The 227,715-nt window shown below is 73.3% G+C and carries 202 protein-coding genes, 1 tRNA gene and 2 riboswitches (2 of these 205 running past the window's edge); of the genes, 84 read left to right on the forward strand and 119 right to left on the reverse strand.

Annotation, left to right across the window (positions count from 1 at the left end; translation table 11 throughout):
• The 4 genes from ACH34Q_RS16225 to ACH34Q_RS16240 form a co-directional block, all read right to left on the reverse strand.
• Positions 1–1,682, reverse strand: partial view of a fatty acyl-AMP ligase gene (locus ACH34Q_RS16225; RefSeq protein WP_395983766.1) — the 5' portion only. Its footprint begins 82 nt before the window's first position; the window shows 1,682 of its 1,764 coding nt (coding positions 1–1,682); it begins with the start codon at positions 1,680–1,682; its stop codon lies off the left edge, out of view.
• A 79-nt stretch (positions 1,683–1,761) separates the two neighbouring features.
• The gene (locus tag ACH34Q_RS16230) at positions 1,762–2,709 is read right to left on the reverse strand and encodes an acyl-CoA desaturase (protein ID WP_395983767.1); all 948 of its coding nucleotides are present in this window, start codon (positions 2,707–2,709) and stop codon (positions 1,762–1,764) included.
• 476 nt (positions 2,710–3,185) lie between these two features.
• On the reverse strand, positions 3,186–3,812 hold the full coding sequence (locus tag ACH34Q_RS16235; protein ID WP_395983768.1) for a hypothetical protein: 627 nt from the start codon (positions 3,810–3,812) through the stop codon (positions 3,186–3,188).
• A 56-nt stretch (positions 3,813–3,868) separates the two neighbouring features.
• Positions 3,869–4,684: a TetR/AcrR family transcriptional regulator gene (locus tag ACH34Q_RS16240; RefSeq protein WP_395983769.1), complete on the reverse strand. Its 816-nt coding sequence runs from the start codon at positions 4,682–4,684 to the stop codon at positions 3,869–3,871.
• A 90-nt stretch (positions 4,685–4,774) separates the two neighbouring features.
• Between ACH34Q_RS16240 and ACH34Q_RS16245 the strand changes: the two genes are divergently transcribed.
• Complete coding sequence (locus ACH34Q_RS16245; protein ID WP_395983770.1) at positions 4,775–5,725, forward strand: ATP-binding cassette domain-containing protein; 951 nt, start codon at positions 4,775–4,777, stop codon at positions 5,723–5,725.
• A gap of 34 nt (positions 5,726–5,759) precedes the next feature.
• Positions 5,760–6,521: an ABC transporter permease gene (locus ACH34Q_RS16250; RefSeq protein ID WP_395983771.1), complete on the forward strand. Its 762-nt coding sequence runs from the start codon at positions 5,760–5,762 to the stop codon at positions 6,519–6,521.
• 6 nt (positions 6,522–6,527) lie between these two features.
• Here the strand turns inward: ACH34Q_RS16250 and ACH34Q_RS16255 are convergent, their stop codons facing one another.
• Positions 6,528–7,505: an EamA family transporter gene (locus ACH34Q_RS16255; protein ID WP_395983772.1), complete on the reverse strand. Its 978-nt coding sequence runs from the start codon at positions 7,503–7,505 to the stop codon at positions 6,528–6,530.
• 172 nt (positions 7,506–7,677) lie between these two features.
• On the opposite strand from ACH34Q_RS16255, the gene ACH34Q_RS16260 reads away from it, so the two are divergent.
• Positions 7,678–10,608: a hypothetical protein gene (locus ACH34Q_RS16260; protein WP_395983773.1), complete on the forward strand. Its 2,931-nt coding sequence runs from the start codon at positions 7,678–7,680 to the stop codon at positions 10,606–10,608.
• A gap of 69 nt (positions 10,609–10,677) precedes the next feature.
• Positions 10,678–11,805, forward strand: a complete 1,128-nt coding sequence (locus ACH34Q_RS16265) for a helix-turn-helix transcriptional regulator (RefSeq protein WP_395983774.1) — start codon at positions 10,678–10,680, stop codon at positions 11,803–11,805.
• Between the two features lie 84 nt (positions 11,806–11,889).
• On the opposite strand, the gene ACH34Q_RS16270 is transcribed toward ACH34Q_RS16265, so the two are convergent.
• The 3 genes from ACH34Q_RS16270 to ACH34Q_RS16280 all read right to left on the reverse strand — a co-directional run bounded on the left by ACH34Q_RS16270 (position 11,890) and on the right by ACH34Q_RS16280 (position 14,926).
• Complete coding sequence (locus ACH34Q_RS16270; RefSeq protein WP_395983775.1) at positions 11,890–12,483, reverse strand: ATP-binding protein; 594 nt, start codon at positions 12,481–12,483, stop codon at positions 11,890–11,892.
• A 589-nt stretch (positions 12,484–13,072) separates the two neighbouring features.
• Entirely contained in the window at positions 13,073–13,276 is a 204-nt protein-coding gene (locus tag ACH34Q_RS16275; protein WP_395983776.1) for a DUF3040 domain-containing protein, read from the reverse strand.
• A gap of 57 nt (positions 13,277–13,333) precedes the next feature.
• On the reverse strand, positions 13,334–14,926 hold the full coding sequence (locus tag ACH34Q_RS16280) for a glycoside hydrolase family 10 protein (RefSeq protein WP_395983777.1): 1,593 nt from the start codon (positions 14,924–14,926) through the stop codon (positions 13,334–13,336).
• 158 nt (positions 14,927–15,084) lie between these two features.
• On the opposite strand from ACH34Q_RS16280, the gene ACH34Q_RS16285 reads away from it, so the two are divergent.
• Positions 15,085–16,605: an Rv2578c family radical SAM protein gene (locus ACH34Q_RS16285; RefSeq protein WP_395983778.1), complete on the forward strand. Its 1,521-nt coding sequence runs from the start codon at positions 15,085–15,087 to the stop codon at positions 16,603–16,605.
• A 143-nt stretch (positions 16,606–16,748) separates the two neighbouring features.
• Entirely contained in the window at positions 16,749–17,486 is a 738-nt protein-coding gene (locus ACH34Q_RS16290) for a TetR/AcrR family transcriptional regulator (protein WP_395983779.1), read from the forward strand.
• A gap of 36 nt (positions 17,487–17,522) precedes the next feature.
• On the opposite strand, the gene ACH34Q_RS16295 is transcribed toward ACH34Q_RS16290, so the two are convergent.
• On the reverse strand, positions 17,523–18,326 hold the full coding sequence (locus ACH34Q_RS16295) for an NAD(P)H-dependent oxidoreductase (RefSeq protein WP_395983780.1): 804 nt from the start codon (positions 18,324–18,326) through the stop codon (positions 17,523–17,525).
• Between the two features lie 105 nt (positions 18,327–18,431).
• Here ACH34Q_RS16295 and ACH34Q_RS16300 point away from each other — a divergent pair, with 105 nt between their 5' ends.
• On the forward strand, positions 18,432–19,406 hold the full coding sequence (locus ACH34Q_RS16300; RefSeq protein ID WP_395983781.1) for a GlxA family transcriptional regulator: 975 nt from the start codon (positions 18,432–18,434) through the stop codon (positions 19,404–19,406).
• A 43-nt stretch (positions 19,407–19,449) separates the two neighbouring features.
• On the forward strand, positions 19,450–19,722 hold the full coding sequence (locus ACH34Q_RS16305; RefSeq protein WP_395983782.1) for a hypothetical protein: 273 nt from the start codon (positions 19,450–19,452) through the stop codon (positions 19,720–19,722).
• Positions 19,723–19,730: 8 nt separating this feature from the next.
• On the opposite strand, the gene ACH34Q_RS16310 is transcribed toward ACH34Q_RS16305, so the two are convergent.
• The gene (locus ACH34Q_RS16310; protein WP_395983783.1) at positions 19,731–20,519 is read right to left on the reverse strand and encodes an SDR family NAD(P)-dependent oxidoreductase; all 789 of its coding nucleotides are present in this window, start codon (positions 20,517–20,519) and stop codon (positions 19,731–19,733) included.
• Positions 20,520–20,623: 104 nt separating this feature from the next.
• On the opposite strand from ACH34Q_RS16310, the gene ACH34Q_RS16315 reads away from it, so the two are divergent.
• The 6 genes from ACH34Q_RS16315 (at position 20,624) to ACH34Q_RS16340 (ending at position 26,453) form a co-directional block, all read left to right on the forward strand.
• Positions 20,624–21,331, forward strand: coding sequence for a spermidine synthase (locus tag ACH34Q_RS16315; RefSeq protein ID WP_395983784.1), 708 nt, complete (start codon positions 20,624–20,626; stop codon positions 21,329–21,331).
• Between the two features lie 106 nt (positions 21,332–21,437).
• Entirely contained in the window at positions 21,438–22,025 is a 588-nt protein-coding gene (locus tag ACH34Q_RS16320) for a biotin transporter BioY (protein ID WP_395983785.1), read from the forward strand.
• Between the two features lie 231 nt (positions 22,026–22,256).
• Complete coding sequence (locus ACH34Q_RS16325) at positions 22,257–23,492, forward strand: isochorismate synthase MenF (protein WP_395983786.1); 1,236 nt, start codon at positions 22,257–22,259, stop codon at positions 23,490–23,492.
• 34 nt (positions 23,493–23,526) lie between these two features.
• On the forward strand, positions 23,527–24,612 hold the full coding sequence (locus tag ACH34Q_RS16330; protein WP_395983787.1) for a helix-turn-helix transcriptional regulator: 1,086 nt from the start codon (positions 23,527–23,529) through the stop codon (positions 24,610–24,612).
• A gap of 96 nt (positions 24,613–24,708) precedes the next feature.
• On the forward strand, positions 24,709–25,191 hold the full coding sequence (locus tag ACH34Q_RS16335; protein ID WP_395983788.1) for a cation:proton antiporter regulatory subunit: 483 nt from the start codon (positions 24,709–24,711) through the stop codon (positions 25,189–25,191).
• A gap of 8 nt (positions 25,192–25,199) precedes the next feature.
• Entirely contained in the window at positions 25,200–26,453 is a 1,254-nt protein-coding gene (locus ACH34Q_RS16340; protein WP_395983789.1) for a cation:proton antiporter, read from the forward strand.
• Positions 26,454–26,486: 33 nt separating this feature from the next.
• Here the strand turns inward: ACH34Q_RS16340 and ACH34Q_RS16345 are convergent, their stop codons facing one another.
• Both ACH34Q_RS16345 and ACH34Q_RS16350 read right to left on the reverse strand, forming a co-directional pair.
• On the reverse strand, positions 26,487–27,302 hold the full coding sequence (locus ACH34Q_RS16345) for an Fpg/Nei family DNA glycosylase (RefSeq protein WP_395983790.1): 816 nt from the start codon (positions 27,300–27,302) through the stop codon (positions 26,487–26,489).
• Positions 27,303–27,325: 23 nt separating this feature from the next.
• Positions 27,326–28,354, reverse strand: coding sequence for a fatty acid desaturase family protein (locus tag ACH34Q_RS16350; RefSeq protein ID WP_395983791.1), 1,029 nt, complete (start codon positions 28,352–28,354; stop codon positions 27,326–27,328).
• 240 nt (positions 28,355–28,594) lie between these two features.
• On the opposite strand from ACH34Q_RS16350, the gene ACH34Q_RS16355 reads away from it, so the two are divergent.
• Together ACH34Q_RS16355 and ACH34Q_RS16360 are read left to right on the forward strand one after the other, a co-directional pair.
• Positions 28,595–29,404 carry a tyrosine-protein phosphatase gene (locus tag ACH34Q_RS16355; RefSeq protein ID WP_395983792.1) on the forward strand — a complete coding sequence of 270 codons (810 nt, stop codon included), beginning with the start codon at positions 28,595–28,597 and terminating at the stop codon, positions 29,402–29,404.
• 270 nt (positions 29,405–29,674) lie between these two features.
• A complete protein-coding gene (locus ACH34Q_RS16360) occupies positions 29,675–30,385 on the forward strand; it encodes a diguanylate cyclase (protein ID WP_395983793.1) in 711 nt (236 codons plus the stop codon).
• Positions 30,386–30,460: 75 nt separating this feature from the next.
• Here the strand turns inward: ACH34Q_RS16360 and menD are convergent, their stop codons facing one another.
• From menD to ACH34Q_RS16375, 3 genes are read right to left on the reverse strand one after another with little or no spacing between them, the layout of a single operon-like run.
• Positions 30,461–32,128: a 2-succinyl-5-enolpyruvyl-6-hydroxy-3-cyclohexene-1-carboxylic-acid synthase gene (gene menD / locus ACH34Q_RS16365; protein WP_395983794.1), complete on the reverse strand. Its 1,668-nt coding sequence runs from the start codon at positions 32,126–32,128 to the stop codon at positions 30,461–30,463.
• The gene (locus ACH34Q_RS16370; protein WP_395983795.1) at positions 32,125–33,078 is read right to left on the reverse strand and encodes an o-succinylbenzoate synthase; all 954 of its coding nucleotides are present in this window, start codon (positions 33,076–33,078) and stop codon (positions 32,125–32,127) included. Before ACH34Q_RS16370 ends, menD begins: the two co-directional genes overlap by 4 nt.
• 39 nt (positions 33,079–33,117) lie before the next feature.
• Entirely contained in the window at positions 33,118–34,053 is a 936-nt protein-coding gene (locus ACH34Q_RS16375; protein WP_395983796.1) for a 1,4-dihydroxy-2-naphthoyl-CoA synthase, read from the reverse strand.
• A gap of 89 nt (positions 34,054–34,142) precedes the next feature.
• On the opposite strand from ACH34Q_RS16375, the gene ACH34Q_RS16380 reads away from it, so the two are divergent.
• The 3 genes from ACH34Q_RS16380 (at position 34,143) to ACH34Q_RS16390 (ending at position 37,903) form a co-directional block, all read left to right on the forward strand.
• Complete coding sequence (locus ACH34Q_RS16380) at positions 34,143–35,306, forward strand: AMP-binding protein (protein ID WP_395983797.1); 1,164 nt, start codon at positions 34,143–34,145, stop codon at positions 35,304–35,306.
• A gap of 56 nt (positions 35,307–35,362) precedes the next feature.
• Complete coding sequence (locus tag ACH34Q_RS16385; protein ID WP_395983798.1) at positions 35,363–36,364, forward strand: cation diffusion facilitator family transporter; 1,002 nt, start codon at positions 35,363–35,365, stop codon at positions 36,362–36,364.
• Between the two features lie 147 nt (positions 36,365–36,511).
• A complete protein-coding gene (locus ACH34Q_RS16390) occupies positions 36,512–37,903 on the forward strand; it encodes an RNA polymerase sigma factor (RefSeq protein WP_395983799.1) in 1,392 nt (463 codons plus the stop codon).
• Positions 37,904–38,012: 109 nt separating this feature from the next.
• Here ACH34Q_RS16390 and ACH34Q_RS16395 read toward each other — a convergent pair whose 3' ends face one another.
• The 9 genes from ACH34Q_RS16395 to ACH34Q_RS16435 form a co-directional block, all read right to left on the reverse strand.
• Positions 38,013–38,930 (reverse strand): ABC transporter permease, encoded by a 918-nt coding sequence (locus tag ACH34Q_RS16395; protein ID WP_395983800.1) that lies wholly within the window; start codon positions 38,928–38,930, stop codon positions 38,013–38,015.
• A 32-nt stretch (positions 38,931–38,962) separates the two neighbouring features.
• Positions 38,963–39,943, reverse strand: coding sequence for an ATP-binding cassette domain-containing protein (locus ACH34Q_RS16400; protein WP_395983801.1), 981 nt, complete (start codon positions 39,941–39,943; stop codon positions 38,963–38,965).
• A 77-nt stretch (positions 39,944–40,020) separates the two neighbouring features.
• Positions 40,021–40,812, reverse strand: a complete 792-nt coding sequence (locus ACH34Q_RS16405; RefSeq protein ID WP_395983802.1) for a VOC family protein — start codon at positions 40,810–40,812, stop codon at positions 40,021–40,023.
• 249 nt (positions 40,813–41,061) lie between these two features.
• On the reverse strand, positions 41,062–41,829 hold the full coding sequence (locus ACH34Q_RS16410; RefSeq protein ID WP_395983803.1) for a sirohydrochlorin chelatase: 768 nt from the start codon (positions 41,827–41,829) through the stop codon (positions 41,062–41,064).
• The gene (locus ACH34Q_RS16415) at positions 41,822–43,012 is read right to left on the reverse strand and encodes a uroporphyrinogen-III synthase (RefSeq protein ID WP_395983804.1); all 1,191 of its coding nucleotides are present in this window, start codon (positions 43,010–43,012) and stop codon (positions 41,822–41,824) included. Before ACH34Q_RS16415 ends, ACH34Q_RS16410 begins: the two co-directional genes overlap by 8 nt.
• A complete protein-coding gene (nirD, locus tag ACH34Q_RS16420) occupies positions 42,996–43,409 on the reverse strand; it encodes a nitrite reductase small subunit NirD (RefSeq protein WP_395983805.1) in 414 nt (137 codons plus the stop codon). The genes ACH34Q_RS16415 and nirD overlap by 17 nt, the downstream gene beginning before the upstream one ends.
• Positions 43,406–45,961: a nitrite reductase large subunit NirB gene (gene nirB, locus ACH34Q_RS16425; protein WP_395983806.1), complete on the reverse strand. Its 2,556-nt coding sequence runs from the start codon at positions 45,959–45,961 to the stop codon at positions 43,406–43,408. The genes nirD and nirB overlap by 4 nt, the downstream gene beginning before the upstream one ends.
• Before the next feature lie 215 nt (positions 45,962–46,176).
• Positions 46,177–47,667 (reverse strand): FAD-dependent oxidoreductase, encoded by a 1,491-nt coding sequence (locus ACH34Q_RS16430; protein ID WP_395983807.1) that lies wholly within the window; start codon positions 47,665–47,667, stop codon positions 46,177–46,179.
• Positions 47,664–49,820, reverse strand: a complete 2,157-nt coding sequence (locus ACH34Q_RS16435) for a molybdopterin oxidoreductase family protein (RefSeq protein WP_395983808.1) — start codon at positions 49,818–49,820, stop codon at positions 47,664–47,666. The genes ACH34Q_RS16430 and ACH34Q_RS16435 overlap by 4 nt, the downstream gene beginning before the upstream one ends.
• Before the next feature lie 300 nt (positions 49,821–50,120).
• On the opposite strand from ACH34Q_RS16435, the gene ACH34Q_RS16440 reads away from it, so the two are divergent.
• The 3 genes from ACH34Q_RS16440 (at position 50,121) to ACH34Q_RS16450 (ending at position 52,475) form a co-directional block, all read left to right on the forward strand.
• The gene (locus ACH34Q_RS16440; RefSeq protein ID WP_395983809.1) at positions 50,121–50,618 is read left to right on the forward strand and encodes an NUDIX domain-containing protein; all 498 of its coding nucleotides are present in this window, start codon (positions 50,121–50,123) and stop codon (positions 50,616–50,618) included.
• A 73-nt stretch (positions 50,619–50,691) separates the two neighbouring features.
• Positions 50,692–50,934, forward strand: coding sequence for a hypothetical protein (locus ACH34Q_RS16445; protein WP_395983810.1), 243 nt, complete (start codon positions 50,692–50,694; stop codon positions 50,932–50,934).
• Between the two features lie 158 nt (positions 50,935–51,092).
• A complete protein-coding gene (locus ACH34Q_RS16450; RefSeq protein WP_395983811.1) occupies positions 51,093–52,475 on the forward strand; it encodes a nitrate/nitrite transporter in 1,383 nt (460 codons plus the stop codon).
• On the opposite strand, the gene ACH34Q_RS16455 is transcribed toward ACH34Q_RS16450, so the two are convergent.
• A complete protein-coding gene (locus tag ACH34Q_RS16455; RefSeq protein WP_395983812.1) occupies positions 52,436–53,140 on the reverse strand; it encodes a maleylpyruvate isomerase N-terminal domain-containing protein in 705 nt (234 codons plus the stop codon). The genes ACH34Q_RS16450 and ACH34Q_RS16455 overlap by 40 nt on opposite strands.
• A gap of 170 nt (positions 53,141–53,310) precedes the next feature.
• Positions 53,311–53,742: a plectin gene (locus tag ACH34Q_RS16460; protein WP_395983813.1), complete on the reverse strand. Its 432-nt coding sequence runs from the start codon at positions 53,740–53,742 to the stop codon at positions 53,311–53,313.
• Positions 53,743–53,845: 103 nt separating this feature from the next.
• On the opposite strand from ACH34Q_RS16460, the gene ACH34Q_RS16465 reads away from it, so the two are divergent.
• The gene (locus tag ACH34Q_RS16465) at positions 53,846–54,439 is read left to right on the forward strand and encodes a TetR/AcrR family transcriptional regulator (RefSeq protein ID WP_395983814.1); all 594 of its coding nucleotides are present in this window, start codon (positions 53,846–53,848) and stop codon (positions 54,437–54,439) included.
• A 268-nt stretch (positions 54,440–54,707) separates the two neighbouring features.
• Positions 54,708–54,911: a DUF5999 family protein gene (locus tag ACH34Q_RS16470; protein WP_395983815.1), complete on the forward strand. Its 204-nt coding sequence runs from the start codon at positions 54,708–54,710 to the stop codon at positions 54,909–54,911.
• 62 nt (positions 54,912–54,973) lie between these two features.
• Here ACH34Q_RS16470 and ACH34Q_RS16475 read toward each other — a convergent pair whose 3' ends face one another.
• Positions 54,974–55,579: an alpha/beta family hydrolase gene (locus ACH34Q_RS16475; RefSeq protein WP_395983816.1), complete on the reverse strand. Its 606-nt coding sequence runs from the start codon at positions 55,577–55,579 to the stop codon at positions 54,974–54,976.
• 74 nt (positions 55,580–55,653) lie between these two features.
• Between ACH34Q_RS16475 and ACH34Q_RS16480 the strand changes: the two genes are divergently transcribed.
• Positions 55,654–56,079: a PPOX class F420-dependent oxidoreductase gene (locus tag ACH34Q_RS16480; RefSeq protein ID WP_395983817.1), complete on the forward strand. Its 426-nt coding sequence runs from the start codon at positions 55,654–55,656 to the stop codon at positions 56,077–56,079.
• A 19-nt stretch (positions 56,080–56,098) separates the two neighbouring features.
• Here ACH34Q_RS16480 and ACH34Q_RS16485 read toward each other — a convergent pair whose 3' ends face one another.
• Positions 56,099–57,271 (reverse strand): tetratricopeptide repeat protein, encoded by a 1,173-nt coding sequence (locus ACH34Q_RS16485; RefSeq protein WP_395983818.1) that lies wholly within the window; start codon positions 57,269–57,271, stop codon positions 56,099–56,101.
• A gap of 143 nt (positions 57,272–57,414) precedes the next feature.
• Positions 57,415–60,294 (reverse strand): aminomethyl-transferring glycine dehydrogenase, encoded by a 2,880-nt coding sequence (gene gcvP / locus ACH34Q_RS16490; RefSeq protein ID WP_395983819.1) that lies wholly within the window; start codon positions 60,292–60,294, stop codon positions 57,415–57,417.
• A gap of 210 nt (positions 60,295–60,504) precedes the next feature.
• Positions 60,505–60,599, reverse strand: a riboswitch (glycine riboswitch).
• 282 nt (positions 60,600–60,881) lie between these two features.
• Between gcvP and ACH34Q_RS16495 the strand changes: the two genes are divergently transcribed.
• Entirely contained in the window at positions 60,882–63,374 is a 2,493-nt protein-coding gene (locus tag ACH34Q_RS16495) for a flippase-like domain-containing protein (protein WP_395983820.1), read from the forward strand.
• Between the two features lie 21 nt (positions 63,375–63,395).
• Here ACH34Q_RS16495 and ACH34Q_RS16500 read toward each other — a convergent pair whose 3' ends face one another.
• The 9 genes from ACH34Q_RS16500 to ACH34Q_RS16540 all read right to left on the reverse strand — a co-directional run bounded on the left by ACH34Q_RS16500 (position 63,396) and on the right by ACH34Q_RS16540 (position 70,811).
• Complete coding sequence (locus tag ACH34Q_RS16500; RefSeq protein WP_395983821.1) at positions 63,396–64,004, reverse strand: MerR family transcriptional regulator; 609 nt, start codon at positions 64,002–64,004, stop codon at positions 63,396–63,398.
• A gap of 272 nt (positions 64,005–64,276) precedes the next feature.
• Positions 64,277–64,747, reverse strand: a complete 471-nt coding sequence (locus ACH34Q_RS16505) for a bifunctional nuclease family protein (protein WP_395983822.1) — start codon at positions 64,745–64,747, stop codon at positions 64,277–64,279.
• A gap of 150 nt (positions 64,748–64,897) precedes the next feature.
• On the reverse strand, positions 64,898–65,644 hold the full coding sequence (locus ACH34Q_RS16510; RefSeq protein WP_395983823.1) for a MerR family transcriptional regulator: 747 nt from the start codon (positions 65,642–65,644) through the stop codon (positions 64,898–64,900).
• Between the two features lie 95 nt (positions 65,645–65,739).
• Positions 65,740–66,276, reverse strand: a complete 537-nt coding sequence (locus ACH34Q_RS16515) for an FHA domain-containing protein (protein WP_395983824.1) — start codon at positions 66,274–66,276, stop codon at positions 65,740–65,742.
• Between the two features lie 327 nt (positions 66,277–66,603).
• Positions 66,604–67,320, reverse strand: coding sequence for a DUF881 domain-containing protein (locus ACH34Q_RS16520; RefSeq protein ID WP_395983825.1), 717 nt, complete (start codon positions 67,318–67,320; stop codon positions 66,604–66,606).
• Positions 67,321–67,333: 13 nt separating this feature from the next.
• A complete protein-coding gene (locus ACH34Q_RS16525) occupies positions 67,334–67,666 on the reverse strand; it encodes a small basic family protein (protein ID WP_395983826.1) in 333 nt (110 codons plus the stop codon).
• Positions 67,663–68,553 (reverse strand): DUF881 domain-containing protein, encoded by an 891-nt coding sequence (locus tag ACH34Q_RS16530; RefSeq protein ID WP_395983827.1) that lies wholly within the window; start codon positions 68,551–68,553, stop codon positions 67,663–67,665. The genes ACH34Q_RS16525 and ACH34Q_RS16530 overlap by 4 nt, the downstream gene beginning before the upstream one ends.
• A gap of 39 nt (positions 68,554–68,592) precedes the next feature.
• A complete protein-coding gene (locus ACH34Q_RS16535) occupies positions 68,593–70,101 on the reverse strand; it encodes a sensor histidine kinase (RefSeq protein ID WP_395983828.1) in 1,509 nt (502 codons plus the stop codon).
• Positions 70,101–70,811 carry a response regulator transcription factor gene (locus tag ACH34Q_RS16540; RefSeq protein ID WP_395983829.1) on the reverse strand — a complete coding sequence of 237 codons (711 nt, stop codon included), beginning with the start codon at positions 70,809–70,811 and terminating at the stop codon, positions 70,101–70,103. The genes ACH34Q_RS16535 and ACH34Q_RS16540 overlap by 1 nt, the downstream gene beginning before the upstream one ends.
• 145 nt (positions 70,812–70,956) lie before the next feature.
• Between ACH34Q_RS16540 and ACH34Q_RS16545 the strand changes: the two genes are divergently transcribed.
• Positions 70,957–73,164 (forward strand): MMPL family transporter, encoded by a 2,208-nt coding sequence (locus tag ACH34Q_RS16545; RefSeq protein WP_395983830.1) that lies wholly within the window; start codon positions 70,957–70,959, stop codon positions 73,162–73,164.
• Here ACH34Q_RS16545 and ACH34Q_RS16550 read toward each other — a convergent pair.
• Positions 73,066–73,713, reverse strand: coding sequence for a LysE family translocator (locus ACH34Q_RS16550; protein ID WP_395983831.1), 648 nt, complete (start codon positions 73,711–73,713; stop codon positions 73,066–73,068). The two genes, ACH34Q_RS16545 and ACH34Q_RS16550, sit on opposite strands and share 99 nt — an antisense overlap.
• Before the next feature lie 96 nt (positions 73,714–73,809).
• Between ACH34Q_RS16550 and ACH34Q_RS16555 the strand changes: the two genes are divergently transcribed.
• Positions 73,810–75,156, forward strand: coding sequence for a PLP-dependent aminotransferase family protein (locus tag ACH34Q_RS16555; RefSeq protein WP_395983832.1), 1,347 nt, complete (start codon positions 73,810–73,812; stop codon positions 75,154–75,156).
• Between the two features lie 39 nt (positions 75,157–75,195).
• On the opposite strand, the gene ACH34Q_RS16560 is transcribed toward ACH34Q_RS16555, so the two are convergent.
• From ACH34Q_RS16560 to ACH34Q_RS16570, 3 genes are read right to left on the reverse strand one after another with little or no spacing between them, the layout of a single operon-like run.
• The gene (locus ACH34Q_RS16560) at positions 75,196–77,694 is read right to left on the reverse strand and encodes a sugar phosphate nucleotidyltransferase (RefSeq protein WP_395983833.1); all 2,499 of its coding nucleotides are present in this window, start codon (positions 77,692–77,694) and stop codon (positions 75,196–75,198) included.
• Positions 77,691–78,437: a CDP-alcohol phosphatidyltransferase family protein gene (locus ACH34Q_RS16565; protein WP_395983834.1), complete on the reverse strand. Its 747-nt coding sequence runs from the start codon at positions 78,435–78,437 to the stop codon at positions 77,691–77,693. Before ACH34Q_RS16565 ends, ACH34Q_RS16560 begins: the two co-directional genes overlap by 4 nt.
• Before the next feature lie 45 nt (positions 78,438–78,482).
• A complete protein-coding gene (locus ACH34Q_RS16570) occupies positions 78,483–79,670 on the reverse strand; it encodes a sensor histidine kinase (protein ID WP_395983835.1) in 1,188 nt (395 codons plus the stop codon).
• Between the two features lie 83 nt (positions 79,671–79,753).
• Positions 79,754–79,864, forward strand: a riboswitch (TPP riboswitch).
• On the opposite strand from ACH34Q_RS16570, the gene thiC reads away from it, so the two are divergent.
• Entirely contained in the window at positions 79,861–81,594 is a 1,734-nt protein-coding gene (thiC, locus tag ACH34Q_RS16575) for a phosphomethylpyrimidine synthase ThiC (protein WP_395983836.1), read from the forward strand. (Overlaps the previous riboswitch by 4 nt.)
• A 134-nt stretch (positions 81,595–81,728) precedes the next feature.
• Here the strand turns inward: thiC and ACH34Q_RS16580 are convergent, their stop codons facing one another.
• Together ACH34Q_RS16580 and ACH34Q_RS16585 are read right to left on the reverse strand one after the other, a co-directional pair.
• A complete protein-coding gene (locus ACH34Q_RS16580) occupies positions 81,729–82,232 on the reverse strand; it encodes a DUF1772 domain-containing protein (protein ID WP_395983837.1) in 504 nt (167 codons plus the stop codon).
• A gap of 11 nt (positions 82,233–82,243) precedes the next feature.
• Positions 82,244–83,086 carry an NAD(P)H-binding protein gene (locus tag ACH34Q_RS16585; RefSeq protein WP_395983838.1) on the reverse strand — a complete coding sequence of 281 codons (843 nt, stop codon included), beginning with the start codon at positions 83,084–83,086 and terminating at the stop codon, positions 82,244–82,246.
• 81 nt (positions 83,087–83,167) lie between these two features.
• Here ACH34Q_RS16585 and ACH34Q_RS16590 point away from each other — a divergent pair, with 81 nt between their 5' ends.
• On the forward strand, positions 83,168–84,100 hold the full coding sequence (locus tag ACH34Q_RS16590; RefSeq protein ID WP_395983839.1) for a cupin domain-containing protein: 933 nt from the start codon (positions 83,168–83,170) through the stop codon (positions 84,098–84,100).
• Positions 84,101–84,118: 18 nt separating this feature from the next.
• Here ACH34Q_RS16590 and ACH34Q_RS16595 read toward each other — a convergent pair whose 3' ends face one another.
• Complete coding sequence (locus ACH34Q_RS16595) at positions 84,119–85,468, reverse strand: hypothetical protein (RefSeq protein WP_395983840.1); 1,350 nt, start codon at positions 85,466–85,468, stop codon at positions 84,119–84,121.
• 404 nt (positions 85,469–85,872) lie between these two features.
• On the opposite strand from ACH34Q_RS16595, the gene ACH34Q_RS16600 reads away from it, so the two are divergent.
• The gene (locus ACH34Q_RS16600) at positions 85,873–86,121 is read left to right on the forward strand and encodes an EF-hand domain-containing protein (protein ID WP_395983841.1); all 249 of its coding nucleotides are present in this window, start codon (positions 85,873–85,875) and stop codon (positions 86,119–86,121) included.
• 90 nt (positions 86,122–86,211) lie between these two features.
• Positions 86,212–87,063 carry an SAM-dependent methyltransferase gene (locus ACH34Q_RS16605; protein WP_395983842.1) on the forward strand — a complete coding sequence of 284 codons (852 nt, stop codon included), beginning with the start codon at positions 86,212–86,214 and terminating at the stop codon, positions 87,061–87,063.
• A gap of 106 nt (positions 87,064–87,169) precedes the next feature.
• Here the strand turns inward: ACH34Q_RS16605 and pgi are convergent, their stop codons facing one another.
• A complete protein-coding gene (pgi, locus tag ACH34Q_RS16610; RefSeq protein WP_395983843.1) occupies positions 87,170–88,816 on the reverse strand; it encodes a glucose-6-phosphate isomerase in 1,647 nt (548 codons plus the stop codon).
• Between the two features lie 164 nt (positions 88,817–88,980).
• Positions 88,981–90,309, reverse strand: coding sequence for an MFS transporter (locus ACH34Q_RS16615; protein WP_395984001.1), 1,329 nt, complete (start codon positions 90,307–90,309; stop codon positions 88,981–88,983).
• Positions 90,310–90,473: 164 nt separating this feature from the next.
• Here ACH34Q_RS16615 and ACH34Q_RS16620 point away from each other — a divergent pair, with 164 nt between their 5' ends.
• On the forward strand, positions 90,474–91,850 hold the full coding sequence (locus ACH34Q_RS16620) for an NADP-dependent succinic semialdehyde dehydrogenase (protein ID WP_395983844.1): 1,377 nt from the start codon (positions 90,474–90,476) through the stop codon (positions 91,848–91,850).
• Here the strand turns inward: ACH34Q_RS16620 and ACH34Q_RS16625 are convergent.
• Positions 91,847–92,209 carry a thioredoxin family protein gene (locus ACH34Q_RS16625; RefSeq protein WP_395983845.1) on the reverse strand — a complete coding sequence of 121 codons (363 nt, stop codon included), beginning with the start codon at positions 92,207–92,209 and terminating at the stop codon, positions 91,847–91,849. The two genes, ACH34Q_RS16620 and ACH34Q_RS16625, sit on opposite strands and share 4 nt — an antisense overlap.
• Before the next feature lie 221 nt (positions 92,210–92,430).
• On the reverse strand, positions 92,431–93,021 hold the full coding sequence (locus ACH34Q_RS16630; RefSeq protein ID WP_395983846.1) for a TetR/AcrR family transcriptional regulator: 591 nt from the start codon (positions 93,019–93,021) through the stop codon (positions 92,431–92,433).
• 76 nt (positions 93,022–93,097) lie between these two features.
• On the opposite strand from ACH34Q_RS16630, the gene ACH34Q_RS16635 reads away from it, so the two are divergent.
• On the forward strand, positions 93,098–93,511 hold the full coding sequence (locus ACH34Q_RS16635) for a VOC family protein (protein WP_395983847.1): 414 nt from the start codon (positions 93,098–93,100) through the stop codon (positions 93,509–93,511).
• A gap of 585 nt (positions 93,512–94,096) precedes the next feature.
• On the opposite strand, the gene ACH34Q_RS16640 is transcribed toward ACH34Q_RS16635, so the two are convergent.
• From ACH34Q_RS16640 to ACH34Q_RS16650, 3 genes are all read right to left on the reverse strand, one after another.
• Complete coding sequence (locus tag ACH34Q_RS16640; RefSeq protein WP_395983848.1) at positions 94,097–95,515, reverse strand: aldehyde dehydrogenase (NADP(+)); 1,419 nt, start codon at positions 95,513–95,515, stop codon at positions 94,097–94,099.
• Positions 95,516–95,774: 259 nt separating this feature from the next.
• Positions 95,775–96,776: a proline racemase family protein gene (locus tag ACH34Q_RS16645; RefSeq protein WP_395983849.1), complete on the reverse strand. Its 1,002-nt coding sequence runs from the start codon at positions 96,774–96,776 to the stop codon at positions 95,775–95,777.
• Entirely contained in the window at positions 96,776–97,735 is a 960-nt protein-coding gene (locus tag ACH34Q_RS16650; RefSeq protein ID WP_395983850.1) for a dihydrodipicolinate synthase family protein, read from the reverse strand. Before ACH34Q_RS16650 ends, ACH34Q_RS16645 begins: the two co-directional genes overlap by 1 nt.
• Before the next feature lie 154 nt (positions 97,736–97,889).
• Between ACH34Q_RS16650 and ACH34Q_RS16655 the strand changes: the two genes are divergently transcribed.
• Complete coding sequence (locus ACH34Q_RS16655; RefSeq protein ID WP_395983851.1) at positions 97,890–99,101, forward strand: RNA-guided endonuclease InsQ/TnpB family protein; 1,212 nt, start codon at positions 97,890–97,892, stop codon at positions 99,099–99,101.
• A 13-nt stretch (positions 99,102–99,114) separates the two neighbouring features.
• On the opposite strand, the gene ACH34Q_RS16660 is transcribed toward ACH34Q_RS16655, so the two are convergent.
• The 7 genes from ACH34Q_RS16660 to ACH34Q_RS16690 all read right to left on the reverse strand — a co-directional run bounded on the left by ACH34Q_RS16660 (position 99,115) and on the right by ACH34Q_RS16690 (position 106,486).
• On the reverse strand, positions 99,115–100,605 hold the full coding sequence (locus tag ACH34Q_RS16660) for an NAD(P)/FAD-dependent oxidoreductase (RefSeq protein ID WP_395983852.1): 1,491 nt from the start codon (positions 100,603–100,605) through the stop codon (positions 99,115–99,117).
• The gene (locus ACH34Q_RS16665) at positions 100,605–100,919 is read right to left on the reverse strand and encodes a (2Fe-2S)-binding protein (RefSeq protein WP_395983853.1); all 315 of its coding nucleotides are present in this window, start codon (positions 100,917–100,919) and stop codon (positions 100,605–100,607) included. Before ACH34Q_RS16665 ends, ACH34Q_RS16660 begins: the two co-directional genes overlap by 1 nt.
• Entirely contained in the window at positions 100,916–102,124 is a 1,209-nt protein-coding gene (locus ACH34Q_RS16670; RefSeq protein WP_395983854.1) for an NAD(P)/FAD-dependent oxidoreductase, read from the reverse strand. The genes ACH34Q_RS16665 and ACH34Q_RS16670 overlap by 4 nt, the downstream gene beginning before the upstream one ends.
• Before the next feature lie 90 nt (positions 102,125–102,214).
• Entirely contained in the window at positions 102,215–102,868 is a 654-nt protein-coding gene (locus ACH34Q_RS16675) for a helix-turn-helix domain-containing protein (protein WP_395983855.1), read from the reverse strand.
• An 85-nt stretch (positions 102,869–102,953) separates the two neighbouring features.
• Entirely contained in the window at positions 102,954–104,990 is a 2,037-nt protein-coding gene (gene paaZ / locus ACH34Q_RS16680; RefSeq protein ID WP_395983856.1) for a phenylacetic acid degradation bifunctional protein PaaZ, read from the reverse strand.
• A 159-nt stretch (positions 104,991–105,149) separates the two neighbouring features.
• Entirely contained in the window at positions 105,150–106,133 is a 984-nt protein-coding gene (locus ACH34Q_RS16685) for an anti-sigma factor RsbA family regulatory protein (RefSeq protein WP_395983857.1), read from the reverse strand.
• The gene (locus ACH34Q_RS16690) at positions 106,130–106,486 is read right to left on the reverse strand and encodes an STAS domain-containing protein (protein ID WP_395983858.1); all 357 of its coding nucleotides are present in this window, start codon (positions 106,484–106,486) and stop codon (positions 106,130–106,132) included. The genes ACH34Q_RS16685 and ACH34Q_RS16690 overlap by 4 nt, the downstream gene beginning before the upstream one ends.
• A 216-nt stretch (positions 106,487–106,702) precedes the next feature.
• Between ACH34Q_RS16690 and ACH34Q_RS16695 the strand changes: the two genes are divergently transcribed.
• Entirely contained in the window at positions 106,703–109,363 is a 2,661-nt protein-coding gene (locus ACH34Q_RS16695; RefSeq protein WP_395983859.1) for a SpoIIE family protein phosphatase, read from the forward strand.
• Here ACH34Q_RS16695 and ACH34Q_RS16700 read toward each other — a convergent pair.
• On the reverse strand, positions 109,351–112,782 hold the full coding sequence (locus tag ACH34Q_RS16700) for a hypothetical protein (protein ID WP_395983860.1): 3,432 nt from the start codon (positions 112,780–112,782) through the stop codon (positions 109,351–109,353). The genes ACH34Q_RS16695 and ACH34Q_RS16700 overlap by 13 nt on opposite strands.
• A gap of 110 nt (positions 112,783–112,892) precedes the next feature.
• On the opposite strand from ACH34Q_RS16700, the gene ACH34Q_RS16705 reads away from it, so the two are divergent.
• Positions 112,893–113,150: a DUF6343 family protein gene (locus ACH34Q_RS16705; protein WP_395983861.1), complete on the forward strand. Its 258-nt coding sequence runs from the start codon at positions 112,893–112,895 to the stop codon at positions 113,148–113,150.
• A 38-nt stretch (positions 113,151–113,188) separates the two neighbouring features.
• Here the strand turns inward: ACH34Q_RS16705 and ACH34Q_RS16710 are convergent, their stop codons facing one another.
• Together ACH34Q_RS16710 and ACH34Q_RS16715 are read right to left on the reverse strand one after the other, a co-directional pair.
• Entirely contained in the window at positions 113,189–115,033 is a 1,845-nt protein-coding gene (locus ACH34Q_RS16710; RefSeq protein ID WP_395983862.1) for a transketolase, read from the reverse strand.
• Positions 115,034–115,105: 72 nt separating this feature from the next.
• Positions 115,106–115,960, reverse strand: a complete 855-nt coding sequence (locus ACH34Q_RS16715; protein ID WP_395983863.1) for a trypsin-like serine peptidase — start codon at positions 115,958–115,960, stop codon at positions 115,106–115,108.
• A gap of 147 nt (positions 115,961–116,107) precedes the next feature.
• On the opposite strand from ACH34Q_RS16715, the gene ACH34Q_RS16720 reads away from it, so the two are divergent.
• Positions 116,108–117,079, forward strand: coding sequence for a Gfo/Idh/MocA family protein (locus tag ACH34Q_RS16720; protein WP_395983864.1), 972 nt, complete (start codon positions 116,108–116,110; stop codon positions 117,077–117,079).
• 71 nt (positions 117,080–117,150) lie between these two features.
• On the opposite strand, the gene glpK is transcribed toward ACH34Q_RS16720, so the two are convergent.
• The 4 genes from glpK to ACH34Q_RS16740 all read right to left on the reverse strand — a co-directional run bounded on the left by glpK (position 117,151) and on the right by ACH34Q_RS16740 (position 122,278).
• Positions 117,151–118,668 carry a glycerol kinase GlpK gene (glpK, locus tag ACH34Q_RS16725; protein ID WP_395983865.1) on the reverse strand — a complete coding sequence of 506 codons (1,518 nt, stop codon included), beginning with the start codon at positions 118,666–118,668 and terminating at the stop codon, positions 117,151–117,153.
• A gap of 4 nt (positions 118,669–118,672) precedes the next feature.
• A complete protein-coding gene (locus ACH34Q_RS16730) occupies positions 118,673–119,512 on the reverse strand; it encodes an MIP/aquaporin family protein (protein WP_395983866.1) in 840 nt (279 codons plus the stop codon).
• Between the two features lie 289 nt (positions 119,513–119,801).
• Positions 119,802–121,508 carry a thiamine pyrophosphate-binding protein gene (locus tag ACH34Q_RS16735; RefSeq protein WP_395983867.1) on the reverse strand — a complete coding sequence of 569 codons (1,707 nt, stop codon included), beginning with the start codon at positions 121,506–121,508 and terminating at the stop codon, positions 119,802–119,804.
• Positions 121,505–122,278 carry a cyclase family protein gene (locus tag ACH34Q_RS16740; RefSeq protein WP_395983868.1) on the reverse strand — a complete coding sequence of 258 codons (774 nt, stop codon included), beginning with the start codon at positions 122,276–122,278 and terminating at the stop codon, positions 121,505–121,507. The genes ACH34Q_RS16735 and ACH34Q_RS16740 overlap by 4 nt, the downstream gene beginning before the upstream one ends.
• A 204-nt stretch (positions 122,279–122,482) precedes the next feature.
• Here ACH34Q_RS16740 and ACH34Q_RS16745 point away from each other — a divergent pair, with 204 nt between their 5' ends.
• The 4 genes from ACH34Q_RS16745 to ACH34Q_RS16760 all read left to right on the forward strand — a co-directional run bounded on the left by ACH34Q_RS16745 (position 122,483) and on the right by ACH34Q_RS16760 (position 127,202).
• Positions 122,483–123,607: a serine hydrolase domain-containing protein gene (locus tag ACH34Q_RS16745; RefSeq protein WP_395983869.1), complete on the forward strand. Its 1,125-nt coding sequence runs from the start codon at positions 122,483–122,485 to the stop codon at positions 123,605–123,607.
• Positions 123,608–123,624: 17 nt separating this feature from the next.
• Positions 123,625–125,115 (forward strand): carboxylesterase/lipase family protein, encoded by a 1,491-nt coding sequence (locus ACH34Q_RS16750; protein WP_395983870.1) that lies wholly within the window; start codon positions 123,625–123,627, stop codon positions 125,113–125,115.
• Between the two features lie 138 nt (positions 125,116–125,253).
• Positions 125,254–126,276, forward strand: coding sequence for a Rieske 2Fe-2S domain-containing protein (locus ACH34Q_RS16755; protein WP_395983871.1), 1,023 nt, complete (start codon positions 125,254–125,256; stop codon positions 126,274–126,276).
• Positions 126,273–127,202: a PDR/VanB family oxidoreductase gene (locus ACH34Q_RS16760; RefSeq protein WP_395983872.1), complete on the forward strand. Its 930-nt coding sequence runs from the start codon at positions 126,273–126,275 to the stop codon at positions 127,200–127,202. Before ACH34Q_RS16755 ends, ACH34Q_RS16760 begins: the two co-directional genes overlap by 4 nt.
• Here ACH34Q_RS16760 and ACH34Q_RS16765 read toward each other — a convergent pair.
• Positions 127,174–128,115: a PaaX family transcriptional regulator C-terminal domain-containing protein gene (locus ACH34Q_RS16765; protein WP_395983873.1), complete on the reverse strand. Its 942-nt coding sequence runs from the start codon at positions 128,113–128,115 to the stop codon at positions 127,174–127,176. The genes ACH34Q_RS16760 and ACH34Q_RS16765 overlap by 29 nt on opposite strands.
• A gap of 150 nt (positions 128,116–128,265) precedes the next feature.
• On the opposite strand from ACH34Q_RS16765, the gene ACH34Q_RS16770 reads away from it, so the two are divergent.
• From ACH34Q_RS16770 to ACH34Q_RS16805, 8 genes are all read left to right on the forward strand, one after another.
• Entirely contained in the window at positions 128,266–129,786 is a 1,521-nt protein-coding gene (locus ACH34Q_RS16770; RefSeq protein ID WP_395983874.1) for a long-chain fatty acid--CoA ligase, read from the forward strand.
• A gap of 166 nt (positions 129,787–129,952) precedes the next feature.
• Positions 129,953–131,149: an ABC transporter substrate-binding protein gene (locus ACH34Q_RS16775; protein ID WP_395983875.1), complete on the forward strand. Its 1,197-nt coding sequence runs from the start codon at positions 129,953–129,955 to the stop codon at positions 131,147–131,149.
• Positions 131,150–131,153: 4 nt separating this feature from the next.
• Positions 131,154–131,915, forward strand: coding sequence for an ABC transporter ATP-binding protein (locus ACH34Q_RS16780; RefSeq protein ID WP_395983876.1), 762 nt, complete (start codon positions 131,154–131,156; stop codon positions 131,913–131,915).
• The gene (locus ACH34Q_RS16785; RefSeq protein WP_395983877.1) at positions 131,912–132,580 is read left to right on the forward strand and encodes an ABC transporter ATP-binding protein; all 669 of its coding nucleotides are present in this window, start codon (positions 131,912–131,914) and stop codon (positions 132,578–132,580) included. The genes ACH34Q_RS16780 and ACH34Q_RS16785 overlap by 4 nt, the downstream gene beginning before the upstream one ends.
• A gap of 91 nt (positions 132,581–132,671) precedes the next feature.
• Positions 132,672–133,532 (forward strand): branched-chain amino acid ABC transporter permease, encoded by an 861-nt coding sequence (locus tag ACH34Q_RS16790; RefSeq protein WP_395983878.1) that lies wholly within the window; start codon positions 132,672–132,674, stop codon positions 133,530–133,532.
• A gap of 122 nt (positions 133,533–133,654) precedes the next feature.
• Positions 133,655–134,653, forward strand: coding sequence for a branched-chain amino acid ABC transporter permease (locus tag ACH34Q_RS16795; protein WP_395983879.1), 999 nt, complete (start codon positions 133,655–133,657; stop codon positions 134,651–134,653).
• A gap of 24 nt (positions 134,654–134,677) precedes the next feature.
• Positions 134,678–135,802 carry a 5-methyltetrahydropteroyltriglutamate--homocysteine S-methyltransferase gene (locus ACH34Q_RS16800; protein ID WP_395983880.1) on the forward strand — a complete coding sequence of 375 codons (1,125 nt, stop codon included), beginning with the start codon at positions 134,678–134,680 and terminating at the stop codon, positions 135,800–135,802.
• A 73-nt stretch (positions 135,803–135,875) separates the two neighbouring features.
• The gene (locus ACH34Q_RS16805) at positions 135,876–136,724 is read left to right on the forward strand and encodes a siderophore-interacting protein (protein ID WP_395983881.1); all 849 of its coding nucleotides are present in this window, start codon (positions 135,876–135,878) and stop codon (positions 136,722–136,724) included.
• A gap of 3 nt (positions 136,725–136,727) precedes the next feature.
• On the opposite strand, the gene ACH34Q_RS16810 is transcribed toward ACH34Q_RS16805, so the two are convergent.
• The 11 genes from ACH34Q_RS16810 to ACH34Q_RS16860 all read right to left on the reverse strand — a co-directional run bounded on the left by ACH34Q_RS16810 (position 136,728) and on the right by ACH34Q_RS16860 (position 147,914).
• Complete coding sequence (locus tag ACH34Q_RS16810; protein WP_395983882.1) at positions 136,728–138,095, reverse strand: ABC1 kinase family protein; 1,368 nt, start codon at positions 138,093–138,095, stop codon at positions 136,728–136,730.
• 1,095 nt (positions 138,096–139,190) lie between these two features.
• The gene (locus ACH34Q_RS16815) at positions 139,191–139,862 is read right to left on the reverse strand and encodes a QsdR family transcriptional regulator (protein ID WP_395983883.1); all 672 of its coding nucleotides are present in this window, start codon (positions 139,860–139,862) and stop codon (positions 139,191–139,193) included.
• Positions 139,863–139,954: 92 nt separating this feature from the next.
• The gene (locus ACH34Q_RS16820; RefSeq protein WP_395983884.1) at positions 139,955–140,986 is read right to left on the reverse strand and encodes an LCP family protein; all 1,032 of its coding nucleotides are present in this window, start codon (positions 140,984–140,986) and stop codon (positions 139,955–139,957) included.
• Positions 140,987–141,154: 168 nt separating this feature from the next.
• Complete coding sequence (locus tag ACH34Q_RS16825; protein WP_395983885.1) at positions 141,155–142,315, reverse strand: 4-hydroxybenzoate 3-monooxygenase; 1,161 nt, start codon at positions 142,313–142,315, stop codon at positions 141,155–141,157.
• Positions 142,316–142,380: 65 nt separating this feature from the next.
• A complete protein-coding gene (locus ACH34Q_RS16830; RefSeq protein ID WP_395983886.1) occupies positions 142,381–143,205 on the reverse strand; it encodes an IclR family transcriptional regulator in 825 nt (274 codons plus the stop codon).
• A 25-nt stretch (positions 143,206–143,230) separates the two neighbouring features.
• Complete coding sequence (gene pcaC / locus ACH34Q_RS16835) at positions 143,231–143,608, reverse strand: 4-carboxymuconolactone decarboxylase (RefSeq protein ID WP_395983887.1); 378 nt, start codon at positions 143,606–143,608, stop codon at positions 143,231–143,233.
• Positions 143,605–144,372, reverse strand: a complete 768-nt coding sequence (gene pcaD, locus ACH34Q_RS16840) for a 3-oxoadipate enol-lactonase (RefSeq protein ID WP_395983888.1) — start codon at positions 144,370–144,372, stop codon at positions 143,605–143,607. The genes pcaC and pcaD overlap by 4 nt, the downstream gene beginning before the upstream one ends.
• Positions 144,369–145,553 carry a 3-carboxy-cis,cis-muconate cycloisomerase gene (gene pcaB / locus ACH34Q_RS16845; protein ID WP_395983889.1) on the reverse strand — a complete coding sequence of 395 codons (1,185 nt, stop codon included), beginning with the start codon at positions 145,551–145,553 and terminating at the stop codon, positions 144,369–144,371. The genes pcaD and pcaB overlap by 4 nt, the downstream gene beginning before the upstream one ends.
• A 61-nt stretch (positions 145,554–145,614) precedes the next feature.
• A complete protein-coding gene (pcaG, locus tag ACH34Q_RS16850; protein ID WP_395983890.1) occupies positions 145,615–146,157 on the reverse strand; it encodes a protocatechuate 3,4-dioxygenase subunit alpha in 543 nt (180 codons plus the stop codon).
• Positions 146,157–146,822 carry a protocatechuate 3,4-dioxygenase subunit beta gene (pcaH, locus tag ACH34Q_RS16855; RefSeq protein WP_395983891.1) on the reverse strand — a complete coding sequence of 222 codons (666 nt, stop codon included), beginning with the start codon at positions 146,820–146,822 and terminating at the stop codon, positions 146,157–146,159. Before pcaH ends, pcaG begins: the two co-directional genes overlap by 1 nt.
• Before the next feature lie 105 nt (positions 146,823–146,927).
• Positions 146,928–147,914 carry a sigma-70 family RNA polymerase sigma factor gene (locus ACH34Q_RS16860; RefSeq protein ID WP_395983892.1) on the reverse strand — a complete coding sequence of 329 codons (987 nt, stop codon included), beginning with the start codon at positions 147,912–147,914 and terminating at the stop codon, positions 146,928–146,930.
• A gap of 188 nt (positions 147,915–148,102) precedes the next feature.
• On the opposite strand from ACH34Q_RS16860, the gene ACH34Q_RS16865 reads away from it, so the two are divergent.
• Positions 148,103–148,660, forward strand: a complete 558-nt coding sequence (locus tag ACH34Q_RS16865) for a universal stress protein (protein WP_395983893.1) — start codon at positions 148,103–148,105, stop codon at positions 148,658–148,660.
• A gap of 19 nt (positions 148,661–148,679) precedes the next feature.
• Here the strand turns inward: ACH34Q_RS16865 and ACH34Q_RS16870 are convergent, their stop codons facing one another.
• Both ACH34Q_RS16870 and ACH34Q_RS16875 read right to left on the reverse strand, forming a co-directional pair.
• Positions 148,680–149,006, reverse strand: a complete 327-nt coding sequence (locus tag ACH34Q_RS16870; RefSeq protein WP_395983894.1) for an ArsR/SmtB family transcription factor — start codon at positions 149,004–149,006, stop codon at positions 148,680–148,682.
• A complete protein-coding gene (locus ACH34Q_RS16875) occupies positions 149,003–149,452 on the reverse strand; it encodes an SRPBCC family protein (protein WP_395983895.1) in 450 nt (149 codons plus the stop codon). The genes ACH34Q_RS16870 and ACH34Q_RS16875 overlap by 4 nt, the downstream gene beginning before the upstream one ends.
• A gap of 95 nt (positions 149,453–149,547) precedes the next feature.
• On the opposite strand from ACH34Q_RS16875, the gene ACH34Q_RS16880 reads away from it, so the two are divergent.
• The 3 genes from ACH34Q_RS16880 (at position 149,548) to ACH34Q_RS16890 (ending at position 151,589) form a co-directional block, all read left to right on the forward strand.
• Complete coding sequence (locus tag ACH34Q_RS16880) at positions 149,548–150,201, forward strand: adenylate kinase family protein (RefSeq protein ID WP_395983896.1); 654 nt, start codon at positions 149,548–149,550, stop codon at positions 150,199–150,201.
• Between the two features lie 75 nt (positions 150,202–150,276).
• Complete coding sequence (locus ACH34Q_RS16885; protein ID WP_395983897.1) at positions 150,277–151,095, forward strand: glutamate ABC transporter substrate-binding protein; 819 nt, start codon at positions 150,277–150,279, stop codon at positions 151,093–151,095.
• Positions 151,096–151,187: 92 nt separating this feature from the next.
• Positions 151,188–151,589 carry a hypothetical protein gene (locus ACH34Q_RS16890; RefSeq protein WP_395983898.1) on the forward strand — a complete coding sequence of 134 codons (402 nt, stop codon included), beginning with the start codon at positions 151,188–151,190 and terminating at the stop codon, positions 151,587–151,589.
• Positions 151,590–151,686: 97 nt separating this feature from the next.
• Here the strand turns inward: ACH34Q_RS16890 and ACH34Q_RS16895 are convergent, their stop codons facing one another.
• The 5 genes from ACH34Q_RS16895 to ACH34Q_RS16915 all read right to left on the reverse strand — a co-directional run bounded on the left by ACH34Q_RS16895 (position 151,687) and on the right by ACH34Q_RS16915 (position 160,754).
• Positions 151,687–152,757 (reverse strand): acyl-CoA dehydrogenase family protein, encoded by a 1,071-nt coding sequence (locus ACH34Q_RS16895; protein ID WP_395983899.1) that lies wholly within the window; start codon positions 152,755–152,757, stop codon positions 151,687–151,689.
• Entirely contained in the window at positions 152,754–153,947 is a 1,194-nt protein-coding gene (locus tag ACH34Q_RS16900) for an acyl-CoA dehydrogenase family protein (protein WP_395983900.1), read from the reverse strand. Before ACH34Q_RS16900 ends, ACH34Q_RS16895 begins: the two co-directional genes overlap by 4 nt.
• Before the next feature lie 96 nt (positions 153,948–154,043).
• Positions 154,044–155,333 (reverse strand): M1 family metallopeptidase, encoded by a 1,290-nt coding sequence (locus ACH34Q_RS16905; protein WP_395983901.1) that lies wholly within the window; start codon positions 155,331–155,333, stop codon positions 154,044–154,046.
• 35 nt (positions 155,334–155,368) lie between these two features.
• Positions 155,369–159,271: a Pls/PosA family non-ribosomal peptide synthetase gene (locus ACH34Q_RS16910; RefSeq protein WP_395983902.1), complete on the reverse strand. Its 3,903-nt coding sequence runs from the start codon at positions 159,269–159,271 to the stop codon at positions 155,369–155,371.
• Between the two features lie 121 nt (positions 159,272–159,392).
• A complete protein-coding gene (locus ACH34Q_RS16915; RefSeq protein ID WP_395983903.1) occupies positions 159,393–160,754 on the reverse strand; it encodes a M28 family peptidase in 1,362 nt (453 codons plus the stop codon).
• A gap of 220 nt (positions 160,755–160,974) precedes the next feature.
• Between ACH34Q_RS16915 and ACH34Q_RS16920 the strand changes: the two genes are divergently transcribed.
• Positions 160,975–161,742, forward strand: a complete 768-nt coding sequence (locus ACH34Q_RS16920; protein WP_395983904.1) for an ABC transporter ATP-binding protein — start codon at positions 160,975–160,977, stop codon at positions 161,740–161,742.
• Here the strand turns inward: ACH34Q_RS16920 and ACH34Q_RS16925 are convergent.
• The 3 genes from ACH34Q_RS16925 to ACH34Q_RS16935 all read right to left on the reverse strand — a co-directional run bounded on the left by ACH34Q_RS16925 (position 161,736) and on the right by ACH34Q_RS16935 (position 166,806).
• Complete coding sequence (locus tag ACH34Q_RS16925) at positions 161,736–163,451, reverse strand: ankyrin repeat domain-containing protein (RefSeq protein ID WP_395983905.1); 1,716 nt, start codon at positions 163,449–163,451, stop codon at positions 161,736–161,738. The genes ACH34Q_RS16920 and ACH34Q_RS16925 overlap by 7 nt on opposite strands.
• 40 nt (positions 163,452–163,491) lie before the next feature.
• Positions 163,492–163,566: transfer RNA gene (locus ACH34Q_RS16930), tRNA-OTHER, on the reverse strand.
• A 54-nt stretch (positions 163,567–163,620) separates the two neighbouring features.
• Positions 163,621–166,806, reverse strand: coding sequence for a carboxyl transferase domain-containing protein (locus ACH34Q_RS16935; protein ID WP_395983906.1), 3,186 nt, complete (start codon positions 166,804–166,806; stop codon positions 163,621–163,623).
• Between the two features lie 137 nt (positions 166,807–166,943).
• On the opposite strand from ACH34Q_RS16935, the gene ACH34Q_RS16940 reads away from it, so the two are divergent.
• The 3 genes from ACH34Q_RS16940 (at position 166,944) to ACH34Q_RS16950 (ending at position 170,484) form a co-directional block, all read left to right on the forward strand.
• Positions 166,944–167,540: a TetR/AcrR family transcriptional regulator gene (locus tag ACH34Q_RS16940; RefSeq protein ID WP_395983907.1), complete on the forward strand. Its 597-nt coding sequence runs from the start codon at positions 166,944–166,946 to the stop codon at positions 167,538–167,540.
• Between the two features lie 143 nt (positions 167,541–167,683).
• The gene (locus ACH34Q_RS16945) at positions 167,684–169,210 is read left to right on the forward strand and encodes an RtcB family protein (RefSeq protein WP_395983908.1); all 1,527 of its coding nucleotides are present in this window, start codon (positions 167,684–167,686) and stop codon (positions 169,208–169,210) included.
• Between the two features lie 92 nt (positions 169,211–169,302).
• Positions 169,303–170,484: an acyl-CoA dehydrogenase family protein gene (locus ACH34Q_RS16950; RefSeq protein WP_395983909.1), complete on the forward strand. Its 1,182-nt coding sequence runs from the start codon at positions 169,303–169,305 to the stop codon at positions 170,482–170,484.
• A 126-nt stretch (positions 170,485–170,610) separates the two neighbouring features.
• Here ACH34Q_RS16950 and ACH34Q_RS16955 read toward each other — a convergent pair whose 3' ends face one another.
• From ACH34Q_RS16955 to ACH34Q_RS16965, 3 genes are all read right to left on the reverse strand, one after another.
• Complete coding sequence (locus ACH34Q_RS16955; protein WP_395983910.1) at positions 170,611–171,408, reverse strand: enoyl-CoA hydratase/isomerase family protein; 798 nt, start codon at positions 171,406–171,408, stop codon at positions 170,611–170,613.
• Positions 171,372–172,364, reverse strand: coding sequence for an alpha/beta hydrolase (locus ACH34Q_RS16960; protein ID WP_395983911.1), 993 nt, complete (start codon positions 172,362–172,364; stop codon positions 171,372–171,374). The genes ACH34Q_RS16955 and ACH34Q_RS16960 overlap by 37 nt, the downstream gene beginning before the upstream one ends.
• A 164-nt stretch (positions 172,365–172,528) precedes the next feature.
• Positions 172,529–173,281: a gamma-glutamyl-gamma-aminobutyrate hydrolase family protein gene (locus ACH34Q_RS16965; RefSeq protein ID WP_395983912.1), complete on the reverse strand. Its 753-nt coding sequence runs from the start codon at positions 173,279–173,281 to the stop codon at positions 172,529–172,531.
• A 637-nt stretch (positions 173,282–173,918) separates the two neighbouring features.
• On the opposite strand from ACH34Q_RS16965, the gene ACH34Q_RS16970 reads away from it, so the two are divergent.
• Positions 173,919–174,986 (forward strand): globin domain-containing protein, encoded by a 1,068-nt coding sequence (locus ACH34Q_RS16970; protein WP_395983913.1) that lies wholly within the window; start codon positions 173,919–173,921, stop codon positions 174,984–174,986.
• Between the two features lie 55 nt (positions 174,987–175,041).
• Here the strand turns inward: ACH34Q_RS16970 and ACH34Q_RS16975 are convergent, their stop codons facing one another.
• Complete coding sequence (locus ACH34Q_RS16975) at positions 175,042–175,686, reverse strand: permease prefix domain 1-containing protein (RefSeq protein WP_395983914.1); 645 nt, start codon at positions 175,684–175,686, stop codon at positions 175,042–175,044.
• Positions 175,683–176,024: a PadR family transcriptional regulator gene (locus ACH34Q_RS16980; protein ID WP_395983915.1), complete on the reverse strand. Its 342-nt coding sequence runs from the start codon at positions 176,022–176,024 to the stop codon at positions 175,683–175,685. Before ACH34Q_RS16980 ends, ACH34Q_RS16975 begins: the two co-directional genes overlap by 4 nt.
• 70 nt (positions 176,025–176,094) lie before the next feature.
• Between ACH34Q_RS16980 and ACH34Q_RS16985 the strand changes: the two genes are divergently transcribed.
• The gene (locus ACH34Q_RS16985; RefSeq protein WP_395983916.1) at positions 176,095–176,529 is read left to right on the forward strand and encodes a hypothetical protein; all 435 of its coding nucleotides are present in this window, start codon (positions 176,095–176,097) and stop codon (positions 176,527–176,529) included.
• 11 nt (positions 176,530–176,540) lie between these two features.
• Here the strand turns inward: ACH34Q_RS16985 and ACH34Q_RS16990 are convergent, their stop codons facing one another.
• A complete protein-coding gene (locus tag ACH34Q_RS16990) occupies positions 176,541–177,338 on the reverse strand; it encodes a helix-turn-helix domain-containing protein (RefSeq protein ID WP_395983917.1) in 798 nt (265 codons plus the stop codon).
• Between the two features lie 119 nt (positions 177,339–177,457).
• On the opposite strand from ACH34Q_RS16990, the gene ACH34Q_RS16995 reads away from it, so the two are divergent.
• Positions 177,458–177,847 carry a PaaI family thioesterase gene (locus ACH34Q_RS16995; RefSeq protein WP_395983918.1) on the forward strand — a complete coding sequence of 130 codons (390 nt, stop codon included), beginning with the start codon at positions 177,458–177,460 and terminating at the stop codon, positions 177,845–177,847.
• 36 nt (positions 177,848–177,883) lie between these two features.
• Here ACH34Q_RS16995 and ACH34Q_RS17000 read toward each other — a convergent pair whose 3' ends face one another.
• A complete protein-coding gene (locus tag ACH34Q_RS17000) occupies positions 177,884–179,323 on the reverse strand; it encodes a basic amino acid/polyamine antiporter (RefSeq protein ID WP_395983919.1) in 1,440 nt (479 codons plus the stop codon).
• 151 nt (positions 179,324–179,474) lie between these two features.
• Here ACH34Q_RS17000 and ACH34Q_RS17005 point away from each other — a divergent pair, with 151 nt between their 5' ends.
• Together ACH34Q_RS17005 and ACH34Q_RS17010 are read left to right on the forward strand one after the other, a co-directional pair.
• The gene (locus tag ACH34Q_RS17005) at positions 179,475–180,740 is read left to right on the forward strand and encodes an arginine deiminase (RefSeq protein ID WP_395983920.1); all 1,266 of its coding nucleotides are present in this window, start codon (positions 179,475–179,477) and stop codon (positions 180,738–180,740) included.
• A complete protein-coding gene (locus ACH34Q_RS17010) occupies positions 180,740–181,783 on the forward strand; it encodes a S1C family serine protease (protein ID WP_395983921.1) in 1,044 nt (347 codons plus the stop codon). The genes ACH34Q_RS17005 and ACH34Q_RS17010 overlap by 1 nt, the downstream gene beginning before the upstream one ends.
• Here ACH34Q_RS17010 and ACH34Q_RS17015 read toward each other — a convergent pair whose 3' ends face one another.
• From ACH34Q_RS17015 to add, 4 genes are all read right to left on the reverse strand, one after another.
• Positions 181,784–182,488: a dienelactone hydrolase family protein gene (locus ACH34Q_RS17015; RefSeq protein WP_395983922.1), complete on the reverse strand. Its 705-nt coding sequence runs from the start codon at positions 182,486–182,488 to the stop codon at positions 181,784–181,786.
• A gap of 72 nt (positions 182,489–182,560) precedes the next feature.
• The gene (gene thyX / locus ACH34Q_RS17020) at positions 182,561–183,280 is read right to left on the reverse strand and encodes an FAD-dependent thymidylate synthase (RefSeq protein WP_395983923.1); all 720 of its coding nucleotides are present in this window, start codon (positions 183,278–183,280) and stop codon (positions 182,561–182,563) included.
• Positions 183,281–183,388: 108 nt separating this feature from the next.
• Positions 183,389–184,180, reverse strand: a complete 792-nt coding sequence (locus tag ACH34Q_RS17025) for an alpha/beta fold hydrolase (RefSeq protein ID WP_395983924.1) — start codon at positions 184,178–184,180, stop codon at positions 183,389–183,391.
• A 94-nt stretch (positions 184,181–184,274) separates the two neighbouring features.
• On the reverse strand, positions 184,275–185,285 hold the full coding sequence (gene add / locus ACH34Q_RS17030; RefSeq protein ID WP_395983925.1) for an adenosine deaminase: 1,011 nt from the start codon (positions 185,283–185,285) through the stop codon (positions 184,275–184,277).
• An 80-nt stretch (positions 185,286–185,365) separates the two neighbouring features.
• On the opposite strand from add, the gene ACH34Q_RS17035 reads away from it, so the two are divergent.
• Positions 185,366–186,328, forward strand: a complete 963-nt coding sequence (locus ACH34Q_RS17035) for a helix-turn-helix transcriptional regulator (protein WP_395983926.1) — start codon at positions 185,366–185,368, stop codon at positions 186,326–186,328.
• On the opposite strand, the gene ACH34Q_RS17040 is transcribed toward ACH34Q_RS17035, so the two are convergent.
• The 3 genes from ACH34Q_RS17040 to ACH34Q_RS17050 all read right to left on the reverse strand — a co-directional run bounded on the left by ACH34Q_RS17040 (position 186,319) and on the right by ACH34Q_RS17050 (position 189,814).
• The gene (locus tag ACH34Q_RS17040) at positions 186,319–187,254 is read right to left on the reverse strand and encodes an SDR family oxidoreductase (RefSeq protein WP_395983927.1); all 936 of its coding nucleotides are present in this window, start codon (positions 187,252–187,254) and stop codon (positions 186,319–186,321) included. The two genes, ACH34Q_RS17035 and ACH34Q_RS17040, sit on opposite strands and share 10 nt — an antisense overlap.
• A 137-nt stretch (positions 187,255–187,391) precedes the next feature.
• The gene (locus tag ACH34Q_RS17045) at positions 187,392–187,538 is read right to left on the reverse strand and encodes a GPGG-motif small membrane protein (RefSeq protein ID WP_395983928.1); all 147 of its coding nucleotides are present in this window, start codon (positions 187,536–187,538) and stop codon (positions 187,392–187,394) included.
• 95 nt (positions 187,539–187,633) lie between these two features.
• Complete coding sequence (locus tag ACH34Q_RS17050) at positions 187,634–189,814, reverse strand: anthranilate synthase component I (RefSeq protein ID WP_395983929.1); 2,181 nt, start codon at positions 189,812–189,814, stop codon at positions 187,634–187,636.
• A gap of 259 nt (positions 189,815–190,073) precedes the next feature.
• Between ACH34Q_RS17050 and ACH34Q_RS17055 the strand changes: the two genes are divergently transcribed.
• The 3 genes from ACH34Q_RS17055 to mctP all read left to right on the forward strand — a co-directional run bounded on the left by ACH34Q_RS17055 (position 190,074) and on the right by mctP (position 192,704).
• Positions 190,074–190,631: a VOC family protein gene (locus tag ACH34Q_RS17055; RefSeq protein ID WP_395983930.1), complete on the forward strand. Its 558-nt coding sequence runs from the start codon at positions 190,074–190,076 to the stop codon at positions 190,629–190,631.
• Between the two features lie 218 nt (positions 190,632–190,849).
• Positions 190,850–191,104: a DUF3311 domain-containing protein gene (locus ACH34Q_RS17060; protein ID WP_395983931.1), complete on the forward strand. Its 255-nt coding sequence runs from the start codon at positions 190,850–190,852 to the stop codon at positions 191,102–191,104.
• Positions 191,094–192,704, forward strand: coding sequence for a monocarboxylate uptake permease MctP (gene mctP, locus ACH34Q_RS17065; protein ID WP_395983932.1), 1,611 nt, complete (start codon positions 191,094–191,096; stop codon positions 192,702–192,704). Before ACH34Q_RS17060 ends, mctP begins: the two co-directional genes overlap by 11 nt.
• A gap of 44 nt (positions 192,705–192,748) precedes the next feature.
• Here mctP and ACH34Q_RS17070 read toward each other — a convergent pair whose 3' ends face one another.
• Positions 192,749–193,093 (reverse strand): DUF6285 domain-containing protein, encoded by a 345-nt coding sequence (locus ACH34Q_RS17070; protein ID WP_395983933.1) that lies wholly within the window; start codon positions 193,091–193,093, stop codon positions 192,749–192,751.
• Between the two features lie 115 nt (positions 193,094–193,208).
• Here ACH34Q_RS17070 and ACH34Q_RS17075 point away from each other — a divergent pair, with 115 nt between their 5' ends.
• Complete coding sequence (locus tag ACH34Q_RS17075) at positions 193,209–193,709, forward strand: hypothetical protein (RefSeq protein ID WP_395983934.1); 501 nt, start codon at positions 193,209–193,211, stop codon at positions 193,707–193,709.
• On the forward strand, positions 193,696–194,313 hold the full coding sequence (locus ACH34Q_RS17080) for a class F sortase (RefSeq protein ID WP_395983935.1): 618 nt from the start codon (positions 193,696–193,698) through the stop codon (positions 194,311–194,313). The genes ACH34Q_RS17075 and ACH34Q_RS17080 overlap by 14 nt, the downstream gene beginning before the upstream one ends.
• On the opposite strand, the gene ACH34Q_RS17085 is transcribed toward ACH34Q_RS17080, so the two are convergent.
• The 6 genes from ACH34Q_RS17085 to ACH34Q_RS17110 all read right to left on the reverse strand — a co-directional run bounded on the left by ACH34Q_RS17085 (position 194,310) and on the right by ACH34Q_RS17110 (position 200,365).
• Positions 194,310–195,278, reverse strand: coding sequence for a phosphotransferase family protein (locus ACH34Q_RS17085; RefSeq protein WP_395983936.1), 969 nt, complete (start codon positions 195,276–195,278; stop codon positions 194,310–194,312). The two genes, ACH34Q_RS17080 and ACH34Q_RS17085, sit on opposite strands and share 4 nt — an antisense overlap.
• 27 nt (positions 195,279–195,305) lie before the next feature.
• Complete coding sequence (locus ACH34Q_RS17090) at positions 195,306–195,677, reverse strand: phosphomannose isomerase type II C-terminal cupin domain (protein ID WP_395983937.1); 372 nt, start codon at positions 195,675–195,677, stop codon at positions 195,306–195,308.
• An 11-nt stretch (positions 195,678–195,688) separates the two neighbouring features.
• A complete protein-coding gene (locus ACH34Q_RS17095) occupies positions 195,689–196,321 on the reverse strand; it encodes a TetR family transcriptional regulator (RefSeq protein ID WP_395983938.1) in 633 nt (210 codons plus the stop codon).
• A gap of 67 nt (positions 196,322–196,388) precedes the next feature.
• A complete protein-coding gene (locus ACH34Q_RS17100; protein ID WP_395983939.1) occupies positions 196,389–197,618 on the reverse strand; it encodes an acyl-CoA dehydrogenase family protein in 1,230 nt (409 codons plus the stop codon).
• A gap of 192 nt (positions 197,619–197,810) precedes the next feature.
• Positions 197,811–198,788, reverse strand: a complete 978-nt coding sequence (locus ACH34Q_RS17105) for a glucosyl-3-phosphoglycerate synthase (protein WP_395983940.1) — start codon at positions 198,786–198,788, stop codon at positions 197,811–197,813.
• A gap of 140 nt (positions 198,789–198,928) precedes the next feature.
• Complete coding sequence (locus ACH34Q_RS17110) at positions 198,929–200,365, reverse strand: helix-turn-helix domain-containing protein (RefSeq protein ID WP_395984002.1); 1,437 nt, start codon at positions 200,363–200,365, stop codon at positions 198,929–198,931.
• Between the two features lie 149 nt (positions 200,366–200,514).
• Between ACH34Q_RS17110 and aceA the strand changes: the two genes are divergently transcribed.
• The 5 genes from aceA (at position 200,515) to ACH34Q_RS17135 (ending at position 206,409) form a co-directional block, all read left to right on the forward strand.
• On the forward strand, positions 200,515–201,798 hold the full coding sequence (gene aceA, locus ACH34Q_RS17115; RefSeq protein WP_395983941.1) for an isocitrate lyase: 1,284 nt from the start codon (positions 200,515–200,517) through the stop codon (positions 201,796–201,798).
• A gap of 453 nt (positions 201,799–202,251) precedes the next feature.
• The gene (locus ACH34Q_RS17120) at positions 202,252–203,688 is read left to right on the forward strand and encodes a M1 family metallopeptidase (RefSeq protein WP_395983942.1); all 1,437 of its coding nucleotides are present in this window, start codon (positions 202,252–202,254) and stop codon (positions 203,686–203,688) included.
• A gap of 102 nt (positions 203,689–203,790) precedes the next feature.
• Positions 203,791–204,579, forward strand: coding sequence for an ABC transporter permease (locus ACH34Q_RS17125; protein ID WP_395983943.1), 789 nt, complete (start codon positions 203,791–203,793; stop codon positions 204,577–204,579).
• Positions 204,572–205,387, forward strand: a complete 816-nt coding sequence (locus ACH34Q_RS17130; protein WP_395983944.1) for an ABC transporter permease — start codon at positions 204,572–204,574, stop codon at positions 205,385–205,387. Before ACH34Q_RS17125 ends, ACH34Q_RS17130 begins: the two co-directional genes overlap by 8 nt.
• Positions 205,388–205,422: 35 nt before the next feature.
• The gene (locus ACH34Q_RS17135; RefSeq protein WP_395983945.1) at positions 205,423–206,409 is read left to right on the forward strand and encodes an ATP-binding cassette domain-containing protein; all 987 of its coding nucleotides are present in this window, start codon (positions 205,423–205,425) and stop codon (positions 206,407–206,409) included.
• Between the two features lie 49 nt (positions 206,410–206,458).
• Here ACH34Q_RS17135 and ACH34Q_RS17140 read toward each other — a convergent pair whose 3' ends face one another.
• A complete protein-coding gene (locus ACH34Q_RS17140) occupies positions 206,459–206,932 on the reverse strand; it encodes a hypothetical protein (RefSeq protein WP_395983946.1) in 474 nt (157 codons plus the stop codon).
• 254 nt (positions 206,933–207,186) lie between these two features.
• Here ACH34Q_RS17140 and ACH34Q_RS17145 point away from each other — a divergent pair, with 254 nt between their 5' ends.
• The 8 genes from ACH34Q_RS17145 (at position 207,187) to ACH34Q_RS17180 (ending at position 214,856) form a co-directional block, all read left to right on the forward strand.
• Positions 207,187–209,220 (forward strand): DUF6077 domain-containing protein, encoded by a 2,034-nt coding sequence (locus tag ACH34Q_RS17145; RefSeq protein WP_395983947.1) that lies wholly within the window; start codon positions 207,187–207,189, stop codon positions 209,218–209,220.
• Between the two features lie 92 nt (positions 209,221–209,312).
• Entirely contained in the window at positions 209,313–209,957 is a 645-nt protein-coding gene (locus ACH34Q_RS17150) for a hypothetical protein (protein WP_395983948.1), read from the forward strand.
• A gap of 3 nt (positions 209,958–209,960) precedes the next feature.
• On the forward strand, positions 209,961–210,428 hold the full coding sequence (locus ACH34Q_RS17155) for a hypothetical protein (protein ID WP_395983949.1): 468 nt from the start codon (positions 209,961–209,963) through the stop codon (positions 210,426–210,428).
• 161 nt (positions 210,429–210,589) lie between these two features.
• The gene (locus tag ACH34Q_RS17160) at positions 210,590–211,996 is read left to right on the forward strand and encodes an aldehyde dehydrogenase family protein (protein ID WP_395983950.1); all 1,407 of its coding nucleotides are present in this window, start codon (positions 210,590–210,592) and stop codon (positions 211,994–211,996) included.
• Positions 211,997–212,209: 213 nt separating this feature from the next.
• A complete protein-coding gene (locus ACH34Q_RS17165) occupies positions 212,210–212,959 on the forward strand; it encodes a hypothetical protein (RefSeq protein ID WP_395983951.1) in 750 nt (249 codons plus the stop codon).
• Positions 212,960–213,005: 46 nt separating this feature from the next.
• Positions 213,006–213,884, forward strand: coding sequence for a helix-turn-helix domain-containing protein (locus tag ACH34Q_RS17170; RefSeq protein WP_395983952.1), 879 nt, complete (start codon positions 213,006–213,008; stop codon positions 213,882–213,884).
• A gap of 10 nt (positions 213,885–213,894) precedes the next feature.
• Positions 213,895–214,434 (forward strand): hypothetical protein, encoded by a 540-nt coding sequence (locus ACH34Q_RS17175; protein ID WP_395983953.1) that lies wholly within the window; start codon positions 213,895–213,897, stop codon positions 214,432–214,434.
• Between the two features lie 23 nt (positions 214,435–214,457).
• Positions 214,458–214,856 carry a YkvA family protein gene (locus tag ACH34Q_RS17180; RefSeq protein ID WP_395983954.1) on the forward strand — a complete coding sequence of 133 codons (399 nt, stop codon included), beginning with the start codon at positions 214,458–214,460 and terminating at the stop codon, positions 214,854–214,856.
• A gap of 25 nt (positions 214,857–214,881) precedes the next feature.
• Here ACH34Q_RS17180 and ACH34Q_RS17185 read toward each other — a convergent pair whose 3' ends face one another.
• On the reverse strand, positions 214,882–215,739 hold the full coding sequence (locus tag ACH34Q_RS17185; protein WP_395983955.1) for an LLM class flavin-dependent oxidoreductase: 858 nt from the start codon (positions 215,737–215,739) through the stop codon (positions 214,882–214,884).
• Entirely contained in the window at positions 215,736–216,881 is a 1,146-nt protein-coding gene (locus ACH34Q_RS17190; protein WP_395983956.1) for a helix-turn-helix domain-containing protein, read from the reverse strand. Before ACH34Q_RS17190 ends, ACH34Q_RS17185 begins: the two co-directional genes overlap by 4 nt.
• A 117-nt stretch (positions 216,882–216,998) precedes the next feature.
• Between ACH34Q_RS17190 and ACH34Q_RS17195 the strand changes: the two genes are divergently transcribed.
• Both ACH34Q_RS17195 and ACH34Q_RS17200 read left to right on the forward strand, forming a co-directional pair.
• The gene (locus ACH34Q_RS17195) at positions 216,999–217,793 is read left to right on the forward strand and encodes a class II aldolase/adducin family protein (RefSeq protein ID WP_395983957.1); all 795 of its coding nucleotides are present in this window, start codon (positions 216,999–217,001) and stop codon (positions 217,791–217,793) included.
• An 81-nt stretch (positions 217,794–217,874) separates the two neighbouring features.
• Positions 217,875–218,924, forward strand: a complete 1,050-nt coding sequence (locus ACH34Q_RS17200) for a Gfo/Idh/MocA family oxidoreductase (protein ID WP_395983958.1) — start codon at positions 217,875–217,877, stop codon at positions 218,922–218,924.
• On the opposite strand, the gene ACH34Q_RS17205 is transcribed toward ACH34Q_RS17200, so the two are convergent.
• The 7 genes from ACH34Q_RS17205 to ACH34Q_RS17235 all read right to left on the reverse strand — a co-directional run.
• A complete protein-coding gene (locus ACH34Q_RS17205; protein ID WP_395983959.1) occupies positions 218,918–219,739 on the reverse strand; it encodes an endonuclease/exonuclease/phosphatase family protein in 822 nt (273 codons plus the stop codon). The two genes, ACH34Q_RS17200 and ACH34Q_RS17205, sit on opposite strands and share 7 nt — an antisense overlap.
• Positions 219,740–219,822: 83 nt before the next feature.
• Complete coding sequence (locus ACH34Q_RS17210; RefSeq protein ID WP_395983960.1) at positions 219,823–220,830, reverse strand: hypothetical protein; 1,008 nt, start codon at positions 220,828–220,830, stop codon at positions 219,823–219,825.
• Positions 220,831–221,108: 278 nt separating this feature from the next.
• Positions 221,109–221,549 carry an HNH endonuclease gene (locus ACH34Q_RS17215; RefSeq protein ID WP_395983961.1) on the reverse strand — a complete coding sequence of 147 codons (441 nt, stop codon included), beginning with the start codon at positions 221,547–221,549 and terminating at the stop codon, positions 221,109–221,111.
• Positions 221,550–221,902: 353 nt separating this feature from the next.
• The gene (locus ACH34Q_RS17220; protein ID WP_395983962.1) at positions 221,903–222,886 is read right to left on the reverse strand and encodes a GNAT family N-acetyltransferase; all 984 of its coding nucleotides are present in this window, start codon (positions 222,884–222,886) and stop codon (positions 221,903–221,905) included.
• A 29-nt stretch (positions 222,887–222,915) separates the two neighbouring features.
• Complete coding sequence (gene meaB / locus ACH34Q_RS17225) at positions 222,916–223,896, reverse strand: methylmalonyl Co-A mutase-associated GTPase MeaB (protein WP_395983963.1); 981 nt, start codon at positions 223,894–223,896, stop codon at positions 222,916–222,918.
• Positions 223,893–226,106, reverse strand: a complete 2,214-nt coding sequence (gene scpA, locus ACH34Q_RS17230; protein WP_395983964.1) for a methylmalonyl-CoA mutase — start codon at positions 226,104–226,106, stop codon at positions 223,893–223,895. Before scpA ends, meaB begins: the two co-directional genes overlap by 4 nt.
• Positions 226,103–227,715: the 3' portion of a methylmalonyl-CoA mutase family protein gene (locus ACH34Q_RS17235; protein WP_395983965.1), read on the reverse strand. Its footprint extends 229 nt past the window's final position; 1,613 of the gene's 1,842 nt are visible here — the last part of the coding sequence; its start codon lies beyond the right edge, outside the window; it ends in the stop codon at positions 226,103–226,105. The genes scpA and ACH34Q_RS17235 overlap by 4 nt, the downstream gene beginning before the upstream one ends.

Genomic DNA, 227,715 nt, shown 5'->3' on the forward strand with positions numbered 1-227,715 from the left:
CCGCTGCTGGTACGGGGCAGCCCGCCGGGCTCGATGAGCACCAGGTCGTCGACCCGCACGTCGTGGTGGTGCTGGACGGCGCCGCGGACGGCGTCGGCGACCTCGCGGGGGTCCAGCCGGCGGATCGGGACGCGGCGGTTGCGCTCGGCGACGACGACGAGGTTCTCGGTCTCCCGCCCGGCGACGGCGAACGCGGCGACGTACTCGTGCCGCACGCCCTCGTGGGCGCTGTAGGCGGTGTACTCGATGTCCTGGGGGTAGTGGTTGCGGCCGTCGATGATGACCAGGTCCTTGATCCGGCCGGTGACGTACAGCTCGCCCTCGTACCAGACGCCCAGGTCGCCGCTGCGCAGCCAGGGCCGTTCGGGCAGGTCGCCGCGGTCGCCGGCCAGGACGGCCTGGAACGTCTCGGCGGTGGCCTCGGGGCGTCCCCAGTAGCCGGCGGTGACGTTGGGGCCGTGCACCCAGATCTCGCCGACGCGCCCCTCGGGCAGCCGCTCGCGGGTGGCCGGGTCGACGATGGCGACGTGCTGCCCGTAGGGGGTTCCGCAGCCGACCATGACCGAGGCGCGCTCGTCGTCGGGGGCGCAGGGCTCGACGGCGCCGCGGCCCAGGGCGTCGCGGTCGAAGGCCTTGACGGTGGGCTTGCGGTAGCGCGAGGACGAGGACACGTACACGGTGGCCTCGGCGAGCCCGTAGGCGGGGACCTGCACCTCGGCGCGCAGGCCGTGGTGGCGGTAGGCCTGCAGGTAGCGGGTGAGGGTGCCTTCGCGGATGGTCTCGGCGCCGTTCATGAACACCTGGACGCCTGAGAGGTCCAGGGCGGCCTTCTCCTCGTCGCTGACCTTGGTGGACAGGTATTCGTAGGCGAAGTTGGGCGCGCAGGTGAAGGCGTGGCTCTGCTTGCTGAGCTGCTCCAGCCACCGGACGGGGCGCATGATGAACGCGACGGGGTCCATGAGCACGGCGGGGCTGGCGTGGGCGATGGGCAGGGCGACGGCGGTGACCAGGCCCATGTCGTGGAACAGCGGCAGCCAGTTGACGCCGGTGGACACGCGCGGGATGCCGTCGAAGGTGCCCCAGCACTGCTCGGCGTTGACGGCGATGTTGCCGTGGGTGACCATCACGCCGGCGGGCACGCGGGTGGAGCCGGAGGTGTACTGCAGGTAGGCCAGGTCGTCGGGGTCGATCGGCTCGGGGTCCCAGGTGAGGGCGCGGTCGACCTGGTCGACGTTGAGGACGGCCTTGGGGCGGGGGATCGTGTTGGCGTCGAAGAACGCCTCCACGTGCGGGAGCGCCTCGGTGGTGGTCAGGACGCATTCGGGTTCGGCGTCGCCGTAGACGGCCATGAGCCGGTCGGCGTGCCCGGGCAGGTCGGGCGAGAACAGCGGGACGGCGATGACCCGCGCGTACAGGGCGCCGAGGAAGGCGATGACGTACTCGAGGTTCTGCGGGGCCAGGATCGCCACGCGCTGGCCGGCGTCGGTGCTCTGGCGCAGGGTGGCGGCGACGGCGCGGGAGCGGGCGTCCAGTTCGCTCCAGGTGATGTCGATGTCGGCGCCGCCGATGTCGGTGGTGTAGTCGACGTAGGTGTAGGCGCGGTCGTCGGGGTACTGCTCGGCCCAGCGGGCCAGGCGGGTGACGAGGGGGGTGCGGTCCAGGCCGCCGGGGGTGGTGGTCATGGGGGTGCTCCAGGGATGGGGCGCGCCTTGGGCGCGGCGCGCGGCTTGCGGGCGCGTTGCGGGCGCGGTCGGGGCGCGCTCAGGTGATGCGGCGGGCGGCGAGGCGTTTCTCGTCGGGCCAGCGCACGTCCCAGACCCAGCCGAGGCGCTCCAGCAGCCAGATGACGCGCGCGCTGATGTCGATCTGGCCCTTCAGGACGCCGTGCCGGGCGCAGGTGGGGTCGGCGTGGTGCAGGTTGTGCCAGGACTCGCCGAACGAGGGGACGGCCAGCCACCACACGTTGCGGGACTGGTCGCGGGTCTTGAAGTGCGCCTTGCCGAAGACGTGGCAGATGGAGTTGATGGAGAAGGTGATGTGGTCGCCGGCGAACACGCGCAGCAGCCCGGCCCAGAACAGGGCGGTGACGGCGCCGTGCCAGGACCAGGTGAGCAGGGCGCCCAGGGCCATGGGGACCAGCAGGGTGGAGGCGGCGATGAGCACGTACACGTCGTTGCGGCCGAGCAGGCGCAGGTCCTTGTCGGCGAGCAGGTCGGGGGCGTACTTGCTGCGGGAGGTGCGGTGCTTGCGGAACAGCCAGCCCATGTGGGCGTGGAACAGGCCCTTGGTCAGTCCCCACACGCCGGGGCCGAAGGCCCAGGGCGAGTGCGGGTCGCCCTGCTGGTCGGCGTACTTGTGGTGGCGGCGGTGGTCGGCCACCCAGAAGATCACCGAGCCCTGCCAGGCCTGGCCGCCCAGGATCGCCAGCGCGATCCGCAGCCAGCGCTTGGCCTTGAAGCCGCCGTGGGTGAAGTGGCGGTGGTAGCCGATGGTGACGCCCAGGGCGTTGAACGGGTACAGCACCGCGAAGATGGCCACGTCCGTCCAGCCCAGTCCCCAGCCCCAGAAGAACGGGACGGCGGCCAGGACCCCGGCGATCGGGGCGACCACGAAGACGATGACGCTGATCCGCTCGATGAGCGGCACGACCTTGGGTGAGATGTCCGGTTGCGGGGCCTTGCTGCCCACATCGGCGACGCCCGCTGTCATGGAGAGCTCCTTGCGGTTCGGGACAGGCCGGCGGCCGGCACCCGGTCCGGGGCTCTGTGGCACCCGCCGCCGGTCTCGCCGCCGCGATGGGCACGACCGTACGGCGCGGTGCCGCGCGGGGGCTTCTACGTGATCTCAACTGTTCGGCGGGCGGTTCCGCAGTCGACTGACAAGAACACCTGGGACGGGCGCGGGGAGCTGGGGCCGGAGCCGGGGAGCGCTGAAGAGGGACGGGGGGCGGGACAGGCGGCCGGCGCGGGCGTCGGGTGAGGCGGTCGTCTGCGACGACGTGCCTGATCTGGAATCAGGTATCGGCCCGGCGTGCCCGGCACAGTTCCCGTAGGTGTCGATTGAAGTGGGCGGGCCCGCCCGGGGCAACCCCTTTGGGGCTCCCGTTCACGAGGCGGTGCCCGCCCCCAGGTCGTGCCCGCCGCGCGATGCGGCCGTCACAGGGTGGCGCCGTTCACGCGGTGTCTTCACACGTGCGGTCGCTCATCGGGGCCTGCCGTCCGCGCCGCCGGTACGGGCTCGTACAGGGCGCGGACGCGGGGCAGCGCGGCGTGGGGGGCGGTCAGGAAGCGCAGCAGCCTGCGCTGCAGGTAGTCCGAGCCGGTGTCGCCTTCGGCGATGCGGCGGGCGCAGCCGCGGGCGGTGGCCTTGCCGAGGGCGTGCTCGAAGCAGTCGACGAGGGCGGGGCGGCGCGCGGCGATGAGGGTGTCGGCGTCGGGGTGCTCCAGGATGAACCGCAGCGCGGCGCGGGTGGTGTGCTTGTGGTTGGCGCGCAGCCGCCGCAGGCCCAGCAGGACGGTGACGACGTGGCCGGGGGGCAGCGCGAGGGTCAGGGCGCGGGCCGTCGCGGCCAGGGTGGCGCGGGTGGCGTCGTCGAGGCCGGCCTGGGAGGCGGCCAGGACCTGCAGCAGGACCCGGGCGCGCTGCCAGGGCGCCACGCCGGGGGCCAGGCCGAGCAGCGCGTAGCCCTCGGGGTCGTCGGTGTAGGCGGCGCGGTGCAGGTCCGCGTCGTCCCAGCACAGGGTGCCGCCCCGGGGCAGGGCCAGCGGGCCGGTGCCGGCCTCGAGATGGCCGAGGAGTGTGGGGGTGTCCATGATTGTTTCGCCTCCGCAATCATGGAGTCTAAGAATCTCCGCGAGTGCCCCGACACTCATTTTCCGGCGGGCGCGCTCCCGCCGCGGTTTTCCTCGCCCGCCGGGTCGCGGTCCGGGGACTCGTCCGCGCCGCCTGCGGGGGGCTTGACGGCGTAGTCGCCGATGCCGTTCTCCAGCAGGCCGTAGACGCGTTCGACGGCGGCGTACACGTCGGAGCGCATCTCCTGCAGGGTCTGGCCGGCGAGTTTGCGCTGGACGATCTCGCCGACGAGGACCTGCTGCGCGGAGAAGATCATGGCGGCGGCGATCCGGGGGCCCAGGTCGTCGGGTCCGGCGCCGGTCTCCTCGGCGAGCCCGGCGGCCAGCGCCTCCTCGGCGCGGCGGCCGATCTCGCGCTGGCGGGCGGTGAGGGCGGGGCTGTCCAGGACGGTCTTGGCCCACGTCTCGCTGCCCTCGTGGAAGGCGGTCTGGTAGGCGTTGCGTTCCAGGCCCTCGACGAACTCGCGGTGGAAGAGCGCGACCGCGGACTCGCCGGGAGGCCGGTCGTGCAGCGCCTGGACGGCCTGGGCGACGATCTCGTCCTGCCGGTCGAAGAACAGGTCCTCCTTGGTGCCGAAGTAGTTGAAGACGGTGTTGACCGACACGTCGGCGGCGCGGGCGACGTCGGCGATGGTGACGTTGTCGAATCCGCGCGTCATGAACAGCCCGGTGGCCAGGTCCGACAGCCGCCGGCGCGTCTCCAGCTTCTTGCGCTCGCGCAGGCCCATCTCGCGCTCGCCGGGCTCGCGCGGTCCCGGCTGCCGCGGTCCGGGCGGGTTCTCGCGGCCGCCGGCCGGTACCGGGTGCCGCCCGGCCGCCTCCCGTTCCGTCATGGCGGAGATTCTACCTGTCCTGGTGTCACTTAAAATTTGGAGTCACTTAAAAGTTTGGGTTACTCTATCGGCGACCCGAGGGAGGCGACTGTGATCGAGGCACGCGGGCTGGCCCGTACCTTCAGCACCAGGAACGGCGCCGTCGAGGCGGTACGCGGCGTCGACCTGGCCGTGGCGCCGGGCGAGATCGTGGGGTTCCTGGGCCCCAACGGCGCGGGCAAGAGCACGACGCTGCGGATGCTCACCACGCTGCTGGCGCCGACGGCCGGGACCGCGACGGTGGCCGGGCACGACCTGCGCGCCGACGCCGCCGGCGTCCGGCGCCGCATCGGCTACGTCGGGCAGGCCGGCGGCACCGACCCGGGCGTGCCGGTGGGCGAGGAGCTGGCGCTGCAGGCGGCCCTGTACGGGGTGGGGGATCCGGGCGCGCGCATCGCCGGGCTGTGCGCCCGCCTGGATCTGGAGGGCCTGCGGGAGCGCCCGGCGGGCTCGCTGTCGGGCGGGCAGCGCCGCCGGCTGGACATCGCGCTGGGCCTGGTGCACGGGCCGCCGCTGGTGTTCCTGGACGAGCCCACCACGGGGCTGGACCCGCAGAGCCGCGGCAACCTGTGGGAGCACATCCGCCGGATGCGCGGCGAGGACGGCACCACGGTCTTCCTCACCACGCACTACCTGGACGAGGCCGACGCGCTGTGCGACCGGATCCTCATCATCGACCACGGCCGCATCGTCGCCGAGGGCACGCCCGAGGAGCTCAAGCGCCGCGTCTCCGGTGACGTGGTCACGCTGGAGCTGGCCGACGCGGCCCAGGGCGCGGCCCGGGCCCGCGACGCCCTGGCCGCGAACCCGGCCGTACGGGAGGCGGCGGTCACCGGCGCGCAGCTGCGGCTGACCGTCCAGGACGGCGACCAGGCCCTGATGGGGCTGGTACGCGACCTGGACGCGGCCGGGGTGGAGCTGACCGCGCTGCGCATGGCCCGCCCCACGCTCGACGACGTCTTCCTCACCGTCACCGGCCGCTCGCTGCGCGACGCCGCCTGACCGAACCCATCCCCCTCGTCTTCTGGAGGTTCTCGTGCGGATCGCGCGCGACACCCGTCTGATCTTCGGCCGCTACCTGCGGCAGACGCTGCGCAGCAAGGTCGCGGTCGTCTTCGGGGCGGTGCAGCCCCTGCTGTACCTGCTGCTGTTCGGCCCGCTGCTGAGCGGGCTGACCGGCGTGCGCGGGTTCGGCGCCGGCGACGCCTGGCAGGTGCTGGTGCCCGGCATCCTGGTCCAGCTGTCGCTGTTCGGCGCGGGGTTCGTCGGCTTCGGCCTGATCGCCGACCTGCGCTCGGGCGTGGTGGAGCGGCTGCGGGTCACGCCGGTCAGCCGGACGGCGCTGCTGCTGGGCCGGATCCTGCGCGACACCGTGGTGCTGGCGGTGCAGGCGGTGATGCTGCTGGCGGCGGGCCTGGCGCTGGGCCTGCGCGCGCCGGTGGCCGGCATGGCCGCCGGGCTGGTGCTGGTGGTGCTGCTGGCGCTGAGCGTCGCCTCGCTGTCGTACGTGCTGGCGATGGCCACGCGCAGCGAGGACGCGTTCGCGCCGCTGCTGTCGACGGTCACGCTGCCGCTGATGCTGCTGTCGGGGGTGCTGCTGCCGATGACGATGGCGCCGGGGTGGCTGCAGGCGGTCTCGGACGTGAACCCGTTCCGGTACGTGGTGGACGCGGTGCGCGCGGCGTTCGCCGGCGACTGGGCGAGCGGGGCGATCGTGCAGGGCACGGTGGTCACGGTGGTGCTGCTGGCGGTGTCGGTCGCGCTCGGCGCCCGCCGCTTCCAGCGCGAGAACGCCTGAGGCCGGTCAGGGCGGGGTGAGGGCGGGCGCGGGCGTCAGCGGCGAGGACGCGGCGGGGACGGCGGCGGGTTCGATGACGGCGCGCTGGGCGATGAACGCCCCGGCGAGCACGATCACGCCGCCGGCCATCTGCACGGGCGCCAGGCGCTCGCCGAGCGCGGCCCAGGCGATGAGGGTGGCCGCGACCGCCTCGGTGTAGCAGATGGCCCCGGCGACCTGCGCCGACAGTCGCTGCACCCCGGCGGTGCCGGCCAGGTAGGCCACGACGGTGCTGACCACGATGATCCAGGCGGCCAGCAGCCAGCCGGGCGCGGTGTGGCTCCCGATCGGCACGGCGGCCGCCAGCGTCCCCCACGGCAGCGCCCAGGGGACGGCGATGAGGGTGAGCGCGGCGGCGGCGACCACGCAGCCGACGGCGGTCATGGCCAGCGGGTCGACCCGGCCGGCCAGCCGGTCGATGATCAGGAAGTAGGCGGCCTGGCAGGCGGCGGCGCCCAGACCCGCCGCCAGGCCGATCCCGTCCAGCCGCAGCCCGGCCCACACCTGCACGACCATCGCCAGTCCCGCGACCGCGACCGCGACGCCGACGACGGCGGTGCGGTGCACCGGTACGCGCCGTACCAGCCGCAGCCAGGCCAGCACCATCACCGGGCCGGTGAACTCCAGCAGGATCGCGATGCCGACCGGCAGCCGGGACGCGGCGACGAAGTAGAACGCCTGGCAGCCGGCGACGCCGGTCACCCCGTACACCGCCAGGCGCGGCAGGTGCGGGCGCAGGGCGCGGACGGAGGCGGGCCCGCGCAGGACCAGCACCAGCGGGACCAGCACGAGCGCGGCGCCGGCCAGCCGCAGCCAGACCGCCTGCAGCGGGGTGAGCCCGGCGTTGATCAGGGCCTTGCCGAACGGGCCGGAGGCACCGAAGCAGATCGAGGAGAGCACGGCGAAGGCCAGCCCGGTGGCCCTGGTGCGCGCCGCCTGGTCCATCGGTGTCCCCTCTCCCCAAAACTAAGGAGCATCATGACATAACGCTCCTTACACGTCGAAGCGCATGCCGGGGTCCGCCGGTGTGCGGGCGGATGGGCGGGTGAGGCCGGATGCGTCCCGCGTTGCCGGATCGATGCCGGGACCGGCCGCGCGAACGACTAGCATTCGCCTGGTGAACTGGCAGGGGGCCGGGGCGGGACCCGGCGCAAGCGGGGGCGGTACGGCGGCGGCGGATCTCTTCACGGCGGTCGAGGGCAACGTCAGGGAACTGGTGGCCTCGCCGTGGTGGCGGACCGCCGCGCCGCAGCAGCGCACCGAGCAGGTCGCCGCGCGGATGCTGTGGGGCGCCAGCGAGTGGTGGCTGTACGGGGCGTGGGGCCGCTGGTACCGGTGCGGCCTGGACGGCAACTGGCATCCGTGCCCGCCGCCCGCCTCCCCCGGCGACCGCGCGGCCGTCGTCCCGGCGCCGCGCGGCGCGGGGACCCCGCCGGCGCCGCCGCAGCTGTTCCCCACGGGCCCGGACCTGTCGGCGGGACGGGTGGCCTCGCTGGGGTTCCTGGGGCCGGTCCCCGAGACGTCGGTGGTGGCGCGCATCCAGCAGGCGCTGACCACGGCGTGGGCGGTCAACCCGGCGCAGTTCGCCCAGCAGGACCCGATGTTCCAGCCCGGCACGCCCAGCACGGTCGCCGCCGCGTGGGGCGCGCTGCTGTGGTGCGCGGGGTCGCCGGTGGTGCTGACCGAGCATCCGCTGATCGAGTCGTTCATCCCGTTCCTGACCACGCCCGCCGAGCGGCTGCACTGGATGATGCCGCCCGACTTCAGCACCCTGGCCGGCTACTACATCAACCGGCTGCTGGCCGGCGACGGCGGCGGCGCGGCCCACATCGCCCGGGTGATGTACGAGGTCGCCGCGGGCCTGCAGGGCGATCCGCGGTTCCGGCCGGGCGCCGACGCGCTGGCGGCGGTGACGGCGGCGTCGCTGCGCCTGGTGCAGCAGGACATCGCCACCGCCCGCTACGGACCGGCCGCGGTGCTGCAGGAGTGGCGGCGCCGCTGCCCGGCCGAGTACGCCACCCCGATGGTGCGCGACGCCGCACCCGGCGAGTACCTGCGGCTGGCGCTGTACGACCTGCAGCAGATGGTGTCGGCGCTGACCGGCGCCCGCAACGTCACCGGCGGCCGCCCGCACGACGAGGTCCGCCGCGCCGGCGTGGCCGTGCTCGGCGCCGACCTGCAGATGGTGCCCACCGCGCTGCCGGCGCTGCAGCGGTGGCTGGATCCCGACAGCGCCCGCACGCTGCAGGCGGTGCTGACCGACGCCCAGCATCCGCTGCGCGAGCTGTGGCCGCGCGAGGGGCGGCTGCCCGACGCGCTGCGCACCAGCGACGCCGACGCGCTGGCGGCACTGCTGGCCACCACCTACACGCTCGGGCTGACCTGGTGCCGGCTGGCGCAGGTCCCGCCGCCCTCGACCGGGTTCGCGCTGCCGCAGGCGATCGCCGCCGAGCTGACCAGCCCGGCGATGCACACCCCGCCCTCCACCGACGAGCTCAGCGCCTGGGACATCATCAAGGCCGCCCGCGCGCATCTGGCGTCCGAGCGCCAGGCGCAGGCGCCCGGGCCGGACGAGCCGGTGGCCCCGGTCCCCTCCCCCGGCGCACGTCCGCCCGCGCCGCCTCCGCAGGCCGCGCCGGCGCCGCCGCCGCAGGGCATGCTGGACGACGCGCCGGGCGCCCCGATCCCGCCGCCGGCACCGCCGGGGCAGGAAGGGCACGGCGTCCCCGGCGCTCCCGGGGCCGGGCCGCAGGGGCAGGCCGGCGATCCGTTCGCCTCGGCGTCCCCGCCGCCGCGCATCCCCCCGCCGCCGCCTCCGCCCGCGCCCGACGGCGCGCCGCGTCCCGAGCCCGCCCCCTACCAGCCGCCGCCTCCGGCCCCGCCCCAGGCGCAGCAGCAGGGTTCGCCGCAGGCCGCTCCGCCCGGGCCGCCGGTCCCGCCCGCACCGCCGATGTCGCCGCCGGCCGCGGCCACCGCGCCGGTGTGGCCGGGCGCCGACACTCCGGGGCCGGGCGGGTTCGGGGACGAGCCGGCGTGGCCGGCCGGCCCGCCGGGCGCTCCCATGGATCCCGACCCGCTGGCCACGCAGCTGGATCCGGCCGGTGCCGGGCCGGCGCCGTCCCGGCCCGCGTGGCCGGGCGCCGACGTCGACCAGGGCCCGGCGGGCGGGGCGCCGGAGGCGTCGCTGCCACCGCCGCCGGCCCCGGTGCCCGAGCCGCCGCCGCCCATGCCGCCCTCGCCCGATCCCGGTCCCAGCCCGCAGGTCGCCGAGGCGTACGGCATCCGGTTCCTGTGCGGCGCCGACGACATCGAACGCGTCGTCACCGAGGTGCGCCGCCGCGGCAAGTGGGCCAAGCGGCTGCGCGGCCAGGAGGTCTCCAGTGCCTCGGTCCCGGCGCTGCTGCTGATCGGCGCGCCCTCCAGCGGGCAGCGCCGGCTGGCCCGGATGGCCGCCCGCGCGCTGGCCGAGGTGGAGGTCTCCAGCGGCGAGGTACACGGCATGCACGCCGAGGAGCTGCGCGAGCGCGGACCCGACGGGCTGCGCGCGGCGCTGGAGGACCACGCCGGGCACGTCCTGCTGCTGGAGGGGCTGGAGACGCTCATCCTCGACCATCCGCAGGGCCCGGCGTTCGCGTCGACGCTGTACCGGGCCCGCCTGGAGGGCGTCAGCGACACCGCGCTGCTGGGCACCTGCGAGCCCGAGCGCGTCGGCGAGCTGTCGGCCGCCTCCCCCGAGCTGGTGACCGACCTGCGCGCCGTCCGGCTGCCCGACCTCACCGAGCCGCGCGTACGGCACGCGCTGCTGGCGCTGCTGGCCGAGGAGCGGCGGCTGCTGCTGGACACCGGCGCGTGGCAGGTCGTCGACCACGACCTGGCGGTGCTGCGCCCGCGCGGGCGGCTGACCGGCGCGCGCCTGATCGAGGCCTACCTGGACCGCGCCGCGACCCGCCATCTGGGCCGGGCCGAGGCGACCCAGGCGATCGGGAACGCCTCGACGCTGTCGCTGACGGCCGCCGACTTCGAGGGGATCGCCGCCGAACTGTCCTGACAGGCCACTGTCGCGTACGGTCCCGCCCGCGGCGTGAATAATGTCGCGGGCGCGGGTCACCATGGGGTCGTGAAACGCGTCGACCGGCTGCTGGCCCTCGTCTGCGAGCTGCGCGCCGCCGCCCCCGAGCCCCTCACCGCCGACGACCTGGCCGCCCGCCTGCGGGTCAGCGGCCGCACCGTCCGCCGCGACCTGGAGATGCTGGTCCACGGAGGCCTTCCGGTACGGCTGGAACGCGGCCGCGGCTACGTGCTGCCGCCCGCGCCGGAGCCGCCGCCGATGTCGGAGGCGGCCTCGCTGATGGGGCCGGTGCACGACACGCTCGCCGAGGCGGTGCGGACGCGGCGCGCCGTCAGGTTCGCCTACACCGACCGGTCCGGGACGCGCAGCTTCCGTGACGTCGAGGCGCACGGCCTGGTCGTGGCCCCCTACGCCGAGTACCTGGTGGGCTGGTGCCGGATGCGCGAGGGGCCCCGCATGTTCCGGCTGGACCGGATCGGCGCGGCGTACCTGTCGGGCCGCGCGGCGGAAATGCGCGATCTGGACGAGCTGCTGGCGGCGCTGCGGGTTCCGGTGCCGCGGCCGCCGTCGGATCCGGTGCCGCGCGGCCCGGCGGGTGCGGCGCGGGCGCGCGCGTGGACGCTGGACCGGCTGCAGTACGTGCGTACGCGGCTGCGGGAGGCGACCGCGGAGGCGGCCGCCGGCGGTGAGGGCGCGGCGGCGCTGCGCGGGGTGCTGGGCCATCTGGCCGAGTGGAGCCGGTGGCAGCTGGCGGCGGTGCGCGCGGCCGCGACCGGTGAGGCGCCGGTGTACGCCGGGCGCCGTCCCGGCTTCCCGGCGGGGTTCGAGGGTGAGCTGGCCTACGACGCCCGGGAGCGGATGATCCAGGACGCGATGGCGCTGCGCTCGCTGGGTGAGCTGGCCCGCGATCTGCAGGAGGTGCTGGACGCGGCGGGGCACTGGTGCGCCGGGTCCGACGACGCGGTGTGGGAGCGGGTGCTGCCCGAGCCGAGCCCGTCGGGCCGGGCGGGCCCGGCGCGCCCGCTGGCCGATCTCATCGGCGGGTGGCGGGGCCCGCTGTCGCACATCGAGTGGCATCTGGACCGTCTCGGTGACGAGCCGCCGTCGGTTCCGGCCGTCCTGGAGGACGGCGAGGAGGAGGTCTGGCTGACCGACCGCTGCCCCCTGCAGACCTGACCGGCCGCCGCGGCGCGGGGGCCGCGCGGGCGCGGGGGCGTGGGCCAGGGCGCCGGTGGGGGGGCGGCGGATCGGGGTGCGGGGTCAGGGTGAGGTGAGAGGGCGGGCCTCGGCGGGCGGTACCGGGCCGGGGACGGTACCGGGGCGCTCGGCGGTGCCGGGACGCTCTGCGGTGCCGGGGTGCTCGGGAGTAGCGGGGGGCTCGGCGGCGGCGCGGGCGGGGCGCAGGAGGCGGGAGAACCAGACGGTCTTGCCGGGGCCTTCGGGGCGGGTGCCGAAGGCGGAGGCCAGGGTGCCGACCAGGAGCAGGCCGCGGCCGTCCTCGGCCCATTCCAGGACGCCGGGGCCGCGGCCGGGCGGGGCGGGGGCGGCCGGGTCGTCGTCGCCGACCTCGGCGGTGAGCTGCGCGCCGTCCAGGCGGAGCCGCAGCCGGACCCGTCCCCGCCCGTGCACGACGGCGTTGGTGATCAGTTCGTCGACCATGAGGACGATGTCGTCGACGTCCTCGGGATCGCCGATGTTCCATTCGCGCAGGGTCTGGGCGGCCAGGCCGCGGGCCAGCGACGCGCTGGCGGGATCGGGGGGCAGGTCCCAGGCCGCGGCGCGCCGGTCGGACCGCCGGTGTCGCCGCTGTTCCCGCGCTTGCTCTCCCGGTGCGCTCAGCCCTTTGGCACTCAATGCCCCGTCTCCTCACTCGTTCCTGTTCACGCAGGTCAGCGCGGCTATCTGGGATGTGCCCCGACTTGCCTCGCGCGATAGGGACCGGCGCCGGGTTCTGGCCGGAGCGGGAGTGGCCCCTGCCGGTGCCGGTGAGGGGTTTCGCACCTGCTCGCGGATGGCGGCGGGCGGGTTCCGTCCCGACCGTCCCCGTCCCCGTCCATGCCGTCCGATACCAATGTGGACGCGTTCCCGGCGGCGGGGGTGCACGGGTCCAGGTCGGCCTCACCTCGGGGATAGGTGATCGGAGTCACATCGTTAGATGGGGAACGAGCATCCCGTGGATGCCGTTATGGTGGGTGATGTCGGTGTGGCATGTGTCCCCCGGGCTCTACCCTTAGCCTTCGGGGAATACCGCCGGTCCGCAAGGGCCGGGCAGGAGCTTCGTTGTGCCTTTCGCCGTGAGGCGACCACCACACCGGCCTAGCCGCGGAGGCCCCGGCGAGATCTGATCTCGCCGGGGCCTTCGCGCGTTCCAGGGCATGTCCTGGGGCTTCACGGGCCCGGTGCTCTGGGGCCGCGGCGCCGGAGGTGCCCGGAGCGGGGCGCTTTAGGAGAACGCGGTGACGGCGGCGGCGGCGATCGCGGTCAGCACGCCGATCACGGCGACCGCCACGGCCGCGATGACGCGGATCCGGCGCGGCCGGCGTTCCCGGCCGAGCCGGGACATGCGCTGGGCCAGCCGCGGGTCGTCCTCGCTGAGACGGACCTCGATCTGCGCGAGGATCCGCCGTTCCTCCATCGACAGCGCCATGCTCTTTACCTCCGGGGGGCGTTCACGTGCCTACTTCTTCCCCCGGCAGCAAGATCATTATCCCCCGGCGGCGGCGACCGTCGCACCGCGTGCGGGAGCGCTCTCGTGGTGCAGGCGGTCCAGCGCGGTGACGTAGTAGGTGTAGGTCTGGCCGGGCTGTGCGCCGCGGTCGATGATGCCGCCGCCGCGTACGTGGGCGACCAGGGCGGCGGGGTCGACGGGGGCGCAGCCGGTCTTGTCGCCCTTCACCCGGTACACCGCGTAGGCCTTGGCGTCCTGGGAGGGGCGCCACTGCACCTTGACGTGCTCGCCGTCGGCCTTGGCCTGGACGTCCTGGACGGGGGTGGGGGCCTTGCCGCCGCGGCCGGCGACGACGGGCGGGATGGCGGGGGTGGGGTAGTGCTCCTTGCGCAGGCGCTCGGCGAAGCCGCGCTTGTTGCCGGCCAGGCTGGCGGCGCTGAAGTAGACGTCGCCGCGTACGGCGGGGTGGCGCTTGTTGAGCGCCAGGTGCCGCGGCAGTTCGCCGGCCTTGTTCCAGGGGCCGCCCTCGCCGACGCGGTAGGCGGCCTGGCCGATGGTCAGCTGGACGTCGGTGCCCTGGACCTGGCGGGACCACCAGTCGACGAGGGCGGCGTAGTCGGCGGGGCGGTCGCCGATCGTCCAGTACAGCTGCGGCGTGACGTAGTCGATCCAGCCCTGCTTGATCCATTTGCGGGTGTCGGCGTACTGGTCGTCGTAGCTCTGCAGGGCGCCGTCGGTGGGTGATCCGGAGGGGTCGGACCCGGTGTTGCGCCACACGCCGAACGGGCTGATGCCGAACTGCATCCAGGGCTTGGCCTGGTGGATCTCGGCCGACAGGTCGCGGACGAGGGTGTCGACGTTCTGGCGGCGCCAGTCGGCCTTGCCCATGCCCTTGCCGTAGGCCTTGTAGGTGGCCTGGTCGGGGTACTCGGCGCCGCCCTCGGGATAGGGGTAGAAGTAGTCGTCGAAGTGGACGGCGTCGATGTCGTACTTGCGCACGACGTCCATGACGGCGTCGGTGGCCAGCCGGCGGACCTGCGGCAGGCCCGGGTCGTACCACAGGCCCTTGCCGTACTTGCGGACCCAGTCGGGGTGCTTGCGGGCGGGGCTGCCGGGGGCGAGCTTGTTCAGGTCGGCCTGGCGGCTGATGCGGTAGGGGTTGAACCAGGCGTGGAACTCCAGGTTGCGGGCGTGCGCCTCCTTGAGCATGAAGCCCAGCACGTCGTATCCGGGGTCCTTGCCGGGCGTGCCGGTGATCCACTGCGACCACGGCTCGTGCGGTGAGGGGTAGAAGGCGTCGGAGTTGGGCCGGATCTGCACGAACACGGCGTTGAGGTTCATCGCCTGCGCGGTGTCGAGCAGCTTGCGGTAGTCGTCCTGCTGCTGGGCCTTGGTCTTGCCCTTGGGCCAGTCGATGCCGCCGACGGTGGCGATCCACATGCCGCGCAGCTGGCGCGCGCGGGAGTCGCCGGGGGCCTTGACCGCGGGGCATTCGGCCTGGGCGCCGGGCGGTACGGCCGCCTTGCCGTCGTCGTCGGTGCCGCCGCTGGCGGGCAGGCACGCCGCCAGCGCCGCCGCGGTCACGATCGCGGCGGCGGCCTTGCTGAGGATCTCCGTTCGCCATGCCATAGACGAGCCATTGTTACGCACTCGTAGCGATGCCATGGACGCAACGGTGCGTCCGGGCCCGTCGCGGCCTCGTTCCCGGCCCGGTCCCGGCCGCGATTCCGGCTTGCCATATTCGAACACCAGTTCTATCGTGCGAGCGTTCGGGAAGGGGGCTGCGGATGCGCTGGGACAATCTCCGGCTGGTCCAGGACGAGGGCGATGACGGCGGCGACGGCGGGCGCGGGCTGCCGCTGATCGAGCGGGGCGCGGTGGCGCGCACGTTCGACACGCCGGAGTTCCGGGGCATGACGTTCTACGAGGTGCACGCGAAGTCGGTGATCAACAAGGTGCCGGACGCGTCCCGGATGCCGTTCGGGTGGACGATCAACCCCTACCGGGGCTGCTCGCACGCGTGCTCGTACTGCCTGGACGGCGGCACGCCCGTCCCGGTGGCCGGCGGCGGGACGCGGCCGATGCGCGACCTGCGTCCCGGCGACCGCGTCTACGGCACGCGCGGGACCGGCTCGGGCCGCCGGTACGTGGTCACCGAGGTCCTGGCCCACTGGAGCACGGCCAAGCCCGCCTACCGGGTCACGCTGGCGGGCGGCACGCGGCTGGTGTGCAGCGGCGACCACCGGTTCCTCAGCGGGCGCGGCTGGCGGTACGTGGCCGGGCACGACGCGTGCGGGCGGCCGCGCCCGGCGCTGGCGGCCGGGGACGCGCTGGTGCGGGCGGGCGGGCCGGCGGGGGATCCGGTGCCGGGGGCGGCGGTGGACGCGGCGCCGCCGGTCCAGGTGGTCTCGGTGGAGCCGCTGGGCGCCGAGCGGGTCCTGTACGACATCACGACCGGCACCGGCGATTTCGCGGCGGGCGGGGTGGTCTCGCACAACTGCTTCGCGCGCCGCTCGCACGAGTACCTGGACCTGGACTCCGGCGCCGACTTCGACTCGCGGATCGTGGTGAAGGTGAACGCGGCCGAGCGGCTGCGGCGGGAGCTGGCGGCGCCGCGCTGGCGGGGCGGGCACATCGCGATCGGCAGCAACGCCGACTGCTACCAGCGGGCCGAGGGCCGGTACCGGCTGATGCCGGGGATCCTGGCGGCGCTGCGGGACGCGGCCAACCCGTTCTCGATCCTGACCAAGGGGGCGCTGATCCTGCGGGACCTGCCGCTGCTGGCCGAGGCGGCCGAGCGGACCGAGGTCGGCACGGCGGTGTCGGTGGGGTTCACCGACCGGGAGCTGGCGCGGCTGGTGGAGCCGGGGACACCGGCGCCGGCGCGCCGCCTGCAGGTGTGCGCGGCGCTGAACGACGCGGGGATCGGGTGCGCGGTGCTGATGGGCCCGGTGCTGCCCTACCTGTCGGACTCCCCCGCGCAGCTGGAGGCGGCGGTGCGGGCGATCGCGCAGGCGGGCGCGACGTCGGTGTCGCCCATCGTGCTGCACCTGCGGCCGGGCGCGCGCGAGTGGTTCCTGTCGTGGCTGCGCGAGCACCGCCCGGACCTGGTGGTGCCGTACGCGCGGCTGTACTCGCGGGGCGCCTACACGCCCCGCGAGTACCAGGACCGCATCTCCCACCAGGTGCGGGAGCTGGCCCGCGAGCACGGCATCGGGCGGCGGGCCGGGCCGCGGCGGCCGCGCCGGATCCCGCCCGGACGGCCTCCCCTGCCGCCGGGCCCCGAGCAGCTGGCGCTCCCGACATGAGGACGGGCCCGAAGCCCGGCGTGAGGACCGGTATGAGGACCGTGCCGGGGTTCTCGCGCTGAGGCGCCGCTCGCCGCCGGGCGAGAATACGAGTGGATGCTCGCATCTGTCATACTCGGGGAATCCGAAGGGGGTGCGGGCGCGTGGCCGACCAGGCCTCAGACCAGGAGGAACGACCGGAGACCGGGCCGGTGGCCGGGGAGCGGGACGCGCCGGATCCGCCCCGGGAGCGGCCGCGGGAGGCCGGGGCGGCGCCGGAGGCGGAGCGGGCGCGGCCGCGCAAGCGGCAGGCGCGCGGTGAGCGGCGGATGCAGGAGATCCTGGACGCGGCGGCCGGGGTGTTCGCCGAGTGCGGGTACGAGGCGTCCACCACCAACCGGATCGCGGCGGCGGCGGGCATCTCGCCCGGGTCGCTGTACCAGTTCTTCCCCAACAAGGAGGCGATCGCGCAGGCGCTGGCCGACCGGTTCGTGGGGCAGATGGTGCGGGCGCACCGCCAGGCGTTCGAGTCGCCCGACGCCGGCCGGGTGCCGGCGGCGCGGATGGTGGACCGGATGGCCGATCCGATCATCGAGTTCAACCTCGCCCATCCGGGGTTCAAGGCGCTGTTCGCCCGCGCGGACATGCCGGCGGGGCTGGCGGCGGCGGTGGCGCCGATCCAGGCGGCGCTGCTGGGCCGGGTGGAGGCGCTGCTGCGGGTGCGGGCGCCGGGGCTCTCGCCCGCCGAGCGCACCCGTTCGGCGCGGGTGCTGATCCAGATCTTCCAGGCGATGGTGCCGATGGTCACCGCGGCGGCCGAGGACGAGCGCGCCGCGGTGACCGCGGAGGTGAAGAAGGTGCTGCTGGGCTACCTGGAGCCCCTGGAGCGCCGCCGCCCCTGACGCCCGCCCGGCGCGGGCCGGTCGGGGCCGGGCCGGTCAGCGCGCGCCGGCCGGGACGGGGCGGGCGGCGGGGGCGGTGCGGTCGTGGACGTCCAGGCCGGTGCGGCCGGGTTCCAGGTGGGGCCGCAGGATCAGGTCGTCGCCGTAGTCGCCGCCGGTCTCGGGGCGGTAGGCGATGGGTTCGGCGGTGTCCAGGGTGCGCAGCCGCTCGCGCAGCCGTGCGGCTGCGGCCTCGCCCCCGCTGGCGGTGAGGCGGTCGGCGCCGGGCACCAGCAGGGGCGGCAGGACCTGCATGCCGGTGTAGAACAGGGTGCCGTGCAGCAGCGGGAACAGCAGCTGCTGGATGTCGCCGTGCAGGCCGCGTTCGGCCAGGCCGCTGCCGCGGGCGCCGGCGGTCACCACGGCCAGGGCGCGCTTGCCGGCCAGGTCGCCCTCCCCGTACCGCAGGGTGCGCCCGCCGGGGCCGGTGACGCCGAACGCGAATCCCTGGACGAACACGCGGTCGAACCAGCCTTTGAGGATGGCGGGCATGCCGTGCCACCACAGCGGGAACTGCAGCACCACCGCGTCCGCCCAGGCGATCTTGTCCTGCTCGGCGCGGATGTCGGCGCTGAGGCCGCCGGTGGCGTGGGCGTGCTCGGAGCGCGCGCCGACCAGCAGCCGCTCGCGCGGGTCGTGGCCGAAGTCCCCGGGCCCCACGACCGGGTTCCAGCCCATGGCGTACAGGTCGGACTCGCGGATCCGGTGGCCGGCGGCGGCCAGCTCGCTCAGGCCGTGCGAGCGCAGCGCCCCGTTCAGCGAGCGCGGTTCGGGATGGGCGAACACCCACAGCACGTTCATCAGTACGCCTCCTCGTTCGGTCGTTCGGTGTGGCGTCTTCGATCCTGCTCGCCGGCCGCCGCGCCCACGAGTGGCCCGATGGCCATGATGTGAAAGGATCCGGCCATGACGGGGATCGAGCGGGTGGCGGTACTGGTCCGCGACGGGGTGCTGCCGATGGAGCTGGGCATCGTGCACCAGATGTTCGGGTCGGCGGTGTCGGCGGACGGGGCGCGACTGTACGAGGTGGTGACGTGCGCGCCGGAGCCGGGCCCGGTACGGACCGACGCCGATTTCACCGTGCTGGTCGAGCACGGGCCGCGGGCGCTGGCGGCGGCCGGGACGGTGATCGTCCCGGCCTCGCACGAGCAGGACGGCGTCGACGCGGCGCTGCCGGCGCCGGTGGCGGCCGCGCTGGCGGAGATCGCTCCGGGGACGCGGATCGCCTCGATCTGCACGGGCGCGTTCGTGCTGGCGGCGGCCGGGCTGCTGCGGGGCAGGCGGGCCACGACGCACTGGCGCTCGTGCGAGCGGTTCGCCGAGCTGTTCCCCGAGGTCGAGCTGGATCCGGGCGTGCTGTACACCGATGGCGGTGACGTGCTGACCTCGGCCGGCGAGGCGGCGGGGATCGACCTGTGCCTGCACATGATCCGCCGCGATCACGGCGCGGCGGTGGCGGCCGAGGTCGCGCGCCGTACGGTGGTGCCGCCGCACCGCGAGGGCGGCCAGGCGCAGTACATCCCGCGCCCGGTGGCCGAGCCGGGCACGGCGTCGACGGGCGCGGCGCGGGCGTGGGCGCTGCGGCATCTGGACCGGCCGCTGACGCTGGCCGAGCTGGCGGCCCGCTCGTCGATGAGCGTGCGGACGTTCACCCGCCGGTTCCGCGAGGAGGCGGGGATGCCGGCGGGGCAGTGGCTGGTGCGGCGGCGGGTGGAGCGGGCGCGGCAGCTGCTGGAGGAGACCGACCTGCCGGTGGACCGGGTCGCGGCCGAGGCCGGTTTCGGTACGGGCGCGTCGCTGCGGCAGCACCTGCACGCGGCGCTGGGGGTGTCCCCTAGCGCCTACCGCGCCACCTTCCGCGGCGCCGCCGGCGGCGCCTGACCGGCCCCGGCACCGCCGCCGGCCCGGCAAGGCCGCCCTGGTCGTGGCGGCGGTGCGGCGGCACAGCCGCCCGGCCGCGCAGCCGGCGCCCGCCACCGGGTCACTGCGCGGTGACCTGCTGGCGGTCCTGGAGGTGATGCGCGCGGGACTGACCGGCCAGGACGCCGCGCTGCTGTTCTCCCGCCTGTTCGTCACCGGGGAACCGCTGGACGATGCGTTCCTGCGCCACCTGGCCGACGACGTCCTGGGCGTGCTGCTGATCGGCCTGTTCCACGCCGGCCCCGGCGCCTTCGGACGCCGCGACCCCGCCTCCTGACGGCCCCGTCAGCGCAGCGTGGACAGGCCGCCGTCGACGTGGACGGTCTGGCCCGTGACGTAGCCGGCGCGCGCCGACAGCAGGAACACCGCGACGTCGGCGACCTCCCACGGAGTGCCCTGGCGGCGCATCGGGATGCGCCGCACGGCCTTGTCGCGGCCGGCGTTGCCCGAGGACGCCGCGCGTCCCATGACGGTGTCGATCAGCCCGGGCGCCACGACGTTGGCGCGGATCCCCCTGGGCGCGCCCTCGGCGGCGGCGTGCCGGACCAGCCCCGCCAGGCCCGCCTTGGAGGCGTCGTAGGACGGGGACCCGCTGCCGGGCTTGGACCCGGCCAGCGACCCGATGAACACCAGCGCACCGCCCTCCCCCATCAGCGGCAGCGCCGCCCGGGCCACCAGGAACGGCGCGCGCAGGTTGACCGCCAGCACCCGGTCCCAGTCGCCGCGGCCGGTGCCGGCCAGCCCGTACCCGCTGCCGATCCCGGCGTTGAACACCACCCCGTCCAGCCCGCCCAGGCGCTCGGCCGCCTCGGCGACCATCGCCTCGCACGCCTCGGGATCGGCCACGTCGGCGGTCACGACGCAGGCGGCGGGCGCGCCCGGTTCGGCGGCGATCAGCTCGGCGGTCCCGGCGGCGGCGGCCTCGTCGACATCGGCGCACGCCACGCGCGCGCCCTCGCGGGCGGCGGTGATCGCGATCGCCCGGCCGTTGCCGGGCGGGGCGCCCGGATCCTCGCTCGGGCGGGTACCGGCTCCGACGACCAGGACCCGCCCCGCGGTCAGCAGTGGTTGCATGCGCGGCACGCTAACCCAGCCGCGCCGCCCCGCCCAGACCCAATGATCAATGCCCGTGATCAATGCCCGTGATCAGTGGGGCCGGGCCTCAGTAGGGTCGGGGCATGGCGCTTTCGCGATCGCACGAGCCCCACCGGGAGCCGGTCGTCCTGCAGCGCGCGCACGGACCGGGCGGCGAACTGGTCCTGCGCGCCGCGCCCGGCGGCCACCACGAGATCATCAGCAACGGGATGTTCCTGATGGACACCCGCAACGGCGAGTCCGAGCGGCTGCTGGTCCGCGCGGCCGCCCAGGCGGCGCCCGCGCCGGGCCGGATGCTGATCGGCGGGCTGGGCGTCGGGTTCTCCCTGGCCGAGGCGCTGCGGCTGCCCGCGGTCAGCCGGGTCACGGTCGTGGAGCGCGAGCCCGCCGTGATCGCCTGGCACCGCCCCGGCGGCCCCCTCGCCGCCCGCTCCGCCGGCGCCCTGGACGACCCGCGCGTCCGCGTCCACCGGGCCGACCTGGTCGACTGGCTCGCCGCCGCCGCGCCCGGCGGCCACGACGCGGCCTGCCTGGACATCGACAACGGCCCCGACTGGACCGTCACCCCCGGCAACGCCCGCCTGTACGGGCCGGCCGGGCTGGAGTTGCTGCGGCGCGCGCTCAGCCCGCTCGGCGTGCTGGCGGTCTGGAGCGCGGGCGCCAGCCCCGCCTTCGAGGCCCTGCTGCGGGAACGGTTCGCCCGCGTCGCAGTCCACCCGGTGCCGGTACCGCGCGGCGAGCCCGACATCGTCTACCTCGCCTCCCCCGCGCCCTCGGAACGGCCCGGCTGAACGGCCCGGACAAATGCGGGGCCGCCGTTCTTGGAGCCCCGCTCATGTCCCCCCGACTTCCCGTTCGCTAGGTTTCGGCCTGACACCACCCGTTTGGAGGGACTCAGTGGCTACCGTCCACGCAGCCCAGCGGCGCACCGCCGTGCTGGGCGACCTGCTGCCCGGATCCCTTGCCCGCGACATCGCGCTCGTCGCCGGCTCGGCCCTGTTCGTCGGCCTGGCCGCCCAGATCGCCGTACCGCTGCCCGGCACCCCCGTCCCGGTCACCGGCCAGACCTTCGCCGTGCTGCTGGCCGGCGCCGCCCTCGGCTGGGGCCGCGCCGCGATCGGCATGGCCTTCTACCTGGCCGCCGGCATGGCCGGGATGCCGTGGTTCGTCGACGGCCAGTCCGGCACCGGCGTCCCCACGCTCGGCTACGTCATCGGCTTCGTCGTCGCGGCCGCCGTCGTCGGCCGGCTCGCCCAGCGCGGCGGCGACCGCACGCCGCTGCGCACCATCGGCACCATGCTGATCGGAACCGCCATCATGTACGCCGCCGGCGTCCCATACCTGATGGCCTCCCTCGGCGTGGACGTCGGCAAGGCCCTGGAACTGGGCCTCACCCCGTTCCTGGCCGGCGACGCGCTGAAGGTGCTGCTGGCCGCCGGGCTGCTGCCCGCCGCCTGGAAGCTGGTCGGCCGCCGCGACGGCTGAGCCACGGCGCTGCTCACCGGTGCCCCCGCGGGCAGGCCCGCGGGGGCACCGCCGGTTCCGGCCACGGCCCTACCGCCGGAACGGGGTGTACGGGCCGTCCCGCCGGGCATGGCGGGGCAGAACGGACACAGGCGGGCAGGGCGGACGTGACACCGGATGTGGCGCACACCTCACACCGCCCGCCGGTCCCGCGGGTTTGAACAGGTTCAATTCTCCCGTAGAGTGGCACCCGTGAACCTGGCCGTGAGCGCACCCGACCGCCTGGTCGTCCGCACCGTCCACATCCCCGACCCCGGCGACCTGCTCGCCCGCCTCCCGCACCCCACCGCCCTGGCCTGGATCCGGCACGGCGAGGGCATCGTCGGCTGGGGCGAGGCCGCCCGCCTGGACCTGCCCGGCGGCGAGGACCGCTTCGCCGCCGCCGGCCACTGGCTGCGCGAACTGTTCGGCTCGGCCTCCATCGACGACCCCGTCCAGGTCCCCGGCTCCGGCCCCGTCGCCTTCGGCGGCTTCGGCTTCGACCCCAAATCCCCCGACTCGGTCCTCATCGTCCCCCGTTGGACCCTGGGCCGCCGCGACGGCCGCGCCTGGCTCACCACCATCGGCACCCAGCCCTCACCGCCCGCCCTGGTCCACCCCCCCGTACCGCCCACCCGGCTCACCTGGAGCGACGGCGCCCTCACCGCCCCCGCCTGGGAGAAGACCGTCGCCACCGCCGTCGACCGGATCCGCCACGGCCACCTCGGCAAGGTCGTCCTGGCCCGCGACCTGAACGCGCACGCCACCGAGCCCATCGACGCCCGCGTCCTGCTGCGCCGCCTGGCCGACCGCTTCCCCGGCTGCTACACCTTCTCCTGCGCCGGCCTCGTCGGCGCCACTCCCGAACTCCTCATCCGCCGCACCGGCGGCACCCTGGACTCCCTCGTCCTGGCCGGCACCGCCGCCCGCGGCACCGGCCCCGCCGACGACGCCGCCCGCGCCACCCGCCTCCTGGCCTCCGCCAAGGACCGCCAGGAGCACGCCTACGCCACCGAGATGGTCCGCGACGCCCTCACCCCCCTGTGCGCCGAACTGACCGTCCCCGCAGAACCCGAACTCCTCACCCTCCCCAACGTCATGCACCTGGCCTCCGCCGTCCACGGCCGCCTCGACAGCGAACGCTCCGTCCTGGACGTCCTGGCCGCCCTGCACCCCACCCCCGCCGTCTGCGGCACCCCCACCGACACCGCCCTCCAGCTCATCCGCGAACTCGAAGGCATGGACCGCGGCCGCTACGCCGGCCCCGTCGGCTGGGTCGACTCCCGCGGCGACGGCGAATGGGGCATCGCCCTGCGCTGCGCCCAACTCGAAGGCACCCGCGCCCGCCTGTTCGCCGGCTGCGGCATCGTCGCCGACTCCGACCCCGCCGCCGAACTCGCCGAGGCCCAGAGCAAGTTCCGCGCCATGCAGTACGCCCTCGAAGGCTGAACCGCACCACCCCACACTCGGGCAAACTGATCCAATGCGCGCGTCCCGGCTGCTGTCCCTCCTCCTGCTCCTGCAGACCCGAGGACACATGACCGCACGCCAGCTCGCCACCGAACTCGACGTCTCCGTCCGCACCGTCTACCGCGACGTCGAATCACTCAGCGGCGCCGGCGTCCCCATCTACGCCGACCGCGGCCCCGACGGCGGCTACCGCCTCCTGGACGGCTTCCGCACCCGCCTCAACGGCCTCACCACCGGCGAGGCCGAGACCCTCTTCCTCACCGGCATGCCCGGCCCCGCCACCCAACTCGGCCTCGGCGACCTGCTGGCCGCCGCCGAACTCAAACTCATGGCCGCCCTCCCCCCGCACCTGCGCACCCGCGCCGGCCACATCCGCGAACGCTTCCACCTCGACGCCCCCGGCTGGTTCCGCCACCCCGACCCCGTCCCCCACCTCACCGCCACCGCCGACGCCGTCTGGAACCAGCGGCGCATCGAGATCCTCTACCAACGCTGGAAACGACCCCAGCAGGTCACCCGCACCCTCGACCCCCTCGGCGTCGTCCTCAAAGCCGGCATCTGGTACCTCATCGCCCGCTCCGAGACCCGCGACCCCGGCACCGCCGACACCGACACCGACACCGACAGCGCCGGCAACGCCACCCGCGACGGCGACGACGGCGACTCCGTCCGCACCTACCGAATCTCCCGCGTCCTCACCCTGCGCCCCCTCCCCCACCACTTCACCCGCCCCACCGGCTTCGACCTCGCCACCTACTGGAACGACTGGGCCCAGCGCTTCGAAGCCGACAGCTACCCCGGCACGGCCACCATCCGCCTGTCCCCCGAAGGACGGCGCCGCGCCCCCCACCTGCTCCCCCCGGCCATCGCCCGCGCCGCCCACGACAACGCCGGCCCACCCCAACCCGACGGCTGGACCACCACCACCGTCCCCATCGAATCCGTACGCCACGCCCACGCCGAATTCCTCCGACTCGGCACCGACCTCGAAGTCCTCCAACCCCCCGAACTCCGCGACACCATCGCCGCCACCGCCCACGCCCTCGCCCGCCGCTACCCCCACGACCCCACCACCCCGAATCCGGAACGCTCCACCTGATCTGCGATGATTTCGGATTTGCCGCCAGAACCACCGCGGACCACCCACCGCGCCACACCCCGCACCCCACGCACAGAACCGAAAGAGAGAAAGATCGTGGACGTCGAACGGACCGCGCTGCCCGGAATCGGCCTACAGCACGTCCTCACCACCGCACGCGGCCGCCAGATCGGCGTCGTCTCCCACCGCACCGGCCGCAAGGACCTCGTCATCTACGACAGAGACGACCCCGACACCTGCGTCGTCACCGTCAAACTCAGCACCGAAGAGGCCAACGCCATCGCCGACCTGCTCGGCACCGGACGCGTCGTCGAACGCCTCAACGACCTGCACCGCCAAGTCGAAGGCCTGGTCACCGAACAGATCCTCATCGCCCCCGGCTCCCCCTACGCCGGCCGCCCCCTCGCCGACACCCGCGCCCGCACCCGCACCGGCGCCTCCATCGTCGCCGTCGTCCGCGCCGGCGCCGTCCTGGCCAGCCCCCGCCCCGACTTCACCTTCGCCGCCGACGACATCGTCGTCGCCGTCGGCACCGACGAGGGCACCACCGCCGTCGCCACCCTCCTCGCCGACGGATAAGGGAGCCGATGCACACTGCCGTACAACTGATCGAACTCGGCGCGATCATCCTCGCCCTCGGCCTGCTCGGCGCCGTCTCGACCCGCTTCTCCATCTCCCCCATCCCCCTCTACCTGCTGGCCGGCCTCGCCTTCGGCTCCGGCGGTTTCCTCCCCCTCGGCGCCAGCGAGGACTTCGTCGCCATCGGCGCCGAAGTCGGCGTCATCCTCCTGCTGTTCACCCTCGGCCTCGAATACACCGCCGGCGAACTCATCGGCAGCCTGCGCACCTCCGCCCCCGTCGGCCTGTTCGACCTCGCCCTCAACGCCGCACCCGGCGTCATCGCCGCACTCCTGCTCGGCTGGGGCCCCGTCGCCGCCGTCGCCATGGGCGGCATCACCTACGTCACCTCCTCCGGCATCACCGCCAAAGTCATCGGCGACCTCGGCTGGCTCGGCAACCGCGAAACCCCCGCCGTCCTGTCCATCCTGGTCTTCGAAGACCTCGCCATGGCCGCCTACCTGCCGATCCTCACCGCCCTGCTCGCCGGGGCCGGCCTCATCGGCGGCGCCACCACCCTCGGCATCGCCCTGCTCACCATCGCGATCATCTTCTACATCGCGCTACGGCACGGAAACCTCGTCGAACGCTTCGTCGCCAGCCCCAGCGACGAGGTCCTGCTCCTCAAGGTCCTCGGCCTGACCCTCCTGGTCGCCGGCATCGCCCAACAACTCCAGGTCTCGGCCGCCGTCGGCGCCTTCCTCGTCGGAATCGCCCTGTCCGGCCCCCTCGCCCACACCGCGCAGAAGGTCCTCACCCCGCTGCGCGACCTGTTCGCCGCCGTCTTCTTCGTCTTCTTCGGCCTGCACACCGACCCCCGCGCCCTGCCGCCCGTCCTCGGCATCGCCGCCCTGCTCGCCGTCATCGGCATCGCCACCAAGATGGGCAGCGGCTGGCTGGCCGCCCGCCGCGCCGGAGTCGCCCTCACCGGCCAGATCCGCGCCGGCACCGCCCTGACCCCGCGCGGCGAATTCAACATCGTCATCGCCGGACTCGCGGTCACGGCCGGAACCAACGCCCAGCTCGGCCCCCTGGCCGCCGCGTACGTCCTCATCCTGGCCGTCGCCGGACCCCTGCTGGCACGCAGCGCCGAACCCCTCGCCAACGCCATCCGCGGCAAGCGAGGCGCCCACGGCGCCCGCCACCAGATCGACGAAGACCCCGACGAACTCCCCGTCACCCTCACCAAAGGACCCGAAGAAGCCGCCGAACGCGCCACCTGATCGCCACGCGGTGGGCCGCGCCCGGCCCGCGGCTCACCGCTCCGCCGGCTGGCACCCCGGACACCAGAACAGATTCCGCCCCGCCACCACCTCGGCACGCACCACCGAACCGCACACCAGGCACGGCAGGCCCGCACGCCGGTACACGTACACCTCACCGCCATGATCGTCCACCCGCGGCGCGCGCCCCATCGCCTCCGGCATGTGCTCGGGACGCACCGTGTCGATCCGCCCGAACCCCACGCCCGCGGCCATCAGCACCCGCAGGTCGTCCCAGATCGCCGACCACCGCCCCTGCTCCAGCGCACACCCCTGCACCGCCGGATGGACCCCCTGCCGGAACAGCACCTCGGCCCGGTAGATGTTCCCCGGCCCCGCCACCACCGACTGATCCATCAGCAGCACCGCCACACTCGTCCGCGACCGCGCGATCCGCCGCCACGCCCACTCCGGATCGGCGTCCGCCCGCAGCGGATCGGCCCCCAGCCGATCCCGCAGCACCTTCACCTCACCCGGATCCAGCACCTCGCACGTGTTCGGACCGCGCAGATCAGCGAACGCGCCCCCGCCCTCCAGCCGCAACCGCACCGCACCCACCGGCGCGGGCGCCGGCCCCGTCCCGAACGTGAACTTGCCGTAGATCCCCAGATGCACATGCAGGACCCGGTCCTCACCGAACCTCAGCAGCAGATGCTTCCCATGGGCGTCCGCCTCCCGCAGCACCTGCCCGTCCAGCAGCCGGGCACCCTCCGCGAACCGCCCCTGCGGGCTCCCCGCACCAACACGACGGCCGCCGAACATCCGGAGATGTTCAGCGGCCAGTCGGTGGATCGTATGACCTTCAGGCATGACCGATCAGCATAGGCGCGCGGTCAACGCAGCACCTCGGCGACCTCATGCAAATGCCCCAGCGACTGCCGGTACGAAGCCACCAGGCTCGCCTCCGCGTACGGAAGCCCCACGGCCTCGCAGTGCTCACGCACCATCGGCTGCAGCTTGCGCAGATTCGACCGCGGCACGCTCGGGAACAGGTGGTGCTCGATCTGGTAGTTCAGCCCGCCCAGCATCCAGTCCGTCACCACACCGCCGCGCACGTTCCGCGACGTCAGCACCTGCCGGCGCAGATGATCCCAGCGCACGTCGTCCCCGGGCATCTCCATCCCCTTGTGGTTCGGCGCGAACGCCGACCCCAGATGCACCCCGAACAGACCCTGCTGAATCAGGATCAGCACGACCGCCTTGCCAGGCGACAGCAGCGTGAAGGCCAGGCCGAAGAAGGCGATCAGGTGCACCAGCACCAGCGACCCCTCCAGCAGCCGGTCACGCATCGGCAGCCGGCGCAGGTCCAGCGCGGTCGACACCTTCAGGTTCACGCCCTCGCCCAGCAGCAGCGGGAAGAACAGCTTCGCCTGGTGACGCGCGAACCACCGCGCACCGCGCCCGTTATGGCGCGCCGCCTGCTCCTGCGTCCACGCCAGGATGCCCTCACCCACATCGGGGTCCTTGCCGACATGGTTGGGATTGGCGTGATGGCGGTTGTGCTTGTGGTTCCACCACCCGTACCCCATCCCCAGCATGAGGTTGCCCATCAGCAGCCCCAGCCACCGGTTCACCCGGTGCGAGGCCGCGATCTGCCGGTGCCCGGCGTCATGCCCCAGGAACCCCGTGCGCGCGGTCAGCAGCGCCAGCGGAACCGCCAGCAAGACCACCCACCAGGAAGCCGAGAACACCCCGATCGCCGTCCACACGGCCGCCGTGGCCGCCAGATTCGTCCCGATCGCCCACGCGTAGTACCCGCGCCGCCGGTCCAGCAGCCCGGCGGCGCGCACCTTTCGCGCCAGCGGGCCGAAATCACTACCGCCGGTGCTACTACTGCGCGGTTCGTCGAGGGTGACGGTCATGCGGGGCCTCCGTTCGCGGGGAAGGCACGGGAATGGCCGCGCCTGCCTCGAACGCTATGCGCCGCGCCCTCGTCCTTTCGCCCCGCCGAAGAGCCATCTCCGATCTGGCTCAGAGGTCTCATGCCGGGACCCTACCCCTAGTCCCGCCCCAGGTCACGGCCCTGATCCCGCACCCGCCTCGGCCACGGCCGGCAGGCCGGTCGAACCTTCCCACACTCCCGGCATATAAGGTCAGAAGTCATGAACGCGCGCTCACGGTGGATCGATCTGGACGGGGCGGTCAACGTCCGCGACCTCGGCGGACTCCCGACGGCAGACGGCCGGACCACACGGCGCGGCCGGGTGCTGCGCTCCGACAACCTGCAGGACCTCTCCGTCGCCGACGCACGGCTCCTGCTCGACGACTACGAACTCAAGAACATCATCGACCTGCGCAGCGACGCCGAGGTGCGCCTGGAAGGCCCCGGCCCGCTGACCCGCACCCCCTCGATCACCGTGCACAACCTGTCGCTGTTCTCCGAGGGCGGCCGCCACACCGACGTCGCCGCCGACACCCCCGACGACGCCGTCGACATCGACAAGGTCCTGCCCTGGCAGAACCAGCCCGACGCCGAGACCGACGGCGACCGCTCGATCGGCCACTACCTCGGCTACCTCCGCGACCGGGGCGACTCCATCGTGGCCGCGCTGCGCGTGATGACCCGTCCCGACGGGGCCTCCCTCGTGCACTGCGCCGCCGGCAAGGACCGTACCGGAGTCGTGTGCGCGCTGGCCCTGGAGGTCGCTGGCGTCACCCGTGAGGCGATCGTCGCCGACTACGCCCAGACCGGCGAGCGCATCGAGGCCGTCCTGGGCCGGCTCCGCTCCAGCGACACCTACGCCGCCGACCTGGACTCCCGCCCGGCCGACAGCCACATGCCGCACGCGGCCATCATGGAGAAGTTCATGGCCAGGATCGACGAGGAGGCCGGCGGCGTCCTCGGCTGGCTCGCCACCCACGGCTGGACCCAGGAAGACACCGACGCCCTTCGGGCGCGTCTCCTCGACTGACGTTTTGCTGTTGGCCCTGGGCTGGGAAGCACTTTCCAGCCCAGGGCCTTTACATTGTATATTGAGGGCTGAAGTATCTTCCATCCCGCCTTGGCCGGCGGCTCTTCCCGACCTCCTCGCGGCAGCCCTCCCCCGGCACTCGCCGCCGACCTTGGAGTGAGCACTCCCCTCCCCCAGAAGTACGAGGCGGGGCGGCCCACGCCCGTGGCCGATTAGCCGCGGGTGCTCGGGGTAGCGAGCAGATCGCGCCGCCACGGAGAGGAAGGCCCGATGAAACTGCGCTCCCCTGACCATGCCGCCCTGATCGATCTCGTCACGCACCGCCCGGTCACGGCCCGCGACGTCCAGCGTTCCTTCGGCGTCGAGACCGCCACCCGGCGCTGGCTGATCGCCGGGGTGCTGCCGCTCTGGCTCGGCGCCGGACTGGCCGACTGGCACCGCCACCGCCGCACCCACATCGAGGACACCGCCGGCGCGCGCGAGTCGGCGATCCACGCGCTGATGATGACCGAGGCCGGGGCGCCGGTCGTCCTCGGGCTGTTCTGCGAGGTCAATCCCGGGGTCCTGGCCGCCTGCGCCGGCGCGCTCGGCGTGCACAGCGCGACCGCCTACTGGGACGTCTCGTACGCCGAGGAACGGCGGAAGGTGACACCCGCCGAGCAGCACATCCACAGCCTCCTGGAGGTCGTGCCGCTGATGGCCACCGGCTTCCTGGCCACCATGTACTGGGACCAGGCCCGCGATCTGGTCACGGGCGGCGCCAAGGCCGACTTCGGCATCCGGCTGAAGCGGCGCGATCCCCTCTCCCGCCGGACGCGGATCGCCCTGCTGGGCGCGATGGGGCTGTTCGGCGCGCTTCCGTACGCCGAGGAGATGTGGCGCTGCCTGCGCGCCCGCCCCACCCTCAAGGCCCAGCCGCCGGCCGAGGTGCCGCCCACGTCCACACTGGCGATTCCGGCGGATCCCGCGACGGTCGGGTGAGACCAACCCGCCCACGGTCTTTACATTGTAAGTTTCTGCTCGGTCCGAGGGGCCGGGCCCGGCGCTCGTGCGGCCCTAGGCGAGGAACTCGCGGACGGCGTTGTGGGCGGCGGTCCGCATCTCGGCGTGCAGGGCGGCGTTGGCCTCGCGCTCGGTCCGGGCCTCGATGATGCGCAGCCCCTCCCCCGCGATCGCCTTCGGCAGGTCGGCCGCCGACTCCAGCAGCCGGTAAGGGACGCCGTGCGCGGCGGCGATCGCGCCCAGGTCGGCCTGGTGCGGCGTGCCGAAGACGCGCTCGAACGGCCCGCGCAGCGACGCCTGCGGCAGCAGCGAGAAGATCCCGCCGCCCTGGTTGTTGACCACCACGATCGCCAGGTCGGGCCTGCTGTCCCAGGGGCCGATGACCAGCCCGTTCTGGTCGTGCAGGAACGCCAGGTCGCCCAGCAGCGCGTACGAGCGGCCGCTGTGCGCCAGCGCGGCGCCGATCGCGGTCGACACCAGCCCGTCGATGCCGCTGGCGCCCCGGCTGGCCATGATCCGGATCCCCCGGCGCGGGCGCATCACCTGGTCCAGGTCGCGGATCGGCATGCTGGCGGCGGAGAACAGCAGCGATCCGCCGGGCAGCCCGGCGACCAGATCGCGGGCCAGCCGCGGCTCGGTGACCTCGGGGATCGCGTCCAGCACCGCGTCCACGGCCGCCGCGGCGGCCTGGTCGGCCGAGCGCCACGACTTCAGCCACGCGTCGTCGCCCGACACCACCGGGATCTCCACGTCCTGGGCGACCTGGGTGGCCGAACGGACCGGGTCGGGCCAGCGGGCCAGGCCCGGCGACAGCACGATGTGCTCCTCCGCGCGCCTGAGCAGCGACAGCAGGGGCCGCGACAGGCCGGGCTTGCCGAGGGTCACCACCACCTCGGGACGGTGCCGCTCGACGAACTCCGGGACGCCCAGCAGGAAGTGGTGCGAGGTCAGGGCGTGGTCGCCGTAGCGGGCGTTGCCGTTCGGCTCGGCCAGCACGGGCCAGCCCGCCATCGACGCGGCCGCCACGTACCGCTTGACGTTGCTGGCGCCGTCGCCGACCACCAGCACACCGCGCCGGGTCGGCGGTACGTGCAGCACCGAGCCGGGCGTGGCCGCGCGGATCCTGGTCCAGGCGCCGGTGGCGTCGCCGTCCAGCGGCTCGCACCAGCTGTCGTCGCCGTCGGGCACCAGCGGCTCGCGGAACGCCGCGTTCAGGTGCACCGGGCCCGGCTCGGGCGCCTGCGCCAGGCCCCAGGCCCGGCTGACCAGCGAGCGCCAGTACGCGACCATGCCGGGACGGTTCTCCGGTACGCCGACCTCGCAGCTCCAGCGGGCCGCCGTCCCGTACAGCTTGACCTGGTCGATGGTCTGGTTGGCGCCGGTGTCGCGCAGCTCGGGCGGCCGGTCGGCGGTGATCAGAATCAGCGGGACGCCCGACTCGTGCGCCTCGATCACGGCCGGATGGAAGTTGGCCGCGGCCGTACCCGAGGTGCACACCAGGGCGACCGGGCGGCCCGACCGCTTGGCCAGGCCCAGCGCCAGGAACGACGCCGAGCGCTCGTCGATCCGCACATGCATCCGGACGCGGCCGGACTGCTCGGCGGTGTACAGCGCCAGCGCCAGCGGCGCCGACCGGGAGCCGGGCGCCAGGACCACCTCGGTCATGCCGCAGCGCAGCAGCTCGTCGACCAGCACGGTGGCCAGCGCGGTGGCGGGGTTCATCTGCCCAGGGCTCCGATCACCGGCGGCGCGTCCATGAACTCCTGGGCGGCGGCGACCCGCCGCCGCCAGCCGCCGTCGCCGATCTCCACCCGGCGCAGCGCGTCCTCGGCCGGCACGGGACGGCGCACCTCGATCTCGCCGTCCACGGGCCGCAGCGGATCGTCGACGACGTCGTTCTCCAGCAGCGACAGCGTCGCCAGCCCGCACGCGAACGGCAGGTCGGGCAGCGCGGCGGCCAGCGCGAGCCCGGCGGCCAGGCCGATGGAGGTCTCCACGGCGCTGGACACCACGACCGGCAGCCCGCACGCCTCGGCGACCCGCAGCGCGGGTCCCACGCCGCCCAGCGGCTGCACCTTGATCACCGCCACGTCGGCGGCGCCCGCGGCGCTGACCTTCATCGGGTCCTCGGCGCGGCGGATCGACTCGTCGGCCGCGACCGGCACGTCCACCCGCAGCCGCACCCGGGCCAGCTCCTCCAGCGTCGCGCAGGGCTGCTCGACGTACTCCAGGTCGAACCGGTCGAGGGCGCGGATCATCCGGGCCGCCGTGTCGACGTCCCAGCCGCCGTTGACGTCCACCCGCACCTTGCCCTTGGGGCCGAGCGCGTCGCGGACCGCCTCCACCCGCGCCATGTCCTGGGACTCGTCCTGGCCACGCTCGGCGACCTTGACCTTGGCCGTACGGCACCCGGACGCGGCCGTCATCGCGTGCGCCCGCTCCGGGTCGACGGCGGGGACGGTCACGTTCACCGGGATCCGGTCGCGGCGCGGCCGCGGCCACTCCCCGTAGGCCGCCTCGCGCGCGGCGGCCAGCCACCGGGCGCACTCGGCGGGACCGTACTCGGCGAACGGGGAGAACTCCCCCCAGCCGGCCGGCCCTTGGATGAGGACGCCTTCCCGTTGCGTGATGCCACGGAACCGCGTCCGCATCGGGATGGAGTAGACCCGCACCCTCGACCCCCAGACGTCACGCTTCGAAAGCTTAAAGATTCAGTAGTACCACGGGAAACGCGACCAATCGGGGTCGCGCTTCTCCAGGAACGAGTCGCGCCCCTCGGCGGCCTCGTCGGTGCCGTACGCCAGCCGGGTCGCCTCCCCCGCGAACACCTGCTGCCCGACGAGGCCGTCGTCGACGAGGTTGAAGGCGAACTTCAGCATCCGCTGCGCGGTCGGGCTCTTGCCGTTGATCTTGCGGCCCCACGCCAGCGCCGTGCGCTCCAGCTCGGCGTGCGCGACGACGGCGTTGACCATGCCCATCCGGTGCGCGGCCTCGGCATCGTAGGTGTCGCCGAGGAAGAAGATCTCGCGGGCGAACTTCTGCCCCACCTGGCGGGCCAGGTACGCCGACCCGAAACCGCCGTCGAAGCTGGCCACGTCGGCGTCGGTCTGCTTGAACCGGGCGTGCTCACGGCTCGCCAGAGTGAGATCGCACACCACGTGCAGGCTGTGCCCGCCGCCGGCCGCCCAGCCGGGCACCACGCAGATCACGACCTTGCCCATGGTGCGGATCAGCCGCTGCACCTCCAGGATGTGCAGCCGCCCCGCCCGGGCCGGGTCGATGGACTCGCTCGTGTCTCCTTCCGCGTACTTGTAGCCGTCCTTGCCGCGGATGCGCTGGTCGCCGCCCGAGCAGAAGGCCCAGCCGCCGTCGCGGGGGGACGGCCCGTTGCCGGTCAGCAGCACGCAGCCGATGTCGCTGGACATCCGCGCGTGGTCCAGCGCCCGGTACAGCTCGTCGACGGTGTGCGGCCGGAACGCGTTGCGCACCTCCGGCCGGTCGAACGCGATCCGTACCGTGCCTACCCGACCAACCGACCCCGACCGACCTCCCGTCCCGCCCTCCACCGCCCGGTGGTAGGTGATGTCGGTGAAGCCGAAGCCCTCGACCTCCTTCCACGCGTCCGCGTCGAACAGCTCCGAGACCATGTCGCTTCCTTCCGTCGAATCCGCCGGGCCCATTCAACCGCCTTCCCGATTCGAACGCGTTCAGCGGGGTCGACTACGCTGGCCGGGACATGGATCGCCGCCTGCACGCCCTCGTCCTCCCGCCCGGACCGCGCCTGCTCGAGGCGCTGGCCGCCGCGCTGGACGGCACCGGCCCCGCGATCTGCCCCGTCTCCCCCGACCTGCCCGACGCCGCGCTCCACGCCCTGCTGGACGCCCTGGCGCCGCACGCCGTCGAGACCACCGGCGGTGTACGGGCCCACCGGGGCGACAGCGAGCCCGTGGCCGGTGACACGGCCGTCCTCATCGCCACCTCCGGCTCCACCGGGACCCCCAAGATCGTGGAGCTCTCGGCCGCGGCGCTGCGCCGCTCGGCGGCCGCGACCCTGGACCGCGTCGGCGCCGGGCCGGGCGAGCGCTGGCTGTGCTGCCTGCCCACCAGCCACATCGCGGGCGTCCAGGTGCTGGTACGGGCCCTGGTCGGCGGCACCGACCCGATGATCCATCCCCGGTTCGACCCCGCCGGGGTCGCCGCCGCCGGAGCCGCGCACATCTCCGTCGTCCCCACCCAGCTCGGGCGGCTCCTGGACGCCGGCGCGGACCTGGCCGGATTCCGTTCCATCCTGCTCGGCGGCGCCGCCGCTCCCCCCGACCTGCTCGAACGAACACGGCAGGGCGGAGCGCGGATCTTCACCACCTACGGGATGAGCGAGACCAGCGGCGGCTGCGCCTACGACGGCGTCCCCCTCGACGGCGTACGCGCCGAGGTCGGCGACGACGGCCGGGTCCGCCTGGCCGGGCCGGTGCTGTTCACCGGCTACCGGCGGCGCCCCGACCTCACCGCCGCGGTCCGCGAGGGCGACTGGTTCCTCACCCAGGACCTGGGAGCCATGGAGGACGGGCGGCTCCGGATCCGCGGCCGCGCCGACGACGTGATCAACACCGGCGGCGAGAAGGTCGTCGCGGGCGAGGTCGCCACCGTCCTGGCCCGCCACCCCCAGGTCGGCGACGTGGTCGTGGTGGGACGTCCCGATCCCGAATGGGGCGAGCGCGTCACCGCCGTCGTCGTCCCCGCACCGGGCACGCACGCACCCGATCTGGCCGCGCTGCGCGACTGGGTCCGCGCGAGCATGCCCGCCTGCGCCGCCCCCCGCGAGCTGGAACTGGTCGAGGCCGTACCGCTGCTGCCCTCCGGCAAGCCCGACCGCCTGCGCCTGCGCCACGCCCACCGCTGAGCCGCGCTCCCCCGCCGCCGGGCCGGCATGGCAGGCTTGCCGGTCAGGGGGCTGGAATGGGTGAACAGCAGCAGGAGAGCAGGCTGACGGTCGCACTGGCCTTGGCCGCCAACCTCGGCATCGCGATCGCCAAGATCGTCGCCGCGGTGCTCACCGGATCGGCGTCGATGGCCGCCGAGGCCGCGCACTCGGTCGCCGACACCTTCAACGAGGTGCTGCTGATGGTCGGGCTGCGCCGCAGCGGCCGCCCGGCCGACCGGCGGCACCCGCTCGGGTACGGCAAGGAACGCTACATCTGGACGCTGCTGGTCGCCGTCGCGATCTTCGGCATGGGCGCCCTGTTCGCCTTCTACCAGGGCGTCGAGACCCTCCTGGGGCACCACACCGGCGAGGCCGACCCGACGATCGGGTACCTGGTGCTGGCCGTCTCGTTCGTACTGGAGGCGATCTCCTGGCAGCAGGCGCTCCGGCAGGTGCGCGCCGACGCCCGCGCCGAGGGCCTGCCGATGATCGCCTACATCCGGCGCACCGACGAGCCGACCTCGGTCAGCGTGCTGCTGGAGGACTCGGCCGCCCTCACCGGCCTGCTGCTGGCGTTCGCCGGCCTCGGCCTGCACCAGCTCACCGGCGACGCGTTCTGGGACGGCGTCGGCTCGATCCTGATCGGCGTGCTGCTCACCGCCGTCGCGCTGGTCCTGGGCCGGATCAACCTCAGCCTGCTGACCGGCAGCCAGGCCGACCCCCGGCTGGTCCGCGACGCCCGCGCCCGCCTCGGCCGCGCCCCCGAGATCGAATGGGTCGTCGACATCATCACCGTCACCTTCGGCGCGGACCGGGTGCTGCTGTGCGCCCGGCTGGACTTCCAGGACACCCTCACCGCCGGCGACGTCGAGCGGGCCTGCGTCCGGATGGCCCACGAGCTGCGCGAGGCGCACGAGGAGATCGACGAGGTCTTCCTGGAGCCGGTCCCGCGCGACGATCCCGAGCTGCGCGCCCGCGTCATCGGCCGGTACGGGCGTCCGGCGCCTCCTCCCGAGGCTCCCGGGGCGGGGGCTTGAGCGGGCGTTACCGCACCTTGTGGGACGCTGGGTCGGGGCCGCCGGGAACAAGGAGGCGCCCTTGCGACGTTCCGATTAGTGCGCGCGTATGTACCGCACACCATCTCTGCGCCGCACCACACCACCGAAGGGAGGGGGGGTGTCCTCATGCCACGAACCAGTGTAGAGACCCCGCTCACGGAGACGAGCCCAGCACTGGACGATCTCCTGGAGCGCGGCCGTGCCCAGGGGCGCCTCTCGCTCGCCGAGGTGCGGCAGGCCTTCGAGGCCGCCGGCATCAGCCCGTCCCAGGGCCGATCCATCCTGCGCGAGCTGTCGGAGGCCGGCATCAGCCTGGCCAGCGAGGCCGAGTCGGGCCCCAAGCCCGCCAAGGCCGCACCGGCCGTGCAGGAGGCCAACGACGACGAGGCCGGTCAGGACGGGGCGGCCCCGGCTCCGGCCAAGAAGCGCGCCCCCCGCAAGACCGCCGCCGCGGCACGTGGTGGCGCCGTCCGTGCGACGGCGTCCACCGACGCCGCGCCCGCCCGCCCCGCCGCCGCGGACAAGGCCGGCCGGACCGCCGCAGGTGACGACGGAGGGTTCGAGGCCGCCGAGATCGAGAACGAGCCGGCCGACCTGGACGACCAGTCCACCGTCATGGGCGACTCGGTGCACACCTATCTCAAGGCGATCGGCCGCCGCCAGCTGCTCACCGCCGAGCAGGAGGTCGACCTGGCCAAGCGGATCGAGGCCGGCCTGTACGCCGAGTACAAGCTGGAGAGCGAGAAGCTCACCCCCAAGCGGCGGATCGACCTGGAGTGGGTCGCCGCCGACGGGCGCCGGGCCAAGTCCCACATGCTGGAGGCCAACCTCCGGCTGGTGGTCTCGGTCGCCAAGAAGTACTCCGACCGCGGGCTGTCGCTGCTGGACGTCGTCCAGGAGGGCAACCTCGGCCTGATCCGCGCGGTCGAGAAGTTCGACTACTCCAAGGGCTACAAGTTCTCCACCTACGCCATGTGGTGGATCCGGCAGGCGATCCAGCGCGGCTTCGCCGACTCGGCCCGCACCATCCGGCTCCCGGTGCACGTGCTGGAGATGCTCAGCAAGCTCAGCCGGGTCGAGCGCGAGATGCACCAGCGGCTGGGCCGCGAGCCCACCCCCGAGGAACTGGCCGTCGAGCTGGACAAGAGCCCCGAGCAGATCCGCGAGCTGCTGCGCACCAGCCGCCAGCCGATCAGCCTGGACTCCACCATCGGCGAGGACGGCGAGACCCGGATCGGCGACCTGATCGAGGACACCGACAGCCCCGAGGCCTCGGAGCTGGTGGACCGGCAGCTGATGGCCGACCAGCTGCGCCGGACGCTGGACATCCTGTCCCCCCGCGAGGCCAAGATCATGGCGATGCGGTTCGGCCTGTACGACGGGACGCCCCGTACCCTCGACGAGATCGGCAAGTCGCTCGGGCTGACCCGCGAGCGGATCCGCCAGCTGGAGAAGGAGTCGCTGTCCAAGCTGCGCCACCCCAGCAACGCGCGGCCGCTGCTGGACTACGCGGTCTGAGACCTCCCCTTCGCGGCGACGCGGAGACGGAGAACGTGTGCGGTACGAGGACCCGCCCGGCCACCCGGCCGGGCGGGTCCTTCGCTTGACGTGCCCTATGACGTTCGTCTCAGTCGCCGCGCCGGAACTGCAGGATCGCCACCCCCATCAGGGCGAGCCCCAGGCCGACGACGAGCAGCAGCTCCAGCCAGACCGGGACGATCCACCCGTTCCAGCTGACCCCCGGATTGAACGTCCGCTCCAGCTCCGGAGCGATGTCCAGGCGCGCGAACACCGCCTGGCGCAGCGGATCGACCGCGTAGGTCAGGGGGTTCAGGCGGGTGAGCACGCCCAGCCACGTCGGCAGGCCGCCCAGCGGGTACAGCGCGCCCGACAGGAACAGCATCGGCATGAGCACCATCTGCATCACGCCGAAGAACGCCTGCATGCTGGTGATCCGCGCCGCCAGCATCACCCCGAACGCCGTCAGCGCGAACGCGCCCAGGAACATCATCCCCAGTAACTGCAGGAGCAGCACCGGGTCGTACGGGACGCCCGCGAGCCCCGCCATCAGCAGGATCACCACGCCCTGCAGGGTCGCCACCAGCGCCCCGCTGAAGCACTTGCCCGCCACGATGGCACCGCGGCTGACCGGCGCGACCAGCATCTCGCGCAGGAACCCGAACTCCCGGTCCCACACGATCGACCCGGCCGAGAACATCGCCGTCATCATCACCGACATCGCCAGCACGCCCGGGAAGATGAACGTCCTGAGGTCCACCCGCCCGCCCGGCCCGGCGCCGACGTCCATCAGGTTGGCCAGCCCCGTGCCCATCACCAGCAGCCACAGCACCGGCTGGACCAGGCCCAGCACCATCCGGATCCGGTCCCGCCAGAAGCGGATCAGCTCCCGGTGCAGGACGATCTTGACCGCGCGCAGGTCGTGCCGGAAGCTGCGCGGCGGGACCGCGATCCGGACCACCGCGGGCGGCCCCTTCCCCGAGGCTCCCGCGGCCTCCCGCCCGGGGCCGTCGGCCGGCTCCCGCACGGGCTCCCGCGATCGTATGGAACCGCCCATCGTCAGTTCCTCCCCCGCATGGCCAGCCGCATCCAGTCCTTGGCCGACCCCTCGGCGTCGCGGATCGTGCTTCCGGTGAACGACATGAACACATCGTCCAGCGACGGCCGCGCGACGCTGACCTGGCGGATCGGCACGCCCAGCTCGGCGAACAGCCGCGGCACGAACTGCTCCCCCGAGGCCACCGCGAACGTCACCGCGCCCTCCGACATCCCCGCCTCCAGCCCGAACCGGTCCCGCAGCGCGGCGATCGCCGCCGCGTCGTCGCCGGTGTGGATCCGCACCCGGTCCTTGCCCACCCCGGCCTTGAGCGCCTCGGGCGTGTCCAGCGCGACGATCTCCCCGCGATCCATGATCGCGATCCGGCCGCAGTACTCGGCCTCGTCCATGTAGTGCGTGGTCATGAAGATCGTGATCTCCTCGGCCCGCTTCAGCTCCTGGATGTACTCCCAGATCGACGAGCGGGTCTGCGGATCCAGCCCGACGGTCGGCTCGTCCAGGAACAGCACCCGCGGCGAATGCAGCAGGCCGCGCGCGATCTCCAGCCGCCGCTTCATCCCGCCCGAGTAGACCTCCACCCGGTCCTTGCGCCGGTCCCACAGCCCCACCATCTCCAGCACCTGCCGGATCCGGTCGCGGGTCAGCGAGCGCGGCACCCCGTACAGCTCGGCGTGGAAGCGCAGGTTCTGCTCGCCGGTCAGGTAGCCGTCCAGCGTCGGGTCCTGGAAGACCAGCCCGATGTTGCGCCGCACGTCGTCGCGCTCGCGCACCACGTCGTACCCGCCCACCCGCGCGGTGCCGGCGGTCGGCCGCAGCAGCGTGCAGAGCATGTTGATCGTGGTCGACTTGCCGGCGCCGTTGGGCCCCAGGAAACCGAAGATCTCACCCGGCTCGACCGCCAGCTCGATCCCCCGGACGGCCTCCACGTCGCCGAACCTCTTCACCAGGCCGTCGACGGCGACGGCAGGCCCCCCGTCCGCCATCCGGACCTCCTCCCGCCGGCCACCCGGTCAAGAGAATTATGCGGCCCGCGAGCGCGAAAGGAAGCGCCGTACGACGGTCAATCGGTTTCGGCGGACGGCCGCACCACCGCGAAATGCCCGCCCTGCGGATCGCGCAGCACGGCGAACCGGCCGAACGGCGCGTCGGCCGGCAGGACCGGCACCGTACCGCCCAGCTCCAGCGCGCTCGCCGCCACACCGTCGCAGTCCTGCACCGCGAAATACACCATCCAGTGCGGCGCGACGTCGCCCGGCCACCTGCCGTCCAGCTGGATCATCCCGCCGATCGGCGGCCCGTCCTGCACGCTCCACCGCGAATAGCCCGTCCCCGGGCCGCCGCGCGCGTGCGCCCGCCACCCGAAGACCGTGCCGTAGAACGCCTCCGCCGCGGCGGTGTCCCGGCAGGCCAGCTCGCTCCAGCAGTACGTCCCCGGCTCGTTCATCACGCCCGCGCCCGGGAACTCCCCCGGCTGCCAGGCGCCCAGCACCGCGCCCAGCGCGTCGGCGAAGATCGTCATCCGGCCCTGGTCGAGGATGTCCATCGGCTCCATCAGCACCTGGCCGCCCGCCGGGCCCACGGCCTTCACGACCTCGTCCAGATCCTCCACGCTGACGTACGTCACCCACGCCACCGGCTGCCCGGTCACCACGTGCGGCATCAGCGCCGCCACCGGGCCCGTCCCGCCCGCGCCCAGGGTCATCATCGTGTAGCCGCCCGTCGCCGGATCCGGCGACGTGTGCCCCTGCCACCCGAACAGCCCGCCGTAGAACGCCTGCGACGCCTCGATGTCCGGAGTGCCCAGATCGATCCAGCACGGCGTGCCCGGCTGGTACGAGGTTCTCTCCGGCATGGACCGACTCCGTCCTCACAGGCGCCGCGTCCCCCCGCGGCTCACCTGCAGCCTAGAACGGCCCCGGTAAAGATCCGCCCGCCGTACGGCAGCACCCGGCCAAAGACGTCCCCGGCGATAAAGCGTCCATTGCCTGTCCAGAGGTGGCCTCAGCCACCGCGCGAGCGCGTTACCTGCCTGGTGAGGCGATGCCGGAGGCGAGTCTCACCAGGCAGATCGCGAAGCGATGCCGCGCTCGCACAGAACCGGTCAGGTGCGAGCCGCCAGGCGAGCACCTGGGCCGGGGCTTTGAAACACAGCCTGGTCGAAGCGGCGCAGGATCAGGCGCGCGAGGGCGTCGTGGGCGCCGATCGGCGCGCTCACCCGGTCGGCTCCCGCCGCCCGCATCCGGCCGTGGAAGTATCCCGGCGCCAGCAGGTACGAGGCGACCACGACCCGCCCGGCACCGCGCGCCCGCTGCGCGGCCACCACATCGGCCAGCGCGGGCCCGCCCGCCGCGACGAACCCGTACGGGACCGGCCGCCGCAGCCGCCGCGACAGCAGCCGCGCCGCCGCCCGCACATCGGCCAGGCCCGCCGGATCGGCGGAGCCCGCCGCGCCCAGGACGACGCTGTCCGTACGGCGCGGCGGCCCTCCCCCGGACGGCGCGAACCCGCCGCCGGGCACCAGGCGGTCGGCCAGCGCCGCCGCCAGCAGCGCGTGCGGACCCAGCGGGCCCGCCACCACCGCCTCGGGGCACAGCCGCTCCAGCCGTCCGGGAATGTCGACCAGCGCGTGATAGCCCCGCGCCAGCATCAGCGGCACCGCCACCACCGGGCCGTCGATCCGCGCCGCCGCCTCCTCGAGCGACGGCGCGGCCAGCTCCGCGTACGCTCCGGCCACCGGCAGCCACGGCCGCAGCGCCCGTACCCGCTCCAGAAGCGCCCGTACGGCCGCCGTGCCCTCCGGGTCACGAGTCCCGTGCGCGACGGCCAGCAGCGTCGGCACGCCCTCCCGGGGCGTGATCCGCTCAGCCACCGGTCTCCACCGCGACCGGCTCCACCACACGCGGATCGCACGCCAGCCGGTAGCCGCGCTTGACCACCGTCTCCACGATCCCCGAACGGCCGAGCCCCCGGCGCAGCCGGGCCACCGCCATCTCCACCGCGTGCTCGTCGGCCTGCGGCCGCCCGTCCCGCGCCCACGGCGAACCGCCCACCAGCAGCCGGCTCGGCAGCACCCCGCACAGCTCGCCCCGCGACACCACGTGCCCGGGACGCCGCGCCAGCGCCCGCAGGATCGCCATCGGCGCCGGCGCGATCGGCCGCAGCTGGCCGTCCAGCACCACCGCGTGCCCGCGCAGCTCCAGCGAGACGCCCCTGACGTGCAGCCGCCGCGACCGCCGCAGCGGCAGGTCCGACACCAGCGCCCGCACGAGCGCGCCGAGCCGGGCCCGTTCCGGCTGTACGGTCGGCACGCCCCGCTCGACCAGCGGCTGCGCCGTCACCGGCCCCACGCAGGCCGCCACCACGTGCGTGCGCAGCGCCTCCAGCAGTACCTCCTCCAGGCCGTCCTCGGCCGCCACCGCCAGCGTCGCGGCCACCGCCGGCGAGGACGTGAACGTGATCGCGTCGACCGTGCCCGCCACCGCCTGGCCCACCAGCCGGCGCAGCGGCGTGGAGTCCTCGGTCCGCGACCACCGGTACACCGGGATCTCGATCACCTCGGCGCCCGCCGCGCGCAGCGCCTCGGTGAACTCCGGCAACTGCTCGCCGTACAGCTGCAGCGCCACCCGCGAGCCCGCCAGATCCTTCTCCAGCAGGTACTTCAGGACCTCCGCGACGCTCTCCGACTCCGGCGACCAGCGCTCCTGCAGCCCGGCCTGGCGGATCGCGCCGCGCGCCTTGGGACCCCGGGCCAGGATGTCCACCGCGCCAAGCCTGGCGATCAGGCCGTCGCGCAGCCCCCACCCGTCGGCGGTCTCCAGCCAGGCGCGGAACCCGATCCCGGTCGTCACCACCGCGTAGTCCAGCGGACGGTCGACGCACACGCCGGTGGCCTCCAGGAGCCCGGCGTCGTCCGACAGCGGGACCAGCCGGATCGCGGGGGCGTTCACCACCCGGGCCCCGCGCCGCTCCAGCAGCGTGGACAGCTCCTCGTGGCGGCGGGCGGCGGTCACCCCGACGGCGAAACCGGCGAGGGGCTCATTCTCGGTGCTCATCGGGCAGCGCCACCTCCACCCGGTCTCCGGCCGGATTCCGCCGGATCGCGAAGGTGGCCAGCGCCACCCCAGGCTCGTCCAGGCAGCTTCCGGTACGCAGATCGAAGACCTGCTTGAACATGGGCGACGCCACGGTCGGCGCGCCGCCGCGGGTACCGAGGATGCCGCGCGAGAGCACCTGGGCGCCGCTGAACGGATCAAGGTTGGACGTGGCGAACAGCTCCCCCTCGAAGGTCCGGAAGATCGCCACCTGGACGCCCTCGACCATCGCGCAGGCACCCCGCTCGGGCGTCAGTTCGGCGTAGGGGCAGATGTCGTACCAGCGCAGGGACGTCCCCGCGGCGTACTCGAGGCCCTCGGGCTCGCGGACGAGAGTGAGCTCATGGGTCGTGGTCATGGGGCGGCCACCTCCAGCCGTGGGCCGGCCACCAGGACCGGCTTGATCTGATCACGCTCGGGTTCGAAGACGATGCTCGGGTCGGGGGTACCGGGTGCGTTGACGAAGGAGACGAAGCGGCTCAGCTTCGCGGGGTCGTCGAGGGTGTCGCGCCACTCGTCGGAGTAGGAGCCCACGTGCCGGTCCATCGCGGCGTCCAGCTCCGCGCACAGCCCCAGCCGGTCCTCGACGATCACCTCCCGCAGGTAGCCGAGCCCGCCCTCCAGGCCCTCCAGCCAGGTCGCGGTCCGCTGCAGCCGGTCGGCGGTGCGGATGTAGAACATCAGGAACCGGTCGATGTAGCGGACCAGTTCCGCGTCGTCCAGGTCGGTGGCGAACAGGTCCGCGTGCCGGGGCCGCATCCCGCCGTTGCCGGCGAGGTAGAGGTTCCAGCCCTTCTCGGTCGCGATGATCCCGAAGTCCTTGCTCTGCGCCTCGGCGCACTCGCGCGCGCAGCCCGACACCGCCGACTTCAGCTTGTGCGGGGCGCGCAGCCCCCGGTACCGCAGCTCCAGCTTGATCGCCATGCCGACCGAGTCCTGTACCCCGTACCGGCACCAGGTGGACCCGACGCAGGACTTCACCGTCCGCAGCGCCTTGCCGTACGCGTGCCCGGACTCGAATCCGGCGTCCACCAGCCGCTTCCACACCATCGGCAGCTGCTCGACCCGGACCCCGAACAGATCGATCCGCTGCGCACCGGTGATCTTGGTGTAGAGGCCGAACTCCCGGGCCACCTCGCCGATCACGATCAGCCGCTCCGGGGTGATCTCCCCGCCGGGCACCCGCGGCACCACCGAGTACGTGCCGTTCTTCTGCAAGTTCGCCAGGAAGTGATCGTTGGTGTCCTGCAGCGCCGCCTGCTCGCCCTCCAGGATGTGGCCGTGCCCCAGGCTGGCCAGGATCGAGGCCACCACCGGCTTGCAGATGTCGCAGCCGCGCCCCTGGCCGTGCTCCTCGATCAGCGTGGTGAACGTGGTGATGCCGCGCACCCGCACGATGTCGAACAGCTCGGCCCGGCTGTAGTCGAAGTGCTCGCACAGCGCCTTGCTGACCTCGATCCCGGCGGCCGTCAGCTCCGCGTCCAGGATCCGCTTGGCCAGCGGCACGCAGCTGCCGCACGTCGTCCCGGCCCGGGTACAGCTCTTGACGCCGGGCAGGTCGGTCAGGCCGTGGTCGCGGATCGCGCACCGGATCGTCTCGGCGCTGACGTTGTTGCAACTGCAGATCACCGTGGCACCGGGCAGATCGCCGCCCGCCGCCTCCGTACCGCCGAACAGCGCCTGCTCCGGCGAGCCCGGCAGCTCGGCGCCGATGAAGGCGCGCAGCGTCGGGTACGACTCGGCGTCGCCGACCAGCACGCCGCCCAGCAGCGTCCGCGCGTCGTCGCTGACCACCAGACGCTTGTAGACCCCCGCTACCGGGTCGGTGTACGTGACGTCCAGCGCGCCCTGGTCGGGACCGGCGAACGGGTCGCCGAAGCTCGCCACGTCCACGCCCATCAGCTTGAGCTTGGTCGACAGGTCGGCGCCCTCGAACCGGGCGGCGCTCGGCGTACCGCCCGCCCGCGCCAGCAGCCGGTCGGCGACCACCTCGGCCATGCTGAAGCACGGCGCGACCAGGCCGTACACCTGGCCGCCGATCAGCGCGCACTCCCCGATCGCGTAGATCGCGGGGTCCTCGGTACGGCACGTGTCGTCCACGACGATCCCGCCCCGCTCCCCCACCGGCAGCCCGCACTCGCGGGCCAGCAGGTCGCGGGGCCTGATGCCCGCCGAGAAGACCACCACGCCCGCGTCGATGGACGTGCCGTCCGACAGCGCGACCCGCGCCACCCCGCCGCCGGCGCCCGCCTCCAGGCCCTCCATCGGCGTCCCGGCGTGCACCTTCATGTCCAGCGCCTCGATGTGGCGGCGCAGCATCGACCCGCCGCCCTCGTCGAGCTGGCGCGGCATCAGCCAGGGCGCGACCTCGACGACGTGCGTGTCCATGCCCAGGCCCTGCAGGGCGCGCGCGGCTTCGAGACCGAGTAGCCCGCCGCCGATGACGACGCCTCCGGCCCCCGGCCTTGACGTTGTAAGGTTCGTGCAGTGGCCGCGGAGTTCTTCCAGGTCGTCGATGGTGCGGTAGACGAAGACGCCGGGCAGGTCGTGGCCGGGCACCGGCGGCACGAACGGCGCCGAGCCGGTGGCCAGCACCAGCGCGTCGTAGCCGATCTCCCGCCCGGCCGCGGTGCGCACCGTGCGGGCCTCCCGGTCGATCGCCGCCACCGGGTCCCCGGTCAGCAGCTCGACCGCGTCGTCGTGCGGCGCGCAGGCCAGGTCCGCGCCGTCGGTCAGGTACGAGGTGAGCGCCACCCGGTCATAGGCCGGGCGGGTCTCCTCCCCGATCACCGTCACCCGCCAGGAGCCGGCCGTGTCGCGCTCGCGCAGCGCCTCGACCAGCCGGTGGCCAGTCGGCCCGTGCCCGGCGACGACCAGCCGCATGGGTTCGTCTGCTCCGTCGTCGTTCATGAGGCCGATCCTCAGCAGAGGCCGTTTCGCGGTTGCGTCCCCTTTGTCACCGGCGTGTTAAAAGACGCTCACGCCGGTATCGAATCGTGGTCATCCCGCGATCCTGCTGCGAGAATTTCCGGCGGAATTTCCGAATACGCGAAAATGCCGCCGCGCTCTCCGGCCGCATTCCACGGGCCGGAGATCGCGGCGGCTCAGCGCCCATCGGCGCCGGCTCACCCGGCCGGGACCGCGTCCTGCTCCCCCAGCCAGGCGACGATGCCCTCGACGGCGTCCCGGCAGCCGCCGCAGCCGGTGCCCGCCCGGGTCCGCGCCGAGATCTCCTCCGCCGTACGGGCGCCGTCCTCCCAGCACGCCCGGATCCTGCCCTTGGACACGTTGTTGCACTGGCACACCGTCGCCGCGTCCGGCATCCGCACCGGCGAGCCGGCGGGCCGCGCGCCGCCCACGCCCGGGAAGAACAGGCTGAGCCGGTCGGCCGGCAGCGGCGCCGCCCGATCGTACAGCTGCGTCAGCGTCCCGGCCGTGCTCGTCTCGCCGAGCAGGATCGCGCCGATCACCCGGTCCGCCCGGATCGCGACCTTCTTGTACGTGCCGCGGCTGGCGTCGGCGAACTGGATGATCTCCACCTCGGGATCGTCGTCACCGTGGTGGGTCTCCCCCATCGCGACCAGGTCCACGCTGGCCGCCTTCAGCCGGGTGATCTCGCGGGCACCGGTGAACCGCGCCGCGGCGTCCGCCCCGGTCAGCAGATCGGCCAGCACCGTCGCCTGCTCCCACGCCGGCGCCACCAGCCCGTACACGGTCCCGCCGTACTGCGAGCACTCCCCGATCGCGCGCACCGACGGATCGGTCACCGAGCGCAGCGAGTCGTCGACCACGATGCCCCGGTCGACCTCCAGCCCGGACGCGCGCGCCAGCCCCACCTCGGGCCGTACACCGCACGCGACCACGACCAGATCGGCTTCCAGCACCTCGGGCCGCAGCCCTTCGCCGGCGAGTTCCACTCCGGTCACCCTCGTGCCGGCCGGGCCCTGCGTGACGGACAGGCCGGTGACGTTGGCCTCCAGGCGCGAGCACACCCCCAGGCCGTGCAGCGTACGGGCCAGGACCTTCCCCGCGCCCGGATCGAGCTGGCGTTCCATGAGGTGACCGGCCATGTGCACCACGGTCACCTCCAGGCCGCGCCCGACCAGGCCCCGGGCGGCCTCGATGCCCAGCAGTCCGCCGCCGATCACCACGGCCCGCCGCGCGCCGGCCACCGCGTCGATGATGTCGCTGCAGTCGTCGAGGGTACGGAACGCGACCGCGCCCGCCGGCAGCCCGTCCTCGGTCCCCGGGAACGGCGGCACGAACGAGGTGCTCCCGGTCGCCAGCACCAGCGTCCCGTACGGAACGGCGCTGCCGTCCGAGCCGTACACGATCTTGGCCGAACGGTCGACGCGGACGACCTCCACGCCGAGCCGGGCGTCGACGCCGTTCGCCTCGTACCAGGCGGGGTCGACCAGGCCGATCTGGTCCGGCCGCGAGACACCGGCCAGCACGTTCGACAGCAGCACGCGGTTGTAGGGCTGGCGCGGCTCGGCGCCGTACACCGTCAGCGGGACGTGCGGGTCGCGGGCACGGATCTCGGTCACCAGCCGGGAGCCGGCCATGCCGTTGCCGACGATGACCGTGCCCCCCGGCCGTGCAGCTTGCTCGGTCACGCGCTGGCTCCTTCTTCGATGCGGGCGTCGATGGGGACGTCGGGGGCGGACTCCGGGAGAACCGGTTCCAGCCGTACGGCGCAGACCTTGAACTCCGGCATCCGCGACATCGGATCGAGCGCCGGGTTGGTGAGGAGGTTGGCCCTCGCCTCGCCGCCCCAGTGGAACGGGATGAAGACGGTGTCGTGGCGGATCGCGTCGGTCAGCCTGGCCCGTACGGTGGCGGTGCCCCTGCGGCTGGCCACGCGCACGCCGTCGCCGTCGGCGATGCCCAGCCGTTCGGCCAGGTCGGGATGCACCTCCACGAACGCCTCGGGCGCCGCCTCGACCAGCGGCCCGACCCGGCGCGTCTGGGCACCGCTCTGGTACTGCGCGAGCACCCGCCCCGTCGTCAGGTAGACCGGGTACTCGGGATCGACGTCCTCGGCGGGACCGCTGTGCTCCACCGGCGTGAAGCGCGCCCGCCCGTCCGGGGTCGCGAACCGCTCCAGGAACGGGCGCGGCGTGCCGGGATGGTCCTCGGACGGGCAGGGCCAGAACACCCCGCCCTCCGCGTCGATCCGCCGGTAGCTGATGCCCGCGTAGTCGGCCAGGCCGCCCGCGCTGGCCTCGCGCAGCTCCTCGAAGACCTCGGCGGGCTCGTCGCTCCACGTCCCCGGCGCATGCAGGCGGTCGGCCAGCACCGCCAGGATCTCCAGGTCGGTGCGCACGCCCTCCGGCGGGAGCACCGCCCGGTTGCGGCGCTGCACCCGGCCCTCCAGGTTGGTCATCGTGCCGGACTCCTCGGCCCACTGGGCGGCCGGCAGGACGACGTCGGCCCGGCGCGCCGTCTCCGACGGGACGAAGTCGGCGACGGCGAGGAAGTCCAGGGCGTCCAGCCGTTCCTCCACGGCGGACGCGCGCGGCGCCGACACGACCGGGTTGGAGCCGAACAGCAGCATGGCCTTGGGCCCCTCGGGAGTCCCGAGCGCTTCCAGCAGCTCGTACGCGGAACGCCCCACCCCGGGCAGGTCATCGGGATGCACGCCCCACACGGCCGCGACATGGGCCCGCGCCGCCGGGTCGTCGATCCTGCGGTAGCCGGGCAGCTGGTCGGCCTTCTGGCCGTGCTCGCGGCCGCCCTGGCCGTTGCCCTGCCCGGTCAGGCACCCGTACCCGGAGCCGGGACGCCCGGGCAGGCCCAGCGCGAGCGCCAGGTTGATGAAGGCGGTCACCATGTCGGTACCGCGCGCGTGCTGCTCGGCGCCGCGCCCGGTGAGGATGTACGAGCGCTCCCCCCGGGCCAGCAGCCGGACGGCCTCGCGCATGTGCGGGACGGGCACGCCTGTCACCCGCTCCACGCGGTCGGGCCAGTAGCCGTTCACGACCGTGCGGACGGCCTCGAACCCGCCGGTGCGCGCCGCCAGGTACGCCTCGTCCAGCAGGCCCTCCTCGATGGCCAGGTACAGCAGCCCGTTGGCCAGTGCCAGATCGGTCCCCGGCGTCGGCTGCAGGTGCAGATTCGCCTGGCGGGCCGTGGGCGTACGGCGCGGATCGACGACGATCAGCGCGCCGCCGGCCTCCTGCGCGTCGGTCAGATGGCGCATGAACGGCGGCATCGTCTCGGCCACGTTCCCGCCCGCCAGCAGGATCGCGTCCGCGCGGCCCAGGTCGGTGATCGGCCCCGGCAGGCCCCGGTCCATCCCGAACGCCCGTCCCGTGGCGGCCGCGGCCGAGGACATGCAGAACCGGCCGTTGTAGTCGATCTGCGAGGTGCGCAGCGCCACCCGGGCGAACTTCCCGAGCTGGTAGGCCTTCTCGTTGGTCAGCCCGCCGCCGCCGAAGACCGCGATCGCGTCCGGGCCGTACGCGCCCTGCAGCCGGGTGACCTCCGAGGTGATGCGGTCCAGCGCCTGGTCCCAGGTGCACGGCCGCAGCGGCGCGTCCCGCGTGGCGCGCATCATCGGCGAGGTCAGCCGGTCCGGGACGGTGAGCATCTCGGCGGCCGTCCAGCCCTTCTGGCACAGCCCGCCGCGGTTGGTCCGCACGTCCTCCCGGGGCGTGATCCGAAGGGGGCCGCCGGGGCCCCGGTCATCGCCGCCCAGTGACATCCCGCACTGCAGGGCGCAGTACGGGCAATGCGTCCGAACATCGGGGGCCGCGGTATCGGTCATGCCCCCGAGCGTGCGCGGACGCCGTTTCGCGGCGGGGTCCCGCGTGTGACCCGGGTGTTAAAAGCGGCTCACGCGGTGTCGTTCACAGAGGTCAAGGAGGTGCGCCGGAACCGGGCCCGGCTCCCGGGCGGGCATTGACGATCACGCGTCAAGCGTTGTCGACCTTTGTCAATTTCCATTCGTCGCCTCCCGGGCCGTTGCCGAACGGATCGGCGGCGGCCCGGCTTGCCCGCGCGCGAACCGTCCCCTTCCGTGCCCGAAGCCCGGTACGTCCCGGTCCGCGCGGCCTAACCTCGTTGCATGCCGGACCTTGCCTACTACGCCTCGCTGCCGCGCACCCGCGGCGCCGCAGCGGCCCTGCTGCTCGACGACCTCGGCCGGGTACTGCTGGTGAAGCCCACCTACAAGGAGGGCTGGTTCCTGCCCGGTGGGGTCATCGAGGAGGGCGAGTCGCCGCTGACCGCCTGCCGCCGCGAGTGCGAGGAGGAGCTCGGCCTGGTCCCCCGCCTCGACGGCCTGGTGTGCGTCGACTGGGGACCGCCCCGCGACGGCGTGGACGCCGTCAACATCTTCGTGTTCTCCGGACCCATCACCGCCGCGCAGATCGCCGCGATCGAGCTGCCGCCGGACGAGCTGTCCGACCACGTGCTGGTCGCCCCCGCGAAGGTGGCCGAGCTCGCCCCGCCGCACATCGCCCGCCGGATGCCGCCCAGCCTGCGCGGGATCGCCGAGGGCCGCACCGTCTACCTGGAGGACGGCCACGAGCAGGCCTTCGGCGAACGCGTCGCGCCCAGGTAGCTTCGCGCCGGAACGGGTAGGTGCGCCTTCGCAAGGGCTCGACCATGAGCTTCGTCCGAAGGGGGACCGTCCGATGGCGACCTGCGAGGTCTGCGGCAACGACTACGAGATGAGCTTCGAGGTGCACGCGCAGGGGGCCGTGCACACCTTCGACTCGTTCGAATGCGCGATCACCAAGATGGCACCGGTGTGCGAGCACTGCCAGTGCCGCATCGTCGGCCACGGCGTCGAGGTCGCCGGCCACTTCTTCTGCTGCGCGCACTGCGCCCGCGAGGTGGACCCGCGCGCGGCCGAACTGGTCGCCGACCGGGTCTGACCGGCCGGAACGGGCCCGGCCCGGCCTCCTGAACCGGCCTCACAGCCGGAACGCGACGCGGTGCAGTGGAATTATCACCGCCGCATCACCGGACACACACCGGCGAAATCAGGGACTCCTAGCTTTCGTGGCGGCAGACCGACCACGAGGAGTTCCCGATGACCGTCACCACCGACGTCGAGCACAGACGCCGCGGGCATCCGCTGACCCGGCTCAAGGGCCACTGGATCGACGACTGGCGGCCCGAGGACCCGGAGTTCTGGAAGGCGGGCGGCGCGCGGGTCGCCCGCCGCAACCTGATCTTCTCGATCTTCTCCGAGCACATCGGCTTCTCGGTGTGGACGCTGTGGTCGGTGCTGGTGCTGTTCCTGGGGCCCGCGTACGGGATCGACCCGGCGGGCAAGTTCATGCTGACCGCGGTCCCGGCCCTCGTCGGCTCGGTGCTGCGGCTGCCCTACACGTTCGCGGTCGCCCGGTTCGGCGGGCGCAACTGGACGGTCTTCAGCGCGGCGCTGCTGCTGGTGCCCTCGGTCCTGGCCGCGTTCCTGGTCGAGCCGGGCGTCTCCTACTCCACGCTGCTGATCCTGGCCGCCGTCGCGGGCGTCGGCGGCGGCAACTTCGCCTCGTCGATGGCCAACATCAACGCGTTCTACCCGCAGCGCCTCAAAGGCTGGGCGCTCGGCCTCAACGCCGGCGGCGGCAACCTCGGCGTCGCGGTGGTCCAGCTGGTCGGGCTGGCGGTGCTGGCCACCGCCGGCAACGGCAGCCCGGGGCTGGTGGCGGGGATCTACATCCCGCTCATCGTGCTGGCCGCCCTCGGCTCGGCCCTCTACATGGACAACCTCGCCCAGGCCCGCAACGACAAGCGCGCGATGCGCGACGTCTGCCGCGACCCGCACACCTGGATCATGTCCGTGCTCTACATCGGCACGTTCGGCTCGTTCATCGGCTTCGGCTTCGCCTTCGGCCAGGTGCTCCAGGTGCAGTTCAAGGCCGACTTCGACACCCCGATCAAGGCCGCGTACCTGACCTTCCTCGGCCCGCTGCTCGGCTCGCTGATCCGCCCGGTCGGCGGCTGGATGGCCGACCGGATCGGCGGCGCGAAGGTCACGTTCTGGAACTTCGTCGCGATGGCCGCCGCGGCGTCGCTGGTGCTCGCCGCGTCCCTGCAGAAGTCGCTGCCGCTGTTCCTGACCGGGTTCGTCCTGCTGTTCGTCTTCAGCGGGGTCGGCAACGGCTCCACGTACAAGATGATCCCGGCCATCTTCCGCGCCCGCGCCGAACTCGGCGTCGCCAACGGCGGCGACCCGGTCAAGGCCGAGCACGAGGCCCGGCGGCTGGCCGGGGCCCTGATCGGCATCGCGGGCGCGATCGGGGCGTTCGGCGGCGTGCTGGTCAACGTCGCCTTCCGCCAGTCGTTCCTGACCTACCGGACGGGCGACGGCGCGTACATCGCCTTCATCGCCTTCTACGCGATGTGCTTCGCGCTGACCTGGGTGGTCTACCTGCGCACCCACCCGAGGAAGCTGGCCGGCGTCTGACTCCGCACGGCCCGGCCGGACGGCCGGGCCGACGCGGTGCCGGCGTCCTGCGGCCAGGACGGCGCGCGTCCCGACGACCGCAGCACCGACTCCCAGTCGTCACCGGAGGCCAGCGGCAGGTGCGGGACGCCCCAGTGCCACGCCGACACCAGCAGGGCGGGATCGCGCGGCCGGTAATCGGCTCCGATGGCACGTGCCAAATCCCAGGCGTGCAGATGCCACTCCACGCACGCGGCGCCCGCGTGGTCGCCGACCGTGTACTTGGTGCCCCGGTAGATCAGGTGGGTGCGGTCCCACATGTCGGGCATCAGGTCGGCGTACGCGCCCGCCGACACGGTGAACGCCATGATCCGCTCGGCGCCCGGCTCCGGCGGCAGCACGGCCAGCTCGGCGGCGTTCTGCCGGGCCTGCTGCCGGATCAGCACCGCGGTCGCCGCGTCCCGGGCGAACAGCTTGGCCAGCCGGCTGTCGGGCGAGTCCTGCAGGTACTCCAGGAAGTTCTCGGCCACGCAGCGCAGATGGCCGGCCAGGTCGATCGCCTGCCAGTCGGCGCACGGCGTCGGCACGTTCCAGTCCGGGACCCGGGCCGCCAGCGCGCGGATCGCCCGCACCCCGTCGTGATAGGACTCGAGGACGCGGTGCCGTTCAGGCGGCGTGCGCTCCACTTGTCCTCCCCCCGATCACCGGCGCCGTGCGGTCCGTCCCGGCGCTCCCCGAGCAGGTAGATTCTCAGAGTTCGGCGGCCGGTGCCACTCGGTCACGCCGTGTCACCCCGTCCAGGCGGAGACCGGTCACCGGCCCGCGGCGGGCTCGGGCCGGTCTCCCGCGGCCCTACTCAGACGGCCACGGCGGGGACGGTGCGGTAGCTCAGCCGGTGCGCCTCGCGGGCGGTACGGAGCCGGTCCACCTCGGCGGTCCAGGGCCGCATGGCCGGCTTCGCCTTGGCCTTGCGGTAGGCGATCTCGGCGGCGCGCACCGTCTTGGCGTCGGCGCCCGGCGCGGCGTACGTCTTGCGCCCGGCGGCGACCCGCTCGGCGGCCTCGGCGGCCAGCAGCGCGGCGGTCAGCGCCTTGTCGAAGGCGATCACCTCGGCGCGCGGCCCGGTGTCGGAGGCGTCCGTCCCCTGGGCGGCGCGCAGCGCCCCCTCGGCCTCGGTGGCCTCCGCCAGCCGGTCGCGGTAGGTCCCGGCGAGGGCCTGGTCGGCCTCCATCGGTTCCGCGACGTCGTTGCTCTTCCGGCGGCCCAGCGGCATAGCGGTGCTCCTCATGATCCCGGGCGTTCCAATCCGATCGCTGCCAGCGTACGCTCGGCCTCGGCGTGTTGTGGCGGCGGACACCCGGCTCGCGGTCTTTACGTAGTAAGGTTCGGGCATGGTCCGGCAACCGGCGATCAACGCCAAAGACCGCACGCCCCTGTCCACCGAGCGCATCATCGAGGCCGCCCTCCAGATCGTCGACGGCCAGGGCCTGAGCCGGCTCACCATGCGCCGGCTCGGCGACGCGCTCGAGGTCGAGGCGATGGCGATCTACCACCACCTCCCCCGCGGCAAGGAACAGCTCCTGGACGGCCTGATCGCGCACGTGGCCGCCGCCCCGGCCGGCCCGGCCACCGCCGCCGGCTGGCGGGACGCCCTGCGCGGCTGGGCCCGCTCGTACCGGCAGCGGCTGCTCGGCCACGCCGGCGTCCTGCCGCTGCTGGTCACCCGGCGCAATCCGGCCGCGCTGGCCACCACCACGGCCTCGCTGCGCGAGATCCTGCGGCTGGGCCGGATCCCCGAGGCCACGGCCGCCGTCGCCGCGCACACGCTGCTCGCGTACGTCATCGGCCACGCCGCCCTGGAGGTACGCGGCGCCGGCGGCGAGGGCACCGGCGCGCAGGCGATCGCCGAACCGGACGGGCCGGTGGACTGGGACGCGCGGTTCCTGGCCGGCCTCGACCTGGTCCTGGCCGGCCTCCACCCGTGACCGACCGGCCGGCACGGATCGGCCATCACCGGGATTCGGGGGAAACTTTCTTGATCGTTCGGCGTGTCGTCCTTCGCCGGATATCGAGCGCCGGGCACGCTATGCCTGGCACTCTAGGGTGAGACGGATCACAGCCGGGCGGTACTTCGGTACCAGCGGACAACCGTCCCAACGGGCTATGGCAGCCCCGGGACGAACCGTTCCACACTGGTGTGCGTCAGAAACTACGACCGTGACCAACGCTTGAGTCGAGACCGGAGGCACGCCGATGTGCCCGCACCAACCGCCCTGCCCCTCGGCCGACGGCCCCAACCGCGAGGCCGCGCGCACGCTCGCCACGCACCCCGAGCAGGGGTGGAGCCTGCTGTGCAACGGAGTCGTGCTGTTCGACGACACCGGCGAGCTGCTGCCCGACGGGGGGATCATCGCACCGCACCGGCCGACGGACCTGCCCGAGCCGTCCGCCGCCTGACCGCACATGACCAGCGAGGGGGCTAGTCCCGGACTAGTCCCACCAGGTGATCGCCCACAGGGCTAGCCGTCCCCCGGCGCCGCCCAGCGGCGCAACCACGGCTCCACCGCCGCACCGGCCGCCACGGGATCGCGCGACAGCTCGTGCCGCTCCCCCGGCAGGACCGTGACCTCGGCGGCGTCTCCCGGCTCCGGGATTCCGAACGGGTCCTTCTCCCCGTTCACCACCAGGACCTCCACCCCGGCCTCGCGCAGCTCCGCGCCCCGCGACCGCTCCGGCTTCCGCGGCGGGCGCAGCGGAAAGGCCAGCGCCACCACGCCCACCGCCCCGGCCGCCCGCGCCGTACGGCAGGCCACCCGGGCCCCGTTGCTCCGCCCGCCCTGCACCAGCGGCAGGCCGCCGTACCGGCCCCGCAGCACCGTGACCACTTCCAGCCAGGCCTCGTCCTGCCGGGCCGCCGGGCCGGGCGCCCGCCGTCCCGCCGCCCGGAACGGCTGCAGCACCCGCGCGACCGCGCCGCCGAGCCCGAGCGCGACCGCCCGTACCGCCAGCAGATCGGGCGCGTCCACGCCGCCGTTCGAGCCGTGCGTGAGGACCAGCAGGAACGCCGGGTTCACGGTCTCGTCCAGCGTCACCTCCGCCGGACCCTGCGCCGTCACGATCTCCATCCGGCTCACGGTATCCGCCCTGGTACCGGCCCCGCCGCCCGGCCCCGGATGATCGCGTACGGCAGACTGGGGGGATGAGGACGATGACCGACGGTGAATGGCGCGCCTTCGTGTCCGAGGGCACCAGGACCGGCAAGATCGGCGTGACCCGCAAGGACGGCAGCCCGCACGTGACCCCGATCTGGTTCGTGCTGGACGGCGACGACCTGGTCTTCAACACGGCCGAGTCGGGGCTGAAGGGCCGCGTCCTGCGGCGCGAACCGCGGGTGGCGATCTGCGTGGACGACCAGGCCCCGCCGTTCTCCTACGTCATGATCCAGGGCGAGGCGTCCATCTCCGAGGACCTCGGCGAGCTGCGCCGGTGGGCCGCGGCGATCGGCGCCCGCTACATGGGCGCCGACCGGGGCGAGGAGTTCGGCGCCCGCAACGGCGTGCCGGGCGAGTACCTGGTCCGGGTCCGGATCACCAAGGTGATCTCCGAACGGGACCTGGCCGGCTGACCACCGGCCCCGGAGCCGGTCACGCCTCGGCGACCGGCTCCGCGTCGGGCCAGCCGGGCGGGAGCGCGGAGGCCGGGGCGCCCATCGCCAGCCGCAGCCGCTCGGCGAAGCTCTCGTGCAGCAGCGGGCCCCAGGCGTAGTCGCTGGGGACCCGGACCGCCTCCCCCATGACCTCGTGCGCCTCCTCGGCCCGCGACGCGGCCGGGCCGTCGGCGTACCGCACCGCCAGCAGCGCGTACATGTGGTCCAGGGCCCCGAACGCCTCGCCCGCCAGCGCCGGCAGCGTGCCGTCCGACACCGACTGCTCCACCACCGGCTCCCACCACAGGTCGGCGGGGTCGCCGTCGTCGTCCTCGGCGGCGAAGTCGCGCCGCAGCCGGGCCCGGACCTGGCCGGCGACGCCGGGGTCGGCCAGTCCGCGCCGCCAAACCTCGCGCGCCTCCGCGGCCCGGCCGCGCAGCGGCAGCGTGCGCGCCAGCAGCTCGGTGGCCAGCGGGCCGACGTCGCCGTCGGAGGCCGTGCCCGAGTCGTCCAGCGCCGCGCCGAACGCCCCGATGGCCTGGTCGAGATAGGCGATGCCCAGCGCGACGGCCAGCCGCGCGTAGGCGTAGGGCGCGCTCTCGCGGTCGATGAGCTTGATGCCCGCGGTCAGGATCCGCAGCGCGCGGGCGGGCTCGCCGCGCTCCAGCAGCCGCTGGGCGAGGTCGTGCGCCGCGACCGGGCCGTACTCGGCGTCACCGGTCGCGACCGTGTCCTCCCAGTGGCCGCGCGCGGTCTCGAAGTCGCCGCCGTCGTCGGCGAGCCGCGCCAGGGCCAGCAACGCCGGCGGCAGGTAGGCCGGGTTGGCGAAGTCGACCACGACCCGCCACGCCGGGCCCGCCTCGTCGTGCTCGCCCGCGCGCTCGTGGGTGAGGGCCAGGTGGTACGCGGCGCGCGCGCCGTACTCGGGGTCACCGGTGGCGATCGCCGCCCGGTCGGCCTCACGGGCCGCCGCCACGTCGCCGCCGTCGTCGAGGACGACGGCCAGCCCGAGGGCCGCCTGGGCCCGGTGGGGGGTGTCGCCGAGGGCGAGCACCTCCTGGAAGAGGGCGGCGGCGCGGCCGGGATCGCCCTCCTCGGCCAGCCGCCTGGCCCGCTCGCACAGCAGGGACGGGTCGGCCGCTGAACCGGCCTGGTCCGGGGTGTCGCTCATGCTCCGCCTCTGGGGGTCGGGTCGGTCACCCGAGCCTACCGACGGCGGGCCCGCGCGTCCCGGGACGACACCCGGAAAAGGGGCGGGCATGATCATCGTCCCCATGCCCGCCCCGGACCGGACGGCCCGGTCCCCCGTACGGCTCAGTCCTCGTACGCCTCGGGCGGCGGGCAGGAGCAGACCAGGTTGCGGTCGCCGTGGGCCTGGTCGATCCGGCGCACCGGCGGCCAGTACTTGCCCTCCCGCAGCGCGGGCAGCGGGTAGCCGGCCTGCTCGCGCGTGTACGGGTGCTTCCAGTCCTCGCCGATCAGGCTGGCGGCCGTGTGCGGCGCGTGCTTGAGCGGGTTGTCGTCGCGGTCGTAGGAGCCGTCGGCGACCCGCTCGATCTCCCGCCGGATCTCGATCATCGCGTCGCAGAACCGGTCCAGCTCGGCCAGGTCCTCGCTCTCGGTCGGCTCGATCATCAGCGTGCCGGCCACCGGGAACGACAGCGTCGGCGCGTGGAAGCCGTAGTCGATCAGCCGCTTGGCCACGTCCTCGGCGGTGATCCCGGTCTCCTTGGTGATCCTGCGGAGATCGGCGATGCACTCGTGCGCGACCCGCCCGTTCCGTCCCGTGTACAGGATCGGGTAGTACGGGTCCAGCCGCGCGGCCAGGTAGTTGGCACCGATGATCGCGCTCTCGGTGGCGGCGCGCAGCCCGTCGGGCCCCATCATCGCGATGTACGCCCACGAGATCGGCAGGATGCCCGCCGACCCCCACGGTGCCGCCGAGATCGGTCCCACACCGCTGTCCGCGGGTCCGGCCTCGCCGCGCAGCGGGTGGTTGGGCAGGAACGGCGCCAGGTGCTCGCGCACGCCGATCGGGCCCACGCCGGGACCGCCGCCGCCGTGCGGGATGCAGAACGTCTTGTGCAGGTTGAGGTGGGAGACGTCGGAGCCGAACTCTCCCGGCCGGGCCAGTCCGACCAGCGCGTTCAGGTTGGCGCCGTCGACGTACACCTGGCCGCCCGCCTCGTGCACGGCGGCGCAGACGTCGCTGATCGACTCCTCGAACACGCCGTGCGTGGACGGGTACGTCACCATGATCGCCGACAGCGCCGCACCGTGCTGCGCGATCTTGGCGTGCAGGTCGTCGACGTCGATGTTGCCGCCCTCGTCGCACGTGACCACGACGACCTTCATCCCCGCCATCACCGCGCTGGCCGCGTTGGTGCCGTGCGCCGACGACGGGATCAGGCAGATGTTGCGGTGCCCCTCGCCCCGCGCGCGGTGGTAGCCGCGGATCGCCAGCAGCCCGGCCAGCTCCCCCTGCGAGCCGGCGTTGGGCTGCAGGGACACCCGGTCGTAGCCGGTGATCTCGGCGAGCCGGTCCTCCAGCTCCCCGATCAGCTCCAGGTAGCCGCGGGCCTGCTCGAGCGGGGCGAACGGGTGGATGTTCGCGAACTCCGGCCAGGTGATGGGCTCCATCTCGCTGGTGGCGTTCAGCTTCATCGTGCAGGAGCCCAGCGGGATCATCGACCGGTCCAGGGCGATGTCCTTGTCCTGCAGGCGGCGCAGGTAGCGGAGCATGGCGGTCTCGCTGCGGTGCGCGTGGAAGACCGGGTGGGTCAGGTACGGGCTCTCGCGGCGCAGCGCGGCCGGGAATCCCTCGGGAAGCTCGCCGCTCTCGGCGCCGCCGGCCCCGAAGGCCGCCAGGACGGCGGCGACGTGCTCGGGCAGCGTGGTCTCGTCGCAGGCGATGCCGACGTGGTCGGCGTCCACCGGCCGCAGGTTGACGCCGCGCTCGCGGGCGGCCCCGACGATCTCGGCGGCGCGGCCCGGCACCCGGGCGAGCACCGTGTCGAAGAACGACGCGTGCACGACCTCGATCCCGCCGTCGCGCAGCCCGGCGGCGACCTCGGCGGCCCGGCGGTGCACCCGCTGGGCGATCGCGGCCAGCCCCTCGGGGCCGTGGTACACCGCGTACATGGCGGCCATCACGGCCAGCAGGACCTGGGCCGTGCAGATGTTGCTGGTGGCCTTCTCGCGGCGGATGTGCTGCTCGCGGGTCTGCAGCGCCAGCCGGTACGCCGGCGCGCCGTCGACGTCGACCGAGACGCCGACCAGGCGGCCCGGCAGCTGCCGCTGGAGGCCCTCGCGGACGGCCAGGTAGCCGGCGTGCGGGCCGCCGAAGCCGTACGGGACGCCGAACCGCTGCGCCGAACCCACCACGATGTCGGCGCCGGACTCCCCGGGCGGCCGCAGCAGGGTCAGGGCCAGCAGGTCGGCCGCGACGACGACCTGGGCGCCGCGCTCGTGCGCCTGCGCGCTGACCGGCTCCAGGTCGCGGACCGCTCCGGAGGCGCCGGGGTACTGCATCAGCACGCCGAAGAAGTCGCCCTCGGGCAGGTCGCCGTCCAGGTCGGCGGTCACGACCTCGATGCCCAGCGGCACCGCGCGGGTCCTGATCACCTCGATCGTCTGCGGCAGCGCGTCGGCGTCCACCAGGAACGTGCCGGGGTCCTTGCGCTTGGAGGCGCGGTGGGCGAGCGTCATCGCCTCGGCGGCGGCGGTGCCCTCGTCCAGCATCGAGGCGTTGGCGACCGGCAGCCCGGTGAGATCGCTCACCACGGTCTGGAAGTTGAGCAGCGCCTCGAGCCGTCCCTGCGAGATCTCCGGCTGGTACGGCGTGTACGCGGTGTACCAGCCCGGGTTCTCCAGCACGTTGCGCAGGATCACGCCGGGGGTGATCGTGCCGTGGTAGCCGAGGCCGATCATCGTGGGCAGCACGGTGTTGGCGGCGGCCAGCTCGCGCAGCCGGTCCAGCGCGGCGGTCTCGCTCAGCGCGGGCGGCAGCGCCAGCGGCCGGCCGGTGCGGATCGCGGCCGGCACGGCGTCGTCGAGCAGCGCCTCGGCCCCCGAATAGCCGATCGCCGCCAGCATCCGGGCCTGGTCGTCGGGCGACGGCCCGATGTGCCGGTCGGCGAACGTGGACCGGGGATGTTGCGGCGACGCCACTGGGGCGAAGTACTGGGCGGTCATCTGGGGAAGCCTCCTGGGCTGCTGCGGTCGCTCAGGGCCACCGGCGGCACTGCGGTCGTCCGCGGGGTCGCCCCCGGACGGATACCGCGGCCGACGGCCGGTCTCCCCCTCTGTCATCGGCACCTGAGAGATTCGCCCGCGGTACGGGATTTCCCCTTCGGTGAGGCCCGTACCCGCGAAAGGGGGACGGTGCCTGCTTTCCAGAGGTGCCTCGCCCGAGCGGTCCTTTTGCCTGAGAGGTTCCGGGGAGGTTGCCCCTTCGGCGTCCCGGACTGGTTGCGCGGGATCTCTCCCGCCCAGGGTCGACGGCGTTCCTTCAGGAACTCTATCCAATCCGCCGCGGAAACGATCGCCGCGGGGCCGCCGTGCCCCCGCCGGGGCCCGCCGCCGCGCCCGCGACCCCTGATCGCCAGGACGTGCCGCGCCAGTACGATACCCACAGCTCACGGGAAGTCTGCGGGCATTTGGGGGCCGACGGGGGCCGGAAGGGTACACATCTCCTTGAATGGACGAGCGGGCAACGTGCCGGCGGACCGGAGGGGCGCCGTGCTCGACGGCGTGCCGCCGGTTCTGGGACGCTGATCGCGGTGACCGGTCCGGACGGTGGCAAGGGCGTGACGCAGATCCACGATGAGACGGTACGGCCGGGTCCGGCCGTACCGGACGGGGTGCCCGTCGACGAGCCGCCGTGGCCGGACCGGATCCGGCGGCCCTCCGACGCGATCCGGTTCGCGGCCTCGCTGGCGGGGCTGGCGGCCGTGATGCTGCTCGTCCTGTTCGCCCAGCAGACCACCCACGGCCTGCAGACCGACATCGCCTCGACCACCGCGCACGCGCCCAGCTTCCTGCTGACGCTGGCCACGCTGGTCTCCAGCTTCGGGGTGCTGGCGATCCCGGTGGCGTTCGCGGTGGAGCGGGTGTTCCGCAAGGACGGGACGCGGGTCGCGATCGCCCTGCTGGCCGCGGTGATCGCGTTCGTGATCACCATCCTGCTGGACGACCTGGTGATCGCCTCCGCCCCTGGCGGCGTGCTGGACTCGCTGATCTGGGGCGGCACCGAGACCGCCCCGGTGCACACCGACATCGCGCCGGTGATCGCCTTCGTCAGCGCGGTCGGGCTGGCGGGCCGGACCCGCTGGCAGAGCGCCACCTGGACGATGATCGGGCTGGCCGCGCTGACCGGCCTCACCGCCGGCTACGCCTCGGTGTCCGCGCTGGCCGCCACCTACTTCCTGGGCCGGGCGATCGGCCACGGGACGCTGTACGCGGTCGGCACGCCCAATCCCCGGCCGCCGGGCACCGCCGTGATGGCGGCCCTGGAACGGCTCGGCCTGCGCCCCGTCCGCGCCCGGCGGCTGGCCGGGGAGGCCGACGAGGTCCGCCGGTACGGCGTCGAGATCGCCCGCGCCCCCGGCGCCGTCCCCACCGACGCCTCGGGCGTGGCGCTGCCGCGCGGCGAGTGGCAGCTGGAGGTCGGGGTCCTGGACCGCGACCTGCAGACCGCGGGCGTGCTCTACCGGATGTGGCGGCTGGTCCGGCTGCGCGAGGCGGCGCCCCGCCGGCCGGTCCGCTCGCTGCGCCGCTCGCTGGAGCAGGAGTCGCTGATGGCCTACGCCGTCGACGCGGCGGGCGCCCGGACCCCCCGGCTGGTCGGGACGTCCGAGGTGGGCACCGAGGCCGCCCTGATGGCCTACGAGAACGTCCCCGGGACGACGCTGGACGCCCTGCCCGACGACGAGCTCACCGACCGGCTGCTGACCGCCATCTGGGACCAGCTCAAGCGGCTGCAGTCGGGCCGGCTGGCGCACCGCCGGCTGGAGGGCGGCGCGATCCGGATCTCCGACGAGGGCCTGCCCTACCTCACCGAGCTGCGCTCGGGCGAGATCGCGGCCGGCGACCTGGCGCTCCGGCTGGACCTGGCCCAGCTGCTGACCACGCTGGCGCTGCGGGTGGGCCCCGAGCGCTCGGTCCGTACCGCCGTCGACGTCCTCGGCGAGCAGGCGCTGGCCGCCGCGGTGCCGCTGCTGCAGCGGGTGGCGCTGTCCCGCGGCACCCGGGCGGCGCTGCGCCACCACCGCGACCTGCTCACCCGCATCCGCGAGCAGATCGTCCGGCTCAAGCCGGAGAGCGAGGCGCCGCCGATCCGGCTGGAGCGGTTCCGGCCCCGCACGATCTTCAGCATCGTGGCGCTGTCGATCGCCGCCTACATCGTCATCCCCCAGCTGAGCAGCGTCGATCCGGTCCAGCTGGTGGCCGGCGCCGAGTGGTGGTGGGTGGGGCTCGCGCTCGCCGCGGCCGCCGTCACCTACCTCGCCGCCGCCTTCATGCTGATGGGCTTCGTCCCCGAACGGCTCCCGCTGGGCCGCACCGTGCTGGTCCAGGTGGCCGCGTCGTTCGTCAAGCTCGTGGCGCCCGCGGCCGTCAGCGGCGTCGCGCTCAACACCCGCTACCTGCAGCGCTCGGGCGTACGGCCCGGCCCGGCGGTGGCCAGCGTCGGGGCGTCCCAGCTGATGGGCATGGTGACGCACATCCTGCTGCTGATCGTCTTCGGCTTCGTCACCGGGTCGGCCGACAACGCCACCCGGGACCTGGCGCCGTCGCGCACCGTGGTGATCGTGCTGCTGGCGCTGGCGGTGCTGACCGCCGTCGCGCTGACCATCCCGCGGGTGCGGCGGATCGTGGCCGGGCGGCTCAAGAGCATGTTCTCCGGTGTCGTCCCGCGGCTGGTGGACGTGCTGCAGTCGCCCCGCAAGATCCTCACCGGGCTGGGCGGCACACTGCTGCTCACGGTCGGGTTCGTGGTCTGCCTGGACGCCTCGATCCGGGCGTTCGGCGGGTCGCTGCCGTGGACCACGGTCGTGGTGGTCTTCCTCACCGCCAACGCGGTGGGCTCGGCCGCCCCCACCCCCGGCGGGCTGGGCGCCGTGGAGACGGCCCTCACGGTGGCGCTGACGATCTCCGGGCTGACCGCCGAGGCCGCGACCTCCTCGGTGCTGCTCTACCGGCTGCTGACCCTGTGGCTGCCCGTCCTGCCGGGCTGGGCCGCGTTCGCCTACCTGCAGCGCAAGGAAGCGATCTAGCGGGCCGTCCGGTCGTGGGGGTCAGCCGGTCTTGCGGGCCTTGCGGCGGTGCGCGAGCTCGTCGTGCGGGTGGTCGCCGTCGTCGTCATCATCGTCGGTGGCCGCGCGTTCAGAGGGGAGCTCGGCAAGGCTCCCCTCCACCTCCTGCCAGACACGGCCCAGCGCGATGCCGAAGACACCCTGGCCGCCCTGCAGCAGATCCACGACCTCGTCGGCCGAGGTGCACTCGTAGACGCTCACGCCGTCGCTCATGAGGGTGATCTGCGCGAGGTCCCGCACACCGCGGTCGCGCAGGTGGGCGACCGCGGTACGGATCTGCTGGAGGGAGACGCCGGTGTCGAGTAGGCGCTTGACGACCTTGAGGACGAGGATGTCGCGGAAGCTGTAGAGGCGCTGGCTGCCCGAGCCGTGCGCGGCGCGGACGCTGGGCTCCACCAGTGCGGTGCGCGCCCAGTAGTCCAGCTGCCGGTAGGTGATACCGGCGGCGGTGCAGGCCGTGGGGCCGCGGTAGCCGACGTTCTCGGGCGGTGCGGAGACCTCGGTGTCGAAGAGCAGGCCCTGCTCTCCGGCACGCCGAGACGCCACCTGCCTCTCGGGGGTCGCCTTGCCCTCGCCGCTGCTCACCGCCACGCGGACCTCCGGCTTCTATCAGCCCGCGGGGCTTCGTCAAGGGGGTTCGACGAATTACACCACGGGTGTTCCACCAGCACGGTAGGTGCCGGTCAGGGTGGGGTCAACGTTCACCGTCGGCGCGTCGCATGCCCGGATGAACCGGCTTCACGTGGGCAAACTGCGCACCGGCCTCCCACTTGGACTCCTCCCCCGTCGTCACCCGCCGAAACAGCCCCTGGTGGGGGGCGCGGGAAAGGCGGGACGGCGGTGGGAGAGGGGACGGGCGCGGCTCAGCCGGCGCGGCCGAAGTCGTCCGGCGAGATCGTGTCGAGGAACTCGCGGAACTTCTCGACCTCGTCCTCCTGCTCGTCGGGGATCGCGACCCCGGCCTCCTCCAGCACGTCCTCGCCGGCGAAGATGGTGGCGCCGGTGCGCAGCGCCAGCGCGATCGAGTCCGACGGCCGGGCGCTCACCTCCACCCCGTTGGAGAACACCAGGTCGGCGAAAAAGATCCCGTCGCGCAGGGCGGTGATGTTGACGGTGCGCAACTGCACCCCGAGGCCCTCGAGCACGTCGCGGAACAGGTCGTGGGTGAGCGGGCGGGCCGGCAGCACGCCCTGCTGGGCGAAGGCGATCGCGGTCGCCTCGACCGCCCCGATCCAGATCGGGAGGTAGCGGTCGCCGTCGACCTCCTTCAACAGGACGATCGGCTGATTGGAGGGCATCTCGACCCGGACGCCGACGACCTCCATCTGCTTCACTGCGGCTCCCTGCTGGTCCTCGCTGTCTCGGTCACCGTGCCCGGATCGATCCCTGACCGAACCTTCTAGCCAAACTACACCCAGCATCGGACGGCGCGTCGAGCCGGTCGGACGGCAATGTCGGCGTCGGCGTCCGCGGCGGCGGGGCGATCACGGGCCCAGACTCTCCCGCAGGCCCGTGGAGACCAGGGCGGTGTGCAGCCTGATCGCCAGCGCCGCGATCTCCCGCGCGGTCTCGGCGGCCTGCTCGTGCGCGCCGGGGTCGCGCCGGCGCAACTGCGGCGCGACCACCTGGTCGATCAGCCCGACCTGGCGGTCGGCGGCGGCCTTGAGGGACCGCAGATGCCGGACCTCGAACCCGAACGCGCCCAGCGCGGCGGCGGTGCGCGCCACCGTGAGGGCCTCGGCCCCGTAGTGCCCGCCGATGCGGCGGACCAGGCCGTACTCCTCCAGCCGGGCCAGCATCTCCTCGTCGATCCCGGCGCCGTCGATCAACTGGGTCCGGGTGAGCCGTACCGCGGCCGCTTCGCCGCCGATGCCGTCGGGCCCGATGCCGTCGGGTACGGTGCCGCCGGCCGCCACCAGCGTGCGGGGACGCCGCGGCTGCGGCTCCCCGCGCGGGGCGGGGACGGACTCGCCGCGGTCGCGCGCCTCCAGTTGCTGCCTGATCACGCGCAGCGGCAGGTACTGGTCGCGCTGGGAGGTCAGCACGAAACGCAGCCGCTCGACGTCGGCGTCGCAGAACTTGCGGTAGCCGGAGGGGCTGCGCTGCGGCTCGATCAGCCCCTCCGCCTCCAGGAAGCGGATCTTGGAGATCGTGATGTCGGGGAAGTCGGGGCGCAGCAGCCCCAGCACGTCCCCGATGGTCATCGGGGCCCGTGCGGCCTGTGCGCTCATGGCCCCTCCCCTCGTCGCGTCCCCGTACCGCCCTCCGTGTCCTTGACCGTGTCCCTCGCCGCCCGCCGCACGCCCGTGTCCTCCGGCCGGAACCGTCAGCCGTGCTGCGGATTGGTCAGGAAGACCAGCCGGAACTTGCCGATCTGCACCTCGTCCCCGCCGGACAGGCCGGCCTGGTCGATCCGCTGCCGGTTGACGTAGGTGCCGTTGAGGCTGCCCACGTCGCGGACCAGGAACGAGCCGCCCTCGCGGGAGAACTCGGCGTGGTGCCGGGAGACCGTCACGTCATCGAGGAAGATGTGGCTCTCGGGGTGCCGGCCGGCCGAGGTGCGGTCGCGGTCGAGCAGGAAGCGGCTGCCGGCGTTGGGCCCGCGCTTGACCACCAGCAGGGCGGTGCCCGGGGGCAGCGCCTCGACGGCGACCTGGTCGGCGCCGACCGGCTCCTCGCCGCCCTGGTCGGTCTCCAGCGCCTCGAAGCCGCCGATGGAGATGGTGGAGGTCGACTCGCCGGGGGACTCCTTGTACGGCGTAGGAGCGGGGGCGTTCCGCGTCAGCGGAGTGCCGCAGTTCGAGCAGAAGCGGGCATCATCCGGGTTGGCGTGACCGCACTGCGTGCAGTAGACGCTCGGCATCGATCGGCTCGGCCTCCTAGCATCGGCGTGCCGCCGCGCTCCCCGCTCTCCGGAGACCGCCTGCGCCACGCGCATCCTGTACCAACCCACGCCGGGGACCCGTCCCCCGACCACGGTCCTACTCACCGCCTGCCAACACGACGGTCGCCGCAACCTACGCGGGTAGGGCCCGAGGGGTCAACCGGAACGGTGAGCCGGCTGCCCCTCAAGCTACCTCTGTCAATGATCGCAGGTCTACGGCGCCGCGCGGACCGTACCCGATCCCCGGCCGCGGTCCCGGGCGGGCGGCCCGGCCCCGACCTGCGGTGGCATGATCGCCGAACCCGGTCAGCCGGGCCGGGTCACCCGGATCTCCACCTTCGGCCGCGCGGTGACGGCGGCCCGCGCCCCGGCGTTCTCCAGGACCTTGATCACACCACCGGGGATGTCGAGGGCGGTGGTCATGGTGTGCGCGTCCCCGATCACCAGGAAGCGGTACGGGGCACGCAGCGACCGGCCGTCCACCTCGACGCCGCCGCCGGCGATGTCGACGAAGTAGGTCCCGGCCCCGGCCCGGACGTCGTTGATCTGGACGACCTCGGCGCCCGCGTCCCGCAGCTCCTGGAGGGCGTCGAGCAGGTGCACGGCCCGTACCTTCCCCGCCGGGTCGTCGATCAGCAGCTCGATGCCGGGCCCCTCGGCCGGGAGGGTGCCCGCCAGCAGCCCGTACGCGGTGGCGCGTTCGCGGGCGTCCCGCAGGGCCGTCTCGCCCTGCCCGTCGCGTTCCAGCTCCGCCTTGGTGTCCTCCAGCTCGCGCAGGTCGCCGCGGAGCCGTTCGGAGCGCTGGGACAGGTCCGACAGGATGCCGACCAGCTCGTCCTGGCGGGCCGAGGCGAACGTGGTGTCGCGCTTGTTGGCCTCGACCTGCGCCACCACCGCGAAGCCGAGCAGCAGGCACAACAGTCCGCCGGCGAACTGCGCGCGGGTGAGGCGGGGCCGCAGCAGGTCCACCAGCCCCTGCCTGCCCCCGGGCGGCGCCTCCTTCTTCTCCTCCGGCTCGCTCATGCGTCCCGCCCGCTCACGCGCCGAACAGCTTGCGGCGGATGGCGGCGGCGTTGGAGAAGATCCGGATGCCCAGCACGACCACGACGCCGGTGGACAGCTGGGATCCCACCCCGAGCTGGTCGCCCAGGAAGACGATCAGCGCGGCGATGACGGCGTTGCTCAGGAACGACACGACGAAGACCTTCTCGTCGAAGACGCCCTCGAGCCGGGCCCGGACCCCGCCGGCCATCGCGTCCAGCGCGGCCACGATCGCGATCGGCAGGTACGGCTGGAGCCACAGCGGCACGTCGGGCTCGAACACCAGGCCGAGCGCGATCCCGACCAGCAGGCCGAGCAGCGCGATCACGGCCGGTCCCCCTCTCGCGCGTACCGCGGCCCGAGCGTTCCCGCGCCGGGCAGCCGGGCGCGGTCGCCGGCGCGCACGTCGTACCTGATCCCGTAGCGCTCGCGCAGCAGCAGTGCCCTGCGGTCGGCGGCCGAGCCCTCGAAGGCCTCCCGCAGCCGCGCCCGACTGCGGCCCGACGCGGTTATCGCGGTTACTTCATAGGGCGTGCCCAGCGGCCGGTAGTCCACCAGGATCGCCTCTCCGGCGGTACGGATCGCCGTGGTCGGGGTCAGCCGCTGCCCGTTGATGCCGATGGCGGTCGCGCCGGCCGCCCAGAGCCCGTTCACCAGGACCTGGAGGTCCTGATCATAGACCCGGTCCTCGGCCGGCCCGCGGTCGCCGGCCCCCGGGCGCGGCGCGTCGTCCAGGGTCAGGATGAGGGCGGGGCCGGCGACGTCGGTGGCCGCCGCCGAGGCGGCCGCCGCGGCCAGGCCGTGCCGCGCGCGCCGGCCGGCGGCGCTGCGGGCCAGCGCGGACGCCCGCCGCCGCTGGGTGTCCTCCCGGAGCGTGTCCAGGCGGCGCTGCAGCTCGTCGGTACGGGCGGTGCGCGCGCGGATCTCGGCGACCAGCCGGGAGCGCTGCTCGGCCGCCGCCGGCTCGCCCCGCCGTACCTCGGCTCCCGCGACCACGATCAGCAGGCCCACCAGGATCAGCACGAGCGGCACGCCGCTCCTGGCCAGGGGCCCGTGCCGCGCGGCGCGGTCCTTCCCGGCGGCCTCGCGGCGCGCGGCGGCCTCGGCGTAGCCGGGGTCGAGCACCTTGCCCGCGAACAGGTCCGACAGCAGCGACATGGAGGCGTCCGGACGCCGCCACTCAGGTCCCTCGCGCCCCTCGCGTCGCTGCGTCACGGCCCCATCATGGCAAGGTCCGCCAAATCGAGGCGCAGGTCAGGGCGTGTCGCCATCGGTGAACGGAGGGAAGGTGACACGGAAGCGGGCCCCTTCGCCGGGTCCGGAACGGACCTCGGCGCGGCCGCCGTGGGCCTCGGCCACGGCCGCCACGATCGACAGGCCGAGCCCGGCCCCGCCCTGGTCGCGGGTACGGGCGGGGTCGGCGCGGTAGAACCGCTCGAACACCCGGTCCCGCTCATCGCCCGCGAGGCCGGGCCCCTCGTCGGCCACCTCCAGCACCACCGCGCCGTCCTCCTCGGCCACCCGGACGGTCGCGGCCGTGCCCGGCGGGGTGTGCAGCCGGGCGTTGGCCAGCAGGTTGCCGAGGACCTGGCGGAGGCGCCCGGCGTCGCCGCGTACGATCACCGGCCCGCCGGGCTCCAGGGTGAGCGGCCAGGTGGGTTCGACGGCGCGGGCGTCGGCGACGGCGGAGGCGGCCAGGTCGGCGAGGTCGACGGGTTCGCGCTCCAGCGGGCGGCCCTGGTCGAGCCGGGCCAGCAGCAGCATCTCGTCGACCAGCCGTCCCATCCGCTCGGCCTCGGACTCGATCCGGCTCATCGCCTTGGCCAGGTCGGCGGGCCGGTCGGCGGCGCCGCGCCGGAACAGCTCGGCGTAGCCGCGGACGGTGGCCAGCGGGGTGCGCAGCTCGTGCGAGGCGTCGGCGACGAAGCGGCGGAGCCGTTCCTCGCTCTCCGCGCGCTCGCGGAACGCCGACTCGATCTGGCCGAGCATCGTGTTCAGGGCGGCGCCGAGCCGGCCCACCTCCGAGCGCGGGCCCTGCTCGGGGACGCGCCGGGCCAGGTCGCCGTCCCCGATCGCCCCGGCGGCCGCGGCGATCTCCTCCAGCGGGCGGGTCGCGCGCCGTACCGCGTGCCGGGCCAGCAGCCCGACGGCGGCCAGGACGGCGACGCTGACGGTGACCTGGCTCCCCAGGGTCCTGCCGAGCAGCTCGTCCTGCTCGGTCGTGCGCATGGCCATGACGAGCGTGCCGCCGCCGTCGGGCAGCCAGGCGGTGCGGATCCGCCAGTCGGGCACGCCGCGCCCGAACGGTCCCTCGCTGCCGTCCCCCGGCCGGACCTTGGCCTCGATCCTGGTGAACCGCTCGCCGTCGGGGTTGTCCGGGGTGATCCGCCCGGGCCGCAGATCCGCCGGCAGGGCCGGGGTCTCGGCGAACGCGACGGTCTGCACGACCCGCCCGCCGGAGTCGCGGATCTGCAGGAACGAGGGGAATCCGCCGTGCAGGCTCCCCGCGTGCCAGAGCCGGGACAGGTCCGAGTCCGGCGGCGGCAGGCGCAGGGCCGTCGCGCCGGGACGGCCCGCCCCGCGTTCGCGGGTCAGGGTCGCGGCCTCCCGGCCGACCGAGCTGAGCAGGCGGTCGCCGGAGTCGGCCTCCCATTCGAAGAGCGCGGCGAAGGTGGCGCCGCCGGCGATGGACAGGGCCAGGGCCAGCAGCCCGACCACGGTCAGCACCAGCCGGGTGCGCAGCGACATCCGGGACGCGGCCATCAGTCCTCCCGGGGGAGCCGGAGGATGTAGCCCACCCGGGGCACGGTGTGGATCAGCCGCGGCCCGCGGTCGTCGATCTTGCGCCGCAGGTAGCTCACATAGGTCTGCACGACGTTGTCGGCGCCGCCGAAGTCGTACTCCCAGACGTGGTCGAGGATCTGCCGTTTGGACAGCACCCGGCCCGCGTTCAGGACCAGGTAGCGCAGCAGCTTGAACTCGGTCGGCGTGAGCTCGGCGAGCCGGCCGCCCCGGCGCACCTCGTAGGTGTCCTCGTCGATCTCCAGGTCGGCGAAGGCCAGCACGGCACGTTCCGGCGCGGCGGGACGGGCCCGGCGCAGCACCGCGCGGATCCGCGCGATCAGCTCCTCCAGGCTGAACGGCTTGGTCACGTAGTCGTCGCCGCCCACCGTGAGCCCCTTGATCTTGTCCTCGGTGGTGTCGCGGGCGGTGAGGAAGACCACCGGGGCCTGGTTCCCGCCGCGCCGCAGCCGGGCGCAGGCGTCCAGGCCGGAGCCGTCGGGCAGCATCACGTCCAGCACGATCAGGTGCGGGGCGAACCGGGCGGCCTCGGTGAGGGTCTCGGCGCCCGAGCCGGCCACGGCCGTCTCGAACCCCTCGTACCGCAGCGCGGTCGCCACCAGGTCGGCCAGGTAGGGCTCGTCGTCGACGACGAGGATCCGCGCGGGGCCGGCTTCATCGGGAGGGGGCACACCGCACAGTCTCGCCCGCCGGCGCTGTGCGCGCCCTAGGGGATCGCTGGGGAAACCCTGTGAGATCGCTGTGAACGGGCGGTTCACAGGGCTCTCACAGACCGCTCACACGGCGTCCGAAGAGCGGGCCGCTGCACTGGTCGGCATGAACGCATTCTCTGGTTTCGTGCTGCGGCACAAACTGCTGATCACCTTGCTGTGGCTGGTGGTGACCTGTGCGGGCGCCGTCGCCGCCACCCAGGTCACCGACCGGCTGAAGGAGGACTTCACGCCGCCCGGCTCGGCGGCCCGTACCGCCAACGAGATGATCGCCGGGACGTACGGGACGGGCGGCGCCGAAACGCCGCTGGTCCCGGTGGTCACGCTCCCGGCCGGGCGGCCGGTGGACGCGCCGGCCGTCAGGAAGGCGCTCGGCGAGGCGTACGCGGCGGCCGCCCGGCAGTCCGGCGGACGGGCCGTCTCGTACGCCGGCACCGGCGACCGCCGGCTGGTGAGCGCGGACGGCCGGACCACGTTCGGGCTGGTCTTCCCCCGCGCGGCCGAGGAGGGCGAAGGCGAGGAGGCCGAGGCGGACGCCCTGAGCGCCCCGCTGGCCGAGGCCATGCGCGCGCACCTGCCACCAGGCGCGACGCTGCGGGTGACGAGCATGGAGGGCCTGGCGGAGAGCGCCGGAAGCGAGGGGCCGAGCGTCCTGATGGAGACCCTCGTCGGCGGAGTGGGCGCGCTGGTCGTGCTCGCCTTCGTCTTCGGATCGCTGCTGGCGGTGGTCCCGCTGGCGGTCGCGGTGGTGTCGATCCTGGCCTCGTTCCTGGTCGTCTACGGCGTGACGGGCGTCACCGACGTGAACTTCATGGTCCAGTTCGTGGTGGCCCTGATCGGCCTCGGCGTGGCGATCGACTACTCGCTGCTGCTGGTCACCCGCTGGCGGGAGGAGCGGGCCGCCGGGCACCGGGGCGAGGAGGCGGTGCGCCGGGCGATGGCCACCGCCGGCCACGCGGTGGTGTCCAGCGCGGTCGCGGTCGCGATCGGGCTGATCGCGATGGTCGCGCTGCCGGTCGGGTTCCTGCGCAGCGTCGCGTACGGCGGCATGATCATCCCGGCGGTGAGCGCGCTGGCCGCGCTGACGCTGCTCCCGATCGTGCTGGCCACCGCCGGGCCCGCGCTCGACCGCCGGTGGCGCCGCGCCGGGACGGGCACCGGGGCGAGCCGCGCCTGGACGGCGTGGACCCGCCAGGTGATCAGGTTCCGGGTCCCGGCGGTGCTGGGTTCGGCCGCGCTGCTCGGACTGCTCGCGTACGCGGCCCTGGGGCTGAACCTCGGCGAGGCGCACAGCGGCGCGCTGGCCAAGTCGGGACCGGCGTACGAGGGTCTGGCCACGCTCAAGCGGGCCGGGGTCCCGTCCGGCGTGCTCACGCCCGTGGACGTACTGGTCCCGGCCGGGACCGATCCCGCCGAGGTCGCCGCCCGGCTCCGGCAGGTGCGGGGCGTGCACACGGTCGTGGCGCCCGGCGGGGCCGGCTGGCGGCAGGGCGGGACGGCCCTGGTCACCGTGATCCCGGCCGCCGAGGGCGGGACGGCCGAGGGCAAGCGGGCCGTCGAGGCGATCCGTACCGCCGCTCCCCCGGGCACGCGGATCGGCGGCGAGACGGCCGCCGACCTCGACTTCACGAGGACGGTGTACGGCGCGTTCCCGATCCTGCTGGCCGTCATCGGGCTGCTGACGTTCGTGCTGCTGGCCCGGTCGTTCCGGTCCCTGCTGCTGCCGCTCAAGGCGGTGCTGCTCAACCTGGTGTCGCTGGGGGCCGTGCTGGGCGCGACCGTGCTGGTCTGGCAGCTGGGGTACGGCAGCGACCTGCTCTGGGGGATCTCGGCGACCGGCTCGATCGCGGTGTTCGTCCCGGCGATGCTGTTCGCGTTCCTGTACGGGCTGTCGATGGACTACGAGGTGTTCATCCTGGCCAGGATCCGCGAGGAGTACGACCGCACCGGCTCCACCGAGGCCGCGATCGTCGAGGGCATCGGGCGGACCGGGCGGCTGGTCACCAGCGCCGCGCTGATCCTGTGCCTGGCGTTCGTCTCGCTCGCCGCCGCGCCGATCATCGAGGTGAAGATCTTCGCGACCGGCCTGGCGCTCGGGATCCTGCTCGACGCCACGGTCGTGCGGGCGCTGCTCGTCCCGGCCCTGGTGTCGCTGTTCGGCCGGTGGAACTGGTGGCTGCCGCCGTGGGCCGCGCGGGTGCTGCGCGTCCCTCCATCAGGGGGCGGCGGTGGCGCGGGAGCGGTCGAGGGTGAGCTGCAGGGCCATCCCGGCCAGGACCGTGCCCATGAGCCGGCGCTGGACCCGCTGCCATAGGGGCCGCGCGGCCAGGAAGGCCGCGATCGAACCGGCGCCCAGGACGATGAGCGCGTTCACCGTGATCGCGACCGTGATCTGGGCGAGCCCCAGCAGCAGGATCTGCAGCGCCACGCCGCCGCGCTCGGGATCGACGAACTGCGGCAGCAGCGACACGTAGAAGATCGCGATCTTGGGGTTGAGCAGGTTGGTGACCAGCCCCATCGTGAACAGCCGGCGCGGCGGGTCGGCGGGCAGCTCGCGCGGCGCGAACGCCGTCCGCCCGCCGGGCCGCAGCGCCTGCCAGGCCAGCCACAGCAGGTACGCGGCGCCGGCGAGCTTGAGGACCGTGTAGACGGCGGGCACCAGCGTGAAGACCGCGGTCAGGCCGGCGGCCGCGGCCGTCACGTACAGCAGGAATCCGGCCGCGACGCCCGCCAGCGAGATCAGCCCGGCCCTGCGGCCCTGGATCACCGAGCGGGACACCAGATAGATCATGTTGGGCCCGGGCGTGAGAACGACCCCGAGCCCGATGAGGGCGATGCCGGCGACGGCGGTGAGTGAAACCATGCGATGACGGTAGAACCCCGGCATATCTCGGTGCAATAATCCGGATTGCTCTCGGGGCAATATTGGTGATCTTCCGACGATCAGCGACAGGGGCGGGTGACGGTGGAGGACTACCGGCGGGTGGCCGACAGGATCGCGGCCGAGATCGCGGCGGGGCGGCTGCGTCCCGGCGAGCGGCTCCCTCCGCAGCGCGCGCTGGCGCGGCGGCTGGCCATCGCCGACTCCACCGCCACCCGTGTCTACGCCGAGCTGGTCCGGCGCGGGCTGGTCGTCGGCGAGGTGGGCCGGGGAACGTTCGTCCGCGCGGCGCGGCCCGCCGCCGCGCCCGCCCTGACCCAGCCCGCCGCCACCAGGATCGACCTCGAACTCAACTACCCCATGGTCGAAGGGCAGACCGAACGGCTCGCCGCCGGTCTCGAACGGCTCCGCCGCCCCGACGTCCTGGAAGCGGCCCTTCGTCCCATGGGAGCCGGCGGCACCCCCGGTGCCCGCGAGGCGGCGGCGGCCGTGCTGGCCGGTCCCGGCTGGAGCCCCGACCCCGGGCACATCCTCTTCAGCGGGAACGGACGGCAGGCGATGGCCGGGGCCGTCTCGGCGCTCGTCCCCACCGGAGGGCGCCTGGCCGTCGAGGAACTCACCTACCCGGTCATCAAGGCCATCGCGGGGAGGCTGGGCATCACCCTGGTCCCCGTCGCGACCGACGAGCACGGGCTGGTCCCCGGCGCGCTCGCCGACGCCCACGGCCGCACGCCGGTCCAGGCCGTCTACGTCCAGCCGACCCTGCACAACCCGTACGGCACGACGATGCCGCCGCACCGCCGGGCCGAGCTGGCCGGCGTCCTGGACGAGCTGGGCCTGTACGCGGTCGAGGACGCGGTCTGGGCCTTCCTGGACGGGGACGCCCCCGCGCCCCTCGCCGCGTCGGCGCCGGGCCGCACGATCCTCGTCGACAGCCTCTCCAAGCGGCTGGCGCCCGGCCTGACCGCGGGCTTCGCGGTCACGCCCCCGGACCTGCTCGACCGGGTGGGCGCGGCGCTGCGGACCGGCGCCTGGACGCCGGCGGGGTACGCGCTGGAGGCGGCGGCCGGGTGGCTGGCCGACGGCACGGTCACCGCCCTGTCCGAGGCGAAGCGCGCCGACGCCGCGTACCGCCAGGAGATCGCCGGCCGGGAACTCGCGGACGCGGCGCTGCGTACCGCCGCGCACTCCTACTTCTGCTGGTGGGACCTGCCCGCGCCGTGGCGCGCCGAGACCTTCGTCGCGGCGGCCGCGCGGCGCGGGATCGCCGTGACCCCGGCCGCCGCGTTCGTGGTCGGCTCCGGCGCCGCCCCGCACGCGGTACGGATCGGCCTGGCCTCTCCCCCGCCCGGCGTGCTCGCGGACGCCCTCCGGACCCTCGCCGCCATCGCCCGGGGCACGCCCGACGACGCCGCGCTCGACTGAAGCCCCGGCGCCGAACGTCCCGGCCCGTACGACCGGGCGTTACGACTCGGCGCGCTCGACGACGGCCGCCCACTCCTGCAGCAGCTCCTGCGCCGCGTCGGAGTCCAGGGCCTCGGCCCACAGGTGGGTGACGGCCTCGGACGGGTCGGGCAGCACGAGCACCCAGCTCCCGTCCTCCTCCACGACCCGCACGCCGTCGGTGGTGTCGATGGTCCGGTCGCCCGCCGCCTCGACGACATGCCGCATCACGCCGCCCTTGGCCGCCCACGGCGTCGGCACCGACCGGCGCAGCAGATGAGCCTCGGGGATGCGGCGGTCGATCTGCGACAGCGTCAGCCGCGTCCGCGCGACCAGGCCGACCAGCCGGACGAACGCGGCGATCCCGTCCACGGTCCGGCTGAACTCGGGCATCAGGAACCCGCCCCGGCCGTCCCCGGCGAAGATCACCTCGGGCCGCCCGGCGGCCTTGGTCAGCACGTCCTGCGAGGTGGAGGTCCACTCCACCTGGACGCCGTGGAACCGGCACACCTGCTCGGCGACCCGGGTGGTGGTGACCGGCAGCGCCACCCGGCCGCCGCGCCGCTCGGCCGCGACCAGGTCCAGCATCACCAGCAGCGCCCGGTCGTCGCCGATCAGCGCGCCGCTCTCGTCCACCAGCGAGATCCGCTCCCCCACCGGGTCGAACCGGACGCCGAACGCGGCCCGCGAGGAGGACACCAGCTCGCCCAGCCGCTGCAGGTCGCGCATCCGCTCGGCGAGGGTCTCGGTCGGGTTGGCCTCGTCCAGCCGGTTGTTGCGGGTCAGCACGTCCACGCCGACCCGGCCCAGCAGCGTCGGCAGCACCAGCGAGGCGGTACCGCCGGCGCAGTCCAGAACGATCTTCAGCCCGGCCTCGCGGACACCGCTCATGTCCACCCGGCGCAGCAGCTCGTGGGCGTAGGTCTCGACCGTCCGGGCCGGATAGGTCAGCTCGGCGATCTCGCCGGGGAACGCCCGCCGGTACTCCTGCCGCCCGAAGACCCGCTCCAGCTTGCGCTGGGCCGCCTGGGACAGGTCGGCGCCGTCGGGGGCCAGGAACATGATGTCCACGCCCTGCGGGTCGCCCGGCGTCGTGCGCAGGTAGAGGCCGCCCGCGCAGTCCTCCCTGGCGGTCTCGAACCGCGCCATCGGCAGCGGGCACGCCTCCAGGTCGCGGACCTCGATCGCGCTGGAGGTGAGCGCGCTGATCACCGCCCGCTTGAGCGTGCGGGCCGCGCGCGAGACGTCCCGGCCGGTCACCACCGCGGTGCCCTTCTTGAGCGTGGTGGCGTACGCGCTGGCCAGCCGGACCGCCAGCTCCGGGGTGATCTCCACGTTGATCAGCCCGGACACCCCGCGCGGGCCGAACAGGTTGCGCTGCCCCCGCGACTCCCAGATCACGCTGGTGTTGACGACCGCGCCGGCCTCGATGGTCTTGAACGGGTACACCTTGACCTGGCTGGAGACGTACGCCTCGGCCTCGATCACGCACTCGTCCCCGACGATCGCGCCCTCCTCGACCCGGGCGCCGGCCATGATGTCGGTGTTCTTGCCGATCACGCAGCCGCGCAGGTTGGTCGAGGGCGCGATGAAGACGTTGTCGTGCACGATGGCGCGGTGCAGGAACGCGCCCTCCTTGACCACCACGTTGCTGCCCAGCACGGTGAACTCGCGCAGCTCGACGCCCGCCTCGACCTTGGCGTAGTCGCCGACGTACAGCGGGCCCTTCAGGACGGCCTCGGCGTCCACCTCGGCGCCCTCGGCGATCCACACGCCCGGCGACAGCTCGAACCCCTGCAGGTCGACGTCCACCAGGCCGGAGAGCATGTCGGCCTGGGCCTTCATGTAGCTGGCGTGGGTGCCGACGTCCTCCCAGTAGCAGTCTGCGACGTACCCGTACAGCGGCGCGCCCTCGGCCAGCAGCTTGGGGAACACGTCGCCGGACCAGTCCACGGACTCGCCGGTCGCGACGTGGTCGAGGACCTCCGGCTCCATGACGTAGATGCCGGTGTTGACGGTGTCGGAGAACACCTGCCCCCAGGTGGGCTTCTCCAGGAAGCGCTGGATGCGGCCCTCGTCGTCGACGATGATGATGCCGAACTCCAGCGGGTTGGGGACCCGCTTGAGGCCGATGGTGACCATCGCGCCGTTGCGGCGGTGGAAGCGCACCATGTCGGTCAGGTCGATGTCGGTGAGCGCGTCCCCGGAGATCACCAGGAACCGGTCGTCGCGCAGCGCCTCCGCCGCGTTCTTGACGCTGCCCGCGGTGCCCAGCGGGATCTCCTCGGTGGCGTAGCTCAGCGACATGCCGAGCTCCTCGCCGTCGCCGAAGTAGTTGCGGATCAGCGCGGCCAGGAACTGCACGGTGACCACGGTCTCGCTGAACCCGTGCCGCTTGAGCAGCCGCAGCACATGTTCCATGATCGGCCGGTTGACGAGCGGGAGCAGGGGCTTGGGCTGGTTGGCGGTCATCGGACGCAGCCGCGTCCCCTCGCCGCCCGCCATCACAACGGCCTTCATCGCGTGGACTCCGCTCCCTTCTGGTCGCCGGCCGAGGGATCCCGATCGGCGCCCGGCCCCGGACGCGGATCCGGGGGCGGTTCCGGAGGCGGTTCCGGGGGCCCGGCACGGCCGGCCAGCACCAGTTGCCGCGTCTGCGCCCAGTAGAGAAGGGCCGCCCACCAGTACAGGGCCGTCCCCCAGATGGCGAACGACCATCCGATGATCCGCGCGCCCGTGGCCACGGCGCCGTCGTGCCCGCCGAGCAGGAGCAGCGGGAACGCGTAGAGCAGGCACGCCGTCGCGGCCTTGCCGATGAAGTGCACCGGCAGCGCCCCGCCGTACCCCAGCCGGCGCAGCACCGGCACGATCGGCGTGATCGCCACCTCCCTGGCCACCAGCAGGACCACCAGCCAGAGCGGGATGATCTCCCGTACGGTCAGCCCCACCAGGGTCGCCAGGATGTAGAGCCGGTCGGCCGCCGGATCCAGCACGACGCCCAGCCGGCTCATCTGGTTCAGCATCCGCGCGAGCTTGCCGTCCAGCCAGTCCGAGAGACCGGCCACCACCAGCACGCCGAGCGCCCACCAGTCGGCCTCGGCCAGCACCAGCCACAGGAAGAGCGGAACCCCCAGCAGCCGGGCGAAGCTCAGCGCGTTCGGTACCGTCCAGATCCGGCCCCACGCCGCGTCCCGGCCCGGCTCCGGTGACCTGTCGACATCAGGACTCACTGACGCGATCGCCTCCCCTTCCCCAATGACCATGAGCCTATCGTCAGGCCGGGTAAACCCCTCCGTTCGATCCCGGCCCTACCTGGCGTCGGCGCGGCGTCCGGCGCCGGCCGCCGCGCCGAGGGGCAGCAGGGCGGTCACCACGAAGCCGCCCGCGGCGCCCGGACCGGTCTCGACCGTCCCGCCGACGCTGCGGGCGCGCTCGGTCATCCCGATGATCCCGAAGCCGGTGCCCGTGCCGCCGGCGGCGCGGCCGCGGCCGTTATCGGCCACCGTGATCCGCAGCACTCCGCCCTCGCGCTCCAGGGCCACCTCGACGCCGCTCGCCCGGGCGTGCTTGACCACGTTGGTCAGCGCCTCCTGGACGATCCGGTACGCCACGATCCCGGCCTCCGGCTCCTCGCGGCCCTCGCCCCGTTCGGTCAGTACCGCCTCGAGCCCGGCGGCCCGGGCCGCCTCGACCAGCTCGGCGATGCCCGCCGCGCCCGGTGGCACCGCGCGCGGCACGCCGGCGTCCTCGTGCTCGCGCAGCACCTGGAGCGTGGCCCGCAACTCGGTCCGGGTGTCGCGGCAGGTGGCGGCGATGCCGTCGAGCGTGCCGGCGAGTTCGGTGCGGTCCAGCGGCCGATGCGACTTGACCAGGTGGGCGGCCGCGCCCGCCTGCACGCCGATCACCGTGACGCTGTGCGCCAGCAGGTCGTGCAGGTCGCGGGCGATGCGCAGCCGCTCCTCGGCGACCCGCCGGCGGGCCTCCTCGTCGCGGGTGCGCTCGGCCCGCTCGGCCCGTTCGGTGATCGCCGCCATCCGCGCCCGGTGCACCCGCCATCCCTGGACGCCGACGACCACGGCGACGATGGCCTCGATCACACCGACCTGCTCGATGCCGCTGCGCCCGCTCGCGCCCATGGCGAAGATCACAGCGCAGGCGAGCAGCAGCGCGGCGGTTCCCGCCAGGACGGTCCGCACCCGGTGCCCGAGGACCGCGAACGTGAACAGCGCGAAGATCTCGGCGGGGGCGGCCGCGTGATGCTGGTACTGCAGCAGATGGAACGGCAGCGCCAGGGCGACGACCGCGGCCAGCGCGGTCCCGGGACGGCGGCGTCGCCAGGTCAGCGGCACATGCGCCGCGACGAGCATGAGCGTGCCGGGACCGTCGAGCGGGCGGACGCCCGGCCACCTCGCCGCCGCGGCGACCGCGCATCCGGCGAGCCCTGCCGCCAGCAGGGCGTCCAGTGCCGTACCCCGGATCCGGTCTTTGATCACCACAGCGCCAGTCTGCCCGAAACCCGCACCCACCACGAACGGCCCGGCCCTTGGACAGCGGGACGCCCGAGGGCCTAACGTCGGCGGCGACACATCGCGGGTGCCCGGCGAACCGGGCTGAGATAGCGGCTGGTACGGCCGCTGACCGCCGAACCTGTCCGGGTAATGCCGGCGTAGGGAGAGATCAAGTCAGATGGCCGAAACCGTGGTTTCACATGCCCGCAAGACCTACCTGCAGGGCTCGCGCGCCGATGTGCGGGTGCCGATGCGGGAGGTACCGCTGACCGACGGCGGCGCCGTGGTGCTGTACGACACGTCCGGGCCGTACACCGATCCCGCGTACGAGGCGGACGTGCGGCGCGGGCTTCCGGCGCTGCGCGAGGCGTGGATCGCCGGGCGCGGCGACACCGCCGGGTACGAGGGCCGTTCCGTGCGGCCGGAGGACGACGGGCGCGGGTCGTCCGATCCGCTCAGGGACCGGGCGGCGTTCCCCGAACGCCGCCCGCGCAGGTCCACCGGAGGGGCGGTGACGCAGCGCGCCTACGCCCGGCAGGGAGAGATCACGCCGGAGATGGAGTTCGTGGCGCTGCGCGAGGGCGTCGAGCCGGAGTTCGTGCGGAGCGAGCTGGCCGCCGGGCGGGCGGTGCTGCCGGCCAACGTCAACCATCCCGAGATCGAGCCGATGATCATCGGCAGGAACTTCCTGGTCAAGGTCAACGCGAACATCGGCAACAGCGCGGTGGCGTCCTCGATCGAGGACGAGGTCGAGAAGATGACCTGGGCGGCCCGCTGGGGCGCCGACACGATCATGGACCTGTCCACCGGCCGGGACATCCACACCACCCGCGAGTGGATCCTGCGCAACTCCCCCGTCCCGGTCGGCACCGTGCCGCTCTACCAGGCGGTGGAGAAGGTCGGCGGCGACCCGGCCGCGCTCACCTACGAGGTCTTCCGCGACACCGTGATCGAGCAGGCCGAGCAGGGCGTCGACTACATGACCGTGCACGCGGGCGTCCTGCTGCGGTACGTGCCGATGACGGCCCGGCGCAAGACCGGGATCGTCTCGCGGGGCGGCTCGATCATGGCCGCCTGGTGCCTGGCCCATCACGAGGAGAACTTCCTCTACACGCGCTTCCGCGAGCTGTGCGAGATCTTCGCCGCGTACGACGTGACCTGGTCGCTGGGCGACGGGCTGCGGCCGGGCTCGATCGCCGACGCCAACGACGAGGCGCAGTTCGCCGAGCTGCGCACCCAGGGCGAGCTGACCCGGATCGCGGCCGGGTACGGCTGCCAGGTGATGAACGAGGGCCCGGGGCATGTCCCGATGCACAAGATCAAGGAGAACGTGGACCGGCAGCAGGAGTGGTGCGACGGGGCGCCGTTCTACACCCTCGGGCCGCTGACCACCGACATCGCGCCGGGCTACGACCACATCACCTCGGCGATCGGCGCCGCGATGATCGGCTGGCACGGCACCGCGATGCTCTGCTACGTCACCCCGAAGGAGCATCTGGGGCTGCCCGACCGCGACGACGTGAAGGCGGGGATGATCGCGTACAAGATCGCCGCCCATGCCGCCGACCTGGCCAAGGGGCATCCGGGCGCCCAGGCGTGGGACGACGCGCTGTCGGACGCGCGGTTCGAGTTCCGCTGGGAGGACCAGTTCAACCTGGCGCTGGATCCGGAGACGGCGCGCTCGTTCCATGACGAGACGCTGCCCGCCGCGCCCGCCAAGACCGCGCACTTCTGCTCGATGTGCGGCCCGCACTTCTGCGCGATGAAGATCACACAGGATGTGCGCCGGTACGCCGACGAGCGCGGGCTCGCCGGGCCGGAGGCGCTGGACGCGGGGATGCGCGACAAGGCGGCCGAATTCACCGGTTCGGGCGGCCGGATCTACCTGCCGGTGACCGGATCCGGCGACTGACCCGATTCCGGGTCCCCCCGTTCGCCCGGACTCACGCGGCCAGGGACGCCAGGGCCGCGCGTACGGGCCCAGGCCCAGGACGATGGACGGCGCGGGTGACCGTGGTGGTCACCCCCCCCGTCCGTGCCCCCGTGTCAGGCGTTCCGGCCCCACACGTACAGGCCGAGCGCCATCACCAGCACGCTGATCGCGCTCGCCACGCCCCGCAGCGTGTTCCAGGCGGTCCAGCGCGAGGAGTAGTCGGTCCAGATCCTGGCCGCCTCGGCGGGGTCGGCCGGGATCTTGGTGACGTCCAGCGCCTCGTTCATCGGCACGTTCACGATCACGGTCGGCAGGAACGCGCCCAGCAGGTAGATCCCGGCCGCCACGAAGAACAGCACCGCCGCCGAACGCTGGCCCAGGAGCAGCAGCGCCCCGCCCGTGGCCAGGCCGGCCAGCGGCGCGCCCGTGAAGTGGCTCAGGAAGACCGGGTTGAGGATTTTCTGGTTGATGCTCTGCATCGCCGCTATCGCGCTGCCCGCCTTGACGGCGTCCAGCCCGGGCATCACCGCGGTCGAGAAGGCGAGGAAGACCCCCGACACCCCGGTGGTGAGCAGCATCGCGAGCGTCGCCGCAACAGCGGCCAGCGTGAATTTCATCAGGTTTCCTTTCAGCTCCACACGCCGCTGGCGGCGGTGTCGCGGGCGAAGTCGGCGAAGTCCCGGGGCTCGCGGCCCAGGGCGCGCCGGACACCGTCGGCCGGGCGCGCGTTGCGCCCGTCCAGCACGGTGGTGAACAGGTAGAGGAGCAGTTCGCTGACCTCGTCGGGGACCCCGTGCTCCTTGAGCGCGGCGGCGTACCCGTCGGCGGGCACCGAGGTAAAGTGGATCTTACGGCCGGACGCCTCGGCGATCTCGGCGACCGCCTCGGCGAAGGTCAGCGCGCGGCGGCCGGTGATCTCGTACGTCCGGCCCACGTGGCCGTCCTCGGTCAGCGCGGCGACCGCCACGTCCGCGATGTCGTCGGCGTCGGCGAACGGCTCGGGCACGTCCCCGGCCGGGACCGCCACCTCGCCCGCCAGCACCCCGTCCAGCAGGTAGTCCTCGCTGAAGTTCTGGGCGAACCAGCTGGCCCGCAGGACCGTCCACTCGGCGCCGGCGTCCTTGAGCGCCTGCTCGGCCACCTTCGCCTCGTCCTCGCCGCGCCCCGACAGCAGCACGACCCGGTCCGCGCCCGCCTCCACCGCCGCCGCGCCGAACGCCCCGATGTCCTCGGCCGCGCCCGGCACCGTCAGGTCCGGGTAGTAGGCCATGTACACCGCGTCCACGCCGTCGAGGACGGCCTTCCAGGTCGACCGGTCCTTCCAGTCGAACGGGGGCTCCCCGGACCGCGACCCGACCCGTACGGGAACGCCGCGCTCCTCCAGCCTCCGCACCACCCGGCGGCCGGTCTTGCCCGTTCCGCCCAGGATCAGCTTCGTCGATGCGTTCGAGTTGTTCGTGTTGTCCGTCATGCCCATCAGTCAACCGAGCGGCGGACTCCGCGGACATCGTCGAGAGACTGGACCGCATACGCGAGCGTCTAATCTGAGCGCATGGACGCGCTGACCGACCTGCTGGACGGCCCCCGGGCCCGCGGCGCGTTCCTGCTGCGCGCGACGATGAGCGCGCCGTGGAGCATCCACTGCGCCGACGAGGCGCCGCTCAGCCTGTTCGCGATGGTGCGCGAGCACGCGTGGGTCCTGGCGGACGGCTTCGCCCCGGTCCGGATCGGGCCGGGCGACATCGTGATCGCGCGCGGACCCGAGCCGTACACCGTCGCCTGCGATCCCGCCGCGCCCGTGACGGTCATCATCAATCCCGGGCAGTCGTGCTCCGCGCCGGACGGGCGGAGCACGACCGAGGAGATGTGGTTCGGCGTACGGAGCTGGGGCAACGACCCCGGCGGCGCGACCGTGATGCTGATCGGCACGTACCCGATGCGCGGCGCCGTCACCCAGAAGCTGCTGGCCGCGCTGCCGCCGCTGATCGTGCTGTCCGCGGACACGCTGGACTCGCCGCTGCTGCGGCTGCTCGACCAGGAGATCGTCAAGGACGACCCCGGCCAGGACGTCGTGCTCGACCGGCTGCTCGACCTGCTGCTGATCGCCGTGCTGCGGACCTGGTTCTCGCGTCCCGAGGCCGAGGCGCCCGGCTGGTACCGGGCCGCCGGCGATCCCGTCGTCGGCCCCGCGCTGCGGCTGCTGCACGACGACCTCGCCCATCCGTGGACGGTCGCCACCCTCGCGGAGAAGAGCGGCGTCGCCCGCGCGACCCTCGCGCAGCGGTTCGCCAGGCTCGTCGGCGAGCCTCCGATGGGATACCTGACCGGGCTGCGGCTGGCCCAGGCCGCCGACCTGCTCCGCGAGACCGACGCGACGCTGGAGGCGGTGGCCCGCAAGGTGGGCTACGGCACCGCGTTCGCGCTCAGTACGGCCTTCAAGCGCGAACACGGCGTCAGTCCGCAGGAGTACCGCCTCAACCGGTGACCCCGCGAGGGCCGAGCGTCATGGCCGGTCGCGGCCCGGGACGGACAGGCGCACGTCGTCGACCTGCGCGCTGCCCTCGTAGAAGTTCATGTGCGGGTCACCGATCATGAACGTGTCGGGGTAGGCCGACCCGGCGGGCCAGGTGTCACGGTCGGTGTAGGTGCCGCCCGCCCCGTTCCAGGTCCAGTCGGCGTTGAAGCGCCCGTCGTACTCCGATGGCTTCTGGTTGTAGTGCCAGATCGGCTCGCCGTCCTGGACGAACGCGCGCGTGTAGCGGTACGTCGCCTGCCCGACGTGCGCGAACACCCCGGACATCTCCATCGTGTACGCGCCGTCGCGCCGTTCGATGGCGAACCGGTAACTCTCCTCGGGCATCAGTTCCGGCTTCAGGTCGACCTGGGACACGATGGCCTTGCCCTTGGCGACCCCGCACTCGCTGTGCATCAGGTACTCGGTACCGGGCTGGTTGGTGTAGCGCCGGTCGTCGGTCATGAAGATGGCGTTGACGCCGTTGCCGGTGCCCGCGCCGTACGGCTCGTACTGCTTGGTCTGCGGGTTGCAGTAGCGCAGCCCCGTGCCGGTGTACTTGTAGCGGTTGTAGGAGTCCATCGCCACCTTGCGGTGCGTGTGGACGAAGACGTTGTTGTGCGGCGCCGGACGCGCGTAGTCCATGATGCCGAGGTAGTAGAAGCCGTTGGAGTCGGTACGGACGTCGTACCACTGGCACTCGGGCCGGGAGAAGTCGCCGCTCGACGCCCACGGATGGTTGGTCTTGCAGCCCTCGGGCGAGTAGCCGTTGATCCGCCCGTCCGCGTAGTCCCACGAGCCCTCGCGCTGCCCGCCGAAGTCGAGCCCGCGCAGCGTCATCTCCACGCGGTACTCGCTCGGCAGCGCCTGCGTGGAACGGATGAGCACCCCGCCGTGATGGCTGGGCTCGTCCATGTGCGCGACGCCCTTGCGGGTCGTCAGCGAGGGCGGCGCGTCCGGAGTGCCGTCCTTGTCGGAGTCGCGGGCGGCCAGCTCGGCCGTCAGCCAGCCGCCGGCGCCGAAGCTGAACGACTTGCGATAGGTGTCGAAGGCGGACAGCTGCTGCCGGAACGCCGGGCCGCCCACGGTCTCGAAGAACTTGCCGTCGTTGTCGTAGGCGTCGACGTCGTACGGGCTGCCCGGCCCGTCGTCGTCGCGGACCCAGCGGGCCTGGCCGTCACTCAGCGCCCGGTTGAACTTCTCCGCCCGTACCAGCCGCCAGTCGCCGTCGCCGCCCCGGCCGTCCCCGGGGCCGTCTGCTTGGGCCGGCGCCGTCACCAGTGCCGCCGGCAGGATCAACGGCAGCGCCAGTGCCATCGCTCCCCGTACGAACTTCCTCATCTTCGCCGCCTTCCGTCCCGCGCGTCCCGCGCGCACGCTGTCGGTCCGAGCGAGATTAGACCGATCCAATCCGGGCCCGCCACGGCAAACATGCACAAGATTGGTATTGACCACTGGGCGGCACTGCCGGACATAGGCCGGACACAGGCTCGCCAGGGAGGGATCGATACCGGATGAAGAGGTATTTACCAGTACGCGGATCGGAAGGCCAGCAGGGCCCGGGAGAGGGGCCTCAGGTCAAGCCGCGCACCCGCTGATCCGCCCCGTTCGCGGCCTGTTCCGGACACGTTCCCGGGACGTTCCCCCCGGCCGGGAACCACGGCGCGCGCGGCGGCGTTTCACTCCGGAAAGGGCCCCATCGATATGACATGATGCGGGGCACATCAGCCGATACAAGGAGTGATATGACCACGAAACCGACCGGGGACGATCTGCGCACCGTGTTCACGCGGTCGGACCTCGGCGGTGACGACAGGCTCGATCTGATGGAGTTCGGCATGGTGCTCGACAGCCTCGGGCTGTCATGGACGCGCGCCGAGGTCCAGGACAGGTTCGAACGGGCGGACACCAATCTCGACGGCTTCATCACCTTCCCCGAGCTCCGCGTCCTGCTGGACACGCAGGGCTGGGACGTCGGCTCCGCGCGCGCCTGACCGCGCACCCCCGGCTCGCACATCGCGACGACACGCACATCGAGCGGCGGGCGACCGAGACGGCCGCGCCCCGAAGACGGAGGGCACGCAGTGACCGCTGGCGGGGCGATCGACCTCGCGTCCGTCCGGCACGACGTGCCGACCTCGGCCCGCGCGTACGGCTGGATGCTCGGCGGCAGGGACAACTACGAGATCGACCGGCGGTTCCTGCTGACCACGCTGCCGGCGTTCCCCGAATGCGTGGACATCGCCCGGCAGAACCGCGCGTTCCTGTACCGCGCCGTACGGCATCTGGCGCAGGAGGAGGGCATCCGGCAGTTCATCGATCTGGGCTGCGGGCTGCCGACCGAGAACAACGTGCACCAGGTCGCCCGGTCCTTCGCGCCCGACGCGCGGGTGGTGTACGTCGACATCGATCCGATCGTGCTGGCGCACGCGCGGGCACTGCTGGCCTCCGACGCCGGCACCGCCGTGCTGCAGGCCGACATGCGCGAGCCGGAGAAGGTGCTCGACCACCCCGACGTGCGGCACCTGATCGACTTCAGCGAGCCGGTCGCGGTGCTGTTCCTGTCGGTGGTGCACCATCTGGGGGACGACGACGATCCGCGCGGGACGCTCCGTACGATCATCGACCGGGCGGCGCCGGGCAGCTGCCTGTGCCTGTCCCAGGTCGTGGCCGACGACCCCGCGCGCGGCCGGGAGATGAGCAGGCTGATCTCCGGCCAGGGCATCCCGTGGCGGACCCGCACGCCGGCCGAGGTGGACGCGTTCCTGGACGGGTTGGAGCCGGTCGAGCCGGGACTGGTCAACCTGGCCGACTGGCGGCCCGACCCGGACCAGCCCGCCCTCGCCCCGGTGGACGAGCCGCTGCTGCCCTACGTCGGGGCGACCAAGCTCAAACGCGGGGTCTACGAGTACGGCGGCATCGCCCGCAAGCCGTAGCCCGCATCGCCTTCGGGACCCCGCCTGGACCGCTTCCAGGCGGGGCTTCGGCACGTCAGGCGCCAGAATGACAGGCGGCCAGAATGGCAGGCGGTAGGTCAGCCGGTCAGACCGCGCGCCCGCGGCGGCGCCGGTAGAGGCGGACCAGCGCGGCGGTGGACGGGTCGGGCGCGCCGTCGGCGGGCTCCGCCGAGGTCAGCGCCGGCACCAGGTCCTGCGCCATCACCTTGCCCAGCTCGACGCCCCACTGGTCGAACGAGTCGATCCCCCAGACCGTCCCCTGCACGAACACGATGTGCTCGTACAGCGCGATCAGCTGCCCCAGCGTCGCCGGGGTGAGGCGGGGCGCCAGGATCGTGCTGCTCGGCCGGTTGCCGGGCATCACCTTGTGCGGGACGAGGTCGGCGGGCGTCCCTTCGGCGGCGATCTCCTCGGCCGTCTTGCCGAACGCCAGCGCCGAGGCCTGCGCCAGCATGTTGGCCATCAGCAGATCGTGCATGCCGCCGCCGTCGGCCTGGACGTCCTCGAACGGCTCGGCGAAGCCGATGAAGTCGGCCGGGACCAGCCGGGTGCCCTGGTGCAGCAGCTGGTAGAAGGCGTGCTGCCCGTTGGTGCCGGGCTCGCCCCAGTAGATCTGCCCGGTCTGCGCGACGACCGGTGCCCCGTCGGCCCGTACCGACTTGCCGTTGGACTCCATCGTGAGCTGCTGCAGGTAGGCGGGGAACCGCGACAGCCGCTGGCTGTACGGCAGGACCGCCAGGGTCTGCGCGGCGAAGAAGTCGGTGTACCAGACGCCGAGCATCCCCATGATGACCGGCAGGTTGGCCTCGAACGGCGCGCGCCGGAAGTGGTCGTCGATCGCGTGGAACCCGCCGAGCATCTCGCGGAACCGGTCCGGCCCGATCGCGATCATCAGCGACAGCCCGATCGCGCCGTCCATCGAGTACCGGCCGCCGACCCAGTCCCAGAACCCGAACATGTTGCCGGTGTCGATCCCGAACTCCGCGACCCGCTCGGCGTTCGTCGACACGGCCACGAAGTGCCGCGACACGGCCTTCTCGTCGCCCAGCCGGTCGACCAGCCACGCCCGCGCGGCGCGCGCGTTGGCCAGGGTCTCCAGCGTGCCGAACGTCTTGGAGCTGACGATCACCAGCGTCTGCTCGGGATCGAGGTCGGCCAGCGTCCCGGTCACGTCGGCCGGATCGATGTTGGACACGAACCGGCACGAGATCCCGGCATCCGCGTAGTCGCGCAGCGCCTCGTACGCCATGGCAGGGCCCAGGTCGGAGCCGCCGATGCCGATGTTGACCACCGTGCGGATCGGCTTTCCGGTGAAGCCCGTCCACTTGCCCGAACGCACCCGCCCGGAGAAGTCCGCCATCTTGTCCAGGACGGCGTGCACATCGGCCACGGCGTCCTGGCCGTCCACCGTCAGGGAGGCGTCCCGGGGCATCCGCAGCGCGGTGTGCAGGACGGCCCGGTCCTCGCTGACGTTGATCCGCTCACCGGCGAACATCGCGTCGATGCGCTCCCGCAGCCCGGCCCGCTCGGCCAGGGCCACCAGCAGCCGGACCGTCTCGTCGGTCGCCCGGTGCTTGGAGAAGTCCAGGTAGAGGTCGCCGCCGGTCGCCGTCATCCGCTCGGCCCGTCCCGGGTCCTTGTCGAACAGCTCGCGCAGGTGCCGCCCGGCCAGCTCCTCGTGGTGGTGTGCGGTCAGCGCCGCCCACTCGGAGCTTTCGGTGATATCGGCCATGTCCCCTCATCTCCTTGCCCAACCGGCCGGGCCGCCCCCGGATGCGGCTCCCCTGTCCCTTCCCCGCATCCCGGCTCCATGCCAAAGGCGATCATAGGTCGGGGGCCCGCCGCGCGCCGCCGCTCCCCCAGGAACGGTGTGTCAACCGGCCTGGGGGGCGGTGGTCATCGGACGGCGACCGCCGGTTCGGGCACCGTCCCGCCGGGGCCCGCGGCCAGGGCGGGCACCGGAACGGGAGCGGGCTCCGCCGGCGGGGCGGGGTCCTCGGCCGGGGCGGTCACGGCGGCCGCGCGGCCGAAGAGGGTGATCTTGCCCATCCGCCACAGCGCGTAGCCGGCGGCCAGGGCGGCCAGCACGCTGATCGTCCCGGCGAGGGAGAGCGCGGCGCGAGGGCCCAGGCTGTCGCTCAGGAAGCCCAGCAGGGGCCCGCCCGCGGCGCCCGAGGCGGCACCGACCATGCCCTGAGCGGCGATCACACGGCCGCGCAGAATGGCGGGGCTGTCGAGCTGGACGCGGGTGCTGACGGTGGTGTCGATCACGACCGCGCCCGCCGCGATGGGCAGCAGCACGGCACCGAACATCAGCAGGTTGGCCGAGCCACCGCTGATCATCTGGCCGATCGAGCACACCGACGCCATGGCCAGCAGCAGGGCCAGGGAGAGCCGGGCCCGGCTGGCGGCGTAGAGGCCGCCGAGGACGGTGCCGACCGCGAAGGCGACCGAGAGCGCGCCGTACCCGGAGGCGCCGCCGTTCAGCGGGCCCTCGCTCATGGCGGCCATCGTCACCTGGTAGTTGCGGCCGAGGCTGCCCAGCACGAACGCCAGGCCGAGGGTGACCAGCATCCAGGGGGTCCGGAACACGTAGCGCAGCCCCGCGGAGACGCCCCGCTCGCCGGCCTCGGCTCGCGGGATGGGGTGCAGTTCGCGCTTGCGGATCAGCGCCAGGACGATGATCACGCCGGCGAAGCTGACCGCGTCGGCCGCGAAGGCGCCGGCCACCCCGGCGAGCGGGATCACCACGCCGGCCAGGCTCATCCCGAGGATCCGCCCGGCCGAGCTGAGCACCGAGCCCAGCGACAGCGCGTTGGACAGGTCCTCGGGGCCCACGACCTCGGCACCGAACCGGCCCAGGGACGGGCTGCTGAGCGCCGTCGCGGTACCGGACAGGAACGAGATCATGTACAGCCAGGTGGTGGACCCCGGATCGCCGGAGGCCATGAAGGCCAGGGTCGTGGACAGGGCCGCCTGGACGATCTGGCCGGTCATGACGACCTGGCGGGCCGGCAGCCGGTCGGCGATCACACCTCCCCACGGCCCGAGCAGGAGGGTCGGCACGGCCTGCATGAGGAGCCCGAGCCCGACGCTGGTCGCCGATCCGGTGATGGACAGGATCAGCCAGTTGAGCGCCAGCACCTGCATCCACGTACCGGTGACCGAAATCAGGTCAGCGGTCGCCCACATTCGATAGTTGTGGTGACGCAGCGAGCGCAACATAGGAGGTAGTGCCAAAACCCTCTTCCTTCTTGTGGGAGCACAGAGAGCTTCAACCAACGACCCCCAAACCCATGTTCCGGTCAAACCGCAATGTGCGGCGGATCACGTTTGATCATGAATGTCCGGTGTTGTTTCCGGTCCGGCGCAGGGGGCACCACCCGGGCATGAGCATCGCGACGACCAACCCCGCGACGGGCCGGGTGGAACGGACCTTCGACGCGCTGACCGGCAAGGAGATCGACGAGCGCCTCGACCGGGCCACCGAGGCCTTCGCGGCCCTGCGCGGCACGGAGATCGCCGCCCGCGCCCGCTGGATGGAGGCCGCCGCCGGCATCCTGGAGGATGAGGCCGGGCGGATCGGCGCGGTGATGACGGCCGAGATGGGCAAGACGGTCACGTCCGCGCGCGCCGAGGCCCTCAAATGCGCCAAGGCGTGCCGCTTCTACGCCGATCGCGCCGCGGACTTCCTGGCCGACCGGCCCGCCGACGCCGCCGCCGTGGGCGCGGAGCGGGCCTGGCTGCGCTTCCAGCCGATCGGCCCGGTCCTGGCCGTGATGCCGTGGAACTTCCCGCTCTGGCAGGTGATCCGCTTCGCCGCCCCCGCGCTGATGGCGGGGAACACGGGCCTGCTCAAGCACGCGTCGAACGTCCCGCAGACGGCGCTGTTCCTGGAGGAGCTGTTCCGCCGCGCGGGCTTCCCGGAGGGCGCGTTCCAGACCCTGCTGATCGGTTCCGGCCAGGTCGACGGGATCGTCCGCGACCGGCGGGTCCGGGGCGCCACGCTGACCGGCAGCGAGCCCGCGGGGCGCGCGGTCGGATCGGCCGCGAGCGAGGAGATCAAGCCGAGCGTGCTGGAACTGGGCGGCAGCGACCCGTTCGTCGTCATGCCGTCGGCCGACATCGCCCGCGCGGCCGAGACGGCGGCGGCCTCCCGCTGCCTCAACAACGGCCAGAGCTGCATCTCCGCCAAGCGCTTCATCGTCCACACCGATGCCTACGACGAGTTCGAGCGGCGCTTCGTCGAGCACATGCGGGCCCAGCGGGTCGGCGACCCCATGGACGAGTCCACCGACATCGGCCCGCTGGCCACCGAGCAGGGCCGCGAGGACGTCGAGGCCCAGGTGGCCGACGCCGTCGGGGCGGGCGCCACCGTCCTGTGCGGCGGCGAGCGCCCCGGCGGCCCCGGCTGGTACTACCCGCCGACCGTGATCACCGGGATCACGCCCGGGATGCGGATGTACCGCGAGGAGGTCTTCGGCCCGGTGGCCTCACTCTTCCGGGTGGACGGCATCGCCGAGGCGATCGACCTGGCCAACGCCACCGACTTCGGCCTCGGCTCCAACGCCTGGACCCGGGATCCGGCCGAACGGGAGCGGTTCGCGACCGAACTCGACGCCGGGCAGGTCTTCATCAACGGGATGGTCACGTCCTATCCCGATCTCCCGTTCGGCGGCGTCAAGAACTCCGGCTACGGCCGCGAGCTCTCCGAACAGGGCATGCACGCGTTCTGCAACGTCAAGACCGTCTGGGCGGGCGCCTAGGACCCTTCCGCCTCGTGCTCGCGGCGCACCTCGTCCATGTCGATGGCCTCGGCCTGCGTGATCAGGTCCTCCAGCGCCGGCTCGGGCAGCGCGCCCGGCTCCGCGTACAGCACCATCCGGTCGCGGACGATCGCCAGCGTGGGGATCGAGGTGATGTCGAACGCCGACGACAGCTCCGGCTCGGCCTCGGTGTCGACCTTGGCGAACACGACGCCCGGATGGCGTTCCGACACCCGCTCGTACACCGGCGCGAACGACCGGCACGGCGCGCACCAGGACGCCCAGAAGTCGATCAGGACGAGACCGTCGCCGCCGACCGTCTCGTCGAACCGGTCCTTGGTGAGCTCGACCGTTGCCATGACGAATTCCCCCTCGGGTTGGCCCTCACCTATGTCAACCACAGCGTTCGCGGGACACATTCCAGGGTCATCGCGAAGCTTCGAGGATCCGCGCGAGCTCCTGCAGGTTCTTCTTCATCCCCTTCTTGAAGAGCCGCTCACCGCCGACGACACCACGATCCGCCCAGGCCCAGGCGTCAAGTCCACCGAGATCCGGCTCGTCGACCGGCCCTGCCTGCTTCTCACCTGGCGCGCAGCGACTCCAGCATGCGCGAGAGCGCGGCCTGCGCGTCGGGCAGATCGGCCGGGTCCTCGGACGTGGCCAGCCATAGGGCCGTCTCGTTCATCGCGCCCGACAGCAGATGCGTCAGCGGTGCGACCGGCTGAGGCGCGATCACCCCCTCCTTGACGAGATCGGACAGCGCCTCGGCCAGGTGGCGGGCCGACGCGGCCTCGTCCATCGCCCGCCATGCGGCCCACCCCAGGACCGCGGGCCCGTCGATGAGCAGGATCTGCTGGATGTCCGGATCCGTGCTGGCGGTGAGGAACGCCTGGCAGCCGACCACCAGCCGCGTCCAGGAATCCTCATGAACGTCGGCGGCCCGCGCCACCGCGTCCCCCACCTCCCCCTGGACCTGCTCCAGAACGGCGCGGAACAGGGCCGCCTTGCCGCCGAAGTGGTGGTAGAGCGCGCCTTTGGTGACCCCGGTGGCTTGAACGATCTCCGACAGGCCCACCGCGCCGTACCCGCGCGCCGCGAACAGCCGCCTGCCCTCCCGCAGCAAGGCCCGCCTGGTCTCCTCGCGCTGCTGTGCCCTCGTACCCGGCGGCATCGCACCTCCATTTGACGTACCAACGGTATGCGAATACCGTTCTTCACATACCGATGGTACGCGAAAGGACGAACCCATGCATCTGACCAGCCTCTATCCGGTGATCTGCACGGCACGGCTCGAGGAGTCCCGCGACTTCTACACCGCACTCCTGGGCTTCGAGGTGACCTTCGAGGCCGACTGGTACGTGAGCCTGCGCCGCCCCGGCCCGCCCGCCTACGAACTGGCCCTCCTCGACCACACCCACCCGACCCTGCCCGAGCCGTACCGCAAGCCCGCCGCGGGCCTGCTGCTCAACTTCGAGGTCGAGGACGTCGACGCCGAGTGGGACCGCCTCGTCACACGGGCAGGCCTGAAGGCCGAACTCGAACTGCGCAGCGAGGACTTCGGCCAGCGCCACTTCATCGTGGCCGATCCCAACGGGGTCCTGATCGACGTCATCACCCCCATCGCCCCCTCCCCCGAATTCGCCGCCCAGTACGCCGGCTGAGGCCGGCCGGCGACCGATCGGCGGCGGTCCTGCGCCTGGGCGCGTCCGCCATCAGGAGGGCGGTAACCAAGGCGAGGTTCCAGACAGTGACCCGGTCCTCGTCGAGGATCGGCACGCGGGGCCAAGCACCGCACCACACGGGTCACAGGTTGACGCGGTGGCGGAGAGGCCTGCGATGTCGTGACCAGATCGACCCCGCGCCGGGCGGAAGGGGCCGCGAGGCGGGCCACCGTCCCTCCGCCAGGAGCAGGACCTCCGCGAACCCCGGGACCAGGGCGTGGCCGCGCGACCGCCGTGACGCGCTCGGGAACGGGTGACCGCGCCCGGAGGGGACGCGGCGTCTCCAGAAGGTCGGGCGCACCGAGCTGCACCACCGGCACGGGATCTCCGATCCGAGTCGATCAAGGGGGACGCCGAGATCCTAGGCGGAAGCGGAGAACCTGGGGCCCGCACCGACAGCCCGGCGCGTGATCGTTCAAGCCGCGCCGTTCAAGCGGTGTCGATGTCGGCCATGTACGCCTCGTGGCCTCCGCCGGCTGGCGGAGGGGACCCGGCGGCGTGAGCCCCCGGGTCCCTCCGCACCCGTCAGGTGATCTGCTGCGGGACGTTCCAGGGGTTGCCGTCGCGCAGCGGCTGCGGGAGGAGGTCCTGCGGCCAGTTCTGGTACGAGACCGGGCGCAGGAACCGCTCGATGGCCGCCGTTCCGACCGAGGTGGTGGCCGGGGTGGTGGTGGCCGGGTACGGGCCGCCGTGCTGCATCGCGTGGGTGACCGAGACTCCGGTGGGCCACTGGTTCCACAGGACGCGGCCGCTGCGTTCGGCCAGGACGCCGGCCAGGCCGGTCAGCTCGCCGGTCTCGTCGGCCTCGCCGTGCAGCGAGGTGGTGAGCTGGCCGGGGAGCTTGGCCAGGACCTCGGCGACGTCGCGGAGGCGCTCGTACGTCACCACCAGGCCCAGCGGGCCGAAGCACTCCCGGGCGGCGGCCTGGCTGTCGGCGGCGAACGCGGCCAGGTCCATCGTCAGCAGGCGGGGGGCGGCCGAGCCGTCCTCCGGCCAGATGAGGCGCTGGACGCCGGGGCGTTCACCGAGGGTACGGGCCGCGTCGAGGAAGCCCGACTCGATGCGGTCGTTGAGCATCGGGGACGCGGCGACCTCGCCGAGGAGGGCGCTGATGCGGTCCACGATGCCGTCGCCGGCGGGCACGAACAGGATCCCCGGGTTGGTGCAGAACTGGCCCGCGCCCTGGGTCACCGAGCCGACATAGCCCTTGGCGATCTCCTCGCCGCGCGCCTTGGCGGCCCCCGAGGTGACGACGACCGGGTTGGTGCTGCCCAGCTCGCCGTAGAACGGAATGGGCTCGGGACGATCGGCGGCGATCTTGGCCAGGGCCAGGCCGCCGCGCTCGGAGCCGGTGAAGGCGGCGGCCTTGATGCCCGGGTGGCGCAGTGCCTCGACGCCTTCCTGCTCGCCCTCGATCAGGGCGAACGTGCCCTCGGGCGCTCCGGCGTCCCGCAACGCGGCGGTGACGATCTCGGCCGTACGGCGCGACAGCGCGGGGTGTCCGGGGTGGGCCTTGACCACGACCGGGCAGCCGGCCGCCAGCGCCGAGGCGGTGTCGCCGCCCGCGACACTGAACGCGAACGGGAAGTTGCTCGCCGCGAACACCAGCACCGGGCCCAGCGCCGTCCGGTAACGGCGCAGGTCGGGACGGGGACCGGTGGGCCATTCCGGGTCGGGGCGGTCGATCCGGGCGTCGTAGAAGCCGCCCGCCAGGACCTGCTCGGCGAACAGCCCGAGCTGGAACGTCGTCCGCGTCAGCTCGCCGTTCAGCCGGGCCGGGCCGAGGTGCGACTCGGAGTCGGCGAGGGGCACCAGCTCTGCGCGGGCCGCCTCGAGGGCATCGGCGGCGGCCTTCAGCGCCCGCGCCCTGGCCTCGGGCGGGGCCGCCGCCCAGTCCTCCGCCGCCGCCACGGCGGCCGAGACCGCCTGGTCCGTCGCGCTCATGCGCTGTTCCCTTCGTCGATGTCACGGCGGTTCTCCGCCGAATTGCGGTAGCCGTAGAGCCGTACGGCGGGAACGGAATGTGGTCCCCGCCGCAGTGGTCTCACCCACCGCGCGAGCGCGTTCCCTGCCCGGTGGGGCGATGCCGGAGGCGAGCGTCACCGGGCAGATCGCGAAGCGATGCCGCGCTCGCCCAAGGCACGGTCACGGTGCGAGCCGCCAGGCGAGCACTGTGGGCCGGGTCTTATCAATTTGAGACAGTCTAGAGAGCGAAGCCCTCGGGGAAGGGGTCGGCGGGGTCGAGCAGGTAGCTCGCGGTGCCGGTGATCCAGGCGCGCCCGGTGAACTCCGGCAGTACGGCGGGTAGCCCGCCGACCTCCGTGGTGCCGACCAGCCGGCCGGTGAAGCGGGTGCCGATGAACGACTCGTTCACGAACTCGGTGTGCAGCGGCAGCTCGCCACGCGCGTGCAGCTGGGCCATCCGCGCCGACGTGCCGGTGCCGCAGGGCGACCGGTCGAACCAGCCCGGGTGGATCGCCATGGCGTTGCGCGAGTGCCGTGCGTCCGAGCCGGGGGCGAGGAACTGGACGTGCTTGCAGCCGCCGATTCCGGGGTCCTCCGGGTGCCGCGGCCGGTTCTGCTCGTTGATGGCGGTCATGATGTCCAGGCCCGCCCGCAGGATCTCGTCCTTGCGGGCGCGGTCGAACGGGAGCCCGAGCGCGGCCAGCTCGGTGATCGCGTAGAAGTTGCCGCCGTAGGCCATGTCGTAGCGGACCTCGCCCCGGCCCGGGACGGTCACGGCCGCGTCCCGCTCGACGGCGAACGAGGCGATGTTGCGCAGGGTGACGTGCTGGACGGCGCCGTCCCGTACCGCCACGCGGGCCTCGACAAGGCCCGCGGGCGTGTCCAGCCGTACGCGGGTCTCCGGCTCGGTGACCTCGACCATCCCGGTCTCGACCAGGACGGTCGCGACTCCGATCGTGCCGTGCCCGCACATCGGCAGGAACCCGCTCACCTCGATGTAGAGCACGCCCCAGTCGGCGTCCGGGCGGGTGGGCGGCTGCAGGATCGCGCCGCTCATCGCGCCGTGCCCGCGCGGCTCGTCCACGAGAAAGCGGCGCAGGCCGTCCAGATGCTCGACGGCGTACCGGCGGCGCTCGGCCATGGTGGCGCCGGGAATCGGTGCCACGCCGCCGGTGACCACGCGGGTCGGCATGCCCTCGGTGTGCGAGTCGATCGCGGTGATCGTACGGGCGGATCGCATCAGTCTCCCCGGTGGTCGGGAATACGGTGGTCGGGAGTACGGCGCCGCAGGGCGTCGATGGCGCGGGTCATGTCGGCGGTGACGCCGTCGCGGTGCGCCTCGACGAGCGGGCCGCGCGGCGGGCGGCAGGGGCCGCCGTAGCGGCCGACCTGCTCCATGCCGAGCTTGATGGCCTGGACGAACTCGGTCCGCGAGTCCCAGCGGAACGCGGCGACAAGCGGCTCGTACAGGGCGCGGGCCTCGTCCAGCTTGCCGGCGGTGGCCAGCTCGAACAGCTCCGCCGACTCGGCCGGGAAGACGTTCGGGAACCCGGCGAACCAGCCGGTGGCGCCCATCAGCAGCGCCTCCAGCGTGACGTCGTCGGCGCCCGCCACGATCTCCAGGCCGGGCGCGTTCTCCTTGATCTCCAGGATCCGCCGGACGTCGCCGGAGAACTCCTTGATCGCGACGATGTTCTCGATCTGCGCGATCTCGCCGACCAGGTCGGGGGTGAGGTCGACCTTGGTGTCGATCGGGTTGTTGTAGATCATGACCGGCAGCCCGACCGAGGCGACGGCCTCGTAGTGGGCGATGACCTCGCCGCGGTTGGCGCGGTACATGGTCGGCGGCAGGCACAGCACACCGTCCGCGCCGTCCTCGGCCGCGATCTCCGTCCACCGCCTCGCCTGGTGGGAGCCGGGGCCGTGCACGCCGACGACCACGACGCCGTCGTCGCCGATCGTCTCCACGGCGGTACGGGCGACCCTGCGGCGCTCCTCGTCGGTCAGCGAGGAGTACTCGCCGAGCGAGCCGTTGGGGCCGACGCCGCGGCAGCCGCTGTCGACGAGCCAGCGGCAGTGTTCGGCGAACCGGTCGTAGTCGACCGCGAGCCCGGCGGGCGCGGAGGCGTCCTCGTAGTACGGCAGGGCCGTGGCCACGATGACGCCGCCGAGGCTCTCGACCTTCTTCTTGCTGCTCATCTGTACTCCTCTGTGGAAACCCCTGCCTTCAGGCGGGGAGGAAACGGACTCCTGCGGAGCAGGGCAGGGAAAGGTGGTCCGCTGGAGCGGGTGGCGGTCCGGTGGCTTGCCGAAATGCCTGCGGGCTCACACCGGGATCGTTAGGTTGTGAGGCATGGCGCGGCAGGTGAAGCGGGCGTTCAAGTACCGCTTCTATCCCACCGATGAGCAGGCGGCCGAGCTGGATCGAACGTTCGGCTGCGCGCGGCTGGTGTACAACAAGGCCTTGGAGGAACGCACGCGCACCTGGTACACCGAGCAGCGCCGCGTGACATATGTGCAGTCCTCGGCCGCGCTGACGGCATGGAAGAAGACGCCCGAGTTGGCGTTCCTGAACGAGGTGTCGTCGGTCCCGTTGCAGCAGGCGCTGCGGCATCTTCAGACCGCGTTCACCAACTTCTTCGCGGGCCGCGCCAGGTATCCGCGGTTCAAGTCCCGTAAGAAGTCCCGCGCCTCGGCGGAGTACACCGGCAGCGCTTTCCGGTGGCGCGACGGTGAGCTGACACTGGCCAAGATGCGGCAGCCCTTGGCGATCGTGTGGTCGCGGCCACTGCCCGCAGGGGCCGAGCCGTCCACGGTGACGGTGTCGCGCGACAGCGCTGGCCGCTGGTTCTGCTCGATCCTGTGCACCAGCGCCATCGCCCGCCTCGATCCGGTCGACGCGGCGGTGGGCGTGGACGCCGGGGTGACGTCGCTGGTGACGTTGTCGACCGGGGAGAAGGTCACCAATCCCCGGCACGAGCGCCGCGACCGGGCACGGCTCGCCAGAGCACAGAGGGCGCTGGCCCGCAAGGCCGCAGGGTCGGCGAACCGGGACAAGGCCCGGCGCCGTGTCGCGCGGGTCCACGCCCGGATCACCGACCGCCGCCGCGACTTCCTGCACAAACTGTCGACTCGGCTCGTCCGTGAGAACCAAACGGTCGTGATCGAGGACCTGAACGTCGCGGGCATGGTCGCCAACCACTGCCTGGCCCGCGCGATCTTGGACGCGGCCTGGCGGGACCTGCGCACGATGCTGGAGTACAAGGCCGACTGGTACCGCCGCGAACTCGTGGTGATCGACCGGTGGTTCCCCTCGTCCAAGCTGTGCTCGCGGTGCGGGACCATCGCCGGGGAAATGACCCTCGACGTGAGGGAATGGGAATGCGGCGGGTGCGGCGCGGTCCACGACCGCGACGTCAACGCGGCCCGCAACGTTCTGGCCGCCGGGCTGGCGGTGTCGGCCTGTGGAGCCGGTGTAAGACCTCAACGGGAGTCCTCCCGGACGGGGCGGTCGGCGACGAAGCAGGAAAACCAACCGGCGACGGTTGGACTTCCCCGCCTTTAGGCGGGGGAGGAGGTCAACGGGGGTTCTCTTTCTTCGCGGGGGTGACAGCCCCGAAGGCGAGGGGAGGTGCGGCGAGCTCGCCGAGCCGGATCGGCTGGGCGAGGGGTCTGTGGTGGGGGCCGGCCGGGGCGAGCCCTTCGGCGGGACGGCCGGGCCCGCCGGCGGCGCGGCGGGCGAGCAGCTCGGCGACGGTGGGACCGCAGACGCGGGCCTGGCAGGGACCGAGGCCGGCGCGGGTGCGCAGCTTCATCGCGCGGGCCGCGCCGCTCGCACGGTCGTCGGCGGCGGCGCACAGGGTGCCGTACGAGGTCTCCTCGCACCGGCACACGACCGTTCCGGAACGCAGCCAGCCGGGCCAGGCGGCGCCGATCGGATGGGCCGCGGCGAGCCGTTCGGCGAACGCGCGGGCCTGGTCGCGGCTCCGGCGCAGGGTCGCGATCTCGGCTGCTCCGGGCGGGCCGCCGGCGGCGAGCCATCCGGCCAGCAGGCCCTCGGTACGGGCGGCCGGGGCTCCGGCGATCCCGGTGATCTCGCCCGCCGCGTACACGCCGGGCGCCGTGGTCAGCTGGTCGCCGTCGACCTGGACGAACGACTCGGCCGCCGACTCCTGCCGCAGCGCGCAGCCGGCGGCGACGGGCAGCTCCAGCTGCGGGGTGAACCCGTGCGAGACGCAGACCGCATCGGCCGGGACCGTGCGTTCCGTACCGGGGACCACCGACCAGTCGGCGCGCAGCCGGGCGGTCACGACCTCTTCCACCCGGCCCTGTCCCCTGGCCTCGACGACGGCGCGTCCCAGCCGGTACGGAACGCGATGCCGGGCCAGCAAGGCGGTGTACTCCGCCAGCTCAGCGGCCTTGCCGCCCTGCGACGCCAGCTCCCAGGGGCGCCGCCCCCAGCCGCGTAGGACGGTGCCGGGCGGGTTGGCCTCCAGAACCTCCCGTACGCGCGAGCCCGCCTCCAGCAGCAAGGCCGCCACCGGCAGCAGGAACGGGCCGGATCCGGCGATCACGACGTCGTCGCCGACGGCGAGGCGTTCGCCCTTGGCCAGTGCCTGGGCCGCGCCGGCGGTGAAGACGCCGGGCAGGTCCCAGCCGGGGAACGGCAGCACCCGGTCATGGGCGCCGGGCGCCAGGACCAGCGCGTCCGGGTCGAGGACGTACCGGTCCCGGCCGGCTCCGTCGGGTGCGCCGCGCAGCACGTGCACGCGCGGCGGGCGGGGATCGCCGGGGTCGGAACGTTCCAGCGACCACACCGTGCTCTCGGCCCACCACGCGCACCTCGGGTGGCCGAGCACGTGGCGGCGCAGCCGCTGGAAGCCTTCCCAGCCGTGGTGGAGCCGCTCGGGGCGCTCGGCGGCGAACGCCTCGGGCAGCATCCGGTGGTACTGCCCGCCCGGCTGCTCGGCCGCGTCGATGAGGGTCACGCCGGCGCCCGCGCGCAGCGCGCCCGCCGCGGCGGCCAGCCCGGCGGGACCGGCGCCGACGATGACGACCTGCCGTCCCATCAGCGCTCCCCCGCTTCCGCGCGGGACTGGGTGGTGACGGCGTCGCCGTCCTGGGCGCGGCGGCGGCAGGCGCGGACGTCGCGTTCCTCGTTCACGGTCACCAGGCAGTCGAAGCAGACGCCGATGCCGCAGAACACCCCGCGCGGGGAGCCGGACGGGCCCGTACGCCAGGAGCGGCGGCCCGAGGCCAGCAGGACGCCCGCGACGGTCTGCCCGGCGACGCCGTCCAGCGGCTCCCCGTCCACGGTGATCGTCAGCGGCGACTCGCGGCGCCCTACGGCGTCCGCGTCCGCGCGCACCAGTCTCGGGCTCATCGGTCCTCCCCCTGGGGTACGGAGTGTGCGCCGGCGGCCTGGCCCAGAACGGCCGGGCGGTCCACGCGGAACGGCTCGGGATCGATCTCGGACTCGCGGCCCAGGAACAGGTCGGCCAGCAGGCGGGCGGTGCCGACCGACAGGCCGATCCCGGCGCCCTCGTGGCCGCCGGCGTGCCAGAGCCCGGCCAGCCGGGGATCGGGTCCGATCACCGGAAGGTGGTCGGGAACGTACGGGCGGAAACCGCCGTAGGCGCGCATGACCGGGACGCCCGCCAGATCGGGGAACAGCCGCAGCGCCTTGCCCGCGATGACCGACAGGACCTCGGGTCGGAGCCGGTCGTCGAAGCCGACCCGGCGCCGGGACGAGCCCAGCAGGATCGTGCCGGCGCGGGTGGACTCCACCACCGCCGAGGTCTGCAGGTCGCCGGCGCCGCTGCCGACCGCGCCCACGTAGTCGGCGTCGTAGACCTTGTGGAACACCGTGGGCGGCATCGGCGCGGTGACCAGGACCTCGCCGCGCCGGGGGCGCACGTCGACGGGGGCGCCGAGCCGGGCGGACAGGCCGCCCGCCCACGGGCCCGCCGCGTTGACGAACGCGTCGCCCTCGACCAGGCCGAGGGAGGTGCGCACCCCGGTGATCTTGCCGCCGGTGACGGCGGCGCCCAGCACCTCGCAGCCGGTGCGCAGGACGGCCCCGTTCCGCAGCGCGGCGGCGAGCAGCGCGCCGGCGGCGCCGGACGGCTGTACCTGGGCGTCCTCGGGGTAGGCGACGGCGGCGTTGACGTCGCGGGTCAGGTGGGGCTCGGCCTCGGCCAGCGCGGCGGCGTCCAAGGGGTGCGCGTCGATGCCCGCCTCGCGCTGGGACGCCGCGAAGCGCGCCAGCTCGCGGGCGCCGTCCTCGGTGGTGGCCACCACGATGCCGCCCTTGGGGTCCCACTCGATCGTCTCGGCCGCCGCAGGGGCCGGCCCGGTCTCGGCCGCCAGCATCTCGGGCCACAGGCGGCGCGACAGGCGGGCCAGCTCCAGCTCGGGGCCCGGGCCCTTGTCGGAGACCAGGACGTTGCCCTCGCCGTGCGCGGTGGTCGCGGCGGCCGGGCCGCCCCGTTCCAGCACGGTGACCGCGTACCCCGCGAGGGTCAGCTCGCGGGCGCAGGCCGCGCCGATGATCCCGGCGCCCAGCACCACGACCCGCGTTTCGCGCACGCCATCCTCCCGATATCGTTCGTTAAATCGAACGCTGCCGAGGCTAAAACGGCGACCCGTTCCGTGTCAACGGTCCGTACCGGATCCGGGTCAGGGAGTTTCCGCCAGGCACGGCGGCTGTGCTGGCGACGCGTGAAGCCGCTGGTCAGAACGGTACTGCAGCAGCAGAACCGAGCGAACCGGCCCATCGAGGGCGATATAGCCATGCGGCAGCCGGGCGTCGAAGCCCACGTAGTCGCCCGGCTCCAGCTCCACCTCCCGGTCGTCCACCCGAACGCCCAGCCGGCCCGCCTGCACGATCGTGTGCTCGGTCCCGACATGGCCGAGCGAGTCCTGCCGCGAGCCGTCCCTGACCTGCTGGTCGTACACCTCGAAGATCGCGCCGCCGGACTCGATGCCGCGCAGCGGGCGCAGGTCGACCCCCGCGCCGCGCAGCACCTCCACGTCCGCCGCCCTGACCACGGTCAGGCCGGACGGGCGGCGGTGGTCGAGCAGATCGGAGATCGGTACCTCCAGCGCCCTGGACAGGCTGAACACCGTCTCGATCGTCGGGTTGCCGGCACCCGCCTCCAGCTGGGACAGCGTCGCCTTGCCGATCCTGGACCGGCGCGACAGCTCCGACAGCGACAGACCCAGCTCGGTCCGGGCGCGCCTGAGGTTGGCCGCCAGCATGTCGCGCACCGACCCGGCGGGTGGCCCCGCGCCGGGATCCGCGCCGAGCTGCGTACCGGCGTCCTCTGCCATGCGTCCTCCGCACCCGATGATGTTCGCTTTACCGAACGAGGGTACAACCCGGGCGGCGGCATGACCCCGGCGGCTCCGTCCGAGGTCAGGCCCCCGGCCGCTTGGACACCAGGGTCAGGACGTCGTACTTGGCGACCGAGGCGCCGTCCTGGTTGGTGACGTCGGTGTCCCAGCGGACCTCACCGTAGTCCGAACCCTCGCGCGGGGTGATCTGCTTGGCGGTCAGCGTGACCGTCAGCTCGTCCCCCGGGTAGACGGGGGTGAGGAAGCGCAGGTTCTCCAGCCCGTAGTTGGCCAGGACGGGGCCCGGCTCGGGCGAGACGAACAGGCCCGCCGCGAACGACACCACGAGATAGCCGTGCGCGACCCGTCCCCCGAAGAACGGATTGGCCTTGGCGGCCTCGTCGTCCATGTGGGCGTAGAAGGTGTCGCCGGTGAACGCGGCGAAGTGCTCGACGTCGTCCAGCGTGACCGTGCGCGGGCCGCCCACGGCGGTGTCGCCGACGCGCAGGTCCTCCAGGTGCTTGCGGAACGGGTGCTCGTCGGTGACCGTACGGTCGGTCCCGGGTGTCCATTGCCCCGTCAGCGCCGTCATCATGGCCGGTCCGCACTGCACGGCGGTGCGCTGCATGTGGTGCAGGACCCCGCGGATCCCGCCCATCTCCTCGCCGCCGCCGGCCCGGCCGGGACCGCCGTGGACGAGGGCGGGCAGCGGCGAGCCGTGCCCGGTGGACTCCTGGGCGTCCTCACCGTTCAGGACCAGCAGCCGCCCGTGCCACGGCGCGGCGCCCAGCACGACCTCGCGGGCGAAACCGGGATCGGCGGTGACCACCGACCCCGCCAGGCTGCCCCGGCCCCGCGCCGCAAGTTCCACGACGTGCCGGGCGTCCCGGTACGGCATCAGCGTGCTGACCGGCCCGAACGCCTCGACCTCGTGCGGCTCGGCCCGGCCGGGATCGTCGGCGCGCAGCAGGATCGGCGCCATGAACGCGCCGCGCTCGGGATCGGCGTCCACGACGGCGACCGTGCCGGGGGCACCGAACACCGGGCGTGCCGCGTCCAGCAGCGACTTCAGCGAGCGCCGCACCTCCTCGCGCTGGTCCAGGCTCGCCAGCGCGCCCATCCGCACGTCGGGGTTGGACGGGGCGCCGACGGTCACCGTGGACAGCCGCTCGCGGACCGCCTCGGCGACGTCGTCCATCAGGCCCTCGGGGACGAACGCGCGGCGGATCGCGGTGCACTTCTGCCCGGCCTTCACCGTCATCTCCGCGACCAGTTGCTCGACGTACAGGTCGAACTCCGCCGTGCCGGGCACGGCGTCCGGGCCGAGGACCGAGCAGTTCAGCGAGTCGGCCTCGGCGTTGAACCGTACCGAGCGCCCGACCACGGCGGGATGGGCGCGCAGCCGCTGCGCCGTGCCCGCCGACCCGGTGAAGCCGACCACGTCCTGCTCGGTCAGATGGTCGAGCAGGTCGCCCGCTTCGCCGCACAGCAGCTGCACGGTGCCCTCGGGCAGCAGCCCGGAGTCCACGATCAGCTCGACCAGCCGGGCGGTCAGGTAGGCGGTCTGGCTCGCGGGCTTGATCAGGCTGGGCATCCCGGCCAGCAGCGCGGGCGCCAGCTTCTCCAGCGGCCCCCAGACGGGGAAGTTGAACGCGTTGATCTGCACCGCCACCCCGAGCAGCGGCGTGCACAGATGCCGGCCGACGAAGGTGCCGCCCTTGCCGAGCGGCTCCACCTCGCCCTCGACCAGCACGGTGTCGTTGGGCAGCTCGCGCTTGCCCTTGCTCGCATAGCCGAACAGGACCCCGATGCCGCCGTCGATGTCGAACTTGGAGTCGCCCAGGGTGGCGCCCGTACGGGCCGACAGGGCGTACAGCTCCTCGCGGTGCTCGCGCAGATGGGACGCCAGGGCCTTCAGCAGCCCCGCCCTCTGGTGGAACGTCAGCTCGCGCAGCGCGGGACCGCCTGCGGCACGCCCGTGCTCGAGCGCCGCCGCCCGGTCGATCCCGGCGGCGGAGATCCGCGCCACCTCCTCCCCCGTCACCGCGTCCGGCAGCGGCGTCCCCCCGTCCGCCGGCGCCTGCCAGGAACCCGCCACATAACTGCGCAGCACGACCACCGGGACCTCCTCGTCCGCACGGTCACGGCCGCTCCGTCGCGGCCGTACGTCCAGGATCTAACCTTTCACCGATCCCGGCGCTTCACGCCTCGCAGAGCTGACAGGCCCCGGCCCGAATCTTTGTGAATCTCCGGGGTCCGAAAAGGGAGGGCGGCCGCCTCAGCCGCGCGGCGCGTAGCGCTCGACCGAACGCGGCGGGCGCCAGAACAGCCGTACGGTGCAGCCCTCCCCGGTGGAACGGATCTCCAGCCGTTCCGACAACTGCCGGGCCAGCCAGAGCTCGTCGCCCGGCCGGGGCCGCAGATCTGGCGGCCGGAAGCCGGCGAACGGGTCGGCGATGCGGCCGCTCTCCTGATGGAAGTCGCACACCACGGCGTCGGGTTCGAGCCACAGCCGCACCTGGGCCGGCCCGCCCACCTGCGACAGGTAGGTGCCCACCTCGCCTGCGGCGGTGGCGGCGTCGGCCGGGTCGGCCATCCCCAGCACCGCGGCCCGGTCGGCGACGAACCGGCGCAGCGGGCGCAGGTCGTCGGCGAACACGAACTCCGGGGCGTCCTCGCACGGCGCGGGCAGCGGTGCCGCGGCGTCCCGCTCGCGCGCGTAGGCGACCGGATCGGTGTACTCGGGGCAGTCACGGCTCTCCCGGCCCACGACCATCGAGGGATGGGTGTGCCGCGCCTCGGCGAGGATCGCGGCGGGCACCATCCGGGCGTCGTACGGGCAGATCATCCACATGTCGGTGCCGGCCAGCGCGACGTTGAGCCCCGACTCCACCCGGTGCCAGTCCGCCACGTCGCGTTCGGCCCGGTCGGTCCAGACCGGCTCGGCCAGGACGCGGACCCGGCCGCCGCGCCGCCGGGCGCGGCACCAGTAGCGGTGGAAGCCGGCCACCCGTTGCGGAGGACGCCGACCGAAAGAGCCGGTCTCGGCGAATTCCGCCTCATCGCCCCGGTCGCCGAGCGCCCCGCCGATCAAGTCGATATTGACCGCGGTGCTGGCGACCAGGACCTGATCGCCGGCGTCCAGTCCCTCCTGCACGAACGGCAGCGCCATCGCGAGGAAATCGGCGTCGGAGCCGTAGACCGACGCCTGGTGCAGGAACGAACCCAAGTGGGAAATGGAGCCGTCCACCCCCGCGCTCATCGCACCTCCCGGTCGCGGTCGCGGTCACGGTCGAGCCGGAGCTTGTCGATGTCGTCCCAGCCCGCCAGCTCGATCAGCCGCCGCAGCCGGGGCGGCAGCGGTGCCAGCACCAGGCTCAGCTCTCCCTCCAGCGCGTCCGCCGCGGCGGCCAGCACGCGCAGGCCGCCGAGGTCGATATGGCTCAGCCGGCTCAGGTCGACGTGCAGGTCCTGCCGGGCGCGCCCCACCGCGGTGTGCAGCACCTGGGAGAACGCCGCGCGCGTGCCGGCGTCGACCTCGCCCTCGATCCGCAGGCCCGGGGGCACCGCGACGCGGGTGATCCGGAGCCTTCCGTCATCGAACTCAGTGCTCACTGCCCTACCTCCAGGGTGAGCATGCCATTTCCCCGGGTCCCGCGCATGCCATTCGCGAAAGCGGTCCGGTGCCAGGCGCCATCCTTTCTTTGTCCTGAAATATACCGATTCGGCAATGGCGGTCCGCCCATTCCCCGGCGGCATCCGGGTCCCCCGCATTGCCTCGCGAATGCTAATCTCGCCCCTTCACAGCATGCGAAACCGCAGGTGCCACAGATGCGCATGACCGACACGGGCGCCGGGCACGACCCCGGCACCTCCCCCGGACACACGGCGGGCTCCGAGACGCCTCCCCCCGTCCGCTCCGGAGCGGACGGGCCGCCGCACTCCCCGCTCGAGCTCGAGACCGGGGGCCGCCGCCTGCTGCTCAGTCCCGGCGGCGGACCGGTCATCTTCTGGGGCTGCCATCCGGCCGGGTCGCGGCCGGACGACTCCCCGCTGGCGCACCGGATCAGCCTGCTCGGGCCGATCGAGGAGTGGGACCTGGCCAAGGGCTGGGCGGAGGCCGTCCACCACGAGGACCGCGACCGCTGCCTCGCCTCCTACCGCGACGCGCACGCCGAGCAGCGCGCGTTCGAGCTGCAGTACCGGCTGCGGCGGGCCGACGGCGGCTACGGCTGGGTACACGACCACGGGTTCCCGTGCTTCGACCCGACCGGGGCGTTCGCCGGCTTCTTCGGTACCTGCACCGACATCACCGGGCTCCGCCGCGACCAGGAGCGCGAGCGCCTGCTCGCCGACATCGCCACCGCCCTGGACACCTCGCCCTCGCTGACCACGCGGCTGCGGCTGGCCGGCCATGTCCTGGTGCCCGAGTTCGCCGACCTCTGCGCGATCGAGCCCGCCGCGCCCGGTCCGGCCGGGACGGAGCGCGCGGCCCGCCCGCTGGTGCTGGCCGACGCGACCCGGCCGCCCGGCGAGATCGCGTTCGACGAGGCCGCCGTCCAGTCCTGGCTGGCCGACGCCTGGAACCGGGCCGACTCCGCGGGCGGTCCGCCCCATCCGTCCCCCGGGCCCGGGCGGATCCGGCCGCGGGGCGGGCGCTCCGAGGTGGCGTCCGCCCCGCTGCTGGCCGGCGGGCGGCTCATCGGCGCGCTCCGGCTGCGCCGCGCGGGCACCCGGCCGCCGTTCGGCGCCGAGGACGACCGCGTCGTGGAGGAGCTGGCCCGCCGGCTCGGGCTCCATCTCGACTACGCGCGGCTGCTCGGCATCGAGCGCGCCGCCCGCGCCAAGGTGGAGCGCGCCGCCGGGCGCGCGGCCCGGCTGCAGCGGCTGGCCGCCGAGCTGTCCAGCGCGCTCACCGCCGACCAGGTGGCGGCGGTCATCGCCGCCCACGCCCGGTCCGCCACCGAGATCGACGCGCGGGTCACCGTCGTCGGGATCGGCGGCGTCCCCGGCGCGGGACTGCGCGTCATGGCCTGCACCTGCGCCCCGCACGAGCCCCCGCCGCCGGCCAGCGGCGACGGCGGCGGCCTGCCCGCAGGCCCGCCCGGCGGCCCGGCGGCCGTCGACCCGCCACCGCCCGCGCTGGCCGAGCTGCTGGCCCGGCCGCGCCCGTTCTGGACGGGGGCCGCCGCCGAGGGCGCCGGGGCGTGCCCCTCCTGCCCGCCCCCGGTGGAGACGGGCCGTGCGGTGCTGCTTCCGATCAGCCTGCTCGGCGAGCCGGTCGGCGCGCTGTCGATCGTGCTGCCCTCCGGCCGCGAGCCGGGCGAGGCCGAGCGCGGCGACCTGATCGCGATCGCCGAGCTGGGCGCCCAGGCGCTGGGCCGGGCCCGCCGGTTCGACCTGGAGTCGCGGGTGGCCAGCACGCTGCAGCAGAGCGTGCTGCCCGACCGGCTGCCGCCGGTGCCGGGGGCGACCGCCCGCGCCCGCTACCGGCCGGCCTCGGAGGACCGGCTCGGCGGCGACTGGTACGACCAGGTCCCGGTGCACGACGGCCGGGTCGCGGTGGCGGTGGGCGACGTGTCCGGGCACGGCATCGGCGCCGCCGCGGTGATGAGCCAGATCCGCGGGGTGCTGTCGGCCTACCTGGCCGAAGGGCATCCGCCCGGCCGCGCGCTGCAGCTGACCTCCTCGCTGGCCGAGTCGCTGCCGGCCGAGGTGATGGTGACGGCCTGCTGCGCGGTCGTCGACCCGGCCGCCGGCACGCTGGAGTACGCCAACGCGGGCCATCCCCCGCCGCTGGTCCGGACCCCGGACGGCGCGGTGTCCTTCCTGAACGCGGCGCTCGGCCCGCCGCTGGGGATCGGCGAGGCCGAGGACGCCGCCATGACGAGGCTGCCGTTCCCGCCCGGTTCCACGCTGCTGCTCTACACCGACGGGCTGATCGAGCGCCGCGACGAGAACCTCGGCTCCGGCCTGGCCCGGCTGTCCGACCGGCTGGCCGGCTGCGCCGGTCCGCTCGACCAGACCGCCGACGCGCTGCTGGCGCTGACCGCCACCGCGTCCCAGGACGACGTCACGATCCTGCTGCTGAGCACCGATCCCGCGCCGCCCGGCCTGGAACTGGCGCTCGACGGCGATCGCGCCGGGCTGGCCGAGCTGCGCGAGCGGCTGTCGGAGTGGCTCGGTACGAGCGGTTTCGAGCCCGAGGACGCGTTCGAGATCGTGCTGGCGTGCAGCGAGGCCGCCGCCAACTCGATCGAGCACGGCTACGGCTTCGAGCCGGGCCCGATCGAGGTCCGGGCCGAACGGGCGGGCGACGCCGTCCGGCTGGTGCTGCGCGACCGGGGCACCTGGCGCGAGCCCCGGGTCTCCGACCGCGGCCGCGGCCTGCACGTGATGCGGGAGCTGATGGACTCCGTCGAGGTCGCCGCCGGCCCGGACGGCACGGGCGTCACGATGGTCCGCAACCGGCGCGCCCCTCAAGGGGAATAGGGCGGCTCCTCCACCACGATCTCCCAGGCCCGCCGCTGGATCTCCCTGTACCTGGACCGGCGCATCCCGTCCAGGACCGTGCGCCACTCGCCGGACCAGCCGGCCGGCGGACCGGCGGCGCCGGCGAGCGTGAGCGCGATCAGCTCGGCCGCGAGATCCTCCTCGTCCCGCAGGCTCCGCACGGCCGGGAGCAGGTCCTGGGGCGGGATCGGGCGGCCGACTCGGGACGACGCCAAACGGCGCGCGAGCCGGTCGCACAGCTGTGCGGCGAGGACCGGCTCGCCCCGCAGGCGCGCGGCGAACGCCAGCAGCGCACCGGTCAGGTCCTCCCTGAAGCCCGCGGGCACCGCCTCGCCCTCCTTCAGACCCGGCAGGCAGGCGATGGACAGGTCCAGCGCCTCGGCGAGATAGAGCGGATGGCGGGCCAGCCGCTCGACGGCCCGGCGGGAGACGTCCTGGTCCGTCCGGCCCTCGTGCAGCACATGGACGATCGCCACCACCCGGGACCGCGCCTCGGTGCTCATCTCAGCGGCCAGCAGCCGGTCCAGCACGCCCGCGATCTCCTGGTGGCCCGTACCCGCGCGCAGCAGGGACAGGAACACCGGCAGGTCCCTGCGGCCCGCCGGATCGCCCGGGTCGCCCACGGCGGTGAGGATCTCCGCGAAGCCGCCCTCGTACCAGGGCCCCCAGGCCGAGAACGCGCGGGCGGCGCGGAACCGCACGCCCGGTCCCTCCGCCGCGCCCAGCAGGCGCCGGACGAGGGCGGCGTAACGGGGCCGGTGCGCGGGCGCGTAGTCCCAGGGCTGCGCCTGGAAGAGGGTGCGCAGCATGACCTCGCCCGCGTACGGTCCCGCCGCTTCGTCCAGCGCCTCCAGCGCGCCGGGCACCGCGGGAAGGTGGCGCAGCGCGACCGCCACCGCGACCCGGACGTCCTTGTGCAGCCCGGGATCGGCCCAGGCCCGCAGCAGGATCCCGGACGCGCCGGGCAGCCGCTCGCGTTCGAGCAGGCGGGCGGCCTGCTTGCGCACGGTCACCTTGCCGTCCGGGCCGGTCAGCGCCTCTTCGAGGAGAGGGCCCAGCCGGGACGGCGGGACGCGCCCGCAGCAGGTGGCCATGGCGGCGACCGCGACGCGCGAGGACGGTCCCCGCCCGTGCGCGAGCAGGATCCGCAGGGCGCGGTACGGCTCGTCCGCGCGGGCCAGCGCGTCCAGTGCGCCCTCGGCCAGGACGTTCTCCTCGCCGCCGGCCCAGCCGGCCAGGCCGGCCAGGGAGCCCGGCACGCGGCCGAGCGAGGCCACGGCCGTCAGCCGGGACGCGACCGGCAGCCGCTCATCGGCGACCGTCGCGCCGAGGAACGCCCGCACATGCCCGCGCTGGGCCGGCGTCCAGCGTCCCGCCGCGCCGGTGTCGATCTCCGGGGCCCAGTCCTGGGGCGGCTCGCCGTCCATGGCCGCGACCAGCAGGTCCGTACGGCGTCCCGCGACCACGCGCCAGACGCGCTCGCGGGCGATCGCGGCGGGATCGGCGCGCAGCAGCCGGACGGCGCGCTCCTCGCGGAGGTCCCGCCGGCCCAGCCACAGGTCCGCTGCCTCGCGCGCGAGCGGTGCGGGCGCGTGCAGGGCCGCCGAGTACAAGTCGTCCTGGAGCGAGGCGAGCCCGTAGGCGCGGCGGCCCAGCGAACGTGCCAGTGCCACGGCGAGGTCGAAGTCGCCTCGGTCGCGGGCCGCGCGCAGGTGCGGGCTCAGCAGGTCGAGCAGTTCGCGTTCCCGGCCACGGCGCAGGACCCGGTCCAGCCGGTGCTCGTCGGCCACCCGGGCCGGCCGCCGCCGAGCGTGCTGATCGGGCTCGGGCTCGGCGGCCAGGCCGTCGGCGCCGTGGCGGGCCACCAGCCGGACGTACACGTTCAGCGCCCACGCGGTCAGGGCGGGGCCTTCGGCGTGCCGGAGCACGCGTGCGGCGAGGGCCCGCAGCGCGCGCCGCGTTCCGGGTGAGGAGTCGCGGGCCTCGACGGTGGCGGCGGCCAGCCGGTCGAGGGGCTCGGCGAAGGCGTCGCCGAACAGGGCGGGCCGGAGTCCGGCCAGCGCGGCGAGCAGCGAGCCCCGTACGGGATCCTGCTCGTTGACGCTGCGCGCGACCAGCCTGTCGACCGACTCGGCCAGCACACCCCGGTCTCCCGTACGGGCCGCGCTCTCCAGCAGCAGCGTCCTGGCCAGGCCGCGGCGCCGCGGGTCCCCGGCGAACGCGGCCTCGCCCAGCGGACCGGCGGCCTCCTCGTACGGCAGGAACGCCTGGAGCTTCAGCGGCAGTTCGGGATCGTCGGCGCCGGAACGCGAGGAGTGCCAGGCCGACTTCTGCCAGTCGAGCATCCGCCGGGCCTCTGCCGCCGCGCGTTCCGGCGGCAGCAGCGGCAGAACGGGCAGCGCACGCAGCCGGGTCAGGGCGCCGCCGCCGCGCTCGCGCACCGCGTCGAAGATCGCCTCCCGCCGGCCCGGCGGCTGGGCTTCGAGGAAGGAGCCCAGCCCGGACGACCCGGTCGGCATCGCGGCCAGGATCTCCTCGACGGAGCAGGACCGCAGGTAGGCGGTCCTGAGGGGCATCAGGCCGGGGAAGCGCCGCCGCGTGGACCGCAGCAGCAGCCGTCCCGCGCGGGAGCGGTCGGCCTTGAGCATCGCCGCGAAGGTCACCGGTGACAGGCGCGGAGCGAGGAAGGCGAGGTCGTGGTCCTCGATCAGCGCCAGCACGCGGCCGGGTTCCCGCGGGGCCGCCGCCTCGACGCCCGCGCCCCGCCGGCGCCACCAGAGCAGCGGCCACTTCGCCCCCGCGAGCTCCTGATCGGCGCAGTCCAGGACCGCCCCCGGATGCCGCCTGCCCAGCGCACGCCAGGCGGCGACGGCGTGCGCGAGCGCGGGCAGCGCCTCCCGGACCGTCGCCTCGCCGCAGGCGGGCAGCAGTTTGGCGGCCTCGCGGTCGCCCCAGCGTTCCCGTACCAGCGGGAGCAGCCGGTCGGCGAGCTCCCGGCGGCCCGCGTGCAGGAGCGTCCGGTAGAACGCGCGGCGCAGGACGGCCGGAGCGTCGTCCAGGACCGCGGCGGCGGCCTCGTCCGGGACGGGCAGTGTCCGGACGGCGCGGAGCGCGGCCCTGCGCAGCTCCATGTCGGGCCCGCGCAGGACGGCGGTGATATGGCCCATCTCGCGTGCGGCCATGGCCAGGTGCAGTGCGGTACGGCGCTCGTAGTGGTCTCGGGTCGACAGCTCGGCGAGCAGCGCGTTCAGTTCCGGAGTCCCCGCCATGCGCCGGGCGTGCAGGGCCAGCTCGCGCATGCGGTGCGGGTACGGAAGGGGTTCGACGCCCGCGAGCAGCGCGTCGGCTGCGTCGGCGGGGCTTTCAGCCGGTTCGTGGACCGGCCGGGTGGGGCTCAACGGCCCGGGCGGATGCCGCCCTTCCTCGTGATCATGGCTCCGATGATGGCCTACCGCGCGCCGGACGGCAACCCGTGCATCGCCGCGGGCGCAGCGGGCACAAGGGGATCATGAGCGACGAACCGCGGGCACCCGAGGACCACCGGCAGCCGCCGGGCACCGAACCGCTGACCGCGCGCAGCCCGCTGCGGCTGCGGGCGCTGCTGTCGGGATTCGCGCTGGTCGTGAGCGTGGCGGCGGCGGTGGTGTTCACCGTGGTCGCCGGCCGCGGCGGCCCGGGCTCCTGGGCCGCCGCGGGGATCTGCGCCGTGGTCGCCCTGATCGCGCTGGCCGACCTGATCGTCATCGCCCGCCGCGCCCGCGGCTGAGCCCGCCCGGCCGGCGCCGGCCGGACCCGGCCGCCGGGTCAGCTGATGGCGGCCAGGTCCATGATGTCCAGCGCCGCGGCGACGATGGCGTCGGAGCCGATGCCCGCCGCCGTGAGCTGCTCCTCCGGCGTGGCGGAGCCGGGCATCTTCCGTACGGCCAGGTGCCGGATCCGGGGCAGCGGGCGCCCGTCGTCGAAGGCCCCGCGCACCGCGTCGGCCAGCCCGCCCTCGGGCCAGTGGTCCTCCACGACCACCAGCCGTCCGGTGACGTCGGCCGCGTCGCGCAGCGTCGCCGCGTCCACGGGCTTGACCGAGTACAGGTCGATCACCCGGGCCGTGATGCCCGCGGGGCCCAGCCGCTCGGCCGCCTCCAGCGCCTCGTGCACCGTGACACCGGCGGCGACCAGGGTGATCTCGTCGCCCGGCGAGGCGCGCAGCACCTTGCTGCCGCCGATCGGGAACTCCTCGTCCGGACCGTAGATCACCGGGCTCGCGCCGCGGCAGGTCCGCAGGTAGCGGATGCCCTCGGCGTCGGCCATGGCGGCGACCAGGCGCGCGGTCTGGTTGGCGTCGCAGGGGTGCAGCACCGTGCTGCCGTGCACCGCCCGGAAGGCCGCCAGATCCTCCAGCCCCATCTGGGACGGCCCGTCCTCACCGATCGCCACCCCGGCGTGGGAGCCGACCAGGTTGATGTCGGCGCGGCTCACCGCCGCCATCCGGACGAAGTCGTAAGCGCGGGTCATGAACGCGGCGAACGTGGAGGCGAACGGCGTCCAGCCCCGTACCTGCATCCCGACGGCCGCCGCGATCAGCTGCTGCTCGGCGATGTAGAACTCGAAGAACCGGTCCGGATGCTCCTTGGCGAAGAACCCCGAGCGGGTCGAGTCGCTCACCTCGCCGTCCAGCGCGACCACGTCGCCGCGGGCGTGCCCGAGGGCGGTCAGCGCCTCGCCGTAGGCGTTGCGGGTCGCGACCTCCTCACCGATCCCGTACCGGGGCAGCCGGACCGTCCCGCGCTCCAGCGGCCGGCCGCACGGCTCGGCGACCGGATGGCGGGTCTCGACGGTCAGCGCGCGCCGCCCGCCCAGCTCGGCGATCGCCTCCTCGGTGTCGGGCAGCGGCTTGCCGTGCTTGCCCTCCCGGTCGGCGACGGCGGCCACGCCGTGGCCCTTCTCGGTACGGGCGATGATCGCGGTCGGCCGGCCCTCGGTGGCGGCGGCCTCCCGGTACGCGGCGTCGATGGCCCCGACGTCGTGCCCGTCGATCTCGATCGTGTGCCAGCCGAACGCGCCGAACCGGCGGGCGTACGCGCCGAGGTCCCAGCCGTGCCGGGTGGGGCCGCGCTGGCCGAGGCGGTTCACGTCGATGACGGCGGTGAGGTTGTCCAGGCCCTCGTATCCGGCGTGCTCGGCGGCCTCCCACATGGAGCCCTCGGCCATCTCGCTGTCGCCGCACAGCACGTACACGCGGTAGGGCCCGTGGTCCAGCCGCTTGCCGGTCAGCGCCACGCCCACCCCGATGGGCAGGCCCTGCCCCAGCGAGCCGGTGGCCACGTCCACCCAGGGCAGCCGCGGGGTCGGATGCCCCTCCAGCCGGCTGCCGGCGGCACGGAAGGTCAGCAGCTCCTCGTCGGAGATCGCCCCCGCCGCCGCGTACAGCGCGTACAGCAGCGGCGACGCGTGCCCCTTGGAGAAGATCAGATGGTCGTTGCAGGGGTTGGAGGGCGCCTCGAAGTCGCAGCGCAGATGCTCGGCCAGCAGCACCGCCATCAGGTCCGCCGCGGACATCGACGAGGTCGGATGGCCCGATCCCGCGGCGCCGGCGGCGCGTACGGAGTCCACCCGCAGCCGCTGCCCCAGTTCGCGCAGCTCGTGTTGGTCCATGCCGGGGGCCCTACCCGGCATCGGGCCGGGAATGCAGACCGGGGACCCCGGCGGCGGGGTCCCCGGCGCCGGTCACCCGGTCGCGGGACGCGGAAGGGCGCAGGTGCCGCCGAGGACGACGTCGTTGTCCTCGCCGAGGCAGCGGGTGAGCGTGTACGTCTGCTGCCCGTAGTTGACGCCCTTGCGGACGGTCACCTTCCCTTCCTCGTCGACCTCGCACGGGTTGTTCATGGCGCAGCGCTTGCCCTCCTCGTTGCCGGTGTTGTTGATCCCGACGACCTGGCGGGTGTTGCGGTCCACGATCGGGGACCCGGAGGTGCCGCCGATGGTGTCGCACCCGGGCGTGTAGCGGATCGAGTCCTTCCAGGTCCAGTCGGCCTCGCGCATCCGGTGCACGAACCCGTCGATCTTGCAGGAGTAGATCTTCTTCCAGTAGCCGGAGACGATGGAGATCTCCGCGCCCTCCCGGGGATGGGCGGGCGACAGCTTCAGTGCGTCGATCTTGTGCTCGGCGCGGATCTTCGCGTAGCTGTCGGCGAGGCGGTACACGGCCACGTCGGTGTCGGTCATGGTCGCGTACTCGAGCCGGGTCGCCTTGAGCGTGCCGAGCTCCTTGCGCCCGGTCGGGTCGAGCAGCGTGAAGGCCCGGGTGGACGGCTTGTCGACGACCACCTCACCGGCCCCGGGCATGCCGCCCTCCAGGCAGTGCCCGTTGGTCAGCACCAGGGCGCGGTCGGAGTCCTGCGAGCGCGGCCCGCGGACCAGCGAGCCCGAGCAGTTGCTCAGCGCCACGATTCCGGTGAAGTCCACCTGCCGCCGCTCGGGCGCGGCCGGCGCGCCGGGGGCGGCCTGCGCGGTGCCGGCGGCGGTCAGCACGGTCACGCCCGCCGCGGTCGCGACCACGGCTCCGGCCAGACGTCTGATCATGGGGCTCCTCTCGGGGTGCGGCACTGCGCCGCGGTCCGTCGCTGCCCGTCGATCATGTACTCGACCGGTCACGGAGGGCAAGGGCGACCGGCCGGACGGCCCCGGAACAGGACCGGAAAGATCACCGGCGGCCATACGATATGCCGCATGGCCGACAAATCGCTTCGCTGGGGCATCCTCGGGACCGGTGGCATCGCGCGCGTCTTCACCGAGGACCTGCTGCGCCTGGACGGGCACGAGGTCGCCGCCGTCGGGTCCCGCTCCCCCGGCACCGCCGGCGCGTTCGCCGAGCGGCACGGGATCGCGCGGGCGCACGGCTCGTACGCCGATCTGGCGGCGGACCCGGACGTGGACGTGGTCTACATCGCCACGCCCCACCCGATGCACGCCGAGCCGGCCCGGCTCTGCCTGGAGGCCGGCCGCGCCGTCCTGGTGGAGAAGCCGCTGACCACCACGGCCGCCGGGGCGGAGCGGCTGGCGGCGCTGGCGCGCGAGCGGGACGTGTTCGCCATGGAGGCGATGTGGACGCGCTTCAGCCCGCTCGTCCGGCGCCTGCACTCCCTGGTCGGCGAGGGCGCGATCGGCGAGGTCACGGCTGTGTACGCCGACTTCTCCATCGCCCCGCCGTTCGATCCGGAGCACCGCCTGTGGTCGGCCGAGCTGGCCGGCGGCGCGCTGCTGGACCTCGGCTGCTACGTCCTGTCGATCGCGTGGCCGCTGCTCGGCGCGCCCAGCACGGTGCAGGCGACGGCGGCCACGGCGCCCACCGGCGTCGACGCGAACACCGGGGTCCTGCTCGGGTACGACTCGGGCGCGGTGGCCCTGCTGCACTGCGGGCTGATGGGCGAGTCACCGCACACGGCCACGATCGTCGGTACCAAGGGACGCATCGAGCTGGGGGCGCCGTTCTACCGTCCCACATCCATGACGCTGACCCGTTCCGGCGGCGAGGCCGAGACGTTCACGGCGGAACTGGCGGGCCACGGTTACACGTACCAGGCCGAAGAGGTGGCCCGCTGCCTGCGCCTCGGCCTCACCGAGAGCCCGCTGCTGCCGCTGGACGAGACGGTCGCCGTGCTGCGCGTGATCGACGAGATCAGCGGCTCGTTCACGAAGTGAGACGAGGGGCGCCGCCGCACGCGCGGCGGCGCCCCTCGTCTTCGGCCAACGGGCCGTCGGCCGACCGGGACTCAGTCGACGTCGACCCAGCCGAAGGTGCGCTCGACCGCCCTCTTCCAGCCGGCGTAGCCGTGCTCGCGCTTCTCCTCGTCCCACTGGGGATCCCAGTGCTTGTCCTCGTTCCAGTTCTGGCGGAGCTCGTCGGTGGTGCTCCAGAACCCCACGGCCAGTCCCGCCGCGTACGCGGCGCCCAGCGCGGTGGTCTCGGCCACCACCGGCCGCGAGACCGGCACGCCCAGGACGTCGGCCTGCATCTGCATGCACAGCTCGTTGGCGGTGACACCGCCGTCGACCTTGAGCACGTCCAGGGAGACGCCCGAGTCCTCGCGCATCGCCTCCACGACGTCGCGGGACTGGTAGCAGATCGCCTCCAGCGTGGCCCGCGCGAGATGGGCGTTGGTGTTGAACCGCGACAGCCCGACGATCGCGCCGCGCGCGTCCGAGCGCCAGTACGGGGCGAACAGCCCCGAGAACGCCGGGACGAAGTAGACGCCGCCGTTGTCCTCGACCTGCCGGGCGAGGTCCTCGCTCTGCGAGGCACCGGAGATGATGCCGAGCTGGTCGCGCAGCCACTGCACCGCCGACCCCGTCACGGCGATCGAGCCCTCCAGCGCGTACACCGGCGCCTGGTCGCCGAAGCGGTAGCAGACGGTGGTGAGCATGCCCGCCTTGGATCTGACCAGTTCCTCCCCGGTGTTGAGCAGCAGGAAGTTGCCGGTGCCGTAGGTGTTCTTGGCCTCGCCGGGCGCGAAGCAGACCTGCCCGACGGTGGCGGCCTGCTGGTCGCCGAGGTCGCCGCTCAGCGGGATCTCGCCGTGGAAGGGCCCGGTGGCCCGGGTGACGCCGTACGGGTCGGGCGCCGAGGACGGCTTGATCTCGGGGAGCATCGCGCGGGGGATGCCGAAGAACGACAGGAGCTGGTCGTCCCAGTCCAGGGTCTCCAGGTCCATCAGCATCGTGCGGCTGGCGTTGGTGACGTCGGTGACGTGCACACCGCCGTCGGTGCCGCCGGTGAGGTTCCACAGCACCCAGGTGTCGATGTTGCCGAACACCGCCTCGCCGTTCTCGGCGGCCTCCCGGACCCCGTCGACGTTCTCCAGGATCCACTGGACCTTGCCGCCGGAGAAGTACGTGGCCGGCGGCAGCCCGGCGCGGTGCCTGATGGTCTCGCCGCGGCCGTCGCGGTCCAGCGCGGACGCGATCCGGTCGGTCCGGGTGTCCTGCCACACGATCGCGTTGTAGTACGGCCGCCCGGTACGGCGGTTCCACACGACCGTCGTCTCGCGCTGGTTGGTGATGCCGAGCGCGGCCAGGTCCGAGGGGCTCAGGTTCGCCTTGTTCATCGTGGTCTCGATGACGGCGCGGGTCCGCTCCCAGATCTCGGTGGGATTGTGCTCCACCCAGCCGGCCTGGGGCAGGATCTGCTCGTGCTCGAGCTGGTGGCGGGCGATCTCGTTGCCGCCGTGATCGAAGATCATGAATCGGGTGCTGGTCGTGCCCTGGTCGAGCGCTCCGACGAAGTCGGCCATCCGGCTACCGCCTCTCTTCCGCTGGGTCGTACTCGGGCTTGCGCTCGGCGCCGGCCGTCACGGTGTCCTCCACCTCGGGCAGGTTGCGCCCGATCAGGAACAGGTACAGCGCCGTGCCCAGGACGCCGCCGATCAGCGGCCCGGCGATCGGTACCCAGAAGTAGAGATCACCGTACTGATCCCGCCACGCCCCGCCGTACCCGGTCAGGAACTGGGCCAGCCGCGGCCCGAAGTCGCGGGCCGGGTTGATCGCGTAGCCGGCGTTGGTGCCGAAGGCCATCCCGATCGCCACCACCAGCAGCCCGATGACCACCGGGGTGAGGTTGGCCAGCGGCGGGTTGTTGCGCAGGTCGGTGAGCGCCATCACGATGAACAGCAGGATCGCGGTCCCGATGATCTGGTCGCGGAAGCCGCCCCACATGCCGACCGGCAGCGTCCCGTTGCCCGGCAGGGTGGAGAACACGCCCTGGGTCTTGATCGTGTGGCCGGGATCGGCCGCGGCCAGGACCTCGATGTAGTTCCAGCGCACGATCAGGGCCGCCACGAAGGCCCCGGCCGTCTGCGCCAGGACGTAGGGGCCGACCTTGCCCCAGGGCAGCCGGTTGAACACCGCGAGCGAGACCGTGACCGCCGGGTTGATGTGGCCGCCGCTGAGGCGGGCCGACACGTACACGCCCAGGGTGACGCCGATGCCCCAGGCCCAGGCGATGCTGTCGTGGTTCCCGATCTCGGCGGCGGCGACCTGGGCCACCACGCCCACCCCGAAGAGGATGAGGATCATCGTTCCGGCGAACTCCGCGGCCATCTCGCGGGCCAGCGGAGGAAATCTCAGTCGTTCCGCCATATCTCCTCCTCGCGGGCGGTGTGACGTGAGACACACATCTGCCGCGACGGTACGTAGATCGGCGAAAAGCGGTCAACCGGCAATCGCTGCCGAACTCGCCTCGCCACCCCTGTCACCGTGCGCGCGGGTCGGAACCGCGATCCCGGGTAGGGACGTGACCGGCCCGTGCGCCGGCCCGGCGCGCCGGCCCGGTCCCGCCCCCGCGGTGCGCACCTCATGATCGGCACTCTGCCCGGTGGGCGACCGTTCTATAGCGGATGGTGACGATCTTCTGCCGGCCGCCCGGGCGTCAGTGCCCGCGGAACGCCTCCTCCAGCCACCAGGACGGAACGTTCCCGGTGACCTTGGCGTCGACCAGCATCGGCCGGTCGCGCGGGCCGGCCAGCCACTCGGCCACCGGGCCCAGGTCCTCGCGCTTGCGCACGGTGACCGACCGGCAGCCGAAGCCCTGCCCGATCGCGGCGAGGTCGGCGGGCGGGAACGTGACGGTGTCCAGCGGGTGGCCGTCCGGCCCGAAGTGGTGCACCTCGGCGCCGTAGGCCTCGTCGTCGTACACCACCACCAGCAGGCCCAGCCCCAGCCGGACGGCGGTCTCCAGCTCGCCGGCCGCCATCAGCGCGCCGCCGTCGCCGAGCGCGGCGACGGTGAGCCGGTCCGGCCGGGCCACGGCCGCGCCGATCGCGGTGGCCAGCCCGAGGCCGACCGACTGGAACGCCTGGGTGAACACCAGGCCGTCGGCGTCGGGGACGCCGAGGTACATCGCCGGGTAGCCCATGAAGTTGCCGGAGTCGACGGCGACCGTGCGCTCGGCGGGCAGCAGGTCGTCCAGGGCGATCGACAGCGTCCGGGGGTCGATCCGGGACCCGTCGGAGTCGTCGTCGTACGGGACGTCCCGCCACCGGCGCTCGCGGGCGAGCCGTCCGGCGACGGCGGGCGAGCGGTAGCCCGGCGCCGCATGGCCGCGGCCGGCCAGCTCGGCCTCGGCGGCGCGGGCGGTCTCGGCCACGTCGCCGATCAGGCTCAGGTCGACCGTCCGGTGCGCGCCCAGCGCCGCGGAGTCCAGATCGACCTGGACGACCGTGGTCCCCTTGCCGACCAGGCTGCCGTGCCGCAACGTCCACATGTTGAGCGAGCTGCCCCAGCCGACCAGCAGGTCGGCGCCGGCGATCAGCTCGGTGGCGGCCGGGGTGCCGAAGCCGCCGCTGACGTCCAGGTCGTACGGGTCGCCGAGGAACAGGCCGCGCGCGACGGCCGAGGTCGCCAGCAGCGCGCCGCAGCGTTCGGCCAGGGCCCGCAGCGGCTCGGCCGCGCCGCTCAGCCGGGCACCGCGCCCGGCGATGAACACCGGACGCTCGGCGGCGGCCAGCGCGTCGGCCAGCCGGGCGACGGCGGCGGGCGGCGGCACCGGCAGGAACGGCACCTGCCCGGGCCCGCCCGGCCCGAACACCGGACGCCCCGGACGCCCGGCCCCGTACGGCGCCGGGCGGTCCACCCGCTCCGGGCCGGTGTACTCGGCCTCCTGGACGTCCAGGGGCAGGCCGAGGACCACGGTGCGGCGCTCGGCCACGGCCGTCCGGCAGGCGCGGGCGAGGTCGGCCAGCGCGGTGGCCGGCGAGTGGATCCGCTCGGGGACCGCGCCCACGGCCCTGGCCAGGGCCGCCTGGTCCACGCGGAAGTTGGAGCGCACCGCCCCGGCGGCCACCTCACCGGTCAGGACCAGCAGCGGGGTACGGCTCTTGGCCGCCTCGGTGATCCCGGTGAGCGCGTTGGTCAGGCCGGGCCCCTGGTGCACCGACAGCACGCCGAGGCCGCCGCTCGCGCGGGCGTAGGCGTCGGCCATCGTGGCGGCACCGCCCTCGTGCCGGGCGGCGACGAAGCGCGCGCCGCCGGCGATCAGGGCGTTGGTGACGTGGAAGTTGCCGCTGCCCACGACCCCGAAGACGGTGCCCGCGCCGAGCCGGGCCAGGGCCGTGCCCACGGCTTGGGCGACCTTCACCGTTCCACCAGGGCCAGCACCCGTGCGGGGCTGCCCGAGCCGCCCACGATCGGCAGCGGGGTGGCGACCAGGACGGCGCCGCGCGCGGGCAGGGACGCCAGGGTGTGCAGCTGGGTCAGCCCGTACTTGCCCGCGCCCATGAAGTACGAGTGGCAGGGGAACGGCGGCTCGAAGCCGTGCGCGCCGCCCGCGTCGGTGCCGACCGTCTCCACCCCGAGCCCGATGATCGGCGTCTCCTCGGCCAGCCAGCGCGCGCACTCGGCGGAGATGCCGGGCGTGTGCGGGCCGTTCTCGTCGGCGTTGAGGAAGGTGTCCTGGTCGCCGGACCTGCCGTCCCAGCCGGTGCGGTAGAGCAGCCAGCCGCCCTCGGGCAGCGGCCCGTGGGTCTTCTCCCAGTCCCGGACGTGGTCGATCTCGAGCAGGAAGTCGGCGTCGGCCGCGGCCCGCTCGGAGACGTCCAGCACGACGGCGGGCGCGACGAGGCGGCGCGGCGCGATCTGCGAGACGTCCTCGCCGTCGCGGCCGGTGACCCAGTGGACGGGCGCGTCGAAGTGGGTGCCGACGTGCTCGCCGGTGTGGATGTCGTTCCAGTACCAGGCGGGCCCGCGGTCGTCGTACCGGCTGATCTCGGTCAGCCGGAACGGGACGGTGTTGGCGAACGGCTCGGGCAGCTGGAGGATCGGCGTCGACTCCGACAGCGGCGCGGTCAGGTCGACGATCTCGACCGATCCATCGGTGACGGCGGCGAGCAGGTCGGTGAGCACGGACATCGTCGTTCCTCTCGCGGGGCCGGACCCCGCACTTACCTGGGGGAACCCGCGGTCACGGGGTGACCCGAACATAACGTGTGCCTGGCCACACTGATCACCCCCCGGAACGTTGCACAACCACATTTACTTTGCGTCGCCGAACGTGGACCATCTGTGCATCCCCATGATCATCCCCCGATCATGCCGACCTCTGGGAGGCCCGCGATGCGCAGCCGTACCCTCGCCGCCGGAGCCGTCGCCGCCACGACGATCCTGCTCTCCGCCACCGCCCCGGCGGTGCACGCCGAACCGGCACCGCCCCCGCCCTCGGCGTCGCTCGCGCAGCGGGCGCCGGCGGGTTTCGACCTGCTTCGCCCGTCCGGTGACCCGGTCGCGCTGCGGAACGCGCCCCGGCAGCTGAACGTCACCTACACCCATAACGGCCAGAAGCGGACGCTGAACGACTACCTCGCGCTCACCGGCACCCAGGGTTTCGTGGTCCTTGACGCCCGTTCCGGCCAGGACGTCGTCTTCGAGCGCTACTCGTTCGCCGCCCGCGACACCCGCTTCCAGTCGTGGTCGATGGCCAAGTCGTTCACCTCGGCGGCGGTCGGCATCGCCCTGGAGGAGGGGCACATCGGCTCCATCGACGAGGCCGTCACCGAGTACCTGCCCGAGCTGAACGGGTCGGGCTACGCGGGCGTCTCCATCCGCGACCTGCTGCGGATGTCGTCCGGCATCGCCTGGGACGAGACCCTCAACGTGCCGCCCGTGCACGTGGCCGCCAGCCTCGGTACCCCGCTGCCGACCATGGCCGCGCAGCAGAAGCGCGGCTGGGAGCCGGGCAGCCGGTTCGAGTACACCTCCATGAACTCCTTCGTGCTGGCGTGGCTGGTCAGCCGCGCCACCGGCACGCCGTACCACCGGTACGTGGAGACCAAGCTCTGGCAGCCCGGCGGCATGGAGTCCACCGTCTACCTGGGCAACGACTCCAACGGCAACAGCATGGGCTACTGCTGCTACTACGCGACCGACCGCGACTTCGCGCGGTTCGGCCTGCTGTACCTGCGCGGTGGCAAGGCCAACGGGCGCCAGGTCGTCCCGGAGTCGTGGGTGAAGGAGTCGACCAGGCCGTCCGCGCCGTTCAACGACGGGTACGGGCTCCAGTGGTGGCTGGGCGACGACGGCGAGTTCGAGGCCAGCGGCCTGGGCGGGCAGAAGATCTGGGTGTCGCCCGAGCACGACGTGGTGATCGTGAAGTCGACGCTCATGACGATCGTGGGCGAGGATGAGACCGATACCGCGTTCCGCGCGGTGGCCGCTGAGGTGGCCAGGACACGCTCGTCCTGAGACGGAGGAACCCTCCCATGACCGAACCCACGGCGGAGACCACGACCGGAAAAGTGCGCGGCCGCGCGCACGGCGCGCTGGCGGTGTTCAAGGGCATCCCGTACGCGCGCGAGCCGTTCGGCCGCGACCGGTTCCAGGCGCCGCGCGAGCCCGAGCGCTGGGACGGGACGCGCGAGGCGGACGCGTTCGGCCCCCGGCCGCCGCAGTCCGGCCTGGAGTTCGGCATGCCCTCCTGGACGCCCGATGAGGGCCTGGACTGCCTCAGCGTGAACGTCTGGACCCCGGACGCCGGCGGCTCCGGGCTTCCGGTCATGGTCTGGCTGTACGGCGGCGCCTACATGTCGGGGTACTCCGGCCAGCCCGACTACGACGGCGCGCGGCTGGCCGGGGCGGGCGTGGTCGTCGTGACGTTCAACTACCGCGTCGGCATGGAGGGCTTCGGGGAACTGGCCGGGGCGCCGTCCAACCGGGCCCTGCTCGACCAGGTCGCCGCCCTGCGCTGGGTCCGGGACAACGTCGCCGCGTTCGGCGGCGACCCGGGCCGGGTGACGGTCTTCGGCGAGTCGGCGGGCGCGGGGTCGATCGCCGCGCTGCTGGCGATGCCGTCCGCGCGCGGGCTGTTCCGGCGCGCGATCGCCCAGAGCGTCCCCGGCACGTACTACTCCCCCGGTCTCGCGCGGCGGATGAGCGCCGGGATCGCGGCCGAGCTGAGCCTGCCCGCCTCGGCCGAGGCGCTCGCCGGCACGCCGCCGGAGGACTTCTTCGCCGCCGCCGACGCGTTCGGCCGGCGGATCCGGGACGACTACGCCGCCTGGGGACCGGTCGCGGCCACCGGCATGCCGTACTCGCCGGTGGTCGACGGGGAGGTCCTGCCCGTGACGCCCTGGCAGGCGGTCGCGGACGGCGCGGCCCGCGACGTCGAGCTGATCGTCGGGTTCAACCGGGACGAGTACCGCCTCTTCATGGTGATGGGCTCGCGGTACGGGACGCTCTCGGAGGGCGACCTGTCCGCCGCGATGGAGGCGCTGGCGCCGCCGGGAGCGGAGAAGGAGTACCGCGCGGCGCATCCCGGCGCCGGGGTCGACGACCTGTACGCGCTGGTGTGCTCGGACTGGCTGTTCCGGATGCCCAGCGCGCACCTGGCGACCGCGCACGCCGAGGCGGGCGGCACCACCCATGCCTACGAGCTGACGTGGAAGTCCCCCGCGGCGAGCGACGTGCTCGGCGCCTGCCACGGCCTGGACGTACCGCTCACCTTCGGCAATCTCGACGCCGGGATCGCCCTGATGCTGTGCGGCGACCCGGTGCCGGCAGAGGCGGCCGTGCTGTCGGACGGCATCCGGAACGCCTGGACGTCGTTCGCCACCACCGGAGATCCGGGATGGCCCGCGTACCGGGAGGACACCGCGCTGACGCGGCTCCTCGACGTCGAGCCCACCGACGTCGCCGACCCGGAGGCCGTGTCCCGCCGGATCTGGGCGGCGCACCGCTTCGACCCGATGGAGTAGCCGACCCGATGGACCAGGGAGCCGGGCGGCCCGCCGGGCGCGAGGACTTCCATCAGACGGAAGCCTCGTAGCCCGGCGGACGCCCGGTTGGCGAAGGTCGGGACGACGATGTCCGCCGACGCCGGGAGCAGTTCAGCCATGGCCATTGCCCGCAACCACTGGTACGTCGCCGCCTACGGCGAGGAGATCGGCGAGGGCCTGCTGGCCCGGACCATCTGCGGCGAGCCGATCGTCTTCTACCGGACCGCGGCCGGGGTGCCGGTCGCGCTGGCCGACCGATGCGTGCACCGCCGCTTCCCGCTGTCGGAGAGCAACCGGGACGGCGACCGGATCGTCTGCGGCTACCACGGGTTCACCTACGACCCCGACGGAACCTGCGTCGCCGTGCCCGGCCAGACCCGCGTCCCGCGAACGGCGCGCGTCCCCTCGTACACCGTCGTCGAGCAGGACTCGCTGGTGTGGATCTGGATCGGCGACGCGGACGCCGTCGCCGACCCGGCGGCGATCCCGCGCGCGCCCTGGCTCGCCGCCGACGGCTGGGTGACCGTGCGCGGGATGGAGCCCCTCGCCGCCCGGTACGAGCTGCTCATCGACAACCTGCTCGACCTGTCGCACGAGACGTACCTGCACGCCGGATACATCGGCACGCCGGAGGTGGCGCAGACCCCGATCACCACCGAGGTCGACGAGGAGGCGGGCGTCGTGCACGTGAGCCGCCGCATGAAGGACGTCGAGTGCCCGTCCTTCTACTCCGATTCGACCGGCATCCGGGGCCGCATCGACCGGTGGCAGGACATCGAGTACCAGCCGCCGTGCCTGTACCTGCTGCACAGCCGGATCGCGCCGACCGGGATCGAGCCCGGCCCGGACGGCGACGACCCGGCGGCGTGCCATGCCGAGATCGTGTACGCGATCACGCCCGAGACCGAGACCAGCACGCACGACTTCTGGATGGTGGCCCGCGACTTCGCGCTGGACGACGAGGGCGTGTCGGAGTTCCTGGCCGAGAGCAACCGCACGGTCGTGCTCCAGGACGTGCGCGCGCTGGACATCCTGGAGAAGGTCATCGCGGCCGAGCCCGAGGGCTACCAGGAGCTCAGCGTCAACATCGACACCGGCGGCCTGGCGGCGCGGCGCCTGCTGAAGAAGATGGCCCCGTGAAGGTCGTCCTCGCGCGCAAGGAACGGGCGGCGGACGGCGTGGCCGCGCTGACGCTGCGCGATCCGGGCGGCGGGCCGCTCCCGTCCTGGGAGGCCGGGGCGCACATCGACCTGGTGCTGCGGGACGATCTCGTCCGGCGGTACTCGCTGTGCGGCGACCCGTCCGACACGTCCGGCTGGCGCCTGGCGGTCCTGCGCGAGGACGCCGGCCGCGGCGGCTCGTCCCATGTGCACGACCACCTCCAGGAGGGCGCCGTCCTGGACGTGCGCGGGCCGCGCAACCACTTCGCGTACGAGCCGTCGCGGCGCGCGCTGTTCATCGCGGGCGGCATCGGCATCACGCCCGTCCTGCCGATGCTGGCGGCGGCCGAGGCGGCGGGCGTGGACTGGCGGCTGCTGTACGGAGGGCGGCGCCGCTCCTCGATGGCGTTCCTGCCGGAGCTGGCCCGCTACGGGGAACGGGTGCAGGTCCGCCCCCAGGACGAGACCGGGCTGCTCGACCTCGACGCCGTCCTCGCCGAGCCGGAGCCGGACACGCTCGTCTACTGCTGCGGGCCCGAACCGCTGCTGGCCGCGGTGGAGGAACGCTGCGCGCGGTGGCCGCCGGGAAGCCTGCGCGTCGAACGCTTCACGGCCTCACCGCAGAACCTGGAGGGCGACACCGGGTTCGAGGTGGAGCTGGCGCTCAGCGGACGGACGGTGCGCGTCCCGCCGGACGGCTCCATCCTCGGGGCCGTCGAGGAGGCGGGGATCGCCGCGCTGTCGTCCTGCCGCGAGGGGACCTGCGGTACCTGCGAGACCGCCGTGCTCGGCGGCGAGCCCGACCACCGCGACGGCGTGCTCACCGAGGCCGAGCGCCGGGACGCGGGCGTCATGATGATCTGCGTCTCGCGGTCCCTCACGCCCCGTCTGGTTCTGGAGCTGTGATGGCGGGGCAGGGCACCGGGACGTACTCGAGCAGCCGGTCCGCGACCTCCCGCGCGCCCGACTCGTACCGGCGCCGCAGGTCGTGCAGGACCTCCTGGGCGCGGACCGCCGGCCATTCGGGCGGCAGGTGCTCGACCGGCAGCCGCGGGTCGACCCGGACCAGTCCCAGCCACTCGGTCATCATCCACAGGAACCGGGCCAGGTCGTCGGGCGCGTCCGGGATCGGCTCCGGCTTGTCCCAGCGGCCGAGGAACGCGCGGTACCCGGCGGCGAGCCCGTCCAGGTCGAACGCGTCTCTGATCATCGCGCCCACATCGGTGGGCTCCTCCGCCGTACCGTGGAAGACCTTGACCCGCCCGTCCAGGCCGCGGTCCGGTCCACCGGAGGCGATCAGGCCGGGGACGTCGACCCGCGAGGGGGAGATCCAGGTGCCGTTGCCCAGCGGGCCGAACCCGGCCCACACCAGGCGGGACCGCAGATCGTGCCGCTGACGCTGCCACGACTCGGGCATCGAGAACGACAGGACGGTCCACCGGCCGTCCCAGTCGGCGTTGACCGCGCCGCGCCGCCACACCCGGGCCTCGCCGTCCAGCAGGATCCGCTCCGAGCGCTCCGTCAGGCCGAAATGCATGCGCCGGCCCTGCCGGTGGCGCTCCAGCAGCCCGCGCCGCACCATCCGGGTGAGGGTGGAGCGGATCGCGTGCTCGCCCACCCCGAGGTTGCCGAAGACCTCGATGAAGCTCCCGGAGAACACGGCGATGTCGCGCCTCAGCACGTAGTTGCCCAGGAAGGTCAGCATCAGCGACTGGGGTCGCGCGGCCGGGTCGGGACGGTCCAAGGAATCGGCTCCTGCGTGCTCGGGGCTCGGGCCGGTGGCGAGCCAAGGATAGGACTCCGCAACGATGTTGGGCATATCGTTGACTGCTGCAACCAATACGCCTATCTTCGCACTACTTCCGAGCGGCGACCCCCCGGTTCGCCGGTTCCGCCCCACCCCGCCTCTCGGAACGTGCCCCCATGCCACCCGCCGACTCCTGATCCCGTGATCTAGGGAGCTCCACCGATGCACAACGAGGGACTCGGGTCCTGGCCCGCCCGCCGGGCGCGCAAGACCCCGCGCCGCCCGGCCCTGTTCCACGACGGCCGCACCCTCACCTACGCCGAGCTCGACGAGCGCGTGACCCGGCTGGCGCGCGGCCTGCGCTCGCTCGGCGTGCGGCGCGGCGACCGGGTCGCCTACCTGGGCCCCAACCACCCGTCGTTCCTGGAGACGCTGTTCGCCGCCGGAGTGCTCGGCGCGGTGTTCGTCCCGCTCAACACCCGGCTGGCCGCCCCCGAGATCGCCTACCAGCTCGCCGACTCGGGCACCTCGGTGCTCGTCCACGGCCCCGCGCACGCCGAGCTGGTGGACGAGGTGCGCTACCAGGCGCAGGTCCGGGAGTTCGTCTCGCTCACCGGCACCGGCCCGGGCGCGCACGGCTACGACGAGCTGCTGGAGGACGCGGGCGGCGGCGCGATCGACGAGGCGGTCTCGCACGACGACCTCTGCATGATCATGTACACCTCGGGGACCACCGGCCGGCCCAAGGGCGCCATGCTCACCCACGGCAACCTCACCTGGAACGCGGTCAACGTCCTCATCGACCACGACCTGGCCGCCGACGAGGTCGCGCTGGTGTCGGCCCCGCTGTTCCACACCGCCGGGCTCAACATGCTCACCCTGCCCGTGCTGCTCAAGGGCGGCCGGTGCGTGCTCACCTCCGGATTCGACGCGGACGCCACGTTCGACCTCATCGCCGAGCACGGCGTGACCTTCATGTTCGGGGTCCCGGCGATGTTCCAGCAGGTGGCGCGCTCGCCCCGCTGGGACGGCTCCGACCTGTCCTCGCTGCGCATCCTGACCTGCGGCGGAGCCCCGGTACCGCCGGCCCTCATCGCCGCCTACGGCGAGCGCGGGCTGACCTTCCTGCAGGGGTACGGGATGACCGAGGCGTCACCCGGCGTGCTGTTCCTGGACGCCGAGCACGCGGTGAGCAAGGCCGGGTCCGCGGGCGTCCAGCACTTCTTCAGCGACGTGCGCGTGGTCGGCCCGGACATGCGCGACGCCGGACCGGGCGAGACCGGCGAGGTCGTGGTCCGCGGCCCGCACGTGTTCCGCGGCTACTGGGGCCTGCCGGAGCAGAGCGCCGCGGCGTTCGCCGGCGGCTGGTTCCGCAGCGGCGACGCGGCCCGGGTCGACGAGGACGGCTACGCGTTCATCGTCGACCGGATCAAGGACATGATCATCTCGGGCGGCGAGAACATCTACCCGGCCGAGGTCGAGCACGTGCTGCTGGACCATCCCGACGTGCTGGAGTGCGCGGTCATCGGCGTTCCCGACGACAAGTGGGGCGAGGTCGGCCGGGCGATCGTGGTCCCGCGTCCCGGCTCGGACCCGACCGCCGACGGCGTGCTGGCCACCGTCGCCGGCCGGCTCGCCGCGTACAAGATCCCCAAGTCGGTGGTGTTCGCCGAGCAACTGCCCCGCAACGCCACCGGAAAACTGCTCAAGCAGCCGCTGCGCGAGCGGTTCGGCGCCACCTGAAAGACCCGCGAAACCCATGCAGACCCCCCCGCCTGAATCACGAGTCCGCCGTTTCGGACCGACCGAGAAAAGGTGCAGCACCATGGGCAAATTCCTGACCAGGGTAGGCAGCCTGCCTAGATTCATAGCCCGCCAGGAGAGCCGTCCCCCGTCCCAGGAGACGGCCGTGCGACGTCCAGGAACCCGCGCCGCGGCGCTGGCCGCGCTGGCCGTCGTCCTCCCGCTCGCCGCCGCCTGCGGCGACTCCTCCGACGGCGGGTCCGATCCGATCAAGGTCGGGCTGATCGTCTCGCTCACCGGCAACTACGCCCCGCTGGGCAGCGAGGACAAGAAGGCGGTCGAGCTGGCCGTCGAGCAGCTCAACGCCAAGGGCGGGGTACTCGGCCGCAAGGTCGAGATCGTCTTCCGCGACGACAAGACCCAGCCCGACCAGGCCGTACTGGGCCTGAACGCGATCAAGCGCGACATCGACGCGGTGATCGGCCCGGTGTTCTCCAACTCCGCGCTGGCCGCCGAGCCGATCGCGCAGCGCGAGAAGATCCCCTACCTGTCGCTGGCCCCGGCCACCGAGCAGGTCGAGCCGATCAAGTCCTACATCTTCGTGACGCCCGCGCTGTCGGCGATGTACGCCGAGAACTACCTGCAGTACTTCAAGAGCCAGAAGATCACCAAGATCGCGATGGCGCACGACAGCAAGAGCGGCTACGCGGTGGCCGGGCACAAGGCCACCGTGGCGCTGGCGGCCAAGTACGGCGTCCAGATCGTCAAGGACGAGACCTACGAGACCACCACCAGCAACTTCAGCCCGATCTTCACCCGGATCAAGGACTCCGGCGCCCAGTCGTTCCTGTTCTGGGGCACCGGCGCGCCCGGCGTCACGGTGGCCAAGCAGTACGTCGCCGCCGGGCTCGACATCCCGCTGATGCTGACCGCCTCCCAGGCCAGCTCGCTGTGGCTCAAGCCGGTCGGCGCCGCCGCCGAGGGCATCACCGTGCAGAGCGCGATCGGCGTGGTGGGCGAGCACCTGCCGGCCGGCCCGCAGAAGTCGGTCATCGAGCAGCTGGCCGGGCCGTACAAGCAGAAGCACGGCTACGCGCCGCCGCAGTTCGCGCAGGACGGCTACAGCGCCGCGCTGCTGCTGTTCGAGGCGTTCAAGAAGGCCGGCAGCACCGACGGCGAGAAGGTGCAGAAGGCGCTGGAGACCATGGACCTGGTCACGCCCAACGGCCGGTTCCAGTACTCCGCCACCGACCACTCCGGGCTCGGCCCGGAGTACATCTCGGTCAACACCGTCAAGAACGGCCAGTTCATCCCGACCGCCTGGTCCAAGGGCGAGCTCGCCAAGACCGTGTCCGGCGGGTGAGCGAGTGCTCCAGATCCAGGGACTCTCCCGGCATTTCGGCGGTGTCTACGCCGTCCGCGACGTCGACCTGACCGTCGGCGAGCGGGAGCTGCGCGGGATCATCGGCCCCAACGGCGCGGGCAAGTCCACGCTGTTCAACCTGATCGCCGGGCATCTGCTGCCCGACCAGGGGACGATCGAGTTCCGCGGCCACCGGCTCGGCCGGCAGCCGGCGCACAGCCGGGCGGCGCTCGGGATCGCGATCGTGTTCCAGGCGGCCCGGGTGTTCCGCGGCATGTCCGTACGCGAGAACGTCATGGTGGGGGCGCACGCCGGTACCCGCGCCGGGTTCCTGACGGCCGCGCTGCGGCTGCCCGGGCACGCCCGCGACGAACGGCTGATCCGTGCCCGCGCCGACGCGGCGCTCAAGCGGGTCGGCCTGTCCGAGTGGGCCGGCCGCCCCGCCGAGTCGCTGCCGCTGGGCCAGCAGCGCTCGCTGCAACTGGCCCGCGCGCTGTGCGCCGAACCGGAGCTGCTCCTCCTGGACGAGCCCGCCTCCGGCCTGCGGTCGGCCGAGCGGCGAGCCCTGTCCGACCTCATCGCCGAGCTCCGCCGGAGCGGGCTGACGATCATGCTGGTGGAGCACGATGTGGCGATGGTGACCCGGCTGGCCGACCGCATCACGGTGCTGGACCTGGGCCAGGTGATCGCCGACGGCACGCCCGACCAGATCAGGTCCGATCCCCGCGTCATCGCGGCCTACCTCGGCGAGGAGGTCACCTCGTGATCGAGGTCGAGGACCTGACCGTACGGTACGGATCCGCCACCGCGCTGGACCGCGTGTCCCTCACCGTCGGCGCGGGCGAGATGGTCGCCCTGGTCGGCCCCAACGGCGCCGGCAAGTCGACGCTGGTCGACACGCTGTCGGGGATCGTCCTGCCCGCCTCGGGCACGGTACGGGTCGGCGGCCGGTTCGCCCACGTCCCCGAGGGCCGCCAGCTGTTCCCCGACATGACGGTCGAGGACAACCTGCGGCTCGGCGCCTGGGGACGCAGGGAGCGCGACACCAGCGCGGTGTACGAGCTGCTGCCCGGCCTGCGGAAGCTGCGCGGCCGGCGCGGCGGCAACCTGTCCGGCGGCGAGCAGCAGATGGTCGCGGTGGGCCGGGCGCTGATGGCCCGGCCCGAGGTGATCGCGGTGGACGAGCTGTCGCTCGGGCTGGCCCCGCTGGTGATCGCCGACCTGGCCCGCCACCTGCGCGAGCTCAACGCCGAGCACGGCACCGCCGTGCTGCTGATCGAGCAGAACGCCCGGCTGGCCTTCGAGCTGTGCGCCCGCGCGTACGTCCTGGAGGCCGGCCGCATCGTCGCCGAGGGAACGTCGGCCGAGCTGGCCAGCAGTCCCGAGGTCGAGGGCGCCTACCTGGGCGGCCCCATCCAGGAGACCCCGTGAGCGAAGCGAACAAAATGACACAGCAGTGGAACTCACGCATGGCCGAGCCGCCAGGCGAGGCAGCCTCCGAGCCGCCAGGCGAGGAGGCCGCGTGAGTAATTTTCTGAGCTATCTGATCAACGGCCTGGCGGTGGGGTGCGGGTTCGCCCTGATCGGCAGCGGCCTGGTGGCGATCCACCGGGTGACCCGGATCGTCAACTTCGCCCAGGCCATGTTCGCGGTCGTCGCCGGGCTCAGCGCGGCCTCGCTGCTGTCGGCCGGGCTGCCCCACGGGGTGGCCGAGGTCGCGGCGGTCCTGGTCGCGGTGGTGGCCGGGCTCCTGGTCGGCCTGCTGGCGATGGGCCGGCGCGGCACCAGCCCGCTGTCCTCGCTGATCATCACCCTGGGGATCGGCATCCTCGCGTACGCGGTGGAGATCGTGATCTGGGGCGACCAGCCCCGCTCGTTCCCCGGCCTGCGCGGCTCGCTGACCATCGCGGGCGCGACCGTACAGAAGCAGTACATCCTGGTCATCGTCGTCACGGCGATCACGTTCACCGCGCTCGCGCTGTTCTTCAACCGCACCTTCGCCGGCAAGGGCCTGACCGCCTGCGCCTCCAACCCCTACGCCGCCCGGGTCATCGGGATCGACGTCCGGCGGATGGGGCTGCTCGCGTTCGGGCTCGGCGGCGCGCTGGGCGGCATCGCCGGTGTCCTGGTGACGCCGCTGCAGCCGATCTCGTTCGACTCCGACGTGTCCCTGATCGTCAACGGCTTCGCCGCGGCGATCTTCGGCGGACTGGTCCGGCCCGGCGCCGCGCTGGCCGGCGGCCTGGTGCTGGGCGTGGCGGAGGCGATGATGGCCGGCTACGGCAAGGCCTCGTACCAGATCGTGGTCGCGCTGGGCCTGATGCTCGCGATCATGATCTGGCAGGCCGCCCGCACCCCCGCCCTGCAGGAGGAGGCCGCATGAAGGAGTCGAAGGGGCGCGGCGACGCCTGGACTGACGAACGCAGGGAGCGAAGCGACCGGAGTGAGGAGGGAAGGCGTCGCCAAAAAGGCGCCCCTGAGGCGACCAGTAAGAATGGTGGGGTCTTGGCGCGGCTGCGGGGGCGGGGCGACGGGCCGGAGGTCAGGCTGCCGCATCTGGCGGCGCTGTTCGCGGTGACGATGCTGCTCGCGGCGACGCTGGGCGAGGGGCAGCTGTCGGTCTTCGTCCTGCTGGGGCTGGCGGCGATGGTCACCGTCGGGGTGTCGCTGTTGATGGGGTACGCGGGGCAGGTGTCCCTCGGGCAGGCGGCGTTCTACGCGATCGGCGGCTACACGGCCGGGCTGATGAGCGTGCACGGGCTGCCGCCCCTGCTGGGGCTGCTGGCGGCGCCGCTGATCGCCGCGCTGTTCGCGGTGGTGATCGGCATCCCGCTGCTGCGGCTGCGCGGCCACCATCTGGCGTTCGCGACGCTGGCGACGCAGCTGATCCTGCTGTCTCTGGCGGGCGAGCTGGACTTCCTGGGCGGCAGCATCGGGCTGCAGGGCATCCCGCGGTTCGGCGTGGGGCCGCTGGAGCTGAGCGGTGACCGCGGCTACGCGTTCCTCACCTGGGGCGCGCTGGCCGTGGTGGTGCTGGTGGCCCGCAACGTCATCGAGTCCCGGCAGGGGCGCGGGCTGCGGGCGCTGGCCACCAGCGAGATCGCGGCCGAGTCGGCGGGCGTCGCGGTGGGCCGGGCCAAGCTGGTGGTGTTCGCGCTGTCGGCCGCGTTCGCCGGGCTGGCGGGCGGGATCTACGCCTACTACGTCGGCTACATCGCGCCCGGGTCGTTCCCGGTCCTGCTGTCGATCGAGTACGTGGTGATGGCGGTGGTCGGCGGGCTGGGCACGATCTGGGGCGCGCTGGCCGGCGCCACCGCGATCGTCCTGCTGATCCAGTTGCTCAACAACGTCGGCACGATGGAGGGCATGCCCAGCTACGCGCCGAGCGTGCTGTCCTACGCGATCTACTCGCTGCTGCTGATCGCCGCGGTGCTGTTCATGCCCGGCGGCCTGGTCCCGGCCGTCCGATCCAGATTGTCGTCCCGGACCTCGGGAACGACGTGAGAAGGCAAGACGAGAAGGAGTTCCATGGTTCTGCGAGACACCCCGCCGTTCCGGGCCGACCATGTCGGCAGCCTGCTGCGGCCGCCGGAGCTGCTGGCGGCGCGCGCGGACCACGCGGCCGGGCGGATCAAGGCCGAGCAACTGCGCGCGGCCGAGGACGCGGCCGTCACGTCGGCGGTGGAACTACAGCGTGAGGCGGGGCTGCGGACGGCGACCGACGGTGAGTTCCGCCGCACCTCGTGGCACATGGACTTCATCTACCGGCTGGGCGGGATCAGCCCGGCCGAGGAGAAGATCAAGGTCCAGTTCCACCGGCGCAACGGGGACATCGAGTTCACCAGCGCCGCGCTGCGGGTGCACGAGCGGATCCGGCTCGATGAGACGATCTTCGGGGACGACTTCGCGTACCTGCGCGACCAGGCCGAGGGCACCGGGCTGACGGCCAAGCTGACCGTACCGTCGCCGAACATGGTGCACTACCGGGGCGGGCCGGCCTCGATCGATCCGGCGGTCTACCCCGACGTCGAGGAGTTCTGGTCCGACCTGGCCACCGCGTACGCCGAGCAGGTGCGCAGGATCGGCGCGGCGGGCTGCCGCTACCTGCAGTTCGACGACACCAGCCTGGCCTACCTCAACGATCCCGAGCAGCGCGCGATGATCGCCGCGCGCGGCGACGACGCCGACCATCTGCACCTGCGCTACATCCAGCAGATCAACGGCGCGATCGCCGGCCGGCCGGAGGGGATGCGGATCACCACGCACATGTGCCGGGGCAACTTCCGGTCCGCGTGGACGGCCGAGGGCGGCTACGACTTCGTGGCCGAGGCGCTGTTCGGCGAGCTGGACGTGGACGGGTTCTTCCTGGAGTTCGACGACGAGCGGTCGGGCGGGTTCGAGCCGCTGCGGTTCGTGCCGAAGGGCAAGACGGTCGTGCTGGGCCTGGTCACCACCAAGAGCGGCGCCCTGGAGAGCAAGGACGACCTCAAGCGCCGGATCGACGAGGCGAGCCGGTACGTACCGCTCGACCAGCTGTGCCTGTCGCCGCAGTGCGGGTTCTCCTCCACCGTCGAGGGGAACGAGCTCACCCGGGACGAGCAGCTGGCCAAGCTGCGGCTGATCGTGGAGACCGCCGAGGAGGTCTGGGGCTGAGAAGCGATCATTTCCCCGAGGGACAGGTTAGGCTTACCTAAGTAGGTCGAGCCACAGTGATCGGGAGGAACGGATGGCGGACGAGCCGAAACGCAAGGGGCCACGGCTGAACACCGGCACGGTGCTGCGCACCGAGCAGATCACCCCCCACATGATCCGGGTGGTGGTCGGGGGCGAGTCCCTCGCCGGGTTCCCCGCGGGCCAGTACACCGATCACTACATCAAGCTGCTGTTCCCGCGGCCCGGGGTCGAGTATCCGGAGCCGTTCGACATGGACGTGGTCCGCGCCGAGCTGCCGCGCGACCAGTGGCCCAGCACCCGGACCTACACCGTGCGCGCGTGGGATCCGGAGGCGGTGGAGCTGACGATCGACTTCGTCTACCACGGTGACGAGGGGCTGGCGGGGCCGTGGGCGGCGGCGGCCAAGCCGGGCGACGTGCTGCGGTTCCAGGGGCCGGGCGGGGCGTACGCGCCGGGCGCCGAGGCCGACTGGCACCTGCTGGTGGGCGACGAGAGCGCGCTGCCTGCGATCGCCGCCTCGCTGGAACGCGTGCCGGAGGGCGCGCCGACGCGGGTCTTCCTCGAGGTCGAGGGTCCCCAGGAGCAGCAGGAGCTGACCACTCCCGGCGACGCCGAGATCGTGTGGCTGCACCGCAACGGGTCGCCGGTCGGCGACTCGCTCGTACGCGCCGTACGGGCCCTGGAGTTCCCCAAGGGCGACGTGCACGCCTTCGTCCACGGCGAGGCGAACTTCGTCAAGCAGCTGCGCCGGCACCTGCGGATCGACCGCGGCCTGCCGATGGACCGGCTGTCGATCTCCGGCTACTGGCGCCGCGGCCGGGACGAGGACGGCTGGCAGTCCTCCAAGCAGGACTGGAACCGCCAGGTCGAGGAGGAAGAGGCGCGGGCGGTCTCCGGCTGAGCCTCAGGCGGTGGCCTCACCGGTGGTGAGGTCACCGTCGGTGAGGTCGCCGCCGTCGTCGGTGAAGCCGGGCAGCCAGCGCTCGGCCTCGGCGCGGAAGTTCCCCTCCGCCTCCAGCTGGCACAGCACCCCTCCGCAACTGGTCAGCGCCCGCGTCACGGCCATGAACTGCGGCGGCATCCGCAGGTGCCGGCCCAGCCCGCCGGGCCGCATGTCGGTGGCGATGCCGATGCCGCGGGTCGTCTCCTGGCGCATGAACTCCCGCGAGTACTTGAAGCTCTCGGTGGTGAACGGGTAGGAGTGCGCGCCGACCAGCGCGGCCAGCTGCTCGGGGTCCACGTCCCCCTCGGGGGTCAGGAAGCCCTCCTCGCGCATGGCCTCGACCATCTCCTCGCCGCTGCCGAGGGTGCCGATCCGCATCAGCCGCCCGATCGACCACTGCAGCTCGGCCGGGACGTGGGCGGCGCCGCCGAAGTCCATGACGCCGAGCCGGCCGTCGTCCAGCATCCGGAAGTTGCCCGGATGCGGATCGATGTGGATCATCTCGCAGCGGGCCGGTCCGGACAGCAGGAAGCGGAAGAGCAGCAGCCCGGCCCGGTCGCGCAGCTCCTGCGGCCCCTCGGAGATCACCTTCGACAGCGGCGTCCCGTCCAGCCACTCGGTGACCAGGACGTTGCCCGACCGCTCGACCACGGCCGGCACGACGAAGTCGGGGTCGTCGGCGTAGGCGTCGTGGAAGGCCGTCTGGGCGCGGGCCTCGTCGGCGTAGTCGAGCTCCTTCTCCAGCCGCCGCTTGAGGTCGGCGACCATCGGCTTGACCTCGACCCCGGGGAACAGCGGGGTGATCAGGCGGCTCAGCCGGGAGATCTGGTTGAAGTCGCTCATCAGCGCCTTGCCGGCGCCCGGGTACTGCACCTTGACCGCGACGGTACGGCCGTCGTGCCAGACGGCCTTGTGCACCTGACCGATGGAGGCGGCCGCGGCGGGCTCGTCGGTGAACTCGGCGAACAGGTCGCGCCAGTCCTCGCCGAGGCCCTCGGCCATGACCGCGTGCATGGTGGACGCGGGCATCGGCGGCGCGGCCTCCTGCAGCCGGGTGAGGCTGGCCCGGAACGGCCCGGCCACCTCCTCGGGCAGTCCGGCCTCGAAGATCGACAGCAGCTGGCCGACCTTCATCGCGCCGCCCTTGAGCTCGCCGAGCACCCGGAACAGCTGCTCGGCGGTACGGCGCTGGACCTCCAGCGCCACGGTCTCGGCGGGGCGTCCGAAGGTGCGCTTGCCGAAGCCGAGCGCCGTCCGCCCGGCGAATCCGAGGGGCAGGCTCGCCAGCTTGGCACTCCGCGTCACAGCGCGGCGGGGGATGTCACTCACGGGCCGACCGTCCCAACTGTTTCATCGACGGGCAACGAATGATCGCAGCCTCTCATGTACAGCGAACGCCACTGAAGAGTGATTCCCGCTCCACGACCGCTGTGTCGCCTACGTTACGGATTTCCCTTGACGCGCTGCGCGCACGGGACCACGATGAGAGTCCTAGTGAGACAGATCACATCATTGTCTCGCGGCTCTGCCGATCCCGACACCCCCCGCGCCGGAGGTAGGAGGCGCTCACCGAGTGAATGCCACGACGACCGCGCTACTGGCGGTGGGCCTGTACTACGTCGGAGCCGCGCTGTTCAAGGCGGCCGGAATGCGGATGGAGCCGCTGCGCGGCGACCGCCCGCTGCACATGCTGGGGGCGCTGGCGCGCAGCCGGCTGTGGCTGATCGGGCTGCTGGTCTTCCTGATCGGCCTGGAACTGCAGATCATCGCGTTCGCGGAGCTGCCGCTCGGGATGGCGATGCCGCTGTTCGCCTCCACCCTGGTGCTGCTGCTCTGGATGGCGGTCACCCTCTTCGGCGAGCGGCTGACCGCCCGCGAATGGCTGGCCCTCGGCCTGTTCGCGGTCGCCACGCTGGCCGTCGCCGCCTCGGTACGGCCCGGCGAGGGCGACATCGGGGAACTGCCGCCGGTCCCGCTGCTGCTCGCCGTGATGATCCCCTCGATCGCGATCCCGCTGGCGCTGTTCTCGGCCGGGGACCGCCGCCCCGAGGGCCGGCACGCCCGCCCGCTGTCGGGCGTGGCGTACGGGCTGAGCTTCGGGGTCCTGCTCGGTGCCGGGGAGGTCGCGGTCAAGGGCCTGGCGATCCTCAACACCGAGCGCGCGTTCGGCCTGGGACTGCTGGCCGAGCCGTACCCGTACCTGATCGCGCTGGCCCTGGGCCTGGGGCTGGGCCAGGCGATGATGGCGATGCAGCGCTGCCGGATGGCGATCTGCGTCTCGGTCTGCACGATCGTCGCCAAGACCTATCTGGTGCTGGTCGGCTCCCTGCTGTACGGGGGCGACTGGCCCGCCGACCCGCTGTGGGGCGTGCTGCGGCTCGCCGGGGCGGCGCTGGCGCTCGGGGCGCTGTTCCTGTTCCCGCGCTACGAGCCGGGCGGCCGGGGTGCCGCCGGGCCACCGTCCGCGCGGGGACGCTCCCCGGGCCCGTACGGGGCGGCCGGGCGCAGGAGGAGCTCGATGACCTCCAGGGCCGTCTCGATCTCCGGCCGGCTGCCGCCCAGGTAGTGCGCGTACATGAACGAGTCGGAGATCCGCACGATCGCCTGGGCGAGCGTGCCGGTGGACAGCGGCACGTCGACCGTTCCCCGGTCGATCTCGCGCTGCAACTCGCGGGTGAGCAGGGCGATCGCGCGCTCCTCGATCGGCCCCGGCATGGTGGCCAGCCGGACGAACAGCCGCGGCTCGCGCTCGGTGAACGCCTTCAGCGGCGCGGCGTCCACGACCTGGTGCATGAACCGGTCGAGGATGGCCAGCAGCCGCTGGGGGCCGGTGCCGCGCACGCCCCGGATCGCGACCCGGTAGGTGCGCTCGGTCATGTCGGCCAGCACGGTGCCGAGCAGCTGCTCGCGGCTGCCGACCCAGCGGTAGAGGGTGGCCCGCCCGACGCCGAGCTCGGCCGCCAGCGCGGACATGTCGATCGGTTCGCCCCGCAGGTAGTGCGCGGTCGCCGCGGCCACGGCCGCCGCCGGCCCCGCCGCCCGTCCGCCGCCGGCCCCGCCGTCGTCCTCGACGGGCGTGCGTCGAACCCGATTCACCCGCACAGCATGGCACAGACGGCGGCACCGGACGGCCGGAGCTGGTGCGGCCGAGGCCCTCCGGCTCAGTGATGCGCTGAGGGGACGACCCCTCAGTCCGCCGCGTCGATCTCGTTCTCCAGATCGTGCCGCTCCAGGTACCCCTCCAGGCGCCCGTCCCGCAGCGCGTCGAAGAGGCCGTCGCGGGACTCGGGATCGGGGAGCAGCACGTTCTGGTCACCGATCCAGGCGCTCCCGCCGGTGGGCATGGTCACGAACGAGACCCGCTCGGGCCCGATCCGGGCGAGCCGCGTGGCCAGCGAGCGCAGCGTGCCGAACTCGGTCTGCGAGTCGACCGCCAGCGAACCGCTGGCCGCCCGCAGGAAGGCGTCGAGCTTCCAGGGGCTGGTCAGCGTCCCGGAGTCGGCGGCCTTCTTCCCCAGTGCCAGCAGGAACGCCTGCTGGCGCCGGATCCGGTCCAGGTCGCTGCCGGACAGGCCCTTGCGCTCGCGGACGAAGCGCAGCGCCTCCTCGCCGTCGAGCACGTTGCGCCCGGCGGGCCAGGACCAGCCGTTGCTGGGGTCGTGGATCGGCTGGTCAAGATGGATCTCGACCCCGCCCAGCGCGTCGGTCATCGCCTTGAAACCGGTGAAGTCGACGGCGGCGACGTGGTCGATCCGTACCCCGCTGAGGGCCTCCACCGTCTCGGCCAGCAGCCGCGAGCCGCCGGCCGCGAAGGCGGAGTTGATCTTTCCCCGGTCCCGGCCGGGGATCTCGGCCCACAGATCGCGCGGCACCGAGATCAGGTAGGCCCGGCCGCCCCGCTCGGGCATGTGCAGCAGCATGATCGTGTCCGCCCGGGCCCGGCCGCCCGGACGCCACTTGTCCGCGGCGGGGACGCCGCGCAGATCGGACCCGATCAGCAGCCAGTTCTGGCCCGGATCCTGGACCGGCCGGACGCCGGAGTCGTGCGGCAGCGCGTCCGGCAGCCGCTGGATGCTGCGGTCGTACGTCCCGGTCCGCCATTCGGCCAGGGCCGTCACGCCCAGCCCCAGCAGCAGTCCGATGCCCAGGAGGATCCCCAGCACCCGCAGGCTGCGGGCGTGGCGCCCGCCGCGCGCGCCGCCGAGCGCGGGGCCGCCCATGCCGCATCACCTCCGGCGCCCTTCTCGGGCGCTTTATCCCGGTTCGGGTGCTCTTTCCCCACAAACGACGATCGATTCGCCAGGGTTCCGAGCGGGCGCGAAACGAGCGTGGCCGGGCATGGCCGGAACGCCGGCCGGGACGGGAGCGGCGGGACGGTCAGCGCGCCGTCAGGGCGTCAGCGGGAGGCCCGCGTAGTTCTCGGCGAGGCTGGTCGCGGCGGCCGTGGACGAGACCACGTAGTCCAGGTGCGAGCGCTGCAGCCGCCGGGCGAAGTCGTCGCCGTGCGGGTCGGTGTGCAGCAGCGTGGTCATCCAGTACGAGAAGTGCTCGGCCCGCCACACCCGGCGCAGGCAGGACGCGGAATAGCCGTCCAGCAGCGCCTCGGAGCCTTCGGCGTAGCGCTCGGTGAACGCCCGCGCCAGCAGCGTCACGTCCGACACCGCCAGGTTGAGGCCCTTGGCGCCGGTCGGCGGGACGATGTGCGCGGCGTCCCCGGCCAGGAACAGCCGGTCGTGCCGCATCGGCTCGGCCACGAAGCTGCGCATCGGGGTGATCGACCTGTCGGTGATCGGGCCCTCGCGCAGCTCCCAGCCGTCGTCGGTGGCGAACCGGGTGGCCAGCTCCGACCAGATCCGCTCGTCCGGCCAGGCGGCGATCTCCGCTTGGGGATCCACCTGCAGGTAGAGCCGGCTGACCTTGGGCGAGCGCAGGCTGTGCAGGGCGAAGCCGCGGTCGTGGCTCGCGTAGATCAGCTCGTCGGTGGAGGGCGGCACGTCGGCCAGGATCCCCAGCCAGGCGAACGGGTACTCGCGGGAGAAGGTCCGCAGCTCCGGCACCGCGGGCCGGCTGACCCCGTGGAAGCCGTCGCAGCCCGCGATGTAGTCGCACTCCAGGGTGTGCAGCCTGCCGTTCTGCCGGAACGTCACGGTGGGGGTGGCCGGGTCGATCTCCACCACCTGCGCCTCGAACCGGACGTCGCCGCCGTCCGCCAGCCGCCGCGCGACCAGGTCCTTGACGATCTCGGTCTGGGCGTAGACCGTCACCGTGCGGCCGGTCAGCTCGGTCAGCGCGATCCGGTGCCCGGCGCCGCCGAAGCGCAGCTCGAGCCCGTGGTGGACCAGGCCCTCGCGGTCGAGCCGCTCCCCCACGCCGCTCTCGCGCAGCACGTCGGTGGTGCCCTGCTCCAGCATCCCGGCGCGCTGCCGCTGCTCCACGTACGCGCGGTCGCGGCTCTCCAGGACCACCGACGCGATCCCCTGGCGATGCAGCAGATGCGACAGCAGGAGCCCGGCGGGACCCCCGCCCACGATCGCGACCTGGGTCCGCATTGCTGCCTCCTCCTGCTGCCTTCCACACGCTGACGAGTGCGATCCTCGCGGGTGTCCGCCCAGGCTCAGGGGCCGGCCTTCCGCTCAGTGAAAGGTTCGTTCGGGCCGTGCGCGAGCGACTCGACCGGTCCGCTGCGCCAGTGCGCGGCCACGTCCCGCGACAGCGCGCGGGCCGCGGTGGTCAGCGGCGGGAGCAGCCGGCGCATGTCGGCGCTGCGAGTGCGGGCGACCAGCGACAGCGCGGCCACGACCGTGCCCGCCGCGTCGCGGACCGGGGCGGCCACCGAGGAGGCGCCCACCGTCATCTCGTCGCGGGTCAGCGCGAAGCCGTTGTGCCGGACCCGCTCCAGCGAGCGGCGCAGCTCTTCGGGGTCGGTGATCGTACGGGTGGCGTGCGGGGTCAGCCCGGCGGCCAGGACCCCCTCCAGGACGTCCTCGGGCGCGTACGCCAGCAGGACCTTGCCCACGCCGGTGGCGTACAGCGGGAGGGTGGCGCCGACCTGCGTCACGACGGGGACCGAGCGGGTGCCGCGCAGCCGCTCCACGAACAGCGCCCGGCCGTCGCGCAGCACGGCCAGCTGCACGTTGTCGTGGGTGGCCTCGTACAGGTCCTCCATGTGCGGCAGCGCCAGCTCGCGCAGGCCGGTCACCGCGGGGGCCTGGCTGCCGATCCGCCACAGCCGGGTCCCGATCCGGTACGTGCCGTCGGGGACCCGTTCCAGGAAGCCGCCGCCGACCAGCTCGCCGACCAGGCGGTGCCCGGTGGCCAGGGGCAGGCCCGCCCGGCGGCAGATCTCGCTCAGGTTGAGCCGGACGCCTCCCAGCGCGAACGCGTCCAGGATCGCCATCACCTTGCCCGCCACGCTGGGCGGGCGAGCGGGCTCGGCCATCACCTAGGGTGCCATCTCCGCTGCTCTACTCCTCCTCGGCCAGGACCCGCTGCGCCACGGCGAACGCCGAGTTCGCAGCCGGAACTCCACAATAGATGGCGGTCTGCAGCAGCACCTCTTTGATCTCGTCCCGGGTCAGGCCGTTGCGGCGCGCGGCGCGCACGTGCATGGCCAGCTCGTCCAGATGGCCGTGCGCGACCAGGGCGGTGAGCGTGATGCAGCTGCGGGTCCTGCGGTCCAGGCCGGGACGGGTCCAGATGCCGCCCCACGCGTACCGGGTGATCATGTCCTGGAAGTCGGCGGTGAAGTCGTCGGTACGGGCCGCGGCCCGGTCCACGTGGGCGTCGCCGAGCACCTCGCGCCGTACCTTCATGCCCTCGGCGTACCGCTGCTCCTCGTTCATCCGGCCGGGTCCTTCCAGGTCTGGTCGAGGTGGGCGATGATCGCGTCGGTGACCGGGCCGGGACGCTCGGCGCCGGCCAGGTGCGCGGCGCCGTCGATCACCAGCAGCCGGGCGCCGGGGATGCCGTCGGCGAGCCGGTCGGCGTGTCCCTCGGGGGGCGTGGCGGGGTCGTCGGCGCCCGCGATCACCAGCGTGGGGGCGGTGATCTCGGGGAGCCGGGCGGTCGCGTCGAACAGGGCGAGGGCGTCGCAGCACGCCGCGTACCCCTCGGGGCCGGTCGCGCGCAGCATCGCCACGTACGGCTCGGCCCCGTCGAAGCCCGGGGTGAACCAGCGGCCGGCCGCCGTCTCCGCCAGCGGCGCGGTGCCCTCGCGGCGGACCAGCGCGGCCCGTTCGTGCCAGCCTTCGGGGCCGCCGAAGCGCGGCGAGGTGCAGATCAGGACGAGGGCGCCGAGCCGTTCGGGGGCGCGCAGGGCGAGCGCCGTGCCGACCGCGCCGCCGAGCGAGACGCCTGCGTAGGCGGCCCGCCGGATGCCGCGCGCGTCGAGGATGTCCACGAGGGCGCCGGCGAGGTCCTCGATGGTGAATCCGCGCTCGGGGGACGGTGATCCCCCGTGGCCGGGCAGGTCGTACCGCAGCACCCGGAACCGCTCGGTGAGCGCGGCCATCTGGGGCCGCCACAGCTCGGTTCCGGTGCCCAGGGACGGGCCGAGGACCAGGACGGGCGCGTCCTCGGGCCCGTCGAACCGGTGGTGCAGGATCATGCGTCTCCGTTCGGGTGCCGGCTCGCGCGGTACGCGGCGACGGCGCGGTCGGCCAGCAGCGGTGCCAGGCCGGGACCGGGGTCGCCGCCGTGCTCGGCCAGGACCGCCAGCAGATCATCGAGGTTGGCGCGCATCCGTTCCGGCGCGACCTCCAGGCCCTCGGCCAGCTCGGCGGCGGTCTCGGCCGCCCCGCCGGTCAGCCGCAGGCATTCGCGCAGCGGCTGCCACTCGGCGTGCCACTCCCCCGCCGGCCGCTCGTGCGGCGCGGCCAGGGAGGCCGCCAGGATCTGGGCGTACGCGGGGACCTGGAGCGCGGCGGAGCGGATCATGGTGGCCATCGCCGGGTTGCGCTTGTGCGGCATCGCCGACGAGCCGCCGCGGCCGGGCGCCGCTTGCTCGGCCACCTCGTCGATCTCGCTCTGGGCGAGCAGCACGACGTCGGTGGCGAACTTGCCCAGCGCGCCTGCGGTCAGGGCCAGCGCTGCGCCGAGGTCGGCGACGGGCGTGCGGCGGGTGTGCCAGGGCGCCACGGGCTCGGCCAGCCCGGTCTCGGCGGCGAACGCCTCGAGCAGGGCGAACCCCTGGTCACCGTACGCGCCGAGGGTGCCCGCGGCTCCGCCGAGCTGGACCGGCAGCGGCACGGCGGCCAGCCGCTCGCGGGCCTCCAGGACGCCCAGCAGCCAGCCCCCCGCCTTCGCCCCGAAGGTCGTGGGGAGGGCCTGGCGGCCGAGCGTGCGGCCCGCGATCGGCGTGTCGCGGTGCCGCTCCGCGATCCCGGCCAGCGCGTCCAGTGCCCGGTCCAGATGGGCGAGGGCGGCGCGCCTGGTACGGGTCGCGACGAGCATCGCGGCGGTGTCGACGATGTCCTGGCTGGTGGCGCCCCGGTGCACGTGCTCCCCGGCCGTACCGGCGAGTTCGCGCAGGTCGGCGACCAGCGGGACGACCGGGTTGCCCGCCGCGCGGGCGCGCCGGGCCAGGGCCGGCAGGTCGATCCGGCCGGCGTCGGCGGCCCGGCCGATGGCCGCCGCGGCCTCCGGCGGCACGATGCCGAGCCGTGCCTGGGCGCGGGCCAGCGCGGCCTCGGCGTCGAGCATGGCCGCCAGCCACGCCCGGTCGCCGGTGGCCGCCTCGGCCCGCGTGCCGGCCCGGACCGGCGACAGCAGCCCCGTGTCGGGGGACACGGCGTCTGGAGATACGGCGTCCGGAGACACGGTGTCGGAAGACGCGGCGTCCGGCGGCACCTCAGATCGCAAGAAAGACCGTCTCCCGCTCGCCCTGGAGGTGGACGTCGAAACGGTACGCGCCGTCCTCCTCACGCTTGGCGATCAGCGTACCCCTGCGGTCCTCGGGGACCTCGGCCAGCAGCGGGTCGGCCGCGTGGGCGGCGGCGTCCTCGGGGAAGTACAGCCGGGTCAGCACGGGCTTGAGCAAGCCGCGGGCGAACACCAGTACCGCGATGTACGGCGCGCCGGCCCCGATCGCGGCGGGCTTGAGCGTGCTGAACCAGTAGCCCCCGGCCGCGTCGGTCGCGCAGCGGCCGAAGCCGGAGAACCCGTGCCCCGCCCGCTTGAGCCCGCCCGGCCGGTGCGGGATCGCGCCCGACTCGTCGGCCTGCCAGATCTCCAGCAGCGCGTCCGGAACGGGCTGCCCGGCGCCGTCCACGACGGTGCCGCGCAGCGTGATCGCGCCGGGCCGCCAGGCGGGGACGACCTCGGGCCCTTCCTCGTACGGCAGCGCGTACCCGAAGAAGGGTCCGACGGTCTGCGAGGGCGTCTGCTCCGGCATCAGGCCTCCATCGGGGTGTCGCCGAGCACGATGTCCCACTGGTAGCCCAGCGCCCACTCCGGCTCGGTGGTGTCCATGTCCAGCCGGCTGACCAGCAGGTCGCGGTGCTTCTGCTCCGGGATCGACAAGAGCATCGGGTCGTAGGCGAACAGCGGGTCGCCGGGGAAGTACATCTGGGTGACCAGGCGCTGGGTGAACGCCGTGCCGAACACCGAGAAGTGGATGTGCGCGGGCCGCCAGGCGTTGGCGTGGTTGCGCCACGGGTACGCGCCGGGCTTGATCGTGACGAACCGGTAGCGGCCCTCGTCATCGGTCAGGCAGCGGCCGGCGCCGGTGAAGTTGGGGTCCAGCGGCGCCGGGTGCTGGTCGCCGCCGTGCGCGTACCGGCCGCAGGCGTTGGCCTGCCAGACCTCCACCAGCGCGCCGCGCACCGGCCGGCCGGAGGCGTCGGTCACCCGGCCGGTGACGATGATCCGCTCGCCGAGCGGCTCGCCGCTGTGCCGCAGGGTCAGGTCGGCGTCGAGCCGGTCCAGCTCGGCGTGGCCGAACACCGGCGAGGCCAGCTCGACGCTGTCGGGCCCCAGCTTGGGCATGACCAGCTCCTGGGCGGGGGCCCGGAGGACGGTGCTCTTGTAGCCGGGGTACAGGTAGGGCGGATGCGTCATGCCCGGGTTCCTTCCGAAGGGCGGATCCCCTTCACCCTGGCATCGGTTCACCCCGATGAGACACCCGGGTTTCCACTCAGCGGAAACTCTGCCCGGTGGCCGGGCTCAGGCCGCCGGAAGGCTTTCGGGCAGCCCGAAGAACCGGAAGAGGCGCACGTCGAAGAACACCGAGGCGTGCGACACGCCCGCGCCGCCGACCGCCAGCACCTGGATCTGGTACGGGTGGTAGACGCCCTCCTCGTCGCGCTTGTAGAGCGCGAACGCCGGCTGGCCGTTGGCCGCGGTGGGCACCATCCGGAAGTCGCCGGGCAGCGGGCCGCACTGGGCGATGACGAGGCGGGCGATGTGGTCGCGGCCGACGAACCATTCGGGGAACGGGGGCATCTCCCAGACCGCGTCCTCCTTGAACAGCTCGACCAGGCCCTTGATGTCGGCGTTCTCGAACAGCGTGGCGTAGCGGTCGAGCAGCTCGCGCTGGCCGGGGTCGGTGGGCTCGACCATCTCGTCCTCGGCGGGGGCGGCCTCCTGGATCTGGGCGCGGGCGCGCTGCAGCGCACTGTTGACCGAGGCGGTGGAGATCTCCAGCAGCTCGGCGACCTCGGCGGCCTTCCACTTCAGGACCTCGCGCAGGATCAGCACCACGCGCTGGTTGGGCGGCAGGTGCTGGAGGGCGGCGACGAAGGCCAGCCGGGTGGTCTCGCGGGAGGCGACGATCGTGGCGGGGTCGGCGGCGTCGGCGCCGAGCACCGTGTCGGGGACGGGCTCCAGCCAGGGCACCTCGGGCGAGGCGACGACCGGGCGCTCGGGATCGTCGCCGGGCGCGCCGAGGCCGGAGGGCATCGGGCGGTGGCCGCGCTGGTCGATCGCGGTCAGGCAGCAGTTGGTCGCGATCCGGTAGAGCCAGGTACGCAGCGACGACCGGCCCTCGAAGCCCTCGTAGGAGCGCCAGGCCCGCAGATACGTCTCCTGTACCAGGTCCTCGGCGTCATGGATGGACCCGAGCATCCGATAGCAGTGGGCCAGCAGCTCCCGGCGATAGGGGTCTGCCTGGCGCTGGAAGTCCTGCTCCTGCTCGATCGTGGTGTTCGCCATGGGTCGTCACCTTCGTTGGGGCGGCGGGCTCGGCCGTTCTCCGACCGTAGGCGACGCCACCGACAGAACGTGCGCTAACTCGAATGATAGGCAGGCTGAGCACACAACAGCCGGGAAACACTTCCCCTGGAGCGGGTATACCTGCACCCTGGAGGGCATCAACCACGGTGCCCGGCTCGGGAGGGACAGTGAACGCGAGACCGGAGGGCGGCCCCCGCGTGGTCGTGGGGGTCGACGACTCCGCCGGTGCGCGCTGCGCGCTGTCGTGGGCCATCGGGGAATCCCGGCTGCGCCGGCTGCCGCTGATGGTCGTGCACGCCGCGCCGCTGCCCCCGCACGTGTCGGCGGCGGGCCAGCTGGGCTGCGGGGTGACCGAGGCGCTGCGCGGCGCGGGCGCCGAGCTGATCGCCCGGCTGCTGGACGAGGTCGCCGGCGGCCCGCCGTACGGGCTGGAGATGACCGCGCTGGCCCTGGTGGGCGAGCCGGGGGCCACGCTGGTACGGCTCACCCACGAGGACGACATCCTGGTCGTGGGGCACGGGACACGCGGCCTGGTCTCCCGGATGCTGAGGCCCTCCGTACGGCTGCACTGCGCCCGCCGCGCCCGCGCGACGCTGGTGTGCGTGCGGCCCCCGGCGATGGAATCGCTGCTGGAGTCACTGACGGCCGGCGACCGGCCGCCCCCGGCCCACGCGTCCGACCGGTCCCGGTTCTTCCGCCTCGGCCGCCGCCCCCGCCAGGTCTGAGCCCGGCGGGGCGGGGCGTTCAGCCCGACTCGGCGATCCGCTTGATGGCCGCCAGGCGGGCGTCCCAGTCGGCGGCGACCGTCGCCATCCAGCGCGCCATCGCGGTCAGCCGCTCGGGCCGTACGGCGTAGCGGACCTCGCGGCCCCGGCGGCGGGCCTCCACCAGGCCCGCCGCGTCCAGCACCGCCAGATGCTTGACCACCGCCTGGCGGGAGACCGGCAGCCCGGCGGCGACCGTGGTGGCGGTGGCCTCGCCGCGCGCGGCCAGCGCCTCCAGGATCGCCCGGCGGGTCGGGTCGGCCAGCGCGGTCAGTACCTCGCCCGCCGAGTCGCCGTCGACGGTCACAGGCCCTCCGTGTACTCCTTGACCCGCTCGGCCATGCCGGTCCAGCCGCCGCCGTTCTCCTCGTACTTGAGCTCCGCCACCTCCGCCGGCAGGGCGGTGAAGCCGGTCTCGACGATCCGCAGCAGGGTCCCGCCGTCCTCCGAGCGCAGGATGAACTCCACCAGCGTCGAGTTGGCGTCGGTCACCTCCGCACCCGGGAAGCCCGACGCCCACCGGTAGGCGAACAGCTTCGGCGGATCGAACGTCTCGATCTTCAGGGGGAAGACCCCGAACTCCCCGTGGTCGACCACCATCCCGCCGCCGGGCCGCAGGTGGTCGACCTCGACCGGCTTGCCGGTGTCGCTCCCGAACCAGGTACTGAGATGCTCGGGCTCGGTGACGACCTCCCAGACCCGCTCCACCGGCGCCGCGATGGAGATCTCCCGCTCGATCTTGTCCTGCACCATGATGTGCTCCCTTCGTGTGCAACTCCAGAGTTGCACATAGCGCGTCACTTGCGCAACCTGTGGGTTGCGCAGGGTGCTCCGGGTACCGTTCGGTCATGCGCAAGTACGTGATCGTCGGCGTGCAGGGCAGCGGCAAGGGGACGCAGTCGCTGCTGCTCGCACGCGACCTGGACCTGGTCCACATCAGCGTGGGCGACATCTTCCGCTGGCACGTCCAGCACCACACCAAGCTCGGCGCCCAGGTCCGCCGGATCATGGCCGCCGGCGAGCTGGTCGGCGACGACCTCGTCGAGGGCGTGGTCCGCGACCGGCTGGAGCAGCACGACTGGAACTACGGCTTCGTCGTCGAGGGCTTCCCGCGCAACCGGCGGCAGGCGGAGTTCTTCCTGGAGAGCTACGACATCGACGGCGTCATCCACCTCGACCTGCCCGACGACGAGGTCCGCCGCCGCGTCCAGGCCCGCCGCCTGTGCGCCCGCTGCGGGATGGACTACAACCTCATCGCGCACCGCCCCGAGGTCGAGGGCCGGTGCGACGTGTGCGGCGGCGAACTGCTCACCCGCGAGGACGACAACGACGCGGCCCTGGCCGAGCGCCTGCGCACCTACCACGAGAAGACGGACCCGGTCCTGGACCTCTTCCGGCAGAAGGAGTACGTGGCGACGATCGACGCCCGCGCCCCGATCGAGGCCGTCCAGCGCGACCTCAGGGGCAAGCTCGGCCTGCCCGCGCCCCGTCCCGCCGGCTGAGCCGACCGGCGGGGATCGCCTGGACGACCCGCGCGGTTCACCTCGCGGCCGTTTCGGGCCGCTACCTCTGGCGGTGTGAGAAGCGCCCTCTCCCCCATCGCCGCCGTCCCCCTGCTCGCCCTGGCCCTGGCGGGCTGCGGCACCGCGGCCGGATCCGACACGATCGCCGGCGCGGACGCCCTCGTGGTCGGCGTCAAGGCCGACCAGCCGGGACTCGGCCTCGCCGGCCCCGGCGGAACGTTCCGGGGCTTCGAGGTGGAGGCCGGCCGGTACATCGCCCGCCGGCTCGGCGCCTCGCGCGTCGACTTCAAGGCGGTCACGTCCGACGACCGGGAGCGGCTGCTGGGCGACGGCACCGTCGACCTGGTGCTGGCCTCGTACTCGATCACCGCCGACCGCTCCACCCGGGTGACCTTCGGCGGCCCCTACTACGTGGCCCACCAGGACATCATGGTCCGCCGGGGCGAGACCCGGATCAGAACGGCTCGCGACCTGGCGGGCCGGCGGATGTGCCAGGCCGCCGGTTCGGTGTCCACCCAGCGGGTCGTCGGGGGCCTGGGCGTCCGCGCGCGGCTCGTCCCCGCGCCGTCCTACTCGGCCTGCGTCGCCATGCTGCTCGACGGGCGGGTGGACGCGGTGTCGACCGGCGACCTGGTGCTGGCGGGCTTCGCCGCCGACCACGGGGCCGCGGTACGGATCGTCAACGCGCCGTTCACCGAGGAGCGGTACGGCGTCGGCCTGCGCAGGGGGGACGTCGACGGGTGCGAGGCCGTCAACAAGGCGATCACGCGGATGTACCAGGACGGGACGGCCGCGCGGCTGCTGCGCACCTGGTTCGGCTCGTCCGGGCTCCGGCTCACCGAGTCCGTGCCCGAATTCGAGGGCTGCTCGTGACCGCCTGCTCCGGTTCCGCCCGGATCGGCGCGCGACCAGGGCTCCCACCTCTAGGGTGATGATCCCCGAACCCCCGGATGCAAGGAGAAAACGTGGCCGACTCCGTCAAGCTCCAGATGACCGGCTCGCCCGACCAGGCCCGCTCGCTGCTGGAGCAGACGCTCCAGGCCGAGGGCTTCCGCTTCACCTGGGAGAACGGCGGCAAGGGCATCCTCGAGAAGGGCAGCCGCACCAAGGCCATGCTCCTGGGCGCCTTCGCGATCCACTACAAGTACGTGGTGCTGCTGTACCCGGACCAGAACGGCGGCACCGTGATCGACCTCGGGCTCGGCGCGACCGGCCTGGTCGGCGGCGCCGCCGGCGTCGTCAAGATCCGCAGGAAGCTCGACCAGATCGGCGTCGTGCTGACCAACGCGCTCCAGTCGGCCGGCGTACTGGTCGCCTCCATCTCGCCGCCGCAGGGGACGTCCGGGCATCCGCAGAAGGGCCGTTGAGGTTCGGCGACATGCAACCGTATTGCACCTACCTCCCCTACGACGGCGGCGGCCGCCGGCTCGATGCCGGCGACCGCCACCCGAAGTGCGGCCGGCGCTAGGCCGGGGGCAGATCGACGAGCGTCGCCAGGGCGGACCGGTGGTGGTCCGGGGTACCGAGCGACAGCGCGCTGCTCTTGGCCCGCTTCAGGAACAGGTGCGCGGGGTGCTCCCAGGTGAAGCCGATCCCGCCGTGCATCTGGACGCAGTCCTCGGCGGCCTTCACCACGACGGCCGAGCAGTGCGCCTGCCCGACCGCCACCGCGACGGCCGTGTCGGGGTCGCCCGCGGCGGTACAGGACGCGGCGTACCGGGCCACCGCGCGGGCCTGGGCGATCTGCGTCCACAGGTCGGCGGCGCGGTGCTTGATCGACTGGTACGACCCGACCGGGCGGCCGAACTGGTACCGGTTCTTCACGTACTCCAGGGCCGTGTCCAGGCAGCGCTCGGCCAGGCCGAGCTGCTCGGAGGCCAGCAGCGCGGCGCCGGCCGACAGCGCGGCGTCCACGGCCTCCGTACCGTCGGCGATCTTGCGGGCCGGGGCACCGGACAGGGTGATGTCGCACAGCCGCCGGGTCATGTCGAGCGAGGTCACCTCCGTACGGCCGGTGTCGGCGGCGTTCACCGCGTACAGCCCGCCGGCGGCCGGGACCAGCAGCACGCCCGCCGCCAGCCCGTCGGCCACCCCCGCGATCTCGCCGGTCAGCCTGTCGCCGTCGGCCCGTACGGTGGCCGTGAACGCGCCGGGCGCGGTGCCCAGCGGGACGGCCAGCACGGCGATGGTGTCACCGGCGGCCACCTCGGGGAGCAGCTCGCGGTCGCCCGCGGCCAGCAGGGCCGCCACACCGAGCACGGCCGAGCCGAGGAACGGCACCGGCGCGACGGCCCGGCCCAGCTCCTCCATCACCACGGCGGTCTCGCGCCACGAGGCGCCCGCGCCGCCGAGGTCCTCGGGGACCGGCAGCCCGGTGACGCCCATCCGGGCGAGCGCGCGCCACAGGGCCGCGTCGTACGGGTCGTCCTTCTCGGTACCGGCGAGCACGTCCGTCCACGGGCACGTGTCGTCCAGCAGCGCCCGGACACCTGCGCGGAGATCCGTCTCGATCTCGCTGTAAAGCAAATCACTCACTTGGGCAGGTCCTTCCACGCCACGTCCTTGTCGACCCGGATCTCGCCCGGCAGGCCCAGCACGCGCTCGGCGATGATGTTGCGCAGGATCTCCGAGGTGCCGCCCTCGATGGAGTTGCCCTTGGCCCGCAGATAGCGGTAGCCGGGCGAGCGGCGGGTGAAGTCCACCTCGCTGGGACGGCGCATCGTCCAGTCGTCGTAGCGCAGGCCGTCGGCGCCGAGGATCTCCAGCTCCAGGCCGGAGATCTTCTGGTTCAGCTCGGCGAAGGTCAGCTTGGCCGCCGAGCCCTCGGGGCCGGGCACGCCCGCGGCCAGCGACTGGCGCAGCCGGGCGCCGGTGAGCCGGGCCGCCTCGGCCTCCACCCACTGGCGCAGCACCGCGTCGTGCAGGCCGGCGGTGCGGACCTCGGGGCGGTCCCGCCACAGCTGGGCGACGACGCCGATCATGCCGCCCTCGCGCGGGGCGGCGGCGCCGCCGATGGCGACCCGCTCGTTCATCAGCGTGGTGGTGGAGACCTTCCAGCCGTCGCCGACCGCGCCGAGCCGGTGCTCCTCGGGGATCCGGACGTCGGTCAGGAAGACCTCGTTGAACTCGGCCTCGCCGGTGATCTGCCGCAGCGGGCGCACCTCGACGCCGGGCGCGTGCATGTCGCAGACGAAGTACGTCATGCCCTTGTGCTTGGGCACGTCAGGGTCGGTACGGGTGACCAGCAGCGCCCAGCGCGCCTCGTGCGCCATGGACGTCCAGACCTTCTGGCCGTTGACGATCCAGCCGTCGCCGTCGGGGACGGCGCGGGTGCCGAGGGCGGCCAGGTCGGAGCCGGCGCCCGGCTCGCTGAACAGCTGGCACCAGATCTCCTCGCCGGTCCACAGCGGGCGCAGGAACCGCTTCTTCTGCTCCTCGGTGCCGACGGTCAGGACGGTCGGGGCGGCCATGCCGAGCCCGATGCCGTTGCGCTCGGGATGGTTCGTGGGCGCGCCGGCCTTGGCGAACTGCCGGTCGACGGCCGGCTGCAGCCCGCGGGGGGCGCCGAGGCCGCCGAGGCCCTCGGGGTAGTGCACCCAGGCGAGCCCGGCGTCGAACCGGGCGCGCAGGAACTCCAGCGGCTCCAGGGTGGCGGGATCGTGGTCGGCGAGGAACTCCTCGACCCGCCTTCGCAGTCCGTCGGCGTCGGGCGGTGCTGTGCTCACAGGGCGAACCTCCGCTGAGGAAAAGGGAACATACCAACCGGTCGGTATGGCCCCACCCTAGGAATGCCCAGTGGGCAAGTCAACGGTGGGGCGGGCTCAGGGAAGGCGGGGCAGTGCCCGGCCGTGCAGCCAGCCGCTGAAGAGATCGTCCAGCGGCACCGGCGCGTGCTCCTGGGCACGCTGGACGAACGCGGCGGTCGTCACCGAGCCGTGCCGGTGCTCCCGCGTCCAGTCCCGCAGCAGCTGGAAGAACCGCCGGTCGCCCATCGCGCGGCGCAGCGCGTGCAGGGTCAGCGCGCCGCGCTTGTAGACGCGGTCGTCGAAGATCCGGCGCGCGCCGGGGTCGGCCAGCACCAGATCCTGGGGCAGCCGCGCCAGGCGGCCGTGCCAGCGCAGCGCGTGCTCGTCGGCGGGCTCGCCGCCGGAGCGCTCCGACCACAGCCATTCGGCGTACGTGGCGAACCCCTCGTGCAGCCAGATGTCGCGCCAGTCGGCCAGCGTCAGGCTGTTGCCGAACCACTGGTGCGCCAGCTCGTGCGCGACCATCCGCTCCTCGCCGCGCCGCCCGTCGGCGTGGTTGATCCCGAAGATCGACATGCCCTGCGCCTCGACCGGGATCTCCAGCTCGTCGTCGGCGACCACGACCGTGTACGCCCCGAACGGGTAGGGCCCGAACAGGCCGCTGAACGTCTCGATCATCGCGCCCTGCCGGGCGAAGTCGTGCCGGACGCGCTCCTCGGCGGCGGCGGGGAACAGCAGCCGCTGCGGTACGGGGCCGTCCACCTCGACGCTGCGGTAGGGCCCGATCTGGACGCTGGCCAGGTACGAGGCCATCGGCTCGCGCTGCTCGTACACCCAGGTGGTCGTGGCGCCGGAGGGCCGCTTCCCGGTGAGCCGCCCGTTCGCCGCGACATGGTACGCCGACGCGGTCGTCACCGAGATCCGGTAGGCGGCCTTGTCCTGGACGCGGTCGTTGCAGGGGAACCAGGAGGCCGCGCCGGTCGGCTGGGCGGCGACGAGCGACCCGTCGGTCAGCTGCTCCCAGCCCAGCCCGCCCCAGGGGCTCGACAGCGGGCGCGGATTGCCGCTGTAGCGGACCTCGACGGTGCAGGCGGTACCGGCCGGCAGCGTCCGGCCGGGCGTGACGTGCAGCTTGTCGCGGCGCTGCCGGAACCGCGCCGGACGGCCGTCCACCAGGACCTTGCCGATGCGGAACGGTCCCAGATCGAGTTCGAGGCGGTCGAGCGGGCCGCCGGGGACGATCGACAGCAGCGCCACGCCGGCGAGCCGGTTGGGCCCGACGCGGTACTCCAGCGCCAGATCGTAGAACGTGACCCGGTACGCGCCGCTGCCGCGCTCGGGGAAGTAGGGGGGCCGGTCGATCATGTTCGTGCCTTGCTCACGCCGGTCCGGTCCTCGTCTCAATCCGCGTCTCGATCCGCGTGCTTCGCGTCGGCGGGCGGGTGCGCCCAGGCCGCGATCGGGTTGCCCAGCCACCGGCTGCCGGCGGGCAGCTGCTCGCCGCGCGTCACCAGGGAGGCGGGCCCGACCGTGGCGGCCGCGCCGATCGTGGCCGCGGGCAGCACGACCCCGTTGGAGCCTAGCGTCGCGCCGCGCTCCAGCACGACCGTATCGATGCTCATGATCCGGTCGTGGAACAGATGGGTCTGCAGCACGCAGCCCTGGTTGACGGTGGCGCCGTCGCCGAGCCGTACCAGGTCGGTCTCGGGCAGCCAGTACGTCGCGCACCACACTCCGCGCCCGATGCGCGCGCCGAGCGTGCGCAGCCACAGGTTGAACGGGGCGGTCCCGAGCCACGGCTCGGCGAACCAGGGCGCGGCGAGCACCTCGGCGAAGTTGTCGGCCAGCTCGTTGCGCCAGACGAACGAGCTCCACAGCGGCCGTTCCCCGGCGGAGATCCGGCCGAGCAGCGTCCATTTGGCGGCGGTGGTGACGGCGGCGGCCAGCACGCCCGCGGCGGCGAGCACCGCCCCGCCCAGCAGCACGGCGGCGCCGGGACCGTACGCGGCGATCAGCCATTCCAGCGCGGCGGCGGCCAGGATCCCGACCGCGACCGTGCCCATGGCCGGGATGATCCGGCACGCCTCGACGGCGGCGCGGGCGGCCTTCAGCTTGGCCGGCGGCCGGTACGTGCGGGACTGGTCGCCCGCCTCGGCGGCACGGTGCAGCCGTACGGGCGGCATGCCCAGGTACGAGGCGCCGGCCTTGGCCTTCTTGGGGGCGGCCGACAGCACGCCGATCAGCCCGCCCTTGGGGACCTTGCGGCCCGGCGCCGCCATGCCGGAGTTGCCGAGGAAGGCGCGCTTGCCGATGCGGGCTCGGGCGACCCGCATCCGGCCGCCGCCCAGCTCGTACGGGGCGACCATCGTGTCGTCGGCGAGGAAGGCCCCGTCGGCGACCGAGGTCATGGTGGGCAGGGCGAGCACCGTGGACAGCTCGACGTCGCGGCCGACCTTCATGCCGAGGGCGCGCAGCCACGCGGGCGTCAGGATGCTGGCGTACAGCGGGAACAGCCAGACCCGCGCCATCCCCATCAGCCGGCTCGTCGCCCACGCCTGCCAGGCCTGGCGCGAATGCACCGGATGGTCGCCCTCATGCAGTCCGACGCCGAGCAGGCGCACGCAGGCGAGGGTGACGGCCGCGAACGACAGCATGGCGGCGAGGGTGGCGGGCGGTACGGCCAGGAGCGCGGCGCCGAGGCCGCCGCTCAGCGTCGTGGTGCCGTCCAGGAACGCGGCGAGCACGGCCAGGCCGGGCAGGGCGGTGATCAGCGGCAGGGCGCTCAGCAGCAGCGCCGACGCCCCGTACACGACCGACCAGCGGCGCTTGTGCGGTGGGCGTTCGGCCGCGTGCGGGTGGGCCTTGCCGCGCCGTACGGCGGGGGCGCCGGCCCAGCGCTGCCCGGCGGGGACCCGCCCGGTCACCGCGGCGCCGGGCGCGACGTGCGCGTTCTTGCCGACGCGCGCGCCGGGGAACAGCATCGCGCGGGCGCCCACCGTGGCACCGGCACCGATCCGGACGCCGCCGATCCGCAGCAGGTCGCCGTCCAGCCACTGCCCGCTCAGGTCGACCTCGGGCTCGACGGCCGCGTTCCGGCCGATCCGGAGCATCCCGGTGATCGGCGGCGGCGCGTGCAGGTCGACGCCCGGGTCGATGCGCGCGCCCAGCGCCCGGGCGTACAGGGTGAACCAGGGCGCGCCGGACAGCTCGGCGGCACCGAGCCGTACCGCGATCTGCTCGGCCGTCCACAGGCGCAGATGCACCGAGCCGCCGCGCGGGTACGTCCCGGGCCGCAGCCCGCGCAGCAGCAGGCGCGCGGAGACGGCCGACAGGCTCATCCGCCCGGCGGGCGACACGAACAGCAGGGCGCCGGCCAGCACCCACCACCAGGAGACGGCCGGTGCCCACGGGAGGCCGATCACGTTGTTGAACGCCGCGACGCCGACGGCCCAGCGCATCGCGCCCAGCGTCAGCAGCGGCGCCATCAGGACGATCTGGGCGAGCGCGGCCCGCCGGGGCACCGGCCTGACCTCGCGTACGGGGGCGGCCTGCTCCCCCTGCGGGATGCCGAGGTGCCCGGCGAGGGCGCGCAGCGTCGGGTACTCGTAGACGTCGCCGACCGCGACGGAGGGGAAGGTCGGGCGCAGCGCGGACACGAGCCGGGCGGCGCCGAGGCTGCTGCCGCCGAGGGAGAAGAAGTCGGCGCCGGGCCCGTCGGGCTCCGCGCCGAGGATCTCGCCCCAGCGCGCGGCCAGCCACTCCTCGGCCTCGGTCAGCGCTTCGGCCGGGCCCTCGTTCTCGGTGTCGGAGTCGGGAAGCGGCCAGGGGAGCGCGTCGCGGTCGACCTTGCCGGAGGTACGGGTCGGCAGCGTCTCGACGATTGCGAGCCTCGGGACCAGCGCGGCGGGGAGCATCTCGCCGAGCCGTTCGCGGGCGGCGTCCGCGTCGTACTCCCGCCCGGGCTCTCGCCCCGCCTCGTGGCCCGGCACGATGTACCCGATGAGCAGCTGGTGGCCGGCCGCCGTGGTCTTGACGGCCGCGGCGGCGCCGTTCACGCCGGGCAGCGACTGCAGCGCCGCGTCGACCTCGCCCAGCTCGATCCGCCGCCCGCCGAGCTTGATCTGCTCGTCGCCCCGGCCGATGAAGACCAGGCCCTCGGGGTCGGCGCGGACGAGGTCGCCGCTGCGGTACGCGCGGTCCCAGCCGAGCGCGGGCAGCGGCGCGTACTTCTCGGCGTCCTTGACCGGATCGAGGTAGCGGGCCAGCCCCACCCCGCCGATCACCAGCTCTCCGGTCGCGCCGTACGGGACGGGCTCGCCGTCGGTGTCGACGACGGCCAGGTCCCAGCCGTCCAGCGGCAGGCCGATCCGGACCGGCCCGTCCCCATCGAGCGGGGCGGCGCAGGCCACGACGGTGGCCTCGGTGGGGCCGTAGGTGTTCCAGACCTGCCGGCCCGGGACCGCCAGCCGGGCGGCCAGCTCGGGCGGGCACGCCTCGCCGCCGAAGATCAGCAGCCGGATGCCGGCCAGCGACTCCACCGGCCAGAGCGCGGCCAGCGTCGGTACGGTCGAGACGACCGTGATGCCGCGTTCGGCCAGCCAGGGGCCGAGGTCCATGCCGGTGCGCACCAGCGAGCGGGGCGCCGGGACCAGGCAGGCGCCGTTGCGCCAGGCGAGCCACATCTCCTCGCAGGAGGCGTCGAACGCCACCGACAGGCCCGCGAGCACCCGGTCCTCGGGGGTCGCCGGGAACAGCCGGGCCTCGGCGTCCACGAACGCCGCCGCCGCGCGGTGGGTCACGGCCACGCCCTTGGGCCGCCCGGTGGAGCCGGAGGTGAAGATGATCCAGGCGTCGTCGTCCGGATCCGGCCGTCCCGGCAGCCCGTGCGGCGGCCGGTGGACGGTGATCGCGCGGCCCTCGCCGATGACCGCGCAGACCTCCGCCTCGCCGAAGACCAGCGCGGCCCGTTCCTCGGGATCGTCGGCGTCCACGGGTACGTAGGCGGCGCCGGCGGTGAGCACGGCGAGGATCGCCACGTACAGGTCGAGGGTCCCGGACGGCACGCGCACGCCCACCCGGTCGCCGCGCCCGACGCCCGCCTGCTCCAGCTCCTTGACCAGGCATCCGACCTCGGCGCGCAGCCCGTCGTAGTCGAGCCTGGCCGTGCCGTCGTCGAGCGCGGGGGCGTACGGATACCGCAGCGCCGTCGCGTCGAGGACGTCCAGGAGCGTGCGGGGTGGCGGTGCGCCGTCCGGTGATCGCAGGACGGCGCGTTCGGCGGCGGCGGCCGTGAGTGGACGCAAAAACTCTCCCCCGGAGTCCAGAGGCGCGTTCGATGCGCCGCAAACGCGACACTTTACTCGATGCGAGTGAACGCGCTCGCCGTCCGGGGGAGAGTCCCGGCTCGCCCTGCTCGCGGTGGGCCTACTTGCGGCGGGCCACGTCGTACGCGGCGCAGCCGATCAGCTCCAGGGACACCTGGAGCCGCTGGAGGCTGATGTTCTTCCTGATGGTGTCCTCGGGGGTGTGGTAGATCGGCTCCAGCTGGCTGGGCGCCTCCCCGCCGCGCCAGCTGAAGTTGCCCGCCGCGATCCCGCGCTCGTAGAACGCCTCGTGGTCGCTGGAGCCGCGGGCGGTCGGGCCCTTGGTCTGGCCCGTGTATCCGAGCCGTTCGGCGGCGGCGGTGACGGCGGCCGTGGTGGTGTTGACGGCGCCGTCGACCGACAGCAGCCAGTAGGTGCCCGCCGGGGGGTGGCTGGTGGCGACCATGTCGTTCTGGAAGCAGCCGCTGATCTGGGCGACGCCCGCCTCGCTGAGCCCGCGCACGTAGTGCCGGGCCCCGATCAGACCGTACTCCTCCGAGCCCCACAGGCAGATCCGGATGGCCTGCTGGGTCGGCAGCCGTTTGAGCACGCGGGCCAGCTCCAGGCACAGGACGGTGCCGCTGCCGTCGTCGTTGGCGCCGGGCGAGCCGGGCACGCTGTCGTAGTGGGCGCTGATGACCACGGCCTTGCCCTGCGGGTTGGGCAGCGTGGCCCTGCGTTCGGCCAGGACGTTGTACGAGGTCAGCCCCGAGTGGTGGGTGACCTTGAACGACAGCTCGCGGACTCCCCCGCGGATCTGCGCGCCGTGGTACTCGGCCAGGCCCAGCACCGGGACCGGAGCGGCCTCGCTCAGCGAGGGGGTGAACGAGGCGGCCTTGCGCTCGGGATAGGTCGTCGACCGCACGTTGGCGATGAGCACCGCCCTGGCGCCCTGCGCCACGGCGGCCTTCATCTGCGCGGTCTCCTGGCCGGCGACCCGGTCGAACAGCACCAGCCGCCCGTTCGCCTCGGCGCCGACCTCGGTGACCGCGCCCGCATCGAGCACGGTCCCCTTCGCCGAGGCGACGGCACCCTGGGGAGAGGCGCTGCACTGCCAGTGCACGTCACCCTTGGCGCGGATCTCGGCGAGGTACTTGTCGGCCACCGGGAACGGCTGCAGCTCGACCTTGTAGCCGAGGTCGCGCAGCTCCCCGGCGATGTAGCGGGCGGCGCGGTGCTCGGACTCCGTACCGGCGATGCGCCACCCGATCTGGTCGCTGAGCACCTTCAGGTGCCGCAGCGCGCGGCGCGCGTCGACACGGGCGACGACGGCCTTGTCGCCGGTGCCCAGTGAGGGCGGCCGCACGGCACCGGGCCGCTGCCGGGTCGCGGCTGCGGCGGTACCGGGCAGCAGGCCGACGGCCGCGAACCCGGCGAAGGCGGCTGCCCCGGCCAGGACGTCACGGCGTTCAACCTTGGACATGGGGGTCTCCTTTGGGTGAATGGCGGGCCCCGTTTGCCGTGAACGTACGAAAGCTCCCGGTCGCCGACAAGGCACCGGTACGGCACGCAACCGAACCGTGATCAACATCCGTCCCGATCGCGGCCGTGATCACGCACATCGATCACGGCATTGATCACGGGCGGGCGCGTCAGTACAGTGAGGCGCCCCAGGTGATCCAGATCACACAGCAGGAGCCGCGATGCCCGTCCGCCCAGAGCCCGCCGGCGAAGGGCTCTCGGCGTCCGGCGTCACGGCCCCGGGGCTGCGGGACGTCGCGTTCGCCGCGCCGCCCGGAACGGTCACCGGCCTCATCGGGCCGGCCGGAGCGGGCAAGACATCGCTGCTGGACGTGATCTGTGGCCTGCGCCGGGCGTCCGGCGGCACGCTCCTGCTCGACGGTGCCGACCTCGCGCGCCGCCCGGCACACACGCGCGTCCACCTCGGCGTCGCCCGGACGTTCCAGCGGCCGCGGCCGTTCGGGACGATGACCGTTCGGGACAACGTGCGGATCGCGGCCGAGGCCCACGCGCTGACCTGCGAGACCGCGGGACGCAACGCCCGCGACCGGCACCGGCGGCGCCGTGCGGCCGTGCACGGGTCCGGCCGGGCCGCCGACCTGCTGCTCGCCCGTACCGGCATCGCCCACCACGCCGGCGACCTTCCCGCGGCCTTGCCGCCCGGGATCGTCCGCCTCATGGAACTGGCCCGCGCCCTGGCGACGCGACCGCGCCTGCTGCTGCTCGACGAGCCGTCCGCCGGCCTCCCCGTGCGGGAGGCGCGCGCGCTGGAGGTCCTGATCCGCGACCTGGCCGCCGAAGGGCTGGCCGTCGTGCTCGTGGAACGCGACCTGGAACAGGTCATGGGCGTGTGCGACGAGCTGTACGTGCTGCGCGGAGGGCGGATGGTCGCCTCAGGGCCGCCGTTCCAGGTCCGCGCCGACACCCGGTACGCCCAGGAGGCTCAGTAGCCCTCGAGGTCGGGGCACTCCTCGAAGACCCGCTCCCGGAGCCACTCCAGGTCGTGGCGGTTGCCGCGGTCGATGAGCCGGGGCAGCGTGGTCTCGTCCCCCTGGTCGAACAGGTCGATGCGGGCCCCCGCGTCCAGGAGCGCCCGGATGAGCGCGACCGAGCCGTCGTGCTCGACGGCCTTGTGCAGGGCCGTCAGCCCCGCGCCGTCCTCGAACCGGTCCTCGGCCTCGATGTCCACACCGGCGGCCAGCAGCCGGGGCAGCAGCGGCTCGTGGTCGACGAGGTGGAGCACGTGCAGCAGCGTGCGCCCGTGCTCGTCGCGTACGCGGGGGTCGAGGCCGAGGTCCAGCAGCCGGACGATCCCCTCCGTGTCGCCGTGACGGGCGCGCTCGAACACGTCCCGGCGCAGTTCGCGCAGCACCCTGGGCAGCCTGCCCGAGCCGGACGTCCACGCGTGCACGGCGGCGTGGCAGCCGCCCATCTCGCCGCCCAGCGCCAGCAGGGCCCGCTCGCGGTCCCTCTCCTGCGTGCTGTGCGGGATCTCCAGGACGCCGTTCCTGAACACGATCTCGTGCCAGTCGCCGCCGCACCGGACCCGTACCTGTGAGGGCAGGACCGGGTCGGGAGGCCCGACCGGCCCCTCGTGCGAGGTGACCCGTTCCGGGAAAAGCGCGTCCCGGACGAGCGGATGCAGCGACTCGGGGGACGTGCGGCCGTACCGGAGCAGGTCGAGGTCGGGCAGGCGGCGCCAGGACGCGTCCGCGAGCATCGGCATCTCCTGGAGCTCCTCCATCTCGTAGTACGCGTCGTACTCCAGGACCTCCGCGCGCAGCCGTTCACCGTCGTGGTCGAGCAGCACGGCCGCGTGCTGGGTCCAGGGGATCTGGAACCGGCCGCCGCCCAGGCGACGGATCTCCGGCTCGAGCCGGGCCAGGGCCAATGGCATCCGCGCGAGCTGCTCGTACGGACCGATCGTGTAGTGCTCCCGGAACTTCTCGGACTCGGGCCCGGGCGGAGTCAGCTCGATGCCGGCGGCGGCGAAGGCGGCCTCGACCTCGCCCCGCTCGTGCAGCAGGGTGACCCACTCTGCGTGCCCCGCCGGATCGCCGGGCCCGGGGTCGGAGGCGGGCAGTTCCCCGGCGGTACGGAGGGTGCCGTCAGGGTGGAAGAACGGCGCGCGCTCCGCGTCACCGCCGCAGCGTTCGCGCAGCTCGGCCGTGTGGCGGTCGTCCCAGAGGTGCCGGGCGTCCATCCAGGGATGGATCAGATTGCGCCAGAAGCCGGTGCGCGTGTAGTCGCTGCAGTAGTGCGCCTCGCCGCGAGGACGGCGCGGCGCCCCGAAGCGCAGCACCATCCGCTGCGGGCCGTTGATCAGCCAGGTCGGGGTGGTGACGTACAGGGCGTCCATCCCGTACTCGGCGAGCACGAGCACGTGGTCGGGCGCCAGGGACGTGCGGTGCGGCTCGATCCGCGGGGCGTGCCAGCGGACCAGGTCCGGGACCAGATGCAGCAGCGCGTCCTCGACCCGGCCGGCGATCTCGGAGTCGCGCAGCCGCGCCACGTCGGCGAGGTCCACCTCGACGTCCATCCCGGCGGCGGCGCAGGCACCGCGCCAGTCGCCGGCCAGCCGCCGCCCGGCGCCCCGCTCGATCATCGAGCGGGGCACGGCGTACCGCCGGATCCGCCGCAGCCGCGCGATGGTGTCCACGTGCGGCAACGCTGCTCCCCCTGGTCCGGCGAAGAAAGGGTGGCAGGGCCGGTCGGATTCGAACCGACGTCCTCCAGCCCGCTGCAAGGCGCGACGACCTCTGCGCTACGGCCCCGCCATGCGGAATTCTAACGATCACCGCAAGGGCGTGTGACCGTTTCGCGGGTTATCACCAGGTGTCGATCCAGCGGCGGTGCCCGGGTTCGGCGGGCGGCGCTCCGGCGATGACGGTGGTGATCCAGCGGCGGGTGTCGGCGGGGTCGATGACGTCGTCCAGCTCGAAGACGGAGGCGGCGTTGAGGGCCTTGCCGTGCTCGTACGCGGCGCCCACCATCTGCTCGAACAGCGCCTGCGGGTCCTCGGCGGCCGCCAGCTCCTTGCGGTAGCCGAGCCGGACCGCGCCCTCCAGCCCCATGCCCCCGATCTCGCCCGTCGGCCACGCCAGGGTCGCCAGCGGGGCCTTGAAGCTGCCGCCCGCCATCGCCTGCGCGCCGAGGCCGTACCCCTTGCGCAGCACGATCGTGATGATCGGGACGCGCAGGTGGGCGCCGGTGACGAACAGCCGGCTGAAGTGCCGTACGGTCGCGGTCCGCTCGGCGTCCGGGCCGACCATGAAGCCGGGGGTATCGCACAGCGACACGACCGGCAGCCCGTGCGCGTCGCACAGCTGCAGGAAGCGGGCGGCCTTGTCGGCGGCGTCGCGGTCGATGGCGCCGCCGAGATGGCCGGGGTTGTTGGCGATCAGGCCCATCGGGCGGCCCTCGATCCGGACCAGCGCGGTGATGACGCCGGCCCCGAACCCGCGCCGCAGCTCCAGCACCGATCCGGTGTCGGCCAGATGCTCGACGGCGCGGCGGACGTCGTAGGCGCGCAGCCGGTTCTCGGGGACGACATGGCGCAGCAGCCGCTGGTCGTCGCAGTCCCATTCGGGGGCGGTGCCCTGGAAGTACGACAGGTAGCGTTTGGCGACGTCCACCGCCTCCGCCTCGTCCTCCACCAGCACGTCGATGACGCCGTTGGGCTCCTGGTCCTGGACGGGACCGATCTCCTCGGGACGGAAGACGCCCAGCCCGCCGCCCTCGATCATGGCGGGGCCGCCCATCCCGATGTTGGCGTCGCGGGTGGCGATGATGACGTCGCAGCAGCCGAGCAGCGCCGCGTTCCCGGCGAAGCAGCGCCCGGCCGCGATCCCGACGAGCGGTACCAGGCCGCTCAGCCGCCCCATGGCGTGGAAGCTCGTCACGTCCAGGCCGGAGACGGTGCTGGTGTCGGTGTCGCCGGGACGGCCGCCGCCGCCCTCGGCGAACAGCACCAGCGGCAGCCGGCGGCGCTCGGCCACCTCCAGCATCCGGTCGGTCTTGCGGTGGTTGAGATGGCCCTGGGTACCCGCCAGGACGGTGTAGTCGTAGGAGACGACCACCGCCTGGCCGCCGTTGACGTCGCCGATCCCGCAGACCAGGCCGTCGGCCGGGGTACGGGCGATCAGGTCCTCCAGCGAGCGGCGGCGGCGCTGGGCGGCGATGACCAGCGCGCCGTACTCGGCGAACGTGCCCGGGTCGCACAGGTCGCCGATGTTCTCGCGGGCGGTGCGGTGGCCGCGGGCGTGCCGCTTGGCGACGGCCTCGGGACGGGCCTCGTCCAGCCCGGTCTCGTGCCGCGCGCGCACCTCGGCGAGGTCGGCGCGGATCTCCGCCAGGTCGGTCCCGGCCTCCTCGTCGGCGTGGTCGCCGCCGAGGTCGGCGGGTTCGAGGAACAGCAGCGGCGCGCCGTCGGCGACGGTGTCGCCCGGCGCGGCGGCGATCCGGTGCACGATCCCGGACTCCCCGGCACGGATGACGTGCTCCATCTTCATGGCTTCGAGCACCAGGACCGGGGCCCCCGCCCGTACGGCCTCACCCTCGGCGACGTCGACGCTGACGACCGTGCCCTGCATGGGCGCGCAGACGGGGATCGTCCCGGCGGGCGCGCTCGTCTCCGCCCGGACGGGCTCCGCCTCAGGCCGGCTCGCGACGAGTTCGGCAAGGTGGCGGGCGACGAAGGCGGTGTCGAATCCACCGGCGGTGAAGCCCGGATGACCCAGGATCGCCTGGAGCAGCGGGATGTTGGTCTCGACGCCCGCGACCTCGAACTCCTCCAGTGCTCCGGCGGCGCGCGCCACGGCGGCGGGGAAGTCCTCCGCGCGGGCGACGACCTTGGCCAGCAGCGAGTCGTAGCGCAGACCGACCTGGTAGCCGGTGTGCCCGTGGGTGTCGACGCGGACGCCCGGCCCGGCGGGAGGCGCGAACGCGGTCAGGGTGCCGGAACGGGGACGCGGCGTACCGTCAGGGTCCAGCCGCTCGGTGTTGACCCGTACCTGGATCGCCGTCCGCTCAGGCCTCGGCGGCGGTACGGCCAGCCCCACGTCGGCGAGCGTGGCGCCGCCGGCGAGCCTGATCTGCGCCTTGACGAGATCGACGCCGGTGATCTCCTCGGTGACGGTGTGCTCGACCTGGAGCCGCGGGTTGACCTCCAGGAACCAGAACTCCTCCCCCGCGACCAGGAACTCGACCGTCCCGAGGCTCTCGTAGCGGACGCGGGCGCCGATCCGTACCGCCGCCTGGAGGACGGCGTCGCGCAGCGCCGGGGCGAGCGCGGGCGCCGGGGCGATCTCGATCAGCTTCTGGTTGCGGCGCTGGACGCTGCAGTCGCGTTCCCACAGATGGGTGACGGCGCCCGAGCCGTCCCCGGCGATCTGGACCTCGATGTGCCGGGCGCGCGGTACGTGGCGCTCGACGTACAGATCGCCGTTCCCGAACGCGGCGAGCGCCTCGGAACGGCATCGCTCGTAGGCCCCGGCGAGATCGGCGGGATCCTCGACGACGCGCATGCCGCGCCCGCCGCCGCCCGCCAGCGCCTTGAGCATCACGGGCCCGTGCTCCTCGATGAAGGCGCGCGCCTCGTCCGGGGTCGTGGGTCCGGTGGTGCCGGGCGTCACCGGAACGCCCGCCTCGCGCGCCAGCTCCCGCGACCGCGACTTGTCGCCGAACAGCTCCAGCAACTCCGGGCGCGGCCCGATGAACGTGACCCCCGCGCCGGCGCAGCGGGCGGCGAACGCGGCGTTCTCGCTGAGGAAGCCGTACCCCGGATGGATCGCGGTGGCGCCGGTGTCCTTGGCCACGGCGAGGATCGCGTCGGCGTCCAGGTAGCCCGCCACCCCCTCGCCCGGAAGCTCCCGTACGTGGTCCGCGCGGCGCAGGTGCGGGAACGCCGCGTCGTCGCGCGTGTGCACGGCCACCGCGGGCCGGCCCAGCTCGCGCGCCGCCCGCAGGATCCGCAGCGCGACCTCACCACGGTTGGCCACCAGGATTCCCGACACCGGCCCTCCTCGCCTCGGCTGCCCCATTGCTTACCATCCGCCCGGATCCGGGGCGGACACGGGGGCGGCCGCCGGGACCGGGAGATAATGGCGCCCTGAGACCATGCCCTTCAGCCCGAACCCCTGGAGGAACATCGATGAGCACCCCCCGCCCCTCGCACCGCGACGCCCTGCTGGACGCCGCGGCCGAGCAGCTGGTGCAGCGCGGCTACCGGGGCGTGCGCATGCAGGACGTCGCCGCGGCCGTCGGCGTGAGCCGGCAGACGGTCTACAACGAGTTCGGCGACAAGTGGGGGCTCGCGCAGGCCGTGGTACTGCGCGACAACGAGCGCTACCTGGACGGCATCGACCGGATCCTGTCCGAGCACGCGGACCTGTACGCGGCGGTCGAGGCCGCGGTGCTGTTCACGCTGGAGACCTCGGCCGACGACCCGATCAAGAAGGTGGTGCTCACCGGGGCCGGCGGCGACGAGCTGCTCCCGCTGCTCACCACCCGGGCCGAGCCGGTGGTGTTCACGGCCAGCGCCCGCATCGTCGAGCACGCGCTGGAGCAGTGGCCCGACATGGAGCGGGGCGAGATGGCCGAGATCGCCGACGCGGCGGTCCGGATGACGATGAGCCACATCGTGCTGCCGTCCGAGCCGCCGCAGCGGGTCGCGCGGTTCATCGCCCGCCTGGTCACCCGCTACCTCGGCACCACGACGGGCTCCACCGCCACGGGCTCCCCCGGTTGAGCCCTCCGGATAACCGTTCGACCGCGCGGCGGGCGCCGCGCTAGATTCCTCCCACCTCGCGGCTGCTGAACCGGAGGCCCCGGCGGGTCCGTCCCGCCCTCTTCCCGCCATGCCCGCAAGCAGCCACGAAGGATCTCGTTCCCATGCAGCACGCACGCCAGGACCACCGGCTCGAGCGTCTCGACGACCAGTGGCTCCGCCTTCCCAACCCCTACGGCGTCCCCGTCGAGATCTGCGCCGGCCCCGACGTCCCGCTCGAGCCGGCCGCCGTGGACGAGGTGCTCTCCGTCCTGGAGACCGCCGAGACCCTGGAGCGCCTGGCCGAGGCCACTCCCGGCCACGGCGGCCCGGCGCCCCGGATCACCCGGGTCGCCCTCACCCCCGACCTGCACAAGGGGGCGGGCATCCCGATCGGCACGGTCATCGAGACCGAGCACGCCCTGATCCCCCAGGCGGTCGGCAACGACATCAACTGCGGCATGCGGCTGGAGGTCACCTCGCTGGAGGTGGACGCCGTGCGGCCGCACCTGGACGCGCTCGAACGCCGGCTGCGGCACCTGTTCTTCGAGGGCGGCCGCCGGATCGCGCTCACCCCCGTCCAGCGCGAGGCGCTGCTGCGCGACGGGCTGCCGGGGCTGCTGCTGACCGGCGACTCCGGCGGCTGGCCGGGGATCCTGCCCGGCGACGCCGACGACAGCGTCGACCGCATGCACGCGCCGGGCTTCCCGGTGCGCACGGCCGAGGCGTTCGCCGACTGGGTCGGCAGCGCGGGCACCGGATCGGGGCAGGCCAGCAACGACAGCGTCATCGGCGGGATCGGCGGCGGCAACCACTTCGTGGAGCTGCAGTACGTCGAGCGCGTCCACGACGCCGCGGCGGCCCACGCCTGGGGCCTGGCCCCGGGCACGGTGGTGACGATGGCGCACAGCGGATCGCTGTCGCTCGGCCACCAGGCGAACGGCACCGCACTGGACCGGCTGCGGGCGGGCTGGCCCGCCGGCCTGCCCCGGCCACGGAACGGGATCATGCCGTTCCTGCTGGACGAGCGCTCGGCGGACGGCCGGCGCCGCTACCTGGAGGCGTTCGGCAACGCCGCCAACTTCGCCGCCGGGAACCGGTTCTTCCTGTCGCTCACGATGCGCGCCGGCCTGATGGGCGCGTGCGGCGCGCTCGACTCACGGCTGCTGTACGACGCGCCGCACAACCTGTTCTGGCAGGACGGCGAACGGGTCGTCCACCGCAAGGGCGCCACTCCTGCGGGCGGGCACGCCGAGACGGCGGGCGGCCCGTACGCGATGTGGGGCGAGCCGGTCATCGTCCCGGGCTCGATGGGGTCGGCGAGCTTCGTGCTGCGTGGCCAGGGCAGCCGCCGCACGCTGGCCAGCGCCTGCCACGGCGCCGGGCGCCGCGTACCACGCGGGGCGTCGGCGCAGGCGGGCGACGCCGAGCTGGACGCGTTCCTGCGCGAGTTCCGCGTCGTCACGCCGCTGGATCATCGCGACCCGGTGGTGGCCCGCCGGGCGGACGTGATGGCGGCTTGGCGGCGCGACCTCAAGCAGGAGGCGCCCTGGGCGTACAAGGACATCGGGCCCGTGGTGGCCGGGCTGCGCGACGGCGGGGTCGCCGCGCCCGTCGCGGAACTGCGCCCGCTGCTGACCGTCAAGGGCTGACCTCGGCCGGCCCCGCCGGCGGCCCACCCGTGTCAGTGGCCACTTACTCGGGTGGGCTACCGTGGTCGGCAACGACGTTGGAGGAGGCGCGAGTGGACTTCGACCTGCCGGAGAGCGCGATCGCGGTACGCGAAGGCGTGGGAGCCATCGCCGGTAAGTACGACCAGGACTACTGGGACCGGTGCGACGCCGAGAAGCGCTGGCCCGAGGAGGTCTGGCAGGAGCTGGTCAAGGGCGGCTGGCACAGCCTGGCCATCCCCGAGGAGTACGGCGGCGCGGGCCAGGGCCTGCTGGAGCTGGCGGTGGCGCTGGAGAGCCTGGCGGGCGGCGGGGCCGGCGGCGCGGCCTCGTTCATGTACCTGCTGACCCCGGCGTTCGGCGGGCTCACGATCGACCGGCACGGCACCGAGGAGCAGAAGCGCGCGTTCCTGCCCAAGATCGCCTCGGGTGAGATCGAGACCTGCTTCGCCATCACCGAGCCGGACGCGGGCAGCAACGCCATCAACATCACCACCCAGGCCCGCCGCGACGGCGACGATTTCGTGGTGAGCGGGCAGAAGATCTGGATCTCCGGGGTGGAGCGGGCCGACCACATGGTCCTGGTCACCCGCACGATCCCGGCGGCCGAGGCCAGGCCGCGCACGAACGGCTTCACGGTCCTGCTGGTGGACGTGAAGAAGGCGGTGGCCGACGGCACGCTCACGTACCAGCCGATCCCCAAGCTGGGCACCAACACGGTCGCCTCCAGCATGGTGTTCCTGGACGAGGTGCGGGTGCCCGCGAACCGCGTCCTGGGCGAGCCCGACCAGGGCTTCATGGTGCTGTGGGACATCCTCAACCCCGAGCGGATCCTGGCCGCGGCCGGCGGCGTCGGCTCCGCCGAGCTGGTGCTGGAGATCGCCTGCGCGTACGCCCGCGACCGGGCGCCGTTCGGCAAGCCGATCGGGGCCAACCAGGGCATCGCGTTCCCGCTGGCCAAGGCCAAGGCGCAGCTGGAGCTGGCCCGGCTGATGACCTACAAGGCCGCCTGGCTCTGGGACGCGGGCAGGCCCTGCGGCTCGGAGGCCAACATCGCCAAGCTCACCGCCGCCGACGCGGCCTGGCAGGCGGCGGACCGGGCGTTCCAGACCCACGGCGGCATGGCGTACTCGCTGGAGTACCCGGTGGCGCGGATGTTCCGCGACGCCCGCATCGCCAAGAACATCCCGGTCGCCGAGGAGATGGTGCTGGCCCACATCGCCCAGCACGAGCTGGGACTGCCCCGCTCGTACTGACCCGGCGACCCGCACGGCCCGGGCGCGACGGCTCAGCCGCCGCGCCCGGGCCCCTTTCTCATCACCGGCACCGGCCGGAACGCCCTGCGCAAGCGGTTCGGCTGACGACCGGCTCAGGCGCCCGCGTCAGGGGAACTCGGGAGCGCGCTTCTCGCGGATCGCGGCCACGCCCTCGCGCGCGTCCGGTCCGGTGAAGCCGAGGAACTCCAGGGCCAGCGACGCGTCGAACGCGGGCTGCGCCACCCGCAGCCAGTGGTTGAGGGCGTGCTTGGTGTTGCGGATCGCCTCGGCGGAGCCGCTCGCCAGCCGCCCGGCGATCTCCAGCGCCCGGGGATGCAGCTCGCCGTCGTCCACGCACAGGCTCACCAGGCCGATCCGCTCGGCCTCCTCCCCGGTCACCGCCTCGCACAGCAGCAGGTGGTACTTGGACTTGGCCATCCCGCACAGCAGCGGCCAGACGATCGCGGCATGGTCGCCCGCGGCCACCCCGAGCCGGGTGTGACCGTCGATGATCTTCGCGGAACGGCCCGCGACCGAGATGTCGGCCAGCAGCGCCACCGCCAGCCCGGCGCCCACGGCCGGGCCCTGGATCGCGCTGACGACCGGCTTGGAGCAGTCGATCAGATTCATCACGATGGCCCGGGCCTCGCGCATGATCCGGGTCCGGGCGGCGTGATCGTCCAGCATGTCCTCGATCATGGAAAGGTCCCCGCCGGCCGAGAACGCGGTCCCCTCGCCCCGGACCAGCACCGCGCGGACCTCGTCGTCGGCGTCCACGTCCCGCCAGATCTCCGCCAGCTCGCGGTGCCCGGTGGCGTCGACCGCGTTGAGCCGGCCGGGGGCGCTGAGGGTGATCCGCAGGATTCCGGGCCCGGCCCGGTCGATCTTCAGCCGCTCGTACCCGCCGTACCGCGTCTCGCCCATCGCGTGTCCTCCCGGATCGGAGCCGTGCCGTTCCCCGGCGTCTCGAATGCCGCGCGCAATCGTCGCACAGCGAGATCCATGGCCTCGACCCCGGTGTCGAACAGCTCGGGGAGCAGGAAGAACGAGTGCACCATGCCCTCGTAGCGGCGCAGCAGGACGGGGACACCGGCCTCCTGCAGGCGGCGCGCGTAGGCCTCGCCCTCGTCGCGCAGCACGTCGTACTCGGCGGTGATGACCGTCGCCGGAGCGGCCCCGGCCAGGTCGGGGGCGCGCAGCGGCGCCAGGCGCGGATCCGCCGGGTCGGCGTCGCCCTGGTAGAGCCGCATGAAGCGGCCCATCGAGCCGGCGTCCAGCCCGTACCCCGTCCCGTACGCGGCGTAGCTGGCGGTGTCCATGGCCGTGTCGGTGGCCGGATAGACCAGCAGCTGGTGGACGAGCCGTACGCCGCGTTCCCTGGCCAGCAGGGCCACCACGGCGGCCAGGTTGCCACCCGCGCTGTCGCCCGCGACGGCCACCGCCTGCGGGTCCACGCCGAAGCGGCCGGGTTCGCCGGTGGCGGCGGCGGTCACCGCCCAGGCGTCCTGGACGGCGGCGGGGAACGGGTGCTCGGGCGCGAGCCGGTAGTCGACGCTGAGCACGGCACACCCGGCGCGGGCGGCGAACTCCCGGCAGGCGGCGTCGACGTTGTCGGGCCCGCCGATGACCCATCCGCCGCCGTGGAAGTAGACCAGTGCGGGCAGCGGGGAGCGCCCTGCGGGACGGTAGAGGCGCACCGGTACGGGACCGCCCTCACCGTGCACGGTCAGGTCCCGTACGTGCGGCAGCTCGCGCCGTTCCAGCGCGAACGGCGAGCCGATCAGGCGGCGCATCTCCTCGATCGACGGATCCGGCCCGAGCAGCTCCGCGCAGGAGTCAAGGAACTCCCGCAATCGCCGGGTCTGCGGGTGCACGGGCATGCGGCGGCCTCCGTGGTTGGCGGGTCCGTGGTAGGCGGGTCCGTGGTAGGCGGGTCCGTGGTCAGCGGTTCGTCGTCGGTCGACCCCTGGGAGCGAACCCCCTTGAACCGGATCTCCCCGCTACATGCCCGGCCAATCACCCACCGCCCGGCCGCGAGCGGCCGTCAGCGGCCCGAGGCCTCCGCCACCAGCGCCTCGAACAGCCGGCGGTCGTCGCCCTCCTCCGGATGCCACTGGACGCCGATGCCGAACCGGTGCCCCTGCAGCTCCACGGCCTCCACGACCCGGTCGTCGGCGTAGGACACCGCGCTGAGCCCCTTGCCGAGGCGCTCGACGGCCTGGTGGTGGTAGGTGGGCACGTCGGCGCCGTCGCCGAGGATCTTGCCCACCGCGCTGGTCGGGTTGATGTGCACCCGGTGGTGGCCGATCATCCCGACCGCCGGGGCGTGGTTCTCGTGCCCGACCTCCTGCGGCAGGTACTGCACCAGCGTGCCGCCGCGCGCCACGTTCAGCACCTGCAGGCCCCGGCAGATGGCCAGGAACGGCAGGTCCGCCTCGATGGCGGCGCGGACCAGCGCCAGCTCGAACCGGTCGCGCTGCGGCTGCGGCGGGCCGGTCTCGGGGTGCCGCTCCGCGCCGTACAACTCGGGATCGACGTCGCCGCCGCCGGCGAACACGATCGCGTCCAGCCCCCGGATCAGGGCGTCCAGGCCGCGCAGCCCGCCGGTCGGCGGCAGCAGCACCGGAACCCCGCCGGACCGCTCGACCGCGCGCACGTACGGGACGGGCAGCAGCGCGGCCTCCCGTACCCACACCCCCCAGCGGGCCGGTTCGAGATAGGTGGTGATGCCGATGAGCGGCGGGGAATGCGCGGCGTCGCCGGCACCGCCCGGCGCCTCTCGGGTCGCCTCTCGCATGCTTGGTTCCCTCCCGTTGTGCGCTGCCACGGTTCGGTGTCCGATGCACGGCGGTCACACCGCCTCCGCCAGGTCATCATGGCGCATGGACCCGTTTTACGGACCGGCCCTCCCCTGCCCCCCGGCATGTCCGGTCGAGGCCAGCTTGCCTTACGCCGCCCGCCGTCCGCCGCGTGCGGGCGGAAAGGACGGGATCGGTACGCAACGGTGATCGTCCCACTTCGCGCCCGGGCCGTCCCGGCGAACCGCGGTAGAGATTTCTGCACCACACCCGGAGAGGCTCGCGAAGATCAACGGACAAACTCGACTAATACCGGATAAGCAACAGGCCAGGCGCCATCAGGGAGCCACTTCCGGCGCCGATCGCGCGCACTCCAAAGAGATACCGACGAGTATTCTTCCGCCCGAATGCAGCCCTCCGTAACGGAGAATCAGAAATCACTCACGCAGAGTGACGGAACGTGCACGTTGGCGGGAAAGTGTTGAGACCAGGCACTTTGGATGAGAGAATCTCACCGAGCCGGGCGTTCCCGCGCCGACGACCCCTAGTCGAGCCCGGCGACCACGACCGGAATGGACCGGGGGGCGAACCCGCCAGATGTCCTTGGAACCCCGAATCATCAAAGAAAGCTTTACCTTGCTCGAACCGGTCGCCGATAAGGCGACCGCCTATTTCTACGGCCGATTGCTGGCCGGGAATCCCCGGTTGCGGGCATTGTTCCCGCCGACCATGGACGTGCAACGCGACCGGCTCTTCCATGCCCTCACCAGAATCGTCTGGAGCATCGACAACCCCGACGCGCTGGCCGGCTACCTCGGCGGCCTCGGCCGCGACCACCGCAAGTACGGGGTCCTTCCCGAGCACTACCCGGCCGTCGGCGAGGCACTGATCGCGACGCTGCGCCGGTTCTGCGGGAACGGCTGGACCGCCGAGGCCGAGGACGCCTGGACCACCGGCTACCGGGTCGCGTCCGAGCTGATGATCGCCGCCGCCGAGCGGGACGCCGAGCGGGCGCCGCCCTGGTGGATCGCCGAGGTCACCGGGCACGAGCGCCGCAGCCACGACCTCGCCGTGCTCACCCTGCGGCCCGGCCGGCCGCTGCCGTTCGACGCCGGGCAGTACGTCACCGTCCAGGTCTCCCGCTGGCCCCGGATCTGGCGGCCCTACTCGATCGCCAACGCGCCCCGGCCCGACGGCATGCTCAGCCTGCACGTACGCGCCGTACCGGCCGGCTGGGTGAGCGGCACGCTGGTCCGGCACACCAGCCCCGGCGACACGATCCTGCTGGGGCCGGCGATCGGCACGATGACCCTCGAACCCGGCACCGGCCGCGACCTGCTGCTGATCGCGGGCGGCACCGGCCTGGCGCCGCTGCGTGCGCTGGCCGAGCGCGCCCTGGCCGAGGACCCGGAACGCGGCGTCCACCTGATGGTGGGCGCGCGGGCCGAGCGCGACCTGTACGACATGCGCGACCTGGCGCAGATGGCGGCCGCGTACCCCCGGCTGCGGGTGACCACCCTGGTCTCCGAGGACGGCGTGCACGGTACCCCGCCCGACGCCCTGGAGACCCTCCCCGACCTCGCCGAGCAGGAGGTCTATGTCGCGGGGCCGGTCGAGATGGTCAGGCGTACGGTCGACGTGCTGCAGCGCCTCGACGTCCCGCCGCAGCGCGTCCACCACGACCCGCTGGCCGCCGAGGCCTGACCGGGCCGCGCGCGTCCCCGGGCGCGGAACGTTCAAGGCCGGCGGCGGTCCCCCGTCACGCGACCGGCAGCCGGGCGCACCTGCGGCAGGCGCGCGCCGAGCCCGCCACCATGGCGTGCGACGCCGCCGCGAGCGCCCCGGCGAGCACCGTCAGCGGCCAGTCCGCGACCACGGCCGACGCGATGGCGAGTGCCGGCGCCGCGAGCGCCGTCACCACCCCGGTCGTCGTCCCCGTCCACGCGATCGCGAGCGGCAGCCGGGCCGGCATGGGCAGCCGGCGCGCGAGGGTGCCCGTGACGGCCAGCGTCGCCGCCCCGAGCAGTGCCGCGGTCGCCGCCGCGCCGACCGGCAGCCACAGCGCCCAGCCCTGGCCGGCCGTCCGGATCAGCAGCGAGCAGGCGATCAGGAACGGGATCGTGAGGCCGACGGCCCGGGCGGTGTGCCGGGTCTGCGCGATGGTGAGTTCCGGCTGGCAGCTCGGGGCGACCTCGCCCACCGTCCCGAACTCGTGTACCGCCAGCCTCGCGGCGCGCTCGTAGGGCATTCCCTGCATCCGGTACGCCGCCACCGTGTCGGCCAGGCCGTCGCGGATCTCCCTGACCATCCGCTCCTTGGCCCGGGCGGGGCCGTGCAGTGCGTCCGCCAACTCGGCGGCGTAGTCCTCGACGGGATCCTCGATGGGATCGGCCACGGCGCTCACGCGGCGTTCCCCGGCCGTGCGGACGGATCCAGCACGGAACCGATCGCCGCCGTGAACTCGCGCCATGCCGTCCGCTCGCCTGCCAGGCCCTGCCGCCCGGCCTCGGTGAGCCGGTAGCAGCGCCGGCGCCGTTCGCCGACCGAGTCCCAGCTGCTCTCCAGCAGGCCGATCCGTTCCAGCCGGTTCAGCGCGGGATAGATCGTGCCGGTCTTCAGCTCCAGCGCTCCCCCGCTGCGCTCCTGGACCGCCGCGATGATCGCGTACCCGTGCAGCGGGCCCGGTTCGAGCACGGCCAGCAGCAGCCCGTCCAGATGACCTCGTATCGCATCCGCCCTCATGAGTAGACAGCCTACACATGGATCCTGTAGACAGTCCACCTATTGGCAGCCAACTTATGAGGGAGTGTCCGTGACCAAGGTCCTGCTGTCGCTGCACGTGCTCGCCGCGATCCTGGTGATCGGCCCGATCGCCGTGGCCGCCTCGCTTTTCCCCCGCTACGCCAGGCAGGCCGGCGACGGCGTCGCCACGTTCCTGCACCGCATCTGCCGCGGCTACACCGCGGCCGGGATCGCCGTCCCGATCCTCGGCCTGGCCACCGGCGCCGTACTCGGCGTCCTCACCGATCCCTGGCTCATCGCGTCGCTGATCCTGACCACGATCGCCGCCGCCGTCCTCGCCGCCGCCATCCTCCCCGGCCAGCGGCGCATGCTCACCGCCGGCGGCGGCGAGGAGACGGCCTCCCTCGCGGCCCGGCTGGGCATGCTCACCGGCGCCTTCAACCTGCTGTGGGCGATCGTGGTCGTCCTCATGATCGTCCGCCCCGGCTCCACCACCGGCACGTGATCGCGCGGCTCTCAGCGGGCGGCGCGCTCCCGCAGGAAGTCCGCGGTCTCGGCGTCGGCGGGATAGAACGACTCGATGGCCAGCTCGGCCACCGTGATGTCCACCGGCGTACCGAAGGTGGCGATCGTGCTGAAGAACGACAGCACCCTGTCCCCGTCCCGCATCCGGAGCGGGAAGACCACCTCGTCACCCGCCGGAGCCGTCGTCGCCTCGGGCCCGGGATAGTCGCGCAGTTCCCGGTAGAGCTGGGCCAGCGCGGCATCGGCCGTCAGCGCCACATGCCGCCGCACCCGGTCGATCATGAGCGTCCGCCACTCCCCCAGGTTCAGGATGTTCCGCGCCATCCCGGCCGGGTGCATGCTCAGCCTGAGCACGTTCAGCGGCGGCTCCAGCAGCTCGGGCGGCGCCCCCTCCATGAAGAAGCCCGCCGCCTCGTTGGCGTCGATCAGGTTCCAGAACCGGTCCACCACCACCGCCGGGTACGGCTCGTGTCCCCGCAGGACCTGGCGCAGTGCCGCCCGTACCGAATCCATCCGGGGCTCGGCGATCGGCGTCTCGGCGTACACGGGCGCGTACCCGGCCGACACCAGCAGCAGGTTCCGGTCGCGCAGCGGCACGTCCAGATGCTCGGCCAGCCGCAGCACCATCTCCCGGCTCGGCGCGGAGCGTCCCGTCTCCATGAAGCTCAGATGCCGCGTCGAGACGTCGGCCCCCGACGCCAGTTCCAGCTGGCTCAGCCTGCGCCGCTGCCGCCATGCCCGCAATTGGTCGCCGATGGGCCGTACGTCGCTGAGCGAGGTGATCGTCATGCCCGCACGCTACCCACCCGAGGTCATGCCCGCGATTACCTCCCCGGTAATGCCGATTCCGGTGGCCATGACCTCCCAGGTAATCGCCGCGCATACCCGCGCCCCGCCACGATGGCCCCATGACCGACGAGATCATTGACGCCATGCCCTTCGCTCGCGCGCTGGGCGTCCGGATCGACAGCGCCGAGCCCGAGGAGGTCACCGGCCGACTCGCCTGGGCCCCCGAACGCTGCACCGCCGGCGGCATCATGCACGGCGGCGCCCTGATGGCCCTCGCCGACAGCCTCGGCGCGGCCTGCGCGTTCCTCAACCTCCCGGCCGGATCGTCCACCACGACCCTGGAGTCCAAGACGAACTTCCTGCGCGGCGTCCGGCAGGGCGAGGTACGCGGAGTCTCGCGGCCCCTGCACCCCGGCCGCCGTTTCATCGTCGTCCAGACGGACCTCTACGACGATGAGGACCGCCGGGTGGCCCAGGTGACCCAGACCCAGGCCGTCCTTCCAGGCTGACGCGCCACGAGGCGGACGCCTTTACGTTGTAGATCACTAGATGGTGATGAGGCCGGTGGCCAGGGCGATGACGCCGGCGACGGCGGCGACGGCCGTGAGGGCGAACAGGGCCGCCTCGGGCGGGGTGAAGACGCGGCGGGCGCGCTCGCGGCGGGTGAGGACGAACAGCGCGGTCCCCGGGGCGTAGATGATGCACGACAGCAGCAGGAACTCCAGGCCCGCGGCGATGATGAGGAACGCCGTGTACACGACGGCGAGGGCTGCGATCACGGTCTCCTTGCCCCTGCCCCGTGGCGCGCTGTCGTAGGTCTCGCCGGAGAGGGCGAGCCTGAGGGCGTATCCGGCGGCGAGCAGGTACGGGATCAGCGAGAGGGAGCTGCAGAGCTTGAGGGTGAACGTGAACGCGTCCTCGGAGAACAGCGTGACGACCAGGACGGCGCTGATCAGGATGCTGGTCATGAGCATCGCGGTGACCGGTACGCCGTGGCCGTTCTCGCGGCGCAGGAACGCGGGCATGTCGTCGTCGCGGGCGGCGACGTTCAGCACCTCGGCGGCCATGAGGGTCCAGGCCAGGTAGGCGCCGAGGACGGAGACGACGAGCCCGGCGCCGATGAACGTCTTGCCCCAGCCGCCGACGACCGTCTCCAGGACGCCGGCCATGGACGGCTGCTGCAGCCCGGCGAGTTCCGGGCGGGCGGCGGTCCCGTACGACAGGAGGGTGACCGAGGCGAACAAGGCCAGGACGCTAAGGAACCCGAGGACGGTCGCGCGTCCGACGTCGCTGCGGCGCCTGGCGTAGCGCGAGTAGACGCTGGCGCCCTCGACGCCCAGGAACACGAACACCGTCACCAGCATCGTCTCCCTGACCTGCGACCACAGGCCCGAGAGCGTGCGTTCCGCCCCCCAGAGGTTGGCGGTCAACACCTCGCTCTGCAACGTGACCAGCAGGATCACGACGAAGGTCAGGATCGGCAGCAGCTTGGCGACGGTGACGATCTGGTTGACGAACGCCGCCTCGCTCGTACCTCGCATGATCATGAAGTGGAAGGCCCAGACGCCGACGGCCGACACCGCGATGGCCAGGAGCGTGTCGCCCTCGCCGAGGGCCGGAAACACCAGGCCGAGGGTGGAGCCGATCAGGACCCAGTACGTGACGTTCCCGACGCAGGCGCTGGCCCAGTACCCGAACGCGGAGAAGAACCCGGGGAACTCCCCGAAGCCGGCCTTGGCGTAGGCGTAGACGCCGGCGTCCAGGGCGGGCTTGCGGACGGCGAGGATCTGGAACACGAACGCGAGCATCAGCATGCCGGTGCCCGCGATGAGCCAGGCGACGATCGCGCCGATGACGCCCGTGGCCTGCGCGAAGTTGCGGGGCAGCGAGAACACGCCCGCGCCGACCATCGAGCCCACGACCATGGCGGTCAGGGCAGGGGTCCCCAGCTTGCGGGCCGTTGCGGTTTCGGTGGTGGTCGTCATGCTGCCGGGACCCCTTCCCGCTCCGGAGCGGGGGCCAGGTCAAGATCGGTTCCGATTTCGGGCCGGATTCCGTCAGCTGGGCATTGTGCCGCGGGGCGTACGGGCAGACCACGTCCGGAATGTGGGGGCGCGGTCCGCGAGGGGGACGAGCATGGGCGACGGGGAGCGGCTGTTCGGGGTGCACTCGGAGGTGGGCCGGCTCCGCAAGGTGATCGTGCACCGGCCGGATCTGAGCCTGAAGCGGCTGACCCCCGCCAACAACGACGAACTGCTCTTCGACGACATCCTGTGGGTCGAGCACGCGCAGCGCGAGCACGACGCGTTCGTGCAGCTGCTGCGCGAACGGGGCGTGGAGGTCCACTACCACCAGGAGCTGCTCGCCCAGGCCCTCGACTCGGGCATCGACGTCAAGCGGCGCGCGGTCGAGCAGGTCGTCACGCACCTGACCGTCGGGCCCGCCCTGGTCGACACCGTACGGGAGACGCTGTCGAACTGGAGCGGCGAGCGCCTGGCCCACCACCTCGTCGGGGGCCTGACCAAGCGTGAGTTCGGCGCCGCCGAGATGGAGGAGCGGTCACTGGTCGCGGCCTGGACCGACCCCGGCCGGTTCGTCCTGCCGCCGCTGCCCAACTCCCTCTACCAGCGCGATCCGTCCGCCTGGCTGTACGGGGGCGTCTCGCTCAACCCGATGTTCTGGCACGTGCGGCTGCTGGAGACGATGAACCAGAGCACCATCTACCACCACCATCCGATGTTCGCCGACCAGGACTTCTCCTACTGGTATCCGTACGCCGGCGAGGACGACCGCTTCAACGAGGAGGACTACGGCAGCGCCGCGATGGAGGGCGGCGACATGATGCCCATCGGCAACAGGACGGTCGCCATCGGTATCAGCGAGCGCACCAATCCCCGTACGGCCGAGCACATCGCGCTGTCGCTGTTCGCCGCCGAGGCCGCCGAGCGCGTCATCGCCGTGTGCGTCCCCAAGCAGCGTTCCTACATGCACCTGGACACGGTGTTCACCCTGCTGGACGTCGACAAGGCGTCCGCGTACATCCCGTTCCTGGACACGGCGACGACCTTCTCGCTGCGGCCCGGGGACAAGGACGGCACGTTCGACGTCCGCCGCGAGACCGGGTTCGTCAACGCGGTGCAGGAGGCGCTGGGCATCGGGCGGCTGGACGTCGTCCCGACCGGCGGCGACGACGACCAGCAGGCCCGCGAGCAGTGGGACTCCGGCAACAACTTCTTCGCGTTGGAGCCCGGTGTGGTCGTCGGTTACCACAAGAACCAGTACACCAACCGCAAGCTCCGCGAGCACGGAGTGGAGGTCATCGAGATCGAGGGCTTCGAACTCGGCAAGGGCCGCGGCGGTACGCACTGTATGACGTGCCCGATCCAGCGCGACGGCATCTGATGCGCGCCCGGACAGCGCCCGCGCTCCTGCTGGCCACCGTGCTCCTGCTGCCCGGCTGCTCCGGTGGCAAGGAGGAGCCGGCGGCGCGTTCGGCCGCCACCACCGGTGAACGCGGCGGCACCACCGAGATGGAGCAGGCGTACGAGAAGGTCGTCACCACGGTGCTGCCGTCGGTCGTGCAGATCGAGACGGGCAGTGGCGAGGGCTCGGGCGTGGTGTACGACGACAGCGGCAACATCGTCACCAACGCCCATGTCGTGGCGGGGGCCCGCGAGATCAGGGTCACCCCGGCCAGCGGCGGCAGCCCGATGAAGGCCACCCTGGTGGGGACGTTCAACGCCGACGACCTCGCGGTGGTGAAGGTCGCCGGCGGCAGGCTGCCCAAGGCCGCGTTCGGTGACTCCACGAAGCTCGTGGTCGGCCAGGCCGTCCTGGCCATGGGCAACCCGCTCGGGCTGTCGGGCAGCGTCACCAACGGGATCATCTCCGCGATGGGCCGTACGGTGTCCACCCAGGCAGGCGAGTCCTTCCCCGGGTCCACGATCGTGCAGGCCATCCAGACCAGCGCGGCGATCAACCCGGGCAACAGCGGCGGCGCGCTGGCCACCCTGAACGGCGAGGTCGTCGGCATCCCCACGGCCGCCGCCAACGGCCCGCAGGGCGGCGCCGCGCCCGGCATCGGGTTCGCCACCCCGAGCTCCACGGTCGCCGTGATCGTCCCGCAGCTGATCAGGGACGGCAAGGTCACCAACTCCGGCCGCGCCGCCCTGGGCGTCACCGTCCGTACCGTGGTCGACCTGCGGACGGGCCGGCCCGCCGGTGCCGAGGTCGTCGAGGTCGCCAGGAACGGCGCCGCCGCCGAGGCCGGCATCCGCCCCGGCGACGTCATCACCGCGGTGAACGACGCCCCGACCCCGACCGAGGAGGCGCTCACCCAGGCGCTCGCCACCCAGAAGGCCGGCGCGCGTGCCGAGGTCACCCTCGTCCGCGAGGGCGCCACCCGGAACCTGCAGGTCACCCTCGGCGAACTGTCGGCCGACTGATCACTTCACGTGGGTGCCGAAGAACGCGAAGATCCATTCCCACCCGTCGGCGGCGTTGGAACGGCCCTTGCCATGGCCGATCATGACCTTGGACAGCACGCCCAGCGGCGCCGGAAGCTTCGACTCGGTGAGGAAGCTGTGCCCCGCGGTGGGGTACTCCTTCACATCGTGCGGAACGTCCAGGCTGGTCAGGGCGCTTTCGATCTTGCCGGCCGCCCCGCGTAGCGAACGATCGAGCCCGCCATAGCCGGCCACGATCGGGCAGGCGCCGTCGAGGACCTTCAGCAGGTCGCGCTCGCGCGGCATGATCCCGTAGTTCACCGAGGCGGCCTGGAAGTCGTACTTGGCGGACGCCACCAGCGCGAACCCGCCGCCCATGCAGAACCCGATGAGCCCGACCCGCCCGGTGCAGTCGTCCCGTTCCGCCGCCCACACGCGCGCGCTCTCGATCTGGTCGAACATGGGCCCGCGCCTGGCGACCATCTGCCGCATCGCGCCCCGCACGCACCGCAGCCAGGACCCGCCGTCGTAGAAGTCGGGCAGGACCGCCAGATATCCCTGGGCGGCGAAGCGATCGGCCTGGGCGCGCATGTCCTCGCTCGCCCCCGTGGCCTCGAACACGATGACCACGGCGGGCCAGGGCCCCTCCCCGTCCGGGACGGCGAGGTAGGCGGGCACCCCTTGCGCAATGCTGACATCAGGCATGCGCCCAACCCTGGCCCACCCCATGCCACGCGCACAGACCCAAATGCCGTGACGCGGGTCTCAGCGAACGCGCTAGGGGCACACCCTGCCGTTGGCCTCAAAAGCCGCATGGGTGAGCGGCATGATGGCCGCCCACTGCTCTTCCATCTGCTCCGCGACCATCTCGATCTCCCGCTGCGGGAATGAGGGGAACGTGGAGTCCTCCCGCTTGGTCCGCAGGGAAAGGAAGTTCATCAGCGCGCGCGCGTTGCAGGTGGCGTACATCGACGAGTAGAGGCCGACCGGCAGCACGGTCCGGGCCACCTCTCGGGCGATCCCCGCGTCCAGCATCTCGGTGTAGGCACGATAGGCCTGCCGGTAGCTGTCCTGGGTGGCCTCGGTCACCAGCTTGTGCTGCTCGGGCGTGCCGTCCGCGAAGACGTACTTGCCAGGACGTCCTTCCTGGACGAGCTTGCGCTCCGCGCCGGGCACATAGAAGACCGGGTCGAGCCGGCGGTACCGGCCGCTCTCCTCGTTGTACGAGAACGTGCGATGCCGCATGAACTCGCGGAACACGAAGATCGGTGCCTTCACGTAGAAGGTCATCGACGAGTGCTCGAACGGAGTGCCGTGCCGGTCCCGCATCAGGTAGTTGATCAAACCCTTGGAGCGCTCCGGATCGGCTTCGATCTCCGCCAGCGAGCTCTCGCCCTTGGTCGACACCCGGGCCGCCCACAGCACGTCCGCGTCCGACGCGGCCGACTTGATCAGCTCTACCACCATGTCACTGCGGAACTCGATGTCCCCGTCCACGATCGGCCTCCTCTTTCCCTGCCTGAACCGCCCCGGCAACTGTAGTCGTGCCGGGGCGGCGGCCGGGATCGTGACAGGCGTGCCTGCGGATTCCAGCCGTGTTCCTGATCACGCGGAGCGGGCGTCTCCGGGCTGGTCGGCGTTGAGGAAGGCCAGCAGCGCTTGGGCGAACGCCGGATCCCGTACGGCGGCCAGGTGGTCGCCGGTCACCAGCCGCAGCCGCGCGCCGGGGATGGCGCCGGCCAGCACCTGGGGGCGGGCGGCGAGCGGATCGGCGTCGCCCGCCAGCAGCAGGGTGGGGGCCTTGATCGCGCCCAGGTCGATCGGGGTCGCGTGGACGACCTCCGCCTGCGCGGCCAGCGCGAGCCGGTCGGCGCCGGTGGAGTCGGCGAACGCGCGGAACGCCGCGCCGGTCGGGTCGGTGATGGTGGACGGGTCGGGGGCGCGGAGGGCCTCGACGAGCGCCGTACCACCCATCACCCGGGTGTCCACCCCGCCGAGCTCCACCACGGCGGCGCCGACTCCGCCCACGGCCAGGCGGCGTACCCGGGGCTCCTGTCCGGCCGCGATGAGCGAGACGATCGCGCCCATGGAGTAGCCCGCCAGGTCGACGGCGGGCTCGCCGAGCACGTCCAGCAGTTCCCGCAGGTCGGCGGCCATCCGTTCTTCGCCGTAGAAGGCGGGATCGTGGGGCTTGCCCGATGCGCCGTGGCCGCGGGCGTCGATGGCGACCACCCGGCGGCCCGCGCCGAGCAGGGCGTCCACGAGCCCGGTCTGGACCCAGTTCGTCGACCCGCTGGCGGCGAAGCCGTGGTGCAGGACGACCGGAGGCAGCGTGGACTCCCGCTCCCACGTCCGGTAGGCGATCTCCACGCCGTCTGTGGCCACGAACCGGTGCATGTCTGCCTCCTGTCCCGGAATGCGCCACAGTTCGGCACATTTCCAACGGGCGCCACGTTACTGCCTGACATTCGGCGGCCCGCGGCCGCCCGGGTCACGCGGCGGCGATCCCGTCCAGGATCGCCTGCTTGCCCGGGCCGTCCAGGCTGGAGGCGGTCACGGCGTTGCGGGCGAGGGCGGCCAGGTCCTCGCGGCCCAGGCCGAACGTGTCGGCCGCGACGCGGTACTCGCCCGTCAGGGTCGTACCGAACATCGGCGGGTCGTCGCTGTTGAGGGTGACGAACAGTCCCTCCTCCAGCATCCGGGGCAGCGGGTGGGAGGCGAGGTCGGGGATCTGCCCGGTGCAGACGTTGGAGGTGGGGCACACCTCCAGCGGGATCTGGGTCTCGCGCAGGCGGGCGACCAGCTTCGGGTCCTGGACGCAGGACAGGCCGTGGCCGATCCGCTCGGCGCCCAGCCCGTCCAGGGCCTCCCAGATCGTCTCCGGTCCGGTCATCTCGCCGGCGTGCGGCAGGCTGCGCAGGCCGGCGGCGCGGGCGGCGCGGAACGCGTCCCGGATGGCCTCGGTGTGGCCCGCGCGGGCCTGCTCGATGCCGCCGAGCCCGAACCCGATCAGTGCCTCGGGCGGGTGCTCGAGCGCCTGGTCGAGGGTGCCGCCGACGAAGTCGCCCGGCATGTCGGCGGGGATGTCGAAGACGTAGGCCACCTGGACGCCGTACCGCTCGCGCGCCTGCCCGGCGGCCAGGTCCAGTGCCTCGGTGATCGCGGCGGGCGGCATCCCGACCAGCCGGTGGCTGTGCGGGGTGACGGTCAGCTCGACGTAGCGGACGTTCTGCGCGGCCAGGTCGCGGGCGGTGCCGAGCACCAGGGTGGCGACGTCCTCCGGCTCCCGGACCAGGGCGTTGACCGCCATGTAGACCTCGGCGAAGTGCGGGAAGTCGCGGAAGGCGTAGAACGCGCGCAGCTCGTCCTCGCTGGTCGGGACGGGGCCGCCGGGGTGGCGGCGGGCCAGTTCCAGGACCGTGGGAACGGAGGCCGAGCCCACCAGGTGGACGTGGAGTTCGACTTTGGGAAGGGCGTCGATGTACGCGTAGAGATCGGGCACGACGGCGACGCTAACAGCGGATTCACCGCCGGGAACACTGAAAATCGCGTTATCTGACACAAGAATGTCAGAATGGGCCCATGCGTGCGTCCCGGCTCATCTCCCTGGTCCTCCTGCTGCAGTCGCGGGAGGCGATGACCGCCGCCGAGCTGGCCCTCGAGCTGGAGGTCTCCGAGCGCACCGTCTACCGGGACGTGGAGGCGCTGTCGGCGGCCGGCGTCCCGGTGTACGCCGAGCAGGGCAGGCACGGCGGATACCGGCTGGTCGGCGGCTACCGGACGCGGCTGACCGGGCTCAGCCGCGAGGAGGCCGAGGCGCTGTTCCTGTCCGGTCTGCCGGGCCCGGCGCAGGACATGGGGCTCGCCGACGCGGTGGCGGCGGCGGAACTGAAGGTGCTGGCGGCGCTTCCGGCGTCGCTGCGGGACGCTCCGGAGCAGGCCGGCCGGCGCTTCCACCTGGACGCGCCCGGATGGTTCGGCGAGTCCGGCCCGCCGCCGGGCCTGCGGGAGCTGGCCCGGGCGGTGTGGCGGGACGAGGTCGTCCGGCTGCGCTACCGGCGCGACCGCGAGATCACGCGGACGGTGCAGCCGTACGGGCTCGTCCTGAAGAACGGCACCTGGTACCTGGTGGCGCGCGTCGGCCAGGACCACCGCACGTACCGGGTGGACCGGATCATCGACCTGTCCCCCACCGGCGAGCGGTTCGAGCGCGACGAGGGCTTCGACCTGCCCGGTCACTGGGCCGGGCAGGCCGAGGCGTTCCTGCGGACGATGCTGCGCGAGGAGATCACCGTCCGGCTCAGCCCGGAGGGCCTGCGCGTGCTGCGGTACGCGGTCGAGCCGTACGCGGCGCGGCGGGCGGCCGAGGGCGCCGGCGAGCCGGACGCGGACGGCCGGGTCGTCACCCGGCTGCCCGTCGAGTCGCACCTGGTGGCGCGCCACCAGCTGACGCGGCTCGGCCCGGAGGTCGAGGTCCTGGACCCGCCCGAGCTGCGCGCCTGGATGGCCGACAACGCCGCCCGCGTCGCCGACCTCTACCGATAGCCGGTGACGTCGGCGGGCTTGCCGGCCCACTGGACCTCGGCGATGTACCGCCAGGCGTCCGGACGGCTGCCGTCGGTGTCGGTGAAGCCGTAGACCTGGGCCAGCTCCCCGCTGGACAGCGACTTCCCGCTCCACCGGTTCCGGTCGGGATCGGCGGCCAGGGCCGCGACGGCGCGCCCGACGTAGGCGGGCGACTCGGAGATCGCGAAGTGCCCGTCCACGCGGGTGCCCTCCAGCCAGGTGTCCTCGGTGACGCCGAAGTGCTCCAGCATCGCCTCCGAGCGCAGCCAGCCGGGGGTGAGGGACAGGGCGGTGCAGCCGTACGGCTTGATCTCCTCCGACAGGGACAGGCCCATCCGGATCACGGCCCACTTGGCCAGGTCGTAGAAGAAGCCGGTCTCCCAGCGGTACGCGGCGTTGCTCTCGGCCGTGCCGTCGGTCATCTCGATCACCAGCCCGCCCGGGTTCCTGATCAGGAGCGGGAGCGCGCGGTGGCTGGTGATGGCATGGGTGTCGATCGCCAGCCGGAGCATCCGCAGGCCGTCGTCCAGCGGCAGGTCCCAGAGCTTGGTGTTGAACTTCGTGAGGTGGTCGCCGCCCCAGATGTCGTTGACCAGGACGTCCAGCCGGCCGTGGTCGGCGTCGACGCGCTCGACCAGCCGGTCCACCTGGCCGGGGTCGAGATGGTCGGTGGGGACGGCGATGCCTTCACCGCCCGCCGCCGTCACCAGCTCGGCGGTCTCCTCGATGGTCTCGGGGCGGTCCATCTCCGACCGGCGCCCGCGGGTGGAGCGCCCGGTGGCGTAGACGGTCGCGCCCGCCGCGCCCAGCTGCACGGCGATGCCGCGTCCCGCCGCGCGGGTGGCCCCGGCCACCAGAGCGATCTTCCCGGTCAGCGGTCGTTCGTTGGTCGTCTGCTCGTTCATGAGAACGATGCTGGCAGCGAAACCTGACAGCCGGCGTCAGGTTTTATCCATGGCCCGGGAATCGGTCCCCGCCCTGCCGGACGCGTGGCGCCCGCCCGGGCGGTTGCCCGGGCGGGGAGGTCACGTGGAGGACGGGGTCAGTTGAAGATGCTGACGCCGCCCGGGCCCACGAGGAGGCCGACGACGATCAGCACGATGCCCAGGATCAGCTCGCGCCGGGCGATGAGGACGTAGATGCCGGCGATGACCAGGGCCACCGCGATGAGCCACAGCAAGGTAAGCATGGTCGCAGGGTCCCCGGCCCTGCGACCGACAAACGGCCTTTCGATCTCGGATGTCCGAAATTACCGTTTTGTTGCTCTCCCTTGCTGTCGCCGCGCTATCCGGAGGCCGGACGGCGGCACAGGCGCAGCACGTTGGCCACGACCCGGTGACCGGACCGGCCGCCCGCGGTCAGGATCGACTCGGGATGGAACTGCACCGCCCAGCGCCGCCGCCGCGGGTCCTCGATCGCCATCACCACGTCCCCGGTCAGGGCGGTGACCTGGAACCCCTTCACCCGGTCGGGGGTGGCGTGCAGCGAGTGGTAGCGGGCCGCGGTGAACTCGTCCGGCAGCCCCTCCAGCAGGTCGCCGCCGGCCGCCACCTTCACCTGGCCCGGCTTGCCGTGCGATGGCTCGGGCAGCAGCGCCAGCTCGCCGCCCGCGTGCTCCACCATCGCCTGCAGCCCCAGGCACACCCCGAACACGGGCAGCCCGCGCTCGTCCAGGGCGTCCAGCAGCGCGCCGGTGGCGAAGTCCTCGGGACGTCCCGGCCCCGGTGACAGGACCACCAGGTCGGGGGCCTGCTCGTCCAGCATTCCCACCGGGAAGCCGTGCCGGAGCGTGACCACGTCGGCGCCCTGCTGGCGGAAGTAGTCGGCCAGGGTGTTGACGAAGGAGTCCTCGTGGTCGACGACCAGGACCTTCAGCCCCTCCCCCGCACGCTCGCCCGCGGGCTCCCCGGCCGGCTCCACCGGCGTGCCGGCCTGCTCGGCCTGCGAGTCCGCCAGCGCGCGCAGCAGCGCGCTCGCCTTGAGGTGGGTCTCCCGCTCCTCCTCTTCGGGGTCGGAGTCGTACAGCAGCGTGGCCCCGGCCCGGACGGTCGCGATCCCGTCCTGGATCTGCGCGGTACGGAGCGTGAGCCCGGTGTTCATCGACCCGTCGAAGCCGATGCACCCGACGGCGCCGCCGTACCAGCGGCGCGGCGAGACCTCGTGGTCCTCGATGAACTGCATCGCCCACGTCTTGGGCGCCCCGGTGACCGTGACCGCCCACATGTGGGTGAGGAACGCGTCCAGCGCGTCGAAGCCGGGCCGCAGCCGCCCCTCGATGTGGTCGACGGTGTGGATCAGCCGCGAGTACAGCTCGATCTGCCGCCGGCCCAGGACCGTGACGCTGCCCGGCACGCAGATCCGCGACTTGTCGTTGCGGTCGACGTCGGTGCACATGGTCAGCTCGGACTCGTCCTTGGCCGAGGACAGGATCGTGCGGATCTGCTCGGCGTCCTCCAGCGCGTCCGCGCCGCGCCGGATCGTGCCCGCGATCGGGCAGGTCTCCACCCGGTCGCCGCTCACCCGGACGAACATCTCGGGCGAGGCGCCGACCAGGTACTCGCCGTCGCCCAGGTTGAACAGGAACTCGTACGGTGCCGGGTTGGTCTCGCGCAGCCGCTCGAAGAACGCCGCCGGGGAGTCGCACCGCCCGTACATCGCGTGCCCGGGGGTCACCTCGAACAGGTCGCCGCGGATGAACTTGTCCTTGGCGTCGCGGACGGTCTGCGCGTACACGCCGGGCACCGGCTGGGCCGGGAGCTCGGCGGCGACCGGCACGGGGGTCGGCTCGGTCGCGCGCGCCAGCCCCGCCGTGCTCGCCCCATCGACCACGAACTCGTAGGACATCCGGTGCGAGGTCTCGCGCTTGCGGTCGACCACGATCATCTCGTCGGCCAGGTGCAGCACCAGGTCACGCTGGTCGTCCGGGCGCTCCAGCCGGGTGCGCAGCGGCTCGAACTGCAGCGACAGGTCGTACCCGAACGCGCCGTACAGGCCCAGGTGCGGGTCGTCGCAGCGGAACAGGTCGATGATCAGGCGCAGCGCGCTGAACACGGTCGGCCGGCGGCTGCGCTCCTCCTCGGTGAAGAAGCCCTCGCCCGGCGGTACGAAGATCTCGATCAGGCCGGGCCCGTCGGCCCGGACCTCGCCCGCCCCGCGCAGCACGGCGGCGACCGCCGGCAGCAGCACCCGGCCGCGCTCGTTGAGGGCCCGGGCGGCGACCGCCCGGCCGCGCGCGACGATCTCCAGGCAGGGGTCGAGATAGGCCATGTGCCAGCGGCTGTAGCGGCCGGGATACTCCATGCCCGAGCTCAGCACGCCGCCGCGCCGCTCCCCCACGGCGGCAACGAGGGCGTTCAGCACGTCGGACCTGCGCTCGGAGTCGACCGGCGTCGCCGTACGGATCACCCGTACGCCGCCGGCGGTCACGAACTCGCTGGACTGCGATTGCTCTGGGACGGTCTCCACCGCGAAAATGGCCCCTCATGATCGAGCCCTGCACCCCCGGCCGAAACGCGAGACGACCGCCGGGTGAGGGCGGTCGCCTGGATTCCGGAAATGCGCGAACCGGCGCCGCCTTAGCGGCGCCACCACCAGTCGAAGGCTCGGGGCGCGGTTCGCATGGGACGAGGGTACCCGGACGCGCGTCCCCCGGTCGAGCGGCGCCCCGGCCGGGGCGTGTCATCATGGATGCAAGGGTCCGCTTACAGACGGGAGTCGCACTCCGATGGCCAGGGAGAACACCGAATTCGAGCTCCGCGGGGTGAACCATCTCGCGCTGGTCTGCAGCGACATGAAGCGGACGGTGGACTTCTACCAGGGCCTGCTGGGGATGCCGCTGATCAAGACCATCGAGCTGCCGATGGGCTGGGGACAGCACTTCTTCTTCGACTGCGGCGGCGGGAACGCGCTGGCGTTCTTCTGGTTCCCGGACGCGCCCGAGCCGGTGCCCGGCGTCTCGGCGCCCAAGGGGCTGCCCGACCGGGGCGAGCTGCTGTCGGCGGTCGGCTCGATGAACCACATCGCCATCGACGTCCCGCCGGAGCGGATCGAGGAGTACCGGGACCGGCTGATCGCCAAGGGCATCGACGTCGGCACGCTCCTCAACCACGACGACAGCGAGTTCGGCGTGGCCCCCGCGATGCACGACGGGGTCTTCGTGCGGTCGATCTACTTCAAGGACCCCGACGGCGTGCTGGTCGAGTTCGCCGCCTGGACGCGGGAGCTGGACTCCCCCGACGACGTCCGGCACGAGCCGAGGACGGCCGCCGACCGTACCGTCTGACCAGGGCGTCCGGCCAGATCCGTACGCCTGCGAGGCACGCGTCCCGCATCCGGGCGGCCGCTGGAACGATCCAGCCAACTCGTGCCGGCACCGAGATCCGTCCGTGATCGCTTCGGGTGTACGCTCGCGCGGTTTCACGCACGGCGGCGGGCGCGTTCCCCATTCCGGGAACGCGCCCGCCGCCGGAACGAGCTCCCGCGCACGAGGAGGACCGACCCTTGCCCTCAGAACCGGCCGACACCCCGGCCGCGGCACCCCCGGAGTCCCGCCGCTCCGACCGCAGCCACTGGAACTGGCTGCTGATCGTCCCCGTCGTGGCCCCGCTGCTGACGTTCCTGTTCAACTCCGACGAGCCGCGGCTGGCCGGCTTCCCCGCCTTCTACTGGATCCAGTTCCTGTTCATCCCGCTGGGCGTCGGCTGCACGCTGATCGTCTACCGGATGACCCGGAAGCGGGGCCGGCGTGTCCACTGATCACCTCACCGAAATGATCGTCTTCGCCGCGCTGTTCCTGCTGGTCAGCGGGATGGGCTTCGTGGCGGCCCGGTGGCGCCGGCCGGAGACGATGGACAGCCTGGACGAGTGGGGCCTGGGCGGCCGCAACTTCGGCAGCTGGATCACCTGGTTCCTGATCGGCGGCGACCTCTACACCGCCTACACCTTCGTCGCCGTCCCCGCCCTGGTCTTCGGCGCGGGCGCGATGGGCTTCTACGCGGTGCCGTACACGATCGTCGTCTACCCGCTGGTGTTCCTGGTGCTGATCCGGCTCTGGTCGGTCTCGCACGTGCACGGCTTCGTCACCCCGGCCGACTTCGTCCGCGCCCGGTTCGGCTCGCCCACGCTGGCGCTGGCCGTGGCGATCACCGGGATCGTGGCGACGATGCCCTACATCGCGCTGCAGCTGGTCGGGATCGAGGCGGTGCTGAAGGCGATGGGCGTGAACGGCCATCTGCCGATCATCATCGCGTTCGCCATCCTGGCCGCCTACACCTACCAGTCGGGACTGCGCGCGCCGGCGCTGATCGCGTTCGTCAAGGACGTCCTGATCTACCTGGTGATCATCGTCGCGGTGCTGTACATCCCGAGCAAACTGGGCGGCTGGGGGAACATCTTCGACACGGCGCAGGCCAAGTTCGACGCGACCCCGAAGACCAGCGACGGGGTATTGCTGGACGGCTCCAACCAGCTCAACTACGCGATGCTCGCGCTGGGCTCGGCGCTGGCGCTGTTCCTGTACCCGCACAGCATCACCGGCGTGCTGGCCGGCAAGAGCCGCAACGTGATCAAGCGGAACATGGCGGCGCTGCCCGCCTACAGCCTCGTGCTCGGGCTGATCGCGCTGCTGGGCTTCATGGCGATCACCGCCGGCGTGCAGCCGATCGTGACCGACGGCAAGCCCGACACCAACACCGTGGTGCCGCTGCTGTTCGACCAGATGTTCCCGAGCTGGTTCACCGGTGTCGCGTACGCGGCGATCGGGATCGGCGCGCTGGTCCCGGCGGCGATCATGTCGATCGCGGCGGCGAACCTGTTCACCCGCAACATCTACAAGGAGTACCTGCGCAAGGACGCCACCGAGAAGCAGCAGGCCACGGTCAGCAAGCTGGTCTCGCTGGTGGTCAAGGTCGGCGCGGTGGCGTGCATCCTGCTGCTGGACCCGGAGTTCTCCATCGATCTGCAGCTGATCGGCGGCGTGATCATCCTGCAGACGCTGCCGGCGGTCGCGCTGGGCCTGGTCACCCGGTGGTTCCACCGCGGCGCCCTGGTCGCCGGCTGGGCCGCGGGCCTGCTGGCCGGGCTGTGGATGCTCTACCAGATCCCCAACCCGGACAAGGGCAAGGAGCACTTCGGCGGCTCGGCGTACAACCTGGGCGAGCTGGGCCTGGACACCAAGATGACGGTGTACGTGGGCATCCTCGCGCTCGCGGTCAACCTGCTGGTGGCGATCGTGGGCACGGTCGTGTGCCGGGTGGCCAAGGTGGCCGACGGCGTGGACGCCACCCAAGGATCGGACTACCTCGCCGACGAGGGCGACCCGAGGGTCAAGGATCTGGAGCTGACCGGCAGCACCTGATCCGGCCCGGATCCGTCATGGACCCGTCCTGCCCGGGGGCCGCGTCAGGCTTCGAGGTAGGGCGGGTTCGCGACGAGGAGCTTGTCGCGCACGGTATCGGCGAGCGCCGCCTTCACCTGCGCGTCCCGGTCGTCGAGCTCGCCCGCCCTGATCGCGGCGGCGAGCCCGGCGTCGTCGGCGTACCCGAGCGCGTCCAGCCGGGCCCGGTGCCGCTCGGCCTGTCCCGCGCCGTCCGCCATCTCCCGCTCGACGATCGACAGCGCGTTCATCGCGACCAGGGCGTGGAAGCGCGTCCGGCCCTCCAGCGAGCCGAGCACGTCGCGTTCCAGGAACTCGCGTACGGCCGCCACGAGCTCGCGCGCGGAGGGGGCGTCATGGGGTGCGGCCATCCGGCGATCCTAGAGGATCGGCAGGCGGCGGCAAAGATCGCTCCAACGCCCCCTTGAGCCGGGACCGCCCGGGCATCACCCGTCCGGACCGGGATCCGACGGAGGGAAGACGCACATGCAGGCCACCGCCGTACGGGCCGCGCTCGCCACCGCGACCATGCTGACGCTGCTCGTTCCAGCGCGGGCGCACGCGGGCGAGCTGGACATCGAGGCGGAGGCCACCCGCTCCGGGACGTCCGTCACCGTCGCGGGCGGCTGCGAGGACGAGGACCGGCGCGTGCGGATCACCGGTGCCGCCCGCGGCGAGGGCGAGGTCGTCGACGGCTGGTTCACCGTCCGGGCGCGGGTCGTCCGGGACCGGGCCGGAACGTACGGGATCGAGGCCAGGTGCACCACCTCCGGTTACACGCAGCAGGGGACGGTGCGCGTACGGGGCGGTGAGCCCGAGCGCGACAAGGACGCCGTCGTACCGCACGGCTGGGCGGACACGGGCGGCGGCGGTACGCAGGGAACGGACCTGCCGTGGCTGCTGGCCGGCCTCGCGATGGTCGGCGCCGCCGCCGGAATCGGCGGTACGGCACTGGCCCGCTCCCGGGCGTCCCGTGGGCGGCAGTGACCGCCGCTACCTCATCGCGGCCGGGCTGGCGGTGGTGGGCGCGCTCGCCATGGGCAGGGGCATGGACGGGCCCGGGGAGGAACCGCACTACCGCGACCATGGCGGCCCGCGCGCGCTCTGGCACATCCCCGACGGGCGGGCCCTTCCGCCCTCTTCCCCGGCACGTATCGAGGTCCCCGGCATAGGCGTCGACGCGCCGGTGACACGGGTGGGCCTGAACGGCGACGGCACCGTGGAGGTGCCACCGCTCCGGCAGGCGGAGCGGGTCGGATGGTACGAGCAGGGCCCCGCACCCGGGAGCAGAGGGCCCGCGGTGCTGCTCGGCCACTACGACGGCACGGAAGGCCCTGCGGTCTTCTACAGGCTCCGGCAAGTCCGTCCAGGGGCGAGGATCCGCGTCACCCGGCAGGACCGCAGCGTGGCGGTGTTCCAGGTGGACGCGACGGAACGCGTGCCCAAGTGGGAGTTCCCTCGCGTGCGCGTGTACGGGAACGTGCGCTACGCGGGCCTGCGCCTGGTCACCTGTGGCGGGGAGTACGACGAGGGCGACCGCTCGTACCAGGACAACCTCATCGTCTACGCGCACCTGACAGGCGAGCGCTAGGGCATCATCTGCAGCAGGTCCCATTCGTTCTCTGCGACGCGGCGGCCCAGGACGGCCAGCTCGATCGAGCGTTCACCGCCGGTGAGGTGGCGCTGCGCCTGCATGACGCAGATGACGGCCCAGCGCGCCACACCGAACATCTCCCACCAGCGCAGCGCGTCGCGGTCGACCGGGGCGCCGCCGGCCTTCTCGTACGCCTCGACGAGCCGCTCGTACGTACCGAACCCGCCGACCGGCAACTCGGACCCGAACCGCCACGCCTTCGCGCACAGCCAGCCGAGGTCCTCCAGCGGGTCGCCCAGGTGGACCAGTTCCCAGTCCAGGACGGCCCGGATGCCGTCGGGACCGATGATGAAGTTGCCGTTGCGGAAGTCGCCGTGCACGACGGCGGCGGGCCCCGCCGGCGGGCGGTTGCGGGCCAGCCAGCGCAACGCGAACTCCAGCGCGGGATGCGGCTCGCCGATGGTGTCCAGGACCTCTTGCCACGTTTCGAGCTGGTCCACGTGCTCCAGGCCGGGCACCGCGTCCACCGGGATGCGGTGCACGGCCGCCAGGATCTCGCCGCACTGCGCGGCCAGGCGGCCGTCCGAGCCGGCCAGGGCCGGATCGCGCAGGACGCGGCGCGGGATGCTCTCGCCCTCGACCCGTTCCATCACCACGAACTCGGCGCCCAGCGGGCCCTCGGCGCCGTCCGCGGCGATCACTTCGGGGCTGGGCACGCCGGCCGCGCCCGCGGCCCGCATCAGCGCGGCCTCGCGGGTCAGCGGCGCGCCCGCCATCGCGCCCCGGGTCGCCAGCCGCAGGATGAGCGGATGGGCCTGCCCGGCCGCGGTCACGGCGTCGAACGCGCAGGTGACCCGGGACGCGCCGCCCTGGGCCCTGGCCAGCCCGCGCACGCGGACGCCGGGCCCGTAGCGGGCGGCGAGCACCTCGGCCAGCGGTCCGGTCAGCCGGTCCAGATCCATCCGCCCTCCCAGGGGCAAGGCGTGCGGTCAGGCGCGGCCGTAGGAGTCCTCGAGCCGCTCGATGTCGTCCTCGTCGAAGTTCCCGAAGGCGATCTCCATCACCCGCACGGCGGGGCCCGCGGAGCTCAGCCGGTGCGTGTCGCCGGCGCGGATCAGCACCCGCTCCCCCACCTCGGGCTCGATCCGCCGGCCGGCCACCTCGAACACCGCGCCGGGATCGAGCGCCACCCACAGCTCGTCGCGGTCGCGGTGGCGCTGCAGGCTCAGCCGCTGGCCGGGCTCCACGTGGATCAGCTTCACCGTGGAGGGCTCGTTCAGCGTGAAGCGCTCGAAGGTGCCCCAGGGCCGCCGCTCGGTCTCGACGGAGGGTTCGGGCCTCAGGTCGGTCTGCACTGTCACCTCGGGAATCGTCATTCGCGGAACACCTCGACGGGATCGGGGGAGGCGGCGGGCAGCCCGGCCAGGATGAGGTCCGCCAGCGCGTCGACCACGGCCTCGCGGGGAACCTCCCCGGCGTGGTCGAGCCACCAGTCGCCCGCGGACTGCACCATGCCGACCACCGCGTGCCCCCAGACGAAGGCGCGGGTGCGGTCGGCCCGCTCGTTCTCGGCGATCATCACCTCGGCCAGCTCCCGGCTCACCCCGCGGCTCATCGTGCTCATCACGCTGTGGGTGGCCGCGTCCTCGGCACTGGCCCGGTGCATCAGGAACCGGTACAGGTTGAGGTCGGCCGAGATCAGGGCCAGGTAGGTGTCGATGGTCGCCCGGACGCGGGCCCGCGCGGATCCGGCGCCGGAGAACTCGGCCCTGATCCCCTCCACCAGCCGCCGCGTGTGCCGTTCGGCCAGCGCCTGGTAGAGCCCGCTCTTGTCGCCGAAGTGGCGGTACAGGATCGGCTTGCTGATCCGGGCCTCCGCCGCGATGGCCGCCATCGACGCCTCCGGGCCCTCCCGCTGGATCACCCGGTCGGCCGCCTCGAGCAGGGCACGCCTGCGGTCGGGGTCACGGCGTGACCCCGCCCTCGCCGCACCCGTCGCCGTCATTGGGAGAACCGTACGCTACGGGGGCCCGCGGCCTGTGAACGGGCACCACTCATGATCGGTCGCCGCCTCAGCGGACCGGGAGGCCGGTGATCGTACGGCCGATGACCAGGCGCTGGATCTCGCTCGTCCCCTCGAAGATGGTGAAGATCTTGGCGTCGCGGTGCATCCGCTCCACCGGGTACTCGCGGGTGTAGCCGTTGCCGCCGAGGATCTGGATGGCCTCGTCGGTGACGCGGACGGCGGCCTCGCTGGCCATCAGCTTGGCCATCGAGCCCTCGGCGCTGGTGAAGTCCTTGCCGGTACGGGCCATCCACGCGGCCCGCCACACCATCAGCCGGGCGGCGTCGATCTGGCACTTCATGTCGGCCAGCTTGAACGCGATGGCCTGGAAGTCGCCGATCTTCTTGCCGAACTGCTCGCGCTCCTGGGCGTACTGGAGGGCGTAGTCGTAGCCGGCGCGGGCGACGCCGAGGGCCATGGCGCCCACCGACGGGCGGGTGGTCTCGAACGTCTTCATCGCGGCCTGGCCCTTGGCGCTCTTGCCCTCGCGGACCCGGGCGATGCGCTCGTCGAACCGGTCCTTGCCGCCGATGATCATCTCGGCGGGCACCCGGACGCCGTCCAGCACGACCTCGGCGGTGTGCGAGGCGCGGATGCCGTGCTTCTTGAACTTCTGGCCCTGCTTGAGGCCGGGCGTGCCGGGCGGGACGATGAAGCTGGCCTGGCCGCGGCTGCCGAGCTCGGGATGCACCGAGGCGACCACGACATGGACGTCGGCGATGCCGCCGTTGGTGGCCCAGGTCTTGGTGCCGTCGATGACCCACTCGCCCTTGGCCTCGTCGTAGACCGCGCGGGTCCGGATCGAGCCCACGTCGCTGCCCGCGTCGGGCTCGGAGGCGCAGAACGCGCCGAGCTTGACGTCATCGGCCGTACCGAACATCTGCGGGACCCACTCGGCGGTCTGCTCGGGCGTGCCCACCGCCGCGACGGAGGCGGCGGCCAGGCCGGTGCCCACGATCGACAGCGCGATGCCGGCGTCGCCCCAGAACAGCTCCTCGAACGCCACCGGGATGCCGAGCCCGGAGGGCTCCAGCCACTGGGTGGCGAAGAAGTCCAGCGAGTAGAGGCCGACCTTGGAGGCCTCCTGGATCAGCGGCCAGGGGGTCTCCTCGCGCTCGTCCCACTCCTCGGCGGCGGGACGGATCACGTCCCGCGCGAACTCGTGCACCCAGTCCCTGACCTGGCGCACGTCCTCGCCCGGTTCGATCGAGAACGGTGCGGCCTCGGTGCTCGTCATCGTTATTGACCCTCTCTCCAATATGAGCTGTTACCAACGGTAGCACCTGAGACCGTTCCAAGGGTGAACGCGGTGGCGGGAGTCACACGGGGCAACGGTGCGCCAACATTGCGTGGGCGGGATCCGATGGGGACGCCAAGCGGAGGCCAGGAGGCCAGGTCAGACGGGGTGGCGAAGGCGGTACGGCGGCCGTCAGGACAGCATCGGCCGGCGCACCGAGGCGTAGCCGGGGACCTCGGTCATCGGCGGGCGCTCGCCGACGCCGACGTCGCTGACCCGCACGTCATGGCCGCCCGCGACCCGGCGGAACTGGGTGAGCGCCGTGGACGGGGTCTCCAGCGGCAGCATCCGGCCGTGCCGCTGCAGCCGCGACCAGGCGGCCAGCATGATCTGGGACGACATCGCGCCCAGCGCCTCGGTGCTCTGGTGCGAGTGCACCCGGCGGCCGAGGTCGACCTGGGCGATGGCGTCCAGGCCCGCGTCCTGGAAGACGTCCAGCAGCAGCCCCAGCTCCACGCCGTAGCCGGTGATGAACGGCAGCCGCTCCAGCAGCGCGCGGCGCCCGGCGTACTCGCCGCCCAATGGCTGCATCACCCCCGCCAGCAGGGGCCAGTGCAGGTTGATCAGCGGCCGGGCGACCAGCTCGGTGACCCGGCCGCCGCCGTTCTCGTCCTTGCTCTCACCGGTGACGAGGGGCCGGTCGTAGCAGCCCTTGACGTACCCGACCGACGGATCGGTCAGCAGCGGGCCGAGCAGGCCGGTGACGTAGGCGGTGGAGAACGCGCGCAGATCGGCGTCCACGAAGACGATCAGGTCCCCGCCGGTGACGGCCAGCGATTTCCACAGCGCCTCCCCCTTGCCCGACATCCGGCCGGTCCCGGGCAGCACGGCGTCCTGGGCGACCACCTCGGCACCGGCCGCCGCGGCCACCTCGGCCGTACGGTCGGTGGAGCGCGAGTCGATCACCACGATCTCGTCCACCAGCGGGGCCTGCTCCACCAGTTCGGCGCGGATGGCGCCGACGATGGCGCCGACCGTCTCCTCCTCGTCTCGGGCGGGCAGCACCACGCTGACCCGGGTATCGCCCTTCGCGGCCAGCAGCGTGTCGAGGGGCCAGTCCGCCGTCTCACTCGTCCGGCGGCGCAGCCACGACGCGACCTCAGGCAGCACGCGATCTCCCTTCCGTCGGGACCGTCTGGGGGACAAAAAGGTCCTCTAGCTAGGAAACGCCATGTCAGCCCAGATGATTCACCGTTGGAGCGGGCCCGGATCAGCCGACCCGAGAACGTAACGTCCCGACAACACGCCGGTCATCCAGCGGCATGCTTGTCCAGGAAAGCGTAAACGTCGGCGTCGTCCACCCCGGGGAAGGCCCCCGGCGGCAGCACCGACAGCACGTGCGAGTGCGCCCGCGCGGACGGCCACGCCATGCCCTCCCACCGCTCGGCCAGCTCCACCGGCGGGCGCTGGCAGCAGTCCCCGTCCGGGCAGGCCGACTTGACCCGGTTGGTGGTCTCGCGGCCGCGGAACCAGCGCGAGTCCTCGAACCGGACGCCCAGCGTGATGGCGAAGTCGCGCTCGTGGCTGGGGTCGATGTGCGACAGGCACCAGTACGTGCCGGTCGGCGTGTCGGTGTACTGGTAGTAGACCGAGAACCGGTCGGCGGTCTGGAACACGTGCCGTCCCGCCCACTCCCGGCACATCCGCTGGCCCTCGATGGCCCCGGCCTCGTCCTGCGGGAAGATCAGGCCGTCGTTGGCGTAGGCCTTGTAGATCGTGCCGTTCTCGTCGTTCTTGGTGAAGTGCAGCTGCAGGCCCAGGTGGTGGGAGGCCACGTTGGTGAAGCGGTGCGCGGCCATCTCGTACGACACCGAGAAGACGTCGGCCAGGTCCTCCACCGACAGCTCGCGTGCGGCCTTGGCCTCCTGCAGGAACGGGACCACGGCCCGCTCGGGCATCATCATCGCGGCACCGAAGTAGTTGGCCTCCACCCGCTGGCGCAGGAAGTCGGCGAAGTCCTTGGGCACGTCGTGGTCGAGCGCGATGTGCCCGAGCGTCTGGAGCAGGATCGTGCGGGGCGTGTGCATGCCCAGCTGCTCGCGCTCCAGGTAGATCCGGCGGTTGCGCAGATCGGTGATGGACCGGACCGAGCGCGGCAGGTCCTGGACGTACTGCAGCCCGAAGCCGAAGTGGTTGACCAGCGTCATCAGCGTGCCCTGGGAGACGGCGCCGCCGCGGTAGCCGACGGCCTCCAGGGTCGTGGTGGCCACCTGCTCGATCTCGGGGAAGTGGTTGCCCCGCTCGTGCATCTGGCGGCGCAGCTCCGCGTTGGCCTTGCGGGCCTCCTCGGGGCTGGCGGTGGGCTTGGTACGGCTGCGCCGCAGCTCCCCGTACAGCGCCAGGATGTGCTCGATCACCTCGTTGGGCATCCGCTTGCTCGCCTTGATGTGGGACACCCCGAGCGAGCGGTAGAGGGGGTCGCGCTGCGCCTCCTCCAGGGCGATCTCCAGCTGCGCGCGGCGGCTGGGGGGCTGCCGGCGCAGCAGCTCCTCGATCGGTACCTCCAGCGCGGCGGCCAGCGACTGCAGCAGCGACAGCTTGGGCTCGCGCCGCCCGTTCTCCAGCAGGGACAGCTGGGACGGGGCGCGGCCGACGCGCTCGCCGAGCTCGGACAGCGTCAGGCCGCGGCCGCGGCGCAGATGCCGGAGCCGCTGCCCGAAGGTGTCGAGGTCGACTCCGCTCGTCAAGTTGAGGGGTTCTTCTGGGCGCAAGGTCGTCACGGGTTCATGTTAGCGGAATTATTGCGAATCTTCTGTTACTCACGAGTTCATTTAGGGGTTGCGCCCGGGGCATAGTCATCACAAGCACCCAGGGGACGACATGGAAGGGGCACATCATGAGCGACAGTCGCCTCAAGGGCGCAGCCGATGAGCTGCAGCGGCAGTGGGACACCGACGACCGGTGGAACGGCATCGAGCGGAGCTACACCGCCGAGGACGTCATCCGGCTGCGCGGCTCGGTCCAGGAGGAGCACACCCTCGCCCGGCTCGGCGCCGAGCGCCTGTGGAAGCTGCTGCACGAGCTGGACTACGTCCACTCCCTCGGCGCGCTCACCGGCATGCAGGCCGTCCAGCAGGTCAAGGCCGGCCTCAAGGCCATCTACCTGTCCGGCTGGCAGGTCGCCGCCGACGCCAACCTGGCCGGCCAGACCTACCCCGACCAGAGCATCTACCCGGCCAACTCGGTCCCGGCCGTGGTGCGGCGGATCAACAACGCGCTGCTGCGCGCCGACCAGGTCCAGTGGTCCGAGGGCTCGGGCGACACCCACTACATGGCCCCGATCGTGGCCGACGCCGAGGCCGGCTTCGGCGGCGTGCTCAACGCCTTCGAGCTGATGAAGGGCATGATCGCCGCCGGTGCGGCGGGCGTGCACTGGGAGGACCAGCTGGCCTCCGAGAAGAAGTGCGGCCACCTGGGCGGCAAGGTCCTCATCCCGACCTCGCAGCACGTCAAGACGCTCAACACCGCCCGGCTCGCCGCCGACATCGCCGGCGTCCCGTCCCTGATCATCGCGCGGACCGACGCCGAGGCCGCGACCCTGATCACGGCGGACGTGGACGAGCGCGACCAGGAGTTCCTGACCGGCGAGCGCACCGCCGAGGGCTTCTACCGCACCCGCAACGGCATCGAGCCCTGCATCGCCCGCGCCAAGGCCTACGCGCCGCACTCCGAGCTCATCTGGATGGAGACCGGCACGCCCGACCTGGAGGTCGCGCGCAAGTTCGCCGAGGCGGTCAAGGCCGAGTACCCCGACCAGATGCTGGCCTACAACTGCTCGCCGTCGTTCAACTGGAAGAAGCACCTGGACGACGCCACGATCGCCAAGTTCCAGCGCGAGCTCGGCCACATGGGCTTCAAGTTCCAGTTCATCACGCTGGCCGGCTTCCACTCGCTCAACTACGGCATGTTCGACCTGGCCCACGGTTACGCCCGCGAGGGCATGACCGCCTACGTCGACCTGCAGGAGCGCGAGTTCGCGGCGGTCGAGCGCGGCTTCTCGGCGGTCAAGCACCAGCGCGAGGCCGGTACGAGCTACTTCGACCAGGTGAGCACGGCCATCGCGCCGGACTCCTCCACCACCGCGCTCTCGGGCAGCACCGAAGAGGCCCAGTTCCACTAGGCCTTGTTTCAAAGTCCCGGCCCACGGTGCTCGCCTGGCGGCTCGCACCGTGACCGTGCCTGTGCGAGCGCGACATCGCTTCGCGATCTGCTTGGTGAGGCTCGCCTCCGGCATCGCCTCACCAAGCAGGTAACGCGCTCGCGTGGTGGCTGAGGCCACTTTGAGACAGCTTTCGGTCTCCCGGGTCCCCTCCTCGGTACGCGAGGCTCACTGAGGAAATCGCCGATCCAGCCCCGATCGGCAAGCAGAAGGCCCCTTCTCCGTCCCTACACCCGGAGAAGGGGCCTTCTGGCGTTCCCGGACCCCGCGCGGACCCGCGACGCGCGAACGGCGTCCAGGTTTTCCTCGCTGGCCGCAACCGGGCAGCGGCATCGACAGATCCTCTGACCGGCGTCAGGGTCGGGCGTACCACTTGATCTATCGACGGAGTACTCGACGGAGAGGACCCGAACGATGGCTTTGCGGCGCTCGCCCTACCTGGTCTCGCTCGCGCTGGCCGCGATCGGCATGACCGCGCTCGCCCCCGCGGCACTGGCCGACACACGCTTCACCCCGGGCGCGGCGGGGCTCGGCGACTCCTACTTCCCCGAACTCGGCAACGGCGGTTACGACGTCGGGCACTACGGGCTCGACACCGCCTACGACCCGGCCACCGACGTGCTCACGGGCACCGCCGTCATCAGCGCGCGGGCCACTCAGAACCTGTCGCGCTTCAACCTCGACCTCTACAAAATGAACGTGCGGTCGGTACGCGTGGACGGCAAGCCCGCCCGCTACACGCGTACAGGAGAGCGGGAACTGGTCATCACGCCTCCCAAGGGCCTGCGCAAGAACCGCCACTTCACCGTGACCGTCCGGTACGACGGCGTACCGGAGACCCTGCGCGGGCCCATCGTCTTCGGCCTCCCGTACGGGTGGGTCCCCACGCCCGACGGCGCGTCGGTGTCCTCGGAGCCCAACGGCGCCTCGACGTGGTTCCCGGCCAACGACCATCCCCAGGACAAGGCGCTGTTCACGATCAGGACGACCGTGCCGGAGAACCTCAAGGCCATCGCCAACGGGCACCTGGTGGGGCAGTGGAGCAGGGGCGGCACCGCCACGTTCGTGTGGCGCGAGGACCGCCCGATGGCCCCGTACCTGGCCACCAACTCCATCGGCAGGTTCGACGTCAGCACCACCACGACCGGCAAGGGCATCCCGCAACTGGACGCGGTCGACCCGGATGTGGCGGCCCACCCGGACGCCGTGGCGACGCCGCGCCACACCACCCGCGCCACCGACGAGCTGGCCGACTACTTCGGGCGCTACCCGTTCACCACCACGGGCTCCATCGTCGAGAACAACGGCGTGCCGCCGCTCAACACCGGGTACGCGCTGGAGACCCAGAGCCGGCCGATCTACCACCGGCCCCGGGCCGAGGGCGTGGTCGTCCACGAGATCGGGCACCAGTGGTTCGGCAACAGCGTCTCCACGCACCGGTGGAAGGACATCTGGCTGAACGAGGGCTGGGCGCGCTGGATCGAGTGGTACTGGACCGAGCGGCACGGCGGCGCGACCGCGCAGGAGTCGTTCCAGCTGACCTACGACAACCCGCCGGCCGTCCCGCCGGACCGGCCGCCGTTCTGGGAGCTGGTGGTGGCCGACCCCACCCGTGACCAGATGTTCCACGGCGCGGTGTACTCCCGCGGAGGCCTGACGCTGCAGGCGCTCCGGCAGAAGATCGGGGACGAGCGGTTCCTGCGGCTGGCCCGGACCTGGGTCCACCAGAACAGGTACGGCACCGCCACGACCGAGGAGTTCATCTCGCTGGCGGAGAGGGTCTCCGGCCAGGACCTCGACGCCTTCTTCAAGGTCTGGCTCTACACACCGTCCAAGCCCACCAGCTGGTAGCGGGGACATCGCGGGTGGCCGGGCCGGCGGATCTCGCCGGGTCCGGCCACCTCGCCGTCATGGCATGGTGCCCCTGCGCGCGTTTCCGTATGCTCATGGCAAGTGGGCGTCTTTCCGTGGGTGGCGTGGTACGCGTTCCGCCGTCACACCGCCTATCCGCTGAGCGCGGTCGCCGAGGCCCTCACCAACACCGTCTTCGGGTTCATGCGCGCCTACATCCTGGTCGCGCTGTGGAACGAGCGTCCGTCGCTGGGCGGCTACGACGTCGCCGACGCGGTGACGTTCTGCTTCCTGACCCAGGCACTGATCGGGCCCGTCCGGATCTTCGGCGGGATGGAGCTGACCGAGCGGATCCGCAACGGCGACGTGGCGATCGACCTGCACCGGCCGGTGGACCTGCAGGCCTGGTGGCTGGCCGACGACCTCGCGCGCGGGACGGCGGCGCTGGCGTTGCGCGGTGCTCCCCCGCTGGTGGCGGGGGCGCTGGTGTTCGATCTGACGCTTCCGGGACCGGGCACGCTGGCGGCGTTCGCGCTCTCGGTGGCGCTGGCGGTCCTGACCGGGTTCGGGATCCGCTACCTGGTGGCGCTCGGCATGTTCTGGCTGCACGACGACCGCGGCCTGAACTCGGTCGCGCTGGTGATGTCGCTGTTCTTCTCCGGCATGATCCTGCCGCTGGTGGTCTTCCCTGGCTGGCTGGGCGAGGTGGCGCGGGCGCTGCCGTGGGCGGCGCTGATCCAGGTCCCCGCCGACGTGTTCCTCGGCAAGCACACCGGGACCGGGCTGCTGGGCGCGCTGGCGTTCCAGGCGGGCTGGGCGGTGGCGCTGCTGGCGGCGGGCCGGGGGCTGACGGTGGCGGCGCGCCGGAAGATGGTGATCCACGGTGGCTGAGGCACTGGACCGTACCGTCCGGATGTACGCGCTGCTGGCCTGGACCTGGACGCGCGCCGCGGCCCGGTACCCGGTCTCGATGGTGCTGCTGAGCCTGGGCACCGCGGCGGTCGGCGGGCTGGACCTGCTGGCGATCGTGCTGATGTTCGCCCACACGCCGGTGATCGGCGGGTTCTCGGCGGCCGAGGTGATCTTCCTGTACGGGACGAGCGTGCTGTCGTTCGCGGTGGCCGACGTCCTGTTCGGGACGACCGAGCGGCTGGACGTGCACATCCGGGAGGGATCGCTGGACTCCATGCTGGTCCGGCCGGTGAGCCCGCTGATCCAGGTCGCGACCGAGGACTTCTCGCCGCGCCGGCTCGGCAAGCTGATCCCCGCGGTGGCGGTCCTGGCGGTCGCGCTGCCGCGGCTGGACGCGCCCTGGGACGCCGGGCGGATCGCCATGGTCCCGCTGATGGTGGCCTGCGGTATCGCGATCTTCGCGGGGCTGTGGGTGCTGACCGCGTCGCTGCACTTCGTGCTGATCGAGGGGCATGCCGCCACCAAGTCGGTCACCTACGGCGGCGCGTTCCTCACCCAGTACCCGATGAGCGTGTTCGCCCGCGACTTCGTGCGCGGGGTGACGTTCGTGGTGCCGCTGGCGTTCGTGAACTGGCAGCCGGCGCTGTACGTGCTGGACCGGCCGGATCCGACGGGGATGCCGGCGGCGCTGCGGTTCGCCTCGCCGGTGGTGGCGGTGCTGGTCTGCGCGCTCGCGGCGCTGGCCTGGCGGACCGGGCTGCGGCACTACCGGTCGACGGGAAGCTGAGGAATCGGCGGGAAGCCGGGGAAGAGGGGCGGGGCATGATCGAGGTGGCGGAGGCGTCCAAGTCGTTCACCGTGCGCAAGCGTGCCGCCGGGCGCGGGCGGCGCCGGGCGCGCACCACGGTGCGGGCCGTGGACGAGGTGTCGTTCACGGTCGGGCGGGGCGAGTTCGTGGGCTATCTCGGCCCGAACGGCGCGGGCAAGTCCACGACGATCAAGATGCTGACCGGGATCCTCACCCCGTCGTCGGGACGGGTGCGGGTGTGCGGGCTGGACCCGTCCCGGCAGCGGACGGCGCTGGCGCGGCGGATCGGCGTGGTGTTCGGGCAGCGCACCACGCTGTGGTGGGACCTCCCGCTGCGCGACAGCCTGACGCTGATCCGGCGGCTGTACCGGGTGGAGGCGGCCGCGCACCGGGAGCGGATGGCGGAGCTGACCGCGCTGCTGGAGCTCGGCCCGTTCCTGGACACCCCGGTCCGCCAGCTCAGCCTGGGCCAGCGGATGCGCGGCGATCTGGCCGCGGCGCTGCTGCACGATCCCGAGCTGCTGGTGCTGGACGAGCCCACGATCGGCCTGGACGTGGTCAGCAAGGCCACGGTCCGCGCGTTCCTGGAGCGGATCAACACCGAGCGCGGCACCACGGTCCTGCTCACCACGCACGATCTGGGCGACATCGAGCGGCTCTGCCGGCGGGTCATGATCATCGATCACGGCCGGCTGGCGTACGACGGCGGCCTGGACCGGCTGCGCGAGACCGTGGGCGGCGGCCGCGTCCTGGTGGTGGAGCTGGCCCGGCCGGGGCCGCCGATCGCGGTGCCGGGAACAGAGGTGATCGCCGTCGAGGGGCCGCGCCAGTCGCTGCGGCTGCCGCGGGAGGCCAACGCGGCGGCGGTCGTGGCCGAGCTCGCGGGCCGGTACGAGATCCGCGACATCGCGCTGCGGGAGACCGACATCGAGGACGTCGTCGCGCGGCTCTACCGCGGAGACCATGCGTACGAGCGTCCCGGCCGGCCGGTGGCGCCCTGACGCGCCGGACGCGGTCTAGGGCTTCGCGGGCCGGGACATTGAGACACGTCTAGCGCTGGACGGACTGGTAGTAGGCCTCCGAGGCCTCTTCGTCGTCGTCGCGGTCGGGGCTCCAGCGGCGCGGGGCCCAGGTCGGCATCAGCAGCGCGAAGCCCATCAGCCCGAACACGCCCGAGCCCGTCAGCATCCGCAGCCCGAAGTCCAGATCGCCGGCCGGCGGCACCTGGCCGGGCAGGTCCAGGACCCGGGACGGGTCGATGAGGAAGTAGACCGACAGCCCGAGCAGCGCCAGCGCCGGGACCAGCGACACCAGCGGGGAGGCCCAGCGGGCGACTATGATCACGCCCATCACCAGGCCGACGGCGGCCAGCAGCGCGAACGCCCCGTACATCCGGGTGCTGTCGGTGATCTCCTGGGCGGACCCGTCGAAGGACTGGCCCGCCTGGACGTATCCCCAGGCCGCGCCGTAGGCCAGCGCGGGGGTCAGCAGGAGGCCGAGCAGGAAACCGAACGCATGGCGCACCGGGCATCACATCCCATCGGACGGGCCCGCACCCTGCCGCGCGGGCGGCCGTAGGGCACCCATCACAGCACGTGCTTCCGGTACCGCGCAGTAATTCAGGCCTTATTGCATTAAGTCGTGATCTTCAGGGTAGGGCCGCCGATCATGATCGCATCGGCCTGCTTGGGGGTCCGGGCCGGGGGGCAGGATTGATCGCAGTGGACGGCCAGGCGGAACCGGGCCGGGCGAGGAGCACCGCGCCCGGCGGACCGGCCGTGCCCCCGGCACCGCTCGCCCGCGCGCTGGACCGGGCCACCGACGCCGTGGTCGTCGCGTTCGCGATCTGGACGCTGGTCTACCATCTCGGCCTGCTGATCCGGCCGCCGTCCTGGGCCTTGCTCGCCATGTGGGCGGCGGCCTCCGGCGCCGCGGCGGCCGTGTACGCATGGCGCAAAAGGCCCGGCGGTGGTGGAGCCCTGTGGGACGACCCGGCCGTACCGTCCTGGAACGGGATCCCGTGGCAGGTGGCGGCCGTCGCCGTCATCGCGGGAGTGGGCGCGGGCGTCGCGGCCGGGCTGCACGAGAACGGCGTGCCGTGGTGGTGCACCTGGACGCTCGGCGTGCTGAGCGTCGCCGCGACCGCGTACGGGGTGCTGCGCGGCCGTACGGTCCCCGGCGGACCGGGCCCGGACGGACCGGGCGCGGACGGACCGGGCGCGGACGGACCGGACGGCGAGACCCCGGCGAGAGGGGAGGGACGCGGTGACCGCTGGGGATCGCCGGTCGCGCTCGTCACCTCGGCCGGGTTCGCCGTGGCCTCGTGGTTCCTGGTCAACCCGGACGGGGACGACGCCTACTTCGTGTCCCGGTCGGTGGCGACGGCCACCGACGGGCGGATCCCGTTCCACGACGTCATCTTCACCACCGGCACGACCGGGCCGATCGCCGGAGAGCCGCCGGTCTCCTCTGTCGAGGTCCTCGCCGGCGTGCTGGCCCGCCTCGTCGGGATGCACCCCGCCTCGTTCCTCTGGTACGTGCTGCTCCCGGCGGTCACGTTCCTGGCCGTGTGGGCGTTGTGGCGGCTGGCCCGCGAGTGGGCGCCGCGCCTGGCGCTCGCCTGCTTCGCCGTCGCGGTGGTCTACCTGCTCTGGTCGGGAGTCGGGCAGGCGTCGCTGGGCTCGTTCCATCTGCTGCGGATGTGGCAGGGCAAGGCGATCATGGTCTCTGCCCTGATCCCGCTGCTGTACGTCCACCTGACCCGGTGGGCGGAGCGGCGCACGGGCGGCGCCCTCGTGCTGGTCGCCGCCGCCGGGACCGCCGCCGTCGGCCTGTCGTCGTCGGCGACGATGGTCGTTCCGCTGGTCACCGGCGCCGTGGCCGGGGCGCTCATCGTGAGCGGGCGGGTCAGGACCGGCCTGGCCGCGTGCGCGGCGATGCTCTACCCGCTGGCCGCCGGGATCGCGGTGCTGCTCCTCCACGACGACACCAGCGTCGTCGGCCCGTTCACCGACGCGCCGACGAGCTTCTCGTGGGTGCTGATGAGCGGAGTGATGGGCATCGCCGGCGGCTGCGCTCTGTGGCTGGCGCCGCTGCTGGCCCGCCGGGGCATCCCCGCCCTCGTCACCGCCGGCACGGCCGCGGTCACGACCCTGCTGCTCCTGCCGGGGGTCCTGGACGCCATCGCGGACGGCACCGGCGCCGCGCAGGTCATGTGGCGGACGCTGTGGCTGGTGCCGGCCCCGGTGCTCGTCGGCCTGCTGGCCACGGCCCACCTGAGGGGCTTGCCCGTGAACGCGGTCCGTGTCGCCGTTCCGGTGGCGCTGTGCGCGGTCATGGTGGTGGCCGGCGTGCCGCTGTGGTCCGGCCAGAACGGGACGTCCATCGCGCACCGCCCGTCCTGGAAGACCGACAAGCACGACCTCGCCACCGCCCGCAAGGTCATCCGTACGGCCGAGGCCCGCGCTTCGGGACGGCCGGTCGTCGCACTGATGCCGCAGCGGTACATGCGGCAGGTGCCGCTCTTCTCGACGACGCACCACGCGGTGAACCCCAACAGCCACTACCTGCGGCTGCTCCCCGTACAGCGGCGGTTCATCGACGACCGGATGCTCCTCACGACGCTCATGGAACCTCGCGCGGCGTCCGATCCGAGCGCGGCGGAGGTACGGCGCGCGCTGCGCCGGACCGGGGTCACCATCGCCTGTACGCGGCGTACGGACGCGGCGCCGTCGCGGCTGCTCGAAGCGGCCGGATTCGTCGAGCGGACCCGGGTCGGGCGCCTGACCTGCCTCTTCCCCGCCGCCTCCTGACCTCGGCGCGGAGCCGAAACCGGGGCGCCCGTTTTGATGCCCTTTGTTCGGGCAGGTGGCCGTCCATCGACCCGACCCAGGTGGGAGGAGCAATGTCGACCATCCTCATGGTCGTCGTCGCCGTAGTGATCATCGCGCTGGTGGCGGTGGCCGGGTACGTCCTGTGGACCCAGGCCCGCACCCGCAAGCTCCGGCGGCGGTTCGGCCCCGAATACGACCGCGCCGTGGAACGCCACGGCGACCGCGGCACCGCCGAGCGGGAGCTGCAATCCCGCGAGCGGCGCCATCACGACCTGGAGCTGCGCGACCTGGACCCGCGCCAGCGGGAGCTCTACCGCGAGCAGTGGGTGCACGTCCAGGAGCAGTTCGTCGACCAGCCCGCGGCGGCCGTCGAGCAGGCCGACCGCCTGGTGACGGTGGTCATGGGCGAGCGCGGCTACCCGACCAGGGACTTCGACGACCGGGTCGCGCACCTGTCGGTCGAGCACGGCCGGACCCTGGACCACTACCGGCGCGGCCACGACATCAGCGACCGCGCGACCCGGCGGCAGGCGAGCACCGAGGAACTGCGCCAGGCCATGGTGCATTACCGCGCGCTCTTCGAGGACCTGCTGATGGTCCCCGACGGGGACCGTTCCGGGACGCCCGCCACGCCCGGCGGACACGGCACGCACAACGCGCCCGGCGCGCACAGTGCGCCCGCGCGCCACGGCCGCGAGCCCGAGGCGGGGCGGTGACCGATGGAACGCGACAGCACGCCGGCCCCCGCCGGTGACACCGACCTGAGGGTCGCCGGTCCCCCGGCGTCCCCGACCGGAGAGGGCGGGATCGCCGAGGCGTTCCCCGCTCCGGTGGCCGAGCCTCAGGACCGTACCGACGACCACACCGAGGGACACGCGCAGGGCCACACCACTGGCCATGCCGAGAACCGCGAGCGGCTGCTGGACGGACCCGTGGCCGACGGCTTCAACGAGCGCTGGCGCGAGGTGCAGTCCGGCTTCGTCGACGACCCCCGGGAGGCCGTCCGCCGGGCCGACGAGCTGGCCTCCGAGGTCGTCAACGCGGTCGGCCAGGCGCTCGCCGCCCGCAAGCGCACGCTCGCCGACCGGCTGGACACCGGCGGCGACGGTGCGTCCCCCGACACCGAGCGGCTGCGGCTGGCGCTGCGCGACTACCGCGACTTCGTCGACCGCACCTTGACCATCTGAACCCCGACCGTCTGACCCGACCATCCGAAGGAGCCAGTGCCGCCCGCCGGAAGCCATCCGGCGGGCGGCGCTTTCGCGGCGGCGCGGGGACTGGTCCGCGGCGGCACCGGGGTGAATACTGAACGACATTCGGTCCGGCGCGACAATTCGGAGGATCCATCTTGTCCGAGTACACGATGACCATCGGCGGCCAGGCCGCGGCCGCCCCCCGCACCTTCGGCGTGATCAACCCGGCCACCGGCGAGGTCGCCGAGCAGGCCCCCGACTGCTCCCGCGAGCAGCTGGACGCGGCGATGGCCGCCGCGCAGGCCGCGCTGCCCGAGTGGCGCGCCGACGAGGCGGCCCGGCGCAAGGCGCTGCACGCGGCGGCCGACCTGCTGTTCGCCAAGTCGGAGGAGATCGGCCGCGTCCTCACCCTGGAGCAGGGCAAGCCGCTGCAGGACGGCACCATGGAGGTGGTCGGCGCCGGCGTCTGGCTGAAGTACTTCGCCGACCTCGAACTGCCCCGCGAGGTGATCCAGGACGACGACAACGCGCTGGTCGAGGTCGTCCGGCGCCCGATGGGCGTGGTCGCGGCGATCACCCCGTGGAACTACCCGCTGCTGCTGGCCATCTGGAAGCTGGCCCCGGCGCTGCTGGCCGGCAACACGATGGTGCTCAAGCCCTCCCCGTTCACCCCGCTGTCCAGCCTGCGGCTCGGCGAGGTGCTGCGCGAGGTGCTGCCGCCCGGCGTGCTCAACGTCGTCACCGGCGGCGACGAGCTCGGCGGCTGGATGACCGCCCACCCGGCCCCGCGCAAGATCAGCTTCACCGGCAGCGTGGCCACCGGCAAGCGGGTGGCCGCGGCCGCCGCGCCCGACCTCAAGCGGGTGACGCTGGAGCTGGGCGGCAACGACCCGGCGATCCTGCTCGACGACGCCGACCCGGCGGTGGTCGCCGAGAAGCTGTTCGGCGCCGCGTTCATGAACAACGGCCAGGTCTGCTCGGCGATCAAGCGGGTGTACGTACCGGAGGCCCTGTACGGCGACGTGGTCGACGCGCTGGCCGCCAAGGCCAGGTCGGTCAAGGTCGGCGACGGCATGACCGAGGGCGTCGAGTACGGCCCGGTCAACAACAAGCCGCAGTTCGACCGGGTCAGCGAGCTGGTCGCCGACGCCATCTCCGGTGGCGCCCGCGCCGCCGCCGGCGGCAAGGCGATCGACGGTCCCGGCTACTTCTTCGAGCCGACGATCCTGGCCGACGTCGCCGACGGCAGCCGGATCGTGGACGAGGAGCAGTTCGGCCCGGCGCTGCCCGTGATCAAGTACCGCGACCTGGACGAGGCCGTCGAGCGCGCCAACGGCACCCACTTCGGGCTGTCCGGCTCGGTCTGGGGCGCCGACGCCGACCGGGCCGCCGAGGTCGCGGGCCGGCTCGAATGCGGCACCGCCTGGGTCAACACCCACCTGGCGCTGGCCCCGAACCAGCCGTTCGGCGGCTTCAAGTGGAGCGGCGTGGGCGTGGAGAACGGCACCTGGGGCCTGTACGGCTTCACCGAGATCCAGGTGATCCACCGCTCCAGGCTCTGAGCGGCTCCCGGGCGGCCTCCGAGCGGCCCTGAGCTCGCGGGCGGCGGGACCCGGATGATCCTCTGGGCCCCGCCGCCCGTACGGAATAGTGCGGACGGTCACTACTTCAGGCCAGGAAAGTGACACGGTCGGTACTGGTGGCCGGACCCGGTGATAGGACACGCTCTGTCTCGGGGCCGCAACCGCCACACCCCCTGATCGTGGAGGCGCCGGATGCAGACGTGGGACGTCATGCGGCAGGACGACAACGGCAACCAGGTCCACATGGCCACGCACGACACCCGGATCTCGGCGCTGGCCCAGGTGCTGACGATGGAGAGCGGCGTCCCGCACAAGCAGATCTACTGGGTGACCGGCCCGTCCGGGCCCGCCGTGCGCACCAACCGCGACCTCTACCTGCACTTCCTGCAGCTCGGGCAGGACGCCAGGGCGGCCTCGTGGTCACTGTCGGCGTTCCTGCGCGCGCTGTGGAAGGTCAGCGGCCCGCTCCGCGACCGCGACCGGCTGCATCCCGACGACGTGGCGGCGATGTTCTCCGCCGCGGCGACGGTCCCGCCCGCCGCGTACGACCCGTCGTGGAGTACCCGCGACCTGTCCCTGCCGGGCGACGAGCCGCACGGCCACGCCGACTGGGAGCGCGTCGTGCTGTCCCAGCTGGCCGACCTGGAGGACTTCCTCACCCATCCGCCCGGGCCGCAGGCGCGGTTCGGCGTGGACGCCCCGCGCCCGCCCGGCTCCGGGGCCCGGGCGACCCCCCGCCGCTGGTACAACTTCGATCCGGCGACCTACCTGGAGTGCGCGGTGGCGGGCAGCCTCGGCGGCTGGGACGCCGCCGACGGCGCCCGGGTGCCGCTGCCCAAGCCGGACGGCCAGCCGCCTGCCCGCTCGTACGTCCGCGCCATGACCGGCATGAGCTGGGGCGATCTCGCCCGGATCGCGGTCTGCGGCCAGCTGTACGAGTGATCGGCGATGCGCGGTCCTGTCGGAGCCGGATGCCAGACTGGAGGGCATGAGGCCGGTCAGGTTCGAGGACCAGGGCGACTGGTGGCTGGCGTACAGCGCGCCCCACCCCGCGCTGCGCCCCTTCCTGACCGCCTACAACGGCTACTGGGAGAAGGGCATGGTCCCGAGCCGGATGCGCACGCTGCCCGGCCGGCATGCCGTCATGATCGTCAATCTGGGATCGCCGCTCGATCTCGAGGTGCCCGGCGCCCCGGTGGAGCGCTACTCCTCGTTCGTCGCCGGGATGCACGACGGGCACGGCTCGTACCACAGCCCGGGCGGCCAGCGCGGCGTCCAGCTCGACCTCACCCCGCTCGGCGCGTACACGCTGCTCGGCATCCCGATGGGCCATCTCACCAACATCGCCGCCGCGCTGCCCGACCTGCTGGGCCGGGCGGCCGGCGAGCTGGCCGCCCGGCTGGACGCCGCGCCGGGCTGGCCCGCCCGCTTCGGCCTGCTCGACCGCTTCCTGCTGGACCGGCTGGAGATCGGCCCCTCCCCCTCCCCCGAGGTGACCCGGGCCTGGCAGGTGCTGCTGGCCACCCAGGGCCGCGCCGCCGTGGGCGATCTGGCCGGTGACGTGGGCTGGAGTCGCCGGCATCTGGCCCAGCGGTTCAAGGAGCAGGTCGGGCTGGCACCCAAGGTGATGGCCCGGGTGCTGCGGTTCGAGCGCGCGGTGGAGCTGATGGCGGCGGGCCCGCCCGACCTGGCCGGCATCGCGATCGGCTGCGGCTACTTCGACCAGGCCCACCTCAATCGCGAGGTGCGGGCGCTGGCCGGCTGCACCCCGACCGAGCTGCTGGCCACCCTGCAGCCCCAGTCCGCCGAGTCGCCGCCCCGGGAGTACGCGGGCGCGGGGGGTGGACGCGAGGGCGATCCGGGGTAACGATCCGGGTATGCCGCGCCTGATCCTGCTCGGTGCCGGGGCGGCGCGGTCGTCCCGTTTCGCTCCGGCGGGCCTGCTCGTCGAGTACGGCCACACCCGGGTGGGGATCGACGGCGGTCCCGGCTCCGAGCCGCCCGAGAACGTGCACGCCTGGCTGGTCCGGGACGATGCCCCGCACCCCGATCTGCTCCGCATCGCCCAGGAGACGGGCATGCGCGAGCCCGCGGTGGCGGCCTTCCGGCACGGCTCGCTGCACATCGACCCGATGCCGGCCGGCGACGGGGCGTACGGCTACCGGATCGTCTCCGGGCATCACACCGCCGTCTGGGCACCGCGCTTCGGCGACTTCCCCGGCTGGGCCGGGAGCGCCGACCTCGTCTTCGCCGGCCCCGGCTCCGACCTGGCCGCGACCGTCGAGGCCGCCCGCCGGCTGAAGGTGGGCCGACTGGTCCTCGTCCTGCTGGACGAGCGCGCGGGCGCGGCCATGGACGCCGGAACCGATCCCCCGTTCGGCGAATGGGGCGAGGAGGGCGGGCAATACCGGATGTAGGCCCCGACGTCCGGAGGTACCCGATGATCCCCGCCGGCCTGGCCGCCCTCGTCGCGGGCGCGCTCCTGATCTTCACCGCCGGCGGCTCGGTCGCGGGCGTCGACGGCACGGTGGCCGGCGCCGCCGTCCTGGGCGCCGGCGCGCTGCTGCTGATCGCGGGCCTGGTCAGGATGCGGCGCCGCCGTCCCGCGGGAACGGGGACCGAGCCGTACCGGACCGGCAAGGGGAAGATCATCGCGATGGTCGCGGCGGTGGTCTACATCGTGTCGCCGATCGACCTGATCCCCGACTTCCTGCTGCCGGTCGGGATCGTGGACGACGCCACCGCGCTCACCTGGCTGCTGGTCGCCGCGGGCCAAGAGGCCGTCCGACGCCGCCGGAGCCCGCGCGGCCCGCGCGAGGCGCCGCGCCAGGTCCGCTGACGCCGGGCCCCTGACGGCGGCGCGCTCAGTGCGCGGCGGCGATGGCCTCGAACACCGCCATATCGGCGTCCCAGTCGGTGCCGGGACGCGGCCAGTGCAGCGCGACCTCGTCGATGCCGAGCTCGGCGTACCGGCCCGCCAGATCGGCGAACGCGGCGGGCGACTCCAGCCACGGCTCGTCGGTGAAGCCGGTCAGGAACAGCGGCTTCACCTCGGCGGGATCGCGGCCTTCGGCCTCGCAGGCCGCGCGCAGGCCGCCGAGCTGGTCGCGGACGGCGTCCTGCGGTGCCTGCCCCTCGCGGCCCCGCCCGTTGGTGACCCAGCCGGATCCGTACCGTGCCGCCAGGCGCAGCCCCTTCGGGCCGGTCGCGGCGATCACGAACGGCACCCGGGGACGCTGGACGCAGCCGGGCTCGGTGACGACCTCGCGGGCGGAGTAGTAGGTGCCCTCGTAGGTCGTCTCCGGCTCGGTGAGGAGCCGGTCGAGGAGGCCGACCCACTCGGCGAAGCGGTCCGCGCGCTCGCGGGGTGACCACTCCTCGCCGCCGAGGATGCCGGAGTCGGACGTACGGGCCGTACCGCCCGATCCGATGCCCAGCCGGAGCCGGCCGCCGCTGATGTGGTCGATCGTCTTCGCGGCGTGCGCGGTCGGCACCGGATGCCGGAAGTTGGCCGAGGTCACCAGCGTGCCGAGCCGGACCCGCGAGGTGACCGCCCCGGCGGCCGCGAGGGTCGTGTACGCGTCGTACCAGGGAGTGGCGCCCCGCCAGGCCATGTGGTCGTACACCCAGGCGGTGTCGAAGCCGAGGTCCTCGGCCCGCCGCCACAGATCGCCCATCTCCGGCCACGACGACATCGGCCACATCACGGTGCTGATCTTCATCTTCCCATCCCACCATCCGGCGGCCGGGAGATCCACTCCCGCAGCGCCCACCACCAGTGGGCGGCGTGCGCGACGGCGTCCTCGGCGGCGGTGGGCGTCCCGCCGGTCAGCTCCTGGAAGCGCCGCAGCCGGTACTTGACGGTGTTTCCGTGCACGTGCAGGGCGCCCGCCGTGGGCTCGATCCGCCCGCCGTGATCGAGCAGCGCCAGCACGGTCGCGGCCAGCTCCCGGTGGAACGGGTCGGCCGGGTCGAGTCCGCCCAGCAGCCGGGCCGCGAGCAGGCGTCCCAGCTCGGGCTCGCCCTCGGTGACGGTGACCAGTGCCAGGTCGGTGAGCGGGCGCAGCCCGGTCAGCCCGGACGCGGCGCCCGCGCGCAGCGCGCGGCGGCCGAGCCGGTACAGCGGCGCGATCCGGAGGGGCCGCTCGGCGGGCGCGGCCACCAGCAGCGGCCCGCCGGCCAGCTCCGGCGCCTCGGGCAGCCGGGTGACCAGCGCGGCCAGCCGCCCGTCCACCAGCCCGCACAGGGCCGGGCCGCCGGCGGCGAGCGCGGCCTCCAGCCGGCTCGCGACGGCGGGATCGCTGATGTCGGAGACGACGCAGTGGTACGGGACGTCCGGGTCGAGCGGCGCGCGGACGGTCGCCGGCTCCCCGTGCAGCAGCTGCCGCAGCGTCTGCACATGGCCCTCCCGGGTCGTCCGGGCCATCTCCAGCTCCGCGATCCGGTGGGCGTGCACCATCCGGTGGACGAGCGCGGTGTTGATGGCGTCGATCCGGGTGACGCCGTCCAGCAGCGTGTCGGCCGGCACCCGCCGCCGGCGGCCCTGCTCGATCAGCACCCCGACCAGGTGCGAGCGGCCCGCCTGGAAGCCGTCCAGGAGCGCGGCCACCGGCACGCCCTGGCGCGCCCGGTCGGCCCCGAGCCGTTCCGCCGCGGCCAGCACCTCCGTACCGGGCTCGCCGCCCTCCTTCAGGGCGGCCAGCACCCCGTGGACGAGGGCGCGGGTGTGCCGCCGGGTCTCCTCCTCGGGCAGCGCCGCGACCAGCTCGGACCGGCTGCGCGCGGCCCGTACGGTGGATTCCAGCAGGCCGGGGTCGGCGGCGCGCTCCAGCAGCAGCCGCAGGAAGGCGTCGACGTCCGGCATGGTGCCCTCCCTTGTCCGTACGGGACAACCACCGCCGCGCTGGTTGACTCCTCCCAGCCTAGACGAGCGCGGGGTCGGCACGGTTTGGTGGACGTAGACAAGCCAAGGAGTGCCCTGATGTCCGAAGAAGACGAGTTCCTCGACAAGCTGCCCACCGACCTGATCTTCCGGCTGCCGCCGTCGTTCGACACCGTCGAGGAGGAGCGCCGGCACCGCAAGGAGCGGCTGACCGCCGCGCTGCGGATCTTCGGCAAGTTCGGCTTCGAGGAGGGCGTGGCCGGGCATATCACCGCCCGCGACCCCGAGCGCGCCGACCACTTCTGGGTCAACCCGTTCGGGATGTCGTTCAAGCACATCAAGGTCAGCGACCTGATCCTGGTCAACCACCAGGGGCAGGTCGTCGAGGGCCGCTACCCGGTCAACGAGGCCGCCTTCGCCATCCACTCCCAGATCCACCAGGCCCGTCCCGGCGCCGTGGCCGCCGCGCACAGCCACTCCACGCACGGCCGCGCGATCTCGGCGCTCGGCCAGAAGCTGGAGCCGATCACCCAGGACGTGTGCGCGTTCTACCAGGACCACGGCCTGTTCGACGACTACACCGGCGTGGTCACCGACCTGGAGGAGGGCAAGCGCATCGCGGCCGCCCTCGGCGACCACAAGGCCCTCATCCTGCGCAACCACGGCCTGCTCACCGTCGGCGAGACCGTGGACGCCGCCGCCTGGTGGTTCATCACCATGGAGCGCTCGTGCCAGGTGCAGCTGCTGGCCAAGGCCGCCGGGGCGGTCGTCCCGATCGAGCACGACAACGCGGTCCTGACGCACCAGCAGATCGGCAACGACCTGGTGGGCTGGATCAACTACCAGCCGCTGTTCGACCAGATCACCCGGGAGCAGCCCGACCTGTTCGACTGACCGGCTCGTTCGGCCGACCGGCGGTTCGGCTGACCGGGAGGCCGTTTGTGCTGGTCGCGCGGCATCGGCGATGATCGGTGCATGGCATTGCGGGTGGCACTCATCGGATACGGCACCGGCGGCGCGGTCTTCCACGCGCCGCTGATCACCTCCGTTCCGGACCTGCGGCTGGACGCCGTCGTGACCGGGAACCCCGAGCGGCAGGAGGCGGTGCGGCGGCGCCATCCGGACACCAAGGTGCTCGACAGCGCCGACCGGCTGTGGGAGACGCCCGAGGCGTACGACCTGGTGGTGGTGACCGCGCCCAACCGGCAGCACGTGCCGCTGGCCCGCACGGCGCTGACCTCCGGCATGCCGGTCGTCGTGGACAAGCCGGTCGCGGCCTCCGCCGCCGAGGCCCGCTCGCTGTCGGCACTGGCCGCGGTGCGCGGGCTGCCGGTGATCCCGTTCCACAACCGGCGCTGGGACGGCGACTTCCGGACGGTCCGGCGGCTGGCCGGCGGCGGCGAGCTGGGGACCGTCCAGCGGTTCGAGTCGCGGTTCGAGCGCTGGCGGCCCGAGATCAAGCCCGGCTGGAAGGAGAGCGCCGACCCGCGCGAGGCCGGCGGGATCCTGTTCGACCTGGGCCCGCACCTGATCGACCAGGCCGTCACGCTGTTCGGCCGGCCGGAGCGGGTGTACGCCGAGATCGACGTGCGCCGGCCCGGTGCCGCCACCGCCGACGACGTCTTCGTCGCCCTCACCCACGAGGGCGGGACGCGCTCGCATCTGTGGATGAGCGCGACGGCCGCGCAGCCCGGTCCGCGCTTCCGCGTGCTCGGGTCCGCCGCCGCGTACACGGTCTCCGGGATGGACGGCCAGGAGAAGGACCTGCGCGCGGGCCGCACGCCGAAGGACGCCGGCTGGGGGCAGGCACCGCTCGAGTCGTACGGGCGGCTGGGCACCGTGGCCGCGGACCGGCCCGAGCCCACCGACCCCGGCGCGTACCAGGACTTCTACGCCGAGGTCGCGCGGGCGCTGCGCGGCGCCGGGCCTCCCCCGGTCGACCTCGCCGACGCGATCACCGGCCTGGAGGTCATCGAGGCCGCGATCCGTTCGGCCGGGGAGGGTGCCCCGGTCGCGCTTCAGTAGCGCAGGTCCGCCAGCACGCCGTAGTGGTCGGAGGCCACGATCCCGCCGATCGGCTCGGTGCCGAGCAGCTCGCAGTGCACCGGATGCCCGGCCCCGCCCGGCCTCGGCCAGGCGGACAGGATGTAGTCGATCCTGCGGTCGGGCCACAGCACCGGCTGCGTCCACGGGTTCGTCCGCGCCCAGGTGTGGCCGGGCGTCCCGTCGCCCGCGGTCTCCCACGCGTCGTAGAACACCAGGCCGGGGGCCGTCACGGCGGCCCGGCCGGTGAGCATGCGGATCTCGTCGCTGTGCGGATCGGCGTTGAAGTCCCCGGCCACCACGACCGGTGACTCGACGTCGGCGGCCTTGCGCACGAAGGCGCCGAGTTCCCGCACCTGCTCCTGGCGCTGCGCGCTGTGGCCCAGCTTCCAGCCGAGCCCGACACCGGCGACCTGGACGGGCCCGCGCGGTCCCTCGGCCCGGACGAACAGCGCCTGCCCGCCGTCCCAGCCCTTCCGGTCCCGGTCACCGAGCCGCTGCTCCTCCCGGCCGCTGAGCGGCCAGCGCGACAGCACCGCGATCCCCGACTCGGGCGCGCCGCCGTAGACGTGGTGCGGCAGCCCGAGCGGCCCCTTGAGCCGCTCGGCCTGGGATCCGTCCTCGTCGTCCCACGCCTCCATCAGCACGACGATGTCGGGTGCGGCGGCCAGCAGGGCGGCCAGCAGCGCCCGCTCGCGGTCGTGCCACGGCCCGTACCGGGCCCACGTGTTCCACGTCGCCACCCGGACGGTCGTCTCGATCAGCGGCCCGTACGGCCGCTCGATGTCGTAGGCCATGACCCGACTCTGGCATCACCGGGCGGGCGAGATCCAGTCTCCGGCGGCGCGGCGGTGCGTCCGGGCGGTGCGGGGGCGGTGCGTCAGAGCACCGACACGTGCACGTGGTCGTAGTGGTTCTGGGTGACGCTGCCCCGGTCCTCCATCTGCTTCCAGCCGCCGCTGCCGCGCATGTCGTAGATGCGCTGGCGCCAGATCACGTACTTGATCCCGAACCGCGAGGCGTTGTCGATCACGTACTGGGCCACCGCGTCACCATGGGCCAGCGCGGAGGAGCTCGGCATCTGCCCGCCGGTGCTCTCCATGAAGTCGCACGCCCGGCCCGAACCGTGGTCCTGCGGGTCACCGGGACGCGCGCACCCGATGGCGGGGAACGCGCCGAACTTGCCGTCGACGGCCTGCAGCACCGTGCGCATGCGGGCGGTCATCGAGTTGCCGGTGATGGGCGACTTGGTGCCGCTGGCGCCGTCCGGCCGGCCCGACGAGCCACCGCCGCCCGAGGTCGGGACCTCGGGCTTGTACTTGGCCATCAGCTTGCTCACCCGCTTGCGCTGGCTCTCCAGGTCCTCGACCTCCTCGCGCACCTTGGCGACCTTGGCACCGGTGTCCTTCTGGGACTTGGCCGCCTGGACGGAGAGGTTCTGCAGGGCCTGCACGCGCCGGCCGTTGTTGCGGGACAGGTGCTCGAGCACGGTGGCGTCCCGTACGGACGCGCTCGGGTCATCGGCGGTGACGATCGGGATGGTGTCCATCCGGCCGCTCATGTACGTGGAGGCGGCGATCCGGCTGACGTCGACCCGGGCGGCCTCGTACTCGCGGTCGAGCCGCTCGGCGTCGGCCTTGGCGCGCTTGGCGGCGGCCTTGGCCTCGTTCAGCGAGATCAGCTCGCCGCGGTACTCCTTGGACAGCGAGGCGGCGCGCTTCTCGAGCTTGGCCAGCTCCTTGGCCGGATCCTTCGGCTCGGCCGCGCTGCCCGCGCTCGGCGGAAGCACCGCCGAGAAGGTCAGCAGGGCCGCGACGGCCACGCTGCGCCTGGCCATCCGGATGCGGAAGGACCTCCGCTTCCCGCCGTGTGGGTCGAGGGCCGCCACTGCTTTCTCCTTAGCACCATCGAGCAAGATTGGCGGCACGCTACCACAAACAGCTAATTGGCATGCAATACTCGGCCAAATACGCAGCGTTACCTTAAAACTACCGGAAGAGGACCTTATCTCAATATGAAGGACAGTGACGCGTGGGCTCCGCCGTGGTGCGGAGCGCACGCCGCCGGACGGCCGCCCGGCCTGGCCGGAACGTGATCCGGCTCGCTCCGGCCGGCGGCCGCGCTCCTCATGTGTCGGGGGTCACTCGATGCGTCCGGATCGCTCGCTCAGTGGCCGACGAGCTCGTCCCAGACGGGGACGCGGGGACGGATGCGCAGCCGCATCCCGGCCTCGGCCGGCGTGCGGCTGCCCTTGCGGTTGTTGCACTTGCCACAGGCCAGGACGGTGTTCTCCCAGGAGTCGGCGCCGCCGCGCGACTGGGGCATGACGTGGTCGATGGTGTGACCCCGCTTGCCGCAGTAGCCGCACAGGCCGCGGTCGCGCAGGTGCACGCCGCGCTTGGTCCAGGGCGGGCGCCGGCCGTGCCGCCAGCGCATGGCGACGTAGCGGACCAGCCGCAGCACCCGCGGCACGGGGTAGCGGCCGATCGTCCGGCCCTCCTCCGCCTCCTCGACGACGGCCACCTCGCGCACCAGCATGCGGATGGCGTGCCGCAGGTCGACTTTCTGTAAAGGCTCGTACGACGCGTTCAGGACGAGAACGTTCACCGGGTCACCTCCCTTCCGTCCACTCCACCGGCCATTGGTGCGCCATTATGGCGATCACCAGGGAACGGCGGAGAAATGGCCCATGAATTCTCCGGCCCTTCCTGACGTTCCGAAAGGCCCACCTCAGGGTCCCGATCTTCGCGGTGAACGGCAAGGCGTTTTTCGGCCCGCACGGCCGTCTCAAAGTGCCCAGCGACCTCAGCCCCGCGCGAGCGCGACACTCTGCCCGGGTGAGGCGACGCCGAAGGCGAGCCTCACCCGGGCAGATCGCGAAGCGATGCAGCGCTCGCAAAGGCCCGGTTAGGCGCGAGCCGCCAGGCGAGGGCCGTAGGCCGGGACTTCAATCGACACGACTAGAGGCGCGTGCTGTGGATTGTCGGGAGATCACGAGCGGCGGCCTGGTACTCCCGCGACTCGCGCTGGCGGCGGAAGCCCAGTTCCTCGTTCACCGCCAGCATGTGGGCGTTGTCGCCGGCGTTGTCGGTCTCGATCTCGCGGACCTCGGGACGCTCGGCGGCCAGCCACTCCAGCATGACCGCCTTGACCCAGATGCCGAGCCGGCGGCCGCGGTGCTCGGGGACCACCGCGGTGTCGTACTGCGCGGCCCGTTCGGGGGCACCGGCCGGGACGACGATCTCGGTGAAGCCGGCGACGGCCGTGCCCTGGACGGCGGCGACGGTGTAGAGGTCGTCGCCGCGCTTGGCGACCATCTCGGCCATCTCGCGGACGCGGTCGGCGTCCCAGGGCAGGCCCTCGTACTCGGCGAGGTCGGCCATCGCGTGCTTGGCGCGGGCCAGGGCGTCGGCGTACTCGTCCGGGACCATGCCGCGCCAGCGGACCAGCCGGTAGCCGGACGGGCCCGCGGCGACCAGCTTCGGGACGCGGTCGGGCGGGAGGTCGTCCAGGCGCAGCAGCAGGCCGCTCAGGGTCAGGACGCAGACGAAGCCGTGCGACTCCAGGAACGGCACGGCCGGCGTGCCCGCCAGGACCTGGGCGATGACGCTGCCGCGGCCGTCGGCGCGCAGGCCCTCGGCGGCCACGGCCATCAGCCGGGTACCGAGGCCGCGCCGGCGGTGCGCCGGCGCGACCTGGATGTCGATCTCCCCCGGGCGGTCGGCGCCCGGCCCGCCCGGCAGCCGCAGCTCGGCGACCGCGGCGGTCTCGCCGCCGTCGGCGGCCGCCCACAGCCGCCGGCCGGCGTCCCGCAGCAGCCGCGCCGTCTGCTCCCGGACGGGGGCGGGGTCGCCGGCCGGCTCGGCCGCGTGGACCGCCGTGAGCACGGCGTGCCACTGCTCGATCTGCGCTTCGGTCGGATCATCGAGCGGGATGACGTCCATCAGCCTGTTCTACAGGATCCGGCGCATCGTCACCGGGTGAACGCGGCCAGGATCCGTTCCGCGGCCAGCGCGGGCGTCAGCGTGCCCCCGGCCACCTCCGCCTCCAGACCGGGCGCCAGCTCCCGTACGGCGGGATGCTCGCGCAGCTCGGTCAGCAGCCGGTCGCGGACCATCGACCACGTCCAGCCGACCTGCTGGCGCCGCCGGCGCCGCTCCAGCTCGCCGTCGGCGGCCAGCCGGTCCTGGTGCTCGACCAGATGCCCCCAGATGGTGTCCAGCCCGGTGTTCTCGCGCGCGCTGCAGGTCAGGACGGGGATGTCGCGGGCCCGCTCGTCGCTGCGCAGCAGCCGCAGGGCCCCGGCCAGCTCGCGGGCCGCCCGCTTGGCCTCCATCGCGTGCGACCCGTCCGCCTTGTTGACCGCGATGACGTCGGCCAGCTCCAGCACGCCCTTCTTGATGCCCTGCAGCTGGTCGCCCGTACGGGCCAGGGTCAGGAACAGGAACGAGTCGACCATCTCGGCCACCGTGGTCTCGGACTGGCCGACCCCCACGGTCTCCACCAGCACGACGTCGTAGCCCGCCGCCTCCATCACGACCATCGCCTCGCGGGTGGCCTTGGCCACCCCGCCCAGCGTCCCCGCGGTCGGGGACGGCCGGATGAACGCGTGGGGATCGACCGCCAGCCGCTGCATCCGGGTCTTGTCGCCCAGGATGCTGCCGCCGGTCCGGGTGGACGAGGGATCGACCGCGAGCACCGCCACCTTGTGTCCCGCGGCGGTGAGGTCGCTGCCCAGGGCGTCGATGAACGTGGACTTGCCTACCCCGGGAACACCGGTGATCCCGATCCGGCGGGCGTTCCCGGCGAAGGGGGTCAGCTCCACGAGCAGCCTCTGCGCCAGCTCCCGATGGTCAGGACGGGTCGACTCCACCAGGGTGATCGCCCGGGCCACCCACGCCCGAGCCCCCTCCCGTACACCCGAGACATAGTCCTCCAGCTCCGGCTTCCTCACGCCGCCTTGTGCCCCAGCTTCGCGGCGAGGTCGTCGAGGAGAGCGGTGGCGGCGTCGGCCAGGACGGTGCCGGGCGGGAAGATCGCGGTGGCTCCGGCGGCGCGCAGCTCGTCGAAGTCCTGCTGCGGGATCACGCCGCCGACCACGATCATCACGTCGCCGCGGCCCAGCGCGGCCAGCTCCTCGCGGAGCGCGGGCACCAGCGTGAGGTGGCCGGCGGCCAGCGAGTTGACGCCCACGATGTGCACGTCGGCCTCGACGGCCTGCCGGGCGACCTCGGCCGGGGTCTGGAACAGCGGGCCCACGTCGACGTCGAAGCCCAGGTCGGCGAAGCCGGTGGCGATCACCTTCTGGCCGCGGTCATGGCCGTCCTGGCCCATCTTGGCGACCAGGATCCGGGGCCGCCGGCCCTCGGCCCGCTCGAACGCCGCGGTCGCGGCGCGGGCCTTCTCGATGGCGCCCACGTTGCCGGCCTCCTCCCGGTACACGCCGGAGATGGTACGGATCTGGGCGGCGTGCCGCCCGTACGTCTTCTCCAGGGCGTCGGAGATCTCACCGACCGTGGCCTTGGCGCGGGCGGCGGCCACGGCCAGGGTGAGCAGGTTGTGCTCCAGGTCGCCGGGACGGGTCCCGGCCTCGGCCGCCTCGGCGGCGTTGGTGAGGGCGGCGAGCGCGGCCCGGGTGGCGGTCTCGTCGCGCTCCTCGCGGAGCCGGCGCAGCTTCTCGATCTGCTGGGACCGGACGGAGGCGTTGTCGACCTTGAGCACCTCGATGCTCTCGGCGGCGTCCGGGCGGTACTTGTTCACGCCGATGACCGGCTGCCGGCCCGCGTCGATCCGGGCCTGGGTGCGGGCCGCGGCCTCCTCGATGCGCAGCTTGGGCAGGCCCTCGTCGATGGCCTTGGCCATGCCGCCGGCCTGCTCGACCTCGCTGATGTGCCCCCAGGCGCGGCGGGCCAGGTCGTAGGTGAGGCGCTCGATGTACGCGCTGCCGCCCCACGGGTCGATCGCACGGGTCGTCCCCGACTCCTGCTGGAGCAGCAGCTGGGTGTTGCGGGCGATCCGGGCCGAGAAGTCGGTCGGCAGGGCGAGGGCCTCGTCGAGCGCGTTGGTGTGCAGCGACTGGGTGTGCCCCTGGGTCGCGGCCATCGCCTCGATGCACGTGCGGGCCACGTTGTTGAAGACGTCCTGCGCGGTCAGCGACCAGCCGGAGGTCTGCGAATGGGTGCGCAGGCTGAGCGACTTGGGGTTCTTCGGGTCGAACTCCTTGACCAGCTTGGCCCACAGCAGGCGGGCGGCGCGCAGCTTGGCGACCTCCATGAAGAAGTTCATCCCGATCGCCCAGAAGAACGACAGCCGGGGCGCGAACGCGTCGATGTCGAGCCCGGCCTCGCGGCCCGCCCTGATGTACTCCACGCCGTCGGCCAGCGTGTAGGCCAGCTCCAGGTCGGCGGTGGCCCCGGCCTCCTGGATGTGGTAGCCGGAGATCGAGATCGAGTTGTACTTGGGCATCCGCTGCGAGGTGTACGCGAAGATGTCGGAGATGATCCGCATCGACGGCGTCGGCGGGTAGATGTAGGTGTTGCGGACCATGAACTCCTTGAGGATGTCGTTCTGGATGGTGCCGGCCAGCCGCTCCGGCTCCACCCCCTGCTCCTCGGCGGCGGCGATGTAGAGCGCCAGGACGGGCAGCACCGCCCCGTTCATGGTCATCGACACGCTCATCTTGTCCAGCGGGATCCCGTCGAACAGCTGGCGCATGTCGTAGATCGAGTCGATCGCCACCCCGGCCATGCCGACGTCGCCGGCCACGCGAGGGTGGTCGGAGTCGTAGCCGCGGTGGGTGGCCAGGTCGAACGCCACCGACAGGCCCTTCTGCCCGGCCGCGAGGTTGCGCCGGTAGAAGGCGTTGGACTCCTCGGCGGTGGAGAACCCGGCGTACTGCCGGATCGTCCACGGCTGGGTGGCGTACATCGCCGGGTACGGGCCGCGCAGGTACGGGGCGACGCCCGGGAGCGTGTCCAGGAAGTCCAGGCCGGCCAGGTCGTCGCCGGTGTAGAGCGGCTTGACCCCGATGCCCTCGGGGGTGTCCCAGGTCTCGGCCTCCGGGTCGCGCCCGGTCGCCTCGGTGACCGCCGCGCGCCAGCGCTTGGCGGCCTCGTCGGCGGGGGCCGCCGTCCCGAGCCCGATCTCGGAGAAGTCGGGGATCATCGGTTCACTCCTAGATCGTCGAGGGTGGTCTCCAGCACGCTCACCGCGTCGCATCCCGCGAAGACGCGGGCGTCCACTCCCTCGTGAGAACCCTTACCCGCCAGCCAGACCTTCACCGCGCCCGCCTCCTTGAGCGTGCGGGCGGCGGCCGCGGCCTGCTCGGCGTACAGCTTGTCGCTGGAGCACAGGCACGCGACGGCGGCACCGGAGGCGGCGAACCCGCCCGGCTCCCCGGTCACCGTCTCGATGCCGCCCGCCTGGAAGAGGTTGGCGGCGAACGAGGCGCGCGCGGTGTGCACGGCGATCGGGCCCAGCGTGGCCAGGAAGACCCTGGGCCGGGCTCCGGTGGCCTCGGCGTGGGCGTCGGAACGGTCCCGCAGCGACTCGAAGTCCTGTGCGTACCGCACCACGGGCAGCCCGCCCGGCGCCGCCGAGAGGCCGGCGGGGGCGGGGGTGCGTTCGGGCAGCTTCTCGGTGAGGTTGGGGAACTCGCTCACACCGGTCAGCGGGGCCTTGCGGCGCGCGATGTCCTCGCGGCGGCGCGCCCAGGTCGCGGCGACGCGCTCGGCGACCAGACCCGAGTCGAGGGCGGCGGCCAGGCCGCCGGCCTTCTCGATCTCGGTGAACCGGTCCCAGGCGGCCTGGGCCAGCTCCTCGGTGATCCGTTCCACGTACCAGGACCCGCCCGCGGGGTCGATCACGCGGGCCAGGCTGGACTCCTCCAGCAGCAGGGTCTGGGTGTTGCGCGCGATCCGGCGGGCGGAGTCGTCGGGCAGCCCGAGCCGGGCGTCGAACGGCTGCACGGTGACGGCGTCCGCGCCGCCCACGCCGGCGGCGAAGGCCGCGACGGTGGTGCGCAGCATGTTCACCCACGGGTCGCGGCGGGTCATCATGGCCGAGGACGTCACCGCGTGCACGCGGGCGTCACCGGCCCCGGACGCGTCGCAGACCTCGGCGACCCGGGCCCACAGGCGGCGCGCGGCGCGCAGCTTGGCGATCGACATGAACTGGTCGGCGTTGACGGCGAACCGGAACTCCAGCTGCCCGAACGCCTCGTCCAGGGTCAGCCCGGCGCCGGTCAGCGCGCGCAGGTAGGCGACCCCGGCCGCGATGGCGGCGCCGAGCTCCTCGGCGTCGCCGCCGCCCGCGTCGTGGTAGACGGTGGCGTCGACGGTCAGGGCGCGCAGCCCCGGGAACTCCCGGACGCACCGTACGGCCAGCGCGGCGGCGTCCTCGACGGACAGGCCCTCCACGGCGGATCCGGCACGGGCCCGCAGCCCGAGCGGGTCGGCGCCCAGGTTGCCGGTGGCCTCGGCGGCCTGGCCGCGCTCGATGATCAGCGCCAGCAGCGCCTCGGCCGCGGCCGGCGTCTCCGCTCCGGCGTCGAGGACGACGGGCGCCATGGTGAGATGAACGTCACGCAGCACCTCGGCCAGCGCGGCGACGGGCGGGCCGGTACGGCCCAGCTCCAGCCACAGCGAGGTGGCGCCGTTCTCCAGGTCGGCGAGCACGGCCTCGCGGGCCGCCGCGGGATCGGGGTGGGCGTGCCGCTGCCGGACGTCCCAGCCCGCCAGGCCCTCGCCGTCGGGCCGTACCTCGCGCAGGCGGG

The organism is Actinomadura sp. 9N407, from assembly GCF_044326315.1.
In the GTDB taxonomy this organism is placed as follows: Bacteria; Actinomycetota; Actinomycetes; order Streptosporangiales; family Streptosporangiaceae; genus Spirillospora.

Bases quoted from the DNA above. Each gene is read 5' to 3' on its own strand.
- ACH34Q_RS16230 (WP_395983767.1), bottom strand. From the start codon at position 2,709: ATGACAGCGGGCGTCGCCGATGTGGGCAGCAAGGCCCCGCAACCGGAC.
- ACH34Q_RS16235 (WP_395983768.1), bottom strand. From the start codon at position 3,812: ATGGACACCCCCACACTCCTCGGCCATCTCGAGGCCGGCACCGGCCCG.
- ACH34Q_RS16240 (WP_395983769.1), bottom strand. From the start codon at position 4,684: ATGACGGAACGGGAGGCGGCCGGGCGGCACCCGGTACCGGCCGGCGGC.
- ACH34Q_RS16255 (WP_395983772.1), bottom strand. From the start codon at position 7,505: ATGGACCAGGCGGCGCGCACCAGGGCCACCGGGCTGGCCTTCGCCGTG.
- ACH34Q_RS16275 (WP_395983776.1), bottom strand. From the start codon at position 13,276: ATGGCGCTGTCGATGGAGGAACGGCGGATCCTCGCGCAGATCGAGGTC.
- ACH34Q_RS16280 (WP_395983777.1), bottom strand. From the start codon at position 14,926: ATGGCATGGCGAACGGAGATCCTCAGCAAGGCCGCCGCCGCGATCGTG.
- ACH34Q_RS16285 (WP_395983778.1), top strand. From the start codon at position 15,085: ATGCGCTGGGACAATCTCCGGCTGGTCCAGGACGAGGGCGATGACGGC.
- ACH34Q_RS16295 (WP_395983780.1), bottom strand. From the start codon at position 18,326: ATGAACGTGCTGTGGGTGTTCGCCCATCCCGAACCGCGCTCGCTGAAC.
- ACH34Q_RS16300 (WP_395983781.1), top strand. From the start codon at position 18,432: ATGACGGGGATCGAGCGGGTGGCGGTACTGGTCCGCGACGGGGTGCTG.
- ACH34Q_RS16310 (WP_395983783.1), bottom strand. From the start codon at position 20,519: ATGCAACCACTGCTGACCGCGGGGCGGGTCCTGGTCGTCGGAGCCGGT.
- ACH34Q_RS16315 (WP_395983784.1), top strand. From the start codon at position 20,624: ATGGCGCTTTCGCGATCGCACGAGCCCCACCGGGAGCCGGTCGTCCTG.
- ACH34Q_RS16330 (WP_395983787.1), top strand. From the start codon at position 23,527: ATGCGCGCGTCCCGGCTGCTGTCCCTCCTCCTGCTCCTGCAGACCCGA.
- ACH34Q_RS16340 (WP_395983789.1), top strand. From the start codon at position 25,200: ATGCACACTGCCGTACAACTGATCGAACTCGGCGCGATCATCCTCGCC.
- ACH34Q_RS16345 (WP_395983790.1), bottom strand. From the start codon at position 27,302: ATGCCTGAAGGTCATACGATCCACCGACTGGCCGCTGAACATCTCCGG.
- ACH34Q_RS16350 (WP_395983791.1), bottom strand. From the start codon at position 28,354: ATGACCGTCACCCTCGACGAACCGCGCAGTAGTAGCACCGGCGGTAGT.
- ACH34Q_RS16355 (WP_395983792.1), top strand. From the start codon at position 28,595: ATGAACGCGCGCTCACGGTGGATCGATCTGGACGGGGCGGTCAACGTC.
- ACH34Q_RS16360 (WP_395983793.1), top strand. From the start codon at position 29,675: ATGAAACTGCGCTCCCCTGACCATGCCGCCCTGATCGATCTCGTCACG.
- menD (WP_395983794.1), bottom strand. From the start codon at position 32,128: ATGAACCCCGCCACCGCGCTGGCCACCGTGCTGGTCGACGAGCTGCTG.
- ACH34Q_RS16375 (WP_395983796.1), bottom strand. From the start codon at position 34,053: ATGGTCTCGGAGCTGTTCGACGCGGACGCGTGGAAGGAGGTCGAGGGC.
- ACH34Q_RS16380 (WP_395983797.1), top strand. From the start codon at position 34,143: ATGGATCGCCGCCTGCACGCCCTCGTCCTCCCGCCCGGACCGCGCCTG.
- ACH34Q_RS16385 (WP_395983798.1), top strand. From the start codon at position 35,363: ATGGGTGAACAGCAGCAGGAGAGCAGGCTGACGGTCGCACTGGCCTTG.
- ACH34Q_RS16390 (WP_395983799.1), top strand. From the start codon at position 36,512: ATGCCACGAACCAGTGTAGAGACCCCGCTCACGGAGACGAGCCCAGCA.
- ACH34Q_RS16400 (WP_395983801.1), bottom strand. From the start codon at position 39,943: ATGGCGGACGGGGGGCCTGCCGTCGCCGTCGACGGCCTGGTGAAGAGG.
- ACH34Q_RS16405 (WP_395983802.1), bottom strand. From the start codon at position 40,812: ATGCCGGAGAGAACCTCGTACCAGCCGGGCACGCCGTGCTGGATCGAT.
- ACH34Q_RS16415 (WP_395983804.1), bottom strand. From the start codon at position 43,012: ATGAGCACCGAGAATGAGCCCCTCGCCGGTTTCGCCGTCGGGGTGACC.
- nirD (WP_395983805.1), bottom strand. From the start codon at position 43,409: ATGACCACGACCCATGAGCTCACTCTCGTCCGCGAGCCCGAGGGCCTC.
- nirB (WP_395983806.1), bottom strand. From the start codon at position 45,961: ATGAACGACGACGGAGCAGACGAACCCATGCGGCTGGTCGTCGCCGGG.
- ACH34Q_RS16435 (WP_395983808.1), bottom strand. From the start codon at position 49,820: ATGACCGATACCGCGGCCCCCGATGTTCGGACGCATTGCCCGTACTGC.
- ACH34Q_RS16440 (WP_395983809.1), top strand. From the start codon at position 50,121: ATGCCGGACCTTGCCTACTACGCCTCGCTGCCGCGCACCCGCGGCGCC.
- ACH34Q_RS16445 (WP_395983810.1), top strand. From the start codon at position 50,692: ATGGCGACCTGCGAGGTCTGCGGCAACGACTACGAGATGAGCTTCGAG.
- ACH34Q_RS16450 (WP_395983811.1), top strand. From the start codon at position 51,093: ATGACCGTCACCACCGACGTCGAGCACAGACGCCGCGGGCATCCGCTG.
- ACH34Q_RS16460 (WP_395983813.1), bottom strand. From the start codon at position 53,742: ATGAGGAGCACCGCTATGCCGCTGGGCCGCCGGAAGAGCAACGACGTC.
- ACH34Q_RS16465 (WP_395983814.1), top strand. From the start codon at position 53,846: ATGGTCCGGCAACCGGCGATCAACGCCAAAGACCGCACGCCCCTGTCC.
- ACH34Q_RS16470 (WP_395983815.1), top strand. From the start codon at position 54,708: ATGTGCCCGCACCAACCGCCCTGCCCCTCGGCCGACGGCCCCAACCGC.
- ACH34Q_RS16475 (WP_395983816.1), bottom strand. From the start codon at position 55,579: ATGGAGATCGTGACGGCGCAGGGTCCGGCGGAGGTGACGCTGGACGAG.
- ACH34Q_RS16480 (WP_395983817.1), top strand. From the start codon at position 55,654: ATGAGGACGATGACCGACGGTGAATGGCGCGCCTTCGTGTCCGAGGGC.
- ACH34Q_RS16485 (WP_395983818.1), bottom strand. From the start codon at position 57,271: ATGAGCGACACCCCGGACCAGGCCGGTTCAGCGGCCGACCCGTCCCTG.
- gcvP (WP_395983819.1), bottom strand. From the start codon at position 60,294: ATGACCGCCCAGTACTTCGCCCCAGTGGCGTCGCCGCAACATCCCCGG.
- ACH34Q_RS16510 (WP_395983823.1), bottom strand. From the start codon at position 65,644: ATGAGCGCACAGGCCGCACGGGCCCCGATGACCATCGGGGACGTGCTG.
- ACH34Q_RS16515 (WP_395983824.1), bottom strand. From the start codon at position 66,276: ATGCCGAGCGTCTACTGCACGCAGTGCGGTCACGCCAACCCGGATGAT.
- ACH34Q_RS16520 (WP_395983825.1), bottom strand. From the start codon at position 67,320: ATGAGCGAGCCGGAGGAGAAGAAGGAGGCGCCGCCCGGGGGCAGGCAG.
- ACH34Q_RS16535 (WP_395983828.1), bottom strand. From the start codon at position 70,101: ATGGCCGCGTCCCGGATGTCGCTGCGCACCCGGCTGGTGCTGACCGTG.
- ACH34Q_RS16545 (WP_395983830.1), top strand. From the start codon at position 70,957: ATGAACGCATTCTCTGGTTTCGTGCTGCGGCACAAACTGCTGATCACC.
- ACH34Q_RS16550 (WP_395983831.1), bottom strand. From the start codon at position 73,713: ATGGTTTCACTCACCGCCGTCGCCGGCATCGCCCTCATCGGGCTCGGG.
- ACH34Q_RS16560 (WP_395983833.1), bottom strand. From the start codon at position 77,694: ATGAAGGCCGTTGTGATGGCGGGCGGCGAGGGGACGCGGCTGCGTCCG.
- ACH34Q_RS16565 (WP_395983834.1), bottom strand. From the start codon at position 78,437: ATGGTCATTGGGGAAGGGGAGGCGATCGCGTCAGTGAGTCCTGATGTC.
- thiC (WP_395983836.1), top strand. From the start codon at position 79,861: ATGGCCGAAACCGTGGTTTCACATGCCCGCAAGACCTACCTGCAGGGC.
- ACH34Q_RS16580 (WP_395983837.1), bottom strand. From the start codon at position 82,232: ATGAAATTCACGCTGGCCGCTGTTGCGGCGACGCTCGCGATGCTGCTC.
- ACH34Q_RS16585 (WP_395983838.1), bottom strand. From the start codon at position 83,086: ATGACGGACAACACGAACAACTCGAACGCATCGACGAAGCTGATCCTG.
- ACH34Q_RS16590 (WP_395983839.1), top strand. From the start codon at position 83,168: ATGGACGCGCTGACCGACCTGCTGGACGGCCCCCGGGCCCGCGGCGCG.
- ACH34Q_RS16595 (WP_395983840.1), bottom strand. From the start codon at position 85,468: ATGAGGAAGTTCGTACGGGGAGCGATGGCACTGGCGCTGCCGTTGATC.
- ACH34Q_RS16600 (WP_395983841.1), top strand. From the start codon at position 85,873: ATGACCACGAAACCGACCGGGGACGATCTGCGCACCGTGTTCACGCGG.
- pgi (WP_395983843.1), bottom strand. From the start codon at position 88,816: ATGGCCGATATCACCGAAAGCTCCGAGTGGGCGGCGCTGACCGCACAC.
- ACH34Q_RS16615 (WP_395984001.1), bottom strand. From the start codon at position 90,309: ATGTTGCGCTCGCTGCGTCACCACAACTATCGAATGTGGGCGACCGCT.
- ACH34Q_RS16620 (WP_395983844.1), top strand. From the start codon at position 90,474: ATGAGCATCGCGACGACCAACCCCGCGACGGGCCGGGTGGAACGGACC.
- ACH34Q_RS16625 (WP_395983845.1), bottom strand. From the start codon at position 92,209: ATGGCAACGGTCGAGCTCACCAAGGACCGGTTCGACGAGACGGTCGGC.
- ACH34Q_RS16630 (WP_395983846.1), bottom strand. From the start codon at position 93,021: ATGCCGCCGGGTACGAGGGCACAGCAGCGCGAGGAGACCAGGCGGGCC.
- ACH34Q_RS16635 (WP_395983847.1), top strand. From the start codon at position 93,098: ATGCATCTGACCAGCCTCTATCCGGTGATCTGCACGGCACGGCTCGAG.
- ACH34Q_RS16640 (WP_395983848.1), bottom strand. From the start codon at position 95,515: ATGAGCGCGACGGACCAGGCGGTCTCGGCCGCCGTGGCGGCGGCGGAG.
- ACH34Q_RS16645 (WP_395983849.1), bottom strand. From the start codon at position 96,776: ATGCGATCCGCCCGTACGATCACCGCGATCGACTCGCACACCGAGGGC.
- ACH34Q_RS16650 (WP_395983850.1), bottom strand. From the start codon at position 97,735: ATGAGCAGCAAGAAGAAGGTCGAGAGCCTCGGCGGCGTCATCGTGGCC.
- ACH34Q_RS16655 (WP_395983851.1), top strand. From the start codon at position 97,890: ATGGCGCGGCAGGTGAAGCGGGCGTTCAAGTACCGCTTCTATCCCACC.
- ACH34Q_RS16660 (WP_395983852.1), bottom strand. From the start codon at position 100,605: ATGGGACGGCAGGTCGTCATCGTCGGCGCCGGTCCCGCCGGGCTGGCC.
- ACH34Q_RS16665 (WP_395983853.1), bottom strand. From the start codon at position 100,919: ATGAGCCCGAGACTGGTGCGCGCGGACGCGGACGCCGTAGGGCGCCGC.
- ACH34Q_RS16675 (WP_395983855.1), bottom strand. From the start codon at position 102,868: ATGGCAGAGGACGCCGGTACGCAGCTCGGCGCGGATCCCGGCGCGGGG.
- ACH34Q_RS16685 (WP_395983857.1), bottom strand. From the start codon at position 106,133: ATGAGCGCGGGGGTGGACGGCTCCATTTCCCACTTGGGTTCGTTCCTG.
- ACH34Q_RS16695 (WP_395983859.1), top strand. From the start codon at position 106,703: ATGCGCATGACCGACACGGGCGCCGGGCACGACCCCGGCACCTCCCCC.
- ACH34Q_RS16705 (WP_395983861.1), top strand. From the start codon at position 112,893: ATGAGCGACGAACCGCGGGCACCCGAGGACCACCGGCAGCCGCCGGGC.
- ACH34Q_RS16710 (WP_395983862.1), bottom strand. From the start codon at position 115,033: ATGGACCAACACGAGCTGCGCGAACTGGGGCAGCGGCTGCGGGTGGAC.
- ACH34Q_RS16715 (WP_395983863.1), bottom strand. From the start codon at position 115,960: ATGATCAGACGTCTGGCCGGAGCCGTGGTCGCGACCGCGGCGGGCGTG.
- ACH34Q_RS16720 (WP_395983864.1), top strand. From the start codon at position 116,108: ATGGCCGACAAATCGCTTCGCTGGGGCATCCTCGGGACCGGTGGCATC.
- glpK (WP_395983865.1), bottom strand. From the start codon at position 118,668: ATGGCCGACTTCGTCGGAGCGCTCGACCAGGGCACGACCAGCACCCGA.
- ACH34Q_RS16730 (WP_395983866.1), bottom strand. From the start codon at position 119,512: ATGGCGGAACGACTGAGATTTCCTCCGCTGGCCCGCGAGATGGCCGCG.
- ACH34Q_RS16740 (WP_395983868.1), bottom strand. From the start codon at position 122,278: ATGTCCGTGCTCACCGACCTGCTCGCCGCCGTCACCGATGGATCGGTC.
- ACH34Q_RS16745 (WP_395983869.1), top strand. From the start codon at position 122,483: ATGCGCAGCCGTACCCTCGCCGCCGGAGCCGTCGCCGCCACGACGATC.
- ACH34Q_RS16750 (WP_395983870.1), top strand. From the start codon at position 123,625: ATGACCGAACCCACGGCGGAGACCACGACCGGAAAAGTGCGCGGCCGC.
- ACH34Q_RS16755 (WP_395983871.1), top strand. From the start codon at position 125,254: ATGGCCATTGCCCGCAACCACTGGTACGTCGCCGCCTACGGCGAGGAG.
- ACH34Q_RS16765 (WP_395983873.1), bottom strand. From the start codon at position 128,115: ATGCCCAACATCGTTGCGGAGTCCTATCCTTGGCTCGCCACCGGCCCG.
- ACH34Q_RS16770 (WP_395983874.1), top strand. From the start codon at position 128,266: ATGCACAACGAGGGACTCGGGTCCTGGCCCGCCCGCCGGGCGCGCAAG.
- ACH34Q_RS16800 (WP_395983880.1), top strand. From the start codon at position 134,678: ATGGTTCTGCGAGACACCCCGCCGTTCCGGGCCGACCATGTCGGCAGC.
- ACH34Q_RS16805 (WP_395983881.1), top strand. From the start codon at position 135,876: ATGGCGGACGAGCCGAAACGCAAGGGGCCACGGCTGAACACCGGCACG.
- ACH34Q_RS16820 (WP_395983884.1), bottom strand. From the start codon at position 140,986: ATGGGCGGCCCCGCGCTCGGCGGCGCGCGCGGCGGGCGCCACGCCCGC.
- ACH34Q_RS16825 (WP_395983885.1), bottom strand. From the start codon at position 142,315: ATGCGGACCCAGGTCGCGATCGTGGGCGGGGGTCCCGCCGGGCTCCTG.
- ACH34Q_RS16830 (WP_395983886.1), bottom strand. From the start codon at position 143,205: ATGGCCGAGCCCGCTCGCCCGCCCAGCGTGGCGGGCAAGGTGATGGCG.
- pcaC (WP_395983887.1), bottom strand. From the start codon at position 143,608: ATGAACGAGGAGCAGCGGTACGCCGAGGGCATGAAGGTACGGCGCGAG.
- pcaD (WP_395983888.1), bottom strand. From the start codon at position 144,372: ATGATCCTGCACCACCGGTTCGACGGGCCCGAGGACGCGCCCGTCCTG.
- pcaG (WP_395983890.1), bottom strand. From the start codon at position 146,157: ATGCCGGAGCAGACGCCCTCGCAGACCGTCGGACCCTTCTTCGGGTAC.
- pcaH (WP_395983891.1), bottom strand. From the start codon at position 146,822: ATGACGCATCCGCCCTACCTGTACCCCGGCTACAAGAGCACCGTCCTC.
- ACH34Q_RS16860 (WP_395983892.1), bottom strand. From the start codon at position 147,914: ATGGCGAACACCACGATCGAGCAGGAGCAGGACTTCCAGCGCCAGGCA.
- ACH34Q_RS16875 (WP_395983895.1), bottom strand. From the start codon at position 149,452: ATGGTGCAGGACAAGATCGAGCGGGAGATCTCCATCGCGGCGCCGGTG.
- ACH34Q_RS16880 (WP_395983896.1), top strand. From the start codon at position 149,548: ATGCGCAAGTACGTGATCGTCGGCGTGCAGGGCAGCGGCAAGGGGACG.
- ACH34Q_RS16905 (WP_395983901.1), bottom strand. From the start codon at position 155,333: ATGATCGACCGGCCCCCCTACTTCCCCGAGCGCGGCAGCGGCGCGTAC.
- ACH34Q_RS16915 (WP_395983903.1), bottom strand. From the start codon at position 160,754: ATGTCCAAGGTTGAACGCCGTGACGTCCTGGCCGGGGCAGCCGCCTTC.
- ACH34Q_RS16920 (WP_395983904.1), top strand. From the start codon at position 160,975: ATGCCCGTCCGCCCAGAGCCCGCCGGCGAAGGGCTCTCGGCGTCCGGC.
- ACH34Q_RS16940 (WP_395983907.1), top strand. From the start codon at position 166,944: ATGAGCACCCCCCGCCCCTCGCACCGCGACGCCCTGCTGGACGCCGCG.
- ACH34Q_RS16945 (WP_395983908.1), top strand. From the start codon at position 167,684: ATGCAGCACGCACGCCAGGACCACCGGCTCGAGCGTCTCGACGACCAG.
- ACH34Q_RS16955 (WP_395983910.1), bottom strand. From the start codon at position 171,408: ATGGGCGAGACGCGGTACGGCGGGTACGAGCGGCTGAAGATCGACCGG.
- ACH34Q_RS16960 (WP_395983911.1), bottom strand. From the start codon at position 172,364: ATGCCCGTGCACCCGCAGACCCGGCGATTGCGGGAGTTCCTTGACTCC.
- ACH34Q_RS16965 (WP_395983912.1), bottom strand. From the start codon at position 173,281: ATGCGAGAGGCGACCCGAGAGGCGCCGGGCGGTGCCGGCGACGCCGCG.
- ACH34Q_RS16980 (WP_395983915.1), bottom strand. From the start codon at position 176,024: ATGAGGGCGGATGCGATACGAGGTCATCTGGACGGGCTGCTGCTGGCC.
- ACH34Q_RS16990 (WP_395983917.1), bottom strand. From the start codon at position 177,338: ATGACGATCACCTCGCTCAGCGACGTACGGCCCATCGGCGACCAATTG.
- ACH34Q_RS16995 (WP_395983918.1), top strand. From the start codon at position 177,458: ATGACCGACGAGATCATTGACGCCATGCCCTTCGCTCGCGCGCTGGGC.
- ACH34Q_RS17000 (WP_395983919.1), bottom strand. From the start codon at position 179,323: ATGACGACCACCACCGAAACCGCAACGGCCCGCAAGCTGGGGACCCCT.
- ACH34Q_RS17005 (WP_395983920.1), top strand. From the start codon at position 179,475: ATGGGCGACGGGGAGCGGCTGTTCGGGGTGCACTCGGAGGTGGGCCGG.
- ACH34Q_RS17010 (WP_395983921.1), top strand. From the start codon at position 180,740: ATGCGCGCCCGGACAGCGCCCGCGCTCCTGCTGGCCACCGTGCTCCTG.
- ACH34Q_RS17015 (WP_395983922.1), bottom strand. From the start codon at position 182,488: ATGCCTGATGTCAGCATTGCGCAAGGGGTGCCCGCCTACCTCGCCGTC.
- ACH34Q_RS17025 (WP_395983924.1), bottom strand. From the start codon at position 184,180: ATGCACCGGTTCGTGGCCACAGACGGCGTGGAGATCGCCTACCGGACG.
- ACH34Q_RS17035 (WP_395983926.1), top strand. From the start codon at position 185,366: ATGCGTGCGTCCCGGCTCATCTCCCTGGTCCTCCTGCTGCAGTCGCGG.
- ACH34Q_RS17040 (WP_395983927.1), bottom strand. From the start codon at position 187,254: ATGAACGAGCAGACGACCAACGAACGACCGCTGACCGGGAAGATCGCT.
- ACH34Q_RS17045 (WP_395983928.1), bottom strand. From the start codon at position 187,538: ATGCTTACCTTGCTGTGGCTCATCGCGGTGGCCCTGGTCATCGCCGGC.
- ACH34Q_RS17055 (WP_395983930.1), top strand. From the start codon at position 190,074: ATGGCCAGGGAGAACACCGAATTCGAGCTCCGCGGGGTGAACCATCTC.
- ACH34Q_RS17070 (WP_395983933.1), bottom strand. From the start codon at position 193,093: ATGGCCGCACCCCATGACGCCCCCTCCGCGCGCGAGCTCGTGGCGGCC.
- ACH34Q_RS17075 (WP_395983934.1), top strand. From the start codon at position 193,209: ATGCAGGCCACCGCCGTACGGGCCGCGCTCGCCACCGCGACCATGCTG.
- ACH34Q_RS17085 (WP_395983936.1), bottom strand. From the start codon at position 195,278: ATGGATCTGGACCGGCTGACCGGACCGCTGGCCGAGGTGCTCGCCGCC.
- ACH34Q_RS17095 (WP_395983938.1), bottom strand. From the start codon at position 196,321: ATGACGGCGACGGGTGCGGCGAGGGCGGGGTCACGCCGTGACCCCGAC.
- ACH34Q_RS17100 (WP_395983939.1), bottom strand. From the start codon at position 197,618: ATGACGAGCACCGAGGCCGCACCGTTCTCGATCGAACCGGGCGAGGAC.
- aceA (WP_395983941.1), top strand. From the start codon at position 200,515: ATGAGCGACAGTCGCCTCAAGGGCGCAGCCGATGAGCTGCAGCGGCAG.
- ACH34Q_RS17120 (WP_395983942.1), top strand. From the start codon at position 202,252: ATGGCTTTGCGGCGCTCGCCCTACCTGGTCTCGCTCGCGCTGGCCGCG.
- ACH34Q_RS17135 (WP_395983945.1), top strand. From the start codon at position 205,423: ATGATCGAGGTGGCGGAGGCGTCCAAGTCGTTCACCGTGCGCAAGCGT.
- ACH34Q_RS17150 (WP_395983948.1), top strand. From the start codon at position 209,313: ATGTCGACCATCCTCATGGTCGTCGTCGCCGTAGTGATCATCGCGCTG.
- ACH34Q_RS17155 (WP_395983949.1), top strand. From the start codon at position 209,961: ATGGAACGCGACAGCACGCCGGCCCCCGCCGGTGACACCGACCTGAGG.
- ACH34Q_RS17165 (WP_395983951.1), top strand. From the start codon at position 212,210: ATGCAGACGTGGGACGTCATGCGGCAGGACGACAACGGCAACCAGGTC.
- ACH34Q_RS17170 (WP_395983952.1), top strand. From the start codon at position 213,006: ATGAGGCCGGTCAGGTTCGAGGACCAGGGCGACTGGTGGCTGGCGTAC.
- ACH34Q_RS17175 (WP_395983953.1), top strand. From the start codon at position 213,895: ATGCCGCGCCTGATCCTGCTCGGTGCCGGGGCGGCGCGGTCGTCCCGT.
- ACH34Q_RS17180 (WP_395983954.1), top strand. From the start codon at position 214,458: ATGATCCCCGCCGGCCTGGCCGCCCTCGTCGCGGGCGCGCTCCTGATC.
- ACH34Q_RS17185 (WP_395983955.1), bottom strand. From the start codon at position 215,739: ATGAAGATCAGCACCGTGATGTGGCCGATGTCGTCGTGGCCGGAGATG.
- ACH34Q_RS17190 (WP_395983956.1), bottom strand. From the start codon at position 216,881: ATGCCGGACGTCGACGCCTTCCTGCGGCTGCTGCTGGAGCGCGCCGCC.
- ACH34Q_RS17195 (WP_395983957.1), top strand. From the start codon at position 216,999: ATGTCCGAAGAAGACGAGTTCCTCGACAAGCTGCCCACCGACCTGATC.
- ACH34Q_RS17200 (WP_395983958.1), top strand. From the start codon at position 217,875: ATGGCATTGCGGGTGGCACTCATCGGATACGGCACCGGCGGCGCGGTC.
- ACH34Q_RS17205 (WP_395983959.1), bottom strand. From the start codon at position 219,739: ATGGCCTACGACATCGAGCGGCCGTACGGGCCGCTGATCGAGACGACC.
- ACH34Q_RS17220 (WP_395983962.1), bottom strand. From the start codon at position 222,886: ATGGACGTCATCCCGCTCGATGATCCGACCGAAGCGCAGATCGAGCAG.
- scpA (WP_395983964.1), bottom strand. From the start codon at position 226,106: ATGATCCCCGACTTCTCCGAGATCGGGCTCGGGACGGCGGCCCCCGCC.